Below are 230,686 nucleotides of genomic sequence, written 5' to 3'. Positions count from 1 at the left end.
CGGTATAAAAGATGTGATCTGTTATAAGGACCACCACATCTCGGCTGGTTCGGCTATACTTAAGGGTTTTACCTCACTATATAGCGCAACCGCAATTGAAAGATTGCTTGGTGAAGATGCCATCATCATCGGCAACCTGAATTGCGATGAATTTGCCATGGGCTCCTCCAACGAAAACTCCGCCTATGGTAACGTACTCAACGCCCTGGACCCAACCCGGGTGTCAGGAGGAAGTTCCGGTGGTTCTGCAGTAGCTGTTCAGGCAGGTTTATGCATGGTCAGCCTGGGTAGCGATACTGGCGGCTCTGTAAGGCAACCCGCTGATTTCTGCGGAGTTATAGGCTTCAAACCCGGCTATGGCCGGATATCCCGGTATGGCCTTATTGCCTATGCTTCCTCCTTCGATCAGATAGGAATCTTCGGAACAAATATCGAAGATATTGCGCTCCTCGTCGAAATCATGGCCGGCCCGGACGAGTATGATAGCACGGCTGCCAGAAAGCCGGTTCCTGCCTTTTCGCAGCTTTTAAAAGATACCAAAAAGTTCAAAATCGCCTACTTCCCACAAAGTTTAGCACATCCATCCCTGGATCCGGAAATTGGCATGGCAATCCGCGACCATCTGAAGATGCTTGAAAAGGAAGGGCATACCGTTGAACCGGTCGATTTCGAACTGCTGGATTATATAGTGCCTGCCTACTATATACTAACTACGGCTGAAGCAAGCTCCAATCTGGCTCGTTATGATGGAGTTAAATACGGCACCAGAACCAAAGAACTTGTTAACAATCTGGATGAGTTTTACCGAAAATCCCGCTCACAAGGCTTTGGAAAAGAGGTAAAAAGAAGGATTATGCTAGGTACTTTTGTGTTGAGTACCGGCTATTATGACGCCTATTACACAAGAGCTCAGCAGGTCAGGAGGCGTATAAAAGAACAGACTGATCTGATTTTCAAACACTTTGATATTATAATTCTACCCACTACACCTGCTCCGGCATTTCGGTTTGGGGAAAAGAGCCATGACGCTGTGGAAATGTTCCTGGCTGACTTATTTACAGTTTTCGCCAACCTGGCCGGAATTCCGGCAATTTCATACCCCCTTTCCAAGCACTCGAATGGCATGCCTTTTGGTATACAGGCTATGACAAATCAGTTCGAAGAATTATCTTTACTTCAGTTCTCCAATTTGTCCTGTCATCCTTCCGGTACACTATGAATCCCTCCGTTATACTATGAATACCATCTGGGTTTAACCCAATGGTTGGTTTGTCATCTTCATGATTGCCTTCCTGTACCTCTCGAAAACTAAAAAAATGAAAATCATGAAACGATTAACACAATTCGTCGTTGTGCTAATTCTTGGCGTGACCGTAGTGAGCTTTCAAAGCTTTTCTCAGGACGCATCATCCGAAGCCCGGAAAGAATTAGTAATTGCTGTACCCGGAGGCACCGTTCGCGACTCGCTGAACATCGATCCGGTTATCCATGATTCTAAAGAAAAAGCCATTGTTAAATCCTCTGAATCCTATAAAACCGCTGTAACTGCTTCAGTTATACCGAACCTGATTACGCTGCATCCGATGGCAGTATCCTTCGTTAAAGGATATATGTCAGAAAACACTTCCAGGCTGGAAAAAATGCGTTCGACCGGGATTTCCAATTTCAGAACCATCGATAACATTCTTGGAAAGTACAGGCTTCCCGAAGGACTGAAATACCTGGCCGTTATTGAATCTGATTTGAAATCAACAGCTCTTTCACGCGTGGGTGCCCTTGGTCCATGGCAGCTGATGCCAGAAACTGCACGTCTTCTCGGCTTAAAAGTCGGCAAAGGACGCGATGAAAGAAAGGATCTCTATAAGAGTACCCATGCAGCAGCTAAATACCTCCGTGATCTTTATTCCGAATTAGGTGATTGGCTCCTGGTGGTCGCTGCTTACAATGGCGGACAGGCAAGAGTTGAATATGCAATCAGAAAGAGCAAGAGTCGTGATTTCTGGAAATTACAACATTATCTTCCCGCTGAAAGCCGTAACCACGTTAAGAAATTCATCGCCACTCATTATATAATGGAAGGTCAGGGAGGAGTTTGTACCGTAGGGGCAAACAGTAAATACGACTTCAACGCAGTCGATTCCTCGTTGATGGCAAATACAGAAACTACTGTGATCAGCGGAAAATACAATTCAGCTATTCTGACAAAATCGATTGAGATGGATATCAATCTTTTCAATCAGCTGAATCCACGATTTGATGCTTCTGTGATGGCAAATCCATTCACTTTGCGTTTACCGGCAGACAGAATGCAATTGTTCAATGCACGTAAAATGGAAATCCTGAATGAATCAGTGCTGTTTCTCCTGACCAATTCGTCAGGCGAAGAACAGAACAGGTATCCAAAAGAGATCAGCTTTTCACCGGCAAATGAATCCGGAATTAACTCAAAATCATCTCTTAAAAAATAACTTCAGTTTATTAAGCGGGGGCCAATGCTTTAAGCATGGCCTCTGCTTTTAGTAAACATTCCCTGTATTCCAGCTCAGCATCACTGTAAAATGTAATTCCAGAACCGGCAGGAAGTGAGAGGTAGCCGTCAGCTGCATTATACAATAGGCTCCTAATAACAACATTGAAGTCAGCATCTTTCTCAGGACTGATATATCCAATGGCTCCGGAGAATAAACCTCGCCTGCTTTTCTCGTAAGCAGCGATAAGTTCGATTACACGTTTTTTCGGTGCACCCGTCATCGATCCCATCGGGAAGCTGGCTTTAAAAATGTCTGTAATCGAAGTTTCCTGAATCAACTGACCGCTGATGGTTGAAATCATCTGGTGCACCTGGGGGAAGCTGTATACTCCGAAAAGTTCATCAACCTTCACCGTGCCTTCTTCACAGACTTTTGCAAAATCATTTCTGACCAGGTCAACTACCATCACGTTCTCCGAACGATCTTTAGCACTGTCTCTAAGCGCCTGTTTGCTTTTGATGTCTTTCAACTGATTGGATTTATCTCTTGGTGCTGTGCCTTTGATGGGCTGAGAAATTATTTTATTTCTCTCTTTACGAAGATATCTTTCAGGGCTGGCGCACATCAGATACTGATCATCATAGCGGTAAAACCCTGAAAACGGATTCGGAGAAACAAGCCCCAACTGATGATAAACAGAGAATGGATCAATTTCGGCATTCTCAGCAAAAAACTCCAGGCAATAATTAATTTCGTAACAATCGCCGCGTACAATGTGTTGACGAAGAAATTCGATTGCAGCCACATACTCTTCTTTGCTCATCCGCTGTTCCACATTAACCTGTTTGCTCACCAAAGAGAGTTTTGGGAAATTTTTGATCTGATTGAAAATCGCCTCATGATCTTCATTAAAACTTCCAATAGTTATCTGATGCGAATCAAGCCTGATCAATATTTCAGGTACGAAAAAAAACAATCCTGGAAATTGTACACGAAGCGGAAAGTTACCTGAAACATGAAACAGATCTTCACTAAGGTCGTAGGACAAATGACCGAAAATCCAGTCATTCTCGGCTTCGATAAACTTCTCAGCGGTATTAAGATCCTGGTCTCCGGGATTCATTCTTTGTTTTACTCCGGCACCGCAAAGGCATTCGGTCGAATGCCAGGGAAGGTTGTATTCATGATTGTCCAGGAAACAAAAAATGCTGAACTGTTTTAAATAGTTCAGCATTTGCTGTTTAATAGAAGAAAAATGAGTTATCGGAAATGATCGGTATGAACGAATCATTTTATTTTAAAAATCATCATCGTCATCATCAAATCCTCCGGAATCATCAAAAAGTCCCATATCCTTGAATTCATCATCGATGGCGAAATCATCATCTTCTTCCGATGCACTTCCGCCGCCGCCTTTTTTAGGTGCTTTTTTACCAGTGGATTTAGGAATATCGAATTCATCAAAATCCGGATCCCAATTGTCTTCCTCTTCAGGTTTTTCCCAGTCATCCGCAGCTTCTTCATCATCGCCATCATCATCGTCATCCTCATCAGATTTAGATTTTGATTTTCCTGCTGCTTTACCTTTCGCAACCGGTTTGTCATCCTCTTCATCCAGATCGTCATCATCCTCCTCCTCTTCTTCAACCTTTTTCGATTTAGAAGATGCCTTTTTTGACTTTGAATCTTCAGCGGGATTCACTTCTTTGTCTGTGCTGGTTTTCTTTATTTTCTGAGATTTTGCCATACGATTGCAAAATTAACCACGTAAAATTTCTGAGAGTTTTTTAATTAGCCAAATATTTTTTCAGAATATTCCTGCAATATATTTTATTGATTTCAATTACAAATTAACTGATCGCGACCGGGTCCGTTCGAGATATGACTGACAGGCACGCCAAGGTAATCTGTAATGTGATGGATATAACTCCGCATCGTTTCCGGTATTGTATCCATCGACTTAATTGCCGTAATATCTTTATTCCAACCTTTGAATTTTTTATACACAGGCTCGATGGACATTTTGGTCATCTGGTATGGTACCTGTCTGGTCTCTTTTCCGTTAATCATGTACGATTCACAAACATGTAATTCTTCAAAAGCGTCAAGTACATCAGCTTTAGTCATCACCACCTTCGTTACACCATTGATCATGCAGGCAAAATTCAATGCTACCAGGTCAATCCATCCGCATCTGCGAGGCCTTCCGGTGGTAGCTCCGAATTCATTTCCTACTTTTCTTAGACGCTCACCGGTTTCATCGTGCAATTCCGTAGGGAAGGGACCGCCGCCAACTCTTGTGCAATAGGCCTTGGTAACGCCGATAACTTCCCTGATCTTTTGTGGTGCAATGCCAAGGCCTGTACAAACGCCTGCTGAGATCGTGTTTGATGAAGTTACAAAGGGAAACGTTCCGAAATCCACGTCAAGCATACTGCCCTGCGCACCCTCAGCCATGACTTTTTTACCGTTGCTGATTTTTTCGTTAATGAAGTATTCTCCATTAACGATTTTCAATTGGCGCATAAAATCCAGCGCTTCAAAAAACTCTTCCTCCCAGGCAGAGATATCTTCCTGGAAACCGAATGAATCCAACATGCGCTGATGTTTCAGCCGCAGTTTTATGTATTGGGTCGTAAAGTTTTTGTCAAGTAGATCCCCTACTCTTAAACCGTTTCTTCCCGTCTTATCCATATAGGCCGGTCCGATCCCTTTTAAAGTGGATCCGATCTTTGATTCGCCTTTTGATAATTCAGAAGCTTTATCCAAAGCGCGATGTGTTGGCAGAATCAGATGAGTACGATCAGAAACAAAAAGATTTTTTTTGCAATCAATTCCAAACGCTGCCACTTTCTTTGATTCATTCTGCAACGTTACTGCATCGAGTACAACACCATTCCCGATTAAATTGATCGTATTCTCATGAAAAATTCCGGAAGGAATCTGGTGCAACACGATTTTTTCTCCATTTACATAAAGCGTATGTCCCGCATTCGGACCACCCTGGAATCTCGCGATAATGTCGTAAGAAGGCGCAAAAAAATCAACTATCTTTCCCTTCCCTTCATCTCCCCACTGTAAACCTAAAAGTACATCAACCATTCTGGCAATTTTGTATAGTAAAGGCCCAAAAGTAATAGAATGCCGGGAAAGGAAAAATATTTAGAAAATGATCGAAATGAAAGAATATTACCTATCTGAAATAAATCGGAAAAATCAAAAATATTCAGAGGGAATTTAAATCAGATTTTGTCGGTATTATCCAACTTAGCGGCTTCAGCATCATATCGCTCCACTGTATTGATTCCCTGAAGCTGTTTTAACCGCTGTACAAGTTTATCCAGTTCATCTTTGTCGTGAACATATAATCTGATATTGCCATGGAAAATTCCATCGGCCGCTTCCACCGTTATGGCATTGATATTTATTTTCAGATCACCGGAAATCAGGTTGGTGATTTTACTGATTACGCCGACATCATCAAGACCGGTTATTTTCAAACCTGTCAGGAAAGAAATTTCCTTGTTTTTTGCCCATTTGGTTTTCACCACCCGATGTCCAAAATTCGCCATCAATCTTGCTGCATTCGGGCAATTCGTTCGGTGGATAATCAATCCCTTACCCGTCGAGACAAAACCAAACACATCATCTCCGGGTATTGGCTTGCAACAGTTTGCCAGTGAATACATTATTTTGTCACCCGACTCACCAAAAATAATAAGCTCCGCATCTTTTTTCGGAAGCGTCTTGGAAATATCAAATTCCTGTGTTTTGGCTTCTGCTTCCGGGCGGTGAGGTTTTGGCGCTTCGAGCCTGTCACCCAATACCTGGAAATCTTTCAGCTCTTTCAGATCGATGGTTTTGATGGCGATCCTGTAAAAGAGATCTAACGGCGATTGCAGTTTGTAAAATGCAGTGATCTCTTCTATATTTCCGTTGCTGAATGCGGCACCGAGGTTTTCCAGCTTACGTTGCAAAACATACTTTCCATCATCAGCTACTTTTCTTTTTTCTTCTTTCAGCGAATCTTTTATCCTGGCCCTTGCCTTGGCTGTTACCACCATGTTCAGCCAGTCTTCTGTTGGTTTTTGCTTGTTCGAAGTGATGATTTCGATCTGATCACCGCTGCGAAGTTTGTGACCAATGGGAACAAGCTTATGATTGACTTTTGCGCCAATGCATTTGGTACCGATCGCACTGTGGATATGAAAAGCAAAATCAAGCGCAGAAGATCCTACCGGCAACATTTTCACGTCACCTCTTGGCGTATACACATAAATTTCTTCCGCAAGAAATGAAGTTTTAAAATCCTGCAGAAAGTCAATAGAACTCATGTCCTGGTTTCCTAAGGCTTCACGTATCTGGCCAAACCATTTATCAAATCGATCTTCGGGCCCACCACCTTCTTTATATTTCCAATGCGCAGCAAGTCCTTTCTCCGCAATTTCATTCATGCGTTTGGAGCGAATCTGCACTTCCACCCATTTTCCCTGCGGACCCATCACCGTTGTATGTAAGGCTTCGTATCCATTGGACTTCGGATTACTCAGCCAGTCGCGTAAACGTTCCGGTGCCGGGGTATACATATCCGTTATGAAAGAATATACTTTCCAGCAATCTTCTTTTTCGCGTTCCGGTGGTGCGCTTACAATAATTCTGATAGCAAAAAGATCATACACCTGTTCAAAATCGACCGCTTTCTTTTTCATCTTGTTCCAGATCGAGTGAATGGATTTTGGCCGGCCATAGATCTGAAAGTCAAAGCCGGCACGATCCATTTTTTCCTTGATCGGCTTGATGAACTCGTTGATATACCTTGTACGTTCCCGTTTTGTTTCCGCCAGTTTACGCGCTATTTCACGATAAATATCCGGTTCGAGATATTTCATCGAAAGATCTTCCATTTCAGTTTTAATCGTATACAAACCCATCCTGTGCGCAAGAGGCGCATATACATAAACCGTTTCAGAAGAGATCTTCAACTGCTTCTCCAGCTTCATGCTGTCCAATGTCCGCATATTGTGGAGGCGGTCAGCAAGTTTGATCAGGATTACCCGGGGATCATCAGTAAGCGTTAAGAGTATCTTTTTAAAATTCTCCGCCTGCTGACTGGTATTGGTATCCACTACATTGGAAATTTTTGTAAGCCCGTCGATGATTCTGGCTATTTCACTTCCAAATTCTCTTTCAATATCTTCCAGCGTAAGATCTGTGTCCTCTACTGTATCATGAAGTAAAGCGCAGATACTGGATCTGACACCCAAGCCGATCTCTTCCACACAAATTCTTGCAACTGCCAGGGGATGAAAAATATACGGTTCACCGCTTTTTCTGCGCATGGTTTTATGCGCATCCACAGCCATTTCAAATGCAATGCGTATAAGCTCCTTGTCGCCCGGTTTTAATTTAGGTTTAAGCTCACGTAAAAGGGCACGGTACTGCCTTACGATCTCCTTCTTTTCCTGCTCTTCTGTAAGGTTATATTTCGGCTGAACCGATGTAGTTGAGGGCATATTCATTCTATTCAAATTTAATGAAAATCGACCGTATTGTACTTTTATAGCAGGAATCCAGTACCTTTGCTGCCCTTTTTGAAGCAAAAGGAACGTTAAACGTTAAAAAGCACAGGCGGGTGTGGTGAAATTGGCAGACACGCCAGACTTAGGATCTGGTGCCGCAAGGCTTGGGGGTTCGAGTCCCTTCACCCGCACATTTTTCGGGATTATTTCAAATTTGCCGCGGAAATAATCCGGCTACTCACGCAATCCCATTCGATTCGTAAATATCGGTTACTGCACTAATTGACCGGTTCCAACCTTCTGTATTTCATAAAATACGATCAGGAAACCCGATGAACTCTTCCCGCCGAATGGCCGCAGCATTTCATAAAAGCATACTCTTCAGAAAAAATTGAATTCAACCCTTTTCGATAAAATCTTACCTTTGTGCCCCTTTTGGAAAAACCCGTCCTGAACTGGTTTTCCAGCACAAATAAACAAGAGTATATGCCAACAGTTACCAGAGAGAATATCGGATTATTGACTGATAAAATAACAGTGACAGTAGAAAGCAGCGACTACCTGCCATCTTTTGAAAAAGTATTGAAAGACTATGCTAAAAAAGCGACCATCCCTGGTTTCAGGAAAGGAATGGTGCCTGCAGGAGTTATCCGCAAAATGCATGGACCGGCTGTATTTACTGAAGAAGTTCTCCGTACCGTTGAAAGAAACCTGATGAGCTTTTTACAGGAAGAGAAACTGGACATTTTTGGTCAGCCTCTCGCTTCGGGTGAGCTCGGTGCTGATGATATCAAACTTGCAGAACCGAAACCATATTCTTTTTCGTTTGAAATCGGTCTTAAACCAGAATTCAATCTCCCCAACCTGGCAACAGAAAAAACCACCCGCTACCAGATTGAGGTAACTGATAAAATGATTGACGATGAAATTGATCGGCTGCAGAACAGGTTGGGTAAAATGACAGAGCCTGAAAAAGCAGAGGGTGACGAATATGTCCTGAATGTTCGTTTTGAAGCAAGCGATGCAGAAGGAAACGTAGAAGAAGGTGCATTGCCGAAAGAAAATTCACTGCTTGTAAAATATTTTGCCGCGTCGTTCAGATCAAAACTGATCGGTGCAAAAAAAGATGACCATTTTGTAATACAGCTGAATTCTGCTTTCGATGAAAAAGAAAGAGAATGGTTGTTGAGCGACCTGGGATTGGATAAAAATGATCCTGCATCAGGCGAAAAATATTTCCTGATGACCGTCACCAAAGTTGGCCTGGTGGAAAAAAGGAATCTCGATGAAGAGTTTTTCAAAGAAGCAATTCCTGGCAAAGAAATTACCACAGCTGAAGATTTCCGTGCAGAGATAAAACAGCAGATCCAGGATCAGTTTGATCGTGAAAGCCGCAATCACCTCCAACACGAGATCTATCACATTCTTCTTGACCATACGCAGATGGAATTCCCGGAATCATTTCTGAAACGCTGGTTGCAGACTGGTGGCGAAAAACCAAAGTCTGAACAGGAAGTTGAAGAAGAATTTCCAAGATTCAGGAATCAACTTCGCTGGACATTAATCACTGATAAAATTGTAAAAGATCAGAATATCGACGTTACAAGAGAAGAGGTAAGAGATTCCATGGGACAGCAGATCATGAGCTATTTCGGTTCAATGAATCTGGGTGGCGATACCTCCTGGCTGGACAGCTATATCGATCGTATGATGAAAGATGAACAACAGGTTGACAGCACCTACCGGAGAATATTAACCGAAAAGATTTTTGCATTTGCTGAAACACAGGTGAATCCTGAAGTTAAGAATATCAGCGCGGAAGATTTTGCGAAGTTGCAGCAGGAACATCAGCATGAGCATTAGTAAGCAGTGAGCAGTAAGTAGTAAGTAGGAAGATCTTGAGGTTGCGGTGAGCCTGATAAAATGGAGGGAGCAGTATTTAGTCACTTACTTTCTCAGCTACTGCAATTACGGAAACACCGGCAGAACTAAATATGAGTTTGTCGATTACGCGGAATAATGGAACTAATTTTTCAAAAATCCTGAGCTGACCCCTCGGGATTTTTTTATTACGCAGGATTGAGCCGGATATATACCATCCAATCAGTCCTCCAAAATTGAAGTATTGCGTATGAACAACTTTATATCCGTTGGACTCCAACAGTTCAGTAACGGTTTTCTTCGTGTATCTCCTGTAATGCTGAAGATCCTTATCGAATGAATTATATAGTGACTGAAATGCGGGAACGAGCATAATCAGTCTACCGCCTTTTATCAACAGCGCATTGCAGTTTTTTACTGCCTGCACATCATTTTCGATATGTTCAATGACATTTAATGCAATAACGGTATCAAATCTACCGGCGAGTGCCTGGTGGTGCAATTGCGGAAGCGAAAGATCAAGCTCAACGACCGCATCAACGTTAGGCTCGTCTGCAAATGTTCTCTTAAGGCGCGTGAGGTAATCAGACATGATATCAGACAATACCATACGAAAACCTTTTTCGATAAAAAGTTTCGAAATATTCCCGATACCGCTTCCAGCTTCGAAAACAGAGCCTTTTGCCCAGGGAGCAATCTGGTCAAACATCCATTGATTAAATCTGTATGCCCTGGAGAACGATTGTAAGGTATCCTTGCCCGTTAGATCAGCTTTCGGTTGAGCATCTTCGGTCATCTTGAGAAAAGATTGTATTTCAGGATACAATATAGTGCCCTGAACCCATCTTTCCAGTTAATTTTCTTTCCTTCTGCATACGTACGGCCGTAGTAAGAAATACCGATTTCGTAAATGCGGATATCCGGAATACGTGCAATTTTTGCAGTCACTTCCGGTTCAAATCCAAAACGTTTTTCTTTCAGATCAATCTTCTGAATGATTTCAGTGCGGAATAATTTATAACATGTTTCCATATCTGAAAGGTTCAGGTTGGTAAATGCGTTACTCATCGCAGTAAGCATTTTGTTACCGATACTATGCCAGAAAAACAGGATACGATGCGCACGGCCACTTTCAAAGCGGGTTCCGAAAACAACGTCAGCATTTCCCCTGAAAACCGGTTTAAGCAAATCATTGAACTCTTCTGGATCATACTCCAAATCCGCATCCTGGATAATCACATACTCACCCGTGGCTTTTTTAATACCCGTATGAATTGCCGCACCTTTCCCCTGGTTAACTTCATGCTTGTAATACTGAATCTCAACTTCAGGATGTGATTTGATATATTCTAACAAAACTTCTTCCGTCTGATCTTTAGAGCAGTCATTCACGAGGATGATCTGCTTTTTCAGGCCGTTAATCAATTGTACTTCGAGCACACGATCTAAAATCAGGTGAATGGTCCTGGCCTCATTATATGCTGGGATGACGATTGATAATTTCTCAAACTTATTCATGCGCTGATGTTGTGTTTTGGTTAGGCCGAAAACCGATACGGCTGTTTCAATTGTATTTTTAAATCTTATTTATTTTGAACGGGCAGTTTCAAATTGATTCTGACGGAATGCGTCAATACATAACTTACCCAAAGAAGCATCCACGGCAAAATCACATAAAACATTCGCTGGTATACGCTCACCAATAAACTCCCTCCCAGGTAGAGTAGCATAATCAACACAATTACCCGCAATGAAAATGGGATCCTGCGCCAGTTAAGTGCGGAGATCAACGCTGATAGGAGAATCAATGTTAGTAAAATGCCATTGACAGAAATCCGCAAAAGAGATGTCTCTGTCTGATAAGTGTATGAATAGGGATAATCAAATATTAAACGCCCGGCATTGGCAATCATATTTCTTGCAAATTTTACCGGGTGTGCCTTTATATTTTCGATGGCCTTTTTCTTGAAAGCATCGTCCTGTTCCTGCGGTGGAAGCGCATAAATTTCAGCATAATCGGCGCGGTGATTGTCCTGCAGTTTCTTTTCATTAAACATGATAATACTGTCCGCAGTTTCATTTCTGTCGTACAGCGATATGGTTGAATTATGCCATTCACCATATTCACCAGGATATGGAGTGCTCATCCAGTACAGGCTCATACCGCCGGAATTTCCCCAGTACAGCTTTTTCCCGGTGAGGTTCCAGGTGTAAAGAAGGTAGGGCACATTTACAAGAAACGCGATTACAGGTATTATGAGTAATTGTCTGAATACAGGCTTTTTCCGGTTAAACAACCAAAGAAAAAATGAACCGGCCAGAAACGCCAGTAGCACGTTACTGAAAATAATTTTCACAAGTACAAGGTATCCCAGCAGCAATCCCGCGGTGATAAACTGCCATCGTTTTTCTTCCTGGTAACCCTTTACAATTAATAATCCGATAGCTGAAACCAGAAAAGTAGTCATCGTTTCCGTCATGATCTGAGGCAATTCCACCCAGGAAGGATAATTCAATCCCAGGAAGATGCAGAATACCAAGCCGAGTTTGGCAACACCTAACCTCGATGCAGTTTTGAAAAAGAAAACGATGGCCAGGTATTGAAATACTGCGTTTACCAATCCGATCGATATCATCGGAAGCTTCAGCGCAACGAAGGGCATCAAAAAGATCGGGTAGCCAGGACCGTTCCAGAGATTAAAATTTGGTGGAGGATCAGAGTAGTAACCTTTCAGGAGATTCTGTGAAAACATATAGTAACGGGCCTCATCACTTTCAAAAGCGTCGTTATTTTTCAGCACTACCAACACCACGAAAAAAAAGAGAAATGGCAAAAAAGCCAGGAAGGGATGGGTGCTGGCCTTGTCTAACCATTTCGAGAAAAGGCTTGCCCGGCTGTTATTGCCCGGTCTTCTATTGGTTTCCAAACTTGTTTTTGCACGCTCCGCCATTTCGGGAACCGGGGGTTTCATGATTTCTCAGGTAAAAATGAAATAAAAGTATTGATATTCAGCACCGTAATCTAAGGTTTTTACTTTTCTGTACTTTAATTTTCAGTTGAAACTTGTAACCCATGTGCTCCGTTTCCGGAAACCAGGCACCTTAAAATTCAACTGTTTAACAACGTGTTATTTTGTTCAGTAGTATTTACGAAACCATATATAAAATCCAATGAATACGCGATTCAGGCACCAGGTTACAGAAGAAATGGATAGTGAATGGCATTTTGTCCGGTTTTCTGATTTGCACGGTATTTGGTTCTGCAAATGCTTTAAATTGCCAAATATTGAGATAAAATCAGCTTTATGAACTACGGAAAAGAATTTGAAAAATTTGCGATCAAAGGGCGGGGAATTTCAAGTAATACTTTGGACAGCTACACCAAACATATGGTCACCAACCTGACCCCGAATATCATCGAAGAGCGACCAATGAACGTTGCCGTTATGGATGTATACAGCAGGTTGATGATGGACAGGATCATTTTTCTGGGTTATCCCATCAGCGATGAAGTAGCAAATATCATCACGGCACAGCTTCTGTTCCTCGATAGTACTGACCGTACCAGGGACATCCAGATGTACATCAACAGTCCCGGCGGTGCAGTTTACTCAGGATTGGGTGTATACGATACCATGCAGTATGTAACTCCTGATGTAGCTACTATTTGTATCGGTGTCGCTGCCAGTATGGCTGCTGTTTTGATGTGCGCCGGCGCTCCGGGCAAAAGAACTGCGTTGAAACATTCGAGGATCATGATGCATCAGCCAAGTGGTGGAGCAGGTGGCCAGGCAACGGACATAGAAATCACAGTTAAACAGGTTAAGCGTCTTAAACAAGAGCTCTATGAAGTGGTTTCACACCATAGTGGTCAGCCTATAGAAAAAATTGCTCAGGATTTTGACCGTGATTTCTGGATGACATCACTGGAAGCAAAAGAGTACGGACTGGTTGATGAGGTTTTGCTGACCAATCCTAAAAAATCGACAAAATAATTGACGGGAAAAAATTATAAGAACTTCAGAATAATATTTTATGATGTATAAGAAATATCAGCGAGCAGTGGTAATGGATGATGAAGAAGAAAACCCAAAAAATAATGATAATCCAATGGAGCGCTTTCTCAGCGGCGCTCAGTTCGACAAAAAATTCATAGAACAACGCAAAGTATTTCTCTGGGGTCCGGTTGACGACAGAAGCGCAAAAGATCTTACAGCAAGACTCATGTTTCTTGATGCAACAGAACCTGGCAAAGAGATCTCATTTTATATCAATAGTCCTGGCGGACTGGTAACCAGTGGCATGGTGATTTACGATACCATGCAGATGATCCAGTCACCGGTTTCAACTATATGTATGGGTATGGCTGCATCAATGGGATCAATTCTACTGAGTGGTGGCGCCAAAGGCAGAAGGTTTATTTATCCGCATGGAGAAGTAATGATCCATCAGCCAAGTGGTGGTGGTCAGGGCACTTCTGCTGACCTGGAAATTATGGCTCTTCAGATTCAGAAAACGAAAGAAATGGGGGCGAAAATCCTGGCTGAAAACTGTAACCAATCATTTGAAAAAGTGATGAAGGATTTCGATCGTGACTACTGGATGGATGCGGCAGAGTCGATAAAGTACGGAATCGTAGATGCTGAACTGAAAAAAATTTAAATAAATGCTTTAAAAGCAGCCTTTTACAGAGGCTGCTGCCCTTTTGGGGATATTTACCTGACTGCTGGAGTTAAAAGACAGTAGTCAATGCCCTTTTTATTTTAGCTTTGTTCTCTCGAAACTTGATACTATGGCGAAATCTTCTCTTCATTGTTCATTCTGTGGCCGGAGTCGCGACGAAGTAAAAATTCTGATTGCGGGCCAGGAGGGGCATATTTGTGAGAATTGTGTTGAACATGCAAGAGAAATTATAGATCAGGAATTGCATATCAAGCCGGATCACAATCCCAATTTTAAACTATCGGTTAAGAAGCCGATCGAAATAAAAAAGTTTCTTGACGAATATGTGATCGGCCAGGACGACGCAAAGAAAGTCCTCGCCGTTGCCGTTTACAATCATTATAAAAGACTTCAGCATAAAACATCTGAGTCTGATATCGAGATTGAAAAAAGCAATATTATCATGGTGGGTGAAACCGGTACGGGCAAAACCCTTCTTGCAAAAACAATTGCACGTTTATTGAACGTTCCATTTGCGATTGTTGATGCTACCGTTTTTACTGAAGCTGGTTATGTAGGTGAAGATGTGGAGAGCATTCTTACCCGACTTCTGCAGGTCTGCAACTATGATGTTGCTGCAGCCGAAAAAGGTATAGTATATATTGATGAGTTGGATAAGATCGCACGCAAAGGCGATAATCCATCCATCACCCGTGATGTTAGTGGGGAAGGTGTGCAGCAGGGTTTGCTGAAATTGCTGGAAGGAACAGAAGTTCTCGTTCCCCCGCAGGGAGGCAGAAAACATCCTGAACAGAAACTGATCAAGATCAATACACAGAATATTCTCTTTGTTTGCGGTGGAGCATTTGACGGAATTGATAAGCTGATTGCCCGTCGTGTAAATACAAATTCCATCGGATTCAATGTAAACAAAGAGGTGCAGGAGCATATGAAGAAAAATCTTCTCCAGTATGTAAATGCACAGGATCTGAAAGGCTTTGGTCTTATTCCCGAATTGCTTGGAAGGTTACCGGTAGTTACTTATCTCAATCCTCTTGATGCAGTAACACTTCGCGCTATTCTCACAGAACCTAAGAATTCCCTCATGCGCCAGTACAAAAAATTATTTGAACTGGAAGGCATTGAATTAATTGTTGACGACAATGTTCTTGATTTCATGGTAGCTAAAGCCGTAGAATACAAACTTGGCGCGCGTGGGCTCAGATCCATATGTGAAAACATTCTGACTGATGCGATGTTTGAAATGCCATCAAGTAATCAGAAAAAATTCCATCTAACCCTGGAATACACTCAGCACAAGTTTGATAAATCGAGAATGAGTCTGCTGAAAGTGGCTTGAGAAAGTAAGAAGTAAGCAGTAATAAGGGAGGACCTGAGTCTGTAGCTTTTCCACACCGATCTTATCACATTTCTTTACTGATTTTTTCCTGGTTATGAAAGAACTGATCGATAAACTCACCACTGAAGCAGGAATCACAGAAAAGCAGGCGCTCCAATCCATTACGATCATCAAAGACTATGCGAAACAAAAGTTTCCAGTATTTGCGGGCGCAATAGATAAAGTTTTCGACAAATACAGTCCGAAGGAAGAGGATGATTTTATGCCGTAATATAGACGGTAGTCAGCAGACGACATTCAGTAGAAGTATGTATTAAGCGTTAAGTAGGAGCAGGCATCATAAATCAGTAACTTCTCGCCTTCACAATCTTAAAATGGTTGATGGGAAGAAGATGAAGAAAAAGCATCGACCCTTTGCTTGTCGCTAGATCTACTGCCGGCTTATTCCTGTCTCCTTACTTTACTTAGGCCTTTACCATTCGCACTTCCTGCTTAAAAAAAAAGCCAGGTCTGAAACCTGGCTAAACCAACTCCAACTATAACCAAAACCACCCGTTATTAATTATTTATAACCTCGCGGGCAATTACAATTTTTTGAATTTCTGAAGTCCCCTCTCCGATCGTACAGAGTTTGCTGTCACGATAGAATTTCTCCACCGGAAAGTCTTTCGTGTACCCATAACCGCCAAAAATCTGAACCGCATCATTTGCCACTTTAACTGCAACTTCACTTGCGTAATATTTAGCCATCGCAGCATCCCGTGTCATCGGAAGACCTTTCATTTTTTTGTCTGCAGCCTGCATCGTCAGCAATTCAGCTGCGGCAATTTCTGTGGCCATATCAGCGAGTTTAAAAGATATTCCCTGGAAACTGGCAATTGGCTGATCGAACTGGTATCGCTCTTTTGCATATTTCAAAGACGCCTCGTAAGCACCCTGCGCAATACCAAGACTCAGCGCGGCAATTGAAATTCTGCCTCCGTCCAGCACTTTCAAAGATTGCCTGAAGCCGTCTCCGATATTTCCGAGTCTGTTTGCATCAGGAATTCTGCAGTTGTCAAAAATCATTTCTGCAGTTTCACTGGCACGCATACCCAATTTGTTTTCTTTTTTTCCACCGCTGAATCCATTCCTACCGCGTTCTACGATAAATGCTGTGCTGTTACCACTTGTTCTTGGTTCACCTGTTCTTGCAATCACCACTGCAACATCTCCGCTAATACCATGAGTGATCCAGCATTTAGTTCCATTTAAAACCCAGTCATCACCATCTCGCACTGCCGTAGTTTTCATGTTGGCAGCATCACTTCCGGTGTTTGGTTCTGTCAGACCCCATGCACCCAGATGCACACCGCTGGCCAGATCTGGCAGGTATTTTCTTTTTTGTTCCTCGCTTCCAAAAAGATTGATATGACCACTGCACAAAGAATTATGTGCAGCGAGGCTAAGACCAACGGAACCGCAAACTTTTGCGATCTCCTTAATCACAGCGATATATTCAAAATAACCGAGGCCTGATCCGCCATATTCTTCGGGAATTAATACGCCCATCAAACCCAGCTTTCCCATTTCTTTAAATACTTCTGCCGGAAATATCTGGTCTTCATCCCATGCCATTACGTGGGGACGAATATGTTTTTGAGCAAATTCTCTTGCGGTCAGCTCTACCTGTGTGGTGATTTCTTCGTATTGAAAATTCATATTAGAAAAGAAATCAAGATACAAAATTTTGATAAAAACTAACAGCTGTTAGCCAGATTGTAAATATTTTTCCCAGCCCGATTCCGGCAAACCGATGTCATTCAGTTGGCTAAATAAGGCTCAATCTTCACATAAACATCCTTGGTGATCAATGGAATACGCTGTAATTCCAGGTTATTTTCATAGGCACCATGCTCCACCCTGAAGGCGATAATAAGCGCGGCAAGTTTCCGGCCGATATATGGATGTCGTCCCAATTCATCTTGTGTGGCGGAATTGAGGTTGATTTTATCGACTCTAAAATTTTCGGAAATTGTTAACCTGGTTTTCAGGTTTGCAAAAAGTTCCGGTGAAATTCCAAAAGTCTCACCGACTTGCTCAATTGAATGAAATCCACCTAATTTTTCACGAAACAAAACTATTCTTGCTGCCAGCTTTTCTCCGATACCATTTAGTTTTTCCCAGGTCGCCTGGTCTGCAAGATTTACGTCAAGCTTGTCCGGCATTTCCTTTTTATATGTAGTGTGGTATAAAGAAGGATTGCCGTTGTCTTTCCTGTTTGAATATGCGGAATTGAATTTCGGTTCGCTTTGGAAATTATTTATCCTGATAAAGGGTCTCAGCCGCAGGAAATCAGACCGCTTAATTGAATAGATTTTTTGCAGATCATCCGGTGTTCTGAAGCGACCTCCCTTACCGAGATAGTGTTGAATCACTGAAATAGTTTTTTCGGTTAGCCCCAGACGTTGCCAGTCTCCCCTGCTGGTATGGTTCGGGTCAAAAGCAAAAAGTTTCAGTTCTTTTTTTTCTTCCGATGAATTTGGCTGAAAAGCACGTTCAATTTCTGCTGATACCTGATGGCTGTTTGAAGAAACCGATTCCCGATCTACTTCGATAGAATCTTTAATAATGATTAACTCGGCTTTTGAAATTGGAGAACTATTATCAGACAGATAGACCGGAATAACCCATAATAGAAGTACTATCCCCAGCAATACCAATATTCCGGCTCTTTCTTTTTTTGTGTATTGAAAATAAGGCAGGATCTTCTTTTTCCACATACATCTGTTTTTCCAAAACTAAGTTCCGGGAAAGCGGATTCCATGTGAAATTCATCATTAAACGGAAGGATTTTTCACGTCGAATTGAAGACCGTCGTGAGCGAGTGCAATTCCTTTTGGAAGTGTCTCATTGACTTCGCTGTGAAGCCCCATCTGGTGGCTGATATGAGTAAACCACGCAGTTGGTATTTCCAGTTCCTGAACCAAAGCAACCGCTTCTTCAAGATTGAAATGTGAAATATGTTTTTCTTTTCGTAGCGCATTTAACACAATCACTTCTGCTCCCCTGATTTTGCTTTTCTCATTTTCATCAATGCGATTTGCATCAGTGATATAAACAAAATTTCCGAAGCGAAAGCCAAGCACAGGCATACGCAGATGCCAGACCGAAATGGGCTGAACGAGAATATCACCCACCATAAAATCACTGTCAGTGATGGTATGCATGTTCAGTTCCGGAATGCCAGGATATCGTTTATCCTCGAATGCATAATAAAAATCACGGCGAAGAGCTTCTTCAGTCAGATAGTTAGCATAGATATCCATCGGATTGCCGGAAAAGAAATTATACGCACGGACATCATCGAGCCCGGCAATATGATCTTTATGCGGATGTGTGTAGATAATGGCGTCAAGTGTTTTCGTTTCAGTGCGCAACATCTGATAGCGAAAATCGGGAGTCGTATCTACAACAATGCGCGTCGTTGCAGACTCTATCATTACACTGCTTCGGAGTCGTTTATCTTTTGAATAGGGTGAAGTACAGACCCGGCACCCACAGGCAATCATCGGTACACCGCTGCTTGTTCCGGAACCCAGGAATGTTATTTTTAAAGAAGAATCGGCCACGAATGAAAATAAAGAAACAGGCTTAAAAGATGAATTTTTTTATGCCGCCTTGCCTACCAGCTCATAATACATCTTGCGGCTTTCAGGACTGAGATGATCTGGTAAAATTGAATTCAGGTTTGGTAAAAGATCTATCAGTGTATTGATCCTTCCTTCAGTCTGGAGGAATTTATTAAGTACAACCACCTTCTTGGATTCAAGAATACAATACCCGCTTTGAAAGGTTCCCCTTTCGTAACGTAAAATATAACCAGCTTCCTCAATCAGCTTCTCAATTTTATCCAATGTGGTCGTATTGAAACGAATACTCATATCCTTGGTTTGTTCAAAATTACATAATCAGCTATCCTTCCCCTTCCCGTAAATGTTAAACTTGCCCACATTCAGGCGGTGATTTGTGAATAAAAACTTACCACCATGTTTGCTGGATAAAATTGATGATCAAATCGGGTGCAACACTCTGATATCAGCTGAAATAATTCTGAGAATTAATGTGCTTACCTTCATCGTTAAATCGCAATAGCAAATATGCAGCGAGGGTTTCGCAGGTTCTGTATCATATTGGCAATTATACTGGCTATTTATTTCACCTGGGCAAATGCAGGAAGGAAATCAATTGCAGATAATACACGCTTATTTCTTGATAGCACATACACGCTTTTTAATGACAGTGGTAAAGGCAATATTGTTGGGATCAGTCCCTACATGATTCCCGAGGATTATTCTTCGCGGGATCATTTCTTCAATAAGCTTGACGGTTACCTTCAGATTGCGCTGCAAAAGGGTTGGCTTAAAAAGAATACAGTTGTCCTTTTTCCGGAAAACACAGCAAAATGGCTGGTGATTGAAGGCGAAAAACAATCCGTTTATTCTGCCGCTACCACAGGCAATGCGATGGCCACCTTTGTGAGCAGCAATTTTTTCTCCTATATGCGAAGCTGGTTCACAGCTCCAGATGGGACGCTTGATAAGATCAGGTATAGTGTTTTTGCAAGTAAAGGCAAAACTGTGGCAAGATTATATGTCGATATATTCAGCTCTCTTGCTAAAAAATATGAAGTCACTATTGTAGGATCGTCAGTCCTTCTTCCAAACCCGATTGTCAAAGGAAATAAAATTGAAGTGCGCAAAGGTCCGTTGTACAATACGACTGCGATTTTTAATCCTGATGGCTCGCTTGCCAGGCATCTGTCATTCGAAATACATCCCGATGCAGAAGATGTTGAGTATACCACAGGGGGAAAAATCGAAAATCTGAAAACATATGATCTGCCTATTGGCAATACTATCGTACTGTTAGGGTCCGATAATTGGTTCAGGGACATCTTTCTGACAGCAAAAAAACAAAACGCTACAGTAGTACTTTCCCCGATGCAGGTTTCGGGTGATCATGGTACTCAGCTTCTGTGGAAAGGTCCTCTGAAAGGAACGCAGGTAACGGATAGTTCCGGAATTCAGGATATCAGCTACGAAAATGCCTGGTTAAGGTTTGCAATGCCGGAAATGGTAAAATCGACAGGCATCGAAACTGGTTTGGCGGTTCATTTAAGGGGTCGCCTGTGGGACCAGGGCTACGATGGCGAATATTCTGCTGTTAGTCAACATACTGTATATGCAGGAAATTACGTTTCAGAAGCAAGCATGGTATGTTTATGGTTAAGATAGCCCACCAGGATCAAAAAGAAATCTATATGCCCAGTCTCCGTTTTACTGTGGCTAAAGATGATGCCGATATTATCAGCATCAAAGAATTACAAAAAAAGAATCTGCAGCGCAACCTCAGTCCAGAGGAAACAGCGCGACAGGGATTTGTAACCGTAGAACACAGTCTCGATGATCTCAGGAAACTAAACGCAATCGAAAAACATATTATATGCAAAGATGGCGATGAAGTAATTGCCTATCTCCTTGCGATGACTGTAGAATCCAAGGAAGATATTCCCGTTTTGATCCCGATGTTCAGAACTTTCGAAGATTTGCAATATAAAGACAAACTGATCAGCACTTATAACTATATCGTTGTTGGCCAGGTTTGTGTCGATAAAGATTACCGAGGCAAAGGCATCCTTGATCAATGTTACAATACCTACAAAAACTCCTACTGCACCAAATATGATTTTGCAGTAACGGAGATCGCCACCCGAAATATACGTTCCATCCGCGCACATTGCCGTGTAGGCTTTACAGTGATACACACTTATGTTTCTCCTGACGGTGAAGAATGGGCAATTGTGGTGTGGGACTGGTGAGAAAAAAGTGAGAATCAGAGGTTAGAAGTGTTGTATGGCTTGGTTTGATGCAATGTCCTTTCAACATTGTTTAAAGAGACATCGGAGTATCCCGACGCTAAATTCCTTTTTTAAATAGAAAGTTATCTTAATTCGGAGTTCTTGTGTTTCTGCAAAAAGCATTTAATCCATTTCTAAACAAAGTAAACACCTTCAACAGCTGGCTGTTCCCTTCCTACTTCTCACTTCTTACTTCTTACTTATTGGTCATTCTCACCACCGGCACAATCATTTCTTCCAACGAAACTCCACCGTGCTGAAACGTATTTCTGTAATAGTTCGCGTAATAATTGTAGTTATTCGGATAGCAAAGAAATCCATCTTCTTTTGCAAAAATGAAAGATGAGTTTACCGTAGGCACAGGCAACCCAGCCTGGCGTGGGTCTTTAAACGCGAGAACATCCTTTGGTTCGTAATTCAGATTGCGTCCGTGTTTATACCGGAGGTTGGTGGTTGTTTGTTTATCTCCTACTACTTTGTATGGCGTCTTTACACGTACACTTCCGTGATCAGTAGCGAGAATCAGGTTGATTTTTTTATCGGCGATCTTTCGCAATGCCTGGTACAAAGGAGAATGCACAAACCAGCTCGCAGTAAGACTTCTGTAACTGACTTCGTCACTGGCAAGTTCTTTCAATACTTCCATTTCAGTTCTCGCATGACTGAGCATATCTACAAAATTGTACACAATAATACTCAGATCATGATTCAGAAGATTATGTGCCTGTTCCACCAGTTTATGTGCATCCTGGTTATTGACGATCTTGTTGTATGAATATCGAATGTCGTCTCTCTTTAATCGCTTTAATTGTCCCTTGAAAAAATCTTCCTCAAAAAGATTTTTTCCGCCTTCTTCTTCATCATTTTTCCATTGTACCGGGAAATTTTTTTCAATATCAACAGGCATCAGACCTGCGAACATTGCGTTCCTGCAATACTGGGTAGCTGTTGGCAGAATACTGTAAAATGTAGATTCTTCATGAATTCGAAACGACTCAGCAAATACAGGTTGAATTGCTTTCCATTGATCGTACCTGAGGTTGTCGATCACCAGCCAGATAGTGGGCGTTCCTTTTTCAACATGAGGCAGAACTTTAAATCTGAATAAGGTATGACTCATGATCGGTGAATCAGCAGATTTCGGATCAACCCAGGAAGCATAATTGCGGGATATAAATTTGAAAAATTCGGTGTTGGCTTCGCTCTTCTGTGATTGATGCACTTCCTGCATTTCGGGACTATCGCTTTTTTCCATCTCCAACTCCCAATAAGTCAATTTGCGGTAGATCTCCATCCATTCATTATAATCGGGGTTGCTGTTCAGCGCCATGAACAGGTTACGAAATTGTTCCTGGTACGCGCTGGTGGTTTTTTCAGCAACCAGGCGTTTATTATCGATAATCTTTTTCAGACTGAGCAGTACCTGGTTGGGATTTACCGGTTTAATCAGGTAGTCGCTGATCTGTGAACCGATGGCATCATCCATCAGATTCTCAGTTTCATTTTTAGTTATCAGTACAACCGGAAGCTGTTGATGTATCTCTTTAATTTTTGCAAGCGTTTCCAAACCGGTAATGCCAGGCATTGTCTCATCCAGTAAAACAACGTCAACGGGATTATCCTTTACAAAATCGAGTGCATCAAAACCGTTAGTGAAAGTGAAAACCTCATAGCCTTTATTCTCCAGAAAGAGTTTTTGGGATTGCAAACTTTCAATTTCATCATCTACCCAGAGAATCTTTGCTAATGGCATGTCAATCAGGATTTGGTTTTAATAACAATAAGCAGGGTTTATTATTGCTCAACGTCTCACACAAACGCTGCGTGAGCGAAAGGTTAAATTTAGTTATTACCACGCCTGCGGCATAACTTTATCTATCCGGGAGTGTAATTTAACAATTCCTGCAACGCATGCAATTCAGAAAGATAATCAACGATCCGGTATATGGTTTCATCACGATAGATGATGAATTAATATACAAGATTATTTCACATCCCTGGTACCAACGACTTCGGCGCATAAAACAAATGGCTTTAAGCCATCTCGTGTATCCAGGAGCTGTTCATACCCGGTTGCACCATTCCCTTGGTGCTTATCACCTGATGCGGCAGGCGATATATGAATTGAAAGGCAAGGGCATCGATATCACCCCCGAAGAAGAGCAGGCTGCTAAAATAACCATACTACTTCATGATGTGGGCCACGGACCATTCTCTCACGCGCTGGAAAGTGTATTGATAGAAGATGTACATCATGAAGAGTTATCCATTCTCATCATGAAAAAAATGAATGAAGAATTCGGTGGTGGATTAAGTATGGCAATCGAGATCTTCACGGATAAGTATCCTAAAAAGTTTTTACATCAATTGGTCAGTGGTCAACTGGACGTTGACCGGATGGACTATCTGACAAGAGATAGTTTTTTTACAGGCGTTTCAGAAGGCGTTATCAGCTACAGCAGGATATTGAAAATGCTTACGGTTTACAAAGGTGAACTGATGGTTGAAGAAAAAGGGATTTATTCGATAGAAGAATTCCTTATTTCCAGAAGGCTCATGTATTGGCAGGTATATCTGCATAAAACAGTACTCTGCTCTGAAATGATGCTGGTGAAAATTTTTCAACGCGCCAGGGAACTTGCAGCTTCAGGGGATCCGGATGTTAAACCTGATAGTGTGTTAGGTGCATTATTGTTCAATGAATTGCAGGGTTCTGTCAGGGATAATCTTGCTTTGTTTTGTCAGCTCGATGATACGGATGTAACCGCTGCAGTAAAAATCTGGGGACGACATAAAGATCCAATCTTATCCTTATTATGTAATGCTGTTTTGAACCGGACGCTTTTCAAATTAAAACTCCAGGCAGAACCCATTGATCCGGTTGAAATTTCAAAAAGAAAAAGAGCGATAAAAGACCTGTTTCCTGTTTCTGATAATGATCTTGATTACCTCGTTTTTACAGGAGAAGCTGAAAACAGTTTATACGACCCAAAAGAAGAGCGCATCAATATTGTTTTCCGGGATGGAACGGTAAAAGACATTTCACTGGTCGACAACGCCCTCATTCACCAAAACCTGTCTTTGGCAGTTAAAAAATTCTACATTTGTTATTATAAACCGGAATAAAATTTGTGCGAACCTTTCATCCGTTTTAGACCGATCCTTGAACCCCGATGAATTAAATTGCGCCGACATCGTTCAAAAAAACATTTCGCTTTATTTTAAAGAACAATTATGCAATTCAGCGCCGCCCAGATCGCATCCCTGATAGGAGGAAAAATTGAGGGTGATCCAACAAAATCCGTTGGATCATTTGCTAAAATAGAAGAAGCTCAGGAAGGTCAGCTTGCATTTCTGGCAAATCCCAAATATGAGGAGTTTCTGGAGACAACCGGTGCCAGCGTAATTATCATCAATGAAAACCAGGAAGTTAAGCAGCCATTGAATGCTGCACTAATCCGGGTACCGGATGCTTATAGTGCATTCGCCCTGTTGCTGAGTAAATATCAGCAGATGATGACCCAACAGTTATCTGGAATACAGCAGCCCAGCTTTATTGCGCCTACCGCAAAAATTGGCAGCAATGTGTTTATCGGTGCTTTCGCGTATATCGGAGAGCAGGTGGTAATAGGTGATAATACAAAAGTATTTCCCCAGACATATATAGGAGACAATGTGAAACTGGGTACAAATACAATTGTTCATCCGGGAGTAAAAATTTACCATGACTGTGTAGTCGGGAATAATGTTATTATACATGGGGGGACTGTTATTGGAAGTGATGGTTTTGGATTCGCTCCACAAACAGATGGTACCTATCAAAAAATTCCCCAGATCGGCAATGTCTTGATTGAAGACTTTGTGGAAATCGGATCAAATGCCACCATTGACAGGGCGACTATGGGATCAACAACCATCAGGAAAGGTGCAAAACTCGATAACCTTATTCAAATTGCTCATAACGTTGAGGTTGGACAAAATACAGTGATCGCGGCGCAGGCGGGTGTAAGTGGAAGTACTAAGATTGGCAATAATGTAATGATCGGCGGCCAGGCGGGAATTGTAGGTCATATTTTTATTGCTGATGGTTCAAAAATCAATGCGCAGAGTGGCGTAAGTAAGTCCATAAAGTTCCCGAACTCAGCTGTCACGGGAAGTCCTGCATACGAATATGGTGCGGCCCTACGCGCCCAGGTAGCCGGAAGGAACCTTCCCGAGCTTGAAAAAAAGATCAAAGAACTCGAAAGAGCAATCGCTGCATTGATGGCTGAAAAGGTATCTTAAAAGATAATTTAATAGAACTTTACTGGTCAAATTCAAATCTCTTTCGAGAGCTTTTCATTCTAAAAAATCCTTGCAAGAAATATCGTCTATATTTGCGCCTTAATTTCTTAGGGCATGAGTGAAAAGTTCAATCCTGATATTCAGCATACGCTAAAATCCGCAATAAGTATTTCGGGAACTGGCCTCCATACTGGTGTCAATGTTGATATGAATCTTAAACCGGCAAACCCCGGTTTCGGTATTCAGTTTAAAAGAATAGATCTTCCGGGTCAACCACTGGTAAAGGCCGATTGTGACCTCGTTGTTGATACTTCAAGAGGCACCACCCTTGAAGATAATGGCGCGAGAATCAGCACTGTAGAGCATGTGCTGGCCGCATTGGTAGGGATGGGTATTGATAACTGTCTCATCGAAATCAACGGACCTGAAACCCCGATCATGGATGGCAGTTCTGAGCCTTTTGTGGAGATTATCCGCGAGGCTGGGGTTGCTGAACAGGAGGCGGCAAAGCACTGGTACACTATCGATACCAATATCACTTATTATAATGAAGAAAAGCGGGTAGAGCTGGTAGCTATGCCTGCCGTTGAGTATAAACTCACAACGCTGATTGATTTCAATAGTCCGGTACTCGGTACACAGCATGCAGGCTTAAAAACCATAAGGGATTTTGCAAATGAAATAGCTCCATGTCGCACATTTTGTTTCCTGCATGAACTGGAAATGTTGCTGGAACATAACCTTATTAAGGGGGGCGATATCAACAATGCAATTGTTGTGGTTGATAAGCCAGTTACCGAAGAAGAAAAAGTTAGGCTGGCCAAAGCATTCAAGAAGGACAAGATTGAAGTAATGAGTGAAGGTTATCTGAATAACCTGGAGCTTAGATTTCCCAATGAACCTGCCCGTCATAAACTGCTCGATGTAGTTGGTGATCTGGCTCTGATCGGATATCCGATCAAGGCACATATCATCGCCAATCGTCCTGGCCATTTTTCCAATGTGGAGTTTGCCAAAAAGATCAAAAATTACATCAAGAAAAACAAGCATGTAAAAGATGTTCCGGTGTATGATCCCGGACAGCAGCCAGTTTTTACTACCCAGCAGATTGAAAAAAGATTACCGCATCGATACCCATTTTTATTGGTTGATAAAGTAATTGAGCTGACCGATAAGACTATTGTGGGTATAAAAAATGTTACTTTTAATGAACCCTTTTTCCCGGGACATTTTCCCGGTAATCCGGTGATGCCTGGTGTGCTGCAGATCGAAGCGCTGGCGCAGACAGGTGGAATTCTGGCCATCAATACACTTCCCCCCGGAGATTACGATACATATTTTGTAAAAATTGATAATTGCAAGTTTAAGTTAAAAGTGGTGCCTGGTGATACGATGATCCTGAAAATGGAGCTCCTGGGCCCGATCAGGAGAGGACTTTGTGAGATGCACGGAACTGTTTATGTTGGTAACAAGATAGCCACTGAAGCTGTATTAATGGCTCAACTGGTAAAAAGAGGTTGACCTTAAACGGTGGAAAAGTCTATTTTTGCGCACGGTATTTAATAAGACAGAAAATATTAATAATTATACTGACTCATTTCAAGACCATCTTCATTGATATTAACTGAATCCATGATCCATCCGCATACTTATATCCATCCGAATGCCAAGCTGGCTACGAATGTGAAGGTTGACCCATTTACGGTAATCCATCAGAATGTAGAGATAGGCGAAGGCACCTGGATCGGGAGTAATGTGACCATTATGGAAGGTGCCAGGATTGGTCGGAATTGCAGGATTTTCCCAGGTGCAGTAATTTCTGCAGCCCCGCAGGATCTGAAATTTGAAGGTGAAGAAACAATTGTTCAGATTGGTGACAACAGTACCATCAGGGAATTTGTTACTATCCATCGCGGGACCCGTGATCGCTGGAAGACTGTTGTTGGGAATAATTGCCTGATCATGGCCTACAGCCATATCGCGCACGACTGCATAATCGGCAATAATTGTGTAATGAGCAACAACACCCAGATTGCAGGGCATGTAATGATGGGAGATTATGCTATCCTTGCAGGCATGTGTGCGGTACATCAGTTTGTTAAGATTGGTCAGCATGCTTTTGTATCGGGTGGTTCACTTGTTGGGAAAGATATCCCTCCTTATATAAAAGCAGGTCGTTCTCCATTAAGTTATGCCGGAGTGAACTCCATTGGCTTAAAACGTAAGGGTTTTACAGTCGAAAAGATCAATCATATCCTCGATATCTACCGGTACATCTACAATAAAGGCATGAACACCACACAGGCTGTTCAGTATATAGAAGAAGAATTTGCTGCAACAGACGAACGTGATGAGATCGTAACGTTTATCAGGGAAAGCGGACGAGGCATCATCAAACGCTATTCTAAAACCAGCTTTGATGAAGATCTCAACGACTGATGCCGGTAAACGCTTCAACCGGGATTGGATCTTCAGACACTTCAGCTATCATTTTCAGGAAAAAGGCAGATATGCCATCACCGGTCATAATGGATCGGGAAAATCAACCTTATTGCAGGTTATATCAGGCGCAATCCTTTTGAGTGAAGGCAAGTGCCGCTATGAAATAAATGGCAAAGCAATCGAGCCCGAAAATCAATTCAGGCATGTTTCCATTTGCGCACCATATCTTGAATTGATAGAAGAAATGAATGCGTACGAATTTCTGGATTTTCATTCGACATTTAAACCGCTGCAATCAGGTATATCCAAAAAAGATATTCTCTCCATTGTTGGATTAGGTAATACAGCAAAAAAGCAAATCCGGTTTTTCAGCAGTGGTATGAAGCAACGACTTAAACTGGCACAGGCTGTATTTTCTGAAAGCCCTGTACTATTATTGGACGAGCCTTGCACAAATCTTGATAAAAGTGGTATTGAATTGTATCTGAGCCTGATTCAAAACTATTGTGCTGGTAAAATCATCATTGTAAGCAGCAATGATGAGACCGAATATCAATTCTGCCAGGAAATAATTTCGATCCAGGATTATAAGTGACCTTTAATCTTTCTCCACTGCCTTTCTCTTTTCATTAGTTCCATTTACTTTTGTGCCAAATTTTAAACATGCAAAAGGATAGTCTAATATTTGATCTTATCGGAAAGGAATTGGAAAGACAGCGAAATGGCATTGAATTGATCGCGTCTGAAAATTTCACTTCTCAGCAGGTAATGGAAGCAATGGGTACCTGCCCGACAAACAAATATGCAGAGGGGTATCCTGGCAAAAGATATTATGGCGGATGCGAAGTGGTTGATGAGATTGAAACTATCGCCATTGATAGGTTAAAAAAGATTTTCAACGCTTCATGGGCAAACGTTCAGCCCCACAGCGGAGCACAGGCCAACACCGCGGTTTTTATGGCATGTTTGAAGCCGGGTGATAAAATTTTGGGACTTGATTTAAGCATGGGTGGGCATTTGACGCATGGCAGCCCGGCAAATTTCAGCGGTAAAAACTATCAGGCGCTTTTTTACGGGGTTAAAAGAGAAACCGGACTTGTGGATTATGAACAGCTTGAGCAGGTTGCAAGAACAGAGAAACCTAAAATTATAATATGTGGAGCTTCTGCTTACAGCAGGGATTGGGATTATCAAAGGATCCGGGCGGTAGCGGATGAGATCGGTGCATTGGTGATGGCTGATATCGCGCACCCCGCTGGTCTGATAGCAAAAGGGTATTTAAATGATCCTTTTGACCATTGCCATATCGTTACTTCTACAACACACAAAACGCTTCGTGGACCACGGGGTGGAATTATCATGTTGAGAAATGATTTTGATAATCCGTGGGGATTAAAAGATCCGAAAGGGAATATCCGTCCAATGAGTGCGTTGCTTGATCTGGCCGTTTTTCCAGGTATGCAGGGCGGACCACTAATGCATGTGATCGCCGCCAAAGCGGTTTCCTTTGCTGAGATACTTTCGGATAATTTCAGCTTGTATCAAAAACAGGTGCAGGTGAATGCACAGGCAATGGCAAAATCGTTTGTTTCCAGGGGATATGATCTAATCAGTGGCGGTACTGACAATCACCTCATGCTTATCGACCTCAGAAACAAAAATATTTCAGGCAAAAAAGCACAGGAGACGCTTGACAAAGCTCATATCACTTTAAATAAGAACTCTGTACCCTTCGATGATAAAAGTCCTTTTGTGACTTCTGGTATCAGGGTTGGTGTTCCGGCTGTTACGACAAGGGGAATGAAAGAAAATGATATGGAGACTGTTGTAAACCTGATTGACAGGGTTCTGACCAATACGGAAAATGAAAAAGAAATTGCTTCTGTAAAAGAGGAAGTTAGTATTTTAATGAAATCATTTCCCCTGTATCGGGGACTCAAGTAAAGAATTAAAAAAGGAAGTTTTTACCGAGCTAAACTGTTTAACATGATTCAGCGCATTCAGTCTGTATGGTTATTACTAGCCGCTATTGCAGGAATAATGACATACCGGTTACCGCTTTGGGAAGGAATTTTGCAGGACGGCACTAAAAAAGTGTTTCTTGGACCTGAAATGCTGCTTCTTTTCACGGTGATCGTTGCGACTTCAGTTCTGGCTTTGGTGACTATTTTCTTATTTAAAAATCGAAAACTGCAGAAAACCCTTTGTTTCCTCGGTATTGTACTTTCGATAGTTATCGTAATACTGGAATTCACACAAGTTGAAGGCTTTAAGTCGGATACGAACTTCAAAGAAAGCCGCTGGCTGTTTGGTGCAATCCTCCCGATCCTGATGATATTGCTTTTTATGCTTGCCTATGGAGGCATCAGGAAGGACCAGAAGCTGGTTAAAAGCCTGGAACGCCTGCGTTGACCAGAAAATTAATTTTGTGAGGAAGCCGAAATAAAATAGTTTTACTGTCCGGTTAAGCGGTACAGTTAATACCATCCAATATTACTCCGCATTTTCTGTACACTTGATTTACTTCCCGAAAACAAATCCATTAGTTCTAGCAGTCCAGGTTCCACAAATCTTATTTAAAAACCGTACTCAATCTTTTAAAAAGGTCATTTGTGGGAGCGTATTTTTTCTACAGAAAATTGTTGATAACGGTTGCATGTTTGCTGCCTGGCATTCTTGCATTCAGTCAAAAAGTGGGTGACTATCGCTCAGCGGCAGATGGTAACTGGAATGATCTCACCAGCTGGCAGATTTTTACGGACTCGGGATGGTTTACACCAACAATTGAAGATGGTGCCCCTGGTGTCAATTCTTCAAATATTCAGATCCGCGCAAACAATAAGATTACGATCACAACTGCTGCATTGGCTGATCAGATTCGTATAGAACCTAAAGCCATATTATTCGTTGCTGATACTGCTTCTCTTGAAATTGCGAATGGTGTGGGTACCGATCTGATAGTCGAAGGCACTTTTGATGCTGCCGGCACATTGATTACGAAAGGAACCATCAGTTTACAGGCTTATAGCCTGTACCGGCATAGAAATAAATCTACAATATCAACAACTGCATTATCCTGGCATCCCTTGGCCGCCATTGAAGTTGCAGCCGGAGGAGCTGTTGAATGGCAACTGAATCTATCTACGGTTACTCTTTGCAGATTGAGTGTTTTAGATAATACAAGTCTGAATTTTACAGCTGATAAAAATGCTGAATCAATAAGTTCAAAAGAAAGCGCAGATACAAGCTTTTTTATCAGCAGCGGATCATCTGTTAATATTTCAGGAATAAAGAAATTTACTATTGGCTCGAATTCCAATTTCATAATTAACGGTATTCTGAAAAGCTCAGGTGAATTTGACATATCAGAATTAAATGCAAAATTGATTTTGAATGGCAAGCTTGCTAACGCTGGATCTATAATCAATAGCAATGCATTGAATTTCGTTGTAAATGACAATGCGGTTTATGAGCATTTACAGGATGGTGGAAGTCTGCCGGTAGCGAAATGGTCTCCAAAATCCAACTGTATTTTCACCGGAATAAAAACAAAATTACCATCCGGCCTGAACCAGGTCCTGGGTAACGTCAGCTTCAATTCTGATTTTCCTGCAGATATTGTTTTGAACCAGACAATTGACTGCCAGGGAAATCTATTATTTGAAAATTCATCAAAAGGCGCACTGATCATTAATACCGATAGCACGCATCATAGCCTTCTTGTTGGTGGTAATTTTAATTTTACAGCAGGAACAATTGTAATGGTCAACTCAAAAGGTGCTGCTTCACTTCAGGTCACTAAAAATTTTATTCAGTCTGGGGGGAACCTCATGCTAAAAAAATCTTCCGGCGACGCGCAGGTGTTTACGATGGGTGATTTTATCAGGGAAAACGGTACACTATTTTTCAATTCGAACGACTCAGTTTCCGGAAAAGGAAAATCTGAAGTCGTGGTATTAAAAAGTTTTGTACAGAATGGGGGCACAACCAATTTCTCCCAAAATGATGGAATTGGAAATTTGTATGTAGATCGCAACTTCAGTTTCGCGGGTGGAGTAATTACTGAGACCGGAACCGGATACGGCAATATTTATTTCGCGGGTGATTCTGTTCAGATCTATGATGCAGTGGAGAAATTTCAGAATACCATCAACGTCTATGTTGACAGCCTTAGTTTTTTACAAATGGCCTCTGAAAATTCCAGGATTACAAGTAATGGAAAATTTGTATTAAGAAAAGGAGGAACCCTGGGAATAAGAAGCATTTCAGGGCTGATGCCTTCACCCTCATTAATGGGTCATATTTTTACCCCGGTAAGAAACTATACTTCCGGCGCCAATATTGTATTCAACGGAAGTTCACCTCAAGCAACAGGTACTGCATATGTTGAATTCATTCCCGGATCGATAACCATTGACAATCCGACAAAAGTCACGCAGTCATCTGATTTAAAAATTGCCGGGGATTTGAATATAGTCCAGGGTGAATTGTATTCTCGTAATAAAAATATTAATCTAGAAGGGAATTGGGTAAACAATGGATTTTACAATTTTGGTAATTATTCGACAGTAAGTTTTACTGGCTACGACGCTCAGTTGATTACAGGGAAAAGTTCCAATAGTTTTTATGGTCTGGTGATTAAGAATGCAAAAGATGTAAGTCTCGGTTCTGATATCAGCGTTGCTTCTCAACTTGAATTACTGGAAGGAAACTTAGTTGTCGGTTCTCATATTTTGTCAATGGGTGTAAGTGCAAAAATCTATGCCGATTCTTTCAGCTCTTCAAAAATGCTCGTGCTTAATGAAAATGGTGAAATAAGAAAATACGCCACAAACTTTCTTGACGCAAGCTATTTTTTCCCGATTGGAAATTACGAGCATAATAAAAAATATTATTCACCAATCAGCATTACATTTTCAAGAGGCGGAGTATTTAAAGGATACGCATCGGTGTCTGTAACAAATAAAAAACACCCTGCCAGTCCCGACAACCAAAACTACCTGGAGCGCTTTTGGACCGTTCAACAGAATGGATACAGCAAATTTACTGCGACTGTCTCGACAACATTTGATTCTTCCGATGTTTCAGGTTCACTTGAGGCATTAAGGATGGGTAAATTCAGTCATGATACACTTGCTACCGGATGGGTAAGCTTCCCCGATCCCGCAAAAGCAAACACTTTTACAACTACCCAGATTACATCTTTTTCTGATTTCACGGGTATTGGTTTAAAGAAGCCGGATCCGAAGGATAGTATTAAATCCAACGCCCGTTTTGCAGTTGCAGACAACAACGCATTTAACACCGAAACCGAACTCAGACTCTTCCCGAATCCCGTTTCAAAAGGGCCCTTACAATTATCTCTGTTGAATTTTAAGGACGGCCAGTATGAAGTGGTAATTACCAATACACAGGGTCAGAAAGTGGTTCAGCAAAAACATAACAGCCGCGGCAGTATAACTTACATGAGCCTTAACCTGAATAATAATCTACCATCAGGAGTTTATTACCTAACGGTTACGGGTACCGAAAAAACCTGGTTTACTTCGTTCATTAAACAATAGTTCCCTGACTTAACCCGGATCACTTCAATTCAAATAGGTTTTTGGTATTGAATTTTGCCTGCGTGCAGGCATTTACTTTTCCTGCCGTTTGAACTCTCATTTAACCTGATTTAATATCAAACGGATTATTCCTGAGCGACCAGAGAATTCCGGACCATTTAACTATCCGGAGCAGTACATTAATTCAAAGAATGGGTGCAAAAAATCTTTCCAACTGCCTGTTAGTCTGTCAACTGCTCATGGTTAAGCAAACAATTCATATCAAGCAATATTTAATTCCTGCTATTACAGAAGTCAAGAGACAAAACCTTCAAACATCCCGACACAATAGTATTGTAACCAATTCGAAGGAACGATTCTTTGACTAACATCTCATATATAGAGCTTGCTGTTTTGTTGTGCAAGACCTGGTGGATATTTAATTACAAAAGAATCTTGATGCCAGTGTCTGGGCGGATTAAATGACAAAGCGTGAATATCTATGCATTTGGTTGGCCTCAACATCAGAGTTGTACTTTGTATTCTTTATTCTACATTTCTGCAAATCACACTTCTTCAACGAACAACGATGAACGAAAAAATGAAAAACGCTAACTGCCCTCGCTTAAACAGCAAGCCTTATTTAAAATATGACCTGAATTTTATTCAGGCATGCCTCAGGTAAGTTGTACATAAAAAAATAGGCCGCATTAATGCAGCCTATTGATTAAGATTATTTCTACCAAGTTCTTCTAAATATTACTCCTTTGCAAAACTGCTCAGGTAGGTATCTTCTCCGTTGGTGATCCTCAATCGGTAAATTCCTTTCGAAAGTGTTGGATTCAATTGAATATTCACGATTGTATTCGGACCAACCTGGTTGATTTTGCTGTTGTGAATGATTTGTCCGTTGTTGTTACTGATCACAACATCATACTTGCCTGATTTGAAATTCTGAAGTGATATTGCAAGGTTGCTGTTCCTGATCGGGTTCGGATAAATCTTCATCTCCCTTGCAGAAGAACCATTCAATTTCACTTTAACAACAGGGCTGTAGGTAATTTCACCGGTTAGTTCGATGCCTTTGATCCGGTAGAAATTATCGCCACTTGCGGGATTCACATCAGTAAAGGTATAAGTCTCATCCAGGCCGCTGTTCGAAGCGTTCTGTGATCCGATTTTCGCAAAGTTGTTTGCGCTAACCAACTTTTCTACTTCATAATGTGAAGTTCCCGTTTCACCAAGGATCTTCCACTCAACAGCTATTGAATTATTGTTGACTGCCCAGCCCCGGATTGAACCAAAATGAATCGGCAATGCTTCAGAAACACTTAAGCCTGTGAAGTCACTGAATTGCGTAACTGTAGCTGTTAATAAATTTTGCGGATCAATCAATGAAGGATCGTAACGCACCCATGGTTCATTTCCTTCCCATTGCCCGAGACGAACTTCGGTTTCCGTTCCAACCACATCAGCAGGCACAAAGTTGAAACCAACCGTTGCAGTAAAACCAGAAAATCCGTTTTGATCTACTGTCCAGTACCTGTTTAGATAGTCAGTGTTGTTCCCATTATTCGGATGCTTCTGATTCACTACTGTTACACCAACCCAACCATTATAACTACCTCCGGAAAATAATATTCCGGCAGGTGAAAACTCAGGGGTACCATCAATATCTCCAATCGGGAAACCGTATGTTGCCTGAGCAGCATTGGTTGCGCTTTTTCTCAACTGGCCGCCACCGGTAGATACAATCATTTTTGTTTCGTCGAAAGTGCCCGTCAGTGTACCAATCGCCTGTGCAGTATTCCCCATCGTCAGGTTGAAAGTTCCCAGATCAAGGATAACATCAATGTTCAAAGTATTTGATACAAACTGGTCAATGCCAAGCAATACGCTGCCTGATGTTTTTGCCAGCTCAAGAATATAGAACGTTGATGATACATTTCCACCGAGGGTCTGTATCCCTGCTCCGTTCAAAATAACTTTTGCAGTACCTGGAGTAATAACATCGTTATTATAATATTCTCCTCCGAGGGTTAAATTATTATTATTCAGATTGAAATTTCCTGCATTGATTACCAGATCCGCACTCACTTCAGTTGGAGCTGAAAGTGTCACTGTATTTCCGGGATTATCAATTGTCAGGAAAGCAATTGTATTTTGCGTAAGACCAGTACCAGTCACCTGGTTTGCTGTTCCATTATAAATATAGTTGGCACCTGCTGCATAAGTTCTTGTTCCCGTTACCTGGATCTGGCCTGTTGCGCCTGTTGTTGAAATACCCTGCGGGTGTTTAACACCAATGGTCGAATTAATGAGGTTGGTGAACGTTCCAGCACCACTGATGGTAGAATTATCAGCAAACTGTAATACTGACCCTTCATTAACAGTATAATTGATAATTGCGCTTGCCGGTGTTGTTCCGCCTTTGTGATAATTCTGAATAAACCCTCCGAAGAAAATCTGCCCATTACTCGTACCAGCACCACTTTCTGTTAACGTACCTCCGTTGAGCATGAAATCACCATAAAGATTAAATACTGTAGAGCTGTTTATAACACTATTCAGATTCAATGTTCCTGCGGTTTGTATGTAGTTGGTGAAAACCGACAAAGTGGAAGTGGAACCATTTCCATTTACTGCACGAAGGTTAAATACTCCACCATTGATCTCAAGGTTACCGAAGACATTGATATTGGCGGCACCTGAAAAACGTTTAGCGTCAAATGTACCACCATTGACTATCAGATTTCCTCCTACATCCAGTGAGCCATCTGAAGCATTCTGTACCAATGCAAAGATTCCGGAATTCATCACAAAATTGCCACCCACTATCATAGCGCTGGGTGCGGTATGATTCGTAAGACCCATGATGTAGGGTCCGCTGTTATTGACGGTGAAATTACTTTGTGCGAAAATATCAGAGTTTAAGAATACTGGTCTTGTCAATGTATTATGAAAAGCAAGATTTCCAAACACCTGGTTGAAACCGGTTGGAAGATCAGCGATCGTTCCAATCAGATCTACAAGAGAATTCGCATCCCAAGTTGCGGCAGGTATGAAACCTCCAGTAATATGATGTTCATAAATTCCGCCATCGCCAAAGATCAGTTCCGTCTCAACAGTTGTACTTATGCGGCCTTTAAGGAGTGACATTTTTCCGGTAACTGTCGTAACTGCATTTGATGCACCATACCCTCCGCCTGCTCCTGCAGTTCCGAGATTAAGTGTTCCGGCAATGATCGCTGTGCTCGCTGTTCCGATATACCTGATCATAAAGAATTCAGTCGTGGTTCCCTGTAGTGTAAGGGTACTGCCCGATTGAATATTAAGTGCCAATCCGGTGTTCTGTAGACTGATGGTTCTGTTTGTTGTCAGTGCATTCAGAACGACTGTAGAATTGTTTGAGATCGTGAGACTTTTAAAAACAGGTAATGCAACGTTGACAACGATGTTTGCATTGATTGGAATTACGACGTTTGATTTAGCAACTGGCACAACATTCAAAGACCAGTTCGCAGGGTTATTCCAATTATTATCTGCAGACCCATCCCAAAGATTGGTTTGGGCTATAGCAATTTGTAGTGACATTAATGCAACAAAAGTTAATGTCAGGTTTTTGTACGCAGGAAGTTTTGGAAACATGTAGGTAGAGTTTATTTCAGAATATTGAGTTTTACAAATAAAAAATTAGTCGGTATCACTACCGGCTCTCTCATTGGTCGTTGAAACACATTGATGGGTTAACAGTGTATGTTCAAATTGACGTTATTATAAAATCAATTCTTAATACAAGCCGGTAACTTTCTCGGGTTGGTGTACGAATAGTTTTAATTGAATGGCACCGCGAATCGGTGTAGTGTAATCAGGGACGTGCTGAATTCAGAGGAATTGGATAGCGAAACTGCAGATATGGCATAAAAATATGCCAACCTATTGAAATAGACAAAATTATAACTCAAATCTTTGTTTTGGAAGTGCAAACCACGCATCTGTGGCGGGTTTCGTCACTTTGTTCGGAAAAAATCGGGGGTTTGTTACCGTAAGTTTTAGATGCCCGTTGACGTTAGTTCGGGCAGTATTATCGTGTTGCTAAAACGAATAAGGACCCGTCCTGGAGGTGCCTATTTTACAATTGCACAGATTATTTTCAGTATTTCTGAATTCGATAGACAGTATCTTGTCTTCCATTCCAAAATATAATATTATACATTCCCCGGTTAAGCTCCTTAAGATTGACCTGTTGTATAGTGGCACCATCCGGTACGGAAATTGATCTTATCATCCGACCCTGCATATCAGTAATTTTTATATAAGAACCTCTTCCCGCTTTTCCGAGCGGGAGTGTAACCATTTCGTATACCGGATTCGGATAAGCTTTCAGTTGATTTTGACCTTCTCTGACCTTGAGCATGATAACCGGGGAATAACCGAACTGCTGATCGACATCAATCATTTTCAGCCGGTAGTAATTTTTGCCGCTGCCAGGAGTCAGATGTCGAAAACTGTAGCTGCCACCTATCGGGTTATTGTTCGCATGGACATACCCTATGGAATTGAAATGTACTCCATCAGAACTATACTCCACATTAAAAACGGACAGTTGATTTTCTGCCAGGGTATTCCATTCGAGCAAAGAGTGTTTGTCCGACAACAATACCGTAAAATTGATAAGCCCGGCAGGAAGTGGTGAAAGAAAGTCCAGTCCGGTGAATTCTGAAAATGAAGTAACCACTGCGGTCATCTGGTTAGCGGTATAGTTCATCCCTGAAGCAAATTCCATCCACGGTTCAGTGCCGTTCCATTTAGCCATGCTGATCAGATATTCAGATCCAATGATATCATTATCCAGGTAATAAGAGGTAACGGTTGCCGAAAAACCGGACAGCCCGGATTGATTTACCGACCAATAACGGGTCAGGTAATAGGTGATGTTTCCATTGTTTGGATGCTTTTCGTCCGCTACACTTACTCCTACATAACCGGCATAACTACCGCCAGTAAACGAAAGATGGATCGGCGAATACTCGGAGTTGCCCGTGTTCTCTCCCACAGGAAACAAGAATGCGCCAGCGGATGTCATTGCCTTGCGTAATTCTCCACCTGCGGTTGCAATAATCATTTTTGACGAACTGAAAGACCCGGCACCCAGAGTACCTATGTCAGGTGAAGATGCGCCCATCGTGAGTGTATATGCAGACAGGTCGAGATTAACACCGATATTTAAGGTTCCGGAAATGATGGCATGCTGGTTCAGAAGCAGGGAGCCGGTCGTTTTATTAATGTCTATATTATTAAAAGTAGTTATTGAGGAACCACCAATCGTTTGAACACCTGAACCATCAAATGTTACTTTTCCATTCGGAGCATAACCGTTTGCTGAAAATCCTGTACCATCATTGACAAAATTTCCCGCGACTGTTATGATGCGTGTAGAAAGAATAAATCGTCCGGAAGAAATTACCAGGTCGCCGTTCACATCGACGTTTGTATTTGTCAGAGTAACTGCCGCATTCCCTGTAGTGGCTATTCTAAGATCGTTTGCCCCGGTTAACCCATTGCCCGTCGCCTGGTTGGCACTTCCGTTAAAAATATAGTTAGCTCCGGAATTATAGTTTCTTGCAGATGTTCTTACCTGGCCTGTTGCGCCAGAACCGGTAATGCCCTGTGCATGCCGTATACCAAAAGTCCCGCCACTCTGGACAGTAAAAACTCCTCCCTGGATGATCGTTGTTGCAGAAACGGCCTGCAATGTGTCGCCGGCAGTAACTGTAAAATTTTGTGGACCAGTAACAGTATTGGCTGCGCCGGAAGTAAAATTGTGACTTTTGTTGCCTTCAAAGTAAAAGGTTGTACTGTATAGAATGCTGTAACCGTAAATGTCCCCGCCTGTATGAATAAAATCACCGTACATGGTCACACTGCGGCTCCCTGAAAAATACCAGTTGGTTTCAAATGTACCACCCGTAATTTCCAAAGTCCCGAAGATATTTATGCTTCCCTCTAAGGTCCTGGTACCACCAGCGCTAATCTTAATATTTCCGTAATCGCAAACAGGTACATTTTTATCACCACCTGAAAAATCTATTGTTGAAGCCGGATCCAGATCCACAACAGCACCGGTACCAGTAACCGAAAACGATGTGGAGCCTGTAAGCGTCAATAAAGTGTTTGCTTTCATTGCAAAATCATCATTTGTTCCAAGACTAATTGAGAAGCCACCATTATTTAAAGTTCCGGATAGAATTGTCAGGTTGCTCAAAACATTGGTACCTGTAACTGCCGCTCCAAGTGTAACCCCTTCGGTACTGGTATTACTGAACGTAATATTTCCATATACATAGGGTTCGGTACCATTTGAAAAATTTGCCGTTTGAGCAGCAGCCCCGTTATAGTTGAAATTACTTCCAGCATGCATGATAATGTCGCCGCCAGTCACGGATCCACCGAGATTAACGGTACCTGCATTTGTTGATTGAATAAAACAGCGTTGCGGATCGGACCCGAGGACTATATTTCCCCTGACTGTCAATGTCCCTGTTGTAAGGGTGATGAATGATTTTCGGTTATCGTTCGTGGAATTGGTAATAGAAACTGATTCACATGTAAGTGTGCCGGCTCCTATAGCAATAGAATGATCCCGGTTCGATGTCGTTGCCGTATTGTTTATCGTAACGGCACCTTCAACGTTAAGGTTGAAAGTGCTAACGATACTTACAATAGTCACTGTATTCACACCATTTATTGTAAGAGAGTTGCAAACTGCATTAATATTAACGGAAACGGTAAATCCATTAGGGATCACCACATTGTCGGTGGCCAGAGGCACCCTGTTCTGAGACCAGTTGGCAGCGACACTCCAATTATTATTTGTGGACCCGTCAAACGTGTTCGTTTGTGCGTGTCCGTAACTTGCAAGTAAAATCGCAACCGACAGGCCGGAAGCCCTTAATGTTTTGGTTAGGGTAAACATAGAATAAAGGATGTTTTAATCAATGATTTGCCAGGCAGAATTCAAACAGGCGAGTGTATTCGTGCACAGCGATTTCCTTCTGAATCTGTTCAGGCTGTTCTTATAGGGAGAATGTTTTATAGAAACGCAGAATCTTTTAAAAAACTACTATACCTGATTTCCAGGTTACTTCTTAGGTAGTTGACCAATTCGATATAGATTTCTACTAACGGTTGGGAGCCAACGATTTTTATCATCCAAAAAATCACAGTGGTTTGTCAAAATTCTGACTGGTTTTTAAAAAACTAATAGCATTCTAATATTTTCCCATTAAAAGCGAAACCTGCAGTGCCATATTTAAAAAGCAAAAGGACTGTTTGCACAGTCCCTTTACTAATATTCAATCCGGAGAATTAATTTTTTTGAATCCGATGGATGGTCTTTTCGCCTCCATTCTCGTATATGATATTATACATTCCACGATTAAGGTTATTCAATCTGATCTGCTGTAAAGTTGCTCCTGCAGGTACCTGGATAGATTGAACCAGTTTCCCCTGCATATCAACCACCCGGATAAATGCACCTTTTCCTGCTTTTTCAAACTGGATGGTTACGTTGTCAGATGCCGGGTTAGGATAGGCATTCAGATGTCTTTGTTCACCGGAATATTTCAGCATAATTATTGGCGAATAATCGAATTTGTCATCGATGTCAATCATCTTTAACCGATAATAATTTTTACCATTAATCGGGTTGAGGTGTTTGTAGGAGTAAAAACTTCCGGTCATACTATTACGTGAGTTTACCCTTGACAGACTGATAAAGTGCTGACCATCGGTGCTGTATTCGACATCATAATGTGAAGAATTGACTTCTTCAGCGGTCGTCCATTCCAATAAAGCAGCCTTATCCATAAGAGTAGCATTGAAACTGGTGAGTTTTACCGGTAATGCTTCGAGTAAGTTGATACCGGTGAAATCTGAGAATGAGGTTACTGTTGCATAAATTGAATTCAAAGCCGGAACGCTTGATGGATCGAAACGAACCCAAGGCTCATTGCCGTCCCATTTCCCCATTCTGATATTATTTTCATCTCCAACAATATCAGCATCATCATATGTTAATCCAACAGTAGCACTGAACCCAGAAAATCCAGATTGTGATATAGTCCAGTATCGTGTGAGATAGTTTGTAATGTTTCCATTTGCTGGATGCTTTGCATCAACAACTTTTGCTGAAACATAACCGGCATAGATTCCGCCAGAAAACGAAACCAAGGCAGGTGTATATTCAGCAGTACCAGTAGTATCGCCAATTGGGAAAGCCACTGCCGCAGCGCTTGTGAGCAACTTGCGGACTTCACCACCACCATTTGCGATAATCATTTTTGTTGCGCTAAAACTGCCTGTACCCAGGGTACCGATAGCAGGTGAAGCAGCAGACATTGTCAGGATATGTGTAGTCAAATCGAGGTTTACTCCGATATTCAAAGTCCCGGAGATATTTATATCCTGAGCAAGTACAACAGTACCTGTAGTTTTATTTAAGTCTGAATGGTTGAAAGTGGTAATAGTACTTCCACCAATCGTCTGAATACCAGATCCGTTAAATGTCACTTTTCCGTTAGGTGCAGCTCCATTTGACGTAAAGGCCGCATTATTTGTCCAGTTGCCTCCGACAGTCATTATGTTAGAACCAAGTGCTAATGTACCTGAACTTATCAATACATTTCCGGTAACGGCAACGTTATTGTTGGTCATTGTTACGGTTGAAGCTCCTGTGTTTGCAATGGTGAGATTTGCTGCACCAGTAACACCGTTTCCGGTAGCCTGTGCCGCACTACCGTTATATATATAATTTGCACTTGTGGAATAAGTTTTAGCGCCAGTTGTCTGCACCTGACCGGTAGATGCCGTCGTAGAAATCCCTTGTGGATGTCTAATACCGGTTGTGGAACCAGCTTGTGCTGTGAAAGCGCCGGCGCCAGTGATCAGTGTTGTTGGCAGATCGAACTGGAGAGTATCCCCTGTTTCTACAATATAATTTATGTTGTTACTTGCTGAAGCAACAGAAGAAAATATATGTTGTTTATTTCCAGTAAAAAGAAACTCGCCCGCACCATTATCTAACTCAGTTAATGTTCCACCGGAATGCGTATAGTTTCCACTGAGATTAAGTATGCCCGTTTGATTATTAGTTTGCATATTCAACGTTCCGCCCGAAAGATTGAAATTCCCAGATACGTTAACGACTGGAGCACTTCCGGAGCCGCCTGTACGATAAGTGAAAGTACCACCAGAAATTACCAAATTACCTGTAACCGATAGCGTGGCTGAACCATTACTAGTATTTTTTAGTGTAAAAAGACCTCCTATTAGACTGAAGTTTCCTGCGGATATTGTTCTGCCAGTTGTGGAATTGACGAGAGATAATTCAAATGCAGACGCGTTATTTATCGTCAACGTTCCAAGAACTGTGAGGTCGGTATTAATCGCGGCGGCCGCAGTTAACGTACTTTGAATATTTAAGTTATAAAAATTTTGAGTCGCCCCAGCAGTTGGAAATGTGTTTGTAATCCCGGTGACTGAAGCGGTCGATCCGATATTCCATGTTGCAGTGGGTATGGTACCGCCATTTATGTTATGAACATAAGTACCTCCATTTCCAAAAATTAATGTTGCTGCTGTAGAGGTTATAGTTGTATTCAACCCGTTACGGTTGATAAATCCTGTAACAGTCGTTGTGCTATTGGCTGTGTTGATGCCAGAAGTTAATGTAGCACTTCCCTGGTTTAAATTTAATGTACCTGCGATTGTGTTTGTACTGGTGCCGGAAAATGCCAAATTAAGATTGGCACCTCCTGTTGCTCCCGTCAATGTCAAAGTACTTCCATTCGCAACACTTAGCGCTGAAGCTAATGTAATGGTTGCAGCGGTAGCACCAGTTTTCTGAAAAGTAACGTTGGTGTTCCCACTGATATTGATTTGCCCCGCTGTAAAACCACTCGGAATATCAATTGTTTTAGTACCTCCGTTGTTGATATTTAAAATATCATTGTTGGCAGGGGAATTTCTGGCGGGAGTCCAGTTGGCGGCTGTCGCAATCGATCCGCTTCCGGCTATGTTCCAGGTGTAGGTAGTCTGGGCTGTTGAATTCAATGACGCTCCCACGACCATCAGGGATAAAAAAATAAACGTACACAAAAAGTTGTGCGTGATCACAGAGTAAATCTTTTTCATCTCAATGTTTTTAGTTTTCAGTGTAGAGTAAGGTTAGCAGAGGATATTTCAGGTAGTGACAAAAGACTACCGGAACGGAGCCAGATCATTGTTCCGGGACATGTCCGTTTAGACACTAAAGGGTTATAGTAAAGGATAGATTAGCTTAGCTTCAAGAGATCTCTATAGCGGATATGGAGTGCGTTTTACGCGCGAATCGGAGCAAAACTAATATGGGGCCATTAATCTTGCAAATCATGTATATTGATTATTTCGATATGAACCGTTGGAAAACTTTGAAATTCAATTAGAAAGTGATTAGAAAATAGCGTAAAAACACGCGAAAAAACCCCAGAAACGGTACAACCATTTAGTAGTTTAACCAGGGAATTCTCCTTTTAAGTAAGGCTGGGTGCGGCTTTCAGTGCATTTTGCTAACCCTGCAGGTACACCAGCGTAAACCAGCTGGCCACCCTCATCGCCCGCCTCCGGTCCTAATTCAATAACCCAGTCGGCGCTTTTAATTACGTCTATGTTATGCTCAATCACGATTACACTATGTCCCTGATCGATCAAAGCATTAAAGGACGCAAGAAGCTTTTTAATGTCGTGGAAGTGAAGCCCGGTTGTTGGTTCATCAAATATGAAAAGAATCCCCTGCGCCGCTTTTCCCTTTCCAAGAAAGGAAGCGAGCTTGATCCTCTGAGCCTCTCCACCGGATAGCGTGTCCCCGGATTGTCCCAGTTTTATATACCCAAGACCAACATCGCTCAGCGGTTTTATTTTCTGGATAATATCCTTTTCATCCGCGAAAAATTCAATCGCCTGGTCAACACTCAATTCCAGGATATCATATATGTTCTTCTCACGATACCTGACTTCAAGCACTTCTTCCTTGAATCTTTTACCGCCACATACTTCACAGGTCAGGTGTACATCGGCAAGAAACTGCATTTCAACTACCTGCTCTCCCTCACCCTTACATTGATCGCAACGGCCTCCATCAACATTGAATGAAAAATGTTTCGGCTGGTATCCGCGGATTTTGCTCAGTGGTTGTTTTGCAAACAAATCCCTGACTTCATCCCATGCCTTTATATAGGTAACCGGGTTGCTCCTTGATGATTTACCGATCGGGTTCTGATCCACCATCTCCACCTGCTTTATCGATTCGATATCTCCCGTAATCGCTTTATGCAGTCCCACTTTATCTGAAAACTCTCCTTTAATTTTCTGAAGCGCAGGATAAAGGATTTGTTTTACCAATGTTGTTTTACCGCTCCCACTCACTCCGCTCACAGCGCAGAGGGTCTGTAACGGAAATGAAATATTCAGATCTTTTAAATTATTCTGCCTGGCGCCTTCTACATTAATCGATTTTTTCCATTTTCTTATCTTCTCAGGAATTTCAATCTTTAATTTCCCTGTCAGGTAACCAGCCGTAAGACTTTTCTTGTTTTTAACCAACTCATTGTAGTTACCCGCCGCAACAACTTCCCCACCGAGGTGACTTGCCAGCGGACCCATATCAATGATATAGTCTGCTTCCCGCATCATCAGTTCGTCGTGTTCCACTACAACCACGGTATTGTGCAGATCGCGCAGATTTTTTAATACTTTGATTAGCCTGTCTGTGTCGCGGGAATGTAATCCAATAGAAGGTTCATCTAATATATAAAGCGAATTGGTCAGGTTACTGCCAATACTGCGTGTTAACTGAATGCGTTGGCTTTCCCCACCGCTAAGACTGTTCGCCAGTCTGTTTAAAGTAAGGTATCCTAACCCAACGTTGAGAAGTGTCTGTAACCTTTGCCTGATCTCAATAAGAATTCTTTTGGCCACCTGCTGATCAAACTCACTCAGCTGCAGATCATCAAACCATTGGTTCAGATCACGTACCTGCATTTCACAAAGCTCACCGATATGTTTGTCTGCAATTTTTACATACAGCGCTTCCGGTCTTAATCGATAACCGTGGCAGGCGGTGCAGGTTGTTCTGCCACGATATCTCGATAACAATACCCGATACTGCACCTTGTACAGATTCTGCTCAACTTCTTTAAAGAAATCATTGATACCCTGAGCGTACTCGTTACCTTCCCAAAGTGTTCTAAGCTCCGCCGGTTTCAGATCTATGATCGGACGATGTACAGGAAAGTCAAACCGTTTTGCTGCTTTTATAAAACTCTCTTTCCACTGGCCGAGCTTCTCTCCCTTCCAGGGTGCCACGGCGCCTTCATAAAGGCTTAACCGTTTATCCGGAATTACGAGGTCAGGATCTATTCCCAGGATCTGGGAGAAGCCTTCACATACCGGGCAGGCACCGAAGGGATTGTTGAACGAAAAAAGATTGGGTACAGGCTCTTCGAACTTCATTCCATCAAGTTCAAAACGATTAGAAAAAGAAATCATTTCTTTTTCATTCACCATCAATTCAATGTTTCCTTCACCCTCGTAAAACGCAGTACTAACGGAATCGGCTATCCGATGTTTATCATCTTCATCAAAATCTTTCACTACCAACCTGTCAATCAATACAAAAGTATCAGCAGTTGGTCTCCAGCTTTTCTGTTCCAATAATTCTTCGATACGCAAAACACTGTTTGTCTTTTTATCAAACAAACGCGTAATACCTTTTTGTAAAAGAATATTGAGTTCTTCTTTTATTTCCCGTTTACCATGAAATAAAAAATGTACAAGAATATAAACTTTGTCACCGGATTTTAAATTTGTAATTGCATTGATTACATCCAGTACATCATCTTTTTTCACTTGCCTTCCCGAAATCGGAGAGATAGTTTTTCCGATTCTTCCATAAAATAACCTCAGGTAATCATATATCTCAGTCATACTACCCACCGTACTACGTGGAGTACGTGTAATAACTTTCTGTTCTATAGCAATTGCAGGACACAAACCGTGTATATAATCCACATCCGGTTTATTCATTCGCATCAGAAATTGCCTTGCATATGCGCTTAAACTTTCTGCATACCTGCGCTGACCCTCTGCATATAATGTATCGATCGTTAATGATGATTTTCCCGATCCCGAAACACCCGTAACTACAATGAGATTTTCCCTAGGTATTTCTACGTCTATGTTACGTAGATTATGTACACGGGCACCTTTAATGAAAATGGAATCTTTTGATGTAACTGATGATGCAATTGTCTTACTTCCCTTACCGGACGCGGCTTTCGTCATAGTCATCTGCAAAAGTAATTGTTAAATTTATGTTGCACACTTTCATCTGATAAAACCATCATCTATCTTTAAAATAATATTGCACGATAACAATAATTTTTTTCGGGAAATAGTTGAAAAAATATTTTTAACTATTATTTGGGGGTAATAAAATATATACTATTTTCATTGTCCCAATATCCCGGAAAAGCAAATAAGAAACACTATTCCCGCCTATAGGATAGACTTCTACTTGTTCACTGGTCATATTGGGATGTTCCAAATATCCCAAACCATTATTAAAAACCGTAGAAGTTATGCGATCCCTAACCAATCTCACTGATCAGCAACTCATTCATTTATTTATGGATGGGGACTCTGAAGCCCTTGAAGCACTTATTATTCGTCACAAAGAAAAAATCTACACATCCATTTTTCTGCTTGTTAAAGACAAGTATCTCGCAGAAGATATTTTCCAGGATGTGTTCATTCGTGTTATCGACACTGTTCGTAGCGGTCGTTACACGGAAGAGGGTAAATTTTTACCATGGGCAATGAGGATCGCCCACAACCTTTGCGTAGATCATTTCAGAAAAGTTAAAAGAACACCAACCATCCGCAACAGCGAAGACCGCGACATTTTTGAAGTTCTGAATTTTACTGAAGATGGTGTTGATCGTAAGATGATGCAACGCCAGAGCCATGACCGCGTACGTCAGATGCTTGACCTGCTTCCCGCAGATCAGCGCGAGGTAATTATTCTTCGTCACTATGCGGAGATGAGTTTCAAGGAAATCGCAGCAATGACCAACTGCAGCATCAATACTGCGCTCGGTCGTATGCGCTATGGCCTGATCAATCTTCGTAAGATGATGACAGAAAAACAGATAGCTCTCTAATAAATTATAAGCCCCACCATCTGAAAGAAAAGATCATTAAGGAGCAGGCGCCCCGATGCCTGTTTCCTTAATGATTTAGCAGGCAGGCGTTCGCAGGCAGGAGAAACAGCCGGCGGTTGAGTGTAGAAATGCACTTCGTAATTTCATTAGGGTAAACGCACCTGATATGGCTTGATCTTATCTTCTGGTTCTTCTTTTGGCTTATCATCGGCAAATAGTAAACGTAGACAATACAAACAGCCGGCGGTTGAGTGTAGATATGCACTTCGTAATTTCATTAGGGTAAATGCACCTGATATGGCTTAATCTTATCTTCTGGTTCTTTTAAACTTATCATCGGCAAACAGTAGACTGCAGACAATAGACACAGCCGGCAGTTGATGAACAGGTATCTGCCTATCAGCAGAAAAGCAGGTCTTCTTTTGCTATGCTTATCGCTACAAACTAACTCTCCTGCCTCCCTCTCCTTACTCCTGCCTTATTTTCCATTGGCATCGAGTCCGCAACGAAGCCATTCCGAAAATTCGGTTTTATCAGGCGTATACCCGACTGGTGGTGTGAGTAGAATTTCTTTATTACTGATCAGTACATACCAGGGCTGAGAACTGGCATTGAAATTTTCTGTCTGGAAAGTACTCCATTTGTCTCCCACAGTTCTGATCTTCCGTTCAGTACCGTCTTTTGAAGTATATACAAATTGCTCAGCCGCAGGTAATTGTTTTTTGTCATCGACATAAAGAGAAACAAGTACATATTTCTCCATTAACTCTTTTACCCCGGGATCTGGCCAGACATTCTCTTCCATTTTTCTGCAGTTCACGCAGGCCCAACCCGTGAAATCGATCATTATTGGCTTATTTGTTTCTTTTGCAACTTTCAATGCTTCCGCATAATCCATCAACGGCTCTTCACAATTTATCGGGTTGGAATAAAGACTGTAGCAATGCGGAGGCGGGAACCCGCTCACCAATCCAATATTCGCGTACCTGGTATTGGTAACTCCCGGTAAAATATATAAGGTGAAGGCCAGTACAAAAAATGCAAATAACTTTCTTGCTAATCCAGGCTTCTTCGAAGGATCATCGTGAGGAAAACGCAACCACCCCATCAGGTAAATGAAAAGTCCGAGGAATATCAATACCCAGAGGGCAAAAAACAATTCTCTCTTCAATATGCCCCAATGCGCAACCAGATCTGCATTTGACAAAAACTTCAAAGCCAGCGCCAGCTCGATAAAACCGAGGACCACTTTAACGGTATTCAACCAACCACCACTTTTCGGTAAATTCTGAAGCCAATGCGGGAATAATGCAAACAGCGCAAAAGGTAATCCCAGAGCAAGTCCAAATCCTGCAAGGCCTGCAGTCAATGGCCAGGCACCTTCACTCGCACTACCCACGAGTAATGTACCAAGTATGGGACCTGTACATGAAAAAGACACGATCACCAATGTGAGTGCCATGAAAAATATTCCGACCAGATTTGAACCCTGCTTCGCATTTGCCCGGTTGGCCACTGAACCTGGCAATGTGATTTCGAAATAGCCAAAAAACGAAATCGCAAAAACGATGAAAATGATAAAGAATATGACGTTCAGATAAATATTAGTGGCGATGTCATTATAGATCGTCGGACTAACTGTCCCGATAATGTGAAACGGAATACTCAATGCAGAATAGATCAGGAAAATAAATGCTCCGTAAAGTATTGCATTGGATTTACCGGCTTTCTTTGTAAAAAATGATACAGTCAATGGAATCATCGGAAATACACAAGGCGTCAGCAATGCCACAAGTCCACCAAGAAATCCGAGGATAAAAATGGTAAAAAGACTTTTCTCATTTGACGCTGTTGACTTTCCACATTCCTGCAGAGGCTTTTTTATATCGATTGACGGAATGAGAATCTTATTGTTTGCAACAACACCTCCCTCCAGTGCCACTTCAAAAGGCCAGGACTCCAGCGGATAAAATGATTCTCCTTTCCCATAGGTAAATTGAAGTGTACCAAGTAATACGGCGGGAACAGTTCCCCCGATTTTGACATCCACAGAAAATTTTGCCGGGCCGTTATAAACCTTGTATTGCTTATCCGGAAAAAGCGGACTCGTTATCGCTTGTCCTTCACCGATAGCACTGAGCGGTCTGACAATCTTAATAGAAGAGTCTGATAGTTGAAGAGTGCCCGAATTAATATCATCGAACATCGCTTCGGGTGCAAAAAGATCCCAGCTTTTATTTCCCTCGGTACTGAATTCTAAAGTGTACAGTCCATTCTCTTTTTTTATGCTTGAAACGCTCCATTGATATGCTGAAGAATCCTGTGCAAATAAACCGGAAGCGCAGAAACCTGAAAGCAATAGAAAGAGCAGAAGTTTTCGCATAAGCTCAGAATAGTTTCTTCAGTGTCTTTCTAATTCAACCAGGATATGCAGTTTTGAAATGATCGATGTCGAAGAAGAATTAATGTAGAGTGATTATCCACCAACTTCAATTTTAAAAGCAACTTCTGATGGAGGAAGACAAAGTGATTCGTTGCAAACCATAAATTCCACCTTTCCGTTGATGTTTGTCTTTGCTTTTGTTTTGAGTTTCACTACCTGGACGAATTCAACTGTTTTTTCATAATAGTTTACATCGCCAGACCAGGCACTCTCAAATTTTTTGATCAGCTTTCCGGATTCTTTCACATCACCATTCAGTGAAAGCAGTGGGTTAGCCGTAAAATTGATCGTAGTTGGCACAGGCCCATCGACACCAGCTTTCTGTGCATACATATGATAGTTGCCCGAAATATCTGCTGTGAGGCGAACCTCATAAGTATTGTCTGCTATTTTCTTTGACGTGAAAGTCCATTTCACCTGTTTCGCTGAACCTGTCTGAGCAAAAGCAGCTCCGAAAACTGACAATATCAATGTTGATATGAGTAAAATCTTTTTAGTCACGCTTTATTAAATTGAGGCTATAGAATAAATGCAAAATTGGCAAATCAATTTAAAAAAATTGCCTAAAATTAGTTTCAGACTTCAAAAAAGTGATCTTATACCAGTTCAGGTACTTTGCTGAAAAACAACGCATTAAAGATTTCTCTGCCGTCGTTGTTTCCAAGAAGATCGCTGCAGGCCCTTTCCGGATGAGGCATCATTCCAAACACATTTCTATTGGCGTTGCAAATACCGGCTATATTCCTCAACGAACCGTTGGGATTTGCTTCGGTAGTCACTTCCCCTTTTTCGTTAGTATAGTAATAGAGTACCTGCTTATTTTTTTCGAGTTCGTCGAGAGTCTGTTGATCTGCATAGTACCTTCCCTCACCGTGTGCAATGGGAATTTTATAGACCTGCTCACCATCTTCCGTTTTCAGAAAAACATTTTTACAAGCAAACTGCATATGAGCGTTCCTCAATAAAGCACCTGGCAGTAAACCCGCTTCGCAAAGAATCTGAAAACCATTACAAACCCCGAAAACTTTTCCTCCTTTGTTAGCGAACTCTATCACGCTTTGCATCATCGGGCTGAATCGGGCGATTGCACCGCAACGCAGGTAGTCACCATAAGAGAAACCACCAGGCAACACAATACAATCATCAGTGGTAAACATGCTCAGGTCATCATCTTTGTGCCAGAGCGTTATCACTTCCTGGTTAAGATCATTTTTTAGGGTTTCGATCATGTCCCTGTCGCAATTTGAACCTGGAAATACCACTACGCCAAATTTCATGCTGCTTGATTTTTGAAGCAACAAAGTTAAGCTTTTAGCGCTTCATCTTTTTAAACAATACTCAGGAACGCGGTGTTGCAGATCTAAAAAATCTCATCAGTACTGGCCGGAATCACTTTTTCGAGATTGCCGAATCTGAATCCGACAGTCATTACGAAACGGAAGTCGGTATCGGAAATAAATGAAGGATTTAGAGATATATGCGTGGTTTCGTGAGAGATATTAAAATTGGTATAAAGTCCTGGAGTATTATATCCAAAATTAACCTGGCCTGCTGCGCCTAACAGAAGGTTCATCTTATTATGAGAGCCGCTTGAAGCAGTATAGAAATTATAAGCCATCCCGGCACCCACAAAGAGCACCGGGGACACATAAAGTTGTCCATCAAAAAAAGTAAAATTCATACCATAACCCGGCATCATCAATAAACCGGGACCGCGCAGGTATTTTAAACCCACCTGGTTTCCATAAAGGGGTTCAAGGTCTTTATCTGGTGTTACCAGGCCCGTTGGCGTTTTCAGGTTATAATAAAAAAGGTCGGCCTTAGCCAGGAAAGAACCTGCTGTTTTCCTTTGTATTTCATTTTGCAGGAAAGAAGCCCTGAGGGAATACCGGTCTTCATTGAATATATAGATCATCTGGGCTCCGGTCTTGAACATACTCACATCAGGATTTGAGTAAAAACGTTTTAAGGGGTCTCCAACGACCAGTCCCCTGCCCTGAGTCAGGTAATAGCGGAAGCCAAACTTTCTGCCTGTGTAACTGAAAGCCAGTCGGAATTGCTTTACATCCTGGTAGATTGAGTCTAGTTTTCTTTTGTTAGGAAGTGAAAAGCTAAGGTCAAGATTGATAATTTTGTAGGTAACTCCCAGGCCTATCTGATCAGTAGTATTTTTAAAATAACCGCGGTTACTCAGGCGGGATATTTCTTTTAGTGAGCCGAACTCCAGCCTTGAATTCTGTGCTCTGAAAAATCCACGTACTTCATTAGCTCTTGTAAATTTTCCAATATACCTCGGATCAGCATCTCCCGGGTCGGTAACTCCATCCATGTTTTTCAGTGTGTCCACTTTCAACATCTGTACCTGTGTAAAAGCAAATACCGGAAATACATTGAAAATTAATATAATAAGGTGGACTTTCAGGCGCATGGATTCACAGGAGCTGATTGGTTTTGTATGGTTTTTCTAAACTGAATTTACCCCGGTTTATTATAAAAGTTCCGGCACCATTTTCCCTAAATCCTGTTAAATACCGCACATAATGCCGAAAAGGCACAAAATTAAGGCGTTACTATTTAATTGGACTGGATTTAACGAATTCTAAAAGCCCAGAAGAGCCCAGTTTAACGCGAGAACAAAAATCACCATGAGCCAATGCAGGATGACAGGAAAATACCGGCGTTTCGAAAAATAGAAGGCGCCTGCGTGAAAAACTGCAAATGGAAGTGCTGAGAGGATCCAGTATTCGAAGGTAGAACTGGAGTTAATAAAAGGCACCAGCATAGCTAACAAGAGATACACCAGCATCAGGCTCCAGTTCTTCCTGACCTGGATCAACATTCGAAGAATACTTCCCTGGATGATAAATCCACTGATCATAAAAGGAATTACCAGTAATAACAATCCGCCCCAGGCCCAGATGGTTTGCTGAAAAGTCGGGTAGGAAAGCGTTACAGAAGGGAGAATTTTTTTGATATTCCAGTCATTTTGTAAAAACATCCAGGCAAAAAGAAAATAATAAGGGATCATGATTCCCAACAATCCGACCATCCATTCAACCAAACGAAAAGGCCGCATGATGAGTAATGCAAAGAATATAAGTAGTAAAAACGCAAGCGAAGGAAAATAGAAGAATGAACTAACCCCTAAAACGAACCCAACGTTCAGAAGTAAGAGTTTGGCCTTGGGATAGCTATAAAGAATACTCATCCTGGAAAAAATCCAGATCAGGAAAGTATTTACTATCAATGTTGAAGACAGCTGCCACCATTCCGGAAAAAAAGATGTGATGAGTAAGTAAGACATTGCTGCAAGAAAACTTGGCTTTGGCAGAAGTCTTCTGTTGTTCACCATAGTATTCAGCATTATCGATTGCACAAAAACGAGTACATATGCGAACAAGGAATAAATAACAGGGGACGATTTCCCTGCACTTTCCATTGATCTCAACAGTGAATGGTAAAGAAACCCGTCGGTAGGCTGAGCCACGGGTATATGCGGTTGCAGAAAAGAAGCATATTTAAGGATCAGTCCGTAAAAAAACAGGAAAATGATCCCGAAAGGGTTGTAATCCCTGAAAACTCCGACCACAAGCAGTTGTTTTATTTAAAAGTCTAGCTTGGCAAAACAGATATAGTTCCTGTTCATACAGGGTAAAACAATTTCCTTCAAACCTACCTGTTTTCCAAACCGCGGCATAAACTCATATCCTTTGTCCAGGTTTCTGAGTGTAGGATCTTTTTTTATTTCTCCACTTGCATTCGCTGTAACACTGTTCAGCATTCTCTCTCTTCGTTCCAGCTGGTTAAAAAGGATTCGCACTTCACTGCCGGTATTGAAAAGCTGATAGGAAAGATACATATCCGTGTTATCGTCGAACTGTGTTTTTCTTATTGCATTACTCCAAACCAGGTTTCCCGCTTTGTTGAAATAGAATATCATGATATTTTCTGCAAAATGCCTCGTGGCAGATCCATACCTGTTGTATGGATCCCAACCGCGATAATAGTTGTTCAACCCCCCGTACGGAGAATAGTAGTAATCATAAGGCATAAAACTATTGTACCCGTACAGGTAATCATACCTGCTCCACCCTGATGCGCGGGAAGTCGTATAGTATAGTTCGGCAAGTACGGCATATCCTCCATCGCGAGTCGGAATTATCTGTTTGATAAAGTAATCATTAAACGCAACTTTCAACGAACTGTTGTCCGATCTTGCGTCCATCCTTAATGTATCTCCGAAAGGAAATGTAACATCGGTAAGGACTTTCCTGTCATTCTTATCCCAGATCACACTGTAGAGTCCATCAATATTTCCTCTTTTCTGTTTATAGTAAAAGGAGGAAAAAATAATATTCTTATTGGTATTGTCCGGTTTGATCTTTATTTCGTCAAGCGTTTTATCCGTCAGCGGGAAATTGGTGTACTGAAGTGTATCTTCATTTGCTCTTTTTAAAACGAGGTCGAAGTTGTTGATATAATCACGATTTCCGGTGCGTCCGCATCTTCCAAAAACCAGGTCACCATCGTTATCCAGGAGAAAATCTGTAAACAAATCTTCGCGGGCAGAACCGCTCATGGTGATATTGGACTTTTTCTGCAATTCGAGATGGTTGTTGTATAGTAATGTCGTTAACAGAAAGCTCTTTTCATTTTTCTTGTTGATCTTAAAGACCATAATCTTCTGCTTGTCGTCGCTGGCTACCGTGGTATATACTTTACTTTCGTTGGTAGAAGGCAACTGGGAAGTATCGAGCACAACAGGGTCTGTCATTAATTTTCCTTCGCCATTCATTTTTACCATTGCGCAAAACATTACGTTGCGTTTCTGGTATTGATAGATCATGTAGTAAAAATCAGGATACGCCACAAAATCGACATTGTACACCCGGTCTGGCATAAATTCCAGCTTGGTTTTCGATTTCAACTTCATGTCATTGAAATAAACGGCAATATCGTTACGGTTTCGGTAGTTTTTGTAGATATTAATATTACCACCTACTTTACCGATGATTTCAAAATTCATCTGACGATAGTCATCTTTCTCTATGTCAGAATAATAAATTCTTTGTGCGGGCAGAATATTAGCAAAAAGAAGGAAACATAAGGCAAGAAACAATTTGTTCATTAACGTCGGCTTTTCGTCACTAAAAATACGTGATGTACTGCAATTAAGTCATTAATCAAAGATTAAGGCCCGGGAAATACAGGTATTTTTAACGTTATGCATGTATAATGAATAGGGTTTTAGGCGGTTCATTTTTTTTCCCTATACCTTTGTCGATAATCTAACTTACCCAAAACGATTAATCACCTGAAAAAGTGGGCACAAATCTGAATAAGGTAACAGGAGCAGGACTCCTGATCGCCTTAGGGATCATTTACGGAGATATTGGTACTTCCCCATTGTATGTATTTAATTCAATTATTACTGACAGGGTCATAACTGAAGACCTGATCATCGGAAGTCTGTCGTGTATCATCTGGACGATCACTTTACAGACTACAGTCAAATATGTAATCCTTATACTTCGGGCTGACAATCGTGGGGAGGGTGGAATTTTTGCACTCTATGCTCTTGTCCGGCGCCGGCGAAAGTGGTTGGTGATTCCGGCAATGATTGGAGGTTCAGCGCTTCTTGCCGATGGAATCATTACCCCTCCTATTTCTATCACTTCTGCTATTGAAGGTCTTAAAAATATTCCCCGGCTTCATAATATCTCGAAAGACACCATTGTATACATCGTGTTGGGTATTATGGGTCTTTTCTTTTTTCTTCAACAATTCGGCACTGCATCAATAGGTAAATTGTTTGGGCCTATCATGTTTATCTGGTTTTCTACCATTGCGATACTGGGCGTAATCCATCTGGCAGATTATGGTGCAATCTTTAAATCATTCAATCCTTATTATGCATTTCAGCTGATCTCGGAGCATCCGAATGCGATCTGGCTGCTGGGTGCAATTTTCCTTTGTACGACAGGGGCCGAAGCTTTGTACAGCGATCTCGGGCATTGCGGTCGCGGAAATATCAGGATATCCTGGATTTTTGTGAAGTCCTGCCTGTTGCTTAACTACCTTGGCCAGGGTGCAAATCTTCTTGCAACAAGGAAGGGTTTACATATAACAAATGCATTGAAAGAGCAACTGAACATTAATGCCTTTTACGATATGATGCCGGAATGGTTTGTACTGATCGGAGTGATCATTGCAACCTCTGCTGCAATTATTGCGAGCCAGGCAATGATCAGCGGATCATTTACACTGATCAGTGAAGCTATCCGACTTAATCTTTGGCCAAGATTAAAAATCAATTATCCTTCGGAGGCCAAGGGACAATTGTTCATACCATCATTGAACAACCTCATTTTTATTGGCTGTTGTGGTGTGGTGCTGTATTTCCGTGAATCTTCACGTATGGAAGCGGCCTATGGTCTTGCTATTATTATGACTATGCTGGCAACAACAATTTTGTTTGCAAACTTCCTTGTATTACATCGCGTAAGGCCCGTGCTGATCTATGTATTTCTCCTTTCCTACCTCAGTATAGAAATACTCTTCCTGGTAGCACTGCTGCAGAAGTTTACGCATGGAGGATATATCACCCTTCTTGTCGGTATGCTGATGTTTCTTGTTATGTATATCTGGTACAGATCAAGAAAGATCAAGAACCGTTACGTGGAGTTCGTTCGTCTGGATCATTATCTGCCGTTGCTTCAGGAACTCAGTAACGATGCTACGATCAACAAATATTCAACGCATCTTATTTATTTGACGAGCGCAAATAATCCAAAAGAGATTGAGCATAAGATCATACACTCGATCCTCAATAAAAAACCTAAGCGCGCGGATATTTACTGGTTTGTACATGTGGACACGCTGGATGATCCATATACATGCGAGTACGAAGTACAAACCATTATTCCAAACGAAGTTATCCGTGTTGAATTCAGGCTTGGTTTCAGGATTGAACCGAGAATCAACCTGATGTTCAGAAAAGTGGTTGAAGACATGGTGAGCAATAAAGAAGTCAATATCGTCAGCCGCTACGAAAGTCTGCAGCGAAATAATATCGTAGGCGATTTCGAATTTGTAGTACTTGAAAAATTCCTGAGCCAGGATAATGAACTTCCATTCTGGGAAAGAGTTGTAATGAAATTGTATTTCTGGCTCAAAGAAACCGCACTTTCAGAAGAACGTGGTTTTGGCCTTGACCCCAGCAATGTTAAGGTGGAAAAATTCCCGTTGATTGTATCTCCGGTTACTAATCTGAGGTTACAAAGGATAAATACCGAAGAGTGAAACGTTAAACGGTGAACGTTGAACGTAGAGTCTGCGGATGAATGCTGCTGCCGAAATGCTGGTTTGAAGACCTGAGTGACCTTACATTACCAGAGGCTAACGTTTAACGTTACACGTTCAACATTAAACTATATTCAGTTTCTGCATTACCCTCGCCTTGTGCGCCTTACTGATCGGGATCATGGTTCCTTTGATATACAAAGAATTCTCCTGGATATCATCGATGCGGGAAAGATTTACGATATAAGACCTGTGCACTTTCATAAAGCGCAACGGATCAACTTTTGTTTCCAGGTTTTTTATCGTGTTGTGCGTGATGTATTTTTTTTCCGCGGTGACGAACTTTACGTAGTCACCCATGCTTTCAATGAAAAGGATATCATCGTTTTTGAGGCGAATCAGTTTGCCATCAGACTTAATAAAAATATGATCGCGCTCCGAAGATGAATCTTCTTCTTCTTTTTTTACCTGTACTTTTTGCAAAGCTTCCAGAAATCTTTGATAAGTGAAAGGCTTTTTCAGGTAGTCGGTAACGTTGTACTGAAATGCATCGTAGGCGTATTCCGTTTTTGATGTAGTGAGGATAACCTGGGGTGTGTATACCAGCCGGTCCATCAAATCAAAACCCGTTGCCCCGGGCATCTCAACATCCAGGAATATCAGATCGACTAAATTCTCGGATAAATAATTCAATGCATCTTCTGCATTGAGAAAATGTGCCTGCACCTCAACCAGGCCACTGCGTTCACAAAACTTCCTTAGAAAATCAGCCGCCGTCTGCAGATCTTCTACGATTACGCTTGAATACTTCATGCACGCTGTTTGTTATAATCGCTGAGTTTACCCTTTTCCTCACTGATTTTAACCGATGCTTCCCAAACGATAGTTTTCACATTCTCAAATGCCAGTTCAAGACTTCCGATATCACGAAAATGAATACAGTTGTCTTCAAACTGCTGGATATTATCCTGGACTTCCATCAGACCTACATAACCAAACAAAGGTTTAATCCGATGGAATATTTTCCGAACCTCAGTAAAGTTTTTTTCTCTGAAGAGTTTCTCTGCTTCTGAAACTTCCTGGTCAATCTGAATCAATGCCGAATGAAATACTTCTTCTGCTGATCTCATATCATCGCCATATAACTCGTTAAGGAACTGATGATCGAAATGGCTGGAAAACTGGTAGATTTCCTGTGGGCTTCCCTTCATCATAAATCACAATTTTCGGTTTATAATAGCGTTTTCATCTGGTCTCTCACAATCGTTTCTAATTGAATACCAAGGCTCCGCGAATGAAAACGAACATATTAGAAAGTATATTATCCTTACAGGCAACTATTTTGAATAGTGGGATCAAGGAAAATACCACTCTCGAAAACAGGAAGAACATATTGAGGCTCAATCTGTTCCTCAGTTTCGCCTTTGGCGTCGTGCTGATCAGCCTTTTGTTCAATTTTCTTAACGGCTTGTATTTCAGTGCTATCGTCAATATAGCCGGCGCATTTTTTCTGACCATCTCTTTTTTTGTAAATAAAGATGGCCATTTCAATACCGCTAAGCGTGTCGGGATCATGGCGCTGAATGTTTATCTTTTTGTAATCAGTTATGTTGAAGGACTGAGGTCTGGTCAATATCTTTTGTTCTTCCCGCTCCTCCTCGCACTTGTATTTGTAATCGATATCAAAAAAAATCTGCAGGAAGTGATCAGCACCAGTGTCATTACCCTGCTTACGACGGTAATGATTTTTATCCTGGTCCCTTATCAGAATAACCTGCAAAAAATTCCGCAGGATCTTTATAGTGGCCTGTTCAGTACTAACCTCGCACTAGCGCTTTTACTAACCTCTGTTTTTGCATATTTTATTTTAAAAACGCTCGAGACACACGAAGAAAAAATACTCGAAGAAAAACTTCTTGCAGACACCATTTTTAATACTTCGCTTGACGCAGTATTTACTGTAAATGCTTCCAACCTGCTCATTACCGACTGTAATAAAAGAGCATTGGAAGTTTTTTCTTATCCCGATAAAAAAACCGCTGTTGGGAAACCAGTGGAGTCGCTTTTAGGTTCCCAGGTACTTGAACAAATAAACAGTTTCAGAAATAATCATTTTGAAAAGCACTCGCCATGGTATGGAAATATGGATTTTGTAAGAGAGAATGAAGTACTTTTTTTCGCCTATGTAAATATAGTTCCGTTCAGACATCAGCATGAGATGTACTGCAAGATCAGCATACTCGATATCACCGAAATTAAAATAGCTGAATTCGAAATCATCAAAGCAAAGGAACGCGCAGAAAAAGCAGCATTGGTTAAATCCAGGTTTCTGAGCAATATGAGCCATGAACTCAGAACTCCACTGAATGCGATCATCGGTACATCAAATATTCTTTTACAGGAAGAATCACTTGATAGTCAGCAGGAGTTTTTCTCAGTATTGAAGAACTCTTCAGAACATATGCTGCAACTGGTAAATGATATACTTGATTTCAGCAAACTGGAAGCTGGCAAAATGGAGCTCGAATTGTCTCCATTCAATTTAAAGGCTTTCCTCATTGCGGCGGTTCAGCCATTTCATTCCAGCATCAGCAAAAGCAAAGTACAACTGGAATTAAGGATCGATGAAGAACTGGATGCAGAAATCATGGGTGATGAGATGCGTTTGAAACAGGTGTTGAATAATCTTTTATCCAACGCAAAAAAATTCACCGAAACAGGAACGATCACCGTTACTGCCAAAAGAGAAATGATAAAAGAAAATAACCTGGTTGTTTCCTTTTCTGTAAAAGACACAGGCATTGGAATTTCGTCGGCAAAAACGAGACAGATATTTGACAGTTTCACGCAGGCAGATACCGAAACTACAAGAAAGTATGGCGGTACCGGATTAGGACTTGCCATCAGTAAACACATCGTTGAAAAAATGGGCGGCGAGATTAAAGTGAGCAGTGAACCCGGGACGGGAAGTGAGTTCTATTTTACTATCGCGATGAAAATTAAAAAGGCTGGCCGTACCAGTGGAAACCAGGGCAACAAAGAGCTTGGGGGAATGGCGGGTCTGAGAATTCTACTGGCCGAAGACAACCCGGTTAATATGATTGTAGCCAAACGCTTTCTTGAAAAATGGCAGGTGACCGTGGATGAAGCAGTCAATGGTGAAAAGGCGCTCGAGCTTTTTAATGGCAATGCTTATGATCTGTTGCTTATTGATCTTGAAATGCCACTGATGGATGGCGCACAGGCGGTATCGGAGATACGTAAACGAAATAAAACTATCCCAATCGTGGCATTTACTGCAGCGGTGTATGATAACATGTATAATGATCTTCTTGAAAAAGGATTTTCTGACTTTATTCCAAAACCTTTCCGACCGGAAGAACTTCATAAAAAAATTCTGCAGCTTACGGCTTACGATCGACTTCAGAAATTCAAATATGGTTAAAAAAAAACCCGGCATCTGCCGGGTTTTCTATTGATCTGTTAAGAGAGATTATTGCGTCACTTTAAACACTGCATCTTCAATCTTTGGATTCACTTCTATTTTGGATACTACAATCGGTGCAGGTCCTACACCTTCAAGTGTCATGGGAACAAAAATTCCTTCGGGCAGTTTTGTATAGTTACTCATGATGGAAGTTTGTTCTATCTCCTGACCATTTGCAGAAATTTTTGCAGTGGCGCGAACGATATAAAATGTTTTCGCATCGATTAAGAAATTTACCTGTGAACCATTCTTGCGGGTTACTTTAAGTTTGTACCCTTCAATGCCATCAACTGTTTCTTTCCCAACAAGTTCAACCTTATGTCCCTTTGCTTTGTAGTCAACCAGTTCCCCCTGGATGTCAAGCTGATTCTGTCCGGCTTTTATTTCTTCATCTGATAATGCTTCCGGAGCTGCCTGGCCCATGATCGGGAAATACTTCCATCCACCTTCAGTAGTGATGATGTTATAATTTACAGTACCCTGGAAGTTGATCTCACTTTTTGTTGCTTTATTGTTCACCTGGTAAATAGTAACAGGAATGTCGTTTCCCTGCACATTTATATTGGCCTCCATTTTCATCGTGTTTACCTTCTTCCAGTTCGCTGCTCCTCCAATCGCATCCAGGTGTTTTGTAACAACTTCATCAACTGTTTGTGCATTTACAAAAGACACCAGGAAAAGAGCAATCAAAGCAAAAGATGCAAATTTTAAAGCTTTCATGTTTGAATTGTGTGTTTTAAATTTTTGATTCATTAACTATTCAGCTAACAGTTTCACAAAATCATTGGACATTCAAATATAAGTATAGGTTACCATCTGAAGATTTCTTTAATCCTTAACTTCAAATATGAATACCCAGTTAATAGACGGAAATCTTGTCGATTGCAGCAACAGAACTATAGTACCGGCAAGACTTCATTTCAAAGACGGCTTGATTTCAGCCGTTGAAAAATTACCTCACATAAACCAGGAACATCTTCCATTTTTACTTCCTGGTTTCATCGATAGTCATATTCACATTGAAAGTTCTATGCTGGTGCCGTCTGAATTTGCAAGACTTGCTGTTGTGCATGGAACAATCGCTACCGTCAGTGATCCGCATGAAATTGCCAATGTCTGCGGAATAGAAGGTGTCAGATTCATGATTGAAAACAGTCGTCTGACACCTTTTAAATTTTATTTTGGAGCACCCAGTTGCGTGCCTGCTACTACTTTTGAAACAGCAGGCGCGACGCTTGATGCCACCGCAGTTGAACAATTACTTGATCTCCCGGAAATAAAATACCTGAGTGAGATGATGAATTTCCCGGGTGCGTTGCAAGGTGACCCCGAGGTTTTGAAAAAAATCGAAGCAGCGAGAAAAAGAGGAAAACCTGTTGATGGTCATGCTCCAGGACTGAGAGGCGAAGATGCAATGCATTATATATACCGCGGTATCAGCACAGATCATGAATGTTTTACTGAAGAAGAAGCGTTAGACAAATTGAAATATGGAATGAAAATTCTCATACGCGAAGGCAGTGCTGCAAAAAATTTCGAAGCGCTGATCGATCTGCTGAAAACTCATCCTGACAGCATTATGTTCTGCAGTGACGACAAACATCCGGACAGTCTGGTCGATGGTCATATTAACCAGATGTGCGCAAGGGCAATCGCAAAAGGACACGATCTCTTTGATGTTATAAGAGCTGCCTGTTTAAACCCCCGGGAACACTATAAACTCGACACAGGTAAATTGAATGTAGGAGATCCGGCAGATTTTATTCTCGTCAACGATCTTAAAAATTTCGAAGTCAGAGAAACCTGGATTAATGGAGTTTGTGTAGCTTCAGAGGGGAAGTCACTCATTGATATTGCCAGGACTTCTCACCCACGAGTCAATTCTTTCCATTGTTCAAAAAAACAACCTGCGGATTTTGAATTCATTTCTACTACCGGTAATGAATATAAGTTCCCAATTATCGAAGCGCTCGACGGGCAAATCGTGACCGGAAAATCCGAAGGTCAACCTTTACTTCATGAAGGTAAATGGATCAGCAATGTCGACGAAGATATTCTGAAAATTGTGGTTGTCAACAGGTATCATGAAGCTCCCATCGCAAAAGCATTTATCAAAAACTTTGGATTGATAAAAGGAGCGATTGCTTCGTCTGTCGCTCACGATTCTCATAACATAGTTGCCGTTGGGACAGATGATGATTTTATTTGCAAAGCAGTCAATCTTATCATCGGCGACGAAGGTGGCATCAGTTGTGTCAACAATGAAAATGAATGGTTTTTACCACTTCCCGTGGCTGGCTTAATGAGTTTTGAAGATGGTTATCTTGTTGCCAAAAAATACACCGAAATTGACGAGGCAGCAAAATCAACGGGATCAAAATTAGGTGCACCATTCATGACATTGTCGTTCATGGCATTACTCGTCATTCCAAAATTGAAACTGAGCGACAAAGGCCTGTTCGACGGAGAGAGTTTCCGGATTATCGAACCCGTATAATTTCTCTTTTTGCATCAAATTGAAAATTTCGCCGCCCGGCAGAGCTTGTTTACCGAGTACACTGCCCGGATTTGCCTTTTACGCATTTGAGACCGTAAATTCAGAAATTAGTTTTGAGGAAACTTGAAATAATGGATAACAGTTATTCTATGGGCAGAAAACTTAAAAACAGGCAGAATACAGGTTGGGTGGCAATCCCTTTCCTGATAGTCGGTGGAGTGTTGTTAATGGATCGCATCGGATTTTATTTCCCGGATTGGTTTTTTCAGTGGGAGATGATCGTAATACTGGTGGGTCTTTTTATAGGATTTAAAGATGGCTTCAGGCATGGTGCCTGGTTGGTGATCGTTGCTGTGGGTGCTTTCTTTTTAATCGACGACTTTATACCACACCTGCGACTTGGCAGATTTATTCTTCCGGTAATTTTTTTAGGAGTAGGTTTTTTGATCCTTACCAGGTCTAAGGCAGATAATACGACGAATGAAAATCCGCCTCCAGTGAAAAACGATGATAATATTTCTGATTACGGTGTTCGCACAGAAACCGATGAAATATTTCCAGAAGACAAAACCGCTCCGGAAGAAAAGAACCGGAGAAGTGCAGGTATACCTTTTACTGACAACATTCTTGAAGTTGTTTCCATTTTCGGCAATGTGCGAAAAAACATCATGTCGAAAAATTTCAGAGGCGGTGAAATTGTAACTGTGTTTGGTGGTGCAGATATTAATCTCATTCACGCAGATTTTAATGAAACCACAAATATTGAAGCTGTCAATATTTTCGGAGGTACCAAACTATTTATTCCTTCCTCATGGGAAGTCAAATCAGAAGTGGTATCAATTTTTGGGGGAGTTGAAGACAAAAGGCATTTTTCCAGCTTGTCAGTAATACCGGAAAAAACTTTAGTGTTGCAGGGATTCTGCATGTTTGGCGGCATCGAAATAAAAAGCTATAACCGTTGAAACTGAAGCTATGAACTGGTACCTGGCTAAAATGGTTTACAGAATACATTGCGGGAACTACAACAACAACTCTCAGTTTGAAGAACAGCTGCGTTTGATTAGTTCGGATTCTGCTGCTGAAGCGTTTTCAAAAGCACAGGAAATGGGACGCTCAGAGAGCACTGCAGACGGGCTGATGAGTTCAGTAGTACAATGGAAATTTATCAACGTCTCAGAAATTTATCAGATCAATCAATTCATAGATGGTGCCGAAATATTTTCTTCATTGAAGGCCGAGGAGAACGGCACTTTGTATGAGCTTATGACGAATAAAAGAGCAGAATTACTTCGCCAGAATATTGAACAACATATACTTGATATTTACTGATGGCTGTGCAGTCGCCAATTGCAAACTGGAGCTTGAGAACAATTTCAATTGCAGCAGCCGGATGGCTTGTATGGACAGCTGCAAATTGTTGGGTAATGTATGCTGCAGGACTACCACTTCAACCAGCCGTCACTGATAGTTTGATAAGTAATCTTTTGCTTGCGGCCGCCGCAATCTTCTTAACCAATCTTCTTAAACATTATCTCCCCGGCCAGGGCAGCTATGTTAATCTTGTAGCTATTGTTGCAGCGATCACATTTTTATGGTTTCTCGTTAGCAGAACTGCTGTGCTCGCTGCCTTGAAAGAAGAAATATTTACGCAGGATTTTTTTCAGTATACCGGAACCATAAGATTTGCTATCGGACTTCTTGTACTCACCTGCATTGCATTGATTATTGTATTGAGAAGAACCATGGAGGAAAAAGCTGTTCAACAGCAAAGAAAATCAGACGCGGAAAAACTTGCCCGTGAAGCGGAGCTCATCAGACTTCGCCAGCAGTTGCAGCCACATTTTTTATTCAATAGTCTAAATTCGATAAGTGCGCTAGTTTCCAGAGATCCGGGCCAGGCCCGTAATATGATTGAAACCCTGAGCGATTTTCTTCGCAGCACTGTTAGAAAAGAAGGCGATCAAATGGCTAGCCTTGAAGAAGAATTCAGGGACCTCAACCTGTATCTTTCGATAGAGAAACTTCGCTTCGGCCATCGGCTTGATGCGGAAATATTTATGCCTGAAGACACAAAACAATTGAAGATTCCAGCCTTGCTGTTACAGCCAGTTGTTGAGAATGCAATCAAGTTTGGTGTTTACGAAACCACAGGCAATGTGAATATCAAAATCACCGCGGAGAAAAAAGATCAATTATTAATCGTATCGATATCAAATCCATTTGATCCTGAAACAGCTCAGGTAAAAACAGGCACTGGTTTCGGATTGACTTCTGTTCAAAGAAGATTATATCTTTTATTTGCACGAACAGATCTCTTAAAGATTACGGAAAAAGAAAATCAATTTATCACGTCGATTATAATTCCTCAGCCATGACCAAAGTAATACTCATTGATGATGAGCCACTCGCAAGAAGCCTGGTGAAAGAATACCTCGAATCATTTAGTGATATTGAAGTTGTTGAAGAATGCGACAACGGACTTGAAGGTGTGAAATCAATTCAACAACATCAGCCAGACCTGATTTTTCTTGACATACAAATGCCGAAAATTAACGGCTTTGAAATGCTTGAGCTCCTTGAGCAAAAACCTTCTGTTATTTTCACCACTGCTTTTGATGAATATGCGATGAAGGCATTTGATCTTCATGCTATAGATTATTTATTAAAACCGTTTAGTAGAACACGTTTTGACCAGGCTATACAGAAATGGAAACTCCAACAGTTTGCGAAGGATGCAAAAGCAACCAATAATCTTTTGGAAACAGCATCGCAATCTCCTCAACAAAAAGAAAGGATTGTCGTGAGGTCCGGCACGTCTGTGATCATCATTCCTGTCAACGACATTCAATACCTTGAAGCTGCAGATGATTTTGTAAAGATTCATACAGGCAAAGGAGTTTGGTTGAAAAACAGAACGATGGCGCATTTCGAAAAAACACTTGATCCCGCGAAATTCCTCAGGACACATCGATCTTATATCATTAATCTTACCGAGATCGCAAAGCTGGAACCATACGAAAAGGAGAATTATATCGTGGTATTAAAATCAGGTACGAAAGTTCCTGTCAGTCGAACCGGTTTAGTCAGGTTGAAGGAAGCGTTAGAATCTTAACTTAAACTGCCTTCCCAGATCGCAAATTTCGAATAAACACTTGAAAATCCGGGTGCAATAGCTTCTGAACAGCCTTTTAGCTGAATCAGCTTCTGCAGTTTTTCCCGATTCCGTAAGCTGCTCTGCGCGCTGTGAATTATTTTGCCGGTTGATCATTTTATAAACCGGCATCTCCGATGGTTACACAGGCAGCAACAAAATCAAACTGGCAAAAAGTCCGTAAACTTTTTAATGATATTCATCTTTGGTCAGGCTTAACCAGTGGTATCGTGGTAATTGCTATTTGTTTCAGTGGTACTATCTATGTTTATAATACGGAAATCACCGAGATGTCTGCTCCTCATTTATATAAAGTAGAAGCTAAACCAGGTGTTCAAAGAATTCCCCCTGATTCACTGATTGCTTCTATTGAAAAAAATTCGGAAGGAAAAGTCCAGTCGCTCAATTATCCGGCAGATTTATCACGAACATATCAATTCAATGCAAAAAAGAAAGACGATAAATCGAGAGGCGCGACTTACATGGTGAATCCTTACAATGGCAATATCGTGGGTAACTCCGCAGAAAAAAATGGTACTAAGGAATTCATGAGTAAGATGTTCAGTCTTCATCGCTGGCTCATGCTTGATAAAATTGAAACGCCAATTTTAAAAAACAAAACAAACAGAGAGTTGGGCAGTGTGATTACCGGATGGACAACGATCATTTTTACCCTGGGATGTATTACTGGTTTGATCATCTGGTTCCCACAGAAACTGAGAAACTGGAGACAAGGCTTAAAAGTAAAGTTCAACGCTAACTGGAAGCGAGTCAATCATGATCTGCATAATACGCTTGCATTTTATTCATTGATTTTTTTATTGCTGATGGGTTTAACAGGTCCGCAGTGGTCGTTTGAATGGTACAGAAACGGTTTACAAAAAACGTTGGGTACTTACAAACCAAAAGATAAACCCGGGCCGGAGAAAAAGAATGAGGTCAAAGATGTAAAACCTGTTTCTCTCGATTCAATTGTACAGCCGGTGATTTCACTTTCATCCGTAATTGCCATTGCCGATAAAGCTTTACCTTATGCAGGCGATTACAATATCCAGATTCCACAGGAGCAGGGAACGCCATATACTATCAGCAAGACAAAGATTGGCTTCTTCGCACCAGCCGCTGCTGACCGCTTAATTATTGATGCTTATTCAGGAAATCTGATCAGGACAGAGATATTCAAAAACAAGCCATTTAAAGAAAGAGTTGCCGGATCAATCAAGGCGATTCATGTTGGGAATGTGTACGGCAAATTCACAAAAATTCTTTATTTTCTTGCCTGCCTGGTAGCGACTTCTTTGCCTGTCAGCGGCACAATGATCTGGTGGAACAAACTCAAACAGAAACGCAGGAAAACAAACTTGGTTTTCAAAGCACAGCCTGAATTTGTGACGGTTTAAACTATAAAGACCTGGCAGGTCTTAAGACCTGCGAGGTTGTTCTTTGCAGAACGCTCCTTAAAATGGATTTTTTTGTCATTCCCTGCCAACCCCAACCTGGGAGGTCTAGGACCCCCAAGGTTGGGGTGTTTGAAAAAAAATGACATTGACAATCAATACCTTTTTTTATCAGGAGTGAATTGTCGCTGCTTTTAGAAGTGTTGCTGCGATTTCCAACCTGGCAGGTCTTAAGACCTGCCAGGTTTTAAAAGCTGTTGCATAAACAGCAATCCTTTCTCCCGCGCAAAACGAATGTTGTTTTCCGGTATCTTTTCGGGATTCTTATAAAATTCCAAGACCTTCTCAACACTGGATTCCCTTAAAAAATGCAACATCGGATAAGGTGACCGGTTAGTGTAATTCGCGGGATCATTTTCATCAGAGCCGGCGAATAAGTATTGTGGATGAAAACTGGCCAGTTGATAGATCCCTTCATAATCCTGGTCCTCGAGCAACTCCTCCGACATATCCAACAGTTCCAAAAAATCTTCAAAGTCCTCATATCCCTCCGGGATGATCAGTAAGCTGGTTTCGATATCATCGCTTTCATCTAAACGATAACATTCCCGAATTACCTGTTCGAGAACTGCTTCCCTGCTCTTGTTGGAATTCACTGTAAAACGAACCTTTCCCTCATTGACAGGTTTTGATGCGAAAGGACAAAAATTGCAACCGATGACAACGACCTTCACCCATTCCAAAGTATTTGCAATGATTAACTGTTCATCAATCATAACTATAAAGTTCAAATTATTGTTGATTTACTACCGCACCGACGGACGCTTTTCTTTTGCCGATATAAAACAAAAGTACACCCAGTGCAAGTATAGCCAGGCCAATCAAACTTTCCACGGGTTTGTCCTTCAACGTAAACAGCAATACCCAGCAATTAAACAAAAGGAATATTACGTGTGGCCATGGGCGTAATGGTGCACGGAAACTTCCATCAACTTTTATCTTATCCTTCAAAGCAGAAGCAACCGTGAGCGATGCCATCAACTGCAAAACAAATCCGCAGTACAATAATATATTTTCGAAAGATCCTGTTACTGTTAATACAATGCTAATCAATACGTGCAACCACAACGCAGGTACAGGAATACCCTGGTTATTTTTTCTCGCGAGGATTTTCCAAACCGGATTATCATTCGCCATTGCCCAGGTTACTCTCGGGCCAACCCATAGGTACGAACTGATCGTTGCGATCAACTGAATGGCAATAAATATACTCACCCATTTTCCCCCGCCGGAGCCAAACAGATTCTGAAATGCAATAAAACTCACTTCTTCTTTCCCTTTCATTTGTGCGACAGAGGCATGCTTCATCAGCACATACTGAAATAATACATAAACGACGGCAACAAAAACAGTGCTTATGATCAATGCTTTTGGAAGATTCACGAAAGGATTCCTGATTTCACCGGTGACATATGATGCTGCATTCCAGCCGGTATATGCAAAAAAAACAAAGACCATTGAGACCGCAAATCCGGTTGTTGTGATCTCCGATTGCCATGCTCCATCCCAGCGCAAAGAGTTATCTCCACCCGATGAAAAAATGCAACCGGCAATTATTAAAAAAACAATAAAAAGAATTTTTATTATTGTTGTTGCATTCTGAAACCGGCTGCTATGGCGAATGGTAAAACTATGCATGATTCCGATTCCCAGAATTAAAGCTACCGCCCAGAGTTTGCTGTGCTCTAAACCCAGTGGAGACATATATTTTGTGAAAGCTATCGCCGCAAGTGCGACAGGTGCAGAAAATCCTGCTGTCAATCCTGCCCATGCGGATAGAAAGCCTGCCAGCGGATGAAAAATTCTTGATAGATAAATATAGTCGCCACCCGACTCTTTGAATTTTGTACCTAGTTCCGCATATACCAACGCTCCGCATAGCGCCAGAACCCCACCTAGAATCCACAGTAATAAAATGCTGAATGAATTCTGTACTGATGAAAGCTGAAAACCGAGACTTGTGAATACACCCGTGCCAATCATATTTGCAATGACAATGGCCGAAGCTGTAATGACACTTATTTTTTTATCCGGCAGGATGGCTTTCTGATTGATTTCAGCATTGAAGATAGTGTTGAAAGCAGAATTTTCCTTTCCGAATATCAGGAGAAGAATTAACCCTAATCTGCTGTTTTTGTAAATATGAAAAAATGCTGAATGGGCAGAAATTTACCATTGCTGACCATCCTGAAACCGTTTGCCTCAAGTTCCTTTTTAATCTGCTTTTCGCTCGTCTTATGCAATTTCAATATTCCAATTTCTGCATCTTCAGCCCGATACTCCATCAGGATTAATCGTCCACCTTTTTTCAGACTTTTAGCAATGGCCTGCAACATTTCTTTTGGATACATCAATTCATGATAGACGTCAACCATCAGGGCGCAGTCAACACTATTTTCCGGAAGGTTAGGTGTTTGCTCTCCACCTTTGATTACTTCCATATTTTTAGAGGAAGAATCGCGGATCCTGTCATTCAACATTTTTAGAAATGGATCCTGGATTTCCACAGCATACACTTTCCCTTGCGGAACATACTTAGCAATCTTAAAACTGTAGTAACCAGTTCCCGCGCCAATGTCAGCAACCACATCAGTAGGTTTAAGCTGCATTTTTTCCACTGCGAGATTACTGTTTTCCTCTTCCTGTCTTGTACTTCTATCCAGCCAGCCTGAACCCGTGGAACTAATAATCCTCGCAATTTCCCTATCCATATAGAATTTGCCAGTCCCGTGTGACGATGCCTCTTTATAGGTGTAAACGGAATCCTTCTTACTTTCCTGCGCATTTAAGGTAAAGATCGAAGCTATCATGGAGCTGATCAGAATGCCAGAACGAATAATGTATTTACTCATTGGATTTGAGTTTGTATAGAAGGGATTTGAATAAATAAAACCTCCTTTACTAAGTTTACTATTTTTAGTAACTGATCAAAGTTAAAAATTGACAAATGGCCTTTTCCGGATTAGCATTAAATATAAGTTTTGCCTTTATCCTGATTCTATCATCCCTTTCTGCTGGTTCGCAAACCTCTGCCAGGGCTGAAAAAAAAAGGCCCAATATTGTTTTTATCCTTGCGGATGACCATCGGTATGATGCCATGGGATTTACTGGTGCATTTCCAGGGCTTGAAACTCAAAACATGGACAGGATGGCGAAAGAAGGGATTTATTTCAAAAACGCAGTAGTGACGACGGCCCTGTGTTCGCCAAGCCGTGCGAGCATATTAAGCGGACAATATGCACACCGGCACCGGGTAGTTGATAACCAGGCGCCGGTTCCGGAAAACTTAAGATTCTTTCCCGAGTATCTTCAAAAGGCAGGATACCAGACTGCGTTTTTGGGCAAGTGGCATATGGGAGAAGAAACGGACAAGCCCCGGAAAGGCTTTAATTACTGGGCCAGTTTCAAAGGCCAGGGAGAATACTATAATCCGGTAATGAATATCAACGGGAAACAGGTACCCTATACCGATAGTACATACACGACGGACCTGCTAACGAACCTATCAATTGACTGGCTGAAGCAAAGAAAGTCAGCTCAACCGTTCTTTCTTTATTTATCGCATAAAGGAGTACATGCGATGTTTCAACCTGCCACACGTCACCGGGACAAATACAAAAATCTTCAATTTCAACCACCGCCCTCGATGTTTCTGACAGCAGGTGATGTAGATAATTTTGGTGATTTAAAGACGATCGCTAACAAAGAAATTGAAACGAAAGGTTGGAAGATAAACAAACCGGATATCCCATCCTGGGTATGGAACCAACGGTATAGCTGGCATGGTGTTGACTACCTGTATCACGGTGAATTATCCTTTATCGATTTCTACAGACGATATCTAGAGACATTGCTTGCTGTCGATGACAGCGTCGGAAAAGTGCTGGATTATCTTGAATCTGCAGGGCTACTGGACAATACAATCGTATTTTACATGGGTGATAATGGGTTCAGTTTTGGTGAGCACGGCCTTATTGATAAGCGCCATGCCTATGAAGAATCTATGCGTGTTCCACTTCTCGTGTATGCCCCACCGTTAACAAAAATAAAGGGCGAGGTAAATGACCTTGTCCGGAATATAGATATAGCACCAACGATACTGGAAATGGCTGGAATTGCAGCTCCCCCGCAGATGCAGGGCAGATCATTTCTTCCTTCATTCAAAGGAGTAAAAAGTAAAAGTACAAATGTTGCCTATTATGAATATTACTGGGAGTATGCATTTCCTCAGACTCCCACCCTGTTTGCTGCGAGAACTGATCGGTATAAATATATCTATAATCACGGCGTATGGGATATAAATGAGCTATACGATCTCCGGGCAGATCCTTATGAAATGAATAACCTGATACGCAGTCCGGAGTACCAGCAAATCGCTCATTCGATGCGCGATTCAATATTCAACTGGCTAGAAAAAACAGGGGGATCTCAAATCCCCCTGCGTAAAATTGATATCAAAAGATCAGATAATAAATACAACGGTATTTACTAAGCTGATTTCAGTTTACCTGGATTTCGCGGCCGTCATTTCGGGCTGCTGCATTCTTTGGTAAGCTGATGTACAGGATATTATTCTCCTGTCTTGCTGTGATCGCTTCGATGTCGATGCCATCTCCGAGACTGATAACTCTCTCAAAAACACGAACCGGAAATTCCTGTTTCACAAAAGTGGGAATTTCTGTTTCATCAACATGTCTTGTACCGTTGATGTAAAGTTCATTACCTGAGATTTTGAGTTTGATATTTTCTTTCTCAAACCCCGTTGCATAAACTGATACTTCATAAAAAGTATCCTTGTCTGCAATGTTTACCGGAACATTGTACTTGGGCCTTCTGCCCCATCCGCCGAAGTTGCGGGCATGATGATACGAACGGCCATAAGCCGCATGTTTAGATCCTCCAAACATAGTTTCTGATTTAAATTGTTTTAAAAATGCCTTGCGGAATATTTGATCATCGCAGGCTAACAATTATACAGACGGGATACCCGGTGATTTTACTTTAAATCCGAAGTTTCATCGCTTTTTCTAAATCTCTTTCCACCGGCGCAACGTTTTCTCCATTCTTCTTTGAAGCGATCACGCTCTTCCGGAGTCATGGTTTTCCATTTTTCAAAAAGATGCCGCGGAGGGCCGAAACCACGATGCGCCATGCGTGGGCCTCCTGGCTTATAAAAATTCCCGGTTAATATGCGGGCCAGTAAAAGTAATCCGACAGATTGCCAATAACTCAGTTCTTTGAGACTGAAAATATCCGGCATTAATGCGTTCCATAAGAGCATCACCACAAGTGCACCGATAAACAGGAACGCTATTTTCATAATTAAAAATGGAGCCTTCATTTTAAACCTACTGGGTTCTCGCCGTTCATTTTCCATACTCATAAATTTAATAGTTTAACAGATCATCATACAGGTACTGCAGCCGCTCACGCAGGTGTTGCACTGCATATCTTTTGCGGCTGATAATTGTTTTGATGTTCTCATGGGAAGCATCAGCAATTTCCTGTAGGGTGAATCCTTCAATTTCGTTTTCCACAAAAGCTTTTCGTTGATTTTCCGGAAGTTCATCGAGCGCGTTCCACAATTCATCCCAGAATAAAGATTTCAATAATTGCGTTTCGGCATCATCACTATTTGAAAACAGAATGTCTCTGAATGGCGTTTCTGATTCTTCATCCTGCGGGAATATATCATCAATCAGATCTGGTTTTTTGCGGCGATAGCTATCTGTTATTTTGTTCCGTGCGACTGTAAAAAGCCATGCGCTGATGGTATTGATCGTTTTCGATGCGGCGGTAGTAATATACTGATACCAGACATCCTGCAAAATATCTTCCGCATCTTCGTCAGTATCTACCCTGCCTCGGATAAAATTGTACAGCCGCTGGCTATATTCACTAAAAGGCTTCATAAATTGCCCGTTCGCTGACCATTCCGGAATTAGTTCCTTGTCCATTCCTTATTAAAGACGAGGAACAGGAAAAAATACTTTATCGGGGAGAAAAATAGCTATAAATGATTTGTTATGATCAATTTAAATAATAAAGGCCGGACAAAGGGTTGTGATTTTTCACTAACTTGATCGCTTCAAAAGAGTTAAACCATAAATAATCTCTGCCATATGTCAATGAACAGGAGAATTTTCTTAAAAAGTACAGCATTCACTGCTGGTGCAGCAATTATTTCCAATAAGATATTTGCTGGTCTTCCTCCGGAAGGAGAATTAACAGGCGTACAGTTATATTCCGTTAGAGATCAGATGAAAGCTGATCCATTAGGTACACTTAAACAGGTGGCTGCGATGGGATATAAACATGTAGAACATGCGAGTTATAATGACCGTAAGTTTTACGGATATCCTGCAAAAGAATTCAGGAAAATCCTGGATGATCTTGGTCTGAAAATGCCGAGCGGACATACGGTTCTGGGTAACCGTCATTGGGATGCATCAAAAAATGAATTCACTGATCTATGGAAGTATACTGTAGAAGATGCGGCCATCCTGGGTCAGACTTTTGTAATCAGTCCTTCTCTTCCGCCTGATAACCGCAAAACGGTTGATGATGTAAAGAGATTCATGGTTGTGTTCAATAAAAGTGGTGAGCTCTGTCAGAAATCAGGAATGAGATTCGGTTATCACAACCACGATTTCGAGTTCACTCAAAAAATGGGAGACACTAACTTATTTGATATGATACTGAAAGAAACAGATCCAAAACTGGTTATTCAGCAGCTGGATATTGGTAACATGATTAATGGCGGAGCAAAGGCGCTTGATATCATGCAGAAATATCCGGGAAGATTTGTTTCCATGCACGTAAAAGATGAAGTGCTGGCAGCTGGTGGTAATGAGAAATATGAATCAACCATATTAGGTACTGGTATTGTGCCGGTAAAAGAGGTAATCGATCTCGGAAGAAAATGGGGTACAAAACATTTCATCATCGAGCAGGAAGCTTACCAGGGCAAACAGCCCCTCGACAGCATCAGGGAAGATCTGGCGATTATGAAGAAATGGGGATACTAGGAAAGGCCGAATTGAAAGATGTTTAATTAATAATTTTGTTTAAAAAGACTATCTGTAACGGGTAGTCTTTTTTTATTACCGGAGAGGAATCAAGAGGAGAGGAGAATTATCAGACTTCGTTAAAAACCGTGAAGTAACTTATAGACGTTGTTTATCCGGGTTCGCAATTGCAAAGACAAGCATGCCTTGTCTCTGCAATTGCGAGAATAAAAGTTTTTGAATAAAGGATGTCGACAATTCGGATTTGCAAAAGAATCCTGGCTTGCTCACTGTGCCGATATGCTGCCTATGTTCCCACTTCCGCAAGCACCTTCACCACTCTTTGATATAATTTCTCACAGGTTTCACGATCCTTGCCGATACAGACTACGCCAAGTTTTCCGAATTGGGAAAGCGCGCCAATTAAGTGAAATGTAACACCCTCCTGTGACGAAGCATTGTAGTGAAGTCCGTTGCAGATGGCCAGATCAACCAGATCCATAGGCGCTAGCCCATGATTGCTTTCGCCATAGAGGTTGTCCGTCGCAAAATAATATCTTGTCTGTCCACCTGCAGTGAGGTAAGCTCCCGTGTCAGGATTATAATTGCCATCGGTCAGGAACTGAAGCATCAGGTAAGGATGTGTTGTACCACCTTTGCGCAGATTGATTTCAATTGCGTAGTGCGTCCATTTGTCATTTTCTTTCACAGAAAGGAAATCAACAGAGAAGCGGCCTAATACGCCTTTATCGTGGAGAAAATCGGCGACCCTTTTTCCGATAGCGCCGATCTCGAGATTGTATTCATCATTCGCAGGAAATGAAGCACCCAGAAAAACCTGACCTGATTCTCCACCAAGCAATTGATCGTGCGTACTGGAAACATCCGGCACCCCTACAGGATTTATTCTGCATTGAACAGAAGGTGATGTTTTGATATCTCCATCAACAAATGCCTCCACAATTCCACCCATCTGCACAAATTTCTCCATGAATTGATTGAAATACATACCTGCAGCAACAACGGCTGAGTTTTCCGCGAGGTGCGCCTCCACCCAATCCCGCAATCCTGTTTCCGGTGCATCCTTAAAACTGAAAATTGCATTGCCTTCTCCACTGAATCCATCGTTCATCTTTATAACAGCTTTTCGCAATGCTGGATTTCGTTCTTTTAGTTTGACAAGTGAATCGATTACTTCCTCAGTGCTATATAAATTTTCAAAACCATCAGGCATATTTAACCCACACATCCTGAACAATTCGCGGGCTTTACTTTTTGTGCCCCAGTAATACAAATCAGGATCACACCCGAAAACGGGAATTCCCAATTGCACAGCAAGCGTACGTTCGTGACCTGTAACAATAAAAGAAGAAATATGCGCAGCATGTCCTACTGGAATCGATTCTTTTATTCTGTTGATAAGAAGAGGCCTTTCCAATATTTTTTCCGTAAGCGATTTTGCAGAAGAATCATAACAACTCAAAAGAGTGAGTCTTGCCCTTGCATGCAGACCGGTAATTCCTGGTAACAGGTGAAGATAATAATCGACAATGACGGGATCAATCGGTACGCTCGTTACAAACACAACGTGTGTACGTGGCATCCGCAGCAACATCAGGTGACACAGCATCCTTTCTTCGTAATAGAAATGTCCCTTCACTTTCGCGAGGATTTCCTGGTCAAGTGTAAGACTGGGAATAATCACCACCGTTTTAGGAGCGCCGTAATCAGGAAATGCAACTTCAAACTGATGTTTCAATTCCGATTGTATTTCCTTAAACCGAGCTCTCTCTTCTTCGGAACCTGGTATTGATTTTGTCATTTTATTGACCATGGCAGCAGGATTTTTTAAACGTTGACTAACGCCTGAACAGCATCCCGTCAAAATATTAATAAGATACGGGTTATGCGAATTTCGAGATATTTTTTATCTAAAATCAATCTTCATTATACCCCATCCAGAGAGCGCCACCAATACTCGCCTTACGAGCCCCGGTTACAGAAGGTAATACCGTAACTTCTTCACGCCAACGGAGTACTCCCAGAAAAGCCATTATCAGTGCTTCTTTGTACATCGCCAGTTCAGGTTCCGCAACTTTCACATTAATACCGATTGGTGCGAGGGTTTCTGCAATTCGTTCAAGCAAAAAGTTATTAAACACTCCACCGCCGGTAACAAGCATTTCTATATGTTGATTTTCCGGTATTTCATAGGCGATTTGTTTAACTGAATTTTTAATCTGAATAGCAATGTGTTCAACATATGTACGCAACGCATCGTTTAAATTCAAATCAAAAGACTTGATCAGGGGAAAGATTTCATCGGTACCGAATGTATTTGCCAATGATTTCGGGTAGGCTTTCCGGTAATAGGCGTAATCATTCAGTTTTTCAAGAAGTTCCTGGCTTACATTTCCTGCAGAAGCCATCCTGCCTTCTGCATCATATTCCTGGCCGGTTTCAGCAATAAGTAAATTGAGTACTCGATTCGCCGGGCAAATGTCAAATGCAATATAGCTTTCAGAAGTCCGACAGGAAATATTTGCTATTCCCCCGAGGTTCAGAAAGAATGCATATTGACCCAGTAGCATTTTTTCACCTAATGGAACAATCGGTGCTCCCTGACCTCCAAATGCCAGATCCAACGCACGAAGATCGCAGACCACGGGTAGCCCGGTTTCGGCTGCAATCGCAGCTCCTTCACCCAATTGACCGGTCATACGCGGCGGCTGATGAAATGTCGTGTGTCCATGTGAAGCGATCAAGCCTACCTGGTAATCAATTTGATGTTCGCTAATGAACGCATTAATCTGTTTTCCGATGTAATGGCCATAATCTGCATGCAACAGCACGTAATTCATGGCATCAAGATGAATAGCGTTGGAAAGTCGTTCTTTCCATTCCGGAGAATAAGGGTAGCAGGAACTTTTTTTAATTTCATAAGTCCATTTACCGCCGGTTTCCTGCAATTCGGCGAAAACAAGGTCCATTCCGTCCAGTGAACTTCCGCTCATCATACCAATCACCCGATACAACATATAGTCCTGATTTAATATTTACTGATTCAGCCAGTGTTCTAATCCTAAGTTTTTTATAAATCCATAGGATATACCCTGCAAACGAATTAGATTTGTTTTGCGGGTTTACCGGCCGAAATTAGAACTTTTGTATGGTCATCAATCTCAGCGAGAAACATTCCCTGTTAACCAATTGGATCAGTGAATTAAGAGACGTAAACGTTCAGTCTGACAGGATGCGTTTCAGGCGTAACCTGGAACGGATAGGTGAAGTGATGGCTTATGAAATCAGCAGAAATCTGCCCTGGGAGGATAAAGAAATTCTGACCCCGCTGGGTACTTCAGTTTGTAAAGTTTTAAAAGAACAACCGGTACTGGCAACAATCCTGAGAGCAGGTTTGCCGTTACACCAGGGTATGTTGCATTATTTTGATAAGGCCGATAATGCTTTTATTTCGGCTTACCGGAAACACCACCGCGACGGTAGTTTTGATATCAGTCTTGAATATATTTCCTGTCCGACGCTGGAAAACAGGATCCTGATCGTTTGTGATCCCATGCTGGCTACCGGTGCTTCACTTGTTAAAACCATCCATTTCCTCAAAGATGAAGGCATAGCCAAAGAAATTCATGTGGTTTCGGCCATTGCCTGTTCCGTCGGGATCGAATATGTCAAAAGAGAGGAGCCGCATGTGACGATCTGGTGCGGTGATATCGATGATGAGATTACAGCAAAAGGCTATATAGTTCCCGGTCTGGGCGATGCAGGTGATCTTGCGTACGGTGAAAAATTACAATCCTGAGATTAATTTTTGTACTTTGTTTGCTAATCAACACCAGATGAAATCAATCCTAATATGTGTGGTAATGGTGCTGCTCGTTTCAACTCTTCGGGCCCAGGATCCGCATTTCTCTCAGTTTTTTGCTTCGCCACTTACCTTGAATCCTGCACTAACGGGAAGGATCGATGGTAATTTCAGGCTTGCCGGTAACTATCGCAATCAATGGCCAACAATAAATAATGCCTTCACAACAGCTACTGTGTCATTTGATATGCCCATTCTTGTTAACCGTATTCCGGAAAATGATACCTGGGGTGTTGGTGTCATGGGATTGAATGATCAGAGCGGTAATAAGATTCTCAACAACAATTTTGTTTCTCTTTCAACTGCATATCATAAAGGTCTCGATGAAAATGGTTATCACCAGATCACTGTTGGTTTCCAGGGAACCTATGCGAGTAAAAGGCTTGATATTACACGTGCTGATTTTGAAGATGAGTTGACTTCGCTCGGATTCACCGGTGTTACCTCAGAAGTATTCAATAACAGCCAGGTGGGTATCAATTATTTTGATCTGAATACAGGTATCATGTATTCGGGTACGACTAACAGTTATAACAGCTTTTACATCGGTGCTTCTGTTTATCATATTAATCGCCCCAAAGAATCGTTCCAGGGCGGAAATTTTGTTCTCAATCCAAGACTAACGATTCATGGTGGCGGATTCATTCCGGTTGCAAAATGGACAACAGTACACGGAAGTTTCATCCATCAACGCCAGGCCGGGGCAACTGAAACTGTATTAGGTGGAGCAGTTTCGCAGAATGTAAAAAACGACGAGGATAGTCCTGTAGAACTGTATGGAGGTCTGTGGTACAGGTTCAACGACGCAATCATTCCTTATTTCGGACTGGAGTTCAGCGGACTTCGTCTTGGGGTATCATACGACTTTAATACATCTTCACTGAAAACAGCTTCCAATAGTCGTGGCGGAATGGAAGTTTCTTTAATCTATGTGCGGGTACCGCCGGACAGGACGGACAGGAAAACGAGATGCCCGAAATTTTAGTTGTTCGTTGTTCGTTGTTCGTTTCTCGTTCCTAAATGAAGTTTGTGCTCCCGGATACATTTCTTGTGCAAGCATCAACAGCAGGGGAAGCAGCGCTTTTCTAACGTTGTCTGTTTTACGTATTCTATCTCGCTTTTCTTAATGCCTTAACTAACGGGCATTTGAATTCCTGGTCTGGAAACATAATTTAATCACACTATCTGCTCAATAACAACCATAAACTTCGAAGGACGAACAACCAAAAACGATGAACGCCCCACTACTTGCCCAGCGTTATAATATGCGGTAAAACAAAATAGCAGAACAGCACAATCAATATTATACTCACCATATTCATCACAAATCCTACACGAATCATTTGCTTCAGTTGAATATATCCGCTGGCAAATACAATCGCATTTGGCGGTGTTCCCATGGGCATCATTGATGCTGCACTTGCTGCAAGGGTCATCGGAAGTCCCAACATAAATGGATTTATGTGTAACGCTTCTGCAATCCCTGTTACCACCGGAGCGATCACAATTACCTGCGCAATATTGCTCATGACTTCACTCATAAATATGGATACAACAGTAATAACTATTACTATAAGCAAAAGATTCGTTCCGGAATAATCGGCGATCGCTTTTCCAAGCAACTCAATCAAACCTGCATCCTGTAATGCATTAGCCAATGTGATACCACCTCCAAAAAGCAATAGTATTCCCCAGGCCATTTTTTTTGTGTCTGACCAGTCGAGCAGCTTTTCCTCTTTTTTCTCCTTATCACCTGCAGGCAGAATAAACATCATCAGTGCACCAAAAACAGCGATCATATTGTCATCCAATCTGAAAAATTTCAACTCATTAATCAGGTCTTTTGTTATCCAGAGTCCGGCAGTGATCAGGAAAACAGTGAGCACTCTTTTTTCAGGAACCGTCATTGGTCCCAACTCTTTTAGATTTGAATGAATCATATTCTTCATTTCTTCACTCGCTGCAATACGGTTGGGGTAGAGCCATTTCACCATCACGATATAAAGCGATAACAACAAAAGAACTGCAATTGGTGTACAGATGATCATCCATTGTGCAAATGAAATATCGTAATTGTAATGTTTGTTGATGAAAGATGCATATGCCACATTCGGAGGGGTACCTATGATGGTAGCGATGCCGCCGAAATTCGATGCGTAGGCAATAGATAACATGATGGAAAGGGAAAAATATGCTGCTTTCTGTTTGTCGGAAGTGTTGGTTTGTACGACAGATATTACCGAGGCTGCGATGGGAAACATCATCATGGTAGTGGCAGTATTACTCAGCCACATACTGATAAACCCTGTAGAAAGAATAAATCCAAGAATGATTCTGTCCCCACTGGTCCCCGTGAGTTTTACAATACTTAGTGCGATTCTTTTATGCAGATTCCATTTCTCAATAGCGAGTCCGATCATGAATCCACCCATGAAAAGAAATATCACTTCATTGGCATATGGTGCGGCTGTTTTGCTGATGGTATTGATATTCATTAACGGGAACAGCACCAACGGTATCAGTGCAACTGCCGGCATCGGCAATGCTTCCCCTATCCACCAGGTAATCATCAATGCAGCAATAGCAATTACTTTTACGGCTTTTGGCTCAAGATCCAAAGGATTAAACAACAGGAAAATAAAAAACAATGCAGGCCCCAGCCAGAAGGAAAAGAATTTGTAAAATCTTCCGGAAATAAAGTTCAGATTCATGAAATTTCCAGGTTTGAAATACTTTTTGTTTTAACGCTGATGCTGAGATGATCTTTTATCATAAATCGATAGGGCCATAATGCGTGATCTCCAGCATAATCGACACCTATGCGCGGAGATGCAACTATTTCATTCTGCATCAATTTGTATCCGTCATCTGCGAGGTATATTTTATTTCCTGTCAAAGAAATGCCGGTATGCTGAACCGAAATACCCAAGGCTTTGGTGAGCTTCCCAGGTCCGGCACCCAGTCGATGTACATGGTCATTTCTTCCGATTCGTTTTGCCATATACGTGAGGCCTTCCACCGGTTCCACTGCGCGAATTAAAACCACATGGGGAATTCCTGCTGAGTTAGTCACAACATTAAACAGATGGTGAATGCCATAACAGAGATAGACATAGGCCAGGCCTCCGGCATTGTACATGACTTCGGTACGAGACGTCCTCCGATCACCATAGGAGTGGGCCGCTTTATCACCAATACCCTCATACGCTTCCGTTTCAACAATTCTCGCGATCGTTTTCTCACCATCCCAGTTGGTGACTATCAATTTACCTAACAGGTCTTTCGAAATCTGTAAAAGATCAGCCCGTTGATAAAATCCCGCATCCAGTTTTTTCAATGAGTATCGTTTTCTGCTGTAAAAAGCCTTAAGTTTGAAAAGAAAAATAGCTAGTTTTTATCTAATACCCTAATATTTAAAAACCTGGGGCTTGCTTAAAGAAATCGTAACAGCCATTCAGTCCTATTTCAAAGCGCATCAATTCATTTCTGCTCACAAGTTATGGAAATGGATCATTGTTCCGGGAGTCATCTATGCTATCCTTTTTGCTGTTGGCATCTACTTCTTCGGGCAGTCGGTCACCAGTTTTATCGGATATATTACGGAGATCAGCGGGATCAGGAACTGGCTCCAGAAGCCTGAAAACAACTGGCTGGGTTTCTTTTTCACTATCGGTGGAATTATTCTCGTTGTCATCCTGATGTTCTTTTATTTTTCCCTGTTCAAATATATGTGGTTGATTCTCGGCTCGCCGGTATTTGCTTACCTGAGTGAAAAGACATCATCCATCATCGAAGGAAGAGAAATAAAAATCACTGCCAGGCAAATCATCAAAGACGCATTAAGAGGAATAAGACTGGCGCTGAGGAATATGTTATGGCAGACGGTGTACACTGTTTCTATCTTACTGCTTTGTTTTATTCCGGTTATCGGTTGGGCAACACCGATACTTGCCCTTTTTGTTGAATGTTACTATTATGGCTTCTCCATGCTCGACTACAGCGCGGAAAGGCGCCATATGAACAGTTCCAAAAGCATTGCCTATGTTGGCCGCCATAAAGGGCTCGCTATTGGCAATGGACTGGTATTTTATCTTGTACATTTTGTGATAATCGTTGGCTGGATATTTGCCCCGGCTTATGCTGTAGTCGCTGCAACCATCAGTATGCACGAACAACGAGATCTTGGTTAATCCCTGAATATTCCCCATGGCAATTTCAACGATATATCTGATTCCTGCGCCTCTTGCAGAAGATGGATTGAATTCCTTGCCTTCGTATATTCCCGATGCTGTCAAAAACTGTTCAGCATTTTATGTAGAAGAAGAAAGAACAGCCCGTCGATATCTGAAAAAAATCTGGAAGGAAATGGTGATTGATGATTATCGCTGGTACAATATCCGTCAACAGGATCATGAATTGGTGTCTGCATTCAAAGCGGATATTGCTGCAGGAACGACTATTGGAATAATCAGCGAAGCTGGCTGTCCCGGAGTTGCAGATCCCGGGCAGGCACTGGTGGAAATTGCTCAGGAAGCTGGTGCAATAGTAAAACCGCTTGTTGGGCCAAGCTCGATATTACTTGCCCTGATGGCGAGTGGCATGAATGGACAGCAATTCCGGTTTTGCGGATACCTTCCCGTAGATGCACAGCAAAGAGCAAAGGCCATACAAAAAATCGAAGCTGATTCCGCAAAAGAAAACTGTACACAAATTTTTATTGAAACGCCTTATAGAAATAATCAGTTGCTGGAAAGCCTGATAAAAAATTGCAGGCCAGATACAAAAATTTGTGTTGCAGTTGATCTGACATCAAAAGATGAATGGGTGAAGACGTTATCAGCAAAACAGTGGAAGGGTATGAACAAAGAACTTCATAAACATCCTGCAATTTTTCTTTTGCTTGCCTGATTATCCGAGCCTAAAGCCCATACTCACTTACCAGCCACATCAGTTGTGTCATTACAATAGCGCCCAGTTTGAGTTCGCGTTCACTCACTTCTTCAAACACATCGTTTGTGGCGTGATGTAAAGCCATATAACGTTGTGAATCCGGGTTTAGGCCAGCGAGGGGTGTTTGTAATTGACGATATAGAGGTCCAATATCGGCACCACCACCGCCCGGTACAAAATCACTTGCACCGTAAGGATAGAAAAGATTTTTCCAGGATGCAAATTTCTGACCTTGCTGCGCATTCATCGTGTAGCCGAAACCGCGAGGTGTGAAACCGCCTGCATCACTTTCCAACGCAAAAATGAATTTCTTTTCCTTTTCTGCTACAGCAATTTCAGCATACTTTGTTCCACCACGCAATCCATTCTCCTCATTCATAAACATAACAGCCCGGATGGTTCTTTTAGGCCTGATACCTGCAGATTTGAAAGTTCTGATAACTTCTATTGACTGGACACACCCGGCGCCATCATCGTGCGCTCCTTCAGCCAGATCCCAACTATCAAGATGACCTCCGACAGTCAGCACTTCATTTGGAAATTCTGAACCGCGGATCTCGCCCACAACATTATAGGAAACCGTATCTGGTAACGATCTGCAATTTGTTTTTATATATACTTCCTTCGGACCAGAAGCCAACGCTTTACTGAGATACTCTGCATCATTGGTACTTACTGCCACGGCCGGAAGTTTTGGAAAAGAATCATTGTACACCGTACTTCCTGTATGCGGGTAATCGTCCAGGTTAGGTGACAGCGTACGGGTTATCACCCCGATCGCTCCGTATTTTGCAGCCATCGATGGACCGCGACCGCGATAAACGCCTGCTTCACCATATGCTCTGAATGCATTGATGTAGGTCGGGTTCATCGGGTAGTTATAAAAAACAATCTTGCCTTTCACTCCCGCTTCACCGAGTTTGTTTAATTCATCAAAGCTTTTGACCTCAATCACCTGTGCTTTTATTCCGGAGCCAGGTGTACCTACCGAATTACCAAGAGCTGCGACTTTCAGGTTATAGGTCTTACCTTTTCCGAGTTCAAGTGTAGCCACTTCTTTTGCGCCGCGTACCCAATGCGGAACCATACATTCCTGGAGGTATACAGTGTCAGCACCTGCTTCGCGCAACATACGAGCTGTTTCGACTACTGCTTTTGCTGCACCGTGTGATCCGGAAAGTCTTTGCCCTACCTGTTTGCACAAGAACCGAAGATTAATGTATGATTTACCGTTAGTGAAAACATCATCGGATATCTTTTTCAAGACAGCAGCTGTATCTGTCTGCGCCTGCAGGCTTCCGAAAAATAAAACTAAACCCGCAAGGCTAAGTACTATGCCTTTGATACTTTGATTCATTCCTTAAATTGTTCTGGAGATTAATGCATCGAGATAATACTGTCAACCACATACTTACTGAATCCTCTCCACGGAACTGCACCAAGGTATTCCTTGTAATGGAGGTTGAATATTTTTCCCTGGTTGGTAAGCATCTGCTGGGCTATGCTTTCCTTTGTAACCGAAAAATCAAAATCAAAAGATTGAATAGTATTGGCGCCTTTTGACTGCAAGCCCGCCTGGATAAGTTTGCCCTCATAAGTTTTAAAAATATATCCTTTCTTCACCAGGAAATTCAGTTCGCCGGACTTGGCACCTTCTCCAAAAACGAAATAAAATTTCCAATAGAATAGCCCCGTTCCAACAATAAGGACAATTAAAACAAACATCCAGATCATCTTACGCATAGCAGCCGATTTAAGGGAGAAAAATACCAAATGTTAATGAAATCTGAAAAAAAGGATACTAACCCCAACAGCTGTAGGGAAACTCAAACGGTTAAGGGTTAAGAATTACATTTACATATTGGTCTGTCCATTAACGACAGGCCGGGCTTGATATCAGACTGGAAACAAGGAATTATTTTTGCCTATTGATTTATTTAAACCCAGTAATCAAATGAATATAGGGATCGTCTGTTATCCAACTTTTGGAGGCAGTGGTGTGTTGGCAACAGAGTTGGGAAAAGCGTTAGCCGATAAGGGATATAATATCCACTTTATCACTTATCAGCAGCCAGTAAGACTTACAGGATTTACGCCAAATATTTATTATCATGAAGTGCGGGTTCCGACCTACCCGCTTTTTGATTTTCCGCCTTATGAAACTGCATTAGCCAGTACAATGGTGGATGTTATTCGCAACAATAATCTCGACCTGCTGCATGTACATTACGCGATTCCGCATGCGGCTGCGGCGTATATGGCCAAGAAAATTCTCGAGCAGGAAGGTCGACGCATACCAGTAATCACAACGCTTCACGGAACGGATATCACGCTCGTTGGGAAGGATAAGACCTACGCACCTGTGGTTGCATTTTCTATCAACCAGAGTGATGCGATTACTGCTGTATCGCAGAACCTGCGCGAACAGACGTATGCGAATTTCAATATTGAAAAGGATATTGAAGTCATTTACAATTTTGTTGACATCAAACGCTTCAGCAAGAAACCGATTGATGCATTTCGTAAAGTGATTGCCCCCCATGGAGAAAGAATTATTCTCCACGCATCGAACTTCAGAAAAATAAAAAGGATCGCCGACGTTATTTATCTATACTATAAAATCCAGAAGGAGATTCCTTCAAAAATGTTATTGGTGGGTGATGGCCCTGAACGGCCGATGGCTGAAGAGCTTTGTCGTGAACTCGGTGTTTGTGATGATGTTCGTTTCCTCGGGAAACAACAGGATATGGAAGAAATGTATGCCATCTCCGATTTGTTTCTACTTCCATCAGAATATGAAAGTTTTGGATTAAGCGCATTGGAAGCGATGGCTGGTGGAGCGCCTGTTGTTGCATCGGATGCAGGTGGCTTACCGGAAATTATCGAGCCTGGTTATAATGGGTTCATGGGAGCCGTTGGTGATGTAGAAGCTATGAGTCGCTTTTCCAAACAGATTTTGAAAGATGATGAGACGCTGGCGAAATTCAAAGAGAATGCACGCGCATCGGCGTTAAAATTTGATATTCATAATATTGTTCCGCAGTATGAGGAGTTGTATGAGAAGTTTGTGATGGCAACTGCGAGTTCATAGGTGGAACAGCCGGTTGATGGTTTGCAGTTTATAGTTCTGAAATTCAAATGAGCCTGTCGAATTGCTGAGAGAATAATGTCAGGCGGATCTTTAATTCCAATAAATGTTCTTGTTTAGATAAAAGAAGTCTTTTAAAAATGCAGATAGAAGCCACGCCTTTTACCTGCATGTTTAAAAAGTCTGTAGTTTTTGAACAGGTCGAACGACGCTCTTTTTGACATCGGCGTTAAAACCAGCTCCGGATAGTCTTTGCCCGCACGTCTCAGTGACCGGAATCCTATCTCGGTTTAAGCCACAATTCAGGATCAACAAATTTGCTTTCGATAGTAACAACAAAAAGTATCTGGCCATCGCCATCTTCATTTGTTCCTGCTTTGCCTATGACCTGGCCTGTTTTTACCTCCTGGCCTTTAGAGACAGTTACTGAAGCCAGGTTCTGATATGTGGTGAAGTATTTACCATGTTTAATAATGATGGCCGGCTCGCCGGCGATATCAAATACAGAAGATACAATTCCATCATAAATGGCTTTCACATTTGATCCTGGAGTGGTTTCCAGTGTGATGCCTATGTTATCTTCGTAGAGCGTTGTACCCTCAATTTTTTTTCTGCCAAAGCCTGAAACGATCATCGATTTGTCGACCGGCCATGGCAAAGCACGACGGTTATTCTCAAAGCCGAGTGAGACCCTGGTTACTTCGGGTGAATTTTCCAGTACGCTGGATTTCCTCGCACCCGGCTTTGCCGGTGTTGCGGTTGAAGGCTTTGATGCCTTGGGAGCATTCGCATCCGCCAGTTTTTTTGCATCCTCTTCGGCTTTCTTTCTTTCTGCTTCTGCTTTTTTCCTTGCCGCTTCAATCTCTCTTTTAACAGCAGCAGCAATTGCGTTCTGTAAATTTCTTTCAACTCTTTTCTTGGCAGCGAGTTCTTTACCGAGCTCTTTTTCGCGCTGCTGAAGTTTTGTAACGACTACACTTTTTTCCTTCTTTTCATCTTCGAGCATTTTCAGCTGCTTGCTCTGTTCCACCAACACATTGCTTTTTTCCTTTTTGTTTGCCGCAAGCGTAGCCACCTTTCCCTGCAATGAAGCTCTTGCTTTGTTGATGTTAGCCACCTGTTCATCGCGGTAATTGCGATAGCTCTTCAGGTACTGAATTCGTTTTATTGCATCATTAAAACTGGTCGATGAAAAAATAAAATTAAGCATGTCGTAATTACTGCTGTTCTTGTATGCATATTCAATAGTACGACCGTATTGCTCTTTCAGCGTATCGATCTGGTTTTTTAACCTGTAGATCTCACGGTTATTCATGAAAATATCATTGTCGATCAACTGCACCTGAGAGTTGATATTTTCAATAACTGACTGGCGTTTTTTGAGTTTATTCTGAACAAGTGTGAGCTGACTGAGACTGGTTTTTTTATCCTTGCTGAGAGAGCGCTGTACCTTTTGCAGTTCGTCTATTTCCTGCTGTATTTCTTTCTTCTTTCTCTCCAGTTCATCGCGGCTCTGTGCAAATGCCGGCGTCAAAGCAAATAAAATACCGATCAACAGCAATAAGAGTTTCCGCATAGATGAATTTTGAAACGACGACGAACAAGGATTTCTGCAAAAAACGGAAAATCAAGGCTAAAATTTTTTCCGCATTTGTTAAAATTACTTCATTTTATAGTTCTTCGGAATACTGAAAGGGAAAGTGAGCGATTTATTGAACTCGACCTGTTTGAATTCCAGATCCACATCGATATGATTTTTCTCGGCAATGCTGATACGGCGCAGATTTGCAAACCTGGCAAGTCCATTCATCTGGTAGTCGTCGTAAGCGAGATTCGCTGTCCTGGATTTAGACAGGTCGACATCATCAAGCTTGCTATACATCAGAGCAAAATCTCCTTTGCGGAATGTCATCAGGTGCTTGAAAAAATTGCCTGCAATAGACATTGTTGTGATCTCGTCACTTTTTTTAAATGAAGTAACACTGCCATCGAGATAAACCGGATTTCCGATGATGAGATTTTGTAATGTATTAAAATCGAAAGGTAGTTGTGTTATTTCCTGCAGGTATGCAATGGGTTTAATCTCGATGGTTTTATTTAATTTGTCGAGAATCATTATCGTGTCGGGAGTGATCTTCACGCGGAAAGCTTCAATGCCAAGAGCAGCGATGATCGAAACCCACATAAGGCTGTCTTTCTGAATACGCACGAAGCTGTTAAAATCATATTTACGTCCCTTGCTATCGTCATAATCCACTTTCATTTTTGCCGAGAAGCTGTTGAAATCGATGTGATTTTTCCTGATATTTTCAAAAGCTTCTGCAACCAGTCTCACGGAGTCATCTGCAGCAGGTTTGATCAGCATGTTAGTACTATCTTTTACAGCAACAACTTCCGTGATCTTACGTGTAGAACGACAGCTGGTGAAAAACAAAGTGCTGATAGCAATAATGGCAAGTATGATTCGCATTTTTAAAATTTCAGTTCTTTTAATTTTTACCCGTATGTCCAAAACCACCTTCATTCCTCTCTGTTTCGCTGATCATTGTCGTTTCTTCCCAATTGATCTTTTCCACTTTCTGTAAAACCATCTGCGCTATTCTGTCACCGTGCTGAATCGTCTGCTTCTCTGCAGACAGGTTAATCAGTATGACCCTGATTTCTCCCCTGTAATCAGCATCAATAGTGCCGGGTGTATTCAGACAGGTGACGCCCTGTTTGATCGCAAGCCCGCTTCTTGGTCTGACCTGCACCTCGAAACCTTCCGGAATTTCTATAAAAATTCCCGTAGGAACCAATATCCTCTGCATTGGTTCCAGGGCTATTGGTGTTTGCAAGTCCGCACGCAGATCCATACCTGAAGCACCGCTTGTTGCGTAAGCGGGTAAGGGATTGGCAGATCTGTTAATGATTTTGACTATGGTTTCGGCCATTTCTTATGGTTGTTGGGTAAAAAATTATGCCATTGGTTTAATTCATGGCAGTTATATAACACTATCTTATCAGTTCCACCGTTCCTTTTGCATTTTTGGTATCAGGCTCTCCGTTTTTCGTATAAGTGAGTATCCAAACATACGTTCCCGGCTGCGCCTGCCGACCTCCTGTCATTCCGTTCCATTTTTCATTCTTATTAGTTGTGGCAAAAATTCTCTTGCCCCATCGATCATAGATGATCAGAGAATATGTATTGATTGATCCGGTATTCAACATTCCAAACCCATCATTCAATCCATCACCGTTTGGCGTAAATGCATTCGGAATGAACAGTTTGCAGCTGCCAGGTTCGATTTTGATGGTGTCGGATGCAGCGCAACCCTGCACAGTAACTTTCACACTGTACTGACCTGAATTCCTGACCAGCAGATCAGGTGTGGTCTGACCGGTACTCCATTGATAAGTTGCACCTCCTGTAGCAGCATTTAACAACAATGTTTCTCCGGCGCACAATGCAGTATCACGGCCCAGGTTAACCGAAGGTGTCGGTTTGAAATCCACAGTAATTGAATCTCTTTCACTGCAACCCAGCTGATTTACCTCCAGCCAGTATAGCCCGGATTGATCAATCTTAATTGATGATGCTGTACTGCCTGTGCTCCATGTATACCCAATATTGGACACAGGAACCGACACGGTGATCGCCTCGCCTGAACAAATAAGTCTGTCGGGACCAAGTAAATCTTTTGTAAAATCCGTGACCCAAATGGATTGTTTAACTGTGTCGTTTGCTTTTGTACAATCATCTTTATAAACGACCAGAGAAACGTCGAACACACCCGGTCCTGGAAATTGATGCGTTGGCTCAAACAGATTGGAAGTGTTACTGGCTCCTGAATTCGGATCACCGAAATTCCATTTTACTGAATCAGCGCCAATAACCCTGTTGAGTAAAAACTTAATATTTTTCTCACTACAATCACCAGTGCGGGAAAAATTAAAACTCAGGGAAGATGGCGAAAAATAGCTTTGAACAAATGAGGGAAGTCCGGCGAGACAGAATCGCTGCCCGGTTTCACCCAGTTTGAGTGCCTGGTATTGTACATTGCATCCCATCCCCTTTACATTGGGATTGTTCACAACAGAAATATAATTTTCGTAGAGACAGGAGATGTAAATTTTACCATCAGGACCCATCTGAATTCCTGTCGGCAAAGCCTTTGATTCAAACACATGTTGTAACGAAGCCTGTATAGTCGCCTGCCTGCCTGAAGTAACATCAAACTGAGCAATCAATCCTTTCTGCAATACGGTGCTGTACCAGGAAACGTATAGCAGCTTACTGTCACTGGAAAATTCTGCTCCATAAACTCCGGTGATATTTCTTGCCGGTACTGATGCAGGATTTGCTCTGAGCAGCATGGGATTTGACATCTTACCCGTGAGGCCATCAAAATCCATCAGCTCGATAATGTCATTTTCATAGCTGTGCATTGCAGCGATTTTTTTCCCATTGCTGGAAAAACGCAATACACCAATGCTGTTTACACCAGCGCCACCGATACTGATTCCGGAACTACTCATCACCGGTGTGGTTTCAACGCCATTTTTTGTAACGAGGAATGCATAATATTCGCTGGAACCAAAACGCCGGCCAACCACCCAGCTATCGCGATTATTACAATGACTTACGGCACCGATTTTTTCGTATGCGCCTGACAGCAACCTGATATTTTTTGTTACGACAGCACCGTTGCCTCCGTCACGATTAAGATTGACTTCAGAATAACATAAACCGGTTTCCTGTCTTTCAGAGCCGACAGTAAAAACATAATAGATACTGTCGTTTGCTGGGCTTTTAATAATGACGGCACTCTGGGTACTACTTACACTTCCTGCCAGATCAGACCCGTTTGGCATTTCCTTGTGAAGCCTGTTAAAAACTTTACGACCATCAGTATAGAAAAGGAGTTTACCATTGGAGTCAGAGATGGTTGCACAACCTTCATCAGTGGTCATCACTCCGTTATCGAGTGCTTGCGGAGCGCCTGCACTAAAATCAATTCCTGCTTTATTTCCGAAATACCACACATTTGCCTGTTTTTGCGAAAAACAATTCAGTGTGATCAGGAGAACAAGTACAGAAATGATTTGCTTCATGAAACGGTGCGGAATCTATGTTTGAATTTATTAAACATTTTTCACGAGGAGAATAGTTGCATACGCTACGAGACCTTCTTCCCGTCCAACGAAACCCATCTTTTCGGTGGTAGTGGCTTTTATCGAAACATCACCAAGACTTATCCCGCAAATGTGTGCTATCACTTCCTGCATCAGCGGAACGAAGGGCTTAATCTTCGGTTGCTCAAGACAAAGCGTGCTATCGATATTGTTGATCTTATATCCTGCACTTGTTATGAGGTCGACAGATCTTTTCAAAAGGATCTTACTATCAATATCCTTGAACTCACTGCTCGTATCAGGGAAGTGGACGCCAATATCGCCAAGTGCGGCTGCGCCTAACATTGCGTCGCAAATGGCATGAAGAAGAACATCTGCATCACTATGTCCTTTTGCGCCTCTCTCGTGAGGAATTTTTACGCCACCCAGCCACAGATCCCTGTGCTCTACCAACTGATGAAAATCGATACCAAAACCTATTCTGAATGACATGAAAGAATTTAAGGCGCGAAAATACAAAGGAACGGGGAAGGTTCAATGTGGAAAGTTCAACGTTGAACGTAGAACGTAAGACCTTAAACCCTAAATGAGCAAGGCCCCGGAAGAACTCGGGGCCTTGCTCATTTGCTAATATGTTTATAAGAATTATTCTTTATCAGCACCGCCACCATCAAAATCAAATACAAGACTGAAACGTAAAGTATTTGACAGCGGGTTTCTGTTAACGCCTGATCCTGAAGGAATCAGGTAAGAGAAGTTCAGACCGAAGATGTTGTATTTGATACCAGCACCGACGGTGAAATATTGACGATTACCTTTTGTAGCATCTTCGTAAAAATATCCTGCACGGAATGCGAACTGGTTGTTGTACCAGTATTCGGCACCTACTGAGAAATAGAACTCACGAAGCTCTTCACTGAAACCCCCGGGAGCATCGCCGAAAGAACTGAACCAGCTTCCAACAACACCCTTACTCCGGTAATTTACCAGACCTGCCGAATCACCCAGGGCCGGAGGAGTTGGAACCATTAATTTATGGATATCCAAACCGAAGGAAATCTTGTGAACTTCATTAAATGCAGAAGTGTAAACGGTACCCAGACCAAGATTGGCCGGAATAAAGTCTTTCTGAGTAGCGTCGTTGGTGTAACCAATTTTGCCACCGAGATTGGTTAAGGCAAGACCAAAGTTCCAGCCGGCACCATTTTCGTCCGCAGTCGTGTAGAATAAACCAAGATCTGCAGCAACAGTGCTTCCTGCTTTATAGGCAACGCCATTAACAGCCTGTCCGCCAGCAAGGTTTGAATTGATATACCTTACGGCCACGCCTATACTAAATGGGTCAGAAAGTTTTCTTGAATAACCAAGGTCGAATGAAAATTCCCGTGGGCGGAAAGAGTTCAGGTCATTACCCAGATTATCAGTAAACTGAATATTTCCGAGGCTGAAATATCTTAATGATGCCGAAAGCGCCTGTAGATCATCGAGTTTATAAAAACCCGCGAGAGAAGCAAGATACACGTCATTTAATCCAAGGTCTTTTAACCAGGGTGTATAAGTGACTGCTACAGACCCTTTATTTTTTGTAAACGGATATTTCGCAAGATTGTAAAACTGGGAATTAACATCGGCTGAAGTTGCTACCCCCATATCACCCATACCACCCGCACGAGCATCCGGAGAAATTCGAAGGAAGGGCACTGCCGAAGTAACGACATTTATTCTGTCGGCCGTCTGAGCCTTTGTCCCCATGGCAAATGCAACACACACCGCCCCTACAGCTAGTTTCCTGAAAGTTTGTTTCATGAAAAGAAATTTGGCTATTCTAGTAAATAAATTGAGTAGAAGTTTATGCCATTCAAACTGTTTGGGGAGCCAAAAATACTGTTTTTACCTAATTCACTATAAATTAACGATATTTCCCGCCTATCGATTCATGCTTCGTTCTGTAAACATCAATACTAAACGGATACCCACAATGAACGGCCTGTTCCGGACTTTATTGTTTTTTATTTGTGGTAATCATTCCATTATCCCACAGGCAAAAAAGTCGTCAGCAGGGCTACCCAAGGACCGTGCCAAGAGCTGTTCCGGGCATACTTAAAACAGTGAAAAAACTAACCGGAAGCAAAATCCGTTGGTATTTGAAAGAATCTGAAAGCGTTTGCTTCCGGGAAATAGCAGTGGATACATTTAGCATTTAATAAACAATAATTGAATGTGTTATCAATCCGGAAATTGGCAAAATCTATTACATTCGCATCGTTATATACATGCACGGATTCAAACAATATTTTGTTACACTAACCGTTTTCAAATAGCTAAATCCAGCAAAATGCAAAATTTGAGCATGAAAAACCTTTTAATCGTACTCGCAGCCCTTCCTTTACTTTCTTCATGTAAGAATGGGCTTTTCGGGAAAAACAAAAAAGAAAAATCTTCCGTCACCGGGTGGAATTACAATGACAAGAACATGGGTGGTTATAATGTTTCCAAAGAAAAGGAACAGAAGACCGGCCCGGGACTTGTGTTTGTGCAAGGTGGTACCTATACTATGGGTGCAACTGAAGAAGATGTAATGGGTGACTGGAACAACGTACCCCGCAGGGTTACTGTTTCTTCATTTTATATCGACCGTACAGAGGTTGCCAACGTTCACTACCGTGAATACCTGTATTGGTTAGAAAATGCTTTCGACGATCCTCAGTATGCAAAACTGATCGATGGAGCAAAACCCGACACACTGGTTTGGCGCAGTGAGCTGGCTGCGAACGAACCGCTGGTAGAATATTATTTCCGCCATCCTTCTTATAACAACTACCCTGTAGTTGGCGTAAACTGGCGCCAGGCAAATGATTTTTGTCTTTGGAGAAGTAACCGCGTCAATGAGCTTATCCTGGTAGAGAAAGGTTATATCAATAAAAATCAGTTGAAAACAATCCAGGGTCAGGGTGAAGAAAACTTCACTACAAAATCTTACCTGCTGGGTCTGTATTCTCCAATGCCGGGCAAACCTAAAAAGAATCCTTTGCTGGATGCTAACGGACGCCCCCGCAATTTCGTAAAATTTGAAGATGGTTACCTGCTCCCTAACTACAGGCTCCCAACTGAAGCTGAGTGGGAATATGCAGCGCTGGGTTATATCAACCAGAATCCAAAAACAAAGAAAAAAGAAGGCAAACGTGGTGAGGAGTTGATCATGAACAAACAGGTGTATTCATGGTCACAGAATGTGAATGGTCTTCGTGATGCTCGTCATGGTAGCTGGCAGGGTAAATTTCTCGCTAACTTCAAAAGAGGTAATGGTGATAACATGGGTATCGCAGGTGGTCTGAATGACAACGCGTCTATCCCTGGTCCGATCGAAGCTTATTTCCCTAATGGTTTTGGCCTTTATAATATGTCTGGTAATGTAAACGAGTGGGTTGCTGACGTTTTCCGTCCGTTGTCAAACATGGATGTGGATGATCTGAACCCATATCGTGGTAACAAATACGAGAAACTGTATAAAAACGATAATGGCGAATTCGAAAGAGACAGCCTTGGTCGTGTGAAATACGTTCCTGTAACAGACGAAGAAAGTAAAAACCGTCGTAACTATCAGAGAGGTAATGTTGTAAACTATCTCGATGGTGATTCATCTTCAATGGTAGCTTACGGTTATGGTAAAACAACGTTGATCAGCGATAAATCAAGAGTATATAAAGGTGGTAGCTGGGATGATCGTCCTTACTGGCTGGGTCCTGGTACGCGCCGTTTCATGGAAGAAGATCAGTCAAGTGCTACTCTCGGTTTCCGTTGCGCGATGGATCGCGTAGGTAGCCAGGAAGGTAATGGTTTCAAAAATGGTAACCATTTCAGCAAACAACGTCAGAATTCAAGAAAAAAATAATCGAACTCATTTTATAAAAAAGCCTTTCCAAATCAGGAAAGGCTTTTTTTTTGCGCTATATATTTGACACATGAGTATTGAAACATTATACGAGGTTTTTAAAAGGAGCCCGGGAGTACAAACCGATACCAGGAAGATTGCAAAAGATGAGATTTTTTTTGCTTTGAAAGGTCCCAGTTTCAACGGCAACAGTTTTGCTTTGAAAGCGCTTGAACTTGGCGCAAAAGCCGTAGTCGTTGATGAAGATCCTGGTATAAAAGACGATCGTGTATTTCTTGTTAATGATAGTCTTGTTGCGCTTCAGGAACTTGCATTGCATCATCGTAAACAATTCAATATTCCTTTCATTGCAATTACCGGAAGCAACGGTAAGACAACGACAAAGGAACTGGTACATGCCGTTCTGGAGACAAGCTATGTTACCTACACCACTGCCGGCAATCTGAATAATCATATCGGTGTACCACTTACAATACTTTCCATCGGAAAGGATGCACAGATGGCCGTCATCGAAATGGGTGCCAATCACCAGAAAGAAATTGAAAGCTATTGCAGGATAGCTTTGCCAACGCATGGCATTATCACCAACTGCGGTAAAGCGCATCTCGAAGGCTTTGGTGGCATTGAAGGTGTAAGAAAGGGAAAAGGTGAATTGTATGATTTTCTTCGTGCAAACAAGGGAACTGCCTTTGTCATGTGGGATTATGATTATCTGCGTTCAATGAGCAGTGGCATTCCGACAGTAATTACTTATGGTACTCATAGCACAACCACCAATGGTCACGTCATAAGCGCAGAGCCCTTCCTGAAAGTTGGATTTGATGATTCAGGGATTAATGAGATAGATACAAGATTGGTGGGCGACTATAACCTGCCAAATGTGTTGGTAGCTGTTGCTGTAGGAAAATTTTTCAATGTTTCACCTGCAGCAATTATAGCAGCAATCTCCGGGTATAATCCTTCCAATAGCCGGTCGCAGCTGATCAAAAAAAATGGCAATGAAATAATTCTCGATGCATACAATGCAAATCCGAGCAGCATGAAAGTGGCCATTGAAAATTTTGCAGCACAGCCAGATAAGAACAAATGGATAATACTTGGCGGAATGATGGAGCTTGGAGAAACCAGTATTGCAGAACACGAAGCGATTGTTCAGCTGCTGAAATTGTATTCCTGGAAGAATGTGTTGCTGGTGGGAGGCGATTTCGCTATGGTGCATCATCCATACCGGTTTTTCAAGGATGCGGTAGAGGCTGGTGAATGGCTGAAGGAACAGGATGTAAAGGATGCGATGGTATTGGTTAAAGGCTCGAGAAGTATGAAAATGGAGCGGGTTGTTGAGTTTCTCTGACCGAATATCCATTTAGGCCGCGAGTCAGAAAAATACACTGGATTTCCGTTTTTCACACTTGGAAGGCTGCCTGCTGCAATCATAGTTTCATAGAAAAAATTCTATGAAATTCAAGAGTACCACTTTTCAAAAGTTCAATCAGATTTTCAAAACAGATGATGATTGCAGAACTTATTTATACTCAATCAAATGGCAGAATGGTTATTGTTGCAGGAAATGCAACAATGACCTTAGTTACAAAGGGGAAACAAAATTCCATCAACGGTGCCGCTTATGCGATTATGATGAGTCGGTGACTGCCAATACGGTATTTCATAAGATAAAATTTCCATTATTAAAGGCTTTCGGTATTGCATTGCTGGTGATGTCCAGGAAAAAAGGCATTTCAACACTGGAGATATCACGCAGTTTCGGAATCCGGCAAACTACTGCATGGCTTTTCAAGCGAAAGCTTCAGGAAGCGATAAAAAGCGGTGAAGAATTCATACCGCCTGGGGATTTATACAAAGTTGAAATACAAATAGGTGGAGCAGAAGTGGAATCAAAAAGCCGGTTTCGCGGATCTGAAAAAAGGGCTGTAATTTCATTAGTATTCAATGGTCGTAAAATAGTACATGGATCTGCGCAGGTGGTTGACCGTGGAAATGCAAGCGGATCTTCAAACGATACCGGTAGCAAACTACGAATTCATGAAAAAGAGTTCCATTCGAAGAAAAAAAAACAAAAAAGAAACCAATCTGCTTCAGACATCGTCGTCCTCAATTTGAAAAACTGGCTAAGAGGAATTCATCATCATTGTTCCGGTCATTTTGTTTCAGGTTATCTTGACGAATTTTTTTTCCGGTTTAATAATAGAAATCATCTGAAATCCATTTTCCACCTGGTTGTCGAAAAAATGATCTCTGGTCGTCCTTATTTTTACAAGCCAATGGCGGCTAAATGATTAATCGGTGGCTGTCAATGAAAATACAACCTGATCAAAACCATTAAATCGTTACATTTATTCTCAATTTTCAACGACACATATGAATATTCTGATCGCCCTTCTGCACCTGACCTTGCTCTTTCCCGGCACCCTAAAAACAGCCCCCGATACAAAATTCTATGAACTCCGCATCTATTACTGCAATCCCGGCAGACTAGATGCACTGGTTCAGAGATTTACAAATCATACTACCAAACTTTTTGAAAAACACGGCATGGAAAATGTCGGCTACTGGTTACCGGTAGATAATAAAGAGAATGCCTTATACTATGTCCTGGCATTTCCAAATAAAGAAGCGCGCGATGCCTCCTGGAAATCTTTCATAGCCGATCCCGTATGGCAGGAAGTGGCAAAAAAATCAGAAGAGGGAGGCAAAATTATTTCTTCAATCACTTCGATCTTTATGAATGCCGCTGATTTTTCGCCGGCAATAAACCCATCAAAGGCAAGCAAAGACCGCCTCTTCGAATTGCGTACATATTATTGTCAGCCTGGTAAACTCCCAGACCTGCTCACCCGTTTCCGCGACCATACACTCAAGCTTTTTGAGAAACAAGGAATGCAGAATATCGCTTACTGGACTACCATCGAACCAGATGGCAAGCAGGCGAAGCTGGTGTATATCCTGGCGCATCAGAACCAGGAGGCAGCCACGAAGGCATGGGAAGGCTTTCGCGCCGATCCGGTTTGGATCAAGGCTAAGACGGAATCAGAAAAAAATGGATCTATCGTGGAGAAAGTAGAATCAGTGATGATGAATCCATTACCCTTTTCTACGATACGTTAATAAACGGATACATCTTGATATAACGGAATCAGTCATTCAATTGATCGGGCAATTCGTATTTTTGCAGCATGGCTGATAAAGTTCAAAAACCCGGTTACCTCATCAGCGTTTTTGATAATCGTTGCCCTCGGTGCCGGCTCGGTAAAATCTTCAAACACAGGAACGCATACAACCTCAAACAAACCGTGGTGATGAATGAGAAATGTCCTGTTTGTGGGCAACCGACCGACCTTGAAACAGGATTCTACTATGGAACCGGCTATGTAAGTTATGCGTTGGCAGTCGCCATCAGTGGGGTCACTTTTGTGGCTTGGTTACTTACGATTGGGTTTTCACTCGAAGACAGCAGGTTCTTCTGGTGGATGGGAATCAATGCTGTTCTGCTGGTAGTGATTCAGCCACTCATTATGCGACTATCCAGGTCCCTTTGGCTCTCATGGTTTGTAAAATACGATCCCGACTGGAAAAAACACGAGGTGGCAGAATCAGAGCGACTGGTTAAAGAACACCAGAACAATTGGTAAACTCAAAATTCATCACCTGGTAATAGGCAAGTTATCCAAATCCTTTCTGCATGACATTTAAGTTGAATATTGACCAGGATAAAAAAACACCCAAATACATACAGGTTGTTGATACCATCACAGAAGCCATCCGACTGGGCAAGCTGAAAAAAGGAGAGCGGATTCTTTCTATCAATGAATTAAGTGACGAATATTTTTTATCGCGCGACACGGTAGAGAAAGCATATAACATTCTTCGCAAGCAGGGAATAATTTCCTCTGTGCGTGGTAAAGGTTTTTATATCAGGCATGTCGACGTCCATGTTCCGTATAAAGTGTTATTAATTTTCAATAAAATCAGCAATTACAAAAAACAGATTTATCAGTCTTTCATCAACACGCTCGGGCACCAGGCGATAGTTGATCTCAAGATTCATCACAGCAATACCCAACTGCTTCAATCGCTGATAGAAAATCATCTTGAAGAATATAACTATATAGTCATTATGCCGCATTTTTATGACGATGCAGAAGTGGCAAGAAAAATTCTGAATACCATTCCTTCAGAAAAACTTATTCTCCTGGATAAAACAATTCCCCATATGCCCGAACATTGGGCCGCTGTGTACCAGGATTTTGAGAATGATATTGTAGAAGCGTTAGAGAACGGGATGGATCTGATCAAAAAATACAACCAGCTCTATCTCGTGCATCCAAAGCTCGTTCCCTACCCTCCTGAAATCGTAAAAGGTTTTCGCACCTTTTGTATGCAATACAGGTTTTCATACCAGGTAATTCCGGAAATAGAAGTCGGTAGAAAATTGAACAAAGGTGAAGCCTATATCGTAATTGAAGAAACCGATCTTGTCAACCTCATAAAAAACTGCCGGTCAGAAAACATGAAAATCGGCAAAGACATTGGCATTATTTCCTACAACGAAACTCCGCTTAAAGAAATTTTACAGGAAGGCATTACCGTAATTTCAACAGATCATATAAAAATGGGTGAAACTGCAGCAAAGCTGATCCTGGAAAATAAAAAGGAAAAAGTCAAAAATAATTTTGAACTTATCCGCAGGAAATCTCTTTGAAAAAACAAATCACTGAGTTCTGCCTCGCAAATCATTAATGATTTAATTCCATCATTCTATCGATCGGGTATATTATTTTTACCTGATGAATATTGTTATTACTGATGGCTATACACTCAACCCCGGAGATCAATCCTGGGAGGAAATTGAAAACCTGGGAACAGTTAGTTACTTCGACCGGACAAAACCTGACGAACTTATCGGAAGGTGTAAGAATGCTAACATCATTGTGACAAACAAAACGCCCGTGAATGGTGATGCTATCAGGTCATTGCCAAATCTGAAAATGATCAGTGTTACTGCTACAGGATTCAACATTATCGATGTCTCCGCAGCAAACGAAAAACACGTTATTGTTTCAAATGTTCCTGGTTACGGAACAGACAGTGTTGCTCAACACACGTTTGCACTTATCCTTGAGCTGAGTAATAAATCAGGCATACATGCAGAAAAAGTAAGGATAGGTGATTGGCAGAAATCAAAAGATTGGTGTTTCACACTTGGTCCCATAGTTGAACTGGCAGGTAAGAAAATCGGTATCGTAGGGATGGGAAATATCGGTAGAAAAGTTGCTGATATCGCAAAAGTTTTTGGAATGGAAGTACTGTATCACACGCGTAATCCGAAACCTGAATATCCAGGAACAAGCTGTGATATTGAAGAGCTATTTGCGAAGGCAGATGTCATCAGCCTGCACTGTCCGCAAACACCGGAAAATACCGGCTTTGTTAATGCAAAACTATTGAGGAAGATGAAAAAATCTGCATGGCTTATCAATACTTCGCGCGGTGGTTTGATTAATGAAAATGATCTGGCTGCTGCTTTGCAAAATAAAACAATAGCTTATGCAGCACTCGATGTTTTAAGCAGTGAACCCCCATCGACAAGTAATCCATTGACAGGTCTTCATAATTGCCTTATCACGCCTCATATTGCGTGGGTCAGTTTTGAAGCAAGAGAAAGAATAATGCTTCAGACAATAAAAAACATTAAAGCATTTACCGAGGGAAATCCTATAAATGTCGTCGCAGGACAATGATGTTTTAGAAATTAACGATTAGTAAAATCTGCCGATCAGTTTATTTTCCACGATCAGTTTCTTCATTTCAGCCGGATCGATTGTCCCCTGTTTTCCATAAACAATCTTACCTCCGGGTTCAACAAGAATTGTATAAGGCAAAGCGCCCTGCCATTTGGGATCGATCGCATCAATGAGTGCATATTTATCGCTACCGGTAAAGAGATAATTTTTGTTTGAAGCTTCGAGCTTCTTTAACCTCTCAAGAGTTTTGTCTTTTTTATCAGGTGTATCCATCGAAATAGTTACAAATTCGAAATCGCGCTCACGATACATCCTGTCAATCTTTATAAAATCGGGTAACTCCTGAACACAAGGTCCGCACCAGGTTGCCCAGATATTAATTAATCTGAGTTTTTTAGAATCGTTGTTGGCGACAAGTTCTTTTGCTTTTGCTACATCCATCTCTGCTATTTCAACAGGAAGTTTCGCCCACTGCGCATATAGTTTAGCATTGTATTCATTTTTCCATGCCCATTTTACAGAACAACCAAACGTCTTTGTTACTGCAGGTGATGGAGGTGTTCCGGTCAGTACACTATTTATTGCAGCTCTTAAATCTTCAGCGTTGCCGGTTCCCGGTTTTTCGTGTGCATCTAGTCGGCCTGCGTATTGCAAAACCTGTTTGTTATCAAAAACAAAAGCATGTGGTGTAGCTACCGGGCCGTAAGAAACAGACACTTTCTGGTTTGCACCATCGTATAGGTAGGGGAAATTATATCCCTTTTGCTTTGCTCTTAATTTCATTTCCTCGAAACTATCGCTCAGGTCTGTATATCCCAGCTCGCCAAGGTTAATGGCCTCAGGATCGTTTGGTGAGATGACTGCAAAGGATACCTGTTTCCCTTTGAACTCATTAACCAACCCAATCAACCTATCTTCATATGCCTGGGCAGTCGGACAATGATTACAGCTAAACACCAGTACGAATACTTTCGATCCGCTGAAATCTTTCAACGAATAAGTTTTTCCATCTGTTGCAGGAAGACTGAAGGGTGGTGCTTTCGCTCCAATGGCCAATGTTACAGGCTCGGGATGCGATTGGGCTGAAGTGAAATTATGTATCAGGATTGCAATAAATAAAATGATCAGCTTTTTCATCTGGCAAATGCGGTTAATGTTTTTAAAGATAAAAAATACAGATGATTTGATCACACCTTCACCGGCCCATTATTTATTGGCGCCCGATATCTCAAATGCAGTTGTGGTAATGTAATATTTCGTGATCATGTTGGGTACTTCCCATGGAGGAAGAAAGTCTTCTTTTAAATAACGAAGGTAGTTTTCAGTGACCCTCGCGAAATGAGCTTCATGACCCTCACGATAGGATTTGGGTATTACCACCTTCCAACCTTTTTCTGAGGGCTCGAGTGAAATGCCCTGGTACTTCTTCTCCAGCTCATCAAACTCCGCAAGCATTACAGCAGAGAATTCTTTTGTCGGTTTACCCTTTATTTCGATATACAATTCAGGTACAAACTGCTGCTCCTTTCCCTGCCTGATCACGAGATCGCAATTAGTGCCACGCATGATTGAATAATGTGTGTCACCCCCGCCCTCTTCAGCTTTATAGTTCCAGATTACTTTTACACGGGCATGTACTCCTTTAACAGAATAATTGATTTCACCGTTTGATTTTACCTGGAGAAGTCCGCTATTGTCAACGTATTTCTTCAGATAATCTGGGAAAACAGGTTCGCTTGTACTTCCGGTGAATTGTTCATTTGTCAATGCGGTATTCCATGATCTGCAACTACCCATCCGGATATCCTTGGTATAATCAATGATTTGTCCGGGAAACGCTTCCCATTGTACAAGATCAACGAGGTGAGTTGTGACATCAACGATCCCCTCACCTTCCTGGGTGACGTCATAAAACCAGGCCGGTCTTTGCAAAGGCTTTCCGGAAACTTCCTTGTAAAAATGATGTACACTTTCCTTTGTCACCGATGGACTGTCGGCACTTCCCTTTTCTAATTCTCCAAAAACTGATGAAATCTGCGATAACTCTTTTTGCAGAATTGAAGTAATCTCAAACCGTTCGGTCATGATATCATACAACAATAGTTTTTTCTGTTCAGCTTTTTCAAAAGCAGATTTCAATTTTTCAAACGACTGTGGATCGATGGCCATCGGTTTATCAGCATATACATTCATTCCGGCATTCACAGCGTCAAGAATATAATCGGTTTTCTTCCGGTTATTTCCAGCAAGAATCAACACATTTCCTTTCTTTTCATCGATCATCTTTTTAAAAAAATCATCACCGGTATAAACGTCTTCCTCCCAATGTGTAGGATTTTCCGCCCTTGAATTATATCCTTTTATTTTTTCCAGGTACAAGTCTACATCCTTCCCGGCGGGCGCATAGACATGCACAACTGAATCAACTTCGGGATACATTGTTTTCTGGACTAAGGCAGAATGGAAATGTCCAGGATCGGCAATGATAAATTGAAAAGGTTTTTTCTCCTTCATCTCATTTGAACAGGAAATAAAAAACGTACAAATAAATAATGCACCGAAAAAATTTTTCATGGTATCGATTAAGTCGACGAAATATAAGGGTAACGCTGAGGACGCGATAGCAAACTGTTAGCTTCATCGTCGTTGATAAATTTTTCCCGAACCGGATCCCAGTACAATTTCCTTTTCAACTTCATTGCTGCATGATGGAGAAGACATGCGCTGCAGGATCTGTGCCCCACTTCCACAGGAGCAATCGGTGGCAATCTTGTTTTCATACAATCCAGCCAGTTGCCATGATGCTCTTTGCTGATATAAAGATTCACTTCATCAGCACCAATCTTTGAAGTAATAATTTTCGGATCACCTGAGGTGAGCGCCGGACTGGGCGTTTTACTGACAGGATCGGATGCCGTTGCAGCATAATTACCCCTTGTCACAAAAATCCATCCTTTGGATCCTTCAAACCTTATTCCATTCGGATTTGAATCACTGATCTCCATTTCTACACCGTTCGCATAACGCGCAAACGTTTTGAAAGAGCCATGCACATCCCATAATCCTGAGGTGGGAAAATCCGCCGATCCCCAGATTTCAACGGGACCAGTATATTCAGTATTCATTGCCCAATGTGCACAATCGATATGATGCGATCCCCATCCTGTTATCATCCCCGCACCAAATTGCTCACAACGCAACCACCCCGGTCTGCTGTAATCCGCTTGCGGATGCACCCGCTTCTCCGTATAGTATACATAAGGCGTCATGCCCAGCCATGCATCGTAATTCAGGCTGGCGGGAACGGGCATTTCTGTTTCCTCGTTTCCCGAAGGATCGACAGGCAAGCCGATAATGACTTTTTTCAACTCACCGATTCTTCCATTGCGGACTAACTCCGCCGCATACCTGAACTGCGTCGAAGAACGCTGCTGACTTCCTATCTGCAAAATTCTTCCTGAACGATGAACGGCATTACTCAAAGCTCTTCCATCAGCAATGGTTAGGGATGCGGGTTTCTGGAGATAAACATCTTTACCTGCTTCTACCGCGTAAATGGCAATAATTGAATGCTGATGATCCGGAGTACTGATCAATACACCATCAATATCTTTACTCTGTAATAATTCCTTGTAATCGGCATAAGTTTTTACACCGTCATAATTCGTATTCAGCTTCTTCGAATAAAAATCATTGACCATTTTCCTGGCATCATATAATCTTTTCTGATCCAGGTCACAAACCGCAATAATTCTTGCATTATCATACTTTAAAGTCTCTGCCATATCATGGTCGCGCGAAATACGCCCTGTTCCGATCGCACCAATATTCAGTCGATTGCTTGGCGCATTTTTCCCAAAAACCGTTGCGGGCACAATGGTTGGAAATGTTGTGACACCAAGACCAGCAGCAAAACCTGCTTTCACTGTCGAGCTAAAAAATTTCCGGCGATTTATTGACATGACTTACTCGTTTGAAAATTTCAATGGCGTGTTTATCCCGGTAGCGTAGGGTTTCGAAGCATTCTTCTTCTTCGCGAGTCTTGCAATATAACTTATACCCTGAAACAAATGATTTACAAAAACCGGGTCGCTATAGTTTGCTATATCATGACCGAGTGTTGTAATCCAGATATGACCTCCATCGTACCGGTGATACCATACCGCCGGGTACAACACATTGTACTTTCCTGCATTTTTCAGAATTTCTTCTTCCTGGTCCTTGTTAAGAGTTGTGATATTATGCGCCATCAATACTTCAGGACCAGGATAGAGTTCCTTACTGAAATAACATTCATCCTGTTTAGTCCAAACCAGCGGAACATTTTTCAATGAAGGATGATCCGGTCGGATATTTTGAATCGTATAGACCTGGTTTCTGGGGTGCCATGCAAAACTTCCTCCCATCATATTTTTAAACCAGGTCCAGTTTCTTTCTGTACCCATCACCGAATGTATTCCGACAAAACCACCGCCGCTTTCAATGTATTTTCTGAACGCAAGGCGCTGCTCATCATTATCAAAAACATCGTTATTGGTACTGGCAAAAATGAGTACCCTGAATTCAGCAAAGCCGGGTGAAGTAAAAATGATAGGCGTATCGGTAACAACAACATCAAAGCCTTTCTCCTTTCCCAGCTTTTTCACCATGTCTGCAGCCGCAGCCCGGTTATCATGCACATAGCCTTTGCCATTTCGCGTATAAACAAGGACCTTAAATCTTTCGCTTTTAACCTGGCTGTTAACGGAAAAGAAGGATAAAGTTCCAAGAAGAAAAAATACTACCGGCAACTTCAGCAAATGGAGATTAAAAGAGAAATATTTCATATCAGCGTACAGCAATTATTGAAACATTGAATTTAATACAATCCCGGTTTGCGGAAGTCAACAGATTCATTTTTCTGGTGTATCTTTCTCGGTACCGAATTCAGTAAACGAAATTTGAATTTTCTATGCGATTGAAACAAACCTGGCGTTGGTTTGGGCCAAATGATCCAGTAACACTTCAGGATATTCTTCAGACGGGAGCAACCGGAATAGTAACAGCCCTGCACCAGGTGCCGCATGGAGAGGTCTGGACCGTAGATGATATCATGGAACGTAAGAAAATGATAGAAGCTGCCGGCCTGACCTGGGATGTTGTTGAGAGTGTAACAGTGCATGAAGATATTAAAACGAGAAGCGGCAATTGTGAGAAATACATCGAACAATACAGGCGCACGCTTGGAAACCTGGCCGCGTGTGGAATAAAGATTGTCACCTACAATTTCATGCCGGTGAATGACTGGACGAGAACTGACCTTAACTATACCATGGCTGACGGATCAAAGGCACTGTATTTCAATCACCAGGATCTGGCAGTGTTTGAAATTTTTATTCTGAAGCGAAAAGGCGCAGAGAAAGACTATGGCGAAGCGATGGCTGCAGCAGCAGAAAAACAATTCAATGAGAGTACTGAAGAGGAGCTGAGGCAACTGGCTTACATCATCATGTTTGGATTGCCCGGAGAAAAAAAAGTGACTGTTGAAGAAATGAGGGAGCGACTTTCCCATTATGATAAAATCGATGCAAACGTTCTGCGCGATAACCTGGCGTATTTTCTTCAATCGATTTGTCCGGTAGCAGACGAATTAGGAATTCAGCTGGCGATTCATCCCGATGATCCTCCTTTCAATATTCTTGGTTTGCCTCGGGTCGTTAAAAATATCGATGATCTTGAATTCATATTATCGAGTGCCCCGTATAAAAGCAATGGCATTTGTTTCTGCACAGGTTCTCTTGGCGCATCTGCCGATAACGATCTCCCGGCAATGGTAAAACGGCTGGGAAAAAAAATTCATTTCATTCATCTTCGAAATACAAAAAGAGATACCGCCGGAAATTTTTATGAAGCCGATCACCTCGATGGTGATACGGATATGTATGCTGTGATGAAAGAATTATTGCAGATACAGCAGACTTTTCAGGAATCCATTCCTTTCCGCCCTGATCATGGTCATCAGATGTTGGATGATCTGAACAAAACGACCAATCCCGGATATTCATGTATCGGAAGAATGCGTGGGCTTGCGGAATTGAGAGGACTTGAGTTGGGTATCTGCCGGGCAAATGGCTGGTAGTACATTATTCAAAAAACGAATGCTCAAATTATGCGAAAGCTTGCCTTCCTTATTACTGCTGTACTTTTGTTTGTCGATACAGAAGCACAAAATTTAAAATTTACAAAAAAAGACGGCGTATTGTTTTTTTCTGCCTACGGAAAGCAGCTGGTTGGCTTTCAGTATGCGATACATTATCCACCTGCTGGCGTTGATAGTTTTTACAGACGAAGTGGATATATTCATCCGGTTAATACACCTCATGGTCAGGTATTGACTGAAATAAACCCGGCCGATCATTATCATCATTATGGCGTATGGAATCCCTGGACAAAAGTTCTATACGAGGGAAAAGAATATGACCTGTGGAATCTTGCCGACAGAAAAGGCTTCGTACGATTCGAAAGTTTCTCCAAAATTCACGAAGGAAAAAAAGAAGCCGCATTCACTGCGAAACTTCAGCACATTGTAAACACCGGATCAAAAGAAAACTTCCAGGAAAAAATGATAATGACAGAATACCAGTCAATTATTTTTTACCTGCCGGGAAAAAACACCAATGAATATTTTTTCGATCTTGATATAGAACTTGTACCGGCAACTGACAGTCCAGTGATATTGAAAGAATACAGTTACGGCGGTCTTGGATGGCGGGCGACCAAACAATGGAATAAAAACAATTCTACTGTTCTTACATCTGAAGGGTTGGATAGAAAAAAAGCGGATGGCTCAACTGCAAAATGGGTATTGGCCGAAGGATCGCTTGGCAATGATCGCGGTGGAATGATCTGGTTCGCTCATCCTCAGAATTACAATTACCCGGAACCGTTACGTGTCTGGCCGGAAGATTCAAATGGCGACGGAGATGTGTTTATCAATTTTTCACCAACAAAAAATAAAGACTGGGTTCTCGAACCAGGAAAAAAATACAAGCTCAGGTATCGTATCATTGTTTATAATGGTACTTACGCTGATAAGTCACGGGTTGACAAAATTTATGAACAATACGCGACCAATGCTGTTAAGAATAATTGATTGATTTAATAGTACAGCATTTTTGATTCATATATGATTTCCAGGAATATTCTTAGTACAGGAGAAAAATTACCGGTTATTGGATTGGGTACGTGGCAACAGTTTGACGTGCACGACTCTGATGCTGTTAATAATCTGAATGAAGTGCTTGAAACTATGCACGCATTCGGCGGACGGCTGATCGATTGTTCACCGATGTATGGTCGTGCTGAAACCGTGGTTGGCGTTACCTCGCAGGCTACCGGATTGGCTGATGATTTTTTCTATGCAAGTAAAATCTGGACGACTGGTGAAGAAAACGGGAAACAACAGATTCATAATAGTTTAAAAAAGATGCAACGCAAAAAGTTGGATCTAATGCAGATTCATAATTTGCAGGACTGGAAGACACATCTGAAAACACTCAACAGTTTTAAAGAGGAAGGAGTGATACGATACACCGGAATTACGCATTACACAGTTGCATCGCATAATCAACTGCAATCCATCGTAACATCAGAAAAAATTGATTTTGTACAGGTAAATTATTCTATTGGTGTGCCCGATGCTGAAAACTCATTACTAAAGGCTTGCCTTGAAAATAATGTCTCGGTAATTGCTAATGAACCTTTTGATAAAGGGAGATTGTTTACGATAACAAAAAATATATCCTTACCCGAATGGGCAACCGAATTTGGAATTACAGACTGGGCAGGATACTTTTTGAAATATATCATCAGTCATCCAGCGATTACCTGTGTAATTCCCGGAACTTCTGTGCCTGCAAATGTCAAAACAAACATGTTTGCTGGTAGTGACCCACTTCCCGATATAAAGACAAGACTAAAAATGAGGCGTTTTCTCGAACAACTTTAACGGGCTTCTATTATTTTGTAAGCAAGTTGTACAGCTCACGTCTGAAATATTGTACTTCTGAAAGTAAGTAAATTTTGACTTTCAACGCTTTTGGGATGATGCTAATCTATTGTATCCGCTTTGAGATAACTAAGATCAATCCAAATATTTTCCCAAGACTCACCGACCATATCCCCCCTTTAGTAACGATTTCTCTCCCGATATCTTTCCGCTCAGAAGAGTTTCGGATGATGGTAAAGTAAAAATCTGGCTTGTGCCTATTCTGAGGATTAACGATTAATGGTCGAAACCGGTTTATCAAATAGTGAGTTTCACTAACAAAAGGTGTGTCTGTATAACGTCTTTGGACATGTTCCAAAATATTTCTGTACATGTTAACCCGTTGAAATTATCAAGTATCACAGGACCTATAGCTTCCAACAATACTATTACAATAGGATATTACTTTTTTCTATCAAAGTATGTCCTATACCTTTCCCCATGGTTGGAGCGTCTGTCAGATACCTCATAATAAAAGCTGTCTGTCGGGACTGATAAATCATTCAACTCAAATGTTATTATCAAATACGGGAAACGCTAATTTCATCTGTCTAATCGGGATATAGTAAGGATATAGTTGTAGATTTTATTTTCCGCTGTTGTCCATTTTTTATGGGGCAATTTGAAATCTTTCTGTTTTGTTCAGTAGCCGTTGTTAAATTCCAGGTTGTCTATTGTTTATAAGAATTCAGAAAGGACGCAAATATTGGTTTCCTAAGTATGGCCTTTATGTGCGAACCCATTCAATATTAACTGGTGTCAGCGCCTGTACGGAATTAAAGGCCAAAGTGTGAAATTCCTTGCACCGGGTTTGTTTCAACTTTCAGTTAAATTTCTTATCCATTCATTCTGCGTTTCGGCAAAATGCAGCAGTTCAACGAACAATAATGAACGAAGAACGCAGCTGGTTCTCATTTAATCGGCAGTCCCTAAGTACTGCACGAGGAAAAAATGTTACCATTTTTTAGTGATAAAACGCAAAAAAGCGCAGATGCCTGCCAGCATTGCGCTTTACTAAAAAACTCGCGGAGGAGAAGGGATTCGAACCCTTGATGCCGTTTCCGACATACACACTTTCCAGGCGTGCCAGTTCAACCACTCCTGCACTCCTCCGGTTGGAAAATCAAAAAAATCCTGGCTGAAAGCCAGCCGCTTTGGTTGTAAAAAGGGCAGCAAAAATAAGATATCTATCCCGCTACACCGAATAATTCTTCCGCATTCCTCGTAGTGTTCTCAGCAACCTGTTCCCAGGGGGTTTCCGTTACCTCGCTGAGCTTTTCGGCAACGAGTTTCAGATACCCGGGTTCGTTTCGTTTTCCGCGGTGCGGAACCGGCGCCAGGTAAGGCGCATCCGTTTCGAGTACCAGCCGCCGCGGGTCAATTGTTTTCACCAGTTGGTCGATTCCCCCATTTTTAAAAGTCAGTACTCCACCAATCCCGAGATGAAAGCCCAGATCTATCACCTGACGTGCCTGGTCAGCAGAACCGCTGAAACAATGGAAAATCCCCTTCAAACGTCCATCCTGCGACTGTTTTACTTCATGAATGGTTTCCTCAAGAGATTTCCGGCAATGCAAAATGATCGGTATACCCAGGTTTTTTGCCCATTCCATTTGCCTCGCCAACGCAATGAATTGCTGTTCCGAGAACTGCGTGTCCCAATAAAAATCGAGTCCGGTCTCTCCAATGGCAACAAACCTCCTCTCGGTTAGCAGCTTTTCCATAGCTGTAAGCTGCTTTTCAAAATCTTCCTTTACATAAACTGGGTGCAGGCCTAACATGGGAATGCAATATCCAGGATATGATTTTTCCAACGCCAGCATACCCCCGATACTGGATTGGTCAATGTTAGGCATATAAATCGATTTAACACCATTCGCCCTGGACCGTGCTATTACTGCTGCTATATCTTCTTTAAAATCATCTGAATAGAGATGACAATGCGTATCAATCAGCTCGGTCATTTTTTGGGAATTTTAATTTTCTTTTAGAAATATCCATGCAACCATTAAACTCCATTCGTCGGGCCGGGTCGAAAAGGCTGGAAAATGCAAAATTCCTAAAAATAAACTACCTATTATGAAAATGAAATCAGATCACTCACTGCGGATTATTTCCATGATCATTTCCGGAACTATTTTGTTGAGTTCCTGTCAAAAGGATAAGTCGGGTTCAAACCCAAATGACGCCAAAGCCGTTGCTACCGCCACCGCCGACGAGCAAATGCTCGAAGCCAGTTTTAGTACTGTTTTTGATGACGCTGCCGGGGTTGACGATGTAACGGCAGGCGAGGAGATCGGTATTTATGGCTCAACAGGTGCCGGTATTTTCTCCAGATCGATAAATTCCGATCCCCGTGCCCGAACCGCGACACGCTGCTTTACGGTAACGGTCACCCCAAAAGAAAAAGGTGTTTTTCCAAAAACCGTTACGCTGGACTTTGGAAGCGGGTGTGATGCCGGGGGACATGTAAGGAAAGGAAAAATCATTTTTACCTATTCCGGAAGACTTCATGTGCCGGGCAACCAGGTAGTTACCAGTTTTGAGAATTATTCAATCGATAGTTTTTCCATTGAAGGGAAACATACACTTATAAACAGTGCAATAGCAGGCACTAACCAAAAAAGCTTTTCAACCAGGGTCGAACTTGCGAAAGTCACCAACTTACAATCAGGCAAATGGTGGAACTGGAACAGTGAAAGGGTGTTCACCCAAACGGAAGGAAATGGAACGGCTTTTTTTCCATGGGATGATGTGTACACTCTTGACGGTCAGTCAGCCGGATCGACTTCAACAGGTGTAAACTGGACTTCAGAAATTACCCACCTGCTGACTAAAAAAATGACCTGTCACTGGTTGGTTTCAGGCAAAGTGGAAATTAGGGTAAACAATACCGTTGGTTCCCTGGATTTCGGAAATGGCGCTTGCGATAATTCGGCAAACCTTACGGTAAATGGGGATTCAAAAACCATAACGTTGCGTTAAAAAAATATTGCATAAATAAAAAAGAGTTGTACCTTCCACAAAGTTTTCATAGGGTACGGATTAAAAACGGGCCAGGGTGTCTACCCAGGCCCAAATTTTTTTAAGCCAGTACCACAGCAGGTTTCAGGCGTTTTTAAAGGAAATTTTCTCGCTCTTTAAACCGTTTTTTTTCATCAATTCCAGCACTAACGGTAACGCATATTTTAATTTCTCTTCTGCTTTTTTGCTGTCATGAAAAACAATGATATTTCCCGGCACTAAATTGTCCGTTACATTTTTCAAACAAGCTTCTTTGGTAAGGGATGGATCAAAATCTCCACTCAATACGGTCCACATAATCACCTTCATTTGTGCCGGAGAATTTATAAGACTATTCATCTGAAAATGCGTAGCACGGCCATAGGGAGGACGAAAAAGATCTGTCTTCATCAATTCGTGCGCTTTGATAATATTTTCGAAATAACTGCCGTCTTTGGTTTTCCAGCCATTGAAATGGTTGTATGTGTGATTTCCAATGGAATGCCCTTCTGCTTTTACCTGGTCAAAAACATCCGGGTATTGCTGAACGTTATTACCGATGCAGAAGAAAGTCGCTTTCATTTCATAACTCCTCAGATAATCAAGGACAAAGGGGGTAATCTCCGGATGAGGTCCGTCATCAAAAGTCAGGTATACCTTATTGTTAGCCGCCGGCATTTTCCACACACAGGACGGATATATTCTCTGAAGCCAGCGTGGAGTCAGGACGGGATAAAACATCGTCAAAGATAGTCGGTAGACAGGAGTCAGGAGCTGAAGCCTTAAGCCGGTAAAACTCTATTAAAAGCCAAATTCACAAAATCAGGCTATTCCGGAGATAATTCTTATTTCATAACGAAAAACGATCAACGAAGAACGAACAACTACTAACCGTCTTTTCCAACTGCGAACTATCTTATTTTTGGGCCATGTCAGAAAAAACGATCAGAGTAAGATTTGCACCCAGTCCGACCGGCGGCCTACACCTCGGCGGCGTGAGAACTGCATTGTATAACTATCTGTATGCCAGGAAACACGAGGGAAAATTCATCCTTCGCATTGAAGATACCGACCAGACACGTTTTGTGCCTGGGGCTGAACAATACATCATGGATTGCCTGCGCTGGTGCGGCCTGGAGCCGGATGAAAGTCCGGAAAAGGGCGGGGATTATGGTCCCTATCGCCAGAGTGAAAGAAAGCCGATGTACAGGAAATATGCGGAAGACCTTGTGAAGAAAGGTTTTGCCTACTATGCATTTGATACTCCGGAGGAGCTTGATCAGATGCGTATCAGTTTTAAAACTGAACAAAATCCGTCGCCTCAATACGATCAGCACATCAGGGATAAAATGCGCAATTCTCTGTCACTTCCGGCAGATGAGACAGACGCACTTTTAAAATCCAATGCCGCGCATGTGATTCGTATTAAAATGCCTGCAAATGAAACAGTTGAATTCAACGACCTGATACGCGGCGAAGTGAGTTTTAATACATCAACAGTCGATGACAAGGTACTGCTCAAAGCCGATGGTATGCCGACCTATCACCTTGCCGTTGTCGTTGATGATTACCTGATGAAAATCACGCAGGTTTTCCGCGGCGAAGAATGGCTCCCATCTGCACCAGTCCATATCATGCTCTGGAAATACCTGGGCTTGGAAAAAGATATGCCGGAATGGGCACATCTGCCTTTGATCCTGAAACCCGATGGACATGGGAAGTTGAGCAAAAGAGATGGCGATCGTTTAGGATTTCCTGTTTATGCCATGGATTGGACAGATCCGAAAACAGGAGAGCTTACCAGTGGTTTCAGGGAACTGGGATTTCTTGATGAGGCTTTTATCAACATGCTTGCCATGCTGGGGTGGAACGATGGTACGGGAAAAGAACTCTTCAGTCTTGATGAACTTTGTGAAACATTTTCACTTTCACGCGTACATAAAGGTGGCGCAAAATTCGATTTTGAAAAAGCGAAATGGTACAATCACGAATGGATAAAAAGATCTTCCGCTGATGACCTGCTTGACAAAGTGAAATCTGTTTTTGAAGTCAAAGGAGTTACAGTTCCTGACGATCAATTACTGATGATGATTACGCTGGTGAAAGATCGTTGTACCCTTATCAGTGACTTCTGGGAACAGGGAAGTTTCTTTTTCAAAGCTCCTGCTTCATGGGATCTTCCAGCAATCCAATCGAAATGGAATGCTGATAAAAAAGTTTTCTTTGAATCCTTCTCCGATTCTCTCTCTATGATCAGTGACTGGTCATTCCCTGTTATCGAACAGGAATTCAAAACGCTTGCAGCTTCAAAAAATATCAAAGCAGGAGAACTTCAGTTACCCCTTCGCGTTATGTTGGTAGGAGGAAAATTCGGTCCGCCCGTTTTTGAAATTGCGGAAAAGATTGGACGGGTTGAGATGATTTCGAGAATCCGGAAAACACTTGAAATGCTTGGTTGAACGTAGAACGTAAAACGTTAGCACTTGAAATTTACAGTTACATCCCAAACGCGACCAGCGTAAAAAGATATCTTAAGCCAACATTTGCATATAGAAATTATACGCAAATGTTAGCTCAGATATTTACAATTTTGTATGTTCGAAGATTTGCAATTAGCTGAAGAATTATCATCCGCAGAGGCTTACGTTTAACGTTTAACGTTGAACGTTCGAACGTTTAACGTTAACCTCACTTAACAGCGAAGTCATACACCTTGGGATTTCTTGTTCCCAGATCAACATTGGCTCCTGCATACATGAAGCAATACTCGCCTGGTTCGAGATCAGTATCAAAAGTGATCTCGTAAATTCCTTCTTCCAGTTTTTTCCTTTTGAAATCCACTTTGAACTTTGAGCTCACCCCTTCTTCAGTACCGGAATAATAATTACCTGCGCGTGTTTCAATTTCGCGGCCGGTTTGTTTACCTGTTTTTTTATCTTTTATAACAATAATTTTCACGAGCTGAAACTCGTTTGGACCTGATACTTCGCGCAACCAGCCTGATCCCTGGTCATTAAGATTACCATCGCTTTTATTAAAGACAAAATAGAAAACCGGTTTCTTTTCATTCACTGAAACATTTGCTGTATTACCATTCAGTGTCATTCGCGTAGTGCTTTTTCCAAAACCATAGGTAAGATTGTCCAATGCCCTGCTGCTGGTTTTTTTGCCGGAATATACAGTCGGTTCTATTTCGCTTATCCCTGCTTTGTCAGCATAATATATTCCGGAACCTTCTTTCTTCAAAATATCGAGGCTGACAGTACCCGTTGCCGGCACTGTTGTATTAACAGCAGATGCCGGTGTAGCAGTTGCCGTTGTTGCCGCTGGTGGATTCATTTTTGTTATCATGGCATTGATCACTTCATCGTCAATCCCGGCTTTTTTTAATTTGATGATAGATTGAGCATCCGTTTCAAATTTGCAGTTGGGTGCAGAAGCAATCATGTTCTTCATGACGTCTTTTGACAATCCCGCGCTCTTTAAATCAAGGATCGTCTTATTAGTGTATACTTCCTGTGCAGACACAGCAGAAATAAGAAAAGAGAAAAAGGCAAGCGTGCATAATTTCCGGCATACAGATAAAAATGAAGGCATTTTCATAACCTATGTTTTATAGATTTATTCTCAAAAAAACAAATGTATTTGTGGGTTAGACCTTTTTAACAGGGAGCGAGATAATTGCAGAGGCTATTACAGGTATTGAAATAAAAAAACAAAGTACATTAGTTTTTTTAAAATCTAAAGCGTTTTTACAGAGATTCTTCTTCTCTGGGCTATTTCTAATATTAACTTTACCCACTTAATTGATATGGCGCTGAAAAGACCGATAAGAATACTCGTTGCAAAAGTGGGGCTGGATGGTCATGACCGGGGTGCTAAGGTAATAGCCTCAGCACTCCGCGATGCCGGAATGGAAGTGATTTACACCGGCCTTCGTCAAACGCCTGAAATGGTGGTAAATACAGCACTTCAGGAAGATGTCGACGCTATCGGGATCAGCATACTTTCCGGAGCGCATATGACTGTATTCAGTCGCATACTGCTTTTGATGAAAGAAAAGGGTTTAAACGATGTTCTGCTGACTGGCGGAGGTATCATACCTGACAGTGACCGTCAGGAGCTTTATTCGTCCGGCGTAGGTAATCTGTTTGCACCGGGCACACCCACCACTGAAATTGCTGACTATATTTCCAGCTGGGTGGAAAAAAATCGTCCATTCTAGATTTTTAATTTTGGGGGAGATAACGTTCGCTGCCATTATTTTAATGGTAAATTCGCAGCGTTTTTTAAACCTCCTGTTTTAAAATATCCCGCATGTATAACGTTCTGCTTACTTCGCTTGAGGATCATTTGTTTACAATAACAATTAACCGGCCTGAGAAACTGAATGCACTGAATCGCGAAGTTCTGGATGAACTGGCATCAGTGATTGATGAAGTTTATACCAATAAAGAAATCAAGGGAGTAATACTTACAGGGGCAGGAGCAAAAGCGTTTGTGGCGGGTGCCGATATTTCTGAATTCAGTACCAGGCAATCGGAAGAAGGCAAAGCACTGGCGCAGAAGGGCCAGGATATTTTTTCCAGAATCGAACAGTGCCCGAAACCATTTGTTGCAGCAGTCAATGGTTTTGCTCTGGGCGGTGGTTGTGAACTGGCCATGAGCTGTCATTTCAGATATGCATCTGAAAATGCCAGATTCGGACAACCTGAGGTAAACCTGGGACTGATCCCGGGTTATGGCGGAACACAACGTTTGCCGATGCTTGTGGGTAAAGGAAAAGCAATCCAATGGATTATGACAGGGGAAATCATTGACGCAACACAGGCATTGAATTCCGGGCTGGTTAATGCAATTGTCCCACAGGAAAACCTGATTTCCGAAGTAAGAAAAGTACTGTCAACGATCATTTCAAAATCACCGCTTGCCCTTGAAAAAGTGATTGCAGCGGTAAATGCGTATTACGACCGCAACCTGGATGGTTTTGCTGAAGAAATACACCTCTTTGGAGAATGTTTTGGTACAGAAGATATGAAAGAAGGCGTAGCTGCTTTTCTTGAAAAAAGAAAGCCTGTTTTCAGTGGTAAATAGCCAATTGATTTTTTACATCATTAATTCCTGATAAAACAGTTGTATGGATTACAGAATTGAAAAAGATACAATGGGTGAAGTAAAAGTACCTGTTGATGCATATTATGGTGCACAGACCCAGCGAAGTATTGAAAATTTTAAGATTGCCAGGGATATCAACCGCATGCCAGCGGAGATCATTCGTGCATTTGCATATCTGAAACATGCGGCTGCGCTCACCAATTTAGACGCAGGTGTTCTTTCAAAAGAAAAAGCTGAGTTGATCGGCAAAGTGAGCAAAGAAATACTGGAAGGAAAACTGGACGAGTATTTCCCGCTGGTAGTATGGCAGACAGGAAGTGGTACACAAAGCAATATGAATGTGAATGAAGTAATTGCTTATCGCGGTCATGTTCTTAATGGCGGACACCTGAGTGACAAAGAAAAATTCCTGCACCCGAATGATGATGTTAATAAATCACAGTCGTCAAACGATACTTTTCCTACAGCCATGCATATTGCGGCTTACAAAGTCCTGATTGAAAATACTATTCCGGGCATCGAAAAACTGAGAGACACGCTTCAGGCAAAAAGCAAAGCTTTTATCAAAGTGGTGAAGATCGGACGTACGCATTTTATGGATGCAACTCCTCTCACGCTGGGTCAGGAGTTCTCAGGATATGTTTCGCAGCTGAATCATGGATTAAAAGCAATTAAAAATACACTTCCTCATCTTTCAGAACTTGCACTTGGTGGTACAGCTGTCGGAACGGGTATAAACACACCTCCGGGATATTCTGAAAACGTCGCAAAACATATTGCACAGCTTACTGGCTTGCCGTTTGTTACTGCTGAAAATAAATTTGAAGCCCTCGCGGCACACGATGCAATTGTTGAAGCACATGGTGCATTAAAAACAGTCGCTGTAAGTCTGATGAAGATAGCCAACGATATCCGGATGCTTTCATCCGGACCACGGAGTGGTATAGGCGAAATATTCATCCCGGATAATGAGCCCGGGTCATCGATTATGCCTGGTAAAGTAAATCCAACCCAATGCGAAGCACTTACCATGATCTGCGCGCAGGTGTTGGGAAATGATGTTGCAATAAATATTGGTGGTGCAACCGGGCATTTTGAGCTGAATGTATTCAAACCAGTAATGATTTACAACTTCCTTCATAGCGCAAGGCTGATCGGCGAAGGTTGTGTAAGCTTTAATGATAAGTGCGCAATTGGCATCGAACCTATCGAAGAGAATATCAAAAAACATTTGCAGAATTCTTTGATGCTGGTTACTTCTCTCAATACAAAAATAGGTTATTACAAAGCAGCCGAGATCGCTCAGAAAGCGCACAAAGAAGGAACGACACTGAAAGAAATGGCAGTGAAACTCGGTCATGTGAAACCCGACGAATTTGATGCCTGGGTTATTCCCGCAGACATGGTTGGAAAAATCAACGACTAACGTTCTACGTTAAACGTTATACGTTGAACGTTGAACGTTGAACGCTTCTTTACCTGATCTGTTGAATATTTTAAAAATGATCGGAAAAACGAGTAAGGTCAGGATGGTTGCGGTGATTAGTCCACCAATGATCACAACAGCCAATGGCTTTTGCGATTCCGAACCGATGCCAGTACTGATTGCTGCAGGTAGTAATCCGATAGATGCCATCAAAGCCGTCATCACAATTGGCCTCGTTCTTAATTTCACTGCTTCAAATATGGCTGTGTCCATCTGCATTTTCTTCATCAGGTTCTGATGGAATTGCGAAATCAATAACACACCATTCTGCACACAGATACCAAAGAGCGCGATAAATCCTACTCCGGCAGAAATTCCAAAATTGATTCCCGTGATATGAAGCGCAAGTATGCCGCCGATGATCGCAAACGGAACATTTGCCAGCACAATCAGAGAATCCTTAATATTACCAAACATAATAAACAGCAAAAGAAATATTCCTACAAGACTGATCGGTACAACCTGCGCCAGGCGTGAAGTTGCGCGTACCTGGTTTTCAAATTCTCCGGTCCATCCGATATCATATCCTGCAGGTAACATAATATTATTTTTTACATTACCCTGCGCTTCAGCGATTGTACTTCCGAGGTCTCTGTCACGCACAGAAAATTTTACACCGATAAATCTTTTTGTATTGTCGCGATAAATAAATGCGGGCCCCGTAACCTGTTGAAGCGTTGCTATTTCTTTTAGTGGAATTTTAATCCCTGTAATGGTGGGAACTTTCAGGTTAGCCATGTCCATCTCATTCTTCCTGTAATCTTTCAGGTACCTTACACGAACATCAAATTTCTTTTCGTTCTCATATTTCTGCGTTGCCGTCTTGCCTCCAAAAGCCATTTCCAGCACCGCCTGCGCATCAGCAATGCTCACACCATAACCGGCCATTTTTTCGCGATCAAGAATAACACTGATCTCTGGCTGGCCTACATTACGTAGAATACCGACATCTTTTATTCCATGAACATTATTTATTTCACCAATGACCTGGTTGGCAATCTCATCCAGCTTCTGAAGGTCATCACCGAATATTTTCACAGCGTTGGACGCGTTTATACCCGCCACGCTTTCCGCAACATTATCAATAATCGGCTGCGAATAATTGTATCCGATACCCTGGTATTTGGAAAGCGAATCGTCCATCTCGCGGATCAGATCATCTACACTGATTTTTCTTTTCCAGTCATCTTTATGCTTCAGATTGACCTGCATCTGCACATAATAAAAACCACTGGGGTCGGTACCATCATTACTTCTTCCCGCCTGTGACAATACACCATTCACCTCAGGAAATTTATTCAGTTCATTGCGAAGTGATGCCGTCATTTTCACTGTCTCATTCAGGCTGTAACTCATTGGCATTTTTGCTTCCACCCACAATGCTCCTTCATTCAACTGAGGAAGAAATTCAGTACCCAGAAATTTCGCCGACATAAAACTGATTCCCATGATGGCGAATGCTGAAACCAGTGTCAACTTCTTATGGCTGTAGGTAAAAGCAAAAGATTTTTCAACTATTCGATTCCAGAACCTGACAAATGGATTGTGTTTTTCTCTTACATTTTTGTTCAGCAGGATATGACACAATACGGGAACCAGGGTGAGCGTAAACAACAATGCCCCCAGCAAAGCAAACCCAAGTGTATACGCCAGTGGCGAAAACATTTTTCCTTCTACTTTCTGAAAAGAAAAAATCGGCAGCAGGGCCATGATGATGATCAGCTTGGAAAAGAAAATGGCCTTTCCCATTTCCGTTCCGGATTTTTTGATCACACTTCCGATGGCGAGCTTATTATACACCTGCATTCCCCGTTCTGATGCAATATGATCCAGCGCCACAAAAATTCCTTCCACCATCACCACGGCACCATCGATGATGATACCAAAGTCAACAGCTCCGAGCGAAAGAAGATTCGCACTCATTCCCTTGAGCTTGAGACAAAGCAACGCGAATAAAAGTGAAAGCGGTATAATGATCGATACGGTGACTGTTGTTCGCCAGTCGGCCATAAAAAGAAATACAATCAACGTCACGAGTACAATGCCTTCGATAACATTATGCATTACCGTCTTTGTAGTAAAATTCATCAGGTTATCGCGATCGTAAAATGTTTCCATTTTAACATCACCGGGTAACACTCGTTCATTCAGATCATGAATTTTCTCTTTTACCCGCGCCAATATCTCCTTCGGATTTTCACCTTTGCGCATCACGACAATGCCTTCAACTACATCATCCTGTTCATCCATTCCTGCCTGTCCAACCCTCGGTAATGAACCTTCATTTACCTCAGCAAGGTTTTTGATCAGCACAGGATTGCTACCCAATTCTTTTACAATGATGTTTTCGATATCTGCAATCGAACCCAGCATACCAACGCCGCGTACTACATATGCCTGCCCATTCTTTTCGATCACATCTCCACCAACGTTCAGGTTTCCTTTATTCACAGCTTCATACACTTCCAGTGGAGTTATATCGTATTTCGATAACCTATTCGGGTCCACGCTGATCTCATAGATTTTCTCCTGGCCACCAAACGCAACTACATCTGCAACGCCCGGCACTGCACGCAACTGCCGATCGATGACCCAATTCTGAATAGTGAGCAGATCGCGCGTATCCCTGCTTTCACTTTTCAGTACATACCTGAAAATTTCACCCGTCGGACCATAGGGAGGTTGAATTTCCGGGCTGACATCTTCTGGCAGAGAAATATTCTGAAGAAGATTACTGATCTGCTGTCGTGCAAAAAAATCTTCAACGCCATCATCGAAGATGATTTTGATAACACTCAACCCAAACATCGTTATGCTGCGGACACTTGTTTTCCGCTGCACCGGATTCATCGAAATCTCTATCGGTGTTGTGACAAATCGCTCAATTTCTTCCGCACTTCTTCCATTCCATTCAGTAACAATTATGATCTGCGTATTGGTGACATCCGGAAACGCCTCTATCGGCATACTTCTCAATGCAACAACTCCCGAAATGACTAGTACTGCTACCCAGAAAAATGTAAACGCCTTATTACGCAGGGAAAATGAAATGATGCCCCTGATAAACTTCGTCATGATCAATCATTTAAAGCATCATAAATAAGCAGTTGGTTGGTTGTCATTACCAACTCATCAGCCGCAAGTCCTGATGTGATATAAGATCTGTCACCCAACTGGCGAAACACTTCCACCTGGCGTGTTTCTATGTTGTTGCGGTCCCTGAATACCATCACGAAATTTTTGCTCTTATCGAAAATGATGGCAGAAGAAGGAATGGCAATCATCTCTTTATTTTCGGAATAAGTGAGCCTGATATTGGCGCGCATTTCAGGTTTGAGCATATTGTTTTCATTGGTCAGCTTTATTCTCACCTGCATGGCTTTTGTTTCGGGGTTGATGATGTTGAAAATCTTATCAACCTTCCCGTAAAAAACTTTATCCGGATAACTCAATGTGGTGACCTCCGCATCGATACCGAGTTTTATGAGATGGATATCACTTTCGTTGATATTCGCCAGTACCCAGACATCGTTTATTTCAGCGATATCGAAAATATTATCTGAGCGATCGTTACGGAGCAACATCGCTTCGTTGATATTCTTTTGAATGATATAGCCATTCAAAGGCGATCTCACTTCATAAGTGGCACCAGGCCTTATATTGTAAATGCTATACGTCTGGTTGATGCGCTTTAGCTGTGACTCCGCTTTTTTCAGATTGCTTTGTGCTTCCAGTACATCTCGCTCGGTATTGAGTTTACCATCGAACAATTCCTCAGCCACTTTTAAATTTTTCGAAGAAACCACGACATCGTTCCTTGCATCATCCAGTTCTTTTTCATACCCTGCCACTTCGGTACTTCTGATCGTTGCCAGCAATTGACCACGTTGCACATAATCACCCAATTCCACGAAAACCTTTGTCACATTTCCACCAACAACAGGATACACTTCGATCATTTTGTTATTGTCGGCAGTGATTCTTCCATAGAAACTCAAAGCATTTCGCAGCTGTTCTTTTCTGGCCGGAACAGTTTCTGTCGTCGACATCATTTTCTCACTCATCGCGAAACTCTGATGTTGTTCCTCCTTATATTTCTCATCACTACATCCCGCAATTACAAATGCAGCATATAGAATCAAAAATCTGTTCATTAAAAAAGTTTTTCATTTACGAGAAAATTCAGCTCCTCTCCAAAGAGAACAATCTGCTTTTTTATCTCGTTTATCAATAGAATGCTCTGACTATAACTCTCTATGAAATCCGTGAACTCAATCAGCGATATATTCTGCTTTTGAAAATTTGCAAGCATGCCCCGGTAAACCAGTTCAGCATTGGGAAGAATTTCGGGGCCGAAATTTTTGTATAGCTGTTGCTGATGCAAAAGATTATTGATTGTATTATCAATCTTTGTCTTCAGTTCGAGTGTCTTGTGGTCTTTTAATACTGAAGACTGTATTGACTGCGCTTTTGCAATGCTGATATTTCCCCTGTTCCGGCGCCAGAAAGGCAATGAAATCCCAAGATTCATATTTACCTGGTTCGCAAAAGCACCGCCTCGCTGATCATATGAAGGCCCCAGGGTCAGATCAGGTGTATTTAACGTTTTCTGCCATTGCAGATATAGTTCCGCATTTGCAACCATTTTTTCTGCAATAAGGATCTCTGTATTTTTCCCGATCGCGCGTTCTTTGATCTGATCAGAATTGTAGGACAATACTTTTACAAAATCTTCATCTGATATCTGTTCTCCTCCGGCAGGTACTATCAAAGAATCCAGACCTGTTAATAGTTTAAGATTGGATTGTGCCTGGAAGATATTCTGCCTGATCGCAGACAGCTGACTTTTAATATTAAGAGAAAGAGATTGAAGTCTGACCAGGTCCTTTAGTGCAATGTTTCCTCTTTTTACCTGCTCCGCATATGCATCCGTTAACCGATCAACATTCTGTAATTGCTCTTCAATGCTGCTTGCTTTGTTGATTTCAAAAAAAAGCGTATAAAAACTGGTAGCAATTTCAAATTTCAATTGCCTCACCAGTTGTTCAAATTCCATTTCTGCAATGGCCTGGTTGGATCTTGCCAATGCTATTTCCGACTTCTTTTTCCCTCCAAGATAAATCAGCTGCTGTATGGCAAACGCTTTCTGTCCGTTTTTACCGACATCAAAAACCGCCCCGGCTTCCGGATTGACAAAGTTGAATTCAGCATTAAAGTAAGGTTGCTCCCAGATGGCCGCCTGCACAACTCCAGCTTGGGATGCCACTATATTGTATTGCTCAGCTATGAGCAGAAAGTTATTTTTCAGGAAGAATGTTTCGCATTGTTCAATCGTCAATTGTTTTTGGGCAAACACGATTGACAGAGAACAAAAACAAAAAAAGAAGTATAAGGATATTGATTTTTTCACCGCTACAATTCTGCTGCAAAAAGAATGTAGCCGTCTTTAAGCCGCCTTAAGATCTCACTTAAAAAGCGCTTAAAAATTTTCAGAAGTCAATAACAAACTCATTTACTGCATTCTCATTTCTGTAAAATATACTGAATCCATAAGCAGTAAGAATTCTGTCAGCGATACGGAGACCAAGACCCAACCCAGGTTTGTTCCTTGAATTTCCTCCGCGTGCAAACGGTTCAAAGAGTTTTTCTTTTTCCTGCTCAGTTAAAAGTATTCCTGAATTGCTGATGCATAACTGAAGATGATCATCTGTCTTCCTCAACTTTACGACTGCAAGACCATTATCAGAATATTGAAAAGCATTCTTCAATAGATTTGAAACGGCAATTTCTAACAGTGATTGGTTGCATTCCACCTGCAGCAATTCTTCCATATTTTCAGCATCATCAAACTCAAGATTTACTTTAAACTGGTTAAATTCCGCATGCACCTTTTCTATGCTGTTGTAAATAGCTTCGTCAACCCGTGCTTTTTCTTTTGATGATGAATGAAGCATTTCGGATCTCGAGAGCACCAATAATGAATCAATTAGTTCTGATATAAGATTTATATTCTGAAGAATTAATTTGAGTCTGTAGGATTTTTCTTTCTCAGTGTTTGCCATTTCATTTTCTACCAGCGCTGAAATCTTAGCCAACGGCGTTCTGAGTTCATGTGATGCCTGTGCCGTAAACTCTTTCTGCTTGTCGTAGGAGTTTTCGATACGGTCCATCATCAGATTAAATTCAGTACCAATCAGATCTATTTCGTTTTTTGATTTATTGTTTGTATGTATTCTTGTGGCAAGGCTTCGTTCATTGATCTGGCTGATCTTCAAATGAAGGTCATCCAATGGCCGGAAGAGTTTTCGTACGGCATAAAAAGTCAACAGCCAGGCAAGAAATACAAAAACCACATAAGCCGCAGATACGAGCCAGATCAGAAACTTCAGATTTCTTTTTCCGTAATTATCATTGGCAGAGATGAGAGCGTAGTAGTCTTCATTGTTTGTATCATAGAAAACTCCGTATACCTCATATTCACCATCATGCTTAAAAAATGTTTTGTGTTTTTTCAGGTATTCAAGATCGGCGCTCGTCCAGTTGATTTTTGCATCATCCAGGCTGGTATAAATAAGATGGTAACCCGCATCAAAGACCAGTGTCTTTTCATTGTATAACCTGTTAATTGAATTCTGATCTATTACTTTAAGCAATTGCTTATCCACCTGTTTTACCTCGGTGAGCAGTTTAATAGTGGACAATGCCTTCTCCTCTAATCGCTGACGGAACTCTTCTTTTCTGAAATAAGAGAACAGCGTGAGGATGATGACAGCAACTACACCAAACAGTATAGTAAACAACAGACTTATAAAAAACGCGATCCTTTTTTTGAGGGTCATTGGCGCTCATTTAGGTAATATCCAAAGCCCACTTTGGTATGGATCAGCTTTACTTCATGATTACGGTCTATTTTATTGCGAAGGAAATTGATGTAAACTTCAATGGTGTTCTGGCTCGTTTCGATATGATAATCCCACAGCTTTTGTGCAATAAACTGTTTTGACAAAGTGCGCCCTTTCGCTTCCGCCAGAATGGTAAGCAACTTAAATTCTTTTGGAGTGAGTGAAATTTCAAAATCTCCCCTTTTAACCTGTTTGTTATCAAGATCGATGATCAAATCATGAATCCCGATGACCTGCTCCTGGGATTGCGGCATCTCTTTTCTGCGCAATAAAGAGTTGAGTCTTGCAAGCAATTCTTCAAAATGAAAAGGTTTAACCAGGTAATCGTCTGCACCGGTATTGAAAGCTTTCAATTTATCATCGATAGCATCGTATGCAGTCAGCATAAGGATTGGAATTTTTTTATCCTGCTTCCTTATATGCGCACAAACTTCAAAACCATTGATTCCCGGTACGTTGATATCCAGCAACACAATATCATAGCTTTGTAGTGACAGTTGCTTCATCACCAACAGGCCATCATAAACCACATCACAGCTGAACTGCCTGGCTTTCAAAAACCCGGATACCTCAGCTGCCAATTCATAGTCATCTTCAAGTAATAAAATCTTCATTGCCGGAGAGCCTCCTGATTTTTATAAGTGCAAATTAAATCCTATCGCTTAAAACAGCCTTAAAAATGCTTTTTCGTAGGATCTGAAAATATTCCACCAGCCCATTTCATATAGTTAAAATGATAATAATCTGATCAGCAAATGGTTGATTTTTATATAAGGTCGGACTCATTTAAATGCAGAAATATTCAGAGGCCTGTTGCGTTTTCCACATACCCGTTTTAATCCGAACCTTATGAAAAATTTGTATGAAGGATATTCACGACTCATCGTGCAGGTCCATTACATGATCGTTCTTTCAGAGCTGGAAAATTATTCTCTTCCGACCAATGACCAGCTTGTACTGAATGAATACTACTTAAAACACCATTTTCCCTGGCATGATCGCGAGAAACAGGCGACCTACATTTTCAATGAAGATCCTGCCTGGTTTCTTAATTATGAATAGCAGAAGATTTTACCGGATAACTTTTTTTAGTGTAGAGGTATCCGTTAGAGTTTTCATAAACAATACCAGATCTTTCTTCTCCTTTTTGGTCAGATTAAGTTTATCCGTTGGCAGCGTTTGATTTTCAGGTGCGATTCCCAGGCCTGCTCCACCTCCATCATTGTAAAAATCCACGACCTCTTCTAAAGTCCTGTATATGCCGTTATGCATATAAGGAGCTGTCAATGCTATGTTTCTGAGTGTCGGCGTTTTAAAAGCAAAAAGATGAACTGTGGCGTGTGAGAATTTATACTTTCCACTGTCCTGGTCGAGTTTTGCGGGCTTTCCTGTCGATTCCGGTACACCGAGAACTTCCGATTCGGATTCTGAAAACTGGGGCGGTGTCAATCCATTAAACAACGGCGTAAAATGACAGGTACCACATTTCGCTTTGCCCATAAATAAATTGAATCCATTCTTTTCTGAGGCGGAAAACTGGGCCGATTCCTTTCGTATATAGCGATCAAATTTTGAATCAAAGGAGGTCAATGATCGTATGTAGCTCGATACTGCATTGGCAATAGTAAAAGCAGAAACAGGAACAGCGTCTGCAGGATATGCTTTTCTGAAGAACTCCAGGTAAGCAGTATCACCCGTCATCGTTTGCGCGATTGCATCTAGCTTACCCTTCATCTCCTGCACATTATGGACCACATCACTTACCTGAAACTCCAGCATCGTCTGCCTTGAATCATAAAACTGTTTTGTTTGAAAGGCGGCGTTCCATAATGTCGGAGTATTGCGACCAACAGAATTTACATTATCAAGCGACAATGCTTTTGGTAAACCATCGGTAAAGGCTTTTGAAGGCTGATGACAACTCGCGCAGGAACGTGTCCCTGTACCTGATAATCTTTTATCTGAAAAGAGCTTTTTGCCAAGTACAATCCTTTCATCTGTAACCTGGTATCGTTGATTCGGTGAATAAAAATTGATATCAAAAGCGGCCTTTGCGAAAATGTTTCCTGCAGACTGATTCAATGATCTTCTTCCTGCAGGCAATTGATATCCGAGCGTATCTGTTAACAGGCGGTACCTGTCTGCGAGAGGATTGATATACTCGCGTAAAAATGTCAAGCGGTCAAAAGAGTCGAAACTTTTCGCGGCTTTCAGGAAACTTCGGCTATCTGCAATTTCTTTCTTCAGCTTCCGCAATAACGCTGCTCTGTCGCAACAGAGTTCCGGAGAATATAGCTCTGTAAGTTCGAGCAAACCCGAAAGTCCTGCATCCGCTTCATCGATCGATAATAACGCAACAGGAGAATCAAAACCCGAAATTCCAAGACTGCTTAGCCTCACCAGGTGCTGTCGAAAAGCGTCCCACATTTCCGGGTTCCTGAACTTATTCACCCGGTCGGGTTCAGCTTTCAAAACATCAACAACGGAAAGAAGGTATTTCATTTCCTCCAGCACTGCGGGCTGATCAACTTCTCCGTCTTCCCAAATGATCTCCTCAAGTTTTTGAAATCCATGGGGTTCGATAATGCGATGCGGGCTGTCATCTTCTATCCTCGGTATAGCCGGGCCGTTCCAGAGTTTTGTATGGTAGATGTTAAAATAATCAGTGAGAATGGATAATCGTTTAAATGAAAGTCTCATCCTAAGAAATTGTTGTTTCAGGTCGCCCTGGGATGCTTTCGCCCGGGACATGGATTCGAGTCGGAGCATCGCCGATTGTAACGTATCCAGTTTCCTGCAGTACCAATCGTCCACAGCCTTTCTCCTATCCACTTCCTGATTCTGGCGAAAACTAAAAGTTGTCAGCAGGATCAAAACCACAAAAGCACATGTAACACTACTCTTTTTAATATCGAAGGATTTAAATCTTGAAAAATACCTGTTTACCCCTGCGCCAATCCATTCAACGTCTCTGGACAGTATCAAAACGCTGTTGATTTAAAATTCTTACCTGAATTTCAAACATTTAAGTTCAACGGAAAAAAATCATCGCAAAAATTCGAAGATTTTTGATGGTGATCAGAAACCGTCCAAAACAACGATTTAGCCGGCAGTAAAAATGATTAAAATCGCAACTGGCTGGCTTTGAGCAAACTGAATTTTTTGCTTGATCAAATCGATAACACTGATAAGCTTTATGTATAAATAAGAGTTTGAATAAATTCCGAAATACCGGTCTTTATAATATCTTTACCTCACTTCTCTTTTTCAACATCCTACCGAGTTAAAAGCCTGCCGCGTACTTCTGAAAAGATTTGTTTACTGTTTCACCCGACATTTATCTATGAAGCAATCTTTTCAATCTGTTCTGTTAGTGTTTGCATTTGTGTTTAGTTCGTTCCGGATTTTTTATGATACCGGAGTAATTAATCCCTTAGTTGCAAACACAATTAATACATTTATTTCCAGCGAAGATGAATCGGAGTCGTCATTTTCAGATCGCACCAATTTGCGATCAATCGATCTTAAAACAAACAACTCGCTGAAGAATTATTTTCTTTCGACAGTAAGAATTAACTGTGGCGGCACATCTCAAACATTTGGTGGAGAGGTATGGCTCGCTGACACTTATTTCACCAACGGAAGTGGATATTCAACTTCAAGTGCAATTGCAAACACCACCAGTGATGCATTATATCAGACTGAGAGGTTTGGTAATCACAGTTACAGTATTCCGGTAACCAATGGAATGTATATTGTGAAACTGCATTTTGCAGAAATATATTTTTCAGTTTCCAACAGCAGGTTGTTTAATGTAAATATCGAAAACGGACAGGCGAGTTTATCCAGCTATGATGTTTATTTGCAGGCAGGCGGAAAGAATATAGCCAAGGTTGAAACCTTCAATAATATAAATGTTACTGATGGCAATCTGAACATCAGTTTCACCAATGTAAAAGACAATTCAAAGATTTCTGCCATCGAAGTGCTACCTGGCGAAGGAAATACAGCACCGACAGTTTCGTCCCCTATTCCGGATCAAAGTGTTGCCTATAATACGCCATCAGCGGCAATCAATCTGGCAAATGTTTTTGCTGATAATAACGGGTTCAATAACCTTGTATTATCCGTTAGTGGTAATTCAAATACTACTATTGTTACGAGTGCCGCCATTTCAGGGTCAACACTCAATCTCACCCTGGGAGGAGGCCAATCCGGTTCTTCCAACATCAAAGTAAAAGCTACAGATGCCGAAGGATTGCTAGTGGAAGACGAGTTTGTATTTACCATTCAGGTTCCGGCAGCAAATACACCGCCGACTGTTTCCAATCCAATCGCCGATCAGAGTGTTGCTGTCAACACAGCAAACCTTGCTATTCCGTTAAGCAATGTGTTCGCGGATAATAATGGTTTCGCCAATCTAACGCTATCCGTCACAGGAAATTCAAATACGGCGTTGATCACCTCTGCAGTAATTAATACATCGACGCTCAATCTCACCATCGCCGCCGGACAAACGGGATCATCAACGATCAGAGTAAAAGCGACTGATGCTGGTGGATTACAGGTAGAAGATGAATTTGTGGTACAGGTGAACGCAACTCCGGCAACACAGATCCGCATTAACAGTGGTAGTGCCAGTTCGATTACGTTTGGATCTGAAACCTGGGTCGCTGATACCTATTACACCAATGGATCAGGTTATGGCACCAGTAGTGCAATTGCAAATACTACCAATGATGCGCTTTACCAATCAGAAAGATTTGGTAATCACAGCTACACCATTCCTGTACCCAGCGGTACTTACACTGTGAAACTCCATTTCGCAGAAATTTATTTCACATCGGCAAACAGCAGGCTGTTCAATGTCAATATTGAAAATGGGCAGGCGGGTCTGAGTAGTTACGATGTGTATTTACAAGCCGGAGGAACCAATACTGCGAAGGTTGAAACCTTTAACAACATCAATGTTACAGACGGTAATCTCAACATCAGCTTTACCAATGTAAAAGACAACGCGAAAGTTTCAGGTATCGAAGTAATTTCAAGTGCACCGGCCGCGAATACGCCGCCTACCGTTTCATCGCCAATCGCTGATCAGAGTGTTGCCTATAATACGCCTACTGCTTCCATTAGTCTTTCAGGTGTCTTTGCCGATAACAACGGTTTCAGTAACCTAACGTTATCGGTCAGTGGCAATTCAAATACAGCAATCATAACAAATACTGCGATTTCCGGCTCAACGCTTAATCTTACCCTGGGAGCAGGCCAAACAGGTTCTTCAAATGTCAAAGTAAAAGCGACTGATGCTGAAGGTTTGCTGGTGGAAGATGAGTTTGTATTTACCATCCAGGCACCGGCAGCAAACACACCACCAACCATCACCAATCCGATAGCGGATCAGAGTGTAGCTATCAATACAGCTGGTCTTGCGATTCCATTGAGCAGTGTGTTCGCGGATAATAATGGTTTTGCCAATCTTACGATATCCATTACCGGCAACTCCAATACAGCGCTGATCACATCAGCATTAATCAATGGCTCTACACTTAATCTTGCGATAGCCAGCGGACAAACCGGATCATCAACTATTAAAGTGAAAGCGACTGATGCAGGAGGTTTGGCGGTTGAAGATGAATTTATTGTACAGGTGAATGCGACTCCGGCAACACAGATCCGCATTAATTGTGGCAGTGCAAGTTCTATTACATTTGGATCAGAGACCTGGATTGCCGATACTTATTACACCAACGGATCAGGATACGGTACCAGCAATGCAATTGCCAATACTACAAATGATGCGCTTTACCAATCGGAGAGATTCGGTAATCACAGTTATAGTATTCCTGTACCAAGTGGCAGCTATACCGTCAGGCTGCATTTCGCAGAAATCTATTTCACTTCGTCCAACAGCAGGTTATTCAATGTCAATATTGAAAACGGACAGGCAAGCTTATCCAGCTACGATGTGTACCTGGCCGCTGGTGGAGGCAACACTGCCAAAGTTGAAACCTTCAATAATATCAATGTTACTGATGGCAACCTTAATATCAGTTTCACCAGTGTTAAAGACAATGCCAAGGTTTCAGGTATAGAAGTTATATCGAGCAGTAATCCTCCATCAAACACGGCACCGGTAGTTTCGTCCCCTATTCCTGATCAATCTGTTGCATACAATACAGCATCAGCTTCGGTAAACCTGGCAAATGTCTTCTCTGACAACAACGGCTTCAACAATCTGATACTTTCAGTCAGCGGCAATACAAATACAGCCATTGTTACCAACGCATCAATTTCAGGATCCACGCTAAACCTGACGTTAGGTACTGGCCAGTCGGGAACTACCAACATCAAAGTCAAAGCTACAGATGCTGAAGGGTTACCGGTGGAAGATGAATTCAGCTTTACTATACAGCCGCAACCCTCGAACAACACGCATTTGAGGATAAATACAGGTGGAGGCACAGTTGTATTTGGCGCAGAAACATGGACAGCGGATCAATATTATACCGGTGGTTTTGACTATTTCACTGATAATGAAATCCTCAACACGACCAATGATGCGATATACCAGAGTGAAAGAGCTGGAAATATGTCCTATAGTATTCCTGTGCCGGTCGGTAGTTATACATTGAAACTGCATTTCGCGGAAACAAATTTCTCAGAAGCAAATTCCAGGCTCTTTAATGTAAACATTGAGAATGGCCAGGCTTCATTGTCGAATTATGATATCTATGTTCAGGCCGGTGGAAAGAACCTGGCGAAAATTGAACAGTTTAATAATATCAATGTAAATGACGGATTCTTCACCATTAATTTCGCAACGCTGAAGGATAACGCTAAGATTTGCGCTATTGAAATCATCTCCAGTGGTGCGATTGGACCAAATCAATCTCCCAATGCGTTAGCTGGTGATGATCAAACCATTTCTCTTCCCACCAGTTCGGTCATGATGATTGGAAGCAGTTCCTATGATCCTGACGGATTGATTTCAGGTTATTCATGGAGCAAATTATCCGGCCCTTCGACATATAGCATTGTAAACCCAACTTCACCAAATACAAATATCACAGGGCTTGTTGCAGGTACTTATGTATTCCGGTTAACCATAACGGATAACAGTCTTGCCACCGCATTTGATGATGTGACTATCAATGTGAACCAGGGTTCCGGAGGTTCTCAGACAACAACATTTATCGCACTCAAGTCATCCTGGAAATACCTTGACAACGGATCAAACCAGGGCACTTCCTGGAGGGGGACTTCATTCGACGACCAAAGCTGGGCCAACGGAAATGCTGAGCTTGGATACGGCGATGGGGATGAGGGAACCGTAGTGAGTTTTGGACCTAATTCAAATAATAAATACATCACCACTTATTTCAGGAAATCAGTTACGATTAACAACCCATCGTCTTTCGGGGGATTTTCACTGGGTGTCAAACGTGATGACGGCGCAGTAGTTTACGTAAACGGAACAGAAGTGTTCCGGACAAACATGCCTTCCGGTACGATCAGTTACACCACTCCTGCAAGCCAGTTTGCATCGGATGATGGAGCTACATTGCAGACAACTATACTCCCGAGTAGTGCATTCGTCAATGGAACAAACGTGATTGCAGTTGAAATTCACCAGTCAGATAATGTCAGCTCTGATATGTCCTTTGATCTTCAATTGATTGGAAATGCTTCAGGATCTAACGCCTCAGCACAGATCGTTCGCGGGCCATACCTGCAGATGGGTAGTGGAACTGCTGTGACTTTGCGCTGGCGCTCAGATGTTGCAACTGATTCAAAAATCAGTGTGGGCACTTCACAGGGTAACTATACGTTGTCTGCAACAAACAATACGCAAACAACGGAACATGAAGTGCGCATTACCGGACTGACCCCGGATACCAAATATTATTACAGCTTCGGATCCTCATCGCAAACATTACAATCTGGTACATCCAATTATTTCAGAACGGCACCTTCTCCATCGACTTCCAGAAAGATTGGATTCGCTGCATTCGGGGACTGCGGAAGAAATGAAAACGGATTCCAGTCAGGAAGTTTAAGTGCATACCAGAATTATGTTGGAAGCAACCCTGCCGACCTGATGTTATTATTGGGTGACAACGCTTATTCAAACGGAACAGAAGCAGAGTATACAACGAACTTCTTCAATGTTTACAGCTCAAATATTCTGAAGAATCATATCGTGTTCCCATCTCCGGGAAACCACGATTATGATGGTGTTGCTCAACAATCACGCGATCATGCGTATTTCCAGGCATTCTCAATGCCAACGAACGGAGAAAGCGGGGGTGTTCCATCAGGAACAGAATCATATTATTCTTTCAACTGGGGTAATGTGCATTTCCTGAGCCTAGATTCATACGGACGAGAAGATTGGTACATGGTATTTGATACCACCGGGCCACAGGCTACATGGCTTAAAAATGATCTTGCAGCCAATTCCAGCATGTGGACTGTGGTGTTCTTCCATCATCCGCCGTATTCAATGGGAAGTCATAGCTCAGATAATGATTATGAAATGATCAAGATCCGTGAAAACCTGATCAGGATTTTTGAAAGATATGGAGTTGACCTTGTCATCACCGGTCATAGTCACGACTATGAAAGGTCATACCTGATGAGGAATCATTTTGGCAATGAAAGCTCCTTTGATGTAGGCACTCATGGAGTAACCAGCTCGAGTGGAAAATATGATGGAACAAATAATTCCTGCCCATACATAACATCAACTGGCCAGGTCAATCATGGAACTGTTTATGTGGTTGCGGGTTCATCAGGCGCAGATGGTGGAATTCAAAACGGTTACCCGCATAACGCCATGCCGTTTTCCATTGACGACGGTGGCATGTTCTATTTCGAAGTAGAGAACAATCGCCTCGATGCAAAATTCATCAGGAGAGATGGACAAATCGCCGATAATTTTACTATGATGAAGAACGCAGGAAAAAATACTACGGTAAATATTTCCTCAGGTTCTTCCACAACGTTGACTGCATCCTGGATCGGGAACTACCAATGGTCAAATGGCGCAAGTGGAAGAAGTATTACTGTTAGTCCGTCTTCAAATACAACTTACACAGTGACTGATCCGACGGGTTGTATCGTTGACAATTTTGCCGTGAATGTGAATTCAGGCTCAAGGATAATGACAACAGCAGGCGCAGTTTCTGAATTAAGAGAAACCGAGAATGCGGATAAGACTTTGAGAATTTATCCGGTCCCTGTTAAGCGAGGCAGCCTTCTTGCAATCACTGGTAATTCAACCAGTCGATACAGATTGCAGATCATTAATAAAGAAGGAAAAACAATTCATGAAGCGGTTGCCAACGGCAGGTACAATTTTGAAACAAAATCGTTTGCATCCGGAGTGTATTATGTAAGAATCATTGCTGATGGCAAAACGACTATCCGTAAATTCATGATAATAGATTAAAAAGTAAACCCGCTCAGGCTTTTAAGCTATGGCGGGTTACTTTTGCTTGTAAAACCAACTACAACAAGAGAAAAAAGAATCTGGTATTAAACTTAAAACATGTAATATTTATTGCTGTATCATAATTTTTTCGCTGGCAACTTCCAACCCTCGACCATCGTGAATTTTCAATAGGTAAACACCACTTTTAATATTTCTTGTATTGATCTTAAAGTCTTTAGCTGTATTTGTTCCTTCCATAATTTTTCTTCCACTCATATCAAATAAAATATACCTGGTATGACGGGAAAATAGCTGGTCGGCAAATTGTACCTGGATGAAATTGCTGGCAGGGTTAGGAAACACACGCAAGCCATCTTTTTTAACCGGTTTTGCACCGGGTTTATTTTCATCGACGGGCAATAAAGTTCCTGTATACATAAATTCAAGAATAGCTCCAGGGTTTGCCAGGGATGTTGTTCCTGTACCACTCGGACCCGATGTAGTACCAACACTGTCTGTAATTATATAAATACGTAATCCGTCCCTGCTTATGGCTATATCACGGTAACGGTTAGCCGTTCTGAAGTAAGGTATTGAATCGCTGTCAAAACCACTTGATGTCGCATTCATTTTATACCTGTACAACACACCCCTTCTTAATGTTGGAACCAGCAATGACGGATACCAGTCAGGAATTGCAAGACCATTGCTGTTTGCATAATAATCAATACTGGCCGGTGCAATCGTCGCATATTTCATCCAATCTGTTCCACTGGCATTACATTTCGACAGAGGAAGCGGATTACAAACAGTGTATAGTGTAGACATCGGCGGTTGAAAATTTGTCAGAACACTATCTGACTCCTGCCTGATCATTGCACCAGATGGAATTGCATTCTCCGTATAACCGGTTGATGCGCAGTTTGCAGATGTCGCCCAGATGATATAGCTGTAATTGATATTATCGAGATATCCTGCTATGTATGGCCATCCATAATTTCTTCCACCAATGATCTCGTTGATTTCATCATCTGTGCGTGGACCATGCTCGCTGTTGAATATTTTTCCACCGGGATAGGGAACCGGGTACTGTGTACCATCAGTCGGGGCTTTTTGTGTTACCAATCCCTGGGAGTTGCGATGTCCTATTGTGAAAATATGACTTTGAACACCGGCAAAGTAGGGATTGGTGGAAGGGATTGATCCATCACGGTTGATCCTTAAAATTTTCCCGGAGTAACGGGAATAATTAGCCGAAGATATATTCGCAGCTGATGGTAATTTCTGCGACCTTATTTCAGCACACCTGTTGCCAAACTGGTTAGCGCCAAGGTCACCGCAGCTATAATAAAGAAGACTATCAGCACCGAAAATCAACCTGCCTGAACTATGATCATTATTTGCAGGAATTCCCTGGATCAGCACTGTCTCATTATTTAATACCGGTGAAGCACCACCTGTATAATTGAACCTGGAAATCCGCGCATTACCCGCACTGTAGGTGTACGCGATATAAATAAAATCCTGGCTTGTACCTGTGCCGAATGCAGGATGTAATGCCATTCCCATCATTCCATCCTGGCTGATACTGAAAGAAGAATGTGATGTGATGAAGGTACTGGCACGATGATCAAGAATGATCTGCCTCAATCCTGTAACAGGATTAACGCGAACAACGCGACCAACTTTTTCCGTGATATACAAATGATCATCCGGCCCGTAGATGATCTCGAACGGGTGCGCAAGTCTGTACTTGTTCGGATTTGCAGGTTTAAGGTTTATTTCCGTAAACGAAAATGGTTCACCCTGGCCTCTTATTTCATGCACAGAAAATAGTGCAATGAGAAGTGAAAGAACGAGTAATCTCATCGGATATAGGGTTTGGATCGGTTTTGAAAACGGAATGAATTTTGAAAAAGTATCTGCTTTATTATACAGTATATCAGAGCCGTAGATTTCCTATGGTGGTAATTGTTTCACACCCTGATTGGTGATTTAAAACTGTGAATCACCTTACTATTCCTGCAAAAATATCAAAGCACACAAACTGATATCCATTTGTCGAAAATGTATAAACCCAACCCTGGTTGATTTTCAGGAAATTATACTTTAAGAATGAGCTCAAAATAAATTAATCCACGACTGTAGAAATACGATTGCATTATCGGTACACCGAACTTACTTTTATCGTGCAATCCAAACCATTGAAAAAGATAATCCTCCTGTCCCATGAAAAGATATTTACTCAAAAAGTTTTTATATTTCATTATCCCGTTGATTGCGGTTCACGGTAACGGATACTCGCAGTCTGTGGATTTTGGTAAGAGTTATGCTAATATTACCAAAGGCCTTAACGGTGGAACTATAGAACCAGGTGATACCCTCGAAATTCGTGCGACTTTTGTCGTTCGCGTCGGGGTATTCGACAGTTGTGCTTATTATGATGTTATTCCGTCAGGCACGACGTTCCTGCCAGGTACCATCCGCGTTCTCACAAACGAGGGAAAAATCTACAAGCAGTTTACTGATGCAATCAACGATGATGAAGGCTGGATCAGTGGAACGAGCATCCGGATCAACCTCGGATACAATCAAACTGAAAGCCCTGCCACAAGATCACGCAGGGGAAGGATCCGTAATACCCACAAGCCGTCATTTGGTGGCAACTCATGTATTATGGTTGCTTCTTTCAGGGTCAGAGTAAATGCCCCTCTCGGTAGTATTATTAATATCGGCGGCGGCCAGATGACCTATAAAGCGGGAACAACTTCACTGCAGACACATACTTTTCCAGCGAACTCACTGGCAGTCTATACGAACATCGGTATGTGCCCGAATTTAGTAGGTGCAAATACATTGGGAACCGAATTCAACGGTACATTCGGTACAGGAAAACCACGTAACCGCATTGCGTCTTCCAACGTTCCCCCAAATTATACTTACACTGTTTTTAATACTGCTACCCCAAACGATTATATGTATGGCATTGCAAACAATACATCCACACGTGTCAATTACTCTACCAGCAACGGATGGGCAAAACCTGACAACAGTTCGCCTAGTCATCGCGTTTTCAGCCTGTGGGATATCATTGGCGACCATACAGGAGCAGCTAATCCTCTGTTAGGCAATCCTGCGGCAGATACCGTAAATAACAACAATGGCGGATATATGCTGGTAGTAAACGCAGCCTATAGAATTGATTCTGCGTTTCAGCATTCGATCTCCGGATTGTGCCCTAACACCTACTATGAAATTTCCTGCTGGATCAGGAACATCTGCTCAAAATGCGGCTGTGATTCCAATGGAAAAAGTGCCACCAATACGAGTACCATACCGGCAAGATACATCCCCACAAAAGCAGGCGACTCTTCCGGTGTAAAGCCCAATATCACATTCGAAGTTAATGGCGTTGACTACTATACAACAGGAAACATAGAATACACAGGCCAGTGGGTAAAAAAGGGTTTTACGTTTCGCACCGGTCCTACCGGCACAATTGATCTTAAACTCATCAATAATGCACCTGGCGGCGGCGGAAATGACTGGGCGCTGGATGATATTTCAGTGGCTACCTGTTTGCCAAACCTTGTGGTGAACCCATTGCCGATGTATACGACATGTGCAGATAACGTTGCCAATTTCGGAGCAACAGTTCAGTCCTATTTCAACAACTATACTTTTTACAAATGGCAACGCAGCACCAATGCAGGCGCAACCTGGGTCGATGCGGGGGTAAGTGGCACAGGTACCCCAACGCTTACAGGCGGCCAGTATGTTTATTCTGTAAACTATCCTCCCTTTATTGCAACGTCTGCTGATAGTGGACACAGGTACAGGCTTGTCGTGGCCACCACTTCCGGTAATCTTTCATCTGCGAGTTGTTCTTCTGCAAGCGGATCAGATTACACGACACTCAACATCATTAAATGTTCTGTATTACCAGTCGACCTGGTGGCATGGAATGTCAGCCGGGGTGATGATGGTGCAAGATTGAAATGGATAACAGATAAGGAAAATGAATTCATTTCATACACGGTAGAAAAAAGTTCGGATGGCGTACATTTCGCAGCTGCCGGTACGAGTGAAGGAAAATACCAGGAAGGTTCAAGAAATACATATGATTTAACGGATCCACAGATCAGCACAGGTATAACTTATTACAGACTTCGTCTGTTAACTACCGGTGGAAAAGTTACCTATAGCAAGTTGATCGTTCTCAACGTTGTTGAAAGTACATTTGCAGTTCAAACAAATGATAATCCGTTCACTAACTCAATCAGGGCAGAAATAATAATGCCTGAAAAAGCGGAAGTGATGATTACGATTACTAATACCCTTGGAAACAAAGTCTACGGCCGCAAGCTGATCCTTGAAAAGGGCAGCAACCTGCAAAGGCTCGACAACCTGGGAAATCTTGCAAGAGGAATCTACTTCTTTAAAGTTGAGTCGGGAACTAACCAGAAAATTATCAAACTGATTAAACATTAATAGACAGTACCTGTCGGTCGCGCATGAGCGTGACGTTTGATCCATACCCAGACGAAAACAAAGTGGCTATGTGCTTACCTCACGAGTCAACTTTGTAAAAGAAAACCCTCCAGACGGAGGGTTTTTCTATGCATGTTTTCAGACCTAACAGGTTTCGCAAACCTGTTAGGTCTTCTGTATTTAAAGCTCAATAAAATGAAAAGGAGAAGGACTTAATTCGTAGCCTTTATATTCCATTTCAACATTTAATTCGATACCGCTATTGGGTTTGATGATCACTTTATCTTTTACCACTTTACGATAACCATCCTTTTCAAACACCAGCTTATACGTTCCGGGAGTGAGATTATCTAATCCATATTCTCCATCGACATTGGATACAGCAACTTTTTCTTTTTTGTTTAAAAGAAAAGCAGTGATGATGACATCTTTTAAAGGTTTGTCTTTACCGGCATGAACTACACTTCCGTATACATCTTCTGGTTCAACGGGAGTGTTTTTATCGCCCGGATTTGTGTTTGCCTGGGCTATAAAGCCAGCACCTGCAAAGAGCAGCGTCAGGATGGTTTTGGTCCATTTCATACCGATCAGTTAATAATTTGAAAGTGGTTGTTCTAAAGCAGTTTTAAATTCATCCCATAGATTACGAACGATCTGACCCGCAGGTAATATGTCATTCAACATCGCACTCACCTGGCCTATTTCCAATTCCCCATGCTGGAGATCACCTTCAAACATACCCCTTTTCGCTCTTCCTTTCCCGAGTAATTCCAGCAGTTCACCGGCATCTGCCCCCCTCGCTTCCGCTTCTGCCACCAATGCCGCGAAGCCGTTTTTCAGCAATCGAACCGGCACTATCTTTTTTAAGGACAATACCGTATCACCCTCTGTTGCATTTAACACAACATTTTTAAAATTAATATGAACAGAAGCCTCTTCACTCGCCACAAAACGACTCCCCACCTGCACCCCTTCTGCTCCTAAAACCATGGCCGCAAGCATCTGCCGACCCGTTGCGATTCCACCGGCAGCTATAACGGGAATTTTTACCTTATCTTTTACCATTGGTACCAAAACCATTGTGGTGGTTTCTTCCCTTCCGTTATGACCGCCTGCTTCGAATCCTTCTGCCACCACTGCATCACATCCGGCACTTTCAGCCTTTACCGCGAATTTTGTACTGCCAATCACATGAACTACAACAACACCGGCCTTCTTTAGTACGCCTGTCCAGTTGTTTGGGTTACCGGCAGAAGTAAAAATAATTTTTACCCCCTCCTCAATTACAATATTGATGTGCTTTTCAATTTCGGGATAGAGTAGCGGAATATTGACGCCAAAGGGTTTACTGGTAGCATTTCTACATTTCCGGATGTGCTGGCGCAGGACTTCAGGGTACATACTGCCGGAACCTATAATTCCTAGTCCACCTGCATTACTGACCGCACTGGCGAGTTCCCATCCGCTGGCCCACACCATACCTGCCTGAACGATCGGATATTCGATTCCAAATAAACCGGTAACACGGTTTACAAATGCTGGCATAACTGACCGGATTGTTTAGATGTTATTTTGCCGGATTTCCATACAGCAAAAATGGAAAAAAATGTAAAAGGCTGGTAAATGAGCCTGCAATACCAAAAACTCAGCCCAGATCTATCTCTGTGTTGTCGCCTATATTCAGTGTCCGGGTCTCTCCTTTGATTTCAGTATCACTTCCGATCAGGGAATCGTGAAGGACGACATCAAATAATCTGGAAAAAGAACCGATGATCGAATCCCTGACGATAGAATAATTGATATATGTTCTTTCACCTATCGCTACGTTCGGTCCAATGATCGAATTCTGAATATCACATCCCGGGGCAATACTCACCGGAGGAATAATGATGGTATTTTCAAACTGGTGATCCTCAGAAATAGAACCGCCAAATTTTTTAAGCAGGGTGGCATTGCTTTCGAGCAGGGTTTCTTTCCTTCCGCAATCAAACCAGTTTTTTACTTTGAACGAACGGATATCCGCGCCGGCTTTAATCATGCATTCCAACGCATCCGTCAGACTATACTCATCATAACTTTTAATGCCATCACGAAGATTATTTTCCAGGCAATTAAAAAGAAGCTCCGTCTCTTTTATTTTATAGATCCCGACAATGGCCATATTGGATTTCGGAATCTGTGGCTTTTCTACAACCCGTGTGATCACTGAATTCTCATCAATTTCAGCAACGCCAAAATTCCTGGGATCATCCACTTTTTTAACTCCCAGTTGTGAGCCTTCTCTTGTAATAAAATCATTTACGTCGTACTCACAGATGGTATCACCCAAAACAATAAAAACCTCGTCATTGGCAACATACTCGCGGGTCAGGTAAATTGCATGCCCCAGGCCATGCCTGTCGTTCTGGTGTATGAAGTGAAAATCGAGATGAGGATAATTCAGACGTACATAATCCTGGATTTTATCGCCTAAGTATCCGACCACAAGTACATATTGATTAATACCAGCTTCCTGCAGCTGATCTATAATGATGCTCAGAATTGTTTTTCCGGCCAGAGGTATCAGTGCCTTCGGCTGCGTATAAGTATGCGGCCTCAGCTTGGTTCCGGCTCCTGCGACTGGAATAATCGCTTTCATTAATTCTTCTTTTTGTAAAAAATAAGGGTCTAAAATAGGTAAAATTGAACGGATCAATTTTGTTTCACACATTAACCGGAAGTCTGCTGCAAATTCGTTAACGCTGACTGGCGATCAAAAGATTAAGGTCTGTGTATTTCAGATTGAAACGCTGGCTCAGATGAATATTTGTCAATGAGCCTTTAAAAAGATAAATACCCGTTCTGATATTGAACTTATGCCATACCAGTTTTTCGAGTCCGCCTTCATCACCGATTTCCAGCAATAAAGGCATAAGAACATTACTTACCGCCTGTGATGCAGTACGCGCAAAACCAGACGGTATATTGGGTACGCAGTAGTGAATTACACCATACTTGGTGATCACCGGCTGCTCATGCGAAGTGATTTCAGAAGTTTCAAAACATCCACCGCGATCAATACTCACATCAACAATTACACTCCCCGGGCGCATAGCCGCAACCATCTCTTCCGTTACAACAATTGGTGTTCTTCCGCCTGAAGATGAAAGAGCCCCAACGGCAACATCACAGGTCTTCAATTGTTTAGCGAGTATTTTCGGTTCGATTACAGAAGTCCATAAACGCGCACCCATATTATTTTGTACACGTTTCAGGCGATAAATATTGTTGTCAAAAATTTTAACGCTTCCTCCAACAGCAAGTGCTGTTCTCGCCGCATACTCACCAACAATTCCCGCGCCGATGATGATTACTTTTGTCGGCGGGATACCCGATATCCCTCCGAGCAGAACTCCCTTTCCTTTATTGAAGCTGCCAAGATACTGACCCGCAATCAGCATAACCGCACTGCCTGCGATTTCACTCATACTCCTTACGATGGGGTTATGACCTGAATCGTCTTTCAGATTTTCGAAAGAGAGTGCCGTTATTCTTTTCTCCATCATTTTCTCCAGGATATGTGTTTTCATCACCGGGAGATGTATGGGAGAGATAATGGTTTGATTGACTTTCAAAAATTCAAGATCAGCATCGCTGACAGGAGCAGATTTTATAATAAGATCAGTATCAAATACTTCTTTTTTTTCATAGGCGATTTTCGCACCTGCATCACTATATTCTTTGTCAGAAAAATGAGCTCCTTCTCCGGCTTTTTGCTCTACTACAACCCGATGGCCATTGCTCACCAACACCGCAACCGCGTCCGGAGTCAATGCAATTCTGTTTTCCTGGAAATCTTCTTCGCGGGGAATGCCTACGTATAATTTTGATCCCTGAGGTTTAACATCCAGCGTTTCTTCAAGTGTTTCATAGCTTATGGAAGAACTGACAAACGGCTTTCCTGTAGACATGCTGGTTTATTGTGGCGTCAATTTACAAATTCCCTTCCGGATACTGCAATTTAAGGGTTCGCAATCCTTCATTTTCTGCTGAAATAAAAACATCAGCCGTATGCGGAGGAAATATACCTGGCGCTTTTTCCGGCCACTCCACAAAACACATTGCACCGGAATAAAGACAATCCTCAATTCCTGCCTGCAATGCTTCCTCTTCATCTTTGATCCTGTACAAATCAATATGAAAAACCTGCTTTTCTCCTGCCTCTGTCATGTAATCATATTCGTTCACAAGAGAAAAAGTCGGACTTCCGACAGCCGAGTCCACGTTCAGAATATCGCAGATGCTGTGCACAAATGTTGTTTTACCTGCACCCATCTGTCCATGCAATGCAAAGACTTTGTAATCACGGGTGTGCTGCAGAAATTCTGAAGCAACTCTACTGATTTCCTTTAGTGAAAATGTCCATTCCATCAATGCGGGCAAAGATACAGGTTGGACGTAGAACGTTGAACGTTCTACGTTCCACGTTTCCTCGTAAATTTGCAAAATGCAAACGGTTCAATGGAAGATAGAAGGAATGACCTGTTCGCACTGCGCCCTGACCATCAATAAATTTCTGGAGAACCAGGGGCAGAAAAATATCAGGGTCAATCCTCTTGATGGCGATGTGAGTTTTGAAACGAACGACCCGGCTCTGAAAGATCAGCTCATCCGTGGCATTGAAGGTCTTGGATATTCGGTAGTGCAATCAGCGGATGATCAGCAGAAAAAATCAAAAAGACTACTCGACACACATCTGGGTCGTTTTCTTTTCTGCCTTCCTTTCATGCTTGTTTTGATGCTGCACATGCTGGAGAAATGGATCCCCCTGCATTGGCTGATGAATCCCTGGGTGCAGCTGGTACTCAGTCTGCCTGTGTTTGTAGTAGGCATGAAATATTTTGGCACCAGCGCTGTGAAAAGTCTTCGTAACGGTGTGCCGAATATGAATGTACTCGTCACTCTGGGTTCTGCAGCAGCATTTGTATATAGTCTTACAGGAACAATATTCAACCTGGGTCCCGACTTTCAGTTTTATGAAACTACTGCAACAATTATCACGCTGGTTTTCCTTGGAAATTATCTGGAAGATGCGACTGTTCAATCGACGCAACGTGCATTGAAAAAGCTGGCAGGTTCACAAAAGGTGATGGCGAACATGATTGCGTTTGATGGTGATCACCAGGAAGTGATTTTACCGATTGAAAGTACCCACCTTAAAACCGGTGATCTTGTTTTAATAAAAAATGGTGAGCAGGTTCCTGCTGATGTTAAAATTTTATGGGGCGATGCACAGGTAAATGAATCATTACTCACAGGTGAAAGTATGCCTGTCTTCAAGCAGGCAAAGGATAAACTGACCGGGGGAACTTTAATTGAGTCGGGAACAGTTCGTGCACAGGTAACTGCTGCAGGAGATGATACCGTTCTTTCGGGAATACTCCACCTGATCAGGAAAGCGCAAAACGAAAAGCCACCGGTTCAACAGCTTGCCGATAAGATCAGTGGAATCTTTGTTCCGCTGGTTATTGGCATTGCGCTGGTTACATTAATAGCCAACTGGTTTTTTCTTGGTGAGTTTACGCCATCATTAATGAGGAGCATTGCAGTATTGGTAATTGCTTGTCCATGCGCCATGGGTCTTGCAACTCCTGCAGCGCTTGCTGTTGGTCTTGGTCGTGCGGCCAGATCGGGTGTCCTTTTCCGTAATACCACAACACTTGATATTTTCAAAACAATTCGCCAGGTAGTGTTTGATAAAACAGGAACGCTTACTACAGGAAATTTCAGAGTGGCATCTTTTCATGATATTGCAAATGACCCGGAAGAATTCAAGGCCATAGCCTGGTCCTTGGAAAAATATGCAGCACATCCTGTCGCCGCTGGTATTGTGAAAGCGTTTAAGTCAAAGAAAGAAATCCGCTGGAAAAAAATTGCCGAGGAAAAGGGTGTTGGGATTAGAGCAGAAGATGCACAAGGAAATAACTATTGGATCGGTTCCCATAAAATTGCTACAGGTCTTACACCAGATTTGACGCACAATGTCTATCTGTTGAAAAACGGCCTGCTATTGGGTTGGATTGATGTGGAGGATGAATTGAGACCAGAAGCAAAAGATGTTGTCCGATACCTCCGGAAGAGCGGTGTAAAAACTATTCTGCTGAGTGGTGATACTGTACAAAAATCCAACATCGTAGCAAAAGAGCTGGGAATTGACGAAGTTTATGCAGAGCAAAGTCCTGATCAGAAACTGGAAAAAATTGCTGCCCTGAGTAAACAGATGCCCACTGCAATGGTCGGAGACGGCATCAATGACGCACCTGCATTGGCAAAAGCGACTATTGGAATATCCTTAAGTGAGGCTTCTCAGCTGGCCGTGCAGCAGGCGCAGGTTATCCTGATGAATCAGGGATTGAAAAATCTGCCCTTGGCCCTGGGATTAGGAAAACATACATCTTTAACCATTCGCCAGAATCTTTTCTGGGCTTTTATCTATAACATCGTTGCCATTCCCGTCGCGGCACTGGGATTTCTCACGCCTGCATTCAGTGCACTGGTCATGGGCCTGAGTGATGTTGTTCTCGCCATTAACTCTGTAAGATTATTCGTAAAAAAGGTGAATTAAAACGCTGACGGCGGGAAAATAAACAAGTTTAAACTGATTTGCTGCTGTATTTTAGAGAGCATAGGCGGCTATGGATTTACATAAAGTTTTAAAGGAATATTGGGGTTATGAATCTTTTCGTCCTTTGCAGCAGGACATCATGAATGAAGTGATATCCGGCAACGATGCATTAGCGATACTCCCCACCGGCGGTGGCAAATCGCTTTGTTTCCAGGTTCCTGCGATAGCGATGGAAGGCATTTGCATAGTGGTCACACCGCTGGTAGCATTGATGCAGGACCAGGTTCATCAACTTCGGAAAAGAAATATTCCTGCCGAGGCTCTACATACCGGAATGGCCTTCCACGATTTAAAAAATGTACTGGAAAAGGTCATTCACAACCAGTGCAAATTTCTCTATGTTTCTCCGGAAAGATTGAAAACTGCATTGTTCAGGGAATATCTTCCCGCGATGCCTTTGAACCTCGTTGCTGTCGATGAAGCACACTGCATTTCACAATGGGGGTATGATTTCCGACCGAGCTACTTAGATATAGCAGAACTAAGAAAAGAAAAACCGGATATTCCGGTATTAGCACTAACGGCTTCGGCTACTGCGGAAGTACAGGCTGATATCCTGGAAAAGCTCCTGATGGAAAATGCCACTACATTCAGGCAGTCTTTTGAAAGGGCAAATCTTTCTTACTCGCGATTCATGGTCGACTCGGGATATAGTAAACTTGTTGATGTCGTTAAAAAAGTTGAAGGCACAGCGATCGTTTATACCAGGTCGCGTAAAAGAACAAAAGATGTTTACGAACTTCTGGCCCGCGAAAATATAAGTGCTGCATTTTATCATGCGGGTCTCGATACTGCCACAAGGAAAAAAATCCAGGAACAATGGATTAAAAATGAAGTACGGGTAATGGTCAGCACCAATGCCTTTGGTATGGGTATTGACAAACCCGATGTCCGTCTGGTGGTGCACCTGGATTCACCCGACTGCCTTGAAAATTATTACCAGGAAGCAGGTCGGGCAGGCCGGGATCAAAAAAAAGCCTATGCCGTTCTGATTTCAAAACCCGGGGAAAAAGAAGAGTTGCTCAGGCATGCAGACGACAGGTATCCTGCAATGGAAACAATCAGAAAGGTTTATGATTCACTTTGCAATTACCTGCAGATCCCCGTAAATAGTGGTGCTGAAATAAATTATGATATGGAGTTCAGCGAGTTCATACAGGCATTTAAACTGGAAACAAAGCAGGTGATCTATTCATTTCAGGCGCTTCAGCAGTCAGGTATATTATCTTACCAGGAGCAGGTATTTCAACCATCTACCGTATGCTTTACAACAACCCGGGAACAACTTGAACAGGTGTCTGAATCTTCCGAAAAACTGGATGACCTTGTTAAAGCATTGCTCCGGACCTATGGCGGAATTATTGATTTTCCGACGTCGATTTCAGAAAAACAGCTTTCAAAAATTCTCTTCATTGAAAAAAATGAAATTTCAGCACTGCTGACCTACCTGGCAAATGCAGGCATCATACGATACAGTCCTCAAAAGGAAAAACCACAAATCCGGCTACTTACAGACCGTGTCAGTATCAACGATCTTACGATCGACCTCAAATCCTACCAGCAACGCAAGGAAGCCTATATACAACGAGTAACCGAAATGATCCGCTATACCGAAACGCAGGAATGCCGGGCTGTTTTTGTTGGTCGATATTTTGGTGATGAAAAAATAAAAAAATGCGGTATCTGCGACAACTGCATCAACAGGAAGAAGAAGGAAATGTCCAGGTCCGAGTTCGAGGTAATTGAAAATGCCATACTCACACAACTTGCCATTAGCAACCTGACGGTAAAGGATATCCTAAAAGCGATCCCGCAGTTTAAGTCCGAAAAAGTGATGGAGGTGATTTCGCTATGGGAGGCTGAGAAAAAGATCAGGGTAGATTCGCTGGGAAGAATTGAAGGCAAAAAAAAAGGGCCAGGATAGAAATCCAGCCCGTTTTTAAAATCCAATATCCTATGAAAAACCGGGGTAAAGATAAGGCCATTCTTTATATAACCTATACCCCATTCGTGGTATTTTTTTAACTATTTATGGTGTCAAAACGTAACTGGTTGAAAACTAACGGAAAATTTACATATTAAGAAATAACGGCATCTGGGTATTTCTTTGATATTCAGCCGAAAATGCCTTTTTTTCTTCTCCTCGTAGCACCTAATCCGAGGGCGCCGAGTAAAGTCCGGGTCAAAATTGACGCTGCAGTCCGGCCTGCCTGCTTCACGATCGTGTTATCCAGGATGCTTTCTTCCTTTTTTGGCCGGCTGGTTTTGGCAGCTTCTTTAGCTTCCGCTTTTTCAGTAGCAGCCCTGGCACTTTCCCGGGCCGCTTCCTCCAGTTTTGCTGTCAATATCTCGTAGGCACTTTCATTATCCACGGGCGTATTGTACTTGCTAACGAGCCTGGATTGGCTGATAAGACGGCTGATTTCTTCTTCTGTGAGCGTATCCATCCTGGTGGCCGGAGCCACGAGATAGGTATGTACAAGAGGAGTAGGGATCCCTTTCTCGTTCAGTAAAGTAACCAGCGCTTCCCCGATACCCATCTCCGTTAGTATCTTATCTACTTCATAAAATTTCGTTTCCGGAAAGTTTTCCGCCGCCTGTTTAATGGTTTTGCGATCAGCAGCTGTGAATGCACGCAATGCATGCTGAACCTTCAGACCCAGCTGGCTTAATACCGAAGCGGGTATATCCTGTGGATTCTGGGTACAGAAGAATATTCCCACTCCTTTCGAACGGATAAGTTTCACCACCATTTCAATCTGTTGCAGCAAAGCCGGTGTTGCTTCCTGGAATATCAGGTGTGCCTCATCAATAAAAATGACCAGCTTGGGCTGTTCCATATCACCTTCTTCAGGCATATCAGCAAAAAGCTCGGCCAGTAAGCCCAGCATAAAAGTCGAAAACAGTTTTGGTCGGTTCTGCATATCCGTTACCCTGACTATGCTGATCATCCCTTTTCCATCCGGTCCAATCCTCATCAGGTCATTGATATCAAAGGAAGGTTCACCAAAAAACAAATCCGCTCCCTGCTGCTGCAATTCAATTACTTTCCGCAATATCGTTCCTGTAGATGTGGTCGATATCTTTCCATATTCAGCCTCCATCTCTTTCTTGCCTTCATTTGCAGCATACTGAAGAATTTTTATCAGGTCTTTGAGATCAAGAAGCGGGATTTTTTTATCATCACAATATTTAAAGATCATGGACACAACTCCTTCCTGTGTCTCATTAAGGCCAAGAATCTTGGCAATGAGAACCGGACCAAATTCAATCACAGTACTCCTTAATCTTGCGCCTGGTTCATTGCTCAGACTTAATAATTCAACGGGGAATTTCCCCGGTTCGAAAGTCGTACCTGTCTGGTCCGCTCTTTCCTGCACTTTTGGGTTCATCGAACCTGGAGCTGCAACTCCACTCAGATCGCCTTTTATGTCCATCATTAAAACCGGCACACTAGCATTACTTAAACCTTCTGCAAGAACCTGCAATGTTTTCGTTTTACCGGTACCGGTAGCACCTGCAATGAGTCCATGCCTGTTCAATGTTTTCAGGGGAATGGAAATAAAAGTCTGCGGTACCACTTTGCCGTCAAGCATGGCAACACCTAATCTGAATGCAGGACCTTTGAATGCGTATCCATCGTCAACGATTTTCTTAAAAGCTTCGCTGTCAGCCATAAAATTTTTGAGATTTATCGTGAAAACTGAGTAGAAAAATCAACAACAAGAAGATAGTTATTAAAAACCAAAACCCGTTCAATTTACAGATCCTCTTCTCTCTCCAGCATCAATATGGCACTCTGAGGCGCGATAAAATATTTTTCACCCTCATACATTATTTCAGTTACACCACTGAGAAGAAAAATAGCAAGGTCACCTTCGCGTGCCTGCAATGGTACATATTTGACCTGCTCTTCTTCTGATTTCCAGGGCTCGTCGTCTACAGGCATAGGTATAGCATAACCCGGTCCTGTCTTGATTACATAACCCTGCTGAACTTTTTCTTTCTCCTGCACCCCGGGTGGAAGGTAAAGTCCACTTTCAGTTTTTTCATTTGGCTTTGATGGGCGTATTAAAACGCGATCGCCTATAACAATCAGTTTTTTGAAGGTATTACCTGAAGTCACCTGCATATTTGCACTTATTTTATCTATCAAAATTACGGTACAGTTATTTTATATAGCTTTAATAGGTCGCTTCCTTGAGTTTTTGTTTAACAAAATTTTATTGACGCGGCTATATAGCATTCACACGATTTATTGTTAATTGTTTTAAAATCTAAAGCATGTCTACAGAAGTTATCACCAAACCCAAAATTCTCCTCTGCGAAGACGATACCAATTTGGGAATGGTATTGAAGAATTATCTGGAACTAAACGACTATGATGTAACGCTTGAGAGGGATGGAAGACTTGGACTGGCTGCATTTCAGCGGGAGAAATTTGATCTCTGTTTGCTTGATGTGATGATGCCGCATGTAGATGGTTTTACCCTGGCAGAAGATATCCGCGATATCAATCCTGATATTCCTCTTTTCTTTCTATCGGCAAAAACAATGAAAGAAGATATTATCCAGGGGTATAAGCTTGGGGCAGATGACTATATCACAAAACCTTTCGACAGTGAAGTACTGTTGCTGAAAATTAAAGCGATCCTCAAAAGAAATGAGGAATTGAATAAAGAGGCTGCGAATGTGGAATATGACCTGGGTCAATACCATTTCAATCCAAAACTTCGCGAGCTCTCACATGGTGGAAAAACCCAGACGCTCTCGCCAAAAGAAAACGAGTTGCTCAAAATGCTTAGCGAATACAAAAATGATTTGCTACCCAGGGAAATCGCATTGAAGAAAATCTGGGGTAGCGATACATACTTCAACGGGAGAAGTATGGACGTGTACATCGCTAAGTTGAGAAAATATCTCAAGGATGACACCCAGATCGAGATCGTGAATATTCACGGAAATGGTTTCAGACTTGTAGTACCTTAATAAATTCGGATCGGGAAAAAAACCAGCCCTTCACATTGTGAGGGGCTTTTTTATGTGCCGGAAATATCCGTCAGGTCCTTTAATGGAATATCAATGACTACCGTGGTTCCATTTTTATTTACGATACTTAACCATCCGTTAAGATTATCAACACGCTTACGCATATTCGAAAGACCGTGACTGCCTGCTTTAAGCTGGGTAAGATCAACACCACGACCGTTGTCGCTGATCTCAATGTGAAGCTTCTCACTGATGGAAATGAGTACATGAACAGTTGTCGCCTGCGCATGTTTGGCAATATTATTCAATGCCTCTTTTACCAGCAGGAAAACATTTCGCCTTTTATTGCCTGTTACAGGTAAATCAGGAATGTCCTCAGGAAGCTTTACATCGCAGCGGATTTCGAAATCGTCAAGGTATGACACTGCATATTGCCTGGTATAAGCAATGAGACTTTGCAGGTTATCATGATTCACATTCAAAGCCCAGACGATCTCATTCATTTTCTGAATAAGTTCATTTGACGAAGCAGAAATTTTTCCAAAAAAAGCCCGGCTGGTTTCATCCTGGCTCTTATCCTTATTCATTTCACTTAACAACCGTATTGCAGTCAGCCCTCCCCCGATATCATCATGTAATTCAGCAGAAATCCTCGAACGCTCTTTTTCAACAGCCTGTTCCTTTTCAAAAACGATTCTTTGTTTCTCGAGTCGTCGCTGGATATAGGTTCTGATGATATAGAAACTCAGTAACAGGCCCAATACGATCAGGCTGATTCTGAAACTGACTGTTTTATAATATGGCGGAAGCACAACAAGATTGAGCGACCAGATCTCTGAATTGGATTCCTGCTTCTGGTTGTCTGTCATGACCACTTTTAATTGATAGCTTCCGGGTTCTGTTCGTAACAACGGAAGTAAGGTACCTACCTGCGCTTCCTTCCAATCCGATCCATTACCCAACTGATATTTTATTGACAACTGACGGTTACCCGTATAAGTTAGCGGGCTGAATTCCAGGTAGACGTCCTCATTAAATTTCGTGGTAAGATTGCGGTCGCGGTTGACAATTCCCGTTACAGAGTCCGATAACAATTTTCCGTTGAGACGAATTTTAGCCAAATAGATTTTGGGTTGAAAATGACTTTGCGATAATTGGTCCGGAAAAAAAGACACAACGCCGTTGATGGTTGCCATGAAAATTTCGCCGTCACTGTTCACAAATTTGGAGAGCATATTAAACTCATCCGCAGGTAATCCATCATCCTGGTTATAGTTTACAAATGTTCTTTTCGTTATATCGAATCGGGACAATCCCTTGTTTGTACTTAGCCAGAGTTCGCTGTCACCAACAGGAACGATATTGTAGATAGCATCATTACACAAGCCATTTGCCGATGTGAAATAGTTCACCTTGCCGGTTTCTTTATCAACTTCATTCAAGCCACCGCCATAAGTGGCGACCCAGATTTTTTTTCCGTCATCATACAGATCATATACATAACGGTTGCTTATGCCGTTAACAGGATCCTTTTTTATGTCCGGATAATTTTTAAAAGTTTCATTGTTTTTATCGAACACGGAAAAGCCTGCATCGTGACCGATCAGCAGATTTTCTGAACGATCAGTAGTCAGTACGTTAATTACCTCATCAGCAATCGATGCCGGATCGCCATCTTTATGCCTGAACCATTTAATTTCTGCCGTTGACTTATTGAATTTCAACAGGCCGTCATTGGTGGTGGCAAACCAGAAGATATCCGGCCCTGATCTGACATAACTCCGAAAACTCTGTTGTTTGAACTCAACTTTTCCTGCAAGTTCTTTTGGTCGTTTTAATTCAAAATAGGAGCCATGTCTAGTCAACTCAAACATTCCATGATCAGAAGAAACCCACCACTTGTCGTCCGCTTCACGACTAAAAGAACGGTAACGAATAGCCGTATTTTCTATCTCCTTTGATTTTCTTACGGGAACAAAATGATTGGTTATCCTGTTGTAAATCACTATCCCTCCCGAAGTGGCCATCAGAAAATCATTGTCTACTTCAAAAATTCCATAAATTGATGCACCGCGAAGTTCTTCTGAAACATTGCTGAGCCCCGGATAAATGTTGAATTTCTGTGCATCGTTATAAAAATTCTGCAACCCGTTTTCTCCCCCGATCCAAATTCCGCCACGACTGTCCTGGTAAATACAAGTCAGCCTGTTACTCAGCAATCCCCTGGATGATGCAAAATTTTCCTGCAATCTTTCAAGAAATCCTTCTTTGGTAAAAAATATCCGCAGACCATTACTCTTTGTTGCCATCCATATATTTCCCCTGCTGTCGATCTGCATGGCTTTGATCACGAGATTCTGTATAGCAATCGGAGGTTTAGTCTGAATATATTTATTCTCTTCCGTCGATTCAAAAAGAATATTGGGACCAGCATCCGTAGCAATCCAGACTTGTCCTGTCGTGTCAAAGTCAATATCATTTATTGAACCGGGTTTGAAACCGGGCTCTACAACCTGCAAGGTCAACTGATCGTTTGTCGTTTTGAAAATACCATGGTCTTTAGTTCCGATCCAGAGATTTCCCAATGAATCCATCTTTATCGCAGAAACCCAGAATCCGTTTACAGCATTCCCAGGAAGTGTAGTAATGTTTGTGAACTTACCGGTTTTCGGATCGAACACAGATAATCCTGATTCAGTACCTACCCAAACCCTATCGAGCCTATCAATTTCGAGAACGTTTACTTTTTCGCTGAGAAGAGAATTTTTACCAGGTTCAGCATGATAATTTGTGAAAGTGAAATTCAATGAATTCATCCGGCTTAAACCTGAATTGTACAATGTCAGCCAGAGTTCACCTTTACTATCTGTCCGGATGCCTGTAACAATATTTTCACCCATACTTGCGGGGTCATTGATCCGATGATAAAAAGTGCGGAATTCTTTACCATCATACCTGGTAAGGCCAAAGCGGGTACCAATCCAGATAAATCCGTACTTGTCTTCCGTAACTGTTTCTACTTCACTTTGACTGAGTCCGTTGCTGCTGGTGAAATTGCGAAAGGTGAGGTTATAATACTGACTGATTGCAGCTTGAAAACTGCAGATCAACATTACGCACAACAGGTAGATTTTTCTCATTATGTTGTTTCAGTACAGATACCGGGAAGATGGATGACTCCCCAAACTTCATACCTTTTTTTCTAAGGAAACAGGAGATTTTCACGGTTGTTTCCCATAGGTTTTCCAAGATGCGTATATGCTTTTTCAGTGACTTCCCTTCCGCGAGGTGTACGTTTTAGAAATCCCTGCTGAATTAAAAAAGGTTCGTATACTTCCTCGAGCGTTCCAGGTTCCTCGCCTACTGCTGTCGCAATGGTAGTAATACCTACGGGGCCTCCTTTGAATTTCTCAATAATGGCAGCCAGTATCCGATTGTCCATATCATCGAGCCCGTATTCGTCAACGCTTAATGCTTTCAAAGCATGCTGGGTAATGGCAAGATCAATTACACCATTGCCGAGTACCTGCGCAAAATCACGTACACGTCGTAGCAATGCATTGGCAATTCTCGGTGTTGCTCTGCTTCTCCTGGCTATTTCCATGGAAGCATCTGATGTGATTTTCACGCCTAATATATCTGCTGATCGCTGTACAATTTTCTGAAGCGTTTCTGAAGGATAATATTCAAGCCGCGATTTTATCGCGAAGCGGGAAAGTAAAGGAGCGGTCAACAATCCACTTCTTGTCGTTGCCCCAATCAACGTGAATGGATTGAGGTTGATCTGTATACTTCTTGCGCTAGGGCCACTGTCAATCAGAATATCAATGCGGAAGTCTTCCATTGCCGAATACAAATATTCCTCGACTACCGTACTTAACCGATGTATTTCATCAATAAAAAGAACATCATTGGTTTCAAGGCTGGTCAGCAAGCCCGCGAGATCTGCAGGCTTCTCTATTACCGGACCAGAAGTTTCGCGGATATTAACTCCCAGTTCCTGCGCAACGATCCTTGATAAAGTTGTTTTACCTAACCCGGGCGGGCCATGAAACAAAACATGGTCCAGAGACTCGCCGCGCATCTTAGCAGCGCGTATAAAAATTCTGAGGTTTTCGATGATCACTGGCTGGCCCGCAAACTCTTCAATTGTTGCAGGCCGGATGGTATTCTCAAATTCCTTTTCCGTGGGGCTGAGAGACTGCTTTCCGGTATTCAGGTTTGGATTTTCCATCTGGTAAAATTAAGGCCAAAAAATTCATTCGCAGGATTGAACCTACTTATCGGTATTTATTCTTATTTAGCACGAACACTCACCGATATCCGACGATCAATTCTTCTGTCATCTTCTGAAGCTTCAGCTGGCACGGTCGCGAACTCGGATCCATATCCTTCCGGTTTTTCAAGCTGTGCTGCATTCGCGCCGGCTGCAATAATTGCATCATGGGTTGCCTGCGCGCGATCCTGGCTGAGCTTTTTATTTGCGTCTGCATTTCCTGTTTTATCAGTATACCCTCCGATCTTTATTTTAAGCTTTGGATATGCTTTCAGAATCGCAGCGATATTGTTGACCTGTGATTCACTATCAGCAGTAATTTTTGCGCTGCCCAGGTCGAAATTCAGATTATCAAAATCAAACCAGAGATCTTTCCCCGGTTTGCAGGAACTGTCTGAGAGACAAGCTACCAGCTTATCTTCGATACCTCCCTTATAGGCGCTAAGCTCAGTACCATCAGACAAAATCACTTTTGTTGATACTCTTGCCGGAGGCTCGGGTTCCTTTACTTCAACGGGTGCGGGTTGCTGAACAGCAACCTTAGGCGCTTCTTCCGAACCTCTCAAAAAATACCACACACCCATAGCCGTTAGTAATATCAACAGTAGTGGCATTATCCAAACTGGCATGGACCGTGTGTCATCATTTCTTGTCGCTTCATTTGTACTCATAGAAATAATATTAAGTCGGGTTGGTCATATTAATTCGCAACAGGGAAGTTAACGGATTCCTGACTATTGCCGTTTGATTTCATATGTTTTTTAATCCTTCATTATTGATTCAATTCCATATCGGTTCATATCAGCTATTAAGTCCGGATCAGGACAATTCTCCAGGTAATATGTTTTTTCAGACTCCCTGCATACACCCGGGTAATCACCGGTTTTATCTTCCATATCGATGATGATCTGAAAATGAAGATGCGGTGGCCAATGTCCATTTTCGAAAGGTTCTCCAAAATGAGCAAACATTTGTCCACCATTGATTTTAGTACCTGGCTTCAGGTTCAGATCATCCAGTGAAACGTGGCCATACAGTGTATGAAAAATGATATCATCGAGCTGGTGCTGCAGGATAACGGTTGCTCCATAATCTCCAATGGCCATATTAGTCCCTGTGCTGTGAACTACGGCATCCACCGGGCAATACACAATCGTTCCTGCTTTTCCCCAGATATCCAGGCCGAGATGGCGTCTTCTCGGTTCTGCGTCAACGTTATTTCCGTCAAACACGGCACTCCTGCTGTAAATATCACGGTATTCGTTATACCCTCCGATGGCGTAGCGGCACGACGATTGTTCAATTTCATCATTTACAAATTGAGAAAAAGCATCTATATCGCTGAATATCTCGGCCCGCAACTTTTTATTTGAGGAATTCAGATTCAGCCGGAGAAAACGATCTTTTCCAGGATCGAATTCTACCAATGGAAAAAATTCCCTATGATAAAGTTTTAATATTTCTTTAAGACGAAAAGATTGATTATTTATCACGAGTAAATGTCGTTGATATTCTGTGATCCCCGCGAAATTGAAAAGTATTTCAATATTAATTCAGTTTCAGCTTTTTAACATCGGGAATTCCGTTATTTATTCTAAGTTGAGGCAGCCTGACCGACACAGCATTATGAGTGAAATTGACATCCGGTCTTTGGGATGGGCTATTGTTCAAATGTTAAAGCCGTCCGAAGAAAAGAACACCAGGGAAATATCGAACTTTTGAGATCGTTCTTACAAAAAACAAAAACTGTTGAAAATTACATCCAGGTCATTATTAATTTTTGCATTGTTGATTTCCCTGGCAGCATCTGTATCGGCGCAACCGGTTTCAGGAGTATGGCATGGAAAAATAAAAAAAGCAGGTGCCATTCCAGGCCGTGCAGTCCAGCTCGAATTGAAGCTAGTACGCAATGGAGATAGTCTTGTAGGCAGCTCTTATTACTACACATCTGATAATAATTATACAGCCTTTAATGTGAAAGGATATTTCAATCCTTATACCGGGACAGTGAGTTGGTGGGATGATTCACCACTGGAGAGCAGCCGTCAGAATACGTCACAGCCATTACAATATGTGACTGACTTTAATTGTCCGGGAGAAGGCATTATGAAGCTCGATGGAACTGCTGAATCACCATCCAACAATGACCGGAAAGTTGAAGTACATCTCGATAAAGTGGATGACGCAAGATTTCCTGATGACTGGGACATGGTGTTGGAAAATTTACGTCGCGGCGTATTTGACTCTACAAATATTAACCTGATCGCCCGTCGCAGTCAGCCACCGGTTCGCGAACAAATAAAACCTGAACCGGTTAAAAAACCCGCACCTCAACCAGTAACTACAAAAGCTCCTGAGGTCCAATTGCCGGTAGTAAAAACAACAGTCAATCCGCCTACTGTCGAAGAGATGTTTACGAACAGGAAGAAAACATTTGTTACCGAGATTCCATTGGCCGGCGATACCGTTGAATTGAATTTCTATGATCATGCAGAAATCGATGGTGATTCCATTTCACTTTTTCTGAATAATCACCTGCTGCAGAAAAATATTCTTCTCAAAGCACAACCATACACAGTGAGACTCGCCGTAAAAGACCTGGGAGAAAATAATGAACTAACGATGGTCGCTGAAAATCTCGGATCGATCCCACCAAATACTTCACTCATGATTGCCTGGATCAATGGTATTCGTTACGAGGCAAGACTTGAGAGCGATGAGAATAGTAGTGCCATGATCAGGTTTGTAAAGCCGACGGAGAATGTAAAACGTTGAACGTTGAACGTTTGCCTAAGCCGATGAAAGTCCACAACCAATTGCTGACGCCTGATTCGTAGTTTAGCACTAAATTTTTCTGTTGAAAGTTTACTTTTTCAGTGGATTGGGAGCTGATGAGCGAGCTTTCATCAACATCAAACTCAACTCGTCTTTTGAGATTGTACATATTCCCTGGATAGTTCCCGAGAAAAACGAATCGCTGAAATCTTATGCCCAAAGGATCTCAGTTTATATAGATACAACAAATCCATTCGCATTAGTCGGGCTCAGTTTTGGCGGTGTGGTTGTTAGCGAAATGCTGGATATACTAAAACCTGCAAAAACTATTCTGATATCCAGTGTTGCAAGACGCAGCGAACTTCCTTTATATTTCCGGACTGCGGGCACATTAAGACTATATAAATTCTCTTTGCCATTCCCATCTGCAAAAGCAAATGCATTTATATACTGGATATTCGGGATCAGTTCCGATGAAAATCGAAATTTGTTCAGGTCAGTACTGGAACGGTCTAATCCAGTCTTCTCGCAATGGGCAGTAGCAAGACTTTTGCGATGGGATCGCTCACTATCGCAAGACAACATTATTCGTATCCATGGCGACCAGGACAAACTTCTCCCGATCATAAATTTTCAACCTGATTATCTTATTGAGGGAGGCGGCCATTTAATGATCCTTGACAGAGCCGGACAAATTTCAGAGATCATTTCAAACGAATTGAATTCCGTTAATTCAAAAAATTGATGATCTTCAGAAATAAACGACTGAATTTTTCATGACTCATTATTTTATCATTCCTGGTTTGGGAAATTCCGGGCCTGAGCATTGGCAGACCTGGTTTGAAAAAAGCGGAGGTAATTTTCACCGGATAGAGCAAAAAGAATGGGATGCTCCTGAATGTAAGGATTGGGTTGACTCAATCGATATGGCAATAAAAAAATACAATCCTGAAGAAGTGGTTTTGATTGGACATAGTCTTGGTTGCTCTACGATTGCAAAATGGGCAGAACAATCAGGAACCAAAATAAAAGGCGCTCTACTTGTTGCTCCGAGTGATACCGACGTACAGAATTATACCTTTCCTGCAAAAGGATTCTCACCGATCTCATTGAATAAAATAAATTTTAAGACCATTGTTGTGGCAAGTACAAATGATCCGTGGGTCAGCATAGAACGTGCTGCTTTTTTTGCAGAAAAATGGGGTAGTGAATTTGTCAATATTGGCCATGCCGGACACATCAATGCTATGTCAGGTCATTATCAATGGCAGGAAGGAATGGATTTATTAAAAAGGATTTAAATTAATTCGGTTACAGGTTTGGGGTAGTAACTGTTTTCTTTTTCTTTTGAAGATTCTGATGAAGATTTTACCTGGATAAGTTTTGTTTCCAGTAAATCTGCATAAGTCTGAAGATAAACGACTACATCTTCCCTGAGATTGCGTTGCAGCCAGCGAAAACCGCCAGGCAATAACTTCAAAACTTCTTTGTCGCTGAGATATTCAATGTGATGAATATCAGTGGGCGTCAGTCCAAGGGCAATTAATTCACCAACCAGGTGATCCAATGGAAGATTGGTAGTGCTGCAATATTCTTCAGCAATTTCCGTCCATTCACCGGCACCAGTTTGTGCGAGACGAACTATTTCCTGTTTACTTAACGATGTTGCTACCTGTAAAAGATTGCCACAATTGCATGAACCATGATTCCCCCAGGCATATTCCGCGCCTTCAGAAAGCCTCCTGGCAGTTGCTCGCAGTGAATCGATCAATGGTTGGGATGGATAGGCCATTTTTGGAGTGTTATGGTTACAATTTACGAAAAAGCCAGGAGGCAGGGTATGAAGGAAGGAGATTTAACAATAGACGGCAGACGGAACATAGCAGCCAGTAGAAGCTGAGTAGTGAGTATGAAGTAGCATCAATTATTACGAATAAGTTGGGTTATGCGTTTTAAAGATGTCAGGACATCTCCATTGCCGATACTATTATTAATGGATTTTAGCAAACATTCAAACCGATTTTTAATGCAGGGACGATGCATGCGTCGTCCCTGCATTAAAAATGGAAAGATAAAAAATTGCCGAGTTTTATTAACCGAACGATAGCCTTATAAACCGGCTGTTCTCCCTACTTACCTGCCGGCAGGCAGGCTACTTATTTCTTACTACTTACTGTCTAAATAACCACATTAATCATCTTATTCCTCACATAAATAATCTTCTTCGGCGATTTACCCTCCAGCCATTTCTGAACGACCGCATCCCTCAGCACCATGGCTTCAACATCGGCCTGCGTCGCATCAAGTGCAATATTCATTTCAGAACGCGTCTTTCCATTGATGGCAATGGGATACAGTTTTGAACTTTCGACAAGGTATTTCTCTTCCACTTTTGGAAAAGAAGCATTGAGAATACTTTCCTTGTGACCTATCACATTCCAAAGTTCTTCACAAATATGCGGCGCAAAAGGTGCGAGTGTGATCAGGAGTTTCTCCAGCACTTCCGCCTTATTGCATTTCATGTCGCTGAGTTCATTCACTCCGATCATAAAACTACTCACTGCAGTGTTGAATGAAAAACGCTCAGTATCCTCTTCCACTTTTTTGATCATTCGATACAATACTTTCCATTCAGCATCATTTGCTGCAAGATCAGTTATGATCAGGCCTTTGCCATCTTCATAAAACAAGCGCCATAATTTTTTGAGAAAACGATGAACACCTTCAATGCCTTTGGTATCCCAGGGTTTACTCATTTCTATAGGCCCCAAAAACATCTCATACATCCGGAAGGTATCCGCTCCGTATTTAGCGACGATATCATCAGGATTTTCCACATTGAATTTTGACTTGGACATTTTTTCCGATTCTTCCCGAACAAAAATGTATTCCTCATCGCCTGACTTTTCCCAGCCTTCGATTTCATAGATAGGCACTTCAATTTCCCCACTTATAATCGCGGCTTCATAATCACTTTTCAACAACCTGCCATTATTGTCGACAAACTTGTGGCCATATTTAAAACGCAACTGCACATCAGATTCATCAACCTTAGAATATGAAACTATTTTTGACACAGCTTTTGCCGGTATAGCATTATCTTCCGTTTTTACCTGGAAGAAATATGATTTTGCTGTAATCATTCCCTGGTTCACCAACTTCCTGAAAGGCTCCTGGAAACCGATATATCCCAGATCAAACAGGCACTTGGTCCACATGCGGGAGTACAACAAATGTCCCACAGCATGCTCAGTTCCACCGATATACAGATCCACCTGGCCCCAATAGTCACTTGCTTTACGATCGCAGAATTCCTTGTCGTTATCTGCATCCATATATCTTAAAAAATACCAGCTGCTGCCGGCATACCCAGGCATCGTATTCACTTCGCGCATACCACCCTGGTAGTTCTTCCATTCGGTGAGATTTGACAAAGGACCTTCTGCATCTGGTCCGGGTTTAAGCTCTGCGAGGTAGGGTAGTTCCACCGGCAATTCAGACTCAGGCAATGGAACAGCAACACCATCCTTCCATACGATCGGGAATGGTTCGCCCCAATAACGCTGGCGGCTAAACGCCGCATCACGCATTTTATAATTGACCTGTCTTTTACCAATACCTGTTTCTTCCAGTTTATCCAGCGCAACTCCGATTGCATCTTTCATCACCAGCCCATCAAGGAACGAACTGTTTTCAAGAATTGCATCTTTCGTTGGATTGGCTTCCCTGCCGTCGTAATATTCACCGATAATATTGGTGATCGGGATATTGAAATGGTTGGCAAACCTGTGATCCCGCTCGTCTCCGCAAGGCACCGCCATGATCGCTCCCGTACCATATCCCGCGAGAACATATTCGCTTATCCATACCGGGATCTTCTTCTCAGAAAACGGGTGATTACAGTATGATCCTGTAAACACACCAGTAATCTTTTTCTCCGCCATGCGCTCTCGCTCACTGCGACTGTTTACATACGCGAGGTAATCTTCAACAGCTGCAGATTGTTCCTGCGATGTATACGCTTTGACCGCAGGATGTTCAGGTGCAAGCACCAAAAAGTCCACACCGAATATGGTATCAGGTCTTGTCGTATATACTTTGATCGGCGGCTTTCCTGCGGGATGCTCAGGAACAAAATCCACTTCGGCACCATAACTTTTTCCGATCCAGTTGGACTGCATTTCTTTCATACTATCGCTGAACTCCACATCATTCAAACCACTCAGTAAACGATCAGCATATTCGGTAATCCTGAGGTACCATTGCCTCAATTTCTTTTTTACCACAGGAAACCCTCCACGCTCACTGACTCCGTTGATCACTTCATCATTTGCGAGAACAGTACCCAATGCTTCACACCAATTGACCTCACCATATCCGCAAAATGCGATACGGTACTGCATCAGAATTTCCTGCTGTTCTTTTTCGCTTAATGAATTCCATACATCTGCAGTAAAAACAACATTACGGTCTCCTGGACAGGGATGCGCCGTGTTCCCTTCCCGCTGGAATTTTTCAACAAGTACTCCGATGCGTTCAGCTTTATTCGTTTGCCGGTTATACCAGCTGTCGAACAGCTGCAGAAAAATCCACTGCGTCCATTTATAATATCCGGGATCGGAAGTACTTACTTCACGACTCCAGTCGAAACAAAATCCGATCTTATCCAGCTGAGCCCTGAAATTTTTGATGTTCTGAGCTGTTGACACAGCCGGATGAATGCCGTGCTCGATGGCATATTGTTCTGCAGGCAATCCAAAACTGTCATATCCCATGGGATGTAGCACGTTGAATCCTTTAAGTCTTTTGTACCTGCTGAAAATATCGCTGGCGATATAACCGAGTGGATGACCAACATGCAGTCCTGCACCGCTCGGATAAGGAAACATGTCCAGTACATAGTATTTAGGGCGGTCAGACTGATTGCTGACTTTATAGATATTATTCGTTTTCCAGTAGTTCTGCCACTTCTCTTCTATTTTTCTGAATTGGTATTCCATGAATCTGTTCCGATTTGTTAAAACGTCTGCGTACAAAAAATTTTTAAACGATGCTACTCGTTATGAGGAGGGCAAAATTACAGAAACAGCGCAAAATCACTATTTTTGCCGCGCAATTTCCGGCCCTCCTGTAATGATATTTGAGATTTTCACGCAACTCCGAAAGCATGACAGAGATCAGTAAAACATCAATGAAGCGCAGTAAGCCTTCTTATTTCATGGCCATTCTGGGTGTAGCCCTTGTTCTTTTTATCCTCGGCATGCTGGGCTGGATTACGATCAATGCCAGTAAACTTGAAAATTATTTCAAGGGCAGCGTCCAGGTACATGCGTTTATCCGGGAAGGTAGTCCCCAGCGTGAGGTCGATTCTCTCAAAAACTATGTTACCAGCAGGCGCTATGCCCGGAACGTGGAGTATGTAACCAAGGAAATGGCGCGGGAAAAATTTATCGGGGATCAGCAAAATGAAGACTGGGACAAAGTGCTCGACTATAATCCGCTACCAGCAAGCATAGATTTTTACCTTGATCCTGTTTGGGTGAATAAAGACAGCCTCACCAGCATCGTCAGCGACATTGAACAACATTTCATTGTCAGTGAGATAAAATACCCGGATGCAGTTGTGAATAACCTGAACAATGTTGTCCGGAAAATTGAAATATTCCTTCTCGTTTTATCAGCTATACTTTCATTGATCGCCATCATACTGATTGATAATACCATAAAACTGGCCATGTTCTCCAACCGTTTTTTAATCAAGACCATGCAGATGGTGGGTGCCACCCGGTGGTTTATCTCCAAACCGTTTGATAAGAAAGCCATCCTGAATGGCCTGACCAGCGCCGTTCTGGCGATTGTATCTATCATTGTAATCATTTATGCGGTAGAAAAATGGTGGTTACCTGAAATAACGGTGCTCAGGGATAATACGCTGTTGATCATGCTTTTCCTTTCCATGATTGTCATTGGCATCGGAATTACATTTATCAGTACACATCGGAGCGTAACCAAATACCTTAAAATGAAGCTTGACGATCTCTATTAAGACTGTCAAAAACACGCTAAACGCTTGCCGGTTCCCTGATTTACATTATTTTGCACCATATTATTGTTGTATGGAAAAAAAGAATAATACATTGTTCGGTAAACAGAATTTCCTGTGGATGGCTATCGGAGGAGTCGTGGTGATTCTTGGGATTCTTCTGATGACCGGTGGAAAAAGTGCCGATCCCAACTTTTTTTCCGATAATGAAGTTTATAGTTTTCGCAGAATAACCATTGCACCCCTCCTTATCATTGCCGGATTTATCATTGAGGTGTATGCCATAATGAAAAAACCGAAAGCCAGTTAGTGTTTAGCATTTCACCAGATCATTAAACGGAGCTACCTGATTAACCAGAACTATGGATCTGTTCCAGGCAATACTTCTTGCGATTATTGAAGGGATAACAGAGTTTCTTCCTATTTCCTCCACGGGTCATATGGCTATTGCTTCTGCATTTATGGGAATCAATAAAATGCCCTTTGCAAAGCTCTTTATGATCGTCATCCAGTTCGGTGCAATACTTTCTGTCGTTGTACTTTACTGGAAGAAATTTCTGAATTTCAAAAGTTTCTACTTCTACGTAAAATTATTTGTAGCCATCCTTCCTGCGATGGTTTTTGGTGTTTTTCTGAAAGATCATATTGAGACCGTCCTGGAGAAACCACTGGTTATTGCACTCGTTTTACTGGGCGGCGGGGTTGTGCTTCTTTTTGTAGACAAATGGTTTACAAATCCGAATATTCATACGGAAGAAGAAATAACCATAAAGAATTCACTTGTTGTCGGATTGTTCCAGGTGCTGGCCATTGTGCTGCCTGGCCTTAGTCGCAGCGCAGCGACCATCATTGGCGGAATGCAGCAGAAAATGTCAAGACAGGTTGCTGCTGAGTTCTCTTTTTACCTCGCAGTTCCTACTATGATGGCAGCAACTGTGAAAAGCCTTTACGACATGCACACAGATGCCCCGGAACTGCTCACCTTTAAGAACGTGGAGTTCCTGTTTATCGGAAGCCTTGTTGCATTTGTCATCGCTATCCTCGCCATCCGTTTTCTCATCAGTTTTCTTCAAAAAAATGGTTTTCGTTTCTTCGGATGGTATCGCATATTCGTTGGAGTTATATTACTGATCCTGATTGCTACGGGATACATTCAATCGTAAGTAAGAGGTTAGAAGTAGTTGAAAATTCAAAGTTGAAGGTTGAAGGTTCAGAGTAATTTCGCGGTGGTTAATATGTCTGCAAAAAAGAGCTGCGGATTCCTTACGTATTGTTCAATATTAACCTGTTATCTTCGGGTTCTGGCAACCTGCTATTCATTAGACTTCTTTACACCACAAACTGAAAACCGGCTATTCCAACTCTGAACAATGAACTTTGAACCGGCTGTTCAACTGAACAATGAACTATGAACTTTGAACTATTCTTTTAACTTTCCAATTTAAACTTTAAACACCTCCATGTCCAAAGTTTCGAGAAAACAGGAAAATGCCTGGGCGATGTATGACTGGGCCAACAGTGCATATAACCTGGTCATTACTGCCACCATTTTCCCGGCCTATTATGTAGGCATGACTACATCAAAATCACCCGGCGAACTTTCCTATGTTGATTTTTTCGGCTTCAGAATAATCAACACCGTTTTGATGGATTATGCCCTTGCCTGTGTGTTCATAATTGTCGCTTTTACGTCTCCGATCCTTTCGTCTATTGCAGATTATCGCAGAAACAAAAAGGTGTGGCTGACCATATTCAGTTGCATTGGCGCAGGTGCCTGCAGTGCTCTGTTCTTTTTTAAACCGACGATGATCGAATACGGCATCGTCGTTTTTGCCATAGCAGCATTGGGTTATTGGGGTAGCCTGGTATTCTATAACTCCTATCTACCGGATATCGTTCCCCCTTCAGAGCGAGATCGGGTGAGCGCAAAAGGTTTTGCCCTGGGATATGTTGGCAGTGTACTTCTCCAGGTCATTTGCCTTGTCATTATTTTCAAACCCGATATACTCAGCTGGCTTGGCCCGATGAGTGAGCAGGCAAGTTTCGCGGTAAGAACGTCATTCATGCTGGTGGGGATCTGGTGGTTCGGATTCGCTCAAATTACTTTGCGCTCGATGCCGCTGGAAAGTAAAGAAGTGAGAAAGGAACGAAAAAACGTGCTGACCAACGGATTCAGGGAATTAAAGCTGGTGTTCAAACAAGTGAGAGAAATGGTGGTCATGCGCAGATTTCTTTTTGCCTATTTCCTGTACAGTATGGGTGTACAGACCGTTATGCTGGTGGCAACAGGTTTTGCAAAAAAAGAAATCTTTACCGACCCGGAAGACGACCCGAAATTAGTTATCTCCGTTATCATCATACAGCTGATTGCCATTGTTGGTGCCGTCGGTATGAGCCGGCTATCGAAATTCGTTGGTAATATAAACGTGTTGATTATTGCAGTCATGATCTGGATTACAGTATGCATCTGGGCATATTATGTAAAAACTGAAGTGGCCTTTTATTTTGTTGCAGCCACCGTCGGGCTGGTGATGGGTGGTATTCAGTCGATGAGCCGAAGTACGTTTTCCAAACTTATTCCTGAAGGGTCAAAGGATACAACTTCATTCTTTAGTTTTTATGATGTATCAGAAAAAATCGCACTCTTTATAGGCCTGTTTCTTTTCGGATCGATTGAACACATAACCCATGGTATTCGCAATTCAATTCTTTCACTTGTCGTAATTTTCATTCTCGGCCTGCTTGCATTATTGCATACACGTGCCGCAGTTTCAAAAGAAAAAAATGCAGCTTTATACAATTAATACTGGCTATTTTAAACTTGACGGCGGAGCGATGTTTGGTGTTGTACCCAAACAGATCTGGAACAAACTGCAGCCTGCAGATGAGAAAAATCTCTGCAATTGGGCGATGCGATGTTTGTTAGTCGAAGATGGAGATAAACTGATCCTGGTCGACACCGGAATAGGCGATAAACAGGATGAAAAATTTTTCGGACATTACTATCTCTCCGGAAATGCAAACCTTCAATCATCGCTGAAACAAAATGGATTTGATATTTCAGATGTCACTGACGTAATTCTCACCCATCTCCATTTTGATCATTGCGGAGGTGCAATAAAACGCGAGGGCGAAAAACTTGTTCCCACATTTCCCAATGCAACCTACTGGAGTAACGGCAAGCATTGGGAATGGGCAACAAAGCCAAATGAAAGAGAAAAAGCTTCCTTTCTTAAAGAGAATATTCTGCCGATAGAGCAAAGCGGCCAATTGAAATTGATCAGTGAACCGGATTACGGAGTAGCAGATTTTTCATCCAACATCAAATTAAGGTTTGTTTACGGCCACACTGACGCGATGATGCTTCCACAAATCAATTACAAAGGACGGACGATTGTCTACATGGCCGATTTACTTCCATCGATTGCGCATATTCCACTGCCTTACATCATGGCCTATGATATGTTTCCATTGAAAACGCTGGAAGAAAAAAAACTGTTCCTGACTGAAGCATTGGAAAACAACTATGTCCTGTACTTCGAACATGACCCGGTTAGTGAAATTTGCACACTGATGCAAACTGAAAGAGGCATCAGGAATGGAGAAGGAAGAAGTCTGAGTGAACTATGAGAAAGAGAGGATACCGAATATGGAATACCGGGAACAAAACGGAAAACGGAAACTGAAAACTGGAAAAAGCTACAGGATACCAGATACAGAATGCGGAAAAATAAGCTATGAATTTCTGTCGAGAGGAGAAAGAAGGACAGCGAGATTCTTCGGTTGTCCAAACTATGAACCTGCCTGACGGCAGGCGGGCTGGCTGTACCTGACAACCGACAACTTCCAACCAATGATTAACGGAGTGAAAGCATCGAACTCAGCGGATACCTCAGATTCCGATACCCCATCATATCTACTTTAACACTTCCGACAGTTATCGGACTCTCGATTCTTAAGGGCAGGTGATTGGCATCATCTGATACCCAAACCGTCATCTTTTCACCACCTTCGAAAATGGTTCCTTTGATGAGCATAGGTTTAAATTTGATGGATTTAAATCTGCCGTAGCGGGTCTTTACAGTTTCTTTTCCCATATAACGGATGTACAGATTGTAGACCTCATCATCAAGGAACATCGTAAACGGAATTTTATCACCCGGTTTGTACTGGTTAAAATCGATATTGCGTGCGTAGTATACTGCGCTCAGCACGTCCTGCACACAATCAGGAACATTATATGATTTGCTTCCGGATACCGCAGTTTTTGTGTCGTGATTGAACTGCACATTTTCGTATTTCTTATAACCGCCTTCATCAACATTCCTGATAAAGCGCATAGGCTTCAACGTTTGCGTATCAAGGTAGGATTCGTAGCGGTCCCGTACTTTGAAGATCCAGTCATAGGAAGGATTAGAACTCCCCAGCCCAACGATATGATATGCAGGACGATTATTATAACGAACATGGGTAGCAGTAAAGCTGGCAGTACCTGCATCGACATACAAACCAACTACATTATAAAAAACCTTGAAAGTAATATTCTCCCCGGAAGAAAAGGATCGGTTAGAAATTCCACAAAAATCATTTCCTGCGCTGAGGTGAATAGCTGTGCTTACCAAAAAGAGAAACAGCAGGATTTTTTTCATGATTTCAACATTGAAAACCTAATACTAGACAAGCACTTGATTGATTCGTTAAAAAACACACGGGGATTTAATAAAATTATAACACTCATCGACCTCGTTACACGGACCGCCTCCAGCCCAGCATAAAAAAACTTCCTGCAATCGCTGGTACTACCAGGTTAATAAACCAAATCCCCGTCGCTGCGGCATACATTCCAACTGAATTATTACTGAACAGTCCGAACAAAAGGACACTGAATTCCCAGCGCAAACCCAGTTCAAGCAAAGCTATGGTCGGAATGACTGCCAATAGCAAAAATAATACAGAAACCGTCCAAAAACCCTGCCACCAACCAAGCTGAACATCCATTACCTGCAGCATCAGATTATACTGAATAATAAATACGGAAAAACGGATCAGGGAGAAAGTTAAGCTACGAAAAAGGGTCCTTTTATCCATTTCTACGAGTACATGAAAATGCGAGGTCACTTTGTTGATTAACGGCACTCTTTCTACCACACGGATCATGCTGCCCATATTGAAATACATAATAAATCCAAGAAGTGTTGATGCAATGACCACTGATTGCAGAACAGTGACCCCTAACCGAAATGAATTGACCCCGGGTGAAGCGCTGATATTGTCTGCGATAAAGTATAAACCTGCTGAACCCATGACCATGGTGATCAGCAACTGGCTGAATGAAGAAGCAGCTGTAAGAGAAACCGCTCGTATCCTTTTTTCAGGTTCGATAAACAAAACCCGGCCACCGTATTCACCCACTCTGTTAGGTGTGTTCATTGAAAATGCAATCCCGGACAAAATGCTTTTTACCGATTGATTAAAGCTAAGGTTCGTCAGGTTTTTCATCATCACCTGCCATTTTCTTGCTTCAAGACCCCAGTTCACAAACATGAGTAAAAAAACCAGCAACAATTTCCACATCCCGGCACCGCTTGCGGAAAGCCAGATATTTTTCAGCTGCAATCCCAGCTCAGGTTGCTGCTGAATCTGCTGCCAGATAGACCAGGCCACCCAGGCGAACATTACCGGGCCCAGAATATAATTGAAGATTAATTTGATATTTTTGTTCAGAGGATTTGGATTGAATTTTTAAACGGCTTTCACTTGCAGGAAAATTCCAGAATCATTTTAGGTGTTGATCCGGGTACCGTAATCATGGGGTACAGCGTATTATCCGTTTGTGGTAAACAGTTATCCATGGTTGAAATGAATGTCGTAAAACTCAGCAGTAAAAAGGACATGTATGAAAGGCTGCTGCTGATTCACCAGACCATACAGGAGATTATAACGAAATATGGGGCGCAGGAATTGGCTATCGAAGCTCCTTTTTTTGGCAAAAATGTGCAGAGTATGCTGAAGTTGGGAAGAGCACAGGGTGTAGCCATCGCCGTTGCCATGCAAAAAGGCCTTCCGGTGGCAGAATATTCACCCAAAAAAGTAAAACAATCTATTACAGGAAATGGTAATGCGGATAAAGAAAAAGTATGGGAAATGATCAAGCGGATATTACCCCTAAAAAACGAAATAAAATATTTCGACGCTTCTGATGCGTTGGCGGTCGCTCTCTGTCATCACTTTTCCTGTTCTTCCCCGGTTCCTGTTACAGCACATGGCAGAAAAAAAACCGATTGGGAATCCTTTATCAGGTTAAACCCACACCGGATATCCTGAGTTATTTCATTTTTTTATATTGTAATAACAGCATGATCACGGGAACCAATAGTACCAGCTCCCAGTATTGAAATGCCTTGCTGAACAGATCGTATCCGATTTTTAACGCAAGTATAATCGCAAAAAGAATTACACCCCATTTCTCCATCGACCAGACACCTGATAACGCTGCAAAAAGAATGACAACCAATAGAAGGTTTACAGCAGAATAAAAAAGTCCGAAGGTTGCAAAATAGCCAGCAAATGCCATAATAATATAGATCAACCCTGCTGTCCAGAAAGCAATACAGGTCCAGGTAATCCATTTAGGTCTCAGGAATGAGGTTGAGTTGTTCTCCGTTGCCATTAGAGTTTTTCTAAAATTTTTTGCTGGGCAGCTTTCAAATCAGCTGATGCAGGTTCAAGTTTTTTTCTGGTAAAATTCAGGTCATCGGCGCTATCAATCGGAACCAGGTGCAGATGTGCATGAGGCACTTCCAGGCCAATCACAGCAATACCACATCGCTTACATGGAAATGATTTTTCTATGGCAGAAACGATCGGCTTGGAGAAAACGAGAATTTCAGAAAGATAGTCTTCACTGAGATCAAAAAACCTGTCTGTTTCATTTTTTGGAACGACAAGTACATGCCCCATCCGTAAAGGAGCAATATCCAGGAACGCATAAAATTTATCGTTGTCCAGTATTTTATAAGATGGTATTTCTCCATTGATGATTCTAGTGAAGATACTTGCCATAATGAAAATTTATTCCGCAAAGATACCTGCAATAAAAAAGCCCGGCATACTACCAGGCTTAAAAAAAATATTATCCGGTTAATCAGATTTTAATCTCATCAACACGGAATGTAAGAATCCCGTTGGGTGCTTTCACTTCTGCAATCTCACCAGGTTTTTTACCAAGCAAACCTTTTCCGATCGGAGAAGTAATTGAAATCTTTCCAAGTTTCAGATCAGCTTCTTTTTCAGACACAATCTGGTAAGTCACCGACTTTTTTGTTGATGTATTTGTGATGGTCACTTTTGTGAGAATAGAAACCTTACTGGTATCAATTGAACTTGTTTCAAGGATCCGCACATTGGCCATTTCACCCTCCAGTTTTCCGATCCTTGCTTCCAGCAATCCCTGCGCCTCTTTGGCCGCATCGTATTCAGCATTTTCTTTCAAATCACCTTTTTCCCTGGCTTCTGCAATTGCTCTTGAAGCAGCCGGTCTGTCAACTGTTTTCAACTTTTGTAATTCCGCCTGCATCAGTTCAAGCGTTTCCTGAGTAACATAAATTAAATCGCTCATAATTCCCTCCTCTGATATTTTCCCTGTTGGGTTTAAAATAAAAAAACAACAACGCCTCAGGTTCACTGAAGCGTTGCCGTGTCGGCAAAAATATAAAATATTTACTGAATATTCCTAAAAACTATACCGGGCAAATACAGACCGATAGTCGATTTTTCCGGCGTTATCGAATCGCCAGTTTTCCTGGTACACGGTGGAATCAGCCTTACCATTATTCCGTACACCCCGCTCTTCCACCCAGATGGATACTACATGCATATCCTTTGAAGGGCTGTAAAGTGGCACGAAAGAAATAAACTCTTCGCTCAGCTTTTTGTACTGATTTCTGAAATTTTTCGCACGTGTAATGAAGTCTTTTCCTGTACCCTTAAACGTTTTATCATCGTAGGAAACACTGGTAACCGAATCAGCAAAAAAAGTGAGTACAGAGTCTTCCGGAGCGTTTCGCTCCAGCGCTTTGTAAAGGTTTAATACAATTGCGGCGTATTCTGGTTTTCCAGCAGTCCAGTCGGCAGCCAACGTTGGCTTGTATGCATAATCGATCGCTGGTGCAGCAGGAGTCGTTTCAACAGCCTTCGTGGCTATGCTATCTTCACGAGCTTTAATTTCAGTGGAAGAGTTTTTGCAGGCAGCAACTGCGGTCAGGATAATGCAGCTTAACATGATTTTTCTCATAAGATTATTATTGATTCTGAAATGGTACAATCCATATCAAAATAAATATAGTCAAACGGATAAGTATCTTAAAAAATTTTACTGTTAAACAGGGATATCGTTAATGTATACCCAGTTTGTCAAGTACTACTGTAGCCATTTTCAGAAACGCTTCATGGCTGTATCCTGCGATATGAGGAGTGATAATTACACGCGGATCTTTAACCAGCAAATCAATCTGCTGTTTTTCTTCCGGAGACCATTGTTCGATCTTTTCATTTTCAAGCACATCAAGACCGGCGCCGCTGATTTTGTCCTGCTGAAGCGCATGGATTACCGCAGCGGTATCATGCACTTTTCCTCTGGACGTATTCAAAAAAAATGGCTTGTTCTGCAAAGCATTAAAGAAATCATTACCCGCAAAATGAAACGTTTCTTCTGTCAGCGGAAGATGCAAACTGATAACATCGGCATACCGGTAAATCTGATCGGGCCCGGCTTCTCTTATATACCCGCTGGCATAACCGAATTTATATTTGTCATAAGCAAGTACGGTGACATCAAAAGGCGCAAGCAATTTTGCAAAACTGCTGCCTGTATTTCCAAAGCCGATTATACCCACTGTTTTTCCACTGAGTTCAGTACCACGATTGGCATCGCGCATCCATTTGCCCAGAGCAACCTCATTGCATGATGAAGCGATCCTGTGCATCAGGGACAATAACATACCAAGGCTATGCTCAGCAACTGCATTCCTGTTGCCTTCAGGACTGCTTTCGCAGCGAATACCTTTGGATAATGCATAGTCTGCATCTATCAGCTCCATCCCGCTACCCAATCTTCCAATCCATTTCAGATAGGGAGCCGCATCGATCATCGCTTTGTCAATACGAAGTCGGGTGGTTACTATTAACCCGGTAACGTCTGTAATGGATGACTTTAAACTGTCATAATCAATGGTTACATCATATACAACATCATACCCATTTTTTTCAAGGGTTTCAATCAGCCAGGGATGAACCTTTGCAGTAACAAAAACCTTTTGTTTCATTTCATTTTGTCCATTAAACTGACGTAATCAGCAACGCTCAGTTGCTCTGCGCGTTTGGTAAAAATATCATGCCTCAGGTCATCGGCTGAAAAATAGGGTTTCAGCGGATTTCTCAATTGCTTTCTTCGCTGATTAAATGCTGCTTTCACCAGCCTCAGAAGTTTTTGATAGTCTTCAACCTTCCATGGATTATGCAGGTTGGTTAACCTGATCACGCCACTTTTTACTTTAGGCGGAGGATTGAATGCCTGCTCATCGACATCAAAAAGATATTCCACTTTGAAAAAAGCTCCGATAAGCACGCTCAGAATTCCATAATCTTTTGTGCCGGGACCAGCAGCAATGCGCTCCGCGACTTCTTTCTGAAACATCCCTATCACATGCTGTACATCGTCCCTCCAGTCAAGAATTTTAAACATGATCTGGGAACTGATGTTGTACGGAAAATTTCCAATCACGGTAAACGGTCCGGAGAATGGTTTATCTGCATCCAATATACTCTTCTCAATAATTTTTCCCTCAAGTGCGGGATATGTCTTCAACAGGTACTCAATTTTTTCAGTGTCGATCTCGATCGCCTGGAGATCGATGTCCTCCATTTTTATGAGATATTTTGTTAATGCTCCCCCACCCGGCCCTACTTCAATCAGTTGCCTGAACTCATTCGCCTTTAAGGCATCGATGATGTCCTTACAAATGCGTTCATCCATAAGAAAATGCTGACCTAATGATTTCTTTAATGTGTACGTCACCGACGCGAAGGTACGTTTTACGTTAGACGTCGAACGTTTAACGTAAAACGTATACCTTTACCGGCTTAAATGCAAAGCCAGATGATAAACCCGCAGCAAAGGCCAGTGGTAGGAATCACCACAGGGGATCTGAATGGAATAGGAATCGAACTGATCATCAAAACATTCTCCGATCAGCGGGTGATGGAATTCTGTACTCCTGTGATCTTCGGCTCCAATAAAGTGATCAACTTCTATCGTAAATCACTACCCGAATTCAATCTTAACTTTAATAACATCCGTGAATTACATAAAGTCAATCCAAAACAACTGAATATTTTCAGCTGCTGGGAAGAAGATGTTATGATTGCTCCGGGCACACTAACAGAAGCTGGTGGCAGTTATGGTATTAAATCCCTGGTAGCGGCTGTACAAGCTTTGAAAGAATCAAAAATCCAGGGGCTGGTCACTGCACCTTTGCACAAAAAAAATGTTCATAGTGATCAGTTTCCTTACACTGGCCATACCCCATATCTGAAAAATGTTTTCGGCGCTTCCGATGTATTGATGTTCATGGTGGCAGAGAATATGCGTGTGGGTGTAGTCACTGAACATATTCCTGTTGCAGAAGTAGCAGGCGCAATTACAAAAGAAGCAATTCTGAGCAAACTGAAAATTATGAAAGAGAGTTTGCGCAAGGATTTTGGAATTGACAAACCACGCATTGCTGTACTTGGATTAAATCCGCATGCAGGCGATGAAGGTTTGATCGGTAAGGAGGAAGAAACCATTATTCGCCCTGCTGTGATTGAAGCAAAGAAAAACGACCTGCTGGTATTCGGGCCATATGCAGCGGATGCATTTTTTGCAAGAGGCAGTCACGAAAAATTTGATGGTGTTCTGGCTATGTATCACGACCAGGGTCTTATTCCTTTTAAATCACTGGCTAAAGGGGAAGGTGTAAACTATACTGCCGGACTTTCCGGCATCAGAACATCTCCTGATCACGGAACTGCATTTGATATCGCAGGGAAAAACAAGGCAGACGAAAGTTCATTCCGCGAAGCATTATTTGTTACGCTGGATATCATCAGCAAACGCATGGGTTATGCGGAAGCGCATCGGAACCCGCTAAGAAAAATCGCGGCGCAGGTGGTGGCTAATGTGGAGGATGAGAGGATTGACCTGGTATAGCGTTGAACGTTAAACGTAGAACGTATCAACTTGCTATGTGGAAAACCCGGTATTTTGCATCAAGATTTTAACTCGCCGGGTCTGACGTTTTACGTTTTACGTTATACATTCAACCTTAAGTGCGTTTATTAATCAGGTAAGACTTATACCTGATCTCCACCTTACCTTGCCCGGTATCTTTCTTTCCGTTTTTTGCGGAAGCATTCCCGCCTTCATAATCAAAAGTAAAACCCTTGGGCATTTTATAGTCTTTTGTACTGAAGAAAATACTTACCATATCAGGTAATGCCCACTTTTCATATTTACCATAATTAAGCAACATTTCCAGTGTACCGCTTTGGCGGGTGGTAGTAACGATTTTCCTGATCAGTAATTTTTGTTCATCAATATATACCGTTGCGAGAAGGATATCAGATTTATCATCATTGGGTAAAAGTTTTACTACTCTCAGGGTTTTTCCATCCAGTGAAGCTGTACCTGCATCAACACTAACATAGGTACCGGGCTTCATTACCACAAATAAATTGGCATTTAAACCGCCCTTTGGAATAATCGTAATTCCATTTGATTTTTCAATGCTGAATTCATCGGGCTTCTTAAAAAGAATCGTGAGGTTTGAAACAGGTACGTTTAAAAATGATACATCCGTTTTTAGTTCAGCTTCTGCACGATAATCGTTGACAGCTTCAACCTTTGATCTTAGCTTCTGCAACAACAGCTCAGTATCCTGGCTGAATGCCACTGAATCTACCCGCAGGATCAACACTATTAATAAAAAAAATCTCATCAGATATAAAAACAGCAGCAATACAAAAATGTTCTGTATTGCTGCTGTGATTTAAAATTTGCACAAATTACATGAAGGCATCAGAATCGCGATAGGCTTTTATCAAAGCGGCCTCTCCTTCTTTACCCGGAATGGAATTGCCATGTTCCATTCCCAGTATGCCTTTCCAACCTTTTTCATGAATATGTTTGAAGATGTTCTTATAGTTCATCTCGCCGGTTGTCGGTTCTTTCCTGCCCGGGTTGTCACCGATCTGCAGATAACCAATCTCATCCCATGAAGCATCGATATTCTTTATAACGTTGCCCTCGTTACGCTGCATGTGGTACATATCAAAAAGGATCTTACAGGAAGGGCTGTTAACAGCTTTACAGATTAAATATGTCTGAGCAGAATAACGAAGAAACAGGTCCGGGTTATCGCTCAATGGTTCAAGCACCATCACCAGGTTACCTTTTTCCAAAACTTCAGCACCACGACGAAGTGCATCAATCACATTACTCATTTGATACTCATAAGGAATTGATCTGTCAAAATTCCCAGGTACAACGGTAACCCATTTTGCATTACATCGTTTCGCTACTTCAACGGCTGTTTTGCAATCATTGACCATCTTATCTTTCCATTCCTGCTTGCCTGTCGTCAGGCTGAGTTTCCAATGCCATGAATCGGTTGTAACAACAAAAACACCCATGCGCATATTCAGTTTCGCCAGCGTATCGCCGATGCGTTTCTGTTCTTCAGGTGTTCTGGACATCATTCCATTATCTTCAATTGACCTGAAACCTTTGTCATACCCAAATTTAATCTGTTCAACAAAATCTTTTCCTGCATGAGCTGCAAACATGCCATCATGAAAAGCATAATCCAGGTTGAATGTTTTATCGGGCATTAACTGCTTTTTCTCAGATGCCCCTGCAATATTTCCTGCAAGCAATGCTGACCCGGCAAGAGCACCCTGTTGTAAAAAATTCCTTCGTAACATACTTAAATAGCTTGATTAGATGATTTGAAATGGCCTTTGGTAACGAATATTATGATTTGCTAATTTATAGAATTCACTATATAACCCGACTGTTTTCTGACTATCTTGCAAAAAACAAATCATTGAAAAAATGAAGTATTGCGTGATGGTCATGATTTTATTTCGTTTATCTCTCACCGTTAGTGCTCAGGTTCCTGCCGGCAAAAGTCTCGATACCGTCATCCCGACTACTAATATACCACTGAAGATGGTAGCAGTACCATCCGGAAGCTTTTTTATGGGTGATGCCTCATCAGCAAATGCCAACGAAAAACCGGGTGCGTATGTGCAGGTGGAAGGATTCTGGATGAGTGCATATGAAATTACGCATGATCAGTTCAGTATTTTTTTTAAGGATGAAAAAATCACCCAGGGTTCCAAGGTAGATGCGGTGACTCGTCCGACCGCTCAATATTTCGATCTGAGCTGGAATATGGGAAAGGAAGGTGGCTTTCCGGTGAACAGTATGAGCCAGGATGCCGCGATAATGTTCTGCAGATGGCTTTACGAAAAAACCGGCGTTTTTTACAGGTTACCCACCGAGGCCGAATGGGAATATGCATGTCGCGCAGGTTCCAAATCAGTATATTATTATGGCAACGATACCAAACAACTGAGTCAGTATGCCTGGTTTAAGGATAATAGTTCTGATAAATACCATAAAGTAGGGCAAAAAAAACCGAACGCCTGGGGCCTGTATGATATGCTGGGCAATGTCGCTGAATGGACCCTCGATCAATATGATGAAAACTATTTTACTACCATTTCAGGCAATGCAAAAAGCCCTGTAATACCTCCTAAAACAAGGTATCCCCGTAGTCTTCGCGGTGGATCGTACCAGAGCCCGGCAGCAGACCTTAGAGTAACGACCCGTATGCACTCTGAAACCGCATGGAACAAACGCGATCCGCAGTTGCCGAAAAGCCGTTGGTGGCTCACAGATGCAGCGTTTGTGGGTTTCAGGATTGTAAGACCATACAGACAGCCCGGGAAAGAGGAAGCAGAAAATTTTTATAAATTGTACCTGGGAAAATAACCTTCCAACTAAATAAAACAATTAAAATGAACGATTCTTCCAAATCATCAACCCGCCGGGATTTTGTAAAACAGGGTAGCCTGCTGGCGGGTGGGTTGATGGCCGCACCACTATTATCAAAGGCAAATTTCTTTTCAGGTGCTGACGATACGATAAAAATTGCATTGATTGGTTGCGGTGGTCGTGGTACCGGTGCAGCTATGCAGGCTTTGCTCACAAAGCAAAACGTAAAACTGGTTGCTATGGCTGATGCTTTCCGCGACCGGTTGGATAATTGTTACAAATCCCTGACTGCTGATGATCTTTCTGACTCGGGCGTGAATGGTAATCTCAAAGCCAGAATTGACGTTCCGGAAGAAAGAAAATTTGTCGGATTCGATGCTTATCAGAAAGCAATTCCATTCGCGGATGTTGTAATACTTACTACACCTCCCGGTTTCAGACCCATTCATTTTGAAGAAGCTGTAAAACAAAACAAACAGATCTTCATGGAAAAACCTGTTGCTACAGATACTGCCGGCATCTTGAGAGTATTGAAGGCAGCGGAAATTGCTAAGCAGAAAAAACTTAATGTGGTTGTAGGATTGCAGCGCCACTATGAACATTCCTACCTCGAATTATACAAACGCAAAGCGATGATTGGCGACATCACTTCTGCGCAGGCATGGTGGAACAGTGATGGCGTTTGGGTTAATCCGAGAAAAGAAGGACAGACTGAAATGGAATACCAGATGCGTAACTGGTATTATTTTGTCTGGCTTTGTGGGGATCATATCTGTGAACAGCACATCCATAATATAGATGTCATCAACTGGTTTAAAGGTGGATATCCAGTGAAAGCACAGGGTATGGGTGGCCGTGAAGTCCGCAAAGGAAAAGATTATGGAGAGATTTTCGATCATCACTATGTTGAATATACCTATGCCGATGGTTCTGTCCTCAACAGTCAATGCCGTCATATAAAAAATACGATGTCAAAAGTGGATGAGCTGTTGATCGGAACAAAAGGAAAAATTTATTGCGGTGATGCTCATATTACTGATCTGAAAGGAAAAGTTCTTTACCAGTGGGACAAGAAAAACAGGAATGATCCGTACCAGAGTGAGCATGATGAATTGTTTGCAGCTGTTGCAAAAGGCGAATACAAATTTGCTGATGCAGAAAATGGGGCAAAATCGACAATGACAGCAATTCTTGGCAGAATGGCTACTTATTCCGGGCAGGTGGTGGAATGGGATAAAGCTTTGAATTGCGGAATGAGCCTTGCTCCGAAAACCTTCGATTTTGCAGCAGCACCGCAGGTAGTTCCGGATGCGGATGGCCTTTACAAAATTGCTACACCTGGCGTTACTAAATATGTTTGAATTTAAAAGCCGGAAAAGAAAAGGGATTGCTTCGGCAATCCTTTTTTTATGTGAGTATGTCTTTTCTTCTGAAAATAAAAATGGCAACTCCGAGAAAAAATAAGATGTGTACAGCCAGAATTGCTCCCGACCAAAGTATTCCGGACATATCCTGGATTGATCCGACAATCTGCTCGTTGGCTTCGTTCATCTGAACATCAAAAAAACCTTTCCATGCAAGCATATGTGTGGTGAATAGAAAAGGTTTTACTGCATTGAACAGAGGCAGGTCGAGGGTTTGAATAATGGTAAACAATACAACCACAGCCATCGTCGCGATGATCGGTCCGATAGAATTTGAAGCGAATACGCTAAGCAGGAATGCAAGACTGGTTACCGTGATCATTGCCAATGTTGCAAAACAAAATGCAGCAAAATATCGCCATAATGCATCACTCGATAATATCTGGGTAACAACATCACTTTTCATGATCAGCATATCTCCTTTACCAAAAATAAAAAGTGAAAAGAACAGGCTCCAGATAGCCAGCCAGATTAATAAACCAATCGTGTACATCGTCGCTGCAATGAATTTGCTGATCAGAAGCTTTGTTCTGCTTACGGGGCGCGTCAGTAACATGCGAAGAGTTCCCTGGTTGGCTTCTCCGCTTACCATATCACCGGCGACCAAAGCAACAAGCAATGGTATATGTACAAGAAGTGTTTGAAGAATAATAAAACATACCAGGAAACCATTGAGTATTTTCCCCTCAATCAAAAACGACTCCGACATGCCTTGTAAACTGAAGCCGAGATACTTCTCCCCTTCCGCGTAAAAGCCCAGTTGAATTAACCAGATGATAATGATGACTGCTGCAAACGAAATATACGTTCGTGGTTTCCTGAAAATTTTAAAAAGCTCAATCCTGACAAGGGAAATCATCTTAAATCATTGGGTGATGGAAAGAAAATAATCTTCTAAAGAATTCATCTGCGCAAACTGTTTTAATGGAAATCCATTATTAATAAGCGCAACCGAAAAACCACTCAGATCTTTTTTGCTGATCCGCGCCCGGATTAATCCATTTGTTGTTGATGCCGCATCAGTATCCCAGCCTGATTTCCTGATCCATTCAAGGCAACGATGATTATCATCAGAATCGATTTCGACATGCACATATTCTGGAGAGACCAGCTCGTCAGCATTTCCCTGCATTATCTTCCTTCCTTTTTCAATAATCATCACATGGTCGGCAACCTGCTGTACTTCACTCAACATATGCGAGGAAATGAACACTGTTTTACCATGTACATGACATAACTGAAGGATAAGATTGCGTATATCAACAATACCCTGTGGATCAAGTCCGTTGGTCGGTTCATCGAGTATGATCAATTGTGGATCGTGTACTAAAGCAACTGCAATTCCCAATCGTTGTTTCATTCCCTGCGAATACGCTTTCACTTTATCATTCGCTCTTGATTCAAGACCAACACGGCCCAGCTGAGTACGCAACATATGGCTGCTTAGCTTAAGACCATTCAGTTTTGCAAATAGTGAAAGATTCTCAAAACCAGTAAGATATCCGTAGAGATCAGGCTTTTCTATTACAGCTCCGGTTTGTCTCAGAATTGAAATCCTTTGCGATTGCAAATCTTTTCCAAATAGTCTAATCCTGCCGCTATCTGGCCTTATCAGTGATAATAGCATGCGGATAGTGGTCGATTTTCCAGCTCCATTTTGTCCGAGGAAGGCGAATACCTGACCTGCAGAGACCTGGAACGAAAGATCATCAACAGCACGCAATGACCCATACTGTTTTGTAAGATTTTCAACGTCGATCACAACAGACATACTGAATCGTACTTTTCTACACTATTTTTTCTACAAATCAATCACTTACAAAAAAAGAGAAAAATATTGAATAAAAAGCTTGCAAATGCAGGGCTCCTTTTGTTGTTTTGTATACACATCCACCGCAACACCTCGCGCGGAATTCCTCCGAAAGGCTCTTTAAATCCACAAAAGTTAAACCGTCCAACGTATCATTTTTCTGTTTCAGATATTCTATCCTATCCTTTAAAAAATTAAGCTTACACATTTCTTATTCAATTCCTTTGATGGCAGGATATCTTATTGAATACCGGATCAGCGAACCCATAACCACAAAATATGAACAGCGCGATTTCAGGTTATTCTGTCAAATGCAGTTTTTTTTCAGCAGCACCGCTGGGTACAGCTCTTGCTGAATATCAATATAGCCCTTCAGCGGCAACATCTTCTGCAAAAAAATCAAAACTTTCCGGTCTCTTGCGCCATACAGCGGGCAATCAATTTGCCTGCAAATACTCCCTGCAAACGGCAAATGCGACCTACAGCATGAGCCATGATATTTCTTACAGAATATCAACAGTAGGAAGACATCAGATAAATAAAGGCATTTCTTTAAATGAAATGACCAGCATAGATCATGGTATCACGCGATGTGTGCCGGCAGGTAAATTTTACTAATACAAAAGATACTTTTTAGAGGTTGTAAATTCAAACGGGCCTCTTGTCTAAGAAGCCCTCTTTTTTTCATCCCGGTATCTCTCAAATATTGATTCCCATTCCACTGATGAACCGTCAACCTGGGGCAACCCTTGTGCTATTTTTTACCTTAAAAATCATGGAATCATGGAAACTACATTTTCTTCCCGCATGGGACATTTCTGCAGAATGCTGATCATTTGTTTTATCGTTTTTATCAGCATTAACGCAAAACTCACGAATCATTCTTCAGTTCCGCTGACAGTAAAATCTGAATTCACAGGCAACAATGTGAATCGGCTGGTTGATTTCCGGGGCGAGTCCATTAAAAACAATAAAGTCGCACTGAAATGGAAAATCAACAACGATGAAGAATCATTTACCTATACCGTTGAAAAAAGCCGCGACGGCGAAAGTTTTACAGCGGTGCAGACATCAGGTATACAGGTTGAGAAAGGAAACATATTTACCTGGACAGACAATTTTCCTAAATCAACAAATTGCTACAGGTTAAAGATCACCGATTCTGCTGGCACAGTTTCTTATTCAAAAACTTTAGTTGTTGAAACTTATAAAGGTGGTGACGTTGTGCTGGTTGGTGCAACTCCACAGGTGAATCTGAATGATATCCAGGTGGACGTTCAGCTCCGTGAACTGGCAATGATCAATCTGAATATCACCAACGAAAAAGGAGATATCATCCTGCAACAGAAAGAAAAAGGTAAATCAGGAATCAATCAATATACGATTGCAGGAAGCAGGGATTTAAAACCTGGCGACTATTTCCTGAAAGTTGTAGTAAATGGTTCCGACAGAATGATGGTTCACCTGATCAAATCATAGTTTTACTAATGAAGCAAATACAATAAAGCCGTGTTGCCAAATGCAACACGGCTATTTTATTTTCAAATAAGTCTGAAGATTCTTCACATACAAATCAAAAGCATCAACTCCTGATGTTGTAATCCGGCAAATGGTTTGGGGATAATTATCCCTGAACTGTTTTACGATATCAATATAACCTGCTTCCTTTAATTTTTGCAATTGTACACTGAGGTTCCCCGCCGTCGCTGCTGTTTTTTCCTTAAGAAAAGTGAATTCAGCCTCTTTCACACTGATCAAAATAGAAATAACGGCAAGCCTTAGCTGCGAATGAAGTACAGGATCAAGATCTTTGAAATCGCTCATGCCACTTCTCTTTTGTACTTTTCTTTCAGAAGATACCCGGGAATTATCCATGCGCCGAGTACTGCTGGAGCATACATCAGCATCAGAAAATCAGAAGGGATAAAAAGAGCTACTATAGCAAGTATCCAACACCATAAAGCGCCGAATACAAGCGATCTGAATTGAAGTATTTTTCCGGAGAGATAAGCAGGCATTCCGTACAAACAAAGAAATACCGGTGTGAAAATGTGGCCTGTAACATCGCGGGCAGTTTTCCCAATAATAAAACCATTCATTATCATCAGTATTCCAAATACCAGCCACACATTTGCAAGTATATCACCTGTATACGTTTTGACTCTTTCTTTTTTCCTGGTTCGTGAAATATAAAAGGCCTGGTAAATCAAAACGATCCAGGTGAAAAACCAAACTGCCCAGTGATACTTGTAGTCAAAATAATACCTCAGTACAAACTGGGACACACTGCAGATGACAACCGTCCAGCCCCAGATAATGTACAAATGTCCGTTTTCACCAAACTGGTTTCGTGCCTTATTGATCATTGATTGTATCAGATCAAGACTGGACTGGCCTGAAATATTTTCGTTTTGCATCTGCAGTGCGATTGAAGTTGTTGAATTGCTGTTGAAAATATTACTTATTCATTTGAGACAGAAAATATTTTGCCTGTGATAATCCCCATGCGGGATCTATGGACGATGCAGGCTTTTGTGCCTCAAGTTTCTTCACAGCCTCCTCCAGCAATTGTTTGCCCTCTGCTTTGTTTCCGCCATATTCTTCGGGCGTGAAAAATTTATCCTGCCCTTCAAGTAATGTAATTCTAGGGTTACCAGGGTCCAGTTTTTTGGCTGCATTCATCGCTTCTGTTGCAATAGGCAATTGCGTCTGCCAGCGGTTCATCGGATCAGCAGACAAACGAAGTGTCGCAATCATTTTTTTCAGAATCATTATTTCTGAATTGTCTTTTTTCAAAGCCTCAGCTTTTGCAAGTAAAGCTTCAGCCTTATCAGCTTCCGGATCTGTCAATGCAGAAAAATCCTGTCCCTGTTTTCCGTTCGATAACATATAACCCCGCATGATATGACTGTAAGCTGCATAATAGTAAGCGAGCCACTGCGTCTTTTCTGCTTCTGCAATTCTTTCAAAACCGTTCGCAGTTTCCAACCAGCTTTCGGGTGTAGAAGACTTGTTCATGTCCGCAATCCTCTGCTCCATTGCCTTCACATATTTTTCACTCTGGCCCTCCGAAAATGAAAAGAGACAAACAATGCAGATCGTCGATAATAAAAACTGTTTCATTGTGCTTTTGTTTTATAAATTATTATTGATGGCGTCTTCAGTTCTGTCAACTCCGAAACTGAAAAATGCTCCGATATAAACAAACATTCTGGACGGTGGAACTATTGGTTCTTTCCTGTAACCATTATAAGAATACTGATATCCGTACACCTGGCGGATATTAAAAATATTACTCACCGATAATACATACACCACAAATGTTTTTGCATTCTGTTTTCCGATGGAGGGAATATAGTTAACACTCATGCTTACGTTGTTGTACATCGGCGTTTTGCCCTGATCTTTAAACTCCGGCTTTCCGGATCCCGGATCATTCTGTATTAAAAAATAAGGGCGACCTGTAGCAAAATTGTATGCTGCGTTAAAGCCTGTTTTCCATTTCTGAACAAATTTTTTCACTACTACTGATGCAGTATGATTTGTCGCAAAATCGGGTTGAATCGCCATCGGGTAATTCAGGTAATCTCTCTTAGTATCCAGGTATGAATAAGAAATCCAATAGTCAAGATCTTTGATCGTTTTTTTATCCCGCCAGAAAAACTCTATTCCTTTTGCATCGCCGAATCCGTTATTATTCAGCGCAACCTGTGTACTGCCATTGCTTACTGTTTTGACCAGGTTATGATACTGCTTATAAAATATTTCTGTCCTGAAAGTCTGACCATTGCCTGTCTTCTGATATTGAGCAATATAATGAGTAGCTCTGCTGAAATCAAGAATGCCCGAACCTGGCAGGTATCTTGTTTCAGGATTCTGATAGAAAACCCCATAAGCAAGAGAAGCCTGGCTGGACTTGCCTGTTTTGTAGGCTAATGAAATCCTCGGAGCAACATTTGTCTGGTCAAAAAAAGCAGAATGTTCTAAACGTCCACCAATCTTTGCAGCGAGATTATTTGTGATATACAGATCCGTTTCCGCAAAAAAAGCACTGATATTTTCTTTGATGGTCTGCTTATACTTCTGATTATTATAAGCAGTATAGTCTGTAAAGTCCTGGCTGAAATTATATTCACTACCAAACCTGATCATGTTTAATCTTCCGTACCTTCTTTCCAATACCAGTTTCGAATTGAAGTAATTTCCTTTCTGTTCTACCTGGAAATTTTTGAATTCAAGTCCCTGCAACAGTACCTCCTGTTTGCCTTCGTTATACAGCGCCGTTTCAATATTGTCTTTATTATTTGTGTAGGACATGCCAACATTCATCTTCCATTTTCTTCCGAGGTTCTCTTTCCAGGAAAGATTATGGTACATGTTGAAATTTTTCAGACCAAACCCGTTGAGGTAACCGAGCGTATCAATACTATTAACAAAATATCCCAGCTGGTTGCTACTGAAATATCCATAGTACTTGATCATACCGGTTTTACTTGTTTTAATTCTGAAGTTGGCATCGCCGGTATGATAAATCGGTACTTTCTGAAAATCCTGTTGCTGTTTGATCACGGCAAAGGCCAGCCGAAGATCAGTGTAGTTGTAGCTAAGGCCGAATGAAGATTTTTTATTTTTTGCTAGATGCTGGTATCCACCGCCCACTCCGATCACCGATACCGATAAATCAGCGGAAGTTTGTTCAGGAAGATCAATTGATTCGAGTATTAAAGCTGATGATAAGGCTTGTCCGTATAAAGCTGAATATCCTCCTGTGCTGAACACGGTTCCTTTAAAAATAAACGGTGAAAATCTGCCGCGTTGTGAGATGTTGGGAACACTACTGTAAAAGAAATTATTTACCAGTGTGCCATCAATAAAAGTTTTTGTCTCTGCTGCCGTGCCCCCACGTACAAACAAACCTTCTTTTTCACCCACCTGTTGTGCACCAGGCAGTGTTTTCAGCGCGCCTGTAACATCACCATTTCCGCTGGCCGTTGTCACAATATCTATCGGATCGAGCACTGTTGTTTTCTTCCTGTCGCTGGCTTCAAAAGTGCCTGCTGTTATCACCACGGCTTTCAGTTCACTGATCTCTTCTTTCATCTGGAGGGTCAGTTCGAGCTTTACACTTCCAATGAAGATTGTTTGTTCGAGAGTGGTATACCCGATAATGGAGATAACCAGCAGCTGAGAATCTTTCTCCGTTGTAGTGAAGGAAAAATGGCCAGCAGAATCTGTAGTGGCGCCGTCGTAGCTGTCTTTGATGGTGATACTCACACCTTTCAGAGGACGCTTCTTGTTATCCAAAACTTTTCCGCTAATGCCAACCTGTGCATATGCCGAACCTGCAAACAAACAAGCCACCAGCAACATCCACTTTACCATTTTTCCTGATTTTAAACAAACATAAACTAGTTTATATTATAAACCAAAATAAATTCTAATATATTTTAAGGTAAATAAAAACGCCGGCCCCTGGGCCGGCGTTGAAAAGCTTTGCTAATATCTAGTGCCTGATCATCAGTTTTGTTTTCTGATTCTGAGTTGCAGATTTTAAACTCAGATAATAAACTCCATTAGGAATGTGGTTGAGATTAGTGATGCTGATCGGATTAGTACCTTGTTGTAGAATGGGATTTGACTGGTACACTATCCTACCCGATTGATCATAGATCCTGAGTTCAGCACGCTCTTTTACTGTTGAGTTTGCAATCACAGTTACTGAAACTGATGCCGGATTGGGAACGACTCTGAAACTGCCCACAAGTGCATCCCTTCTCCTCAGCACAAGCGTCTGGCTCTCTTTCACTTTCCCATTGATTCCTCTGATCCTTGCACGGTAATGGAAGATTCCATCACGACTATCAATTTTCGTATCTGCAAATTCAATTGGCGTAATCACATTTGCTGAAACATCAGGATGAAGTGTAGCGATCGTCTCGAAATTGGTACCATCAGATGATTTCAGGATATCCAGACCATTTAATGGTTCGTCAATCAGTAAAGAGAATCTCAGCCTGTTCGCACGATCCTCTACGGTACCATTGATATCAAGAACAGTAAATGGAAGAACAACGCAATCATCTACATTAATCACCTGTGATGCACATGCAGTGATGTTACAATCACCTTCAGCGCGGACATAATAAGTTGTTGTATCAGAAGGAGCAACAATTATTGATGGTCCTGTGCCTACCAGCGCGCCTCCACATGAACTCCTGTACCATCTCCAGACCGCATTTGTACCTAAGGATCCACCATTTACTGTAAGTGTGACATCGTCACCAATACAACTATTTATCGTTGATGCCAGAATACTTGTTGGTGCGGTAGAAGTAGTTTTTAAATTCAGCAGGAAACTATTGGAAATATAACGACAGTTCACATTATTGATATTTCCGGCCGAGGCAACAATGACCCGATAATAGATCGCATTCGCAGATGTCATATTTGCGATCGTGTAGGTTGAATTTGTACCGCTCGCCAGGTTACTCCAGGTACTATTGTTGGTACTTGACTGCCACTGATATTGTGGTGTTCCGGAAATCACACTGCCATTGTTCAGTGTAGCCGTCAACGTAGTTGAAGATCCGGGACAACCGGCCGAAGCGTTATTTAATGTGACAGAAGGTTCAGGATCGCAAAGGCCAAACTGAATATCATCAATTGCCAGATCGTTACCGCAACCACCTTCACCCTGGTTGATGATTTCCAGAATCACGTTTGCAGAAGTAGGCAAAGTAAATTGCATGCCCTGTGCCGTCCAGGCGGAGGAGGTGATGTCTGCTGTCGTTGTCGTCGATAAAACAAGCCCTGAGCTTTGATCACGAACACGGAACAATAGTTTGGGATTCTTAAATCCTCCGATCGCATTACAGAAATCCCTTTGTGTCTGATTACTTATGTTGGATACCCAGGCTTTAAATGAATACTTTAATCCACCGCACAGATTGGAGATATTCCGTGTATACACCACCGTTGGTGATATATCGGCGTTCACTACAAGCATTCGTCCGTTGGCATCCCCGGTATGATCAACCATACTCAGGAAGTGGGATGCGTTCGCATTATTAGGATTATTTGTAATTGTAAATCTGTCCGTTGCAATTGGTGAAGTTGTTACACCTGTATAACCTGATGAACCGAGGCCAGGAGACGCAAATGTTGTTGTAAGGCCGGTTCCTGTTCCAAAAGTCTGATTAAGCAATAAAGTGGTTATTGTGGCGCAGGCAGGACTTTCATTTGCTACTGTAACGACAAATGGTGTTGTCAGGTTCTCACCCGGATCATCGGCTTTTTCATTCAGGTTAAGATCCGGACTTCCCCCATTGGTTGAGCTATCCCGGATAGCAAGGCCGCTATATCCTATGCCGGAAGCAACCGCCGCATTGTTATACACCTGCCCCTGAACAATATTATTTAGTCGGACATTCACCCTTATTACCGCATAATTCTGGGATACCGGATAGTTTTTTAATGTTTGATTCGCTGCAAGAAGGTTTGCATTGGTTGTTCCGTCATATGACGGATTTAATACAAGGCCTCCGGGATTGTCGATGAAACTTGCAGATGCCGACACAACATTACCAACGCCATTGATATATTGAAGTGAATCGATAACCTGTGTATTGCTGATCGGATAGTTTCCAAGATTGGACACCCGTATATTATAGGCGACATCATATTGATTAGGTGTTCCTGTGGATGTTACTGAAATTAAATTTTTCGAGACGCCCACACTTGATGTAACACTGGTTGCATCATAAGACGCAAAGGTGCCGGCATAAGTGATTGCAGCCCTGTTACCATTGAGCAACCCGACTTCACTATATCCACATAAAGGTGAACTCGATCGGACAAATGAACCAAGAAACTCACCAGAGGCGTAAGCTAGTCCGATCAGGTTTTGATTTGCGACAGGTAATGCAATCGTGTCGATATAAGTCGCCTTCATTGTACCTGTTCCAAAATTCTGGTAATCGATAGTGAACAGTTTGTTATTGTATGCAAAAAACATAGTGCCGGTGGGTGTGATAAGATAATCACCACTCTGCGCGTAAATTCTTACACCTGCGGGCATAAAGATGGTATCAGGAGTGGAAATCACACCCGTTGAAAAATCAACTTTACGCATACGAAGTCCAAATGTCCCTGCCGGACTGGTTTGCGCAACAAGATCCACCATCCAGCCAATACCATCTCTGTCAAACGCAACTGTGAGATAAGCATTCAAAAATGTATCAATGGATTTATATGCCGGTGATGTGCTCGGACATGTGCCCGGTGCCCAGCTCCATACATGGGTGTTATAAACAGAGCCAACCAAAACCCTTCTGAAATAATAAAGCTTCTGATCTTTTGGATTATAATCAATAACAGCGCGACTATCGGAAAATGCCGGAGTTAAGTTCGGCGTACAAAGGTTTACGTTGGTTAAAAGATTGGTTGTCTGATTATAACTGAAGGTTTCTACTCCGATTGTACTACCAGTACAACTGGTTCTCCCGATTCCCACAATAAAGGAACGACTGGCGGGAGTTACCTGTGCTTTTATTGAAGTAAGAAAAGAGCACAGGAAGAAAAAAAGAAGAAAGAATCTTCCTTTCTTGTCAAGGGTTAAGGATACTGGGGCTTTCATAAATCTCAATGTTTTATTAGTAGTCTTTCAAGCTTTTTGGTACCGGATCTATGCTTCATCTCTAACCAATACAGTCCATTGGGCACATCGCTGACATTCAATTCCACCTTTCCAGTAACTGTCGACACCACATTTGGCAGGAAGACCTGACCCGCCTGATTGATTAAACGTATTTTATATTCAAAAAATTCAACACCCGGTAAAAAAATATAAAAATTAGTAGCTGCCGGATTGGGACCGAACTGCATCTTTAAGTTTCCGGTGAAATCGATAAATGCCACCTGGCTATAACTGAAGCTTGCATCCATCTCCACCATCTTCAAACGATAATAGTTTTTTCCCTGGCGAAGTTTATAGTCAGATGTTGTGTATTGTGTAATTCCTTCAGCCGGAAGCTGTTCGTCGATTTTTATGTAATTTATACCGTCGGTGCTTTTCTCAATTTCGAAATGAGAGAACCTTGTCCCTGTTTCGCAATTCCATTGTATCCTTCCATGATTTTCGATCTTCTCCGCAGAAAATGATTTCAGTGAAACAGGCAGAAGCGTCACAGGACTCAACACGACTGTTCCACCATATGTATATGCTTCACTATAAGGGTCGATGGTTACAGAATTTACCGGGAAGGAAAGTGTGTACTGGAGCACAACGCCTGCATTCGATGGATCATCAGCAACATAAATCATTGTATCCTTGCCTGATGTTGTGTTCCTGAAACGAAGTGGAAGCACTGTGTTGTAATAATTAACTGTCGATCCTGCGGACTTCGCCTGCGTTAATGTAAAAGCCACTTTGTAAGGCGCTGTCGCAGATGGATCATATCTTACTGTGTAAGTCGGATAACCACTCTTGTAAATAAAATCATCAAAGAAACTATCCAGGTCCATTCCTGATATATATTCAAAATGATGTTTTACATCTTCCGTTGAGGAATACCCATAACGAAGTGAATCAATGGCCTGGTAATTTTTCAGAGCCTGGAAAAAGTTTGCATCGCCAACCAGTTTTCGCAACATCGAAATAACTATCGATGCTTTATCATACACCATCGCGCTGTTAAAAATCTTACCGGTATGATCAGCTTCCGTTACAACTTCCGTGTCATAACGGTAGACAGTACCCGTAGCTGATTGTGCATTCGTTTTATAGCTGGCACGCTTGGTATTGCCTCCCGAAGTGTTTCCAGCAAGATGTTCTGCATATAGAACTTCTGAATAGCGCGCGAAGCCTTCATTGACCCAGATATTTCCCCAGCTGTTACAGGTTACATTATCACCAAACCACTGATGCGCAAGTTCGTGCGCCATAATACTTGCATCCGATACTGCTGAAGCACCAACAAAAGTGGATGTCTGATTTTCCATACCACCACCGAATGTGTAAACAACATGTCCGTACCTCTCATTCTTAAATGGATAATCACCATAGATCGAAGAGAAATACTCCATCGCGCCTTTCATTGCATCACATACTCCGCGAACGGTCGCGGTATTCGTACCTGAAGTCAGGTAGTTCCTGATCGGAACCATAGTACCACTGATATTTGCCGGCGGCGAATTGTAAACAGTATAAGGATGAACTGCAATAGCAATGAGGTAATGCGCAACAGGATTGCGCATCTTATAAAACCATGTTTTATTTCCACTCACCGTTGTCGGGTTTGCGTTTTGAACCATACCGGTTGCAGCGACCACATAAGCTGACGGACTCGTTACTACAATGTCGACAGAATCGATTTTATCGCCCAGTGTATGTTTACATGGCCACCATTGCCGGGCAAAGTATCCTGAGCTGTGTGTACTCAGTATATTGCTGCTTGAAATCGTTGTTCTTTTATATCCCCTGCTGTTTGCACTTTGCGGTGGTGTTCCATGATAAAATACAGTAACAGAATCAAGTGTGCCTGCAGCAGCTATAGTAACTGGCAGGTTGATGGTCAGGGTATCTACGATGTGATGTACTGCTTCGGTCAGTGTATATGATGAGCCATGGTACCTGAATGAATCTCCATCCATTCCATTGTTGTAAAGGTCAAATTTTATGGTGTTTACATTCGCCACTTTTGTTACGAAGTAAGTTGTTACGGAACCACTTATGGTAGCAGGCGATACATCCGGGTTCATCGTGAGGTTAAAGCGATGATACTTTATATCAATATTACTTCCGTTGTTATTTACAGCGAGAGTGGCGTCAGTCTTGAGTAAGTAATCGTATTTATCCAACTCATAAATTCTCGCATCTACCTTACCCTGGGAATATACATGTGAAAATAAGGTGGTTAGCACTAAGGAGGATATCAGGCAGACAATCTTCATTCGGGGTTTCAGTTTTGAAAAGGATAGCGGATAAATAAACTGGCTATGTATAACAACACATCCAGGCTTGATTCATCATCAGAAGTCAGTCACAGTGAATTCCTATTTTCAAAAGAAGAATTACAGGTCCGCGAAAAATCTGAATAAAACTGTATTTCACTTTGTTTAAAAAATCCAATCTAAACCGAAACAGCTCTGATGAATACGGCTTTAAAAACGAAGTATTGTCTTCCGATATTGTCGTTAACCGTCTTAGTAGCAATCATTAAGAACTTCAAATCGAAATAGTACGATCGTATAATTACGTAACTATCGTTAAGGAATAAACGAAATAACAATTTCAATAGAACAATCATTAATCTTCGAAAAAAACGACAACTATTAGACACAGAATTTCAGGTTAAGGAATGCCCGGTTTTAAAAATGGAAATTGATCCATGAAAAATCTTCGATGCCAATTAATTTATCATTCAGTAAATTTTCTTCTGTTATCGAAGAAATGAATCGTTTCATCGGTCGGTCATTTTTCCGCTACCAGATTTTTACATATGCATATAAATGCGACATTAAAGCTGATTGATGAATAGAAATGCAATGAATGACTCGCTGAAAATCAAGTGGAAAAATTTCGAAACTGTTTCCGGGGCAGCAGATAATGTATGAATTCTGAATTTTCCCCTGGCTGGAAAAGAAAATAAAAAAAATTAAGAAATCGCAAATATTCATACCCTCACGTAAATGCACTAAGTAGATTTACATAAATAAGAAAGCCGGTGAGTTAGTCACCGGCTGTACAACTTATTTTAATATGCTTAATACTGAGCCATCAGGTCTTTCGCAATCTCAGTCATCTTTTTCAAACCTTCCTCAGGCAGATTTCCTTTTTTGAATTCCGCGAGAATTTCCGGATGCTTGTTTTCGAGCTCGAGAAGGAAGTTTTCTTCAAACTCTTTCACTTTGCTCACCGGAACTCTACCCAGCAGTCCCTGCGTACCGAGGTAAATTATAGCAACCTGTTTTTCAACAGCAACAGGCTGGTACTGGCCTTGTTTCAGTATTTCTACGTTTCTAGCACCTTTGTCAAGCACAGATTTTGTAGCAGCATCAAGGTCACCACCAAATTTTGAGAACGCTTCCAGCTCGCGATAAAGTGCCTGGTCAAGTTTTAATGTACCAGCAACTTTCTTCATTGATTTGATCTGCGCATTACCACCTACACGACTAACCGAAATACCTACGTTGATCGCAGGACGGATACCTGAGAGGAAAAGGTTAGACTCAAGGAATATCTGACCATCAGTAATGGAGATTACGTTGGTAGGGATATAAGCTGATACGTCACCAGCCTGTGTTTCGATGATCGGAAGAGCTGTAAGAGATCCGCCACCTTTTACAAGGTGTTTGATTGATTCGGGAAGATCATTCATCTTCTTCGCAACTTCATCTTTGTTGATTACTTTGGCAGCACGCTCAAGAAGACGGCTATGGAGATAGAATACATCACCCGGATAAGCCTCACGTCCCGGAGGGCGACGAAGCAACAATGACACTTCGCGATAAGCAACAGCCTGTTTTGAAAGGTCATCATAAATGATCAATGCAGGACGGCCGGTATCACGGAAATATTCACCGATCGCAGCACCAGAGAATGGAGCGTAGAACTGCAGAGGAGCCGGATCAGAAGCAGAGGCAGCTACGATTGTTGTGTAATCCATCGCGCCATTATCCTGCAACACTTTCATTACACCTGCAATTGTAGATGCTTTCTGACCAACTGCTACATATATGCAATACACCGGTTTTCCGGCTTTGAAGAATTCCTTCTGGTTAATGATGGTATCAACAGCAATAGCTGTTTTACCAGTCTGACGGTCACCGATGATCAACTCACGCTGACCTCTTCCGATAGGGATCATTGCATCAATCGCTTTGATACCAGTCTGTAGTGGTTCTTTAACCGGTTCACGGAAAATTACACCAGGTGCTTTTCTTTCGAGTGGCATTTCATACAACTCACCTTTGATGGGTCCTTTACCATCGATAGGTTGACCGAGTGTATTGATTACGCGACCAACAAGGCCTTCACCAACTTTGATTGATGCGATCTGACCGGTACGACGAACAATAGAACCTTCTTTGATTCCTCCGCTTTCACCCATCAATACCACACCCACATTATCTTCTTCCAGGTTGAGAGCAATTGCTTTTACACCATTTTCAAACTCAACAAGCTCACCTGATTTTACATTTCTTAAACCATAAATGCGGGCAATACCATCACCCACCTGCAATACCGAACCCACCTCTTCCAAATCTGCTGAAGCGTTGAAATTCGTCAGCTGCTGGCGGAGTATCGCTGATATTTCATCCGGTTTAATGTCGATCATAAATATGACAATTTAATTTTTCCTTAGATAGATATGCTGTTAGCGAATATTATGAATATACATGTTCTCAACAAACTGCTTTTTGATAGCCCGCAAGTCTGTACGTATGCTTGCATCGAAAAGCTCATCCCCAATCTGGAGCACGAATCCACCAACGATAGACGGATCCACCTTCTCAGTCATCATTACAGATTTTCCTTTGAAGCGATCAAGTTTCTCCACTCCGGCCCTGATTTCTTCTCTCAATTCCGGGGAAACCGGGTCGGCCGTAGTTAACCGGACAACTTCTATGCCCTTATGAGCCCGGTATTGTCTTTCGAATGAAACATGGATTTCATCGAGCGCAAGTGATCTTCCTTTGGAAAATATAAGGCTGAAAAATGATAACGTCAGGTTACTAAGTTTCCCTTCGAATACGGCCTTGAAAATCGAAAGCTTTTTCTCCGGACGAATCACCGGGGACTGCAGAATTCTTTTCAGCTCTGCACTGTCCAGGGCGCGGATATATTCCATATCCTTTTTTACTGCTTCGAGCTGTTGATTTTCAACCGCCAGTGTAAACAGTGCGTTTGAATATCGGTTGGCAACTTTAAATTGACGCATGTATTCTGATTAACCTTTCTTCCGAATTATTTTTTGTCCAGCAAAGGAAGCTCGTTTGCCAACTGGCGGATATATGCTTCCTGATCACCCTTGTTCTGCAATGCCTTGCGGATCACTTTTTCAGAAATATCGATAACCATATTTCCGATTTCATTTTTCACATCCGTCAATGCTGCCATTTTCTGGTTTTCAATTGCAGCATAACTATCAGCAACGATTTTGCTGGCCTCAATTTTAGCCTGCTCTCTCGCTTCGTTTACGATTTTATCACGTGTTTCTTTTGCTTCTTTCAGCATCTGTGCTCTTTCATCACGTGCCTTTGCCATTAAAGCTTCGTTTTCGCTTTTCATCTGGCTCATCTCCTCTTTTACTCTTTCGGCAGTGGAAAGTGAATCAGCAATGGTTTTTTCTCTTTCATTCAGCGAAGAAAGAATCGGTCCCCAGGCAAATTTTTTCAATACAAAAAATACGATGAGGAAGGCCAGCAGGGTCCAGATAATAAGACCGAACGAGGGCGTTAACAAGTCCATAGTAAAGCTTTTATAATACTGAGTTCAACTGTTTTCTAAAGCAATTCTCAACCGCAGGTTCTAACGTTAAACGTTAAACGTTGAACGTTAAACGTAACTGCATCCTCGGCCCTGTGCTCCGGATGCAGTTAAAAGTTTCTGCTTAAACGAACATCGCCAGGATACCGGCAATTACCGCAAACAGCGCAACACCTTCTACGAAGGCTGCAGTCAAGATCATGTTCGCGCGAATGTCATTTTTAGCTTCCGGCTGACGGGCGATAGCTTCTACCGCACCTTTACCGATCTGGCCGATACCGATGCCAGCTCCGATGGCAGCTAAACCTGCACCGATAGCACCACCAGCATTAGCCCAGGCAGTCGCACTCAACAAAACGTCCATTAAAGGCATACTTGTTTGTTTGTAATGGTTATTAAAAAAGATTAATGATGTGCCTCCTCTCCGTGCTCATGCTCACCTTCAAAAGCCTGCCCGATGAAAACAGCAGTAAGGTTCGTGAAGATGAATGCCTGGATAAAAGCAACCATCACTTCAATGAGGTATATAAATACAGCGAAACCGATAGATACCGGTGAGAAACCCCAGCCGATAGCTTTACTCAGACCGCCGAAAATAAATATCAGGGAAACCAAACAGATGATGATGATGTGTCCAGCCATCATGTTTGCAAAAAGACGCACCATCAGGGCGAAAGGTTTTGTGATCACACCAAGCAATTCCACGATCAGCATCAGGATCTTTACTGGAACCGGCACACCCGGGAACCAGAAGATATGGGCCCAGAAGTGGGAATTTGTACTGGCAAGAATTACAATGAACGAGATAACAGCGAGTACAAAAGTGAATGCGATATTACCTGTTACGTTTGCCGACCCGGGTATCAACCCGAATATATTGTTGATGAGAATAAAGAAGAATACGGTCAGCAGGTAAGGTAGGTATTTCTGGTACTTATGCCCCAGGTTGGGAATGGCAACTTCATCTCTTACAAAAGTGATCACGGGTTCGACAGCATTCTGCAATCCACTTGGAGCTTTCTTTGCACCATTCTTTTTATACTTATTTGCCATCCCAACCAGTATCCAAACGAGAAGTATCAGTGCAATGATCATCTGAACCACATTACGGGTCAGAGATAAATCATATACTTTTTCCGATGCGTCAACAGGTACAATTTTATTTTTTTCCAGTCTGTAACCATCATGTGCATGCTCACCATGATGGAATTTGGATGAGGAAAACATGGAAAAACCACGCTTATCAGAATAGACTATTACAGGAAGAGGAATGGAAACATGGTGCTCATGGCCATCAGAACCGGTATAAGACAAAAAGTGAAACTGGTGAGCATCCAGGATATGACTGAAAATCACTTCGCTGGCATCAAAACCTTCCTTTTTTTCAGACTTTACATGTTCCTCTTTTTCATGGGTTTCTTTCTCATGCGACTGAGCAAAAGTTTCATTAGAAAAAAAGATGATACATCCGCTAAAAACCGCTACCAGTAAAGATTTGAGGTGACCAGACGACATAGCCATTCCAAAATTTGCCGCAAAGATACGGGAGGGCACTCAATTATCACTATGAGATCGGGAAAAACTCAGAAAATTCAGTGCCGGGTTTGCAGTTTTGAAACCCTTTTTTCGAACTGCATTTTGTGGAGATTGGCGTAGAATCCACCGAGGGCAAGCAATTCCTCGTGCGTGCCGGATTCTTTGATTTCGCCTTTATCCAGCACCATTATTTTATCTGCTTTCCGGATCGTGGAAAGTCGGTGCGCTATGATTATTGAAGTCCTCCCTGCTATAAGCGCATCAATGGCATGCTGAATCAATTGCTCAGATTCAGCGTCGACGGATGAGGTGGCCTCATCAAGAATAAGTACAGAAGGGTTATATAGCAGCGCGCGGATAAACGAAAGTAGCTGGCGTTGACCCAATGAGAGAGTACTTCCGCGTTCCATCACATTATAATCATAATTTCCGGGCAACTGCATGATAAACTCATGGACTCCAATCAGTTTAGCTGCATTCTCTGCCTGCTCCCTGGTAATCTCAGGATTTCTCAGAGTAATATTATCCAGTACTGAACCTGAAAAAAGGAACACATCCTGCAACACTACTCCGATTTTCTTACGTAGGCTTTCCAGCTTATAGTCCTCGATTTCAACATTATCCAGTAATATTTTCCCTTCGGACAGCGGGTAAAGTCTGTTTAACAAACCGATGATTGAACTTTTTCCGCTACCGGTATGGCCAACGATTGCCAATGTTTCGCCTGGCTCAACTGTAAAACTCACATTCTTTAAAACAGGTACGCCTTCGTTATAAGAGAAGCTGACATTGCGGTACTCGATAGCCCCCTTTACGCTATCAGGGGTAAAATCTCCTTCCCTGGTAATAAAATCATCGTTATCCAGCACTTTGAAAACCCGTTCACTGGCCACCATACCCATCTGCAGCACATTAAATTTATCTGCGATCACCCGGAGTGGCCTGAAAAGCAGGTTCAGCATCAAAATAAAAGAAACGATATGCCCGGTGATTCTTGCCGCTTCCTGCGAGTCCAGGTGATAAGCCTGCTGCGCTGCAAACCAAACCAACAAACCCATTGAGAATGCCAACACTATTTCGACGATAGGGAAAAAAACAGAGTATGCGAAAATGGCTTTAATATTGGCGTCACGATGATCCTTGTTGATGGTGCGAAAACGTTCCGCTTCACGACCCTCCACATGAAATGCCTGGATGACCTGCATCCCGGTAATATGTTCCTGTACAAAAGCATTAAGCGCAGCAACAGCGTTTCGTACACGGATGAACGATTTGTTTACACTTTCCTTAAAATAAAATGTCGCAACAATCAGGAAAGGAAAAGGTATCAAACAAATTAAAGTCAGTTGCCAGTTGGTAAAAAACATGGCAATGAGGATGGCAATGATAGATAACAGGTCAGCTACAATCGGGATAAGTCCTTCCGAGAAGATATCATTAATAGATTCAATATCATTAATCGTTCTGGTGGTTAATGTACCGATCGGTGTTTTATCAAACTGGCGTAGGTTCAGGTGCAGGATTTTATTATAGACCTGGATGCGTAAATCCTTTACAACTGTTTGGCCGAGCCACGCCGTAAGAAAAGTAAAAGAAAAACGAAGAAGGGTTTCGATGATCAGGATCCCTATCTGTACAACCGTGATATATATAAGCAGATTTTTGATAAAATCAAAAGTTCCGGTATCCCTCTGGATAACATCAGTGATCGTATAGTTAATCAGGAGTGGCCTCACAGGGGCAAGTGCAGCAAGTACAATAGATAGTACTACTGAAATTACAAAGCGGTTTCTATACGGCCTTGCATAGCCGAATACCCTGCGCAGTAAAGTGAAGTCAACTATTTTTTTACGTCCTGTCTTTTCCGACATGATCCATGCTGCCGAACTTTTCCTGAAACCAATGATGACCTGGATTGAAACAGATCATTGTTCCGCAGTCTGCAAAAATACAGTTGTCTGATCAAAAGGGATGTTAATGGACCCGCTTTATTATGGAAGGTTATTACTAACTGTGTGCGCTGAATCTGCTGTTACGGCTTCCTGTTCTTCCATTTGCCTTGTATAGGCTTTTATAAATAAAGCTCCCAGATTTTTGTGAGGAGGTATATAGTTCTCAAATCTTTCTTTTGCTTCACCTGATGTGAACTGATTTGATAATCCTTTCCACATGCTTACCCAATCAATATTTTTCCCTTTGCGAAGGTCATCATTGATTGATTTAAGAATTGGTTCATTCACGGTTCGCGTTCCGACTTCTTTCGATGAAATGATATGCGCATCCGGAGAAATACGCAATACATCATCAAGATTATGATATCCTCCGCATGAACCAAGTATTACAATTTTTGCTGATGACGGCAATTGCTTGATGGTATAGGTAACATGATAACTATGACCTCGATGAATTACGATTGATGGCTTCAGATTTTTTGCATCAAGATAAGCGAGAAGATTTTCCTGTGCTTTCGCATCCGGATCATCTCCTTTTGAGTTATCAAGCGGAAGATTTGCGAAGATCCAAATGGGTTTGCCGGAAGCAGATTTAATTTCTACCCACTCTTTTGTTTTATTGATTTTCCACTCCGGCTTTCCATTAAACAAACTCATGAAATTTCCATAAGAGTCAATGCCATCTTTATCTCCATAGAAAAATACGAGCTGAATAACTTTACCGGATGAATCAGCCAGATTTTTATAATCCACCTTATACACCGGTGGAATTCCGAGTCTGGTAGAAATATCAATCGAACTGTCCTTAGAGGAAGCAAAAATGGTTTGAAGAATATCGTAAATCACATAGCTGCGTCGCTGACCTTTTCTCTTACTATCAGCATATGCCTTTGTGATCTCACGATCGATCAGGTTTTTTACTGATGCTGTGTTTATGCTACCATAAGAATCAGCGACATCAACGGCTTCTTCCAAACCATCAGTCTTATCCAATCCACGCGCAAATGCAATCATCAACCGTTGCGCACTGCTGTCAGGCATCGTACTGAGAAAGTGATCCAGCTTATTATAGCCTGCAGCCATTTTGATAAATTTTTTGAACTTATCAAACTGAACTCTCAGCATCAATGAATCTCCGGCCTGCTTTGGCATTCTTTCCATCATGCGATTGTAAACGCCTTTGTAGCTGGAGGTATAAATGATTTCTTCACCTAAAACGATAAGATAGTATAGCTGTTCAGGAGTAAAATTTTCTACTATTTTAAAGCGTACTGCGTCAGGATCATCATGAAGCGCATTGATCTTATTGATAAAGACTTCCTGAGCTTTTCGCCTGAGCATCCTAGTTAGTTCATTGTGAACCAGCGGTGTATCACTCTTTCTTATTCTTTCAGCATAGCTGATCTGTGTCTGAACTAATAACCTGTAGTACTGCAAACTGTCATTCATCACAGCTGAAACAGATTCTACAGTCTGACTGCCACGCATGACTTCGTCCAGAAACGGATAATATAACCGACCGCTGCGACTGGTTGCCATCGCGGTGATGGCACGTACAAGAGGATCATTGTTCTGAGCAATCAGCCGACCAACGCGCGTTCTTGTTGCAGCCGCATAGTCGTAAAACTGATCGGGAAACCGCCTGGCAGAAGCAGTGATCAGGCTATCGGCAAATGGAACATCCGCAAACTGTTCAAGTCTTGGTAAAGCTTCTTCCGGATGAAGAACAATATACTTTCTGAACAGTATCACTTTGGCATCTTTGAATCCTGCATTATCAAAAAATACGCTGCCTGGTGTGTTGATTAAAAGATTGCCACAGTCATAGGGATATTTATCAATGATGGAAGCAATGGATTCCCCGCTTCTGTCTGCAAGCATGAGTTCATTGTATTCACTAAAAAGAACAATTCCTTTCTCAGGTGAAAACCATTTTTTACTGAACCCATTATAATACCCTTTGAGCATGTGTGAAAGCCCCATCAAATACTTAACTTTCAGTCGATGGTCAAACTTGCTGCTTCTTTCAATGGTGTCCTGGACAACATCCAACTCCTTGCTATAGGTATCCCGGAGCATCGTATTTACTTCAGGATTTGATGCAGTATAAAATAGCTTCTCAGCGATGTTGCTACGTTTAAGTATCTGATCCTGAAGCTTGTCGATATCCTCATGCATTTTCACCCGCCGGATGTCAATCTTGTACTTGACAGTATCCTGGCCTGCGAGGGCGACATTTAAGAAAAGTATACTTATCAGGATCAGGAATATCGGTTTCATATTTTAGTCTCAGCGATACGACAGTTGTCAAATTTACGCCATATACATAAATGCTATTTTTTTTCATTATTGTGTATGAAGCAATAAAAATCTTTTATTTAGATGGCTGGAAACGAGATTTTTGTCGGTGCTGCGATTAACAATTTCATAATCCGGCGGATTTGGGGAGCGGATTGGCTGCGGTTACTTTTGTGTAAAATTTGTGTTAATGGAGGCGAAAGGAAAAAAGATCTTAATTGCTGATGATGAACCAGATATACTGGAAATCATCGGGTACAACCTGCAACTGGAAGGCTACGAGGTTCAAACTGCGAAAGATGGCACGGAAGCATTGATGAAAGCAAAACTGGTAAAGCCAGACCTTATCATACTCGATGTAATGATGCCAAACAAGAACGGAATGGAGGTTTGCAGGATCCTGAGGACCCAACCATCGTTTTACGATACCCTGATCATGTTCCTTACCGCTTTGAATGATGATCTTTCACATGTAAAGGGCCTCGAATACGGAGCTGACGACTATATCACCAAGCCGGTCAGCCCAAAAGTGCTGGTTACTAAAGTCAATTCACTTTTCCGTCGTTTCAGCAAATCCGGCGAATCACAGGCTATTGAAATCGGTGATCTGAAAATTGATCCGGAGCAATTCATCGTGATTTACCAGGGAAAATCCATCAACCTCGCAAAAAAGGAATTTGAACTTCTTTACCTCCTGGCATCAAGGCCCGGGAGAGTATTTCTAAGGAATGAAATTCTGAGCCAGATCTGGGGTGCTGATGTAATCGTCGGGGACAGGACGATCGATGTGCACATCAGGAAAATCCGCCAGAAGCTGGGTGTGGACTGTATTACCACTGTCAAAGGGGTAGGCTACAAATTTGAGCTTTAACCACTCTCCATTCCTCTGTCAATAAGGTAATTAACATAGCCGGATTCCCTTCTGTTTCCGGTAAGTATTAAATTGTGTCAATGTTAGATACTAAAAACCTGACACCGAACCAGATTGCTGTTGTAAATGCAATTACCATAGCACTGGCCGGGGCCCTGGCGAATTTTCTTTTTATACGAACCTGGTGGGTCCCCGTAGTGACATTTGTTGTAATGTTCCTCATCGCTTATTCTTTAACGGCGTATGTAATTCAAAGGTTTATTTACAGGAAGATTAAGCTCATTTATAAATTCATTTATCAGACCAAGGCGACCCGAAGAGAAGAATTTTATTATAAGAATATACTGCCACAGAAAAGTCTTGAAGAAGTAAGCGAAGACGTAGAAAAATGGGCGGAACAAAGAAAACAGGAAATTGAAGTTCTTCGCAGGAATGAAGCCTACCGGAAAGAGTTTCTTCAAAACTTATCTCATGAATTCAAGACGCCTGTGTTTGCAATTCAGGGATATGTCGATACACTGCTGGAAGGTGCAATGGATAAGGCTGAAGTGAACAGAAAATTCCTGCAGAATGCATCGAAAAATGTAGACCGATTAGTGAACCTGATTGATGATCTTGATGAAATCTCCAAACTGGAAAGTGGTGAGCAACAATTGCATTTTTCAAGCTTTGTAATACAGGATGTTATACGTGAAGTATTTGAATCGCTTGCCATCAAGGCGCAGGAGAAGAACGTAAAATTCACTATCAAAAAAGGTTGCGAATCTCCTATTATTGTTTATGCGGATAAGGAAAAAATCCGCCAGGTACTGATCAATTTCGTTGATAATGGTATCAAATACGGCAATATCAATGGAATGGTTGAGGCAAGTTTTTACAATATTGACGGAAATAATATTTTGATTGAAATCAGCGATAACGGGATGGGCATTGCAGAAGAACATCTCATGCGCATTTTTGAAAGATTTTATCGTACGGATTACGGAAGAAGCAGAAATGTGGGTGGTACTGGTCTTGGCCTGGCCATCTGCAAACACATTATCGAGGCTCATGGGCACAGTATTCACGTGCGGAGTAAGCCTGATGTCGGCTCTACATTTGGCTTTACATTAAATAGCAAAGAAGAAAAAGCAATCAATGCTTCGGATTAACCCGCGTTAACGTGTTACAGGTTGATAAGCGTAGACTATTTCAAATGGTTGCTTTTGAAGACCGGGAATCCATTGCCCGATCGCAAGATCCTCTTTCTGAGGTGTAGGCTCACAAACTGAATATCTGCTTCCGTTATAAGTGATGGTTCGTCCAACCGGTTTTTCTAATTGAACAGCTATAGTGATATGCTGCGGATAGCTCAGGACAATCATTGGCAAATGATATACCTCTTTTACGAGATAGAAGAATAACGCAACCCTGTCTTCACAATCACTTTTATCGTACAGTAAAGTCTGTTCAGGTGTCAGCCGCTTCTCTGATCCAAAATTCTTTGTGTCTGTTTCAAACAAAAACGCATAACGTGTAAAACGCATCAGGTAATCAACACCATTTTTATGATTCATTCCCTGCACTTGTTTTTTTAGTGCAGGAATTAATGATTGATACGTTTCATTGCTGAGCGGAATATTAAAATAGTTTGAATAGTCAACAACGGGATAATTCGCAAAGATGTTTCGCACCTGTGGGTTGAGTTTTACTTTAAAGTGATTATCATCCTGGTAATAAGTGAAACTGATTTCTTTCTCAACGTAATCTGTCGCGGGAAACGATGGAAGCTTTGTGATTTTATAAGAGAATCCATGAACTGAGGGCGCTGCCAGTAAATTTATTCCAGTAAATGTTTCTGTACCAGGAATTGAATTTGGATAGTCGTGAAAATTCAGACAGACGTACTGTTTTCCGTTTTCAATACGAAAAGGAATATTATAAATGTTCTCATCGCACTGAACATAAAACATTAATTTTTCATTTTTCAGAAACAGTTTTACATCGTACCCTGATTTCAACATCAGGAAATATTTAAAAGCTGTATACCTGTGATAATTCTCCGATTTGGGACTCAGGGAAGCCGCAGTTTTCCTTACCAGCTGATAAAATAACCAGTCGTCAGGTTCCTGTTCTTTCTTATAATTCATTAAAGCATTTATACATGCTTCAAAACCAGGTTGTGATAGTTTCTTAAGAAATGCTTCAAGTTCAGATTGAGTTGCAGGATTGGAAAGCGGCTCTTTAAAGCTGTTGGAAGCGGAAAACTTTACAGGTGAGCCATAGAAATCAAATGATATATCCTGACCAGAATCTCTTGCTGTCAATGAGAACGACAGCAGAAAAAACAGACAATTCAGTATGATTGGATTCTTTTTCACCAGGCACCAGCTAAGTTAACAAAACTTAACAATAAGGTAATATTAAGTTTTTGGCGATGTCGCCCTATGCCTTTTAGACGTTACGATACTGAACAACAACCGAAATAGTTTTAAAAGAATTGCTTGAATAGCATAAAAACGCGAGTCCCCGGGGAAAATCTTAAAATGGTAAGATTGTATTTCGGAGACTCGCGTTAATAAGCGAACCGCCCCAGGAATGGGGCGGTTCATGAGATACTACTCTTTACTTAAGGAACTATGAACGATCGTTATTGTCCGTTTGCGAAAAAGCGTGTCCATCCATTGAGCCAGTTGGTAGAACCAATTGCTCCTTTATAAGTACCGGAAGTGAAAAAAGCATCGGCGAAATCACCAGTGTATGCAGCACCCGTCAGCGCTGGCGAACCGGCATCGGGAGTGAGATCCGGCGCAGTAAGATTGAACGGCGCCTTCAGTTTGATGTCTGCGGCGCTTGGATAAACAATAGAGCCGGCAGCTTCGGCAAGGGTCTGCATGCCTGCAATGCTCAGAATTTCCGGTTTGATGGTAGGCGTTCCGGAAGATGAAGGGATCCAGTAAGGATTCGCAACAGCATGTACAATATTGTTTGAAAATACAGAAAGACCGCTTGCGAACGCCTGGCCGGTTGAATCACTTTCCTGTGACAGACCCGCATCCATATAACCCATCATGATGGTATTACCAACGGCAAATCTTGATGCTCTTCTGAAACGTGCATTGAAGTTGTGGTTTGCTGCTGTACCAGGTGCATTGTTTGGACCAACAAATGTAAAGTTGGAGAGAACCGGACGTGTATAAGGCAATGCAGCAGTACCCGAACCATCGTTGTCACTTTCAATACCGTTACCAGCATCTCCGGGATCAACAAAAGCCGGATCACGCAATGCAACAGCGTATTGAATTTTTCCAGTGAATCCGAAATCAAAATCGTAATCATCATCAGCAGTATATGCTGCTACCAGGTGTTTTGCATTTACTTTTCCACCGAAGAATTCATAGGCATCATCATTTGCGTATGCAGTCTGAATATATTCAAGTGTGGTACCTGAACCTACAGCGCCTAGTGTAAGCGCATTGATCTCACTGTTCGCAAATGCAGCAATACCTGCATACTCAATGCGAACATATTTCATTACGCCTGAGTTGTCAGCATCATCAGTTCCGCCATAGGGTCTGTCCAGTCCACCTTCAATTACAGGTGTGGAGCTACGATTTGTTCTTGCTCTACCCAACAGGACGATTCCACCCCAATCTCCGGGTGCTCTTGAACCTACGGCTTTCCCGGAAGTAAAAACGATTGGTTTTTCAGCAGTTCCTTCAGCCATGATCTTTCCACCTCTTTCAATACAAAGTGCACCTTTATCTGTTACATCACTCATTACTGTTGTGCCTGGCTCGATAGTTAGTGTAACACCGTTAGTCACATACACATATCCTTTCAATATCCATTTCTTATCAGCAGTTAATGTTTTATTCGTAGTCAAAGAACCAGTCACAACAGTATCAGTTGGTGATGGCGGAGGAGGATCGGGAATCGGATTATCAGTCTTGGTACATGCTGACAACATCGAGACCGAAAATGCCAGATAAGTCAGGGATTTCAAATGTTTCATGATAATTATTATTAAACTTTTATGCGTAACTCCGGAGCTGGAAATGAATGCGAAACTATCCAGCGAATGTTATCGATTTATTATGCCAGTATTAACTGATGTTTAGAAATTTGCCGATAGCGTTAATGAAATGTTCGTTCCGTACCTGTAAGTATTCCACACGCGATCTTCAGAAGACTTGTATCCGCGTTTGGTTATGTCCATACTGTTCTGATAATAGATTGCTCTTTGATTCAAAAGATCACTTACACTGAATTTGATTTCCGCTTTGTCTTTAAAGAGCTTTTTTGCAAGCTGCAGATCGACAACAGTTCTTCCATTCTCATACACATCTGCATATCCATCAAATCCAACAAAAGCTATTCGGTTACCAATCCTGTTTACTAACCCGGAAAAGGTCATTCCGATCTTATCAGCATTGTATTGTATTCCACCATTTATAATGTATGGAGACTGACCCTGCATCGGTCTGTCTTTGTCAAAAACACTCACGTCCAATCCTTTAAAATCAACTTTGGAAAAAATGTAAGCGAAGTTTCCAAACACCGTAAAGTTTTCAAGAAATGAACTGTTCAGGAAATTCAGCTTCTTACGAAACTCAAATTCCGCACCGTAGTTAAATGCAGAATTAGGATTTGCATATGTAAGGGTTAAACTGGAAGGTGTTGATCCACCAGCTACAACTGATTCGATCGGTTTGTTGAAATATTTCGCAAAAACAGAAACCGAAAAAATTTCACCGGCTGATGGATAGGTTTCAAATCTCAAATCAATGTTTGTATTCTGGCTTCTTTCCAGGTCACCATTACCTTTGATAATTGCATTTCTTGAGAAGTCGTAGAATTGCATGTTAGCAACTTCCCTGAAATCAGGACGTGAAACTGACTGAAATCCGGAAAATCTCAGGTTGGTTTTGGAGGTAAGATTATAAGTAAGATTAAATGACGGAAGAACGTCTATATAGTTTCTGTTGATCGCAATATTCGGATTGGAAAAATCCGCTGTGTTGACAGTGTAATTAAAATTCTCAACCCTAACGCCCCAGACTAAACGAAGTTTTTGGCTAAGACGGTTGTCCATCATGGCATAACCTGCTGCTGTTGTAGACTGTGCAGAATAAAAGTCTGAGTTATTTGTTATCTCATCCAATGCAAAGCCTTCCGGGTTTATGTTAACCTGTGAAAAAATGGTTTCTGGCTTTTGCTGCAGGTAATAATCTCCGTAAAACTCACTTGCTTTTGCTTCTTTGTATCTGAATGCGCGGGCGGAATATTCTCTTGTCTTGTACAGGAAAAATGCGCCGGTTTTGAATGAATTTTTTTCTCCGTTTTTCCATTTGAATGGAATGGTGTAATTCACATTTCCGCCGTAGGCAAAATCATTAAGATTGGAAAAGAACCTGAAGGATTCTCTCATGATAACCTGGAATGGAATCGATTTATCATTGATATCATTGATTCCTTTGGAATAGGGAAGAATTCTATAGTCAGGTTGTTCACCGCCTGTGTATGCGAAATTGAGATTCCAGGTGATCATTGACCGTTTTGCATTCAGTACATGTTCCCCTTCCAACTGAGAGGTAAACAGTGTTCTGATGTTTGTTTCATTAGAAGAACCCTTTTTATAAACCTGTGCATTTGCATCCTCACCTTCACGAACCAGGTTCGTTACGTCCATCATCCTGTTCCATAAATTCTTGAGAGATATTTTTGTTTTTCCTTTTTTATAGGCGAAGTTGGCCATAGCACCCAACGTCGTTGTAAATCTATAGGTGGTATCCTGGAAATCGAACGCAAGAGGTGATCCGTAGACCTGTTCCTGGTATTCTATTCTTTCACCACTGTAAATATTCTGGCTATTGCGATAGGTTGCCGCTAAGATTGTTCCTAACTGACCGCCTCTTTTTAAATCTGATTTATGTGCCCATGTGATCTGGTAATTCTGACCCGGAAGAGCGTTGGCATGATAACGATCGCCAAAAATGTTATTCAGTCGTTTAGATTGACTGATTGTTGCATCCAGATCCAGTCCGCGAATGAGAGGGAGATTTGATGGTAATCTTCTTGCACCACTTTCAAAACCGAGATAATCGTAGTCACCGAGATAGCCAATCCGGAAATTTTTGCCAGTGGCTGCCGTATTAAAACTTGCACCAGCAGCAACACTTACACTATTTTTATTGGGAACATCCTGCGTATTGATCTGTACAACACCACCAGCAAAATCGCCAGGTAAATCCGGAGAAGCAGTTTTAAAAATCTGGATATTGTCGATCAGATTGGATGGAATAATATCAAATGCAAAAACTTTTCTGTCAGCTTCTGTACTTGGGAGAATCGCGTTGTTAAGTGTAGCTACATTGTAACGATCTGCAAGACCGCGAACGATTACATATTTATTTTCCTGGATGGTAGCGCCGCTCACACGTTTCAGAACTTCACCCGTGTTACGGTCTGGTGATCTGCGGATGGACTCTGCAGAAATACCATCTGAAATATTCGGGAGATTTTTCTGTTTAACGAGCAGTGCATTCACCGTCTCCATTCTGCGAGGTGTAGCCTTAATAGTTACTTCACTCAGATCTTTTGCTTTTTCATTCAAAGTGATCTCGAGTGTTACTACCTCATTAGCTTTTACTTCAACTTCTGATACCGCCTTTGCCTGGTAGCCAAGTGAGCTGAATTCAAGTGTATAAACTCCGGGAGTTACATTATTCATTGTGAAGCGACCTTCCACATCGGATACAACCGATTTCTGTAATCCTTGTATCGAAGCTGTTGCTCCGGTGATATTTTCACCATTTCTTGCAGAGATGATCCGGCCTGTAATTTTGCCGGATTGGCTGAATCCCGGAAGTGTCAGGAACACAGCGAGGGTAACGAAAATTCCTTTTAAAGTAGTAGTAGTATTCACGACAGAAATATTTGCCGCAAAACTACCAGCGCCCGTTTACGGGAGCGTTAAGCTAAGGTTACCTGAATATTACCACTGTATGTCCTTAATGTTAACTGGCATCAGAAATTCAATTGAGCCTGGAGTCTTAACAGGTTGCCTTTCTGAAGGTTGGAGGGATTCCTCGCATCTTCAAATCGCCTGTTGGACATCGTATACATGGCGACGAATTCGATATACTTATTCATTTGCCATTCAACTCCGAGCTCAAATTCTTTTACATCATAACTCCTTGCATCAAGCTCATGTTTCTTACCACCTTTATACACCTGGTATCTTCCAAATGGTATCAGGATCTGATTTCCAGGTTTCCACATGTAGCTCAGGAGAACATAACCTCCACTTAGTTTTTTCTGTTCAATTGCATTTTTTACCGGTATATATTGAGGCCCTGTACCAATGTTGTATTCAGCCTGTATCCCGAAAGGCTGAGGGTAAAGTATGAAGGTGGCACCAATTCTTTGGTCATCGTAGCCTTTGGATACATTTAATGTTTTTACCCCGAGAGTGGTATCAGTAATCACAAATTTTCCTGCGAATGCCTGGATACTGGTTTCGATGATTTGTTTATTAGCTAGCTCGAAAGGCCATGTAACCCTGGCCACTACGTGCGGCTGATTATTAAGTTCAGGACGATTTGCGTTCTGACCATTATAAACGCCAATTCCTACAACTCCATAATCTCCTGATCCTTTCAAACCGGAACTTACCAAGCGCGAAAACAATTCCCTTTTTTCTGCAGGGGCCCAATAGAAAAATGCACCAATGTCTCTTTCGTTCGCGAGGGGACTGTTTAACGCATCGTTTCGATCCAGTGGAATTCTGTTCTGACTGCTTTGCAGATTTTCAAACCCGTATGGCACTTTACTCTGCCCGAGTCTTACCCTGAATTCTTTCTTTTTATCAAATGAAATATCAAAATAAGCATCCCTGATCTGACCAAAATTTAAACCGGTGACTGAAGGAGCTGAAGCGAAATCAGGTTGCAGATAGAAATAAACCCGATCTCCAAGATTACCAAAGATGATCAGTCGGATCCTGCGGAAATAAAATCCACCGGTACCACCCCAGCTTCTGTCGCATTGCTCACATTTCAGATCCGGATTTGTTTCCAGCAACCGGTTATACCGAAGCTGCATATACCCGCGAATACCAATGGTTTCATACCATTTGGCGGTGGTGCTTTTGCGTGCAGTATCCTGACCGGAAACCTGCTGTGTTATCATAAAACATACACCCATAACAATAAATAACCACTTCATGCCTTGCACTGCTGTTATTTTTAGACTACCTGATTATTAACAGCGCGCAAAAATAATTGCGCAGTGCAGCGAGTATCAGTTTTGAATGTTATGAAATCATTACCAATATGAATTTTAGATTACTTTAGCGTTAAGAATTTTTAGAATTGATGTTGGTTATCAATGAATTGCATTGTTAACAACCTTGAACTAAATGATTAAAACCAGCTGTGTTAAGAAATTATTATCAGTTTAATGAGGCTCGTTTCGGGGATATAATCTTCTAATTTTGCACAAATTTTTCGCATGGGTGCCAATTCATTTTTGAAAATTTTTCTTCCAAAGGACCGCGTATTTTACGGACTTTTCGAAGATGTCAGTGACAGGGTGCTTGAGATGGCCAAAATACTCATGGCCGTTGTTGAAGAGCAGGATTTCAATAAAAGGGCGGCCCTGATCACCCAGATTGAGCATCTGGAACATGAGAATGATGAACTGACCCACCGAATCTTCACTGAACTCGGAAGAAACTTTATCACTCCATTTGATCGCGAGGATATTCACTACCTCGCCAGTTCGCTGGATGATATTGCAGATTATATCTATGCTTCAGCAAAAAAGATCAACTTCTATCATGTTAACCCGGTGGATTATGGGCTGCATAAATTCAGCGACCTGATTTACCAAAGCTGTGAGCAGGTACGCAATGCAGTTAGAGAGCTGCGGAACATGAAAAATCTTCGCTTGATTACTGAATCTCTTGTCAAAATAAACAGTATCGAAAACCAGGCTGATGATATCTTCGATCTTAGCATCGAAAGATTGTTTGCAGAGGAAGAAGATGCAAAAGAGGTAATTAAAATGAGAGAAATTTACCAGGCGATGGAAATTGCAACTGATAAATGTGAAGATGCCGGAAATGTGATCGAATCTATTATTGTTAAATACGCCTGATCAGTTCCGGATTTCATCGATATAACATGCTTTCTTTGTTCAAGTCCTGTTTTGTGGCCGAAATCAGTTCATCCAAAACCATTGCTGAATGACTCTGTTAATAGTAATCATAGGCCTCGCATTGGTTTTCGATTATATCAACGGATTTCACGACGCGGCAAACTCAATTGCCACAATCGTTTCCACGAAAGTGCTTACACCCTTCCAGGCGGTACTCTGGGCTGCATTTTTCAACTCGGTCGCGTACTTCATTTTCAGTGATCACAATGTGGCAAACACGATTGCGAAAACTGTTCACAAAGAAGTGATCACCTTGCCGGTTATTCTTGCGGGTCTGATTTCGGCCATCATCTGGAACCTGGTCACCTGGTGGTATGGAATTCCTTCTTCTTCCTCTCACACATTGATTGGCGGTTTTGCGGGAGCAGCTATTGCCCATGCGGGTTTTGGCAGCATTGAAATCGGAAAGATTACGCAGATCGTTTTATTTATATTCCTGGCACCGTTGATAGGGATGGTCATTTCAGCCTACATCACAATCGTAACTATAATGCGAAATCTATGGCTGAAACTATTGATAATTGCCATAACCGTATTTCTTACCGTCACCCTGGTCAAATTTAATCCTGTAATTAAATGGGGAATTGTCGGGATGTCTGTTCTGTTTTGCATTCTTTATATTTTCAATGATCTGAAAAAGCCGCCAAGTGCTTATCGGACGGGCAATATGTATAAGCGCCTGCAGCTGGTGTCTTCTGCAGCGTTCAGTATCGGGCACGGTGGAAACGATGCACAGAAAGTGATGGGTATTATTGCCGCAGCGCTCATGGCCAATGGCAACATTACAGATTTCAGCCAGATGCCCGCATGGGTGCCGATAGCCTGTTATACCGCTATCGGTTTGGGAACCATGAGCGGTGGCTGGAAGATCGTAAAGACCATGGGAACCCGAATTACCAAGGTAACTCCGCTGGAAGGGGTAGGTGCTGAGACTGCCGGTGCTATCACCCTGTTCTTAACAGAAAAATTGGGTATCCCTGTAAGTACTACACATACGATCACTGGTGCCATTATTGGTGTTGGAGCCACTAAACGTCTGAGTGCCGTAAGATGGGGAGTAACCGTAAACCTCTTGTGGGCCTGGATTCTCACCATTCCTGTTAGCGCGGTAATGGCGATGATCATTTTTAGTATCATCAAACTTTTTGTGTGATGATTAGCCGTTTGATTTTTTCAGTTTTAATCTTTCTTATAGTTTTCACAAGTTCCTGTGGCTCAGGCACTGACAAAAAAATTATCGAAAACACTTCGGATAGTTCACAATCAGAAAGCCCCGCAATCGAATCATCAGCAAAAAAAGTACTCGATCTCGAAACGGCAGAAACTATTGTTGCCAATTACTACGCAGACCTCAACAGGGCGGCTGGTTATACCCGATATAAAGGCCTGGGTCTGAAGATCCTAGATATCAAGGCAGAACAGGATAGCTCGGTTTATCTGGTTTATTCCGAAAACACAGGACGAATCAGCATCCGGAATACGGACGATACAACTTCGGCGTCTTTTTCGGAAAAACTCACCCTGAAAGCCAGTTTTCTTAACAATAACTGGGAGGCGGAGCCACTTCCCTAGCCTTTGCCACATAATCAGCGCCATGGTCATGCATTAATCACTGGCATTCAAGAATAAAAATCATCATCTTTGCGTTCTTTCGGAAACCCGAAATCACGAATTTGCATGAAAGGAATTATTCTTGCCGGTGGATCCGGAACCAGACTGTACCCGATAACCTATGCTATAAGTAAACAGATTATGCCGGTTTATGATAAACCCATGATCTATTACCCTTTATCAACGCTGATGCTTGCGGGCATCCAGGACATTCTCATTATTTCCACGCCACATGATCTGCCACATTTCATTCGTCTCTTTGGCGATGGCAATCATTTGGGCCTCAATATCAGTTATGCGGAACAAGCCAAACCCAATGGTCTCGCACAGGCTTTTGTGATTGGCGAATCATTTATCGGGACGGACAATGTAGCGCTTGTACTTGGAGATAACCTTTTTTATGGTGGAGGATTGGGACTCATGCTGGAACGAAATACCACACCCGACGGAGGAATTGTTTATGCTTACCAGGTAAGTGATCCTGAACGGTATGGTGTGGTTGAATTTGATGATGAAATGAATGCCATTTCCATCGAAGAGAAACCAGCAGTTCCAAAAAGCAGGTACGCTGTGCCGGGACTTTATTTTTATGATAATGAAGTAGTAGCGATAGCGAAAAACCTCGAGCCTTCTCCACGCGGTGAATATGAGATCACCGATATCAACAGAGAATACCTCCGCCGGGGGAAATTGAAAGTATCCATACTCGAAAGAGGGACTGCCTGGCTGGATACCGGAACTTTCGATTCACTTATGCAGGCATCCCAATTTATACAGGTCATAGAACAAAGACAGGGATTCAAAATTGCATGTATCGAGGAGATTGCATGGCGACAGGGTTTTATCGATACAAATCAATTGATCAAACTCGCCGAGCCTATGAGAAAGAGCGGATATGGTGAATATCTGTTGAACTTAGTATCTTCAGAATCTTAAAAGACGAACAGACCGGACAGTAAAAAATCGATATGAAAAAAATTCTGGTAACAGGAGGTTGCGGTTATATTGGCTCCCATACATTACTCGATTTGATTGACAACGGATATGAAGTAATATCAGTTGACAATAACTCCCGCTCCTCAACACGATTACTGGAAGGGGTCGAAAAGATTACAGGAAAAAAAATCAAAAATTACAAAGTTGATCTCTGTGATTTTGATGATACCCATGCCATCTTTGCTGAAAATGATGACATTGCGGGTATCATTCATTTTGCAGCGTACAAAGCAGTTGGAGAATCGGTTGAAAAACCCCTGCTGTATTACCATAATAACCTGATCTCACTGATTAATCTGTTGAAATGCGTTGATGAATATCAGATTCCTTATTTCGTTTTCTCGTCATCATGCACGGTATATGGTAGTCCTGCGAACATTCCTGTTACGGAAGAAACACCAAAGCAACCGGCGGAATCTCCTTACGGTTATACCAAACAGGTAGGTGAAGACATGATCACTGAATTTGCTAAAACAAGCAAAACTCAATTTGTTTTATTGAGATACTTTAATCCTGCAGGTGCTCATCCTTCCGGACTGCTTGGAGAATATCCATTCGACAGGCCGCAAAACCTGACTCCGGTTATTACGCAAACCGCGATTGGAAAAATTCCGCAGCTTACTGTTTTCGGAAGCGACTATAACACCAGAGACGGTTCATGCCTCCGCGATTTCGTACACGTATGCGATCTTGCTCATGCACATACCCTCGCCTTGAACCAGCTGGTGGCAAAGAAAAATAAAACGAACGTTGAAGTGTTCAACCTGGGTACTGGCGAAGGGATCACCGTGCTCGAGGCAATAAAAGCTTTCGAAAGAGTTGCGGGTGTTTCCCTGAATTATACGATCGGCCCTCGCCGCCCGGGCGATATCATGGCCATTTATGCCAACAACGATAAAGCCATCCGCGAATTAGACTGGAAACCTCGGTACTCGCTGGACGACATTATGGCTACGGCCTGGCAATGGGAACAGAACCTCTACAGTGACGAAAAAATGTTCAGTAGCGGAAACTTCAAATTGAACTAGGCCTCTCTAATTATCAAAAATTCATCTTTTCATCCTGAATACTGATCATATTCACTTTACTTTGTGCCTTCAATTTGAAAAAGCATGGTACAGCAAATTCAGGTAACCGGTCAGAAAGATACTCGCAGCGGTTTTGGTGATGGAATTTTTGAGCTGGGTAAATCAAACCCAAATGTTGTTGCATTAACAGCAGACCTCGCCGGATCTTTAAAATTGAATGCTTTTATAAAGTCCTTTCCTGATCGTTTTATTCAGTGTGGTATTGCTGAAGCAAATATGATGGGAATTGCAGCCGGGCTGACTATCGGAGGAAAAATTCCTTTTACTACTACGTTTGCAAATTTTTCAACCGGACGTGTTTACGATCAGATTCGTCAGTCAATTGCCTATTCTGGCAAGAATGTAAAAATCTGTGCTTCGCACGCTGGCCTTACTCTCGGTGAAGATGGTGCTACGCACCAGATCCTGGAAGATATCGGTATGATGAAGATGTTGCCCGGAATGACAGTGATCGTACCCTGCGACTATAACCAGACCAAAGCTGCAACTCTTGCAGTCGCAGAACATCAGGGACCCGTTTACCTCCGTTTCGGACGCCCTGTCTGGCCAATTTTTACCAATCCTGACGAGAAGTTTGTTATTGGAAAAGCGCAATATTTCAATGAAGGAACAGATGTTTCCATTTTTGCCTGTGGCCATATGGTCTGGACAGCGATCGAGGCTACCCGGGAACTGGAGAAAGAAGGAATAAAAGTCGACCTCCTGAATATCCATACCATCAAGCCCCTCGATACTCCAGCTGTTCTTCAATCTTTGCAGAAAACCGGATGTGCAGTAACAGTTGAGGAACACAATGTTATCGGCGGTCTCGGCGATAGTATAGCTCATGCCGCTTCAAAAAACCTTCCTGTACCCATTGAAATGATAGGTACCAATGATACTTTCGGTGAATCCGGAAAACCAACTGACCTGTTGATAAAATATGGTCTTGATAAAGAACATATTATCGCTGCGGTGAAGAAAGTGCTGAAACGGAAAAAGTAGCAATAAAGAAAAGATTAAACCTGTTAATTGAAAACCAGTCTTAGGATTGGTTTTTTTATTTTTATGCTGATCACAATTGAGAAGAATGGCATTAAATGAAGACGACCTGGTGCTTTTGCAGGAGTTTCGCGTGCCCGCTACCCGGGAAAAAGCTTATACTTCTATTATCCGCAAATACCAGGAAAAATTATACTGGCATATACGTCGCATGGTCGTAAATCACGAAGATGCAAATGACGTATTGCAAAATGTGTTTATAAAAGTATGGAAGGGACTGGACCAGTTCAGGGAAGACGCTCAGTTGTTTACCTGGTTGTACAGGATTGCAACAAATGAAAGTCTCAGTTTTCTCGAACAGCAAAAACGCAGAACTTCTGTATCGTTTGATGACGTAGCTGAAACCTTAGGAGATAAGCTCCAGGCGGAAAAGGGTTTTGATGCAAATAAAATTGAATGGAAACTGCAGGCCGCCATCCAGGAATTACCTGAAAAGCAAAAAGTGGTCTTCAATCTTAGATATTACGACGAAATGCCCTATGAGGAAATGAGCCAGATACTGGAAACATCGACCGGCGCATTAAAGGCAAGTTATCATCATGCGGTAAAGAAAATTGAAGATTACCTTTTAAATCGTTAAACTTTGAAAACCAACTTCTGTCTAAAAAATAATGAAAAATAATGCTGACATATTGAACGAATTGAGGTCGATCAGCCACCGTGTAGCCGAGGTCAGCGATAGCATGCCCTACCGGGTTCCGCCTGGTTATTTTGAGCAATTTCCTGATTCAGTTCTGAAACTTGTCAGGAAAGTAAATTTCAAAGTCGAATTTCCCAATGGTGAATTTTCAGCACTTAAAAATGCTACGGAAAATATTCTTGTAATTCCTTTTGATGTACCTGAGGGATATTTTGAAAGTTTTGCCGACAGGATGCTCGGAATGGTCAAATCAGAAAATGAAATCTATGCTGAATTAAAAGAATTGTCCCCTTTCCTTGCAGGCGTCCCTAAAACAAATCCTTTTTCTGCACCTGAAGGATATTTTAATAACCTGAAAGTGAACATACCTGAAAAGGTTGAGGAGAAACCGGCGGGAAAACTGATCAGCCTGAATACTTGGAAAAAATTCGCAGTAGCAGCAGCAGTCATTGGAATTATTTTTACAGGTGCCTTGTTTCTTTTTAAATCGAACGGAACATCTGAATCAAATCCGGATATCATTAGCATAAGCGCGATGGAAAATTTTTTAAACACTGATGATATGGATTTTCCTGCACCACCAATACCCGAATCTGAAGAACTGGCATTGCTTGATATAAATGAAAATACTATAGGCAGTTTACTGGAAACAGTGAATGATGCTGCTATAACAGAATTTATGAAAGATAACCCTGGGGCAGACATTTCAACATCTGTCAACTAATTCCCGAACGATGAAACGTATAGTGATTTTATTGCAATTAATTTGTCTGTCCTATGCAGGCTTCGCGCAGGTAGATGATCAGGCAGAAGGAAATGATTCGAAAAAAATTCAGGCGATGGAAGTTGCTTATATCACAAAAGAATTGAATCTATCCCCGGAAGAGGCAGAAAAATTCTGGCCAATCTTTAACAGGTATAGATCTGAAGTAAAAGCCATCGTTGCTGATAAATCAATTCCTGATCCACTATCAAGACAGCAAAAAATTCTGAATCTCAGGATAAAATACAGAGATCAGTTTATACCTATTCTCAATGCTTCACGCAGTAATAAAGTTTTCCCTGCAGTAGATCAATTCAGGCAGTTGGTCCGAAGAGAATTGCTTAAGCGACAAAATGAGCGACAGCAAATTAATCAGGGAAAAAGAGGTGGTTGATTTGAATTAATTTCCTAATTTTAACTTGGTGTTTTTCATAGGTTAGCAACGGCTGGCTCTGTCTAGGGCTAGCCTTTTTTGTTTATGATTATTTCGCCGACACCGTACCGGTAGAAGCGTTTTTCTTGATGTAGTTCAGTAGTTCTTCGAGATCTGAGTCTTCATTTACAAGGGAAACGACAGGCAATTGCAGCGTTTCCCGGATATACTCAGCTGCCATTGCCGAAGCACGATCTTTACCAACTACTACCGAGGTTAACCGAATTTCCGGATGGTCTTTTACAAGTGTGACTGTATATTTATTCAATACAAATTCACCATCTGTCACCAGCATTACTTCATTGTTAGCGCCTTTAATAAAGTGTTGCATCGCCAGCTCATATGCATACTGAATCCCGCCATTTACATTTGTTGCAGAGGCAATTGATCTTACACTTTTCAAAACAGCAGTGAGTGAGTCGGGAGTTGTAAGCGCACCGGTTGAATAAAGTAAGGTTACACTGTTACCGAAACTGATCAGGTGCACCTTATCAATCTTACGTAAACGCACGAGCAAAACTTCCATTGATTTTCGAAGTAAAACCATTTTGTTATCTCTGGACATACTATTACTGATGTCAAGCAGAAACACAATGTTACTCGCTGCAAATTTCTTTTCATCTAATTTTTGAACTGATGTATCAGTAATTTTTGTAATTACTGCAGTTGTTGTTGTATCTGTTTTCTTTTTTTTTTGTGCAATACTGAAGGTGCATAAAAAAGAAAAAGCTAATATTAAAATAAATCGCAGATACAATGAAGAAGCCTGTCTGTTACGACGCCATTTCATTTGCCTGGGAAGCTGTATATGAGGGTGATTTAAGATCATGATAAAACAAAAAGGTCCAGCCCTCCTGCTTTCCCTGTTCCCACCATTTTTGCCGCAGTTCCATCGCTCGCTTGCCATCATGATCGTATTTAGCTACAAAACGATTTTTCATCTGGTGAAGTTGTGGTGCTTCATCTCCACCAAAGAAAATCGTTTCGTCACCATCCCTGATCCAGAATACCTGGTGAAAAGGACTGTGACCACTACTGATCTGGTATTCAATATAGCCGTCAATTGTACCTTGATCGCCAAGTAGTACCACCTGGTCGTTATTTTCAAGGAACTCCAATTCATCTGGAATAAACGAGGGCAGCCCCTTATTTAATGCAAACGATAATTCCTTCTCATGAATATAATAGGTCGCGTTAGGAAATGAAGGCTGAAACTTTCCGGTTGCATTATTCAAAATGCCTGCGCCACCCGCATGATCTTTATGCAGATGAGTGAGTAATACTTTTGTTATTTCCAGTGGATCAATTCCAGCAGCATGCATCAACTGGTGTATTTGCAGTACACCATGCTGATCATGAAATCCTAATCCGGTGTCGAGTAATAAAAGGTCTTTTGACGTGCGGACGACAAATGATTGTATTTCTACCAAAAGACTGCCCCGGTTTCTCTCCTTCAGATTATCTGCATCTGTATCAAATGGTATGAATTGCTTGCTGCCGTCAATTGTAAATGATCCTTCTGAAAGTGGAATTACCTGCATGATATAAAATGTAAGTAAAGTTACCAACGTTGAACGTTTAACGTAAAACCATCTGGCGGTCAGCGTCAAGTCGGATTAATATAAAAACAAGAATGGTGAAAGTGATCAATGCGGTTCCGCCATAGCTCATGAATGGTAGCGGAATTCCGATTACGGGGACAAGACCCACCGTCATTCCGATATTGATCATCACGTGAAAGAAGATGACTGCAGCGACTCCGTAAGCATAGCATCGGCTGAATGTGCTTCGCTGACGTTCCGCAATAAAAATGATCCGAAACAACATGAACAGATATAACATCAGCAATACGGTACTTCCTGCAAAACCGAATCCCTCCCCGACGGTACAAAAGATAAAATCCGTTCGCTGTTCCGGTACAAAATCGTAGCGCGTCTGAGTTCCTTTCAACAAACCTTTTCCCATAAAGCCACCGGACCCAATCGCAATTTTACTCTGGCGGACATTATATGAACTCGCTTTTTTCTTCTCTTCAATTTTTTTAATATCCTCCTCAGTCATCGTTTTGGGATCAACTTTAAAATCCCTTCCTACTGTTGCATAGATGCGTTGAACCTGGTATGGTTTCAAAACTTTGTTGAAGAAGAATGGAACGGCAAATCGTTGTATTCCCACGCACACAAGCCAGATCGCTCCAATAAGAACAAGCAATTCCCTGTTGCGTCTGATCTGTTTTCGCAGGAAGTAAATAGTTGCGAGTGCTATTATTGTGAGAAAGATCGCCAGATGGTTGGGATCCAGCAATAAGGTTGCTATCACCAAAGCAGCCAGCGAAAAACCGATAACGAGAACGGCTGAAGGTAAACCTTCGCGGTACATTACCAGGAAGAAAGAAAAGTACACGAGTGCCAGACCGGTTTCTTTCTGCATAATTGAGATAACAGCTGGCGTGAGTACCAGCGCCGTTGCGATCAGCTGTGATCGCAATTTGCTGAAGTCAGTTTCTACACGCGACAGATATTTGGCAAGAGCCAGATTAACAAAAATCTTACATATTTCTGCAGGCTGAATCTGAAATCCCGAAAAACGGATGATCGATTCCGTTCCTTTTACTTCCGTATGAAATGGGAACACCAATAGTAACAACAGGATACCAAAAGCATAAAACAAATTTGCTGTTGCAGTAAAAAATTTACTGTCAGTTAATAGTATTACTGTTCCTAATATCAGGCTGAAAACAAAAAACAATGCTTGTTTGCCGTAATCGGTTCTGAAACTGATAAACCCCTGTAATATATTTTCGTTGCGGTAGGTTGCAGCAAAAATGCTTACGATCCCGATACACACCAGGATAAAATAAATCCAGAAAAGTACCCAGTCGATACCTTTTGATATTTCAGGTTTTCTTACGCTCATTATTGGTCAGTATCGCTACTGGTTTTGAAGTATCAGGTTTTTTATCTTTTGGATCAGAACTGTCTTTTTTAGGGAGAATATTGTTTCTGATAGGTTGTTGCGGTGCCTCCTTACGAATATTGATGTCCAACGTAGGTTTTTCAGGTGCAGCAGGTAATGAATTATGAAGCACTGAGCTATCACCCATTTCAAGGGCGAGACGAACCCTGCGCAATGAATCAAGTCGCATTCTCTTTTGTTTCACTATCGGGAGAATAATTTCTTTCGCTGAAATCCTTTCCACTTCTTTCAATCTTTCTGTTCTGATAGTATCATTCAGGAATTTCTCCATAAGAATCGAAGCGACCGGTCCGGCCCAGGTAGCACCATACCCGGCATTTTCAACGATTACGGCTATTGCTATTTTGGGGTCCTCTCTTGGAGCGAAACATACAAACCAGGAATGATCTTCGAGTTTTTCTCTCTTTCCGTTTATGATTCCAAAGTTTTCTGCCGTGCCTGTTTTTGCAGCAACATTAATTCCCTCCAGTTTTGCAATTCTTGCAGTACCATGATCAACAACATCCTGCATTCCCAACTGCACTACTTCATAAACTTCTTTCGGAATGTGCGTTACTTCATGTTTAACCTTAAACGGATTAAGAATGGTATCAGCTTCACCTTTACCATCAATCTCTTTTACAAAATGCGGTGTATAGTAGTATCCACCGTTGGCGATGATACACATCAGGTTAGCCATTTGTAAAGGGCTTGCAGTCATTTCACCTTGTCCGATACCAAGAAAGACGTTGGTACAACTGTTCCAGGAATTTCGATAAAGCTTATTATAAAACGATGTATCAGCAATCAAACCACCTTTCTCACTTGGTAAATCGACACCCAGACGAACGCCCAGTCCGAATGAATTAGCATATTGTTTCCATTTGGTATATCCTGCATCAATATTATCAAACTGTGGATTGTCGACAGCAAGGCGATAAATATGCGAGAAATAGGAATTGCATGAATTTGCCAAAGCGCGACGCAGATCAGATGCGTGACCTCCACCAGCGTGAGTACATTTGATAGGACGGCGGCATCCATAGTAAGCTCCCGAGCACGGATAACCGTAACTGGGTGTAATCACTCCTTCGTCAAGTGCGATTATTGCGCCCATAGGTTTCACAGTAGATCCCGGAGGATAGACACCTTGAATTGCCCTGTTAAATAATGGTCGTGCAGTATCTGTGAGCAGCCATGAAAAATTTCTTCTTCTCTCAGAACCCGTCAGCAGATTCGGATCATAGGAGGGCCCGCTTGCCATGGCAATGATCCCACCGGTTTTAGGTTCAAGGGCAACAACAGCTCCGAGTTTATTACTCATCAGCTTTTCCGCCAGCACCTGGATGTCGATATCAAGATAAGTACGAAGATTACGCCCAGCTATAGCAGCAGTATCATACTTCCCATTATTGTAACTGCCAACAATACGGTTGTGATTGTCTTTGATCTGCTGACGTATACCACGTTGGCCCATCAGGATAGATTCATAATATCTTTCCAATCCCGTCAGTCCAAGATAATCACCCATCTGGTAGTAATAATTTGTCCGGCGTAAAATCGAGGAATCAACTTCACCGATATAACCCAACAAATGTGCAGCTGCTTTTTGAGGATAAGAACGGATGGGCCTGTCCTGTAAATAGAAACCAGGTTCAAAACGATAAATATTTTCCTGTAACTTAACAAACTTGGCTACCGGAAGACTTGCCTCAAATACCGATGGTCTGTACCGTCCGTTTTTGATGATTGCAGTAATGAGTTTCTGACGGAACTCCGAAGTATCAATACCAAGTATATTGCACAACCCTATCGTATCAATGCCTTTGAGTTGTGTAGGCAGGATCATGAGGTCATGTGTAAGTGTATTTTCAAGAATTGCTTTTCCGTTGCGATCAAAAATAATTCCGCGATCAGGGTAGATCACTTTACGATCGACCGCATTGCTCATTGCCAGTGCCTCAAATTCCGGAGAGAGCACCTGCAATAGAAATAAACGCACGACCAGTATGACAAAAGTTGCCAAAATGATCAGCCGGATTACATTCTGCCTGGATTGATTAAATACGGACATTGAACTATTGGATAAAAGCCATTGTAAAATTATCAGGCAACATTGGTTCTATAACGCGATTTCCGATTAAATAACATTTCTGTAATCGCTATTAATAATAAGCTTATCCCTGTGGAAGCAAGTACTTTTCCGAAAAAGTAAAGGATATTCCCCACTTCCAAAAACTCCAGGAATACCAGATATGCGTGATGAACAAACGTGAGCAGTAATACGTAGGTAGCATAAGGCATCAATCCCATGCTGGTAACAGAAGGTTCTGCATAACTGATCTCCACTGCTTCCTTCGGTCTTAATAAACCAATCAGAAAACTACGCAGGTACGCAATCAGGGTACAGGCAGCTGCATGCAGGCCCGGTGTATGCGTAAAAAAATCAAGCGTTAATCCGAAAACAAAGCCCAGCAATGATAATCCCAGCCGCGGTATTCTGAACGGCAGCCAGAGTATAAACAGAAAGTAGAGATATGGAGTAATAAACCGATGAAGCGGATTGATCTTATCCAGGATCAATACCTGGACAAGTATGAAAACAAAAAAACGGATAATATTTTTAAGCAGATCGCTCATCAGTTCTTTTTAATGGATTTTTCCAGTGCTTCCAGTTCTTCTCTTTGCAGATTCTTAACGACGAAAGCATTTTGTATTCTGAAAAAATCAGTTGCCGTTTTCACTTTAAGCTTGTAAGAGCCCGAACTTTCATCATTTCCTACTTCCTCGACGATTCCGATCACATATCCTGGCGGATACTTGTCAGAAAACTGGCTGGTTACCACTGTATCTCCTTTTTGAATCTGTACTGTTTTAGGAACTTTCATTAATGTAACAAAATGTGGGTTGGATCCTTCCCATGATATTTCTCCAAAGCCACTGCCTTTTTTCATGACCGCCACTACTTTGGATTGCCGGTGAAGTAAACTCATCACAACACTCATATTCTTACTGACATTGACAACTGTTCCGATAATACCTGATGGACCAACCACAGCCATATTTGGAGTAACACCCTGAGCTGATCCCCTTTGTAACATGAGGTAGTTCTGTTGAGTGTTCACAGAATTACTGATCACTTTTGCCGGAAGGAACAAAAATTTACGATATTGTTCAAGTGAATCGATGCGTATCGTATCAGAAATGAATTGTTGCGACGAATCGGGCCAGGAAAAGTCTGCCTTTAATTTATTGAGCAGTTCAGCATTCTGCTGTCGCAGCGCCTCGTTCTCCTTTTTTAATGCGAAATAATTCTCAACCGAATTAAATCGTGAATTGACCGATCCCGTAATCTCATTTGAAAATTCATCGAATACAGACTCGTGAAATTTATTGAACCTGAACAAAATCATCAGGGCAACAACCTGCAATGCAAGAAAAAAAACGAGGTTAAAATACCGGCGTATGAATAGAAAAACATTACGCATCTGGTCTCCCTGCTGTGATTAGAGGATTTTTTATTCGGAATTAATGCTATGGCGCAAACGGTGCTGAAAAATTCTAACGCATCACAAATGGATAACGCTGATAATTTTTCAGTGCTATGCCTGTTCCGCGAACTACGCTTTTCAGCGGATCGTCAGCAATATGAACAGGTAATTTGATTTTTTGACTTAATCTTTTGTCCAGGCCTTTCAGCAATGCTCCACCACCGGTGAGGTACAAACCACGACGGTAGATATCACCTGCCAGTTCGGGAGGAGTTGTTTCCAGTGCTTTCAGGATGGCTTCTTCGATTTTAAAAATGGATTTATCCAGCGCTTCAGCGATTTCCTGGTAGCTCACCATGATCTGCTTGGGTATACCGGTTACAAGATCGCGGCCATTTACAGGAATGTCATCTGGCGGAATTTCCAGGTCTTTCATCGCTGCACCGATCTGGATCTTGATCTGCTCAGCAGTTCTTTCACCGATCAGCAAGCTGTGATAACGGCGAAGTGCTTCCATGATATCTGCAGTGAACTCATCACCCGCAATACGTATCGACTGATCACAGACGATACCCGCCAGGGCGATCACAGTAATACCTGTTGTTCCACCGCCGATATCAATGATCATGTTTCCTACAGGTTCTTCTACATCGATACCGATACCCAGTGCCGCAGCCATTGGCTCATGCAAAAGATACACTTCTTTCGCTCCTGCCTGTTCGGCACTGTCACGTACAGCCCTTTTTTCTACCTCGGTAATACTTGACGGTATACAGATCATCATTCTCCAGCTGGGCGGGAATAATGGTTTTTTAGGATAGATCATTTTGATCATCTCCCTGATCATTAACTCTGCAGCGTTGAAATCGGCGATAACACCATCTTTGAGCGGCCTGACCGTACGGATACTCTCATGTGTTTTTTCGTGCATCATGAGCGCTTTTTTACCTACGGCAAGTACTGTCTTGGGGTTGTTGCGGTCCAGTGCAACTATCGAAGGTTCGTTTACTACAATCTCGTCGTTATGAATGATAAGGGTATTGGCTGTTCCTAAATCAATCGCAATTTCTTGGGTAAACCAGTTAAACAGTCCCATTTTCTCTCCTGATATTGGTTTTTGAGTGTAATGGCAGCAAAATTGATGCAAATTATCCGAATAACAACGACAAATTGTTGAGTTTATTTACTTTAGGTCAACAATAATTTAAATGTCGGTTTGAACAAGTCCGGCACACAAACAAGACTTGACCAGATTAGATCTCAAACGAAATATCAGAAGGAATAAAAGAACTTTAATTTTCTTCCCCGTGTTTAAACTCAAACCCGATATCCTTTCGGTAATACATGCCTTCAAAACTGATAAACTCCAGTATTTTCAATGCTCTTCTCACGGCCTCCGGAATTCCGGCTCCGTAAGCTGTAACAGTTAAAACCCTGCCCCCTTTGGTCAGTATTTTCTCGCCGTCGACTGTCGTTCCCGCATGAAAAACCAAAACATCATCCTCATTCAACACATCCAGGCCGTCAATTTCAAAACCGGTCTCATAATTCCCGGGATAGCCTCCACTCACAGCCATCACCGTAGCCGCAGCACGCTCATCAATTTCAAGTTTTATGTCTTTCAGCTTCGTTTTTGCAACCGCGTCAAAAATTTCAACTAAATCATTTTTGATACGCGGCAGCACAACCTCTGTTTCAGGATCACCAAGCCTGCAATTGTATTCAATTACATAAGGTTCATTATCCACGCTGATCAACCCGATAAATACAAAACCTTTGTAATCCAGCTGATCCTGTTGAAGACCTTTTATTGTCGGCTCAATAATGCGTTCCTTTACTTTTTTCATAAACAGCTCATCGGCAAAAGGCACAGGACTTACAGCACCCATTCCTCCGGTATTGAGACCAGTATCACCAATTCCTATTTTCTTATAATCCTTAGCTTCGGGAAGTATCAGGTAGTCTTTACCGTCAGTTAATACAAATACACTTAACTCAACACCTCTCAGAAATTCCTCTACCACTACTTTTTTACCTGCATCCCCGAACTTTGCCTGCTGAAGCATCAACTCGAACTCAGCCATCGCTTCCACATGATTTTGTGCAATGATTACTCCTTTTCCTGCTGCGAGTCCATCAGCTTTTAATACTATTGGCAAACTGTGTTCAGTGAGGTAACTTACCCCTTCAGTATAGTTTTCATTATCAAATTCCTTATAACCAGCCGTTGGAATATTATGACGGTTCATGAATCTTTTTGCAAATGCCTTGCTTCCCTCAAGCATTGCTGCTTCCCCGGATGGCCCGATGACAGGAATAGTTTTGAGATCTGCATCAGCAGCAAAAAAATCATAGATCCCCTTAACCAACGGTTCTTCGGGACCAACAATCACCATGTCAATTCCGTTTGAAACGCAGAGATTTTTGACAGCCTCAAAATCAGTAGGATTTACAGCTACATTGGTACCACACAACGCAGTACCCGCATTACCGGGTGCAATAAACAGAGCAGAAGTAAGGGGGCTTTGAGCGATCTTCCAGGCCAGCGCATGTTCGCGACCACCAGCACCCAGCAAAAGGATATTCATACAGAAAATTTCAAATGTGTGCTTTCAGCTTTTTCTAAACCGGCAAATTTCGATATGCGGGTTATCAGAATTGCGAATTTAGTTATCCGACAGTTCTTTAAACGCTTTTTTTGTGACGAATGGCTGTGACTTCCAGAGAAAATAAATCCTTACTTTAGCCGCTATTCCTTAGCCAAAAATATTAATGCGTTAATAAACAGAACCCCATGAGTAAGACGGAATCCAAAGGGCACCCTGCCGGCCTATATGTTTTGTTCGGGATTGAAATGTGGGAAAGATTTAATTACTATGGGATGCGTGCTATCCTGATCTATTTCATGACAGATGCGCTGATGTACGCCAAACCCTTTGCTTCGGTTCTGTATGGCGGTTATACAAGTCTGATATACCTCACACCACTGATTGGTGGTTATTTTGCAGACCGATACTGGGGAAACAAAAGATCGATTGTTTTCGGTGGAATTGTAATGGCTATTGCCGAGCTCGTATTATTTGTTTGTGCGAGTACATATCACAGCTCTCCGGAAATGTCCACCTGGTTATTTTATATAGGTCTTGGAGGAATGATTGCGGGCAATGGTTTCTTTAAGCCGAACATATCTTCCATGGTGGGTCAGTTATATTATCCAGGCGACAGAAGATCGGATTCTGCCTATACCATCTTTTATATGGGAATAAATGTCGGTGGTATGCTGGGGCCGTTTATTTGTGGTCTTGTAGGAAACACCGGCGATCCCGCCGATTTCAAATGGGGATTTCTTGCCGGTTCAATAGCCATGGTACTGAGTGTGATAACGCTGAAGATCTTCCAGAAAAAATACATCATCTCCCCGGAAAACAAACCTGTTGGCGATACACCGGAACACATGGTCAATCATCCGTCACCTCTGAAAAGTCGTGTATCCTTCCCTGTTATGCTAGGGCTGTTCGGCCTGATTGCTTTTGCCATGGGTTTATTGTATCTCCATGCAAATAACATACTGAGCATATCCTGGTTATTACTCGTTTCCCTGGCGATTATTCTTTATGTTATTTTTTCAGATAAAACACTTACCAAAATCGAACGTGACAGGGTGATTGCTATTTTTGTGGTTTCATTTTTCGTCGTTTTTTTCTGGAGCGCATATGAACAAACCGGTGCTTCCCTTGCATTTTTTGCGGCTGAACAAACCAATCTGCACATCAATGCTATTGATTATAACGTACCGCCCAGCTGGTTTCAATCCATTAATTCATTTTTCATATTGATATTTGCTCCGCTGTTCGCCTGGATGTGGTTAAAACTGGGAAGCAGGAAACTCGAACCCAGTTCTCCCGCAAAAATGGCCATCGGTCTTTTTCTTGTTGCAGCAGGTTATCTCTGGATTGCTTATGGTGTAAAAGATGTTGCTCCCAATGTAAAGGTGAGTATGATGTGGCTTACAGTCATGTATGCCCTGCATACCTGGGGTGAGCTTTGCTTATCTCCCATCGGATTATCATTGGTAAACAAACTCGCGCCAATCAAATTCGCCTCGCTGCTGATGGCAGTTTGGTTTATGGCCAATGCTGCCGCAAATGTATTTGCAGGAAAACTGAGTGCGTTGTATCCGCCCGGCCCGGCTGAATTAAAAAAAGCTTCTGATGCGGGAATCGATCTTCAATCTATTCTTGATAAAAAAATTGCGCTTACTCCCGAACTAACAGAGAAACTCACAAACCTGGAAATACCAACATCTTATTCTTCGTTTCTGGGATTTCAGATTCATACACTGTATGATTTTTTCATGCTGTTTGTTGTGATGTCGGCCATTGCTTCATTCGTACTTTTTGTATTGGTGAAATGGTTATTGAGGAAGATGCATGG

General features: G+C 41.9%; 187 protein-coding genes and 2 tRNA genes (2 of these 189 cut by a window edge). 81 read left to right on the top strand and 108 right to left on the bottom strand.

What is annotated here, in order from left to right:
* Positions 1-1,219, top strand: partial view of an Asp-tRNA(Asn)/Glu-tRNA(Gln) amidotransferase subunit GatA gene (gene gatA / locus P2W82_RS12915; protein ID WP_336516309.1) — the 3' portion only. 221 nt of this gene lie to the left of the window's left edge; 1,219 of the gene's 1,440 nt are visible here — the last part of the coding sequence; the start codon falls outside the window, past its left edge; the stop codon is at positions 1,217-1,219.
* Positions 1,220-1,325: 106 nt separating this feature from the next.
* A complete protein-coding gene (locus P2W82_RS12910; RefSeq protein ID WP_336516308.1) occupies positions 1,326-2,468 on the top strand; it encodes a lytic transglycosylase domain-containing protein in 1,143 nt (380 codons plus the stop codon).
* A gap of 10 nt (positions 2,469-2,478) precedes the next feature.
* Here P2W82_RS12910 and P2W82_RS12905 read toward each other — a convergent pair whose 3' ends face one another.
* From P2W82_RS12905 to P2W82_RS12890, 4 genes are all read right to left on the bottom strand, one after another.
* Positions 2,479-3,705: an anthranilate synthase component I family protein gene (locus P2W82_RS12905; protein WP_336516307.1), complete on the bottom strand. Its 1,227-nt coding sequence runs from the start codon at positions 3,703-3,705 to the stop codon at positions 2,479-2,481.
* Positions 3,706-3,768: 63 nt separating this feature from the next.
* Positions 3,769-4,218 carry a hypothetical protein gene (locus tag P2W82_RS12900; RefSeq protein WP_336516306.1) on the bottom strand — a complete coding sequence of 150 codons (450 nt, stop codon included), beginning with the start codon at positions 4,216-4,218 and terminating at the stop codon, positions 3,769-3,771.
* Positions 4,219-4,310: 92 nt separating this feature from the next.
* A complete protein-coding gene (locus P2W82_RS12895) occupies positions 4,311-5,573 on the bottom strand; it encodes an adenylosuccinate synthase (protein WP_336516305.1) in 1,263 nt (420 codons plus the stop codon).
* Between the two features lie 140 nt (positions 5,574-5,713).
* A complete protein-coding gene (locus P2W82_RS12890; protein WP_336516304.1) occupies positions 5,714-7,984 on the bottom strand; it encodes a RelA/SpoT family protein in 2,271 nt (756 codons plus the stop codon).
* Between the two features lie 115 nt (positions 7,985-8,099).
* On the opposite strand from P2W82_RS12890, the gene P2W82_RS12885 reads away from it, so the two are divergent.
* Both P2W82_RS12885 and tig read left to right on the top strand, forming a co-directional pair.
* A tRNA-Leu gene (locus P2W82_RS12885) sits at positions 8,100-8,181 on the top strand.
* Between the two features lie 295 nt (positions 8,182-8,476).
* Positions 8,477-9,853: a trigger factor gene (gene tig / locus P2W82_RS12880; RefSeq protein ID WP_336516303.1), complete on the top strand. Its 1,377-nt coding sequence runs from the start codon at positions 8,477-8,479 to the stop codon at positions 9,851-9,853.
* 76 nt (positions 9,854-9,929) lie between these two features.
* Here the strand turns inward: tig and P2W82_RS12875 are convergent, their stop codons facing one another.
* From P2W82_RS12875 to P2W82_RS12865, 3 genes are all read right to left on the bottom strand, one after another.
* A complete protein-coding gene (locus tag P2W82_RS12875; RefSeq protein ID WP_336516302.1) occupies positions 9,930-10,667 on the bottom strand; it encodes a class I SAM-dependent methyltransferase in 738 nt (245 codons plus the stop codon).
* The gene (locus tag P2W82_RS12870) at positions 10,664-11,389 is read right to left on the bottom strand and encodes a glycosyltransferase family 2 protein (protein ID WP_336516301.1); all 726 of its coding nucleotides are present in this window, start codon (positions 11,387-11,389) and stop codon (positions 10,664-10,666) included. The genes P2W82_RS12875 and P2W82_RS12870 overlap by 4 nt, the downstream gene beginning before the upstream one ends.
* A gap of 65 nt (positions 11,390-11,454) precedes the next feature.
* The gene (locus P2W82_RS12865; protein WP_336516300.1) at positions 11,455-12,843 is read right to left on the bottom strand and encodes a hypothetical protein; all 1,389 of its coding nucleotides are present in this window, start codon (positions 12,841-12,843) and stop codon (positions 11,455-11,457) included.
* 333 nt (positions 12,844-13,176) lie between these two features.
* Here P2W82_RS12865 and P2W82_RS12860 point away from each other — a divergent pair, with 333 nt between their 5' ends.
* The 4 genes from P2W82_RS12860 to P2W82_RS12845 all read left to right on the top strand — a co-directional run bounded on the left by P2W82_RS12860 (position 13,177) and on the right by P2W82_RS12845 (position 16,164).
* On the top strand, positions 13,177-13,866 hold the full coding sequence (locus tag P2W82_RS12860; protein WP_336516299.1) for a ClpP family protease: 690 nt from the start codon (positions 13,177-13,179) through the stop codon (positions 13,864-13,866).
* Positions 13,867-13,906: 40 nt separating this feature from the next.
* On the top strand, positions 13,907-14,533 hold the full coding sequence (locus P2W82_RS12855) for a ClpP family protease (protein WP_336516298.1): 627 nt from the start codon (positions 13,907-13,909) through the stop codon (positions 14,531-14,533).
* A gap of 130 nt (positions 14,534-14,663) precedes the next feature.
* Positions 14,664-15,893 (top strand): ATP-dependent Clp protease ATP-binding subunit ClpX, encoded by a 1,230-nt coding sequence (gene clpX, locus P2W82_RS12850; protein WP_336516297.1) that lies wholly within the window; start codon positions 14,664-14,666, stop codon positions 15,891-15,893.
* A gap of 94 nt (positions 15,894-15,987) precedes the next feature.
* A complete protein-coding gene (locus tag P2W82_RS12845; RefSeq protein WP_336516296.1) occupies positions 15,988-16,164 on the top strand; it encodes a hypothetical protein in 177 nt (58 codons plus the stop codon).
* Between the two features lie 287 nt (positions 16,165-16,451).
* On the opposite strand, the gene P2W82_RS12840 is transcribed toward P2W82_RS12845, so the two are convergent.
* The 4 genes from P2W82_RS12840 to P2W82_RS12825 form a co-directional block, all read right to left on the bottom strand.
* A complete protein-coding gene (locus P2W82_RS12840; protein WP_336516295.1) occupies positions 16,452-17,594 on the bottom strand; it encodes an acyl-CoA dehydrogenase family protein in 1,143 nt (380 codons plus the stop codon).
* A gap of 101 nt (positions 17,595-17,695) precedes the next feature.
* Positions 17,696-18,655: a helix-hairpin-helix domain-containing protein gene (locus P2W82_RS12835; protein ID WP_336516294.1), complete on the bottom strand. Its 960-nt coding sequence runs from the start codon at positions 18,653-18,655 to the stop codon at positions 17,696-17,698.
* Between the two features lie 57 nt (positions 18,656-18,712).
* Positions 18,713-19,504: an MBL fold metallo-hydrolase gene (locus tag P2W82_RS12830; protein ID WP_336516293.1), complete on the bottom strand. Its 792-nt coding sequence runs from the start codon at positions 19,502-19,504 to the stop codon at positions 18,713-18,715.
* A gap of 39 nt (positions 19,505-19,543) precedes the next feature.
* Positions 19,544-19,816, bottom strand: a complete 273-nt coding sequence (locus tag P2W82_RS12825; RefSeq protein ID WP_336516292.1) for a hypothetical protein — start codon at positions 19,814-19,816, stop codon at positions 19,544-19,546.
* A 216-nt stretch (positions 19,817-20,032) separates the two neighbouring features.
* Between P2W82_RS12825 and P2W82_RS12820 the strand changes: the two genes are divergently transcribed.
* The gene (locus tag P2W82_RS12820) at positions 20,033-21,169 is read left to right on the top strand and encodes a carbon-nitrogen hydrolase family protein (RefSeq protein WP_336516291.1); all 1,137 of its coding nucleotides are present in this window, start codon (positions 20,033-20,035) and stop codon (positions 21,167-21,169) included.
* Positions 21,170-21,195: 26 nt separating this feature from the next.
* Positions 21,196-21,753, top strand: a complete 558-nt coding sequence (locus tag P2W82_RS12815; RefSeq protein WP_336516290.1) for a GNAT family N-acetyltransferase — start codon at positions 21,196-21,198, stop codon at positions 21,751-21,753.
* Positions 21,754-21,988: 235 nt separating this feature from the next.
* On the opposite strand, the gene porX is transcribed toward P2W82_RS12815, so the two are convergent.
* Positions 21,989-23,545, bottom strand: a complete 1,557-nt coding sequence (gene porX / locus P2W82_RS12810) for a T9SS response regulator signal transducer PorX (RefSeq protein ID WP_336516289.1) — start codon at positions 23,543-23,545, stop codon at positions 21,989-21,991.
* A gap of 158 nt (positions 23,546-23,703) precedes the next feature.
* Here porX and P2W82_RS12805 point away from each other — a divergent pair, with 158 nt between their 5' ends.
* From P2W82_RS12805 to P2W82_RS12770, 8 genes are all read left to right on the top strand, one after another.
* Positions 23,704-24,918 carry an HD domain-containing protein gene (locus tag P2W82_RS12805; RefSeq protein WP_336516288.1) on the top strand — a complete coding sequence of 405 codons (1,215 nt, stop codon included), beginning with the start codon at positions 23,704-23,706 and terminating at the stop codon, positions 24,916-24,918.
* Between the two features lie 108 nt (positions 24,919-25,026).
* Positions 25,027-26,076 carry a UDP-3-O-(3-hydroxymyristoyl)glucosamine N-acyltransferase gene (gene lpxD, locus P2W82_RS12800; protein ID WP_336516287.1) on the top strand — a complete coding sequence of 350 codons (1,050 nt, stop codon included), beginning with the start codon at positions 25,027-25,029 and terminating at the stop codon, positions 26,074-26,076.
* Positions 26,077-26,190: 114 nt separating this feature from the next.
* Positions 26,191-27,597: a bifunctional UDP-3-O-[3-hydroxymyristoyl] N-acetylglucosamine deacetylase/3-hydroxyacyl-ACP dehydratase gene (locus P2W82_RS12795; RefSeq protein WP_336516286.1), complete on the top strand. Its 1,407-nt coding sequence runs from the start codon at positions 26,191-26,193 to the stop codon at positions 27,595-27,597.
* 111 nt (positions 27,598-27,708) lie between these two features.
* Positions 27,709-28,515 carry an acyl-ACP--UDP-N-acetylglucosamine O-acyltransferase gene (gene lpxA / locus P2W82_RS12790; protein WP_336516285.1) on the top strand — a complete coding sequence of 269 codons (807 nt, stop codon included), beginning with the start codon at positions 27,709-27,711 and terminating at the stop codon, positions 28,513-28,515.
* Entirely contained in the window at positions 28,496-29,113 is a 618-nt protein-coding gene (locus P2W82_RS12785; RefSeq protein ID WP_336516284.1) for an ABC transporter ATP-binding protein, read from the top strand. The genes lpxA and P2W82_RS12785 overlap by 20 nt, the downstream gene beginning before the upstream one ends.
* Before the next feature lie 68 nt (positions 29,114-29,181).
* Positions 29,182-30,462, top strand: a complete 1,281-nt coding sequence (locus P2W82_RS12780; protein WP_336516283.1) for a serine hydroxymethyltransferase — start codon at positions 29,182-29,184, stop codon at positions 30,460-30,462.
* A 42-nt stretch (positions 30,463-30,504) separates the two neighbouring features.
* Positions 30,505-30,930: a DUF4293 domain-containing protein gene (locus tag P2W82_RS12775; RefSeq protein WP_336516282.1), complete on the top strand. Its 426-nt coding sequence runs from the start codon at positions 30,505-30,507 to the stop codon at positions 30,928-30,930.
* Between the two features lie 200 nt (positions 30,931-31,130).
* A complete protein-coding gene (locus P2W82_RS12770) occupies positions 31,131-34,082 on the top strand; it encodes a T9SS type A sorting domain-containing protein (RefSeq protein WP_336516281.1) in 2,952 nt (983 codons plus the stop codon).
* A 738-nt stretch (positions 34,083-34,820) separates the two neighbouring features.
* Here the strand turns inward: P2W82_RS12770 and P2W82_RS12765 are convergent.
* The 4 genes from P2W82_RS12765 to uvrA all read right to left on the bottom strand — a co-directional run bounded on the left by P2W82_RS12765 (position 34,821) and on the right by uvrA (position 47,441).
* Positions 34,821-37,709 carry a T9SS type A sorting domain-containing protein gene (locus P2W82_RS12765; RefSeq protein ID WP_336516280.1) on the bottom strand — a complete coding sequence of 963 codons (2,889 nt, stop codon included), beginning with the start codon at positions 37,707-37,709 and terminating at the stop codon, positions 34,821-34,823.
* A gap of 505 nt (positions 37,710-38,214) precedes the next feature.
* On the bottom strand, positions 38,215-41,037 hold the full coding sequence (locus P2W82_RS12760) for a T9SS type A sorting domain-containing protein (RefSeq protein ID WP_336516279.1): 2,823 nt from the start codon (positions 41,035-41,037) through the stop codon (positions 38,215-38,217).
* Between the two features lie 392 nt (positions 41,038-41,429).
* Complete coding sequence (locus P2W82_RS12755) at positions 41,430-44,255, bottom strand: T9SS type A sorting domain-containing protein (protein WP_336516278.1); 2,826 nt, start codon at positions 44,253-44,255, stop codon at positions 41,430-41,432.
* A 357-nt stretch (positions 44,256-44,612) separates the two neighbouring features.
* On the bottom strand, positions 44,613-47,441 hold the full coding sequence (uvrA, locus tag P2W82_RS12750; protein ID WP_419555718.1) for an excinuclease ABC subunit UvrA: 2,829 nt from the start codon (positions 47,439-47,441) through the stop codon (positions 44,613-44,615).
* Between the two features lie 296 nt (positions 47,442-47,737).
* Here uvrA and P2W82_RS12745 point away from each other — a divergent pair, with 296 nt between their 5' ends.
* Positions 47,738-48,319: an RNA polymerase sigma factor gene (locus P2W82_RS12745; RefSeq protein WP_336516276.1), complete on the top strand. Its 582-nt coding sequence runs from the start codon at positions 47,738-47,740 to the stop codon at positions 48,317-48,319.
* Positions 48,320-48,797: 478 nt separating this feature from the next.
* Here the strand turns inward: P2W82_RS12745 and P2W82_RS12740 are convergent, their stop codons facing one another.
* The 6 genes from P2W82_RS12740 to P2W82_RS12715 form a co-directional block, all read right to left on the bottom strand.
* A complete protein-coding gene (locus P2W82_RS12740) occupies positions 48,798-50,702 on the bottom strand; it encodes a protein-disulfide reductase DsbD family protein (protein WP_336516275.1) in 1,905 nt (634 codons plus the stop codon).
* A gap of 93 nt (positions 50,703-50,795) precedes the next feature.
* Positions 50,796-51,263 (bottom strand): protein-disulfide reductase DsbD domain-containing protein, encoded by a 468-nt coding sequence (locus P2W82_RS12735; RefSeq protein ID WP_336516274.1) that lies wholly within the window; start codon positions 51,261-51,263, stop codon positions 50,796-50,798.
* A gap of 95 nt (positions 51,264-51,358) precedes the next feature.
* Complete coding sequence (gene purQ, locus P2W82_RS12730) at positions 51,359-52,039, bottom strand: phosphoribosylformylglycinamidine synthase subunit PurQ (protein ID WP_336516273.1); 681 nt, start codon at positions 52,037-52,039, stop codon at positions 51,359-51,361.
* An 83-nt stretch (positions 52,040-52,122) separates the two neighbouring features.
* Positions 52,123-53,190 (bottom strand): DUF4421 family protein, encoded by a 1,068-nt coding sequence (locus tag P2W82_RS12725; protein WP_336516272.1) that lies wholly within the window; start codon positions 53,188-53,190, stop codon positions 52,123-52,125.
* 171 nt (positions 53,191-53,361) lie between these two features.
* Entirely contained in the window at positions 53,362-54,351 is a 990-nt protein-coding gene (locus tag P2W82_RS12720) for a hypothetical protein (protein WP_336516271.1), read from the bottom strand.
* Positions 54,352-54,366: 15 nt separating this feature from the next.
* Entirely contained in the window at positions 54,367-55,890 is a 1,524-nt protein-coding gene (locus P2W82_RS12715) for a hypothetical protein (protein ID WP_336516270.1), read from the bottom strand.
* 194 nt (positions 55,891-56,084) lie between these two features.
* Here P2W82_RS12715 and P2W82_RS12710 point away from each other — a divergent pair, with 194 nt between their 5' ends.
* Entirely contained in the window at positions 56,085-58,064 is a 1,980-nt protein-coding gene (locus P2W82_RS12710; protein WP_336516269.1) for a KUP/HAK/KT family potassium transporter, read from the top strand.
* 123 nt (positions 58,065-58,187) lie between these two features.
* Here P2W82_RS12710 and P2W82_RS12705 read toward each other — a convergent pair whose 3' ends face one another.
* A complete protein-coding gene (locus tag P2W82_RS12705; RefSeq protein ID WP_336516268.1) occupies positions 58,188-58,877 on the bottom strand; it encodes a LytR/AlgR family response regulator transcription factor in 690 nt (229 codons plus the stop codon).
* Complete coding sequence (locus P2W82_RS12700; RefSeq protein ID WP_336516267.1) at positions 58,874-59,278, bottom strand: hypothetical protein; 405 nt, start codon at positions 59,276-59,278, stop codon at positions 58,874-58,876. The genes P2W82_RS12705 and P2W82_RS12700 overlap by 4 nt, the downstream gene beginning before the upstream one ends.
* Positions 59,279-59,358: 80 nt before the next feature.
* Between P2W82_RS12700 and P2W82_RS12695 the strand changes: the two genes are divergently transcribed.
* Entirely contained in the window at positions 59,359-61,509 is a 2,151-nt protein-coding gene (locus P2W82_RS12695; protein ID WP_336516266.1) for an ATP-binding protein, read from the top strand.
* A gap of 48 nt (positions 61,510-61,557) precedes the next feature.
* Here the strand turns inward: P2W82_RS12695 and P2W82_RS12690 are convergent, their stop codons facing one another.
* The gene (locus tag P2W82_RS12690; protein ID WP_336516265.1) at positions 61,558-62,271 is read right to left on the bottom strand and encodes a LolA-like protein; all 714 of its coding nucleotides are present in this window, start codon (positions 62,269-62,271) and stop codon (positions 61,558-61,560) included.
* A 127-nt stretch (positions 62,272-62,398) separates the two neighbouring features.
* On the opposite strand from P2W82_RS12690, the gene ade reads away from it, so the two are divergent.
* The 6 genes from ade to P2W82_RS12660 all read left to right on the top strand — a co-directional run bounded on the left by ade (position 62,399) and on the right by P2W82_RS12660 (position 68,599).
* Positions 62,399-64,048: an adenine deaminase gene (ade, locus tag P2W82_RS12685; RefSeq protein WP_336516264.1), complete on the top strand. Its 1,650-nt coding sequence runs from the start codon at positions 62,399-62,401 to the stop codon at positions 64,046-64,048.
* A 149-nt stretch (positions 64,049-64,197) separates the two neighbouring features.
* Positions 64,198-65,010 carry a LiaF transmembrane domain-containing protein gene (locus P2W82_RS12680; protein ID WP_336516263.1) on the top strand — a complete coding sequence of 271 codons (813 nt, stop codon included), beginning with the start codon at positions 64,198-64,200 and terminating at the stop codon, positions 65,008-65,010.
* Between the two features lie 10 nt (positions 65,011-65,020).
* Positions 65,021-65,377 (top strand): DUF4288 domain-containing protein, encoded by a 357-nt coding sequence (locus P2W82_RS12675; RefSeq protein ID WP_336516262.1) that lies wholly within the window; start codon positions 65,021-65,023, stop codon positions 65,375-65,377.
* A 32-nt stretch (positions 65,378-65,409) separates the two neighbouring features.
* Positions 65,410-66,423 (top strand): sensor histidine kinase, encoded by a 1,014-nt coding sequence (locus P2W82_RS12670; protein WP_336516261.1) that lies wholly within the window; start codon positions 65,410-65,412, stop codon positions 66,421-66,423.
* Positions 66,420-67,160: a LytR/AlgR family response regulator transcription factor gene (locus P2W82_RS12665; protein ID WP_336516260.1), complete on the top strand. Its 741-nt coding sequence runs from the start codon at positions 66,420-66,422 to the stop codon at positions 67,158-67,160. Before P2W82_RS12670 ends, P2W82_RS12665 begins: the two co-directional genes overlap by 4 nt.
* 176 nt (positions 67,161-67,336) lie before the next feature.
* Positions 67,337-68,599 carry a PepSY-associated TM helix domain-containing protein gene (locus tag P2W82_RS12660; protein ID WP_336516259.1) on the top strand — a complete coding sequence of 421 codons (1,263 nt, stop codon included), beginning with the start codon at positions 67,337-67,339 and terminating at the stop codon, positions 68,597-68,599.
* A 227-nt stretch (positions 68,600-68,826) separates the two neighbouring features.
* Here the strand turns inward: P2W82_RS12660 and P2W82_RS12655 are convergent, their stop codons facing one another.
* From P2W82_RS12655 to P2W82_RS12645, 3 genes are all read right to left on the bottom strand, one after another.
* Positions 68,827-69,372: a DUF1415 domain-containing protein gene (locus tag P2W82_RS12655; protein WP_336516258.1), complete on the bottom strand. Its 546-nt coding sequence runs from the start codon at positions 69,370-69,372 to the stop codon at positions 68,827-68,829.
* Positions 69,373-69,388: 16 nt separating this feature from the next.
* Positions 69,389-70,669: an APC family permease gene (locus P2W82_RS12650; protein ID WP_336516428.1), complete on the bottom strand. Its 1,281-nt coding sequence runs from the start codon at positions 70,667-70,669 to the stop codon at positions 69,389-69,391.
* 107 nt (positions 70,670-70,776) lie between these two features.
* Positions 70,777-71,508 (bottom strand): class I SAM-dependent methyltransferase, encoded by a 732-nt coding sequence (locus tag P2W82_RS12645; RefSeq protein WP_336516257.1) that lies wholly within the window; start codon positions 71,506-71,508, stop codon positions 70,777-70,779.
* 95 nt (positions 71,509-71,603) lie between these two features.
* Between P2W82_RS12645 and P2W82_RS12640 the strand changes: the two genes are divergently transcribed.
* Positions 71,604-73,148, top strand: a complete 1,545-nt coding sequence (locus tag P2W82_RS12640; protein ID WP_336516256.1) for a sulfatase family protein — start codon at positions 71,604-71,606, stop codon at positions 73,146-73,148.
* 7 nt (positions 73,149-73,155) lie between these two features.
* Here the strand turns inward: P2W82_RS12640 and P2W82_RS12635 are convergent, their stop codons facing one another.
* From P2W82_RS12635 to P2W82_RS12625, 3 genes are all read right to left on the bottom strand, one after another.
* Complete coding sequence (locus tag P2W82_RS12635) at positions 73,156-73,563, bottom strand: Hsp20/alpha crystallin family protein (protein WP_336516255.1); 408 nt, start codon at positions 73,561-73,563, stop codon at positions 73,156-73,158.
* A gap of 89 nt (positions 73,564-73,652) precedes the next feature.
* A complete protein-coding gene (locus P2W82_RS12630) occupies positions 73,653-73,976 on the bottom strand; it encodes a hypothetical protein (RefSeq protein ID WP_336516254.1) in 324 nt (107 codons plus the stop codon).
* A gap of 67 nt (positions 73,977-74,043) precedes the next feature.
* Positions 74,044-74,613, bottom strand: a complete 570-nt coding sequence (locus P2W82_RS12625) for an RNA polymerase sigma factor (protein ID WP_336516253.1) — start codon at positions 74,611-74,613, stop codon at positions 74,044-74,046.
* A gap of 165 nt (positions 74,614-74,778) precedes the next feature.
* On the opposite strand from P2W82_RS12625, the gene P2W82_RS12620 reads away from it, so the two are divergent.
* The gene (locus tag P2W82_RS12620; protein ID WP_336516252.1) at positions 74,779-75,684 is read left to right on the top strand and encodes a sugar phosphate isomerase/epimerase family protein; all 906 of its coding nucleotides are present in this window, start codon (positions 74,779-74,781) and stop codon (positions 75,682-75,684) included.
* 286 nt (positions 75,685-75,970) lie between these two features.
* On the opposite strand, the gene P2W82_RS12615 is transcribed toward P2W82_RS12620, so the two are convergent.
* Both P2W82_RS12615 and P2W82_RS12610 read right to left on the bottom strand, forming a co-directional pair.
* A complete protein-coding gene (locus tag P2W82_RS12615) occupies positions 75,971-77,497 on the bottom strand; it encodes a peptide ligase PGM1-related protein (RefSeq protein ID WP_336516251.1) in 1,527 nt (508 codons plus the stop codon).
* A 103-nt stretch (positions 77,498-77,600) separates the two neighbouring features.
* Entirely contained in the window at positions 77,601-78,701 is a 1,101-nt protein-coding gene (locus P2W82_RS12610) for an anhydro-N-acetylmuramic acid kinase (RefSeq protein WP_336516250.1), read from the bottom strand.
* A gap of 131 nt (positions 78,702-78,832) precedes the next feature.
* Between P2W82_RS12610 and upp the strand changes: the two genes are divergently transcribed.
* Positions 78,833-79,483: a uracil phosphoribosyltransferase gene (upp, locus tag P2W82_RS12605; protein ID WP_336516249.1), complete on the top strand. Its 651-nt coding sequence runs from the start codon at positions 78,833-78,835 to the stop codon at positions 79,481-79,483.
* A gap of 37 nt (positions 79,484-79,520) precedes the next feature.
* Positions 79,521-80,531, top strand: a complete 1,011-nt coding sequence (locus P2W82_RS12600) for a PorP/SprF family type IX secretion system membrane protein (RefSeq protein ID WP_336516248.1) — start codon at positions 79,521-79,523, stop codon at positions 80,529-80,531.
* Positions 80,532-80,790: 259 nt separating this feature from the next.
* On the opposite strand, the gene P2W82_RS12595 is transcribed toward P2W82_RS12600, so the two are convergent.
* Complete coding sequence (locus tag P2W82_RS12595) at positions 80,791-82,257, bottom strand: SLC13 family permease (RefSeq protein ID WP_336516247.1); 1,467 nt, start codon at positions 82,255-82,257, stop codon at positions 80,791-80,793.
* Positions 82,254-82,883, bottom strand: a complete 630-nt coding sequence (locus tag P2W82_RS12590; protein ID WP_336516246.1) for a DNA-3-methyladenine glycosylase — start codon at positions 82,881-82,883, stop codon at positions 82,254-82,256. The genes P2W82_RS12595 and P2W82_RS12590 overlap by 4 nt, the downstream gene beginning before the upstream one ends.
* A 91-nt stretch (positions 82,884-82,974) precedes the next feature.
* Here P2W82_RS12590 and P2W82_RS12585 point away from each other — a divergent pair, with 91 nt between their 5' ends.
* Together P2W82_RS12585 and P2W82_RS12580 are read left to right on the top strand one after the other, a co-directional pair.
* The gene (locus P2W82_RS12585; protein WP_336516245.1) at positions 82,975-83,736 is read left to right on the top strand and encodes an EI24 domain-containing protein; all 762 of its coding nucleotides are present in this window, start codon (positions 82,975-82,977) and stop codon (positions 83,734-83,736) included.
* A gap of 16 nt (positions 83,737-83,752) precedes the next feature.
* Positions 83,753-84,454, top strand: a complete 702-nt coding sequence (locus P2W82_RS12580) for an SAM-dependent methyltransferase (RefSeq protein ID WP_336516244.1) — start codon at positions 83,753-83,755, stop codon at positions 84,452-84,454.
* A gap of 10 nt (positions 84,455-84,464) precedes the next feature.
* Here P2W82_RS12580 and P2W82_RS12575 read toward each other — a convergent pair whose 3' ends face one another.
* Both P2W82_RS12575 and P2W82_RS12570 read right to left on the bottom strand, forming a co-directional pair.
* Positions 84,465-85,853, bottom strand: a complete 1,389-nt coding sequence (locus P2W82_RS12575) for a M20/M25/M40 family metallo-hydrolase (protein ID WP_336516243.1) — start codon at positions 85,851-85,853, stop codon at positions 84,465-84,467.
* Positions 85,854-85,873: 20 nt separating this feature from the next.
* Entirely contained in the window at positions 85,874-86,239 is a 366-nt protein-coding gene (locus tag P2W82_RS12570) for a hypothetical protein (protein WP_336516242.1), read from the bottom strand.
* Positions 86,240-86,450: 211 nt separating this feature from the next.
* On the opposite strand from P2W82_RS12570, the gene bshA reads away from it, so the two are divergent.
* Positions 86,451-87,587 carry an N-acetyl-alpha-D-glucosaminyl L-malate synthase BshA gene (gene bshA / locus P2W82_RS12565; RefSeq protein WP_336516241.1) on the top strand — a complete coding sequence of 379 codons (1,137 nt, stop codon included), beginning with the start codon at positions 86,451-86,453 and terminating at the stop codon, positions 87,585-87,587.
* A gap of 277 nt (positions 87,588-87,864) precedes the next feature.
* Here bshA and P2W82_RS12560 read toward each other — a convergent pair whose 3' ends face one another.
* The 6 genes from P2W82_RS12560 to porV all read right to left on the bottom strand — a co-directional run bounded on the left by P2W82_RS12560 (position 87,865) and on the right by porV (position 94,505).
* Positions 87,865-89,160 carry a murein hydrolase activator EnvC family protein gene (locus tag P2W82_RS12560; protein WP_336516240.1) on the bottom strand — a complete coding sequence of 432 codons (1,296 nt, stop codon included), beginning with the start codon at positions 89,158-89,160 and terminating at the stop codon, positions 87,865-87,867.
* 84 nt (positions 89,161-89,244) lie between these two features.
* Positions 89,245-90,054: a lipoprotein insertase outer membrane protein LolB1 gene (lolB1, locus tag P2W82_RS12555; protein WP_336516239.1), complete on the bottom strand. Its 810-nt coding sequence runs from the start codon at positions 90,052-90,054 to the stop codon at positions 89,245-89,247.
* A gap of 19 nt (positions 90,055-90,073) precedes the next feature.
* A complete protein-coding gene (gene dut / locus P2W82_RS12550; RefSeq protein WP_336516238.1) occupies positions 90,074-90,517 on the bottom strand; it encodes a dUTP diphosphatase in 444 nt (147 codons plus the stop codon).
* A gap of 61 nt (positions 90,518-90,578) precedes the next feature.
* Entirely contained in the window at positions 90,579-92,678 is a 2,100-nt protein-coding gene (locus P2W82_RS12545; RefSeq protein ID WP_336516237.1) for a T9SS type B sorting domain-containing protein, read from the bottom strand.
* A 30-nt stretch (positions 92,679-92,708) separates the two neighbouring features.
* Entirely contained in the window at positions 92,709-93,191 is a 483-nt protein-coding gene (gene ispF, locus P2W82_RS12540; RefSeq protein ID WP_336516236.1) for a 2-C-methyl-D-erythritol 2,4-cyclodiphosphate synthase, read from the bottom strand.
* A 153-nt stretch (positions 93,192-93,344) separates the two neighbouring features.
* The gene (gene porV / locus P2W82_RS12535; protein WP_336516235.1) at positions 93,345-94,505 is read right to left on the bottom strand and encodes a type IX secretion system outer membrane channel protein PorV; all 1,161 of its coding nucleotides are present in this window, start codon (positions 94,503-94,505) and stop codon (positions 93,345-93,347) included.
* A gap of 544 nt (positions 94,506-95,049) precedes the next feature.
* Here porV and P2W82_RS12530 point away from each other — a divergent pair.
* The 7 genes from P2W82_RS12530 to P2W82_RS12500 all read left to right on the top strand — a co-directional run bounded on the left by P2W82_RS12530 (position 95,050) and on the right by P2W82_RS12500 (position 102,347).
* A complete protein-coding gene (locus P2W82_RS12530) occupies positions 95,050-96,591 on the top strand; it encodes an SUMF1/EgtB/PvdO family nonheme iron enzyme (protein WP_336516234.1) in 1,542 nt (513 codons plus the stop codon).
* A 70-nt stretch (positions 96,592-96,661) separates the two neighbouring features.
* On the top strand, positions 96,662-97,942 hold the full coding sequence (locus P2W82_RS12525) for a UDP-N-acetylmuramoyl-tripeptide--D-alanyl-D-alanine ligase (protein WP_336516233.1): 1,281 nt from the start codon (positions 96,662-96,664) through the stop codon (positions 97,940-97,942).
* 103 nt (positions 97,943-98,045) lie between these two features.
* The gene (locus tag P2W82_RS12520; protein ID WP_336516232.1) at positions 98,046-98,885 is read left to right on the top strand and encodes a transposase; all 840 of its coding nucleotides are present in this window, start codon (positions 98,046-98,048) and stop codon (positions 98,883-98,885) included.
* A gap of 82 nt (positions 98,886-98,967) precedes the next feature.
* Positions 98,968-99,714, top strand: coding sequence for an NIPSNAP family protein (locus tag P2W82_RS12515; protein WP_336516231.1), 747 nt, complete (start codon positions 98,968-98,970; stop codon positions 99,712-99,714).
* 68 nt (positions 99,715-99,782) lie between these two features.
* Positions 99,783-100,238, top strand: a complete 456-nt coding sequence (locus P2W82_RS12510) for a DUF983 domain-containing protein (protein WP_336516230.1) — start codon at positions 99,783-99,785, stop codon at positions 100,236-100,238.
* A 50-nt stretch (positions 100,239-100,288) separates the two neighbouring features.
* A complete protein-coding gene (locus P2W82_RS12505; RefSeq protein ID WP_336516229.1) occupies positions 100,289-101,308 on the top strand; it encodes a GntR family transcriptional regulator in 1,020 nt (339 codons plus the stop codon).
* A gap of 85 nt (positions 101,309-101,393) precedes the next feature.
* A complete protein-coding gene (locus P2W82_RS12500) occupies positions 101,394-102,347 on the top strand; it encodes a D-2-hydroxyacid dehydrogenase (RefSeq protein ID WP_336516228.1) in 954 nt (317 codons plus the stop codon).
* A gap of 18 nt (positions 102,348-102,365) precedes the next feature.
* Here P2W82_RS12500 and P2W82_RS12495 read toward each other — a convergent pair whose 3' ends face one another.
* The 4 genes from P2W82_RS12495 to P2W82_RS12480 form a co-directional block, all read right to left on the bottom strand.
* Positions 102,366-103,487, bottom strand: a complete 1,122-nt coding sequence (locus P2W82_RS12495) for a redoxin family protein (RefSeq protein ID WP_336516227.1) — start codon at positions 103,485-103,487, stop codon at positions 102,366-102,368.
* Between the two features lie 69 nt (positions 103,488-103,556).
* Positions 103,557-104,924: a putative oxidoreductase C-terminal domain-containing protein gene (locus P2W82_RS12490; protein WP_336516226.1), complete on the bottom strand. Its 1,368-nt coding sequence runs from the start codon at positions 104,922-104,924 to the stop codon at positions 103,557-103,559.
* An 8-nt stretch (positions 104,925-104,932) separates the two neighbouring features.
* On the bottom strand, positions 104,933-106,312 hold the full coding sequence (locus P2W82_RS12485) for a Gfo/Idh/MocA family protein (protein ID WP_336516225.1): 1,380 nt from the start codon (positions 106,310-106,312) through the stop codon (positions 104,933-104,935).
* A gap of 3 nt (positions 106,313-106,315) precedes the next feature.
* Positions 106,316-107,176 (bottom strand): ThuA domain-containing protein, encoded by an 861-nt coding sequence (locus P2W82_RS12480; RefSeq protein WP_336516224.1) that lies wholly within the window; start codon positions 107,174-107,176, stop codon positions 106,316-106,318.
* A gap of 125 nt (positions 107,177-107,301) precedes the next feature.
* Between P2W82_RS12480 and uxuA the strand changes: the two genes are divergently transcribed.
* Genes uxuA through P2W82_RS12465 form a run of 3 tightly spaced genes read left to right on the top strand, consistent with a single transcriptional unit; the run spans position 107,302 to position 110,337 of the window.
* A complete protein-coding gene (gene uxuA, locus P2W82_RS12475) occupies positions 107,302-108,468 on the top strand; it encodes a mannonate dehydratase (RefSeq protein ID WP_336516223.1) in 1,167 nt (388 codons plus the stop codon).
* Between the two features lie 30 nt (positions 108,469-108,498).
* The gene (locus P2W82_RS12470; RefSeq protein ID WP_336516222.1) at positions 108,499-109,482 is read left to right on the top strand and encodes a DUF6807 domain-containing protein; all 984 of its coding nucleotides are present in this window, start codon (positions 108,499-108,501) and stop codon (positions 109,480-109,482) included.
* A gap of 33 nt (positions 109,483-109,515) precedes the next feature.
* Positions 109,516-110,337: an aldo/keto reductase gene (locus P2W82_RS12465; RefSeq protein ID WP_336516221.1), complete on the top strand. Its 822-nt coding sequence runs from the start codon at positions 109,516-109,518 to the stop codon at positions 110,335-110,337.
* Between the two features lie 1,065 nt (positions 110,338-111,402).
* Here the strand turns inward: P2W82_RS12465 and P2W82_RS12460 are convergent.
* Both P2W82_RS12460 and P2W82_RS12455 read right to left on the bottom strand, forming a co-directional pair.
* Positions 111,403-111,489: transfer RNA gene (locus tag P2W82_RS12460), tRNA-Ser, on the bottom strand.
* A gap of 74 nt (positions 111,490-111,563) precedes the next feature.
* A complete protein-coding gene (locus P2W82_RS12455) occupies positions 111,564-112,340 on the bottom strand; it encodes a TatD family hydrolase (protein ID WP_336516220.1) in 777 nt (258 codons plus the stop codon).
* A 115-nt stretch (positions 112,341-112,455) separates the two neighbouring features.
* Between P2W82_RS12455 and P2W82_RS12450 the strand changes: the two genes are divergently transcribed.
* Positions 112,456-113,361 carry a hypothetical protein gene (locus P2W82_RS12450; protein WP_336516219.1) on the top strand — a complete coding sequence of 302 codons (906 nt, stop codon included), beginning with the start codon at positions 112,456-112,458 and terminating at the stop codon, positions 113,359-113,361.
* 123 nt (positions 113,362-113,484) lie between these two features.
* On the opposite strand, the gene P2W82_RS12445 is transcribed toward P2W82_RS12450, so the two are convergent.
* Entirely contained in the window at positions 113,485-114,120 is a 636-nt protein-coding gene (locus P2W82_RS12445; protein ID WP_336516218.1) for a polysaccharide deacetylase family protein, read from the bottom strand.
* A 188-nt stretch (positions 114,121-114,308) separates the two neighbouring features.
* Between P2W82_RS12445 and gltX the strand changes: the two genes are divergently transcribed.
* Positions 114,309-115,838, top strand: coding sequence for a glutamate--tRNA ligase (gene gltX / locus P2W82_RS12440; protein WP_336516217.1), 1,530 nt, complete (start codon positions 114,309-114,311; stop codon positions 115,836-115,838).
* Positions 115,839-116,067: 229 nt separating this feature from the next.
* On the opposite strand, the gene P2W82_RS12435 is transcribed toward gltX, so the two are convergent.
* Positions 116,068-116,982, bottom strand: a complete 915-nt coding sequence (locus P2W82_RS12435; protein ID WP_336516216.1) for a hypothetical protein — start codon at positions 116,980-116,982, stop codon at positions 116,068-116,070.
* A gap of 208 nt (positions 116,983-117,190) precedes the next feature.
* On the opposite strand from P2W82_RS12435, the gene P2W82_RS12430 reads away from it, so the two are divergent.
* From P2W82_RS12430 to fumC, 3 genes are all read left to right on the top strand, one after another.
* Complete coding sequence (locus P2W82_RS12430) at positions 117,191-117,604, top strand: cobalamin B12-binding domain-containing protein (RefSeq protein WP_336516215.1); 414 nt, start codon at positions 117,191-117,193, stop codon at positions 117,602-117,604.
* 92 nt (positions 117,605-117,696) lie between these two features.
* Complete coding sequence (locus P2W82_RS12425; protein WP_336516214.1) at positions 117,697-118,473, top strand: enoyl-CoA hydratase/isomerase family protein; 777 nt, start codon at positions 117,697-117,699, stop codon at positions 118,471-118,473.
* 43 nt (positions 118,474-118,516) lie between these two features.
* Entirely contained in the window at positions 118,517-119,920 is a 1,404-nt protein-coding gene (fumC, locus tag P2W82_RS12420) for a class II fumarate hydratase (RefSeq protein ID WP_336516213.1), read from the top strand.
* Positions 119,921-119,929: 9 nt separating this feature from the next.
* Here the strand turns inward: fumC and P2W82_RS12415 are convergent, their stop codons facing one another.
* From P2W82_RS12415 to P2W82_RS12395, 5 genes are all read right to left on the bottom strand, one after another.
* Complete coding sequence (locus P2W82_RS12415) at positions 119,930-123,055, bottom strand: efflux RND transporter permease subunit (RefSeq protein WP_336516212.1); 3,126 nt, start codon at positions 123,053-123,055, stop codon at positions 119,930-119,932.
* A gap of 2 nt (positions 123,056-123,057) precedes the next feature.
* Complete coding sequence (locus P2W82_RS12410) at positions 123,058-124,134, bottom strand: efflux RND transporter periplasmic adaptor subunit (RefSeq protein ID WP_336516211.1); 1,077 nt, start codon at positions 124,132-124,134, stop codon at positions 123,058-123,060.
* Positions 124,134-125,246 (bottom strand): TolC family protein, encoded by a 1,113-nt coding sequence (locus tag P2W82_RS12405; protein ID WP_473741692.1) that lies wholly within the window; start codon positions 125,244-125,246, stop codon positions 124,134-124,136. The genes P2W82_RS12410 and P2W82_RS12405 overlap by 1 nt, the downstream gene beginning before the upstream one ends.
* 223 nt (positions 125,247-125,469) lie before the next feature.
* The gene (locus P2W82_RS12400; protein WP_336516209.1) at positions 125,470-126,819 is read right to left on the bottom strand and encodes a HAMP domain-containing sensor histidine kinase; all 1,350 of its coding nucleotides are present in this window, start codon (positions 126,817-126,819) and stop codon (positions 125,470-125,472) included.
* Positions 126,816-127,496 (bottom strand): response regulator transcription factor, encoded by a 681-nt coding sequence (locus P2W82_RS12395; RefSeq protein WP_336516208.1) that lies wholly within the window; start codon positions 127,494-127,496, stop codon positions 126,816-126,818. The genes P2W82_RS12400 and P2W82_RS12395 overlap by 4 nt, the downstream gene beginning before the upstream one ends.
* 235 nt (positions 127,497-127,731) lie before the next feature.
* On the opposite strand from P2W82_RS12395, the gene P2W82_RS12390 reads away from it, so the two are divergent.
* Entirely contained in the window at positions 127,732-127,944 is a 213-nt protein-coding gene (locus tag P2W82_RS12390; protein ID WP_336516207.1) for a hypothetical protein, read from the top strand.
* A gap of 9 nt (positions 127,945-127,953) precedes the next feature.
* On the opposite strand, the gene P2W82_RS12385 is transcribed toward P2W82_RS12390, so the two are convergent.
* The gene (locus P2W82_RS12385) at positions 127,954-129,867 is read right to left on the bottom strand and encodes a cytochrome-c peroxidase (protein WP_336516206.1); all 1,914 of its coding nucleotides are present in this window, start codon (positions 129,865-129,867) and stop codon (positions 127,954-127,956) included.
* Positions 129,868-130,225: 358 nt separating this feature from the next.
* Here P2W82_RS12385 and P2W82_RS12380 point away from each other — a divergent pair, with 358 nt between their 5' ends.
* Positions 130,226-136,336: a malectin domain-containing carbohydrate-binding protein gene (locus P2W82_RS12380; RefSeq protein WP_336516205.1), complete on the top strand. Its 6,111-nt coding sequence runs from the start codon at positions 130,226-130,228 to the stop codon at positions 136,334-136,336.
* Between the two features lie 108 nt (positions 136,337-136,444).
* Here the strand turns inward: P2W82_RS12380 and P2W82_RS12375 are convergent, their stop codons facing one another.
* The gene (locus P2W82_RS12375) at positions 136,445-138,187 is read right to left on the bottom strand and encodes a PQQ-dependent sugar dehydrogenase (RefSeq protein ID WP_336516204.1); all 1,743 of its coding nucleotides are present in this window, start codon (positions 138,185-138,187) and stop codon (positions 136,445-136,447) included.
* A 360-nt stretch (positions 138,188-138,547) separates the two neighbouring features.
* On the opposite strand from P2W82_RS12375, the gene P2W82_RS12370 reads away from it, so the two are divergent.
* Positions 138,548-140,809: a T9SS type A sorting domain-containing protein gene (locus P2W82_RS12370; protein WP_336516203.1), complete on the top strand. Its 2,262-nt coding sequence runs from the start codon at positions 138,548-138,550 to the stop codon at positions 140,807-140,809.
* A 180-nt stretch (positions 140,810-140,989) separates the two neighbouring features.
* Here the strand turns inward: P2W82_RS12370 and P2W82_RS12365 are convergent, their stop codons facing one another.
* The 5 genes from P2W82_RS12365 to tsaE all read right to left on the bottom strand — a co-directional run bounded on the left by P2W82_RS12365 (position 140,990) and on the right by tsaE (position 145,231).
* On the bottom strand, positions 140,990-141,391 hold the full coding sequence (locus P2W82_RS12365) for a carboxypeptidase-like regulatory domain-containing protein (protein ID WP_336516202.1): 402 nt from the start codon (positions 141,389-141,391) through the stop codon (positions 140,990-140,992).
* Positions 141,392-141,400: 9 nt separating this feature from the next.
* Positions 141,401-142,354 carry an NAD(P)H-dependent flavin oxidoreductase gene (locus P2W82_RS12360; RefSeq protein WP_336516201.1) on the bottom strand — a complete coding sequence of 318 codons (954 nt, stop codon included), beginning with the start codon at positions 142,352-142,354 and terminating at the stop codon, positions 141,401-141,403.
* A gap of 100 nt (positions 142,355-142,454) precedes the next feature.
* A complete protein-coding gene (locus P2W82_RS12355) occupies positions 142,455-143,447 on the bottom strand; it encodes a sugar phosphate nucleotidyltransferase (protein ID WP_336516200.1) in 993 nt (330 codons plus the stop codon).
* A gap of 97 nt (positions 143,448-143,544) precedes the next feature.
* Entirely contained in the window at positions 143,545-144,759 is a 1,215-nt protein-coding gene (locus P2W82_RS12350) for an alanine dehydrogenase (protein WP_336516199.1), read from the bottom strand.
* 22 nt (positions 144,760-144,781) lie between these two features.
* Positions 144,782-145,231 (bottom strand): tRNA (adenosine(37)-N6)-threonylcarbamoyltransferase complex ATPase subunit type 1 TsaE, encoded by a 450-nt coding sequence (gene tsaE, locus P2W82_RS12345; RefSeq protein WP_336516198.1) that lies wholly within the window; start codon positions 145,229-145,231, stop codon positions 144,782-144,784.
* 64 nt (positions 145,232-145,295) lie between these two features.
* On the opposite strand from tsaE, the gene P2W82_RS12340 reads away from it, so the two are divergent.
* A complete protein-coding gene (locus P2W82_RS12340) occupies positions 145,296-147,413 on the top strand; it encodes a heavy metal translocating P-type ATPase (RefSeq protein WP_336516197.1) in 2,118 nt (705 codons plus the stop codon).
* A 70-nt stretch (positions 147,414-147,483) separates the two neighbouring features.
* Positions 147,484-149,397 (top strand): RecQ family ATP-dependent DNA helicase, encoded by a 1,914-nt coding sequence (locus P2W82_RS12335; protein WP_336516196.1) that lies wholly within the window; start codon positions 147,484-147,486, stop codon positions 149,395-149,397.
* A gap of 190 nt (positions 149,398-149,587) precedes the next feature.
* Here P2W82_RS12335 and P2W82_RS12330 read toward each other — a convergent pair whose 3' ends face one another.
* Both P2W82_RS12330 and P2W82_RS12325 read right to left on the bottom strand, forming a co-directional pair.
* Positions 149,588-151,150 carry a helicase HerA-like domain-containing protein gene (locus tag P2W82_RS12330; protein WP_336516195.1) on the bottom strand — a complete coding sequence of 521 codons (1,563 nt, stop codon included), beginning with the start codon at positions 151,148-151,150 and terminating at the stop codon, positions 149,588-149,590.
* 83 nt (positions 151,151-151,233) lie between these two features.
* Positions 151,234-151,605 carry a co-chaperone GroES gene (locus P2W82_RS12325; protein ID WP_336516194.1) on the bottom strand — a complete coding sequence of 124 codons (372 nt, stop codon included), beginning with the start codon at positions 151,603-151,605 and terminating at the stop codon, positions 151,234-151,236.
* Positions 151,606-151,757: 152 nt separating this feature from the next.
* On the opposite strand from P2W82_RS12325, the gene P2W82_RS12320 reads away from it, so the two are divergent.
* Positions 151,758-152,462 (top strand): response regulator transcription factor, encoded by a 705-nt coding sequence (locus P2W82_RS12320; RefSeq protein ID WP_336516193.1) that lies wholly within the window; start codon positions 151,758-151,760, stop codon positions 152,460-152,462.
* 50 nt (positions 152,463-152,512) lie between these two features.
* Here the strand turns inward: P2W82_RS12320 and P2W82_RS12315 are convergent, their stop codons facing one another.
* The 4 genes from P2W82_RS12315 to P2W82_RS12300 all read right to left on the bottom strand — a co-directional run bounded on the left by P2W82_RS12315 (position 152,513) and on the right by P2W82_RS12300 (position 158,165).
* Positions 152,513-155,602: a two-component regulator propeller domain-containing protein gene (locus P2W82_RS12315; protein ID WP_336516192.1), complete on the bottom strand. Its 3,090-nt coding sequence runs from the start codon at positions 155,600-155,602 to the stop codon at positions 152,513-152,515.
* Between the two features lie 62 nt (positions 155,603-155,664).
* Positions 155,665-156,696 (bottom strand): Holliday junction branch migration DNA helicase RuvB, encoded by a 1,032-nt coding sequence (gene ruvB, locus P2W82_RS12310; RefSeq protein ID WP_336516191.1) that lies wholly within the window; start codon positions 156,694-156,696, stop codon positions 155,665-155,667.
* 62 nt (positions 156,697-156,758) lie between these two features.
* The gene (locus P2W82_RS12305) at positions 156,759-157,409 is read right to left on the bottom strand and encodes an OmpA family protein (RefSeq protein WP_336516190.1); all 651 of its coding nucleotides are present in this window, start codon (positions 157,407-157,409) and stop codon (positions 156,759-156,761) included.
* 90 nt (positions 157,410-157,499) lie between these two features.
* Positions 157,500-158,165, bottom strand: a complete 666-nt coding sequence (locus P2W82_RS12300) for a peptidoglycan DD-metalloendopeptidase family protein (protein ID WP_336516189.1) — start codon at positions 158,163-158,165, stop codon at positions 157,500-157,502.
* A gap of 322 nt (positions 158,166-158,487) precedes the next feature.
* On the opposite strand from P2W82_RS12300, the gene P2W82_RS12295 reads away from it, so the two are divergent.
* The 3 genes from P2W82_RS12295 to P2W82_RS12285 all read left to right on the top strand — a co-directional run bounded on the left by P2W82_RS12295 (position 158,488) and on the right by P2W82_RS12285 (position 160,814).
* Entirely contained in the window at positions 158,488-159,513 is a 1,026-nt protein-coding gene (locus tag P2W82_RS12295; protein ID WP_336516188.1) for a hypothetical protein, read from the top strand.
* Positions 159,514-159,595: 82 nt separating this feature from the next.
* Complete coding sequence (locus P2W82_RS12290) at positions 159,596-160,258, top strand: alpha/beta hydrolase (RefSeq protein WP_336516187.1); 663 nt, start codon at positions 159,596-159,598, stop codon at positions 160,256-160,258.
* A gap of 31 nt (positions 160,259-160,289) precedes the next feature.
* On the top strand, positions 160,290-160,814 hold the full coding sequence (locus P2W82_RS12285; protein WP_336516186.1) for an RBBP9/YdeN family alpha/beta hydrolase: 525 nt from the start codon (positions 160,290-160,292) through the stop codon (positions 160,812-160,814).
* Here P2W82_RS12285 and P2W82_RS12280 read toward each other — a convergent pair.
* Both P2W82_RS12280 and leuS read right to left on the bottom strand, forming a co-directional pair.
* Positions 160,811-161,305, bottom strand: coding sequence for a hypothetical protein (locus P2W82_RS12280; RefSeq protein WP_336516185.1), 495 nt, complete (start codon positions 161,303-161,305; stop codon positions 160,811-160,813). The two genes, P2W82_RS12285 and P2W82_RS12280, sit on opposite strands and share 4 nt — an antisense overlap.
* Positions 161,306-161,690: 385 nt before the next feature.
* Positions 161,691-164,513, bottom strand: coding sequence for a leucine--tRNA ligase (gene leuS / locus P2W82_RS12275; RefSeq protein WP_336516184.1), 2,823 nt, complete (start codon positions 164,511-164,513; stop codon positions 161,691-161,693).
* Positions 164,514-164,680: 167 nt separating this feature from the next.
* Between leuS and P2W82_RS12270 the strand changes: the two genes are divergently transcribed.
* The 5 genes from P2W82_RS12270 (at position 164,681) to P2W82_RS12250 (ending at position 169,186) form a co-directional block, all read left to right on the top strand.
* Positions 164,681-165,559, top strand: a complete 879-nt coding sequence (locus P2W82_RS12270) for a cell division protein FtsX (RefSeq protein WP_336516183.1) — start codon at positions 164,681-164,683, stop codon at positions 165,557-165,559.
* 70 nt (positions 165,560-165,629) lie between these two features.
* Positions 165,630-165,866: a DUF3098 domain-containing protein gene (locus P2W82_RS12265; protein WP_336516182.1), complete on the top strand. Its 237-nt coding sequence runs from the start codon at positions 165,630-165,632 to the stop codon at positions 165,864-165,866.
* A 52-nt stretch (positions 165,867-165,918) separates the two neighbouring features.
* Positions 165,919-166,719, top strand: coding sequence for an undecaprenyl-diphosphate phosphatase (locus P2W82_RS12260; protein WP_336516181.1), 801 nt, complete (start codon positions 165,919-165,921; stop codon positions 166,717-166,719).
* A gap of 297 nt (positions 166,720-167,016) precedes the next feature.
* Positions 167,017-168,360, top strand: a complete 1,344-nt coding sequence (locus P2W82_RS12255; RefSeq protein ID WP_336516180.1) for an MFS transporter — start codon at positions 167,017-167,019, stop codon at positions 168,358-168,360.
* Positions 168,341-169,186, top strand: coding sequence for an MBL fold metallo-hydrolase (locus tag P2W82_RS12250; RefSeq protein WP_336516179.1), 846 nt, complete (start codon positions 168,341-168,343; stop codon positions 169,184-169,186). Before P2W82_RS12255 ends, P2W82_RS12250 begins: the two co-directional genes overlap by 20 nt.
* A gap of 227 nt (positions 169,187-169,413) precedes the next feature.
* Here the strand turns inward: P2W82_RS12250 and P2W82_RS12245 are convergent, their stop codons facing one another.
* On the bottom strand, positions 169,414-170,205 hold the full coding sequence (locus tag P2W82_RS12245; protein WP_336516178.1) for a DUF3108 domain-containing protein: 792 nt from the start codon (positions 170,203-170,205) through the stop codon (positions 169,414-169,416).
* 97 nt (positions 170,206-170,302) lie between these two features.
* A complete protein-coding gene (locus P2W82_RS12240; protein WP_336516177.1) occupies positions 170,303-171,232 on the bottom strand; it encodes a lysylphosphatidylglycerol synthase domain-containing protein in 930 nt (309 codons plus the stop codon).
* 81 nt (positions 171,233-171,313) lie between these two features.
* On the opposite strand from P2W82_RS12240, the gene ruvC reads away from it, so the two are divergent.
* The gene (gene ruvC / locus P2W82_RS12235; protein WP_336516176.1) at positions 171,314-171,880 is read left to right on the top strand and encodes a crossover junction endodeoxyribonuclease RuvC; all 567 of its coding nucleotides are present in this window, start codon (positions 171,314-171,316) and stop codon (positions 171,878-171,880) included.
* A 1-nt stretch (position 171,881) separates the two neighbouring features.
* On the opposite strand, the gene P2W82_RS12230 is transcribed toward ruvC, so the two are convergent.
* The 6 genes from P2W82_RS12230 to rsmA all read right to left on the bottom strand — a co-directional run bounded on the left by P2W82_RS12230 (position 171,882) and on the right by rsmA (position 175,631).
* Positions 171,882-172,226 (bottom strand): hypothetical protein, encoded by a 345-nt coding sequence (locus tag P2W82_RS12230; RefSeq protein ID WP_336516175.1) that lies wholly within the window; start codon positions 172,224-172,226, stop codon positions 171,882-171,884.
* A complete protein-coding gene (locus P2W82_RS12225) occupies positions 172,226-172,618 on the bottom strand; it encodes an HIT family protein (RefSeq protein ID WP_336516174.1) in 393 nt (130 codons plus the stop codon). Before P2W82_RS12225 ends, P2W82_RS12230 begins: the two co-directional genes overlap by 1 nt.
* Positions 172,619-172,700: 82 nt before the next feature.
* Positions 172,701-173,174: a transcription elongation factor GreA gene (gene greA / locus P2W82_RS12220; RefSeq protein WP_336516173.1), complete on the bottom strand. Its 474-nt coding sequence runs from the start codon at positions 173,172-173,174 to the stop codon at positions 172,701-172,703.
* A gap of 114 nt (positions 173,175-173,288) precedes the next feature.
* Positions 173,289-173,849 carry a hypothetical protein gene (locus P2W82_RS12215; protein ID WP_336516172.1) on the bottom strand — a complete coding sequence of 187 codons (561 nt, stop codon included), beginning with the start codon at positions 173,847-173,849 and terminating at the stop codon, positions 173,289-173,291.
* A gap of 100 nt (positions 173,850-173,949) precedes the next feature.
* Positions 173,950-174,879, bottom strand: a complete 930-nt coding sequence (locus tag P2W82_RS12210; protein WP_336516171.1) for an NAD(P)-dependent oxidoreductase — start codon at positions 174,877-174,879, stop codon at positions 173,950-173,952.
* Positions 174,876-175,631 (bottom strand): 16S rRNA (adenine(1518)-N(6)/adenine(1519)-N(6))-dimethyltransferase RsmA, encoded by a 756-nt coding sequence (gene rsmA, locus P2W82_RS12205; protein WP_336516170.1) that lies wholly within the window; start codon positions 175,629-175,631, stop codon positions 174,876-174,878. The genes P2W82_RS12210 and rsmA overlap by 4 nt, the downstream gene beginning before the upstream one ends.
* A gap of 81 nt (positions 175,632-175,712) precedes the next feature.
* On the opposite strand from rsmA, the gene pdxA reads away from it, so the two are divergent.
* Positions 175,713-176,804, top strand: coding sequence for a 4-hydroxythreonine-4-phosphate dehydrogenase PdxA (pdxA, locus tag P2W82_RS12200; RefSeq protein ID WP_336516169.1), 1,092 nt, complete (start codon positions 175,713-175,715; stop codon positions 176,802-176,804).
* Positions 176,805-176,919: 115 nt separating this feature from the next.
* Here pdxA and P2W82_RS12195 read toward each other — a convergent pair whose 3' ends face one another.
* Together P2W82_RS12195 and P2W82_RS12190 are read right to left on the bottom strand one after the other, a co-directional pair.
* The gene (locus P2W82_RS12195; RefSeq protein WP_336516168.1) at positions 176,920-177,591 is read right to left on the bottom strand and encodes a hypothetical protein; all 672 of its coding nucleotides are present in this window, start codon (positions 177,589-177,591) and stop codon (positions 176,920-176,922) included.
* A 67-nt stretch (positions 177,592-177,658) separates the two neighbouring features.
* Positions 177,659-178,576, bottom strand: coding sequence for a hydroxypyruvate isomerase family protein (locus tag P2W82_RS12190; protein WP_336516167.1), 918 nt, complete (start codon positions 178,574-178,576; stop codon positions 177,659-177,661).
* 130 nt (positions 178,577-178,706) lie between these two features.
* On the opposite strand from P2W82_RS12190, the gene P2W82_RS12185 reads away from it, so the two are divergent.
* Positions 178,707-179,651, top strand: coding sequence for a formylglycine-generating enzyme family protein (locus tag P2W82_RS12185; RefSeq protein ID WP_336516166.1), 945 nt, complete (start codon positions 178,707-178,709; stop codon positions 179,649-179,651).
* Positions 179,652-179,677: 26 nt separating this feature from the next.
* Complete coding sequence (locus P2W82_RS12180; RefSeq protein WP_336516165.1) at positions 179,678-181,015, top strand: Gfo/Idh/MocA family protein; 1,338 nt, start codon at positions 179,678-179,680, stop codon at positions 181,013-181,015.
* Between the two features lie 46 nt (positions 181,016-181,061).
* Here P2W82_RS12180 and P2W82_RS12175 read toward each other — a convergent pair whose 3' ends face one another.
* Both P2W82_RS12175 and P2W82_RS12170 read right to left on the bottom strand, forming a co-directional pair.
* Complete coding sequence (locus P2W82_RS12175; protein ID WP_336516164.1) at positions 181,062-181,937, bottom strand: ABC transporter permease; 876 nt, start codon at positions 181,935-181,937, stop codon at positions 181,062-181,064.
* A gap of 6 nt (positions 181,938-181,943) precedes the next feature.
* A complete protein-coding gene (locus tag P2W82_RS12170; RefSeq protein ID WP_336516163.1) occupies positions 181,944-182,849 on the bottom strand; it encodes an ABC transporter ATP-binding protein in 906 nt (301 codons plus the stop codon).
* A gap of 318 nt (positions 182,850-183,167) precedes the next feature.
* Between P2W82_RS12170 and P2W82_RS12165 the strand changes: the two genes are divergently transcribed.
* Positions 183,168-183,506 (top strand): hypothetical protein, encoded by a 339-nt coding sequence (locus tag P2W82_RS12165; RefSeq protein ID WP_336516162.1) that lies wholly within the window; start codon positions 183,168-183,170, stop codon positions 183,504-183,506.
* 165 nt (positions 183,507-183,671) lie between these two features.
* The gene (locus P2W82_RS12160) at positions 183,672-184,367 is read left to right on the top strand and encodes a hypothetical protein (protein ID WP_336516161.1); all 696 of its coding nucleotides are present in this window, start codon (positions 183,672-183,674) and stop codon (positions 184,365-184,367) included.
* Between the two features lie 51 nt (positions 184,368-184,418).
* On the opposite strand, the gene P2W82_RS12155 is transcribed toward P2W82_RS12160, so the two are convergent.
* From P2W82_RS12155 to P2W82_RS12095, 13 genes are all read right to left on the bottom strand, one after another.
* Positions 184,419-184,712 carry a winged helix-turn-helix domain-containing protein gene (locus P2W82_RS12155; RefSeq protein WP_336516160.1) on the bottom strand — a complete coding sequence of 98 codons (294 nt, stop codon included), beginning with the start codon at positions 184,710-184,712 and terminating at the stop codon, positions 184,419-184,421.
* Positions 184,709-185,305, bottom strand: coding sequence for a hypothetical protein (locus P2W82_RS12150; protein WP_336516159.1), 597 nt, complete (start codon positions 185,303-185,305; stop codon positions 184,709-184,711). Before P2W82_RS12150 ends, P2W82_RS12155 begins: the two co-directional genes overlap by 4 nt.
* A 40-nt stretch (positions 185,306-185,345) precedes the next feature.
* Positions 185,346-186,011, bottom strand: a complete 666-nt coding sequence (locus P2W82_RS12145; protein WP_336516158.1) for a hypothetical protein — start codon at positions 186,009-186,011, stop codon at positions 185,346-185,348.
* 12 nt (positions 186,012-186,023) lie between these two features.
* A complete protein-coding gene (locus P2W82_RS12140; protein ID WP_336516157.1) occupies positions 186,024-188,270 on the bottom strand; it encodes a TonB-dependent receptor in 2,247 nt (748 codons plus the stop codon).
* A gap of 121 nt (positions 188,271-188,391) precedes the next feature.
* A complete protein-coding gene (locus P2W82_RS12135; RefSeq protein WP_336516156.1) occupies positions 188,392-191,523 on the bottom strand; it encodes an Ig-like domain-containing protein in 3,132 nt (1,043 codons plus the stop codon).
* A 5-nt stretch (positions 191,524-191,528) separates the two neighbouring features.
* Positions 191,529-193,838 carry a M1 family aminopeptidase gene (locus tag P2W82_RS12130; RefSeq protein ID WP_336516155.1) on the bottom strand — a complete coding sequence of 770 codons (2,310 nt, stop codon included), beginning with the start codon at positions 193,836-193,838 and terminating at the stop codon, positions 191,529-191,531.
* A gap of 812 nt (positions 193,839-194,650) precedes the next feature.
* Positions 194,651-196,225 (bottom strand): F0F1 ATP synthase subunit alpha, encoded by a 1,575-nt coding sequence (gene atpA / locus P2W82_RS12125; protein ID WP_336516154.1) that lies wholly within the window; start codon positions 196,223-196,225, stop codon positions 194,651-194,653.
* Between the two features lie 39 nt (positions 196,226-196,264).
* Positions 196,265-196,828 carry an ATP synthase F1 subunit delta gene (gene atpH, locus P2W82_RS12120; protein WP_336516153.1) on the bottom strand — a complete coding sequence of 188 codons (564 nt, stop codon included), beginning with the start codon at positions 196,826-196,828 and terminating at the stop codon, positions 196,265-196,267.
* Positions 196,829-196,854: 26 nt separating this feature from the next.
* Complete coding sequence (gene atpF, locus P2W82_RS12115; protein ID WP_336516152.1) at positions 196,855-197,358, bottom strand: F0F1 ATP synthase subunit B; 504 nt, start codon at positions 197,356-197,358, stop codon at positions 196,855-196,857.
* Between the two features lie 142 nt (positions 197,359-197,500).
* Positions 197,501-197,749, bottom strand: coding sequence for an ATP synthase F0 subunit C (atpE, locus tag P2W82_RS12110; protein WP_336516151.1), 249 nt, complete (start codon positions 197,747-197,749; stop codon positions 197,501-197,503).
* Positions 197,750-197,781: 32 nt separating this feature from the next.
* Positions 197,782-198,897, bottom strand: a complete 1,116-nt coding sequence (atpB, locus tag P2W82_RS12105) for a F0F1 ATP synthase subunit A (RefSeq protein WP_336516150.1) — start codon at positions 198,895-198,897, stop codon at positions 197,782-197,784.
* A gap of 71 nt (positions 198,898-198,968) precedes the next feature.
* The gene (locus P2W82_RS12100) at positions 198,969-200,783 is read right to left on the bottom strand and encodes an ABC transporter ATP-binding protein (protein ID WP_336516149.1); all 1,815 of its coding nucleotides are present in this window, start codon (positions 200,781-200,783) and stop codon (positions 198,969-198,971) included.
* A gap of 120 nt (positions 200,784-200,903) precedes the next feature.
* Positions 200,904-203,144: a hypothetical protein gene (locus tag P2W82_RS12095; RefSeq protein ID WP_336516148.1), complete on the bottom strand. Its 2,241-nt coding sequence runs from the start codon at positions 203,142-203,144 to the stop codon at positions 200,904-200,906.
* A 208-nt stretch (positions 203,145-203,352) separates the two neighbouring features.
* On the opposite strand from P2W82_RS12095, the gene P2W82_RS12090 reads away from it, so the two are divergent.
* Both P2W82_RS12090 and P2W82_RS12085 read left to right on the top strand, forming a co-directional pair.
* Positions 203,353-204,033, top strand: a complete 681-nt coding sequence (locus tag P2W82_RS12090) for a response regulator transcription factor (RefSeq protein ID WP_336516147.1) — start codon at positions 203,353-203,355, stop codon at positions 204,031-204,033.
* Between the two features lie 80 nt (positions 204,034-204,113).
* Entirely contained in the window at positions 204,114-205,184 is a 1,071-nt protein-coding gene (locus P2W82_RS12085; RefSeq protein WP_336516146.1) for a sensor histidine kinase, read from the top strand.
* A gap of 6 nt (positions 205,185-205,190) precedes the next feature.
* Here P2W82_RS12085 and P2W82_RS12080 read toward each other — a convergent pair whose 3' ends face one another.
* From P2W82_RS12080 to P2W82_RS12065, 4 genes are all read right to left on the bottom strand, one after another.
* Positions 205,191-206,393 (bottom strand): hypothetical protein, encoded by a 1,203-nt coding sequence (locus P2W82_RS12080; protein WP_336516145.1) that lies wholly within the window; start codon positions 206,391-206,393, stop codon positions 205,191-205,193.
* A gap of 269 nt (positions 206,394-206,662) precedes the next feature.
* Positions 206,663-208,027, bottom strand: a complete 1,365-nt coding sequence (locus P2W82_RS12075; RefSeq protein ID WP_336516144.1) for a hypothetical protein — start codon at positions 208,025-208,027, stop codon at positions 206,663-206,665.
* 102 nt (positions 208,028-208,129) lie between these two features.
* Entirely contained in the window at positions 208,130-210,940 is a 2,811-nt protein-coding gene (locus tag P2W82_RS12070; RefSeq protein ID WP_336516143.1) for a TonB-dependent receptor, read from the bottom strand.
* Positions 210,941-211,041: 101 nt separating this feature from the next.
* Positions 211,042-212,241, bottom strand: coding sequence for a porin (locus P2W82_RS12065; protein ID WP_336516142.1), 1,200 nt, complete (start codon positions 212,239-212,241; stop codon positions 211,042-211,044).
* A gap of 285 nt (positions 212,242-212,526) precedes the next feature.
* On the opposite strand from P2W82_RS12065, the gene P2W82_RS12060 reads away from it, so the two are divergent.
* The 9 genes from P2W82_RS12060 (at position 212,527) to P2W82_RS12020 (ending at position 219,767) form a co-directional block, all read left to right on the top strand.
* Positions 212,527-213,174 carry a DUF47 domain-containing protein gene (locus P2W82_RS12060; protein ID WP_336516141.1) on the top strand — a complete coding sequence of 216 codons (648 nt, stop codon included), beginning with the start codon at positions 212,527-212,529 and terminating at the stop codon, positions 213,172-213,174.
* Between the two features lie 88 nt (positions 213,175-213,262).
* The gene (locus tag P2W82_RS12055; protein ID WP_336516140.1) at positions 213,263-214,387 is read left to right on the top strand and encodes an inorganic phosphate transporter; all 1,125 of its coding nucleotides are present in this window, start codon (positions 213,263-213,265) and stop codon (positions 214,385-214,387) included.
* Positions 214,387-214,806, top strand: coding sequence for a hypothetical protein (locus tag P2W82_RS12050; protein ID WP_336516139.1), 420 nt, complete (start codon positions 214,387-214,389; stop codon positions 214,804-214,806). Before P2W82_RS12055 ends, P2W82_RS12050 begins: the two co-directional genes overlap by 1 nt.
* A gap of 105 nt (positions 214,807-214,911) precedes the next feature.
* A complete protein-coding gene (rfbA, locus tag P2W82_RS12045; protein ID WP_336516138.1) occupies positions 214,912-215,781 on the top strand; it encodes a glucose-1-phosphate thymidylyltransferase RfbA in 870 nt (289 codons plus the stop codon).
* 32 nt (positions 215,782-215,813) lie between these two features.
* Entirely contained in the window at positions 215,814-216,869 is a 1,056-nt protein-coding gene (gene galE / locus P2W82_RS12040; protein WP_336516137.1) for a UDP-glucose 4-epimerase GalE, read from the top strand.
* 84 nt (positions 216,870-216,953) lie between these two features.
* A complete protein-coding gene (locus P2W82_RS12035) occupies positions 216,954-217,913 on the top strand; it encodes a transketolase family protein (RefSeq protein ID WP_336516136.1) in 960 nt (319 codons plus the stop codon).
* 85 nt (positions 217,914-217,998) lie between these two features.
* A complete protein-coding gene (locus P2W82_RS12030) occupies positions 217,999-218,550 on the top strand; it encodes an RNA polymerase sigma factor (protein ID WP_336516135.1) in 552 nt (183 codons plus the stop codon).
* Positions 218,551-218,581: 31 nt separating this feature from the next.
* On the top strand, positions 218,582-219,334 hold the full coding sequence (locus tag P2W82_RS12025; protein WP_336516134.1) for a hypothetical protein: 753 nt from the start codon (positions 218,582-218,584) through the stop codon (positions 219,332-219,334).
* 10 nt (positions 219,335-219,344) lie between these two features.
* A complete protein-coding gene (locus P2W82_RS12020; RefSeq protein ID WP_336516133.1) occupies positions 219,345-219,767 on the top strand; it encodes a hypothetical protein in 423 nt (140 codons plus the stop codon).
* Positions 219,768-219,855: 88 nt separating this feature from the next.
* On the opposite strand, the gene P2W82_RS12015 is transcribed toward P2W82_RS12020, so the two are convergent.
* From P2W82_RS12015 to purD, 8 genes are all read right to left on the bottom strand, one after another.
* Positions 219,856-220,596 carry a VWA domain-containing protein gene (locus P2W82_RS12015; protein ID WP_336516132.1) on the bottom strand — a complete coding sequence of 247 codons (741 nt, stop codon included), beginning with the start codon at positions 220,594-220,596 and terminating at the stop codon, positions 219,856-219,858.
* Positions 220,580-221,374, bottom strand: a complete 795-nt coding sequence (locus P2W82_RS12010) for an MBL fold metallo-hydrolase (protein WP_336516131.1) — start codon at positions 221,372-221,374, stop codon at positions 220,580-220,582. Before P2W82_RS12010 ends, P2W82_RS12015 begins: the two co-directional genes overlap by 17 nt.
* Before the next feature lie 10 nt (positions 221,375-221,384).
* Complete coding sequence (rodA, locus tag P2W82_RS12005; RefSeq protein WP_336516130.1) at positions 221,385-222,722, bottom strand: rod shape-determining protein RodA; 1,338 nt, start codon at positions 222,720-222,722, stop codon at positions 221,385-221,387.
* Positions 222,703-224,835: a penicillin-binding protein 2 gene (gene mrdA / locus P2W82_RS12000; RefSeq protein ID WP_336516129.1), complete on the bottom strand. Its 2,133-nt coding sequence runs from the start codon at positions 224,833-224,835 to the stop codon at positions 222,703-222,705. Before mrdA ends, rodA begins: the two co-directional genes overlap by 20 nt.
* Positions 224,836-224,867: 32 nt before the next feature.
* A complete protein-coding gene (gene mreD, locus P2W82_RS11995) occupies positions 224,868-225,401 on the bottom strand; it encodes a rod shape-determining protein MreD (RefSeq protein WP_336516128.1) in 534 nt (177 codons plus the stop codon).
* Positions 225,401-226,249: a rod shape-determining protein MreC gene (mreC, locus tag P2W82_RS11990; RefSeq protein WP_336516127.1), complete on the bottom strand. Its 849-nt coding sequence runs from the start codon at positions 226,247-226,249 to the stop codon at positions 225,401-225,403. The genes mreD and mreC overlap by 1 nt, the downstream gene beginning before the upstream one ends.
* A gap of 73 nt (positions 226,250-226,322) precedes the next feature.
* A complete protein-coding gene (locus P2W82_RS11985) occupies positions 226,323-227,348 on the bottom strand; it encodes a rod shape-determining protein (protein WP_336516126.1) in 1,026 nt (341 codons plus the stop codon).
* A gap of 196 nt (positions 227,349-227,544) precedes the next feature.
* Entirely contained in the window at positions 227,545-228,840 is a 1,296-nt protein-coding gene (gene purD / locus P2W82_RS11980) for a phosphoribosylamine--glycine ligase (protein ID WP_336516125.1), read from the bottom strand.
* Between the two features lie 206 nt (positions 228,841-229,046).
* Here purD and P2W82_RS11975 point away from each other — a divergent pair, with 206 nt between their 5' ends.
* Positions 229,047-230,686: the 5' portion of a peptide MFS transporter gene (locus tag P2W82_RS11975; RefSeq protein WP_336516124.1), read on the top strand. 10 nt of this gene lie beyond the right edge of the window; the window shows 1,640 of its 1,650 coding nt (coding positions 1-1,640); its start codon is at positions 229,047-229,049; its stop codon lies beyond the right edge, outside the window.

It is taken from the genome of Pollutibacter soli (assembly GCA_029269725.1).
Classification (GTDB): domain Bacteria; phylum Bacteroidota; class Bacteroidia; order Chitinophagales; family Chitinophagaceae; genus Pollutibacter; species Pollutibacter soli.
This window is presented reverse-complemented; position numbering and strand designations above follow the sequence as displayed.

Coding starts and splice junctions, on each gene's coding strand:
- P2W82_RS12625 (WP_336516253.1), bottom strand. CDS start 74,613: ATGGACAAGGAACTAATTCCGGAATGGTCAGCGAACGGGCAATTTATG.
- P2W82_RS12245 (WP_336516178.1), bottom strand. CDS start 170,205: ATGAAAAAAATCCTGCTGTTTCTCTTTTTGGTAAGCACAGCTATTCAC.
- P2W82_RS12645 (WP_336516257.1), bottom strand. CDS start 71,508: ATGAGTAAATACATTATTCGTTCTGGCATTCTGATCAGCTCCATGATA.
- P2W82_RS12630 (WP_336516254.1), bottom strand. CDS start 73,976: ATGAAAATAGCGTTCCTGTTTATCGGTGCACTTGTGGTGATGCTCTTA.
- P2W82_RS12560 (WP_336516240.1), bottom strand. CDS start 89,160: ATGCGGAAACTCTTATTGCTGTTGATCGGTATTTTATTTGCTTTGACG.
- gltX (WP_336516217.1), top strand. CDS start 114,309: ATGTCAGAAAAAACGATCAGAGTAAGATTTGCACCCAGTCCGACCGGC.
- P2W82_RS12705 (WP_336516268.1), bottom strand. CDS start 58,877: ATGAAGTATTCAAGCGTAATCGTAGAAGATCTGCAGACGGCGGCTGAT.
- P2W82_RS12145 (WP_336516158.1), bottom strand. CDS start 186,011: ATGAAACAGTTTTTATTATCGACGATCTGCATTGTTTGTCTCTTTTCA.
- P2W82_RS12510 (WP_336516230.1), top strand. CDS start 99,783: ATGGCTGATAAAGTTCAAAAACCCGGTTACCTCATCAGCGTTTTTGAT.
- P2W82_RS12060 (WP_336516141.1), top strand. CDS start 212,527: ATGGGTGCCAATTCATTTTTGAAAATTTTTCTTCCAAAGGACCGCGTA.
- P2W82_RS12665 (WP_336516260.1), top strand. CDS start 66,420: ATGACCAAAGTAATACTCATTGATGATGAGCCACTCGCAAGAAGCCTG.
- P2W82_RS12470 (WP_336516222.1), top strand. CDS start 108,499: ATGCGAAAGCTTGCCTTCCTTATTACTGCTGTACTTTTGTTTGTCGAT.
- P2W82_RS12525 (WP_336516233.1), top strand. CDS start 96,662: ATGAGTATTGAAACATTATACGAGGTTTTTAAAAGGAGCCCGGGAGTA.
- bshA (WP_336516241.1), top strand. CDS start 86,451: ATGAATATAGGGATCGTCTGTTATCCAACTTTTGGAGGCAGTGGTGTG.
- P2W82_RS12715 (WP_336516270.1), bottom strand. CDS start 55,890: ATGAACAAATTGTTTCTTGCCTTATGTTTCCTTCTTTTTGCTAATATT.
- P2W82_RS12050 (WP_336516139.1), top strand. CDS start 214,387: ATGATTAGCCGTTTGATTTTTTCAGTTTTAATCTTTCTTATAGTTTTC.
- P2W82_RS12600 (WP_336516248.1), top strand. CDS start 79,521: ATGAAATCAATCCTAATATGTGTGGTAATGGTGCTGCTCGTTTCAACT.
- P2W82_RS12680 (WP_336516263.1), top strand. CDS start 64,198: ATGGGCAGAAAACTTAAAAACAGGCAGAATACAGGTTGGGTGGCAATC.
- greA (WP_336516173.1), bottom strand. CDS start 173,174: ATGAGCGATTTAATTTATGTTACTCAGGAAACGCTTGAACTGATGCAG.
- P2W82_RS12305 (WP_336516190.1), bottom strand. CDS start 157,409: ATGAGTACAAATGAAGCGACAAGAAATGATGACACACGGTCCATGCCA.
- P2W82_RS12695 (WP_336516266.1), top strand. CDS start 59,359: ATGAAAACGAACATATTAGAAAGTATATTATCCTTACAGGCAACTATT.
- P2W82_RS12765 (WP_336516280.1), bottom strand. CDS start 37,709: ATGTTTCCAAAACTTCCTGCGTACAAAAACCTGACATTAACTTTTGTT.
- P2W82_RS12490 (WP_336516226.1), bottom strand. CDS start 104,924: ATGAAAAATTTTTTCGGTGCATTATTTATTTGTACGTTTTTTATTTCC.
- P2W82_RS12095 (WP_336516148.1), bottom strand. CDS start 203,144: ATGAAACCGATATTCCTGATCCTGATAAGTATACTTTTCTTAAATGTC.
- P2W82_RS12775 (WP_336516282.1), top strand. CDS start 30,505: ATGATTCAGCGCATTCAGTCTGTATGGTTATTACTAGCCGCTATTGCA.
- mreC (WP_336516127.1), bottom strand. CDS start 226,249: ATGCGTAATGTTTTTCTATTCATACGCCGGTATTTTAACCTCGTTTTT.
- P2W82_RS12390 (WP_336516207.1), top strand. CDS start 127,732: ATGAAAAATTTGTATGAAGGATATTCACGACTCATCGTGCAGGTCCAT.
- P2W82_RS12155 (WP_336516160.1), bottom strand. CDS start 184,712: ATGAGCGATTTCAAAGATCTTGATCCTGTACTTCATTCGCAGCTAAGG.
- purQ (WP_336516273.1), bottom strand. CDS start 52,039: ATGAAATTTGGCGTAGTGGTATTTCCAGGTTCAAATTGCGACAGGGAC.
- P2W82_RS12725 (WP_336516272.1), bottom strand. CDS start 53,190: ATGCGCCTGAAAGTCCACCTTATTATATTAATTTTCAATGTATTTCCG.
- tig (WP_336516303.1), top strand. CDS start 8,477: ATGCCAACAGTTACCAGAGAGAATATCGGATTATTGACTGATAAAATA.
- P2W82_RS12820 (WP_336516291.1), top strand. CDS start 20,033: ATGCAGCGAGGGTTTCGCAGGTTCTGTATCATATTGGCAATTATACTG.
- purD (WP_336516125.1), bottom strand. CDS start 228,840: ATGAATATCCTTTTGCTGGGTGCTGGTGGTCGCGAACATGCGCTGGCC.
- fumC (WP_336516213.1), top strand. CDS start 118,517: ATGGATTACAGAATTGAAAAAGATACAATGGGTGAAGTAAAAGTACCT.
- P2W82_RS12355 (WP_336516200.1), bottom strand. CDS start 143,447: ATGAAAGCGATTATTCCAGTCGCAGGAGCCGGAACCAAGCTGAGGCCG.
- uvrA (WP_419555718.1), bottom strand. CDS start 47,441: ATGACGAAAGCCGCGTCCGGTAAGGGAAGTAAGACAATTGCATCATCA.
- P2W82_RS12745 (WP_336516276.1), top strand. CDS start 47,738: ATGCGATCCCTAACCAATCTCACTGATCAGCAACTCATTCATTTATTT.
- P2W82_RS12165 (WP_336516162.1), top strand. CDS start 183,168: ATGAACAGCGCGATTTCAGGTTATTCTGTCAAATGCAGTTTTTTTTCA.
- P2W82_RS12825 (WP_336516292.1), bottom strand. CDS start 19,816: ATGAGTATTCGTTTCAATACGACCACATTGGATAAAATTGAGAAGCTG.
- P2W82_RS12755 (WP_336516278.1), bottom strand. CDS start 44,255: ATGAAAAAGATTTACTCTGTGATCACGCACAACTTTTTGTGTACGTTT.
- P2W82_RS12795 (WP_336516286.1), top strand. CDS start 26,191: ATGAGTGAAAAGTTCAATCCTGATATTCAGCATACGCTAAAATCCGCA.
- P2W82_RS12395 (WP_336516208.1), bottom strand. CDS start 127,496: ATGAAGATTTTATTACTTGAAGATGACTATGAATTGGCAGCTGAGGTA.
- P2W82_RS12520 (WP_336516232.1), top strand. CDS start 98,046: ATGAAATTCAAGAGTACCACTTTTCAAAAGTTCAATCAGATTTTCAAA.
- P2W82_RS12375 (WP_336516204.1), bottom strand. CDS start 138,187: ATGAGATTACTCGTTCTTTCACTTCTCATTGCACTATTTTCTGTGCAT.
- P2W82_RS12865 (WP_336516300.1), bottom strand. CDS start 12,843: ATGAAACCCCCGGTTCCCGAAATGGCGGAGCGTGCAAAAACAAGTTTG.
- P2W82_RS12100 (WP_336516149.1), bottom strand. CDS start 200,783: ATGTCGGAAAAGACAGGACGTAAAAAAATAGTTGACTTCACTTTACTG.
- P2W82_RS12500 (WP_336516228.1), top strand. CDS start 101,394: ATGAATATTGTTATTACTGATGGCTATACACTCAACCCCGGAGATCAA.
- P2W82_RS12215 (WP_336516172.1), bottom strand. CDS start 173,849: ATGAGAAAAATCATGTTAAGCTGCATTATCCTGACCGCAGTTGCTGCC.
- P2W82_RS12135 (WP_336516156.1), bottom strand. CDS start 191,523: ATGAAAGCCCCAGTATCCTTAACCCTTGACAAGAAAGGAAGATTCTTT.
- P2W82_RS12225 (WP_336516174.1), bottom strand. CDS start 172,618: ATGGCAAGTATCTTCACTAGAATCATCAATGGAGAAATACCATCTTAT.
- P2W82_RS11985 (WP_336516126.1), bottom strand. CDS start 227,348: ATGGGACTGTTTAACTGGTTTACCCAAGAAATTGCGATTGATTTAGGA.
- P2W82_RS12815 (WP_336516290.1), top strand. CDS start 21,196: ATGCCCAGTCTCCGTTTTACTGTGGCTAAAGATGATGCCGATATTATC.
- P2W82_RS12875 (WP_336516302.1), bottom strand. CDS start 10,667: ATGACCGAAGATGCTCAACCGAAAGCTGATCTAACGGGCAAGGATACC.
- P2W82_RS12890 (WP_336516304.1), bottom strand. CDS start 7,984: ATGCCCTCAACTACATCGGTTCAGCCGAAATATAACCTTACAGAAGAG.
- pdxA (WP_336516169.1), top strand. CDS start 175,713: ATGATAAACCCGCAGCAAAGGCCAGTGGTAGGAATCACCACAGGGGAT.
- P2W82_RS12780 (WP_336516283.1), top strand. CDS start 29,182: ATGCAAAAGGATAGTCTAATATTTGATCTTATCGGAAAGGAATTGGAA.
- rfbA (WP_336516138.1), top strand. CDS start 214,912: ATGAAAGGAATTATTCTTGCCGGTGGATCCGGAACCAGACTGTACCCG.
- P2W82_RS12400 (WP_336516209.1), bottom strand. CDS start 126,819: ATGACCCTCAAAAAAAGGATCGCGTTTTTTATAAGTCTGTTGTTTACT.
- P2W82_RS12020 (WP_336516133.1), top strand. CDS start 219,345: ATGAAACGTATAGTGATTTTATTGCAATTAATTTGTCTGTCCTATGCA.
- P2W82_RS12910 (WP_336516308.1), top strand. CDS start 1,326: ATGAAACGATTAACACAATTCGTCGTTGTGCTAATTCTTGGCGTGACC.
- uxuA (WP_336516223.1), top strand. CDS start 107,302: ATGCGATTGAAACAAACCTGGCGTTGGTTTGGGCCAAATGATCCAGTA.
- P2W82_RS12595 (WP_336516247.1), bottom strand. CDS start 82,257: ATGAATCTGAACTTTATTTCCGGAAGATTTTACAAATTCTTTTCCTTC.
- P2W82_RS12640 (WP_336516256.1), top strand. CDS start 71,604: ATGGCCTTTTCCGGATTAGCATTAAATATAAGTTTTGCCTTTATCCTG.
- P2W82_RS12855 (WP_336516298.1), top strand. CDS start 13,907: ATGATGTATAAGAAATATCAGCGAGCAGTGGTAATGGATGATGAAGAA.
- P2W82_RS12575 (WP_336516243.1), bottom strand. CDS start 85,853: ATGAATCAAAGTATCAAAGGCATAGTACTTAGCCTTGCGGGTTTAGTT.
- P2W82_RS12905 (WP_336516307.1), bottom strand. CDS start 3,705: ATGCTGAACTATTTAAAACAGTTCAGCATTTTTTGTTTCCTGGACAAT.
- atpE (WP_336516151.1), bottom strand. CDS start 197,749: ATGCCTTTAATGGACGTTTTGTTGAGTGCGACTGCCTGGGCTAATGCT.
- P2W82_RS12700 (WP_336516267.1), bottom strand. CDS start 59,278: ATGATGAAGGGAAGCCCACAGGAAATCTACCAGTTTTCCAGCCATTTC.
- P2W82_RS12455 (WP_336516220.1), bottom strand. CDS start 112,340: ATGACCGAGCTGATTGATACGCATTGTCATCTCTATTCAGATGATTTT.
- P2W82_RS12325 (WP_336516194.1), bottom strand. CDS start 151,605: ATGCAGGTGACTTCAGGTAATACCTTCAAAAAACTGATTGTTATAGGC.
- P2W82_RS12075 (WP_336516144.1), bottom strand. CDS start 208,027: ATGAAACATTTGAAATCCCTGACTTATCTGGCATTTTCGGTCTCGATG.
- P2W82_RS12505 (WP_336516229.1), top strand. CDS start 100,289: ATGACATTTAAGTTGAATATTGACCAGGATAAAAAAACACCCAAATAC.
- P2W82_RS12180 (WP_336516165.1), top strand. CDS start 179,678: ATGAACGATTCTTCCAAATCATCAACCCGCCGGGATTTTGTAAAACAG.
- P2W82_RS12840 (WP_336516295.1), bottom strand. CDS start 17,594: ATGAATTTTCAATACGAAGAAATCACCACACAGGTAGAGCTGACCGCA.
- P2W82_RS12265 (WP_336516182.1), top strand. CDS start 165,630: ATGGAAAAAAAGAATAATACATTGTTCGGTAAACAGAATTTCCTGTGG.
- P2W82_RS12435 (WP_336516216.1), bottom strand. CDS start 116,982: ATGAAAATGCCTTCATTTTTATCTGTATGCCGGAAATTATGCACGCTT.
- P2W82_RS12315 (WP_336516192.1), bottom strand. CDS start 155,602: ATGAGAAAAATCTACCTGTTGTGCGTAATGTTGATCTGCAGTTTTCAA.
- P2W82_RS12480 (WP_336516224.1), bottom strand. CDS start 107,176: ATGAAATATTTCTCTTTTAATCTCCATTTGCTGAAGTTGCCGGTAGTA.
- porV (WP_336516235.1), bottom strand. CDS start 94,505: ATGAAACAAACTTTCAGGAAACTAGCTGTAGGGGCGGTGTGTGTTGCA.
- P2W82_RS12170 (WP_336516163.1), bottom strand. CDS start 182,849: ATGTCTGTTGTGATCGACGTTGAAAATCTTACAAAACAGTATGGGTCA.
- P2W82_RS12410 (WP_336516211.1), bottom strand. CDS start 124,134: ATGAACAGATTTTTGATTCTATATGCTGCATTTGTAATTGCGGGATGT.
- ruvB (WP_336516191.1), bottom strand. CDS start 156,696: ATGGAAAATCCAAACCTGAATACCGGAAAGCAGTCTCTCAGCCCCACG.
- P2W82_RS12445 (WP_336516218.1), bottom strand. CDS start 114,120: ATGTTTTATCCCGTCCTGACTCCACGCTGGCTTCAGAGAATATATCCG.
- P2W82_RS12430 (WP_336516215.1), top strand. CDS start 117,191: ATGGCGCTGAAAAGACCGATAAGAATACTCGTTGCAAAAGTGGGGCTG.
- P2W82_RS12350 (WP_336516199.1), bottom strand. CDS start 144,759: ATGTCTACAGGAAAGCCGTTTGTCAGTTCTTCCATAAGCTATGAAACA.
- P2W82_RS12280 (WP_336516185.1), bottom strand. CDS start 161,305: ATGGCCTATCCATCCCAACCATTGATCGATTCACTGCGAGCAACTGCC.
- dut (WP_336516238.1), bottom strand. CDS start 90,517: ATGGCCGAAACCATAGTCAAAATCATTAACAGATCTGCCAATCCCTTA.
- upp (WP_336516249.1), top strand. CDS start 78,833: ATGGTCATCAATCTCAGCGAGAAACATTCCCTGTTAACCAATTGGATC.
- P2W82_RS12675 (WP_336516262.1), top strand. CDS start 65,021: ATGAACTGGTACCTGGCTAAAATGGTTTACAGAATACATTGCGGGAAC.
- atpB (WP_336516150.1), bottom strand. CDS start 198,897: ATGGCTATGTCGTCTGGTCACCTCAAATCTTTACTGGTAGCGGTTTTT.
- lpxA (WP_336516285.1), top strand. CDS start 27,709: ATGATCCATCCGCATACTTATATCCATCCGAATGCCAAGCTGGCTACG.
- P2W82_RS12610 (WP_336516250.1), bottom strand. CDS start 78,701: ATGTTGTATCGGGTGATTGGTATGATGAGCGGAAGTTCACTGGACGGA.
- atpA (WP_336516154.1), bottom strand. CDS start 196,225: ATGATCGACATTAAACCGGATGAAATATCAGCGATACTCCGCCAGCAG.
- P2W82_RS12655 (WP_336516258.1), bottom strand. CDS start 69,372: ATGATTGATGAACAGTTAATCATTGCAAATACTTTGGAATGGGTGAAG.
- P2W82_RS12545 (WP_336516237.1), bottom strand. CDS start 92,678: ATGAAGCAAATCATTTCTGTACTTGTTCTCCTGATCACACTGAATTGT.
- P2W82_RS12740 (WP_336516275.1), bottom strand. CDS start 50,702: ATGCGAAAACTTCTGCTCTTTCTATTGCTTTCAGGTTTCTGCGCTTCC.
- P2W82_RS12425 (WP_336516214.1), top strand. CDS start 117,697: ATGTATAACGTTCTGCTTACTTCGCTTGAGGATCATTTGTTTACAATA.
- atpF (WP_336516152.1), bottom strand. CDS start 197,358: ATGGACTTGTTAACGCCCTCGTTCGGTCTTATTATCTGGACCCTGCTG.
- P2W82_RS12580 (WP_336516244.1), top strand. CDS start 83,753: ATGGCAATTTCAACGATATATCTGATTCCTGCGCCTCTTGCAGAAGAT.
- P2W82_RS12090 (WP_336516147.1), top strand. CDS start 203,353: ATGGAGGCGAAAGGAAAAAAGATCTTAATTGCTGATGATGAACCAGAT.
- P2W82_RS12285 (WP_336516186.1), top strand. CDS start 160,290: ATGACTCATTATTTTATCATTCCTGGTTTGGGAAATTCCGGGCCTGAG.
- P2W82_RS12900 (WP_336516306.1), bottom strand. CDS start 4,218: ATGGCAAAATCTCAGAAAATAAAGAAAACCAGCACAGACAAAGAAGTG.
- P2W82_RS12335 (WP_336516196.1), top strand. CDS start 147,484: ATGGATTTACATAAAGTTTTAAAGGAATATTGGGGTTATGAATCTTTT.
- P2W82_RS12860 (WP_336516299.1), top strand. CDS start 13,177: ATGAACTACGGAAAAGAATTTGAAAAATTTGCGATCAAAGGGCGGGGA.
- P2W82_RS12065 (WP_336516142.1), bottom strand. CDS start 212,241: ATGAAGTGGTTATTTATTGTTATGGGTGTATGTTTTATGATAACACAG.
- P2W82_RS12495 (WP_336516227.1), bottom strand. CDS start 103,487: ATGAAAAAGCTGATCATTTTATTTATTGCAATCCTGATACATAATTTC.
- P2W82_RS12270 (WP_336516183.1), top strand. CDS start 164,681: ATGACAGAGATCAGTAAAACATCAATGAAGCGCAGTAAGCCTTCTTAT.
- P2W82_RS12805 (WP_336516288.1), top strand. CDS start 23,704: ATGCAATTCAGAAAGATAATCAACGATCCGGTATATGGTTTCATCACG.
- P2W82_RS12360 (WP_336516201.1), bottom strand. CDS start 142,354: ATGCCAGCATTTGTAAACCGTGTTACCGGTTTATTTGGAATCGAATAT.
- lolB1 (WP_336516239.1), bottom strand. CDS start 90,054: ATGCGAATCATACTTGCCATTATTGCTATCAGCACTTTGTTTTTCACC.
- P2W82_RS12035 (WP_336516136.1), top strand. CDS start 216,954: ATGGTACAGCAAATTCAGGTAACCGGTCAGAAAGATACTCGCAGCGGT.
- P2W82_RS12085 (WP_336516146.1), top strand. CDS start 204,114: ATGTTAGATACTAAAAACCTGACACCGAACCAGATTGCTGTTGTAAAT.
- P2W82_RS12620 (WP_336516252.1), top strand. CDS start 74,779: ATGTCAATGAACAGGAGAATTTTCTTAAAAAGTACAGCATTCACTGCT.
- P2W82_RS12150 (WP_336516159.1), bottom strand. CDS start 185,305: ATGCAAAACGAAAATATTTCAGGCCAGTCCAGTCTTGATCTGATACAA.
- P2W82_RS12160 (WP_336516161.1), top strand. CDS start 183,672: ATGGAAACTACATTTTCTTCCCGCATGGGACATTTCTGCAGAATGCTG.
- P2W82_RS12450 (WP_336516219.1), top strand. CDS start 112,456: ATGAAAATGAAATCAGATCACTCACTGCGGATTATTTCCATGATCATT.
- P2W82_RS12465 (WP_336516221.1), top strand. CDS start 109,516: ATGATTTCCAGGAATATTCTTAGTACAGGAGAAAAATTACCGGTTATT.
- porX (WP_336516289.1), bottom strand. CDS start 23,545: ATGCCATTAGCAAAGATTCTCTGGGTAGATGATGAAATTGAAAGTTTG.
- mreD (WP_336516128.1), bottom strand. CDS start 225,401: ATGAGCGATCTGCTTAAAAATATTATCCGTTTTTTTGTTTTCATACTT.
- P2W82_RS12250 (WP_336516179.1), top strand. CDS start 168,341: ATGCAGCTTTATACAATTAATACTGGCTATTTTAAACTTGACGGCGGA.
- atpH (WP_336516153.1), bottom strand. CDS start 196,828: ATGCGTCAATTTAAAGTTGCCAACCGATATTCAAACGCACTGTTTACA.
- P2W82_RS12015 (WP_336516132.1), bottom strand. CDS start 220,596: ATGAAATGGCGTCGTAACAGACAGGCTTCTTCATTGTATCTGCGATTT.
- P2W82_RS12635 (WP_336516255.1), bottom strand. CDS start 73,563: ATGTTTGGAGGATCTAAACATGCGGCTTATGGCCGTTCGTATCATCAT.
- P2W82_RS12190 (WP_336516167.1), bottom strand. CDS start 178,576: ATGTTACGAAGGAATTTTTTACAACAGGGTGCTCTTGCCGGGTCAGCA.
- P2W82_RS12690 (WP_336516265.1), bottom strand. CDS start 62,271: ATGAAAGCTTTAAAATTTGCATCTTTTGCTTTGATTGCTCTTTTCCTG.
- lpxD (WP_336516287.1), top strand. CDS start 25,027: ATGCAATTCAGCGCCGCCCAGATCGCATCCCTGATAGGAGGAAAAATT.
- leuS (WP_336516184.1), bottom strand. CDS start 164,513: ATGGAATACCAATTCAGAAAAATAGAAGAGAAGTGGCAGAACTACTGG.
- P2W82_RS12130 (WP_336516155.1), bottom strand. CDS start 193,838: ATGAAGATTGTCTGCCTGATATCCTCCTTAGTGCTAACCACCTTATTT.
- P2W82_RS12320 (WP_336516193.1), top strand. CDS start 151,758: ATGTCTACAGAAGTTATCACCAAACCCAAAATTCTCCTCTGCGAAGAC.
- P2W82_RS12255 (WP_336516180.1), top strand. CDS start 167,017: ATGTCCAAAGTTTCGAGAAAACAGGAAAATGCCTGGGCGATGTATGAC.
- P2W82_RS12530 (WP_336516234.1), top strand. CDS start 95,050: ATGAAAAACCTTTTAATCGTACTCGCAGCCCTTCCTTTACTTTCTTCA.
- P2W82_RS12370 (WP_336516203.1), top strand. CDS start 138,548: ATGAAAAGATATTTACTCAAAAAGTTTTTATATTTCATTATCCCGTTG.
- P2W82_RS12760 (WP_336516279.1), bottom strand. CDS start 41,037: ATGTTTACCCTAACCAAAACATTAAGGGCTTCCGGCCTGTCGGTTGCG.
- P2W82_RS12195 (WP_336516168.1), bottom strand. CDS start 177,591: ATGAGATTTTTTTTATTAATAGTGTTGATCCTGCGGGTAGATTCAGTG.
- P2W82_RS12835 (WP_336516294.1), bottom strand. CDS start 18,655: ATGTGGAAAAAGAAGATCCTGCCTTATTTTCAATACACAAAAAAAGAA.
- ade (WP_336516264.1), top strand. CDS start 62,399: ATGAATACCCAGTTAATAGACGGAAATCTTGTCGATTGCAGCAACAGA.
- P2W82_RS12660 (WP_336516259.1), top strand. CDS start 67,337: ATGGTTACACAGGCAGCAACAAAATCAAACTGGCAAAAAGTCCGTAAA.
- P2W82_RS12485 (WP_336516225.1), bottom strand. CDS start 106,312: ATGTCAATAAATCGCCGGAAATTTTTTAGCTCGACAGTGAAAGCAGGT.
- galE (WP_336516137.1), top strand. CDS start 215,814: ATGAAAAAAATTCTGGTAACAGGAGGTTGCGGTTATATTGGCTCCCAT.
- P2W82_RS12260 (WP_336516181.1), top strand. CDS start 165,919: ATGGATCTGTTCCAGGCAATACTTCTTGCGATTATTGAAGGGATAACA.
- P2W82_RS12240 (WP_336516177.1), bottom strand. CDS start 171,232: ATGTTCGCCTGGGTGGCCTGGTCTATCTGGCAGCAGATTCAGCAGCAA.
- P2W82_RS12140 (WP_336516157.1), bottom strand. CDS start 188,270: ATGGTAAAGTGGATGTTGCTGGTGGCTTGTTTGTTTGCAGGTTCGGCA.
- P2W82_RS12185 (WP_336516166.1), top strand. CDS start 178,707: ATGAAGTATTGCGTGATGGTCATGATTTTATTTCGTTTATCTCTCACC.
- clpX (WP_336516297.1), top strand. CDS start 14,664: ATGGCGAAATCTTCTCTTCATTGTTCATTCTGTGGCCGGAGTCGCGAC.
- P2W82_RS12845 (WP_336516296.1), top strand. CDS start 15,988: ATGAAAGAACTGATCGATAAACTCACCACTGAAGCAGGAATCACAGAA.
- rodA (WP_336516130.1), bottom strand. CDS start 222,722: ATGAGCGTAAGAAAACCTGAAATATCAAAAGGTATCGACTGGGTACTT.
- P2W82_RS12340 (WP_336516197.1), top strand. CDS start 145,296: ATGCAAACGGTTCAATGGAAGATAGAAGGAATGACCTGTTCGCACTGC.
- ispF (WP_336516236.1), bottom strand. CDS start 93,191: ATGTCATTCAGAATAGGTTTTGGTATCGATTTTCATCAGTTGGTAGAG.
- P2W82_RS12895 (WP_336516305.1), bottom strand. CDS start 5,573: ATGGTTGATGTACTTTTAGGTTTACAGTGGGGAGATGAAGGGAAGGGA.
- P2W82_RS12570 (WP_336516242.1), bottom strand. CDS start 86,239: ATGCGTAAGATGATCTGGATGTTTGTTTTAATTGTCCTTATTGTTGGA.
- P2W82_RS12515 (WP_336516231.1), top strand. CDS start 98,968: ATGAATATTCTGATCGCCCTTCTGCACCTGACCTTGCTCTTTCCCGGC.
- P2W82_RS12055 (WP_336516140.1), top strand. CDS start 213,263: ATGACTCTGTTAATAGTAATCATAGGCCTCGCATTGGTTTTCGATTAT.
- P2W82_RS12415 (WP_336516212.1), bottom strand. CDS start 123,055: ATGACGAAGTTTATCAGGGGCATCATTTCATTTTCCCTGCGTAATAAG.
- P2W82_RS12785 (WP_336516284.1), top strand. CDS start 28,496: ATGAAGATCTCAACGACTGATGCCGGTAAACGCTTCAACCGGGATTGG.
- P2W82_RS12175 (WP_336516164.1), bottom strand. CDS start 181,937: ATGATTTCCCTTGTCAGGATTGAGCTTTTTAAAATTTTCAGGAAACCA.
- P2W82_RS12380 (WP_336516205.1), top strand. CDS start 130,226: ATGAAGCAATCTTTTCAATCTGTTCTGTTAGTGTTTGCATTTGTGTTT.
- P2W82_RS12210 (WP_336516171.1), bottom strand. CDS start 174,879: ATGAAACAAAAGGTTTTTGTTACTGCAAAGGTTCATCCCTGGCTGATT.
- P2W82_RS12230 (WP_336516175.1), bottom strand. CDS start 172,226: ATGGCAACGGAGAACAACTCAACCTCATTCCTGAGACCTAAATGGATT.
- P2W82_RS12330 (WP_336516195.1), bottom strand. CDS start 151,150: ATGGCTGACAGCGAAGCTTTTAAGAAAATCGTTGACGATGGATACGCA.
- P2W82_RS12870 (WP_336516301.1), bottom strand. CDS start 11,389: ATGAATAAGTTTGAGAAATTATCAATCGTCATCCCAGCATATAATGAG.
- P2W82_RS12365 (WP_336516202.1), bottom strand. CDS start 141,391: ATGAAATGGACCAAAACCATCCTGACGCTGCTCTTTGCAGGTGCTGGC.
- P2W82_RS12615 (WP_336516251.1), bottom strand. CDS start 77,497: ATGGTCAATAAAATGACAAAATCAATACCAGGTTCCGAAGAAGAGAGA.
- mrdA (WP_336516129.1), bottom strand. CDS start 224,835: ATGTCCGTATTTAATCAATCCAGGCAGAATGTAATCCGGCTGATCATT.
- P2W82_RS12030 (WP_336516135.1), top strand. CDS start 217,999: ATGGCATTAAATGAAGACGACCTGGTGCTTTTGCAGGAGTTTCGCGTG.
- P2W82_RS12025 (WP_336516134.1), top strand. CDS start 218,582: ATGAAAAATAATGCTGACATATTGAACGAATTGAGGTCGATCAGCCAC.